This window comes from Salinisphaera sp. Q1T1-3 (assembly GCF_003602005.1).
GTDB lineage: Bacteria > Pseudomonadota > Gammaproteobacteria > Nevskiales > Salinisphaeraceae > Salinisphaera.
Genome location: NZ_QZWD01000002.1, coordinates 57,672 through 288,357, shown reverse-complemented (window position 1 = coordinate 288,357; position 230,686 = coordinate 57,672). Strand labels below are relative to the sequence as shown.

Annotated in this window: 181 protein-coding genes, 4 tRNA genes, 1 other RNA gene, 2 CRISPR repeat arrays and 1 riboswitch (1 of these 189 running past the window's edge); of the genes, 65 read left to right on the top strand and 121 right to left on the bottom strand. The window is 64.1% G+C overall.

Features of this window, described 5'->3' with window-relative positions:
* A protein-coding gene (gene fdhA / locus D3260_RS03430; RefSeq protein ID WP_120097159.1) for a formaldehyde dehydrogenase, glutathione-independent crosses the window boundary here: on the top strand, positions 1-546 show its 3' portion. It extends 651 nt beyond the left edge of the window; 546 of the gene's 1,197 nt are visible here — the last part of the coding sequence; the start codon falls outside the window, past its left edge; the stop codon is at positions 544-546.
* A gap of 284 nt (positions 547-830) precedes the next feature.
* Here fdhA and D3260_RS03425 read toward each other — a convergent pair whose 3' ends face one another.
* Both D3260_RS03425 and D3260_RS03420 read right to left on the bottom strand, forming a co-directional pair.
* A complete protein-coding gene (locus D3260_RS03425) occupies positions 831-1,346 on the bottom strand; it encodes a hypothetical protein (RefSeq protein ID WP_147418095.1) in 516 nt (171 codons plus the stop codon).
* A gap of 458 nt (positions 1,347-1,804) precedes the next feature.
* On the bottom strand, positions 1,805-2,695 hold the full coding sequence (locus D3260_RS03420; RefSeq protein ID WP_370456277.1) for an AraC family transcriptional regulator N-terminal domain-containing protein: 891 nt from the start codon (positions 2,693-2,695) through the stop codon (positions 1,805-1,807).
* A 222-nt stretch (positions 2,696-2,917) separates the two neighbouring features.
* Between D3260_RS03420 and D3260_RS03415 the strand changes: the two genes are divergently transcribed.
* The 4 genes from D3260_RS03415 (at position 2,918) to D3260_RS03400 (ending at position 10,238) form a co-directional block, all read left to right on the top strand.
* The gene (locus D3260_RS03415; RefSeq protein ID WP_199671337.1) at positions 2,918-3,880 is read left to right on the top strand and encodes an alpha/beta hydrolase; all 963 of its coding nucleotides are present in this window, start codon (positions 2,918-2,920) and stop codon (positions 3,878-3,880) included.
* Positions 3,881-4,424: 544 nt separating this feature from the next.
* Positions 4,425-5,612, top strand: a complete 1,188-nt coding sequence (locus D3260_RS03410; protein WP_120097155.1) for an MFS transporter — start codon at positions 4,425-4,427, stop codon at positions 5,610-5,612.
* 631 nt (positions 5,613-6,243) lie between these two features.
* A complete protein-coding gene (locus tag D3260_RS03405) occupies positions 6,244-8,610 on the top strand; it encodes a hypothetical protein (RefSeq protein WP_120097154.1) in 2,367 nt (788 codons plus the stop codon).
* 11 nt (positions 8,611-8,621) lie between these two features.
* The gene (locus D3260_RS03400; protein ID WP_233543932.1) at positions 8,622-10,238 is read left to right on the top strand and encodes a toxin-antitoxin system YwqK family antitoxin; all 1,617 of its coding nucleotides are present in this window, start codon (positions 8,622-8,624) and stop codon (positions 10,236-10,238) included.
* Between the two features lie 327 nt (positions 10,239-10,565).
* Here the strand turns inward: D3260_RS03400 and D3260_RS03395 are convergent, their stop codons facing one another.
* A complete protein-coding gene (locus D3260_RS03395) occupies positions 10,566-11,141 on the bottom strand; it encodes a TetR/AcrR family transcriptional regulator (protein WP_120097152.1) in 576 nt (191 codons plus the stop codon).
* Positions 11,142-11,224: 83 nt separating this feature from the next.
* Between D3260_RS03395 and D3260_RS03390 the strand changes: the two genes are divergently transcribed.
* Positions 11,225-11,683, top strand: a complete 459-nt coding sequence (locus tag D3260_RS03390) for a nuclear transport factor 2 family protein (protein WP_120097151.1) — start codon at positions 11,225-11,227, stop codon at positions 11,681-11,683.
* A gap of 298 nt (positions 11,684-11,981) precedes the next feature.
* Positions 11,982-13,172: an OpgC domain-containing protein gene (gene opgC / locus D3260_RS03385; protein WP_120097150.1), complete on the top strand. Its 1,191-nt coding sequence runs from the start codon at positions 11,982-11,984 to the stop codon at positions 13,170-13,172.
* A 326-nt stretch (positions 13,173-13,498) separates the two neighbouring features.
* Here the strand turns inward: opgC and D3260_RS03380 are convergent, their stop codons facing one another.
* From D3260_RS03380 to D3260_RS03370, 3 genes are all read right to left on the bottom strand, one after another.
* The gene (locus D3260_RS03380; protein WP_158583373.1) at positions 13,499-14,761 is read right to left on the bottom strand and encodes a WG repeat-containing protein; all 1,263 of its coding nucleotides are present in this window, start codon (positions 14,759-14,761) and stop codon (positions 13,499-13,501) included.
* Positions 14,762-15,014: 253 nt separating this feature from the next.
* Positions 15,015-16,094: a diguanylate cyclase gene (locus tag D3260_RS03375; protein ID WP_147418094.1), complete on the bottom strand. Its 1,080-nt coding sequence runs from the start codon at positions 16,092-16,094 to the stop codon at positions 15,015-15,017.
* Positions 16,095-16,893: 799 nt separating this feature from the next.
* Positions 16,894-18,270 carry an NAD-dependent succinate-semialdehyde dehydrogenase gene (locus tag D3260_RS03370; RefSeq protein ID WP_120097147.1) on the bottom strand — a complete coding sequence of 459 codons (1,377 nt, stop codon included), beginning with the start codon at positions 18,268-18,270 and terminating at the stop codon, positions 16,894-16,896.
* A gap of 305 nt (positions 18,271-18,575) precedes the next feature.
* On the opposite strand from D3260_RS03370, the gene D3260_RS03365 reads away from it, so the two are divergent.
* Positions 18,576-20,399, top strand: coding sequence for a DEAD/DEAH box helicase (locus D3260_RS03365; RefSeq protein ID WP_120097146.1), 1,824 nt, complete (start codon positions 18,576-18,578; stop codon positions 20,397-20,399).
* 270 nt (positions 20,400-20,669) lie between these two features.
* On the opposite strand, the gene D3260_RS03360 is transcribed toward D3260_RS03365, so the two are convergent.
* Both D3260_RS03360 and D3260_RS03355 read right to left on the bottom strand, forming a co-directional pair.
* Positions 20,670-21,935 carry a toxic anion resistance protein gene (locus D3260_RS03360; protein WP_120097145.1) on the bottom strand — a complete coding sequence of 422 codons (1,266 nt, stop codon included), beginning with the start codon at positions 21,933-21,935 and terminating at the stop codon, positions 20,670-20,672.
* A complete protein-coding gene (locus tag D3260_RS03355; RefSeq protein ID WP_120097243.1) occupies positions 21,919-22,860 on the bottom strand; it encodes a cobyrinic acid a,c-diamide synthase in 942 nt (313 codons plus the stop codon). The genes D3260_RS03360 and D3260_RS03355 overlap by 17 nt, the downstream gene beginning before the upstream one ends.
* A 251-nt stretch (positions 22,861-23,111) precedes the next feature.
* Between D3260_RS03355 and D3260_RS03350 the strand changes: the two genes are divergently transcribed.
* The 5 genes from D3260_RS03350 to D3260_RS03330 all read left to right on the top strand — a co-directional run bounded on the left by D3260_RS03350 (position 23,112) and on the right by D3260_RS03330 (position 26,796).
* A complete protein-coding gene (locus D3260_RS03350; RefSeq protein ID WP_199671348.1) occupies positions 23,112-24,182 on the top strand; it encodes a DUF1615 domain-containing protein in 1,071 nt (356 codons plus the stop codon).
* Between the two features lie 77 nt (positions 24,183-24,259).
* Positions 24,260-24,814: a YqgE/AlgH family protein gene (locus tag D3260_RS03345; protein WP_120097143.1), complete on the top strand. Its 555-nt coding sequence runs from the start codon at positions 24,260-24,262 to the stop codon at positions 24,812-24,814.
* Positions 24,807-25,247, top strand: coding sequence for a Holliday junction resolvase RuvX (gene ruvX, locus D3260_RS03340; RefSeq protein ID WP_120097242.1), 441 nt, complete (start codon positions 24,807-24,809; stop codon positions 25,245-25,247). The genes D3260_RS03345 and ruvX overlap by 8 nt, the downstream gene beginning before the upstream one ends.
* A complete protein-coding gene (gene pyrR / locus D3260_RS03335) occupies positions 25,240-25,743 on the top strand; it encodes a bifunctional pyr operon transcriptional regulator/uracil phosphoribosyltransferase PyrR (RefSeq protein WP_120097142.1) in 504 nt (167 codons plus the stop codon). The genes ruvX and pyrR overlap by 8 nt, the downstream gene beginning before the upstream one ends.
* A gap of 60 nt (positions 25,744-25,803) precedes the next feature.
* Positions 25,804-26,796 carry an aspartate carbamoyltransferase catalytic subunit gene (locus D3260_RS03330; RefSeq protein WP_120097141.1) on the top strand — a complete coding sequence of 331 codons (993 nt, stop codon included), beginning with the start codon at positions 25,804-25,806 and terminating at the stop codon, positions 26,794-26,796.
* Between the two features lie 27 nt (positions 26,797-26,823).
* Here D3260_RS03330 and D3260_RS03325 read toward each other — a convergent pair whose 3' ends face one another.
* The 6 genes from D3260_RS03325 to D3260_RS03300 form a co-directional block, all read right to left on the bottom strand.
* Positions 26,824-27,906, bottom strand: a complete 1,083-nt coding sequence (locus D3260_RS03325) for a succinylglutamate desuccinylase/aspartoacylase family protein (protein ID WP_120097140.1) — start codon at positions 27,904-27,906, stop codon at positions 26,824-26,826.
* Positions 27,907-27,999: 93 nt separating this feature from the next.
* Positions 28,000-28,905 carry a 30S ribosomal protein S6--L-glutamate ligase gene (gene rimK, locus D3260_RS03320; RefSeq protein WP_120097139.1) on the bottom strand — a complete coding sequence of 302 codons (906 nt, stop codon included), beginning with the start codon at positions 28,903-28,905 and terminating at the stop codon, positions 28,000-28,002.
* An 80-nt stretch (positions 28,906-28,985) separates the two neighbouring features.
* Complete coding sequence (locus tag D3260_RS03315; RefSeq protein ID WP_120097138.1) at positions 28,986-29,426, bottom strand: ATP-dependent zinc protease; 441 nt, start codon at positions 29,424-29,426, stop codon at positions 28,986-28,988.
* A gap of 31 nt (positions 29,427-29,457) precedes the next feature.
* Positions 29,458-30,540 (bottom strand): PilT/PilU family type 4a pilus ATPase, encoded by a 1,083-nt coding sequence (locus D3260_RS03310; RefSeq protein WP_120097137.1) that lies wholly within the window; start codon positions 30,538-30,540, stop codon positions 29,458-29,460.
* Positions 30,537-31,706 (bottom strand): PilT/PilU family type 4a pilus ATPase, encoded by a 1,170-nt coding sequence (locus D3260_RS03305; RefSeq protein ID WP_120097136.1) that lies wholly within the window; start codon positions 31,704-31,706, stop codon positions 30,537-30,539. Before D3260_RS03305 ends, D3260_RS03310 begins: the two co-directional genes overlap by 4 nt.
* A 14-nt stretch (positions 31,707-31,720) precedes the next feature.
* Entirely contained in the window at positions 31,721-32,758 is a 1,038-nt protein-coding gene (locus D3260_RS03300; RefSeq protein ID WP_120097135.1) for a type IV pilus twitching motility protein PilT, read from the bottom strand.
* A gap of 101 nt (positions 32,759-32,859) precedes the next feature.
* Here D3260_RS03300 and D3260_RS03295 point away from each other — a divergent pair, with 101 nt between their 5' ends.
* The 7 genes from D3260_RS03295 to D3260_RS03265 all read left to right on the top strand — a co-directional run bounded on the left by D3260_RS03295 (position 32,860) and on the right by D3260_RS03265 (position 38,940).
* On the top strand, positions 32,860-33,570 hold the full coding sequence (locus tag D3260_RS03295) for a YggS family pyridoxal phosphate-dependent enzyme (protein ID WP_120097134.1): 711 nt from the start codon (positions 32,860-32,862) through the stop codon (positions 33,568-33,570).
* Between the two features lie 105 nt (positions 33,571-33,675).
* Complete coding sequence (gene rpiA / locus D3260_RS03290) at positions 33,676-34,338, top strand: ribose-5-phosphate isomerase RpiA (protein ID WP_120097241.1); 663 nt, start codon at positions 33,676-33,678, stop codon at positions 34,336-34,338.
* 94 nt (positions 34,339-34,432) lie between these two features.
* Complete coding sequence (locus D3260_RS03285; protein ID WP_158583372.1) at positions 34,433-35,140, top strand: molybdenum cofactor biosynthesis protein MoaE; 708 nt, start codon at positions 34,433-34,435, stop codon at positions 35,138-35,140.
* A 23-nt stretch (positions 35,141-35,163) separates the two neighbouring features.
* Positions 35,164-36,087: a bifunctional molybdenum cofactor biosynthesis protein MoaC/MoaB gene (gene moaCB / locus D3260_RS03280; protein ID WP_120097132.1), complete on the top strand. Its 924-nt coding sequence runs from the start codon at positions 35,164-35,166 to the stop codon at positions 36,085-36,087.
* Positions 36,088-36,466: 379 nt separating this feature from the next.
* Entirely contained in the window at positions 36,467-36,796 is a 330-nt protein-coding gene (locus D3260_RS03275; RefSeq protein WP_120097131.1) for a helix-turn-helix transcriptional regulator, read from the top strand.
* Between the two features lie 97 nt (positions 36,797-36,893).
* Positions 36,894-37,619 carry an arsenical resistance protein ArsH gene (gene arsH, locus D3260_RS03270; protein ID WP_120097130.1) on the top strand — a complete coding sequence of 242 codons (726 nt, stop codon included), beginning with the start codon at positions 36,894-36,896 and terminating at the stop codon, positions 37,617-37,619.
* A gap of 1 nt (position 37,620) precedes the next feature.
* Complete coding sequence (locus D3260_RS03265) at positions 37,621-38,940, top strand: arsenic transporter (protein ID WP_120097129.1); 1,320 nt, start codon at positions 37,621-37,623, stop codon at positions 38,938-38,940.
* 48 nt (positions 38,941-38,988) lie between these two features.
* Here D3260_RS03265 and D3260_RS03260 read toward each other — a convergent pair whose 3' ends face one another.
* The 4 genes from D3260_RS03260 to modA all read right to left on the bottom strand — a co-directional run bounded on the left by D3260_RS03260 (position 38,989) and on the right by modA (position 42,313).
* Positions 38,989-39,513, bottom strand: a complete 525-nt coding sequence (locus D3260_RS03260; protein ID WP_120097128.1) for a DUF2059 domain-containing protein — start codon at positions 39,511-39,513, stop codon at positions 38,989-38,991.
* 167 nt (positions 39,514-39,680) lie between these two features.
* Complete coding sequence (gene modC / locus D3260_RS03255) at positions 39,681-40,790, bottom strand: molybdenum ABC transporter ATP-binding protein (RefSeq protein ID WP_120097127.1); 1,110 nt, start codon at positions 40,788-40,790, stop codon at positions 39,681-39,683.
* Positions 40,787-41,485 carry a molybdate ABC transporter permease subunit gene (gene modB / locus D3260_RS03250; RefSeq protein WP_255415801.1) on the bottom strand — a complete coding sequence of 233 codons (699 nt, stop codon included), beginning with the start codon at positions 41,483-41,485 and terminating at the stop codon, positions 40,787-40,789. The genes modC and modB overlap by 4 nt, the downstream gene beginning before the upstream one ends.
* A 12-nt stretch (positions 41,486-41,497) precedes the next feature.
* Positions 41,498-42,313, bottom strand: a complete 816-nt coding sequence (gene modA, locus D3260_RS03245; protein ID WP_120097126.1) for a molybdate ABC transporter substrate-binding protein — start codon at positions 42,311-42,313, stop codon at positions 41,498-41,500.
* Between the two features lie 149 nt (positions 42,314-42,462).
* Between modA and D3260_RS03240 the strand changes: the two genes are divergently transcribed.
* The 13 genes from D3260_RS03240 (at position 42,463) to cas6f (ending at position 60,917) form a co-directional block, all read left to right on the top strand.
* Complete coding sequence (locus D3260_RS03240) at positions 42,463-42,858, top strand: hypothetical protein (RefSeq protein WP_120097125.1); 396 nt, start codon at positions 42,463-42,465, stop codon at positions 42,856-42,858.
* A 133-nt stretch (positions 42,859-42,991) separates the two neighbouring features.
* Entirely contained in the window at positions 42,992-43,849 is an 858-nt protein-coding gene (locus D3260_RS03235; RefSeq protein ID WP_120097124.1) for a cytochrome b/b6 domain-containing protein, read from the top strand.
* Positions 43,842-44,636, top strand: coding sequence for a molybdopterin-binding protein (locus D3260_RS03230; protein ID WP_120097123.1), 795 nt, complete (start codon positions 43,842-43,844; stop codon positions 44,634-44,636). Before D3260_RS03235 ends, D3260_RS03230 begins: the two co-directional genes overlap by 8 nt.
* Complete coding sequence (gene msrB / locus D3260_RS03225; RefSeq protein ID WP_120097122.1) at positions 44,633-45,253, top strand: peptide-methionine (R)-S-oxide reductase MsrB; 621 nt, start codon at positions 44,633-44,635, stop codon at positions 45,251-45,253. The genes D3260_RS03230 and msrB overlap by 4 nt, the downstream gene beginning before the upstream one ends.
* Before the next feature lie 227 nt (positions 45,254-45,480).
* Positions 45,481-46,713, top strand: a complete 1,233-nt coding sequence (gene codB, locus D3260_RS03220; RefSeq protein ID WP_120097121.1) for a cytosine permease — start codon at positions 45,481-45,483, stop codon at positions 46,711-46,713.
* A gap of 130 nt (positions 46,714-46,843) precedes the next feature.
* Entirely contained in the window at positions 46,844-48,703 is a 1,860-nt protein-coding gene (locus D3260_RS03215) for an ABC transporter ATP-binding protein (RefSeq protein ID WP_120097239.1), read from the top strand.
* A gap of 93 nt (positions 48,704-48,796) precedes the next feature.
* Entirely contained in the window at positions 48,797-49,669 is an 873-nt protein-coding gene (locus D3260_RS03210; RefSeq protein ID WP_120097120.1) for a DMT family transporter, read from the top strand.
* A 168-nt stretch (positions 49,670-49,837) separates the two neighbouring features.
* Positions 49,838-51,970: a CRISPR direct-repeat array (repeat unit 28 nt; unit sequence GTTCGCTGCCGCGTAGGCAGCTCAGAAA).
* Between the two features lie 273 nt (positions 51,971-52,243).
* The gene (cas1f, locus tag D3260_RS03205) at positions 52,244-53,227 is read left to right on the top strand and encodes a type I-F CRISPR-associated endonuclease Cas1f (protein WP_120097119.1); all 984 of its coding nucleotides are present in this window, start codon (positions 52,244-52,246) and stop codon (positions 53,225-53,227) included.
* The gene (gene cas3f / locus D3260_RS03200; protein ID WP_120097118.1) at positions 53,224-56,604 is read left to right on the top strand and encodes a type I-F CRISPR-associated helicase Cas3f; all 3,381 of its coding nucleotides are present in this window, start codon (positions 53,224-53,226) and stop codon (positions 56,602-56,604) included. Before cas1f ends, cas3f begins: the two co-directional genes overlap by 4 nt.
* A 384-nt stretch (positions 56,605-56,988) precedes the next feature.
* The gene (gene csy1, locus D3260_RS03195; protein ID WP_120097117.1) at positions 56,989-58,347 is read left to right on the top strand and encodes a type I-F CRISPR-associated protein Csy1; all 1,359 of its coding nucleotides are present in this window, start codon (positions 56,989-56,991) and stop codon (positions 58,345-58,347) included.
* A complete protein-coding gene (csy2, locus tag D3260_RS03190; protein ID WP_120097116.1) occupies positions 58,337-59,299 on the top strand; it encodes a type I-F CRISPR-associated protein Csy2 in 963 nt (320 codons plus the stop codon). Before csy1 ends, csy2 begins: the two co-directional genes overlap by 11 nt.
* An 11-nt stretch (positions 59,300-59,310) precedes the next feature.
* Positions 59,311-60,345, top strand: coding sequence for a type I-F CRISPR-associated protein Csy3 (gene csy3 / locus D3260_RS03185; RefSeq protein WP_120097115.1), 1,035 nt, complete (start codon positions 59,311-59,313; stop codon positions 60,343-60,345).
* A gap of 2 nt (positions 60,346-60,347) precedes the next feature.
* Positions 60,348-60,917 carry a type I-F CRISPR-associated endoribonuclease Cas6/Csy4 gene (gene cas6f, locus D3260_RS03180; RefSeq protein ID WP_120097114.1) on the top strand — a complete coding sequence of 190 codons (570 nt, stop codon included), beginning with the start codon at positions 60,348-60,350 and terminating at the stop codon, positions 60,915-60,917.
* A gap of 129 nt (positions 60,918-61,046) precedes the next feature.
* Positions 61,047-64,068: a CRISPR direct-repeat array (repeat unit 28 nt; unit sequence GTTCGCTGCCGCGTAGGCAGCTCAGAAA).
* Positions 64,069-64,114: 46 nt separating this feature from the next.
* Here cas6f and D3260_RS03175 read toward each other — a convergent pair.
* The 5 genes from D3260_RS03175 to D3260_RS03155 all read right to left on the bottom strand — a co-directional run bounded on the left by D3260_RS03175 (position 64,115) and on the right by D3260_RS03155 (position 70,170).
* A complete protein-coding gene (locus D3260_RS03175) occupies positions 64,115-64,963 on the bottom strand; it encodes a MurR/RpiR family transcriptional regulator (RefSeq protein WP_120097113.1) in 849 nt (282 codons plus the stop codon).
* Between the two features lie 104 nt (positions 64,964-65,067).
* Positions 65,068-65,856: an ATP-binding cassette domain-containing protein gene (locus tag D3260_RS03170; RefSeq protein WP_120097112.1), complete on the bottom strand. Its 789-nt coding sequence runs from the start codon at positions 65,854-65,856 to the stop codon at positions 65,068-65,070.
* Between the two features lie 4 nt (positions 65,857-65,860).
* Complete coding sequence (locus D3260_RS03165; protein ID WP_120097111.1) at positions 65,861-66,967, bottom strand: ABC transporter permease; 1,107 nt, start codon at positions 66,965-66,967, stop codon at positions 65,861-65,863.
* 16 nt (positions 66,968-66,983) lie between these two features.
* Complete coding sequence (locus tag D3260_RS03160; protein WP_120097110.1) at positions 66,984-67,946, bottom strand: substrate-binding domain-containing protein; 963 nt, start codon at positions 67,944-67,946, stop codon at positions 66,984-66,986.
* Positions 67,947-68,754: 808 nt separating this feature from the next.
* Complete coding sequence (locus D3260_RS03155; RefSeq protein ID WP_199671336.1) at positions 68,755-70,170, bottom strand: sugar porter family MFS transporter; 1,416 nt, start codon at positions 70,168-70,170, stop codon at positions 68,755-68,757.
* A gap of 19 nt (positions 70,171-70,189) precedes the next feature.
* On the opposite strand from D3260_RS03155, the gene D3260_RS18045 reads away from it, so the two are divergent.
* The gene (locus D3260_RS18045; RefSeq protein WP_370456276.1) at positions 70,190-70,294 is read left to right on the top strand and encodes a (2Fe-2S)-binding protein; all 105 of its coding nucleotides are present in this window, start codon (positions 70,190-70,192) and stop codon (positions 70,292-70,294) included.
* Positions 70,295-71,238: 944 nt separating this feature from the next.
* Here D3260_RS18045 and D3260_RS03145 read toward each other — a convergent pair.
* The 12 genes from D3260_RS03145 to rarD form a co-directional block, all read right to left on the bottom strand.
* The gene (locus tag D3260_RS03145; protein ID WP_120097107.1) at positions 71,239-72,402 is read right to left on the bottom strand and encodes a Gfo/Idh/MocA family protein; all 1,164 of its coding nucleotides are present in this window, start codon (positions 72,400-72,402) and stop codon (positions 71,239-71,241) included.
* A gap of 251 nt (positions 72,403-72,653) precedes the next feature.
* The gene (locus D3260_RS03140; protein ID WP_120097106.1) at positions 72,654-74,153 is read right to left on the bottom strand and encodes a CoA-acylating methylmalonate-semialdehyde dehydrogenase; all 1,500 of its coding nucleotides are present in this window, start codon (positions 74,151-74,153) and stop codon (positions 72,654-72,656) included.
* A 42-nt stretch (positions 74,154-74,195) separates the two neighbouring features.
* Positions 74,196-75,101, bottom strand: a complete 906-nt coding sequence (iolE, locus tag D3260_RS03135) for a myo-inosose-2 dehydratase (protein WP_120097105.1) — start codon at positions 75,099-75,101, stop codon at positions 74,196-74,198.
* A gap of 165 nt (positions 75,102-75,266) precedes the next feature.
* Positions 75,267-77,135, bottom strand: coding sequence for a 3D-(3,5/4)-trihydroxycyclohexane-1,2-dione acylhydrolase (decyclizing) (iolD, locus tag D3260_RS03130; protein ID WP_120097104.1), 1,869 nt, complete (start codon positions 77,133-77,135; stop codon positions 75,267-75,269).
* A complete protein-coding gene (iolC, locus tag D3260_RS03125) occupies positions 77,132-79,078 on the bottom strand; it encodes a 5-dehydro-2-deoxygluconokinase (protein WP_120097103.1) in 1,947 nt (648 codons plus the stop codon). The genes iolD and iolC overlap by 4 nt, the downstream gene beginning before the upstream one ends.
* Before the next feature lie 266 nt (positions 79,079-79,344).
* Positions 79,345-80,340, bottom strand: a complete 996-nt coding sequence (gene iolG / locus D3260_RS03120) for an inositol 2-dehydrogenase (RefSeq protein ID WP_120097238.1) — start codon at positions 80,338-80,340, stop codon at positions 79,345-79,347.
* Between the two features lie 1,239 nt (positions 80,341-81,579).
* Positions 81,580-81,759: a hypothetical protein gene (locus tag D3260_RS03110; protein WP_120097101.1), complete on the bottom strand. Its 180-nt coding sequence runs from the start codon at positions 81,757-81,759 to the stop codon at positions 81,580-81,582.
* 47 nt (positions 81,760-81,806) lie between these two features.
* Complete coding sequence (gene iolB / locus D3260_RS03105) at positions 81,807-82,598, bottom strand: 5-deoxy-glucuronate isomerase (RefSeq protein WP_120097100.1); 792 nt, start codon at positions 82,596-82,598, stop codon at positions 81,807-81,809.
* A 123-nt stretch (positions 82,599-82,721) separates the two neighbouring features.
* Complete coding sequence (locus D3260_RS03100; protein ID WP_147418093.1) at positions 82,722-83,918, bottom strand: MFS transporter; 1,197 nt, start codon at positions 83,916-83,918, stop codon at positions 82,722-82,724.
* Between the two features lie 118 nt (positions 83,919-84,036).
* Positions 84,037-84,798 (bottom strand): ABC transporter permease, encoded by a 762-nt coding sequence (locus tag D3260_RS03095; protein WP_120097098.1) that lies wholly within the window; start codon positions 84,796-84,798, stop codon positions 84,037-84,039.
* The gene (locus tag D3260_RS03090; RefSeq protein ID WP_233543929.1) at positions 84,795-85,727 is read right to left on the bottom strand and encodes an ABC transporter ATP-binding protein; all 933 of its coding nucleotides are present in this window, start codon (positions 85,725-85,727) and stop codon (positions 84,795-84,797) included. The genes D3260_RS03095 and D3260_RS03090 overlap by 4 nt, the downstream gene beginning before the upstream one ends.
* Before the next feature lie 150 nt (positions 85,728-85,877).
* The gene (gene rarD, locus D3260_RS03085) at positions 85,878-86,753 is read right to left on the bottom strand and encodes an EamA family transporter RarD (protein WP_233543942.1); all 876 of its coding nucleotides are present in this window, start codon (positions 86,751-86,753) and stop codon (positions 85,878-85,880) included.
* 235 nt (positions 86,754-86,988) lie between these two features.
* Here rarD and D3260_RS03080 point away from each other — a divergent pair, with 235 nt between their 5' ends.
* Complete coding sequence (locus D3260_RS03080) at positions 86,989-87,387, top strand: hypothetical protein (RefSeq protein ID WP_120097096.1); 399 nt, start codon at positions 86,989-86,991, stop codon at positions 87,385-87,387.
* 24 nt (positions 87,388-87,411) lie between these two features.
* On the opposite strand, the gene D3260_RS03075 is transcribed toward D3260_RS03080, so the two are convergent.
* Complete coding sequence (locus D3260_RS03075) at positions 87,412-87,873, bottom strand: GNAT family N-acetyltransferase (RefSeq protein ID WP_120097236.1); 462 nt, start codon at positions 87,871-87,873, stop codon at positions 87,412-87,414.
* Between the two features lie 312 nt (positions 87,874-88,185).
* Here D3260_RS03075 and D3260_RS03070 point away from each other — a divergent pair, with 312 nt between their 5' ends.
* On the top strand, positions 88,186-88,551 hold the full coding sequence (locus D3260_RS03070) for an STAS/SEC14 domain-containing protein (RefSeq protein ID WP_120097095.1): 366 nt from the start codon (positions 88,186-88,188) through the stop codon (positions 88,549-88,551).
* A gap of 94 nt (positions 88,552-88,645) precedes the next feature.
* Here D3260_RS03070 and D3260_RS03065 read toward each other — a convergent pair whose 3' ends face one another.
* The 9 genes from D3260_RS03065 to D3260_RS03025 form a co-directional block, all read right to left on the bottom strand.
* On the bottom strand, positions 88,646-90,457 hold the full coding sequence (locus tag D3260_RS03065; RefSeq protein WP_120097094.1) for an IucA/IucC family siderophore biosynthesis protein: 1,812 nt from the start codon (positions 90,455-90,457) through the stop codon (positions 88,646-88,648).
* Entirely contained in the window at positions 90,454-91,101 is a 648-nt protein-coding gene (locus D3260_RS03060) for a GNAT family N-acetyltransferase (RefSeq protein ID WP_120097093.1), read from the bottom strand. Before D3260_RS03060 ends, D3260_RS03065 begins: the two co-directional genes overlap by 4 nt.
* The gene (locus tag D3260_RS03055; protein WP_120097092.1) at positions 91,098-92,453 is read right to left on the bottom strand and encodes a lysine N(6)-hydroxylase/L-ornithine N(5)-oxygenase family protein; all 1,356 of its coding nucleotides are present in this window, start codon (positions 92,451-92,453) and stop codon (positions 91,098-91,100) included. Before D3260_RS03055 ends, D3260_RS03060 begins: the two co-directional genes overlap by 4 nt.
* Positions 92,446-94,014 carry an aspartate aminotransferase family protein gene (locus tag D3260_RS03050; RefSeq protein ID WP_120097091.1) on the bottom strand — a complete coding sequence of 523 codons (1,569 nt, stop codon included), beginning with the start codon at positions 94,012-94,014 and terminating at the stop codon, positions 92,446-92,448. Before D3260_RS03050 ends, D3260_RS03055 begins: the two co-directional genes overlap by 8 nt.
* 119 nt (positions 94,015-94,133) lie before the next feature.
* Positions 94,134-96,353 (bottom strand): TonB-dependent siderophore receptor, encoded by a 2,220-nt coding sequence (locus tag D3260_RS03045; protein ID WP_158583370.1) that lies wholly within the window; start codon positions 96,351-96,353, stop codon positions 94,134-94,136.
* A gap of 381 nt (positions 96,354-96,734) precedes the next feature.
* Entirely contained in the window at positions 96,735-97,559 is an 825-nt protein-coding gene (locus D3260_RS03040; RefSeq protein WP_120097089.1) for an acyl-CoA thioesterase II, read from the bottom strand.
* 45 nt (positions 97,560-97,604) lie between these two features.
* A complete protein-coding gene (locus tag D3260_RS03035; protein ID WP_120097235.1) occupies positions 97,605-98,294 on the bottom strand; it encodes an HAD hydrolase-like protein in 690 nt (229 codons plus the stop codon).
* A gap of 358 nt (positions 98,295-98,652) precedes the next feature.
* Complete coding sequence (locus tag D3260_RS03030) at positions 98,653-100,314, bottom strand: FAD-binding dehydrogenase (RefSeq protein ID WP_120097088.1); 1,662 nt, start codon at positions 100,312-100,314, stop codon at positions 98,653-98,655.
* 193 nt (positions 100,315-100,507) lie between these two features.
* The gene (locus D3260_RS03025; RefSeq protein WP_147418092.1) at positions 100,508-101,638 is read right to left on the bottom strand and encodes an alpha/beta fold hydrolase; all 1,131 of its coding nucleotides are present in this window, start codon (positions 101,636-101,638) and stop codon (positions 100,508-100,510) included.
* Positions 101,639-101,760: 122 nt separating this feature from the next.
* Between D3260_RS03025 and D3260_RS03020 the strand changes: the two genes are divergently transcribed.
* Positions 101,761-102,816, top strand: a complete 1,056-nt coding sequence (locus tag D3260_RS03020; RefSeq protein WP_120097086.1) for an aldo/keto reductase — start codon at positions 101,761-101,763, stop codon at positions 102,814-102,816.
* 368 nt (positions 102,817-103,184) lie between these two features.
* On the opposite strand, the gene cls is transcribed toward D3260_RS03020, so the two are convergent.
* Positions 103,185-104,621: a cardiolipin synthase gene (cls, locus tag D3260_RS03015; protein WP_120097085.1), complete on the bottom strand. Its 1,437-nt coding sequence runs from the start codon at positions 104,619-104,621 to the stop codon at positions 103,185-103,187.
* 72 nt (positions 104,622-104,693) lie between these two features.
* Here cls and D3260_RS03010 point away from each other — a divergent pair, with 72 nt between their 5' ends.
* Positions 104,694-105,527 (top strand): PHP domain-containing protein, encoded by an 834-nt coding sequence (locus D3260_RS03010; protein WP_120097084.1) that lies wholly within the window; start codon positions 104,694-104,696, stop codon positions 105,525-105,527.
* Positions 105,528-106,206: 679 nt separating this feature from the next.
* Here D3260_RS03010 and D3260_RS03005 read toward each other — a convergent pair.
* The 7 genes from D3260_RS03005 to D3260_RS02975 all read right to left on the bottom strand — a co-directional run bounded on the left by D3260_RS03005 (position 106,207) and on the right by D3260_RS02975 (position 120,136).
* Positions 106,207-108,987, bottom strand: coding sequence for a TonB-dependent receptor (locus D3260_RS03005; RefSeq protein WP_120097083.1), 2,781 nt, complete (start codon positions 108,985-108,987; stop codon positions 106,207-106,209).
* Positions 108,988-110,054: 1,067 nt separating this feature from the next.
* Positions 110,055-112,886 carry a TonB-dependent receptor gene (locus tag D3260_RS03000; protein ID WP_147418091.1) on the bottom strand — a complete coding sequence of 944 codons (2,832 nt, stop codon included), beginning with the start codon at positions 112,884-112,886 and terminating at the stop codon, positions 110,055-110,057.
* 842 nt (positions 112,887-113,728) lie between these two features.
* The gene (locus D3260_RS02995; RefSeq protein WP_147418090.1) at positions 113,729-116,650 is read right to left on the bottom strand and encodes a TonB-dependent receptor; all 2,922 of its coding nucleotides are present in this window, start codon (positions 116,648-116,650) and stop codon (positions 113,729-113,731) included.
* A 432-nt stretch (positions 116,651-117,082) separates the two neighbouring features.
* Complete coding sequence (locus tag D3260_RS02990) at positions 117,083-117,487, bottom strand: biopolymer transporter ExbD (RefSeq protein WP_120097080.1); 405 nt, start codon at positions 117,485-117,487, stop codon at positions 117,083-117,085.
* Between the two features lie 48 nt (positions 117,488-117,535).
* Positions 117,536-118,273 (bottom strand): MotA/TolQ/ExbB proton channel family protein, encoded by a 738-nt coding sequence (locus D3260_RS02985; RefSeq protein WP_199671332.1) that lies wholly within the window; start codon positions 118,271-118,273, stop codon positions 117,536-117,538.
* Between the two features lie 36 nt (positions 118,274-118,309).
* Positions 118,310-118,945 carry an energy transducer TonB gene (locus tag D3260_RS17960; protein WP_199671331.1) on the bottom strand — a complete coding sequence of 212 codons (636 nt, stop codon included), beginning with the start codon at positions 118,943-118,945 and terminating at the stop codon, positions 118,310-118,312.
* Positions 118,946-120,059: 1,114 nt separating this feature from the next.
* A tRNA-Pro gene (locus D3260_RS02975) sits at positions 120,060-120,136 on the bottom strand.
* A gap of 309 nt (positions 120,137-120,445) precedes the next feature.
* Between D3260_RS02975 and folD the strand changes: the two genes are divergently transcribed.
* Positions 120,446-121,309 (top strand): bifunctional methylenetetrahydrofolate dehydrogenase/methenyltetrahydrofolate cyclohydrolase FolD, encoded by an 864-nt coding sequence (folD, locus tag D3260_RS02970; RefSeq protein ID WP_120097077.1) that lies wholly within the window; start codon positions 120,446-120,448, stop codon positions 121,307-121,309.
* 88 nt (positions 121,310-121,397) lie between these two features.
* Here folD and cysS read toward each other — a convergent pair whose 3' ends face one another.
* The 14 genes from cysS to D3260_RS02900 all read right to left on the bottom strand — a co-directional run bounded on the left by cysS (position 121,398) and on the right by D3260_RS02900 (position 134,543).
* Positions 121,398-122,786, bottom strand: a complete 1,389-nt coding sequence (gene cysS, locus D3260_RS02965) for a cysteine--tRNA ligase (protein ID WP_120097076.1) — start codon at positions 122,784-122,786, stop codon at positions 121,398-121,400.
* Positions 122,787-122,874: 88 nt separating this feature from the next.
* On the bottom strand, positions 122,875-123,876 hold the full coding sequence (gene thiL / locus D3260_RS02960; protein WP_233543926.1) for a thiamine-phosphate kinase: 1,002 nt from the start codon (positions 123,874-123,876) through the stop codon (positions 122,875-122,877).
* Between the two features lie 504 nt (positions 123,877-124,380).
* Complete coding sequence (gene nusB, locus D3260_RS02955; RefSeq protein ID WP_233543925.1) at positions 124,381-125,010, bottom strand: transcription antitermination factor NusB; 630 nt, start codon at positions 125,008-125,010, stop codon at positions 124,381-124,383.
* A gap of 6 nt (positions 125,011-125,016) precedes the next feature.
* Positions 125,017-125,496 (bottom strand): 6,7-dimethyl-8-ribityllumazine synthase, encoded by a 480-nt coding sequence (ribH, locus tag D3260_RS02950; protein ID WP_120097075.1) that lies wholly within the window; start codon positions 125,494-125,496, stop codon positions 125,017-125,019.
* A gap of 74 nt (positions 125,497-125,570) precedes the next feature.
* Positions 125,571-126,164 (bottom strand): riboflavin synthase, encoded by a 594-nt coding sequence (locus D3260_RS02945; RefSeq protein ID WP_120097074.1) that lies wholly within the window; start codon positions 126,162-126,164, stop codon positions 125,571-125,573.
* A gap of 5 nt (positions 126,165-126,169) precedes the next feature.
* A complete protein-coding gene (gene ribD / locus D3260_RS02940) occupies positions 126,170-127,294 on the bottom strand; it encodes a bifunctional diaminohydroxyphosphoribosylaminopyrimidine deaminase/5-amino-6-(5-phosphoribosylamino)uracil reductase RibD (RefSeq protein ID WP_120097072.1) in 1,125 nt (374 codons plus the stop codon).
* A complete protein-coding gene (nrdR, locus tag D3260_RS02935) occupies positions 127,284-127,799 on the bottom strand; it encodes a transcriptional regulator NrdR (RefSeq protein WP_120097071.1) in 516 nt (171 codons plus the stop codon). The genes ribD and nrdR overlap by 11 nt, the downstream gene beginning before the upstream one ends.
* Positions 127,800-127,823: 24 nt before the next feature.
* Positions 127,824-129,113, bottom strand: coding sequence for a serine hydroxymethyltransferase (gene glyA, locus D3260_RS02930; RefSeq protein WP_120097070.1), 1,290 nt, complete (start codon positions 129,111-129,113; stop codon positions 127,824-127,826).
* A gap of 138 nt (positions 129,114-129,251) precedes the next feature.
* Positions 129,252-131,039 carry an aspartate--tRNA ligase gene (gene aspS / locus D3260_RS02925; protein WP_120097231.1) on the bottom strand — a complete coding sequence of 596 codons (1,788 nt, stop codon included), beginning with the start codon at positions 131,037-131,039 and terminating at the stop codon, positions 129,252-129,254.
* 283 nt (positions 131,040-131,322) lie between these two features.
* Positions 131,323-131,670: an FmdB family zinc ribbon protein gene (locus D3260_RS02920; protein WP_120097069.1), complete on the bottom strand. Its 348-nt coding sequence runs from the start codon at positions 131,668-131,670 to the stop codon at positions 131,323-131,325.
* Between the two features lie 73 nt (positions 131,671-131,743).
* Complete coding sequence (locus D3260_RS02915; protein WP_120097068.1) at positions 131,744-133,093, bottom strand: UDP-glucose/GDP-mannose dehydrogenase family protein; 1,350 nt, start codon at positions 133,091-133,093, stop codon at positions 131,744-131,746.
* A 148-nt stretch (positions 133,094-133,241) separates the two neighbouring features.
* Positions 133,242-133,317 (bottom strand) — tRNA-Glu (locus D3260_RS02910).
* A 4-nt stretch (positions 133,318-133,321) separates the two neighbouring features.
* Positions 133,322-133,397 (bottom strand) — tRNA-Ala (locus D3260_RS02905).
* Positions 133,398-133,460: 63 nt separating this feature from the next.
* The gene (locus D3260_RS02900) at positions 133,461-134,543 is read right to left on the bottom strand and encodes a DegT/DnrJ/EryC1/StrS aminotransferase family protein (RefSeq protein WP_120097067.1); all 1,083 of its coding nucleotides are present in this window, start codon (positions 134,541-134,543) and stop codon (positions 133,461-133,463) included.
* A 123-nt stretch (positions 134,544-134,666) separates the two neighbouring features.
* Here D3260_RS02900 and D3260_RS02895 point away from each other — a divergent pair.
* Positions 134,667-134,741 (top strand) — tRNA-Val (locus tag D3260_RS02895).
* Positions 134,742-135,132: 391 nt separating this feature from the next.
* Here D3260_RS02895 and D3260_RS17195 read toward each other — a convergent pair.
* Positions 135,133-135,378, bottom strand: coding sequence for a hypothetical protein (locus tag D3260_RS17195; RefSeq protein ID WP_147418089.1), 246 nt, complete (start codon positions 135,376-135,378; stop codon positions 135,133-135,135).
* 91 nt (positions 135,379-135,469) lie between these two features.
* Positions 135,470-136,351 carry a hypothetical protein gene (locus tag D3260_RS02890; RefSeq protein WP_147418088.1) on the bottom strand — a complete coding sequence of 294 codons (882 nt, stop codon included), beginning with the start codon at positions 136,349-136,351 and terminating at the stop codon, positions 135,470-135,472.
* A gap of 182 nt (positions 136,352-136,533) precedes the next feature.
* Between D3260_RS02890 and D3260_RS02885 the strand changes: the two genes are divergently transcribed.
* The gene (locus tag D3260_RS02885; RefSeq protein WP_120097065.1) at positions 136,534-137,574 is read left to right on the top strand and encodes a glycosyltransferase family 2 protein; all 1,041 of its coding nucleotides are present in this window, start codon (positions 136,534-136,536) and stop codon (positions 137,572-137,574) included.
* A 73-nt stretch (positions 137,575-137,647) separates the two neighbouring features.
* Here D3260_RS02885 and galE read toward each other — a convergent pair whose 3' ends face one another.
* Genes galE through D3260_RS02865 form a run of 4 tightly spaced genes read right to left on the bottom strand, consistent with a single transcriptional unit; the run spans position 137,648 to position 140,408 of the window.
* Positions 137,648-138,664, bottom strand: a complete 1,017-nt coding sequence (gene galE, locus D3260_RS02880; RefSeq protein ID WP_120097064.1) for a UDP-glucose 4-epimerase GalE — start codon at positions 138,662-138,664, stop codon at positions 137,648-137,650.
* Positions 138,665-138,706: 42 nt separating this feature from the next.
* The gene (locus D3260_RS02875; RefSeq protein ID WP_120097063.1) at positions 138,707-138,889 is read right to left on the bottom strand and encodes a hypothetical protein; all 183 of its coding nucleotides are present in this window, start codon (positions 138,887-138,889) and stop codon (positions 138,707-138,709) included.
* The gene (locus tag D3260_RS02870; protein ID WP_120097062.1) at positions 138,886-139,587 is read right to left on the bottom strand and encodes a phosphatidylserine decarboxylase; all 702 of its coding nucleotides are present in this window, start codon (positions 139,585-139,587) and stop codon (positions 138,886-138,888) included. Before D3260_RS02870 ends, D3260_RS02875 begins: the two co-directional genes overlap by 4 nt.
* A gap of 35 nt (positions 139,588-139,622) precedes the next feature.
* A complete protein-coding gene (locus D3260_RS02865; protein ID WP_120097061.1) occupies positions 139,623-140,408 on the bottom strand; it encodes a hypothetical protein in 786 nt (261 codons plus the stop codon).
* Positions 140,409-140,604: 196 nt separating this feature from the next.
* Here D3260_RS02865 and D3260_RS02860 point away from each other — a divergent pair, with 196 nt between their 5' ends.
* A complete protein-coding gene (locus tag D3260_RS02860) occupies positions 140,605-141,285 on the top strand; it encodes a hypothetical protein (protein ID WP_120097056.1) in 681 nt (226 codons plus the stop codon).
* A 107-nt stretch (positions 141,286-141,392) separates the two neighbouring features.
* Here the strand turns inward: D3260_RS02860 and D3260_RS02855 are convergent, their stop codons facing one another.
* Together D3260_RS02855 and D3260_RS02850 are read right to left on the bottom strand one after the other, a co-directional pair.
* Complete coding sequence (locus D3260_RS02855) at positions 141,393-142,844, bottom strand: oligosaccharide flippase family protein (RefSeq protein ID WP_158583369.1); 1,452 nt, start codon at positions 142,842-142,844, stop codon at positions 141,393-141,395.
* Positions 142,845-142,937: 93 nt separating this feature from the next.
* Positions 142,938-145,049: a hypothetical protein gene (locus D3260_RS02850; protein WP_147418087.1), complete on the bottom strand. Its 2,112-nt coding sequence runs from the start codon at positions 145,047-145,049 to the stop codon at positions 142,938-142,940.
* A gap of 183 nt (positions 145,050-145,232) precedes the next feature.
* On the opposite strand from D3260_RS02850, the gene D3260_RS02845 reads away from it, so the two are divergent.
* Both D3260_RS02845 and D3260_RS02840 read left to right on the top strand, forming a co-directional pair.
* On the top strand, positions 145,233-145,982 hold the full coding sequence (locus D3260_RS02845; RefSeq protein WP_120097053.1) for a hypothetical protein: 750 nt from the start codon (positions 145,233-145,235) through the stop codon (positions 145,980-145,982).
* 68 nt (positions 145,983-146,050) lie between these two features.
* Entirely contained in the window at positions 146,051-147,073 is a 1,023-nt protein-coding gene (locus D3260_RS02840) for a glycosyltransferase family 2 protein (protein ID WP_233543940.1), read from the top strand.
* A 153-nt stretch (positions 147,074-147,226) separates the two neighbouring features.
* On the opposite strand, the gene D3260_RS02835 is transcribed toward D3260_RS02840, so the two are convergent.
* From D3260_RS02835 to hldE, 26 genes are all read right to left on the bottom strand, one after another.
* Positions 147,227-148,504: a glycosyltransferase gene (locus tag D3260_RS02835; RefSeq protein ID WP_120097051.1), complete on the bottom strand. Its 1,278-nt coding sequence runs from the start codon at positions 148,502-148,504 to the stop codon at positions 147,227-147,229.
* Positions 148,504-149,898 carry a putative O-glycosylation ligase, exosortase A system-associated gene (locus D3260_RS02830; protein ID WP_147418086.1) on the bottom strand — a complete coding sequence of 465 codons (1,395 nt, stop codon included), beginning with the start codon at positions 149,896-149,898 and terminating at the stop codon, positions 148,504-148,506. Before D3260_RS02830 ends, D3260_RS02835 begins: the two co-directional genes overlap by 1 nt.
* Before the next feature lie 2 nt (positions 149,899-149,900).
* Complete coding sequence (locus D3260_RS02825) at positions 149,901-151,052, bottom strand: hypothetical protein (protein ID WP_199671328.1); 1,152 nt, start codon at positions 151,050-151,052, stop codon at positions 149,901-149,903.
* Complete coding sequence (locus D3260_RS02820) at positions 151,049-152,209, bottom strand: FAD-dependent oxidoreductase (RefSeq protein ID WP_147418085.1); 1,161 nt, start codon at positions 152,207-152,209, stop codon at positions 151,049-151,051. The genes D3260_RS02825 and D3260_RS02820 overlap by 4 nt, the downstream gene beginning before the upstream one ends.
* Entirely contained in the window at positions 152,206-153,363 is a 1,158-nt protein-coding gene (locus D3260_RS02815) for a glycosyltransferase family 4 protein (RefSeq protein WP_120097048.1), read from the bottom strand. Before D3260_RS02815 ends, D3260_RS02820 begins: the two co-directional genes overlap by 4 nt.
* Positions 153,360-154,592 (bottom strand): glycosyltransferase, encoded by a 1,233-nt coding sequence (locus D3260_RS02810; protein ID WP_199671327.1) that lies wholly within the window; start codon positions 154,590-154,592, stop codon positions 153,360-153,362. The genes D3260_RS02815 and D3260_RS02810 overlap by 4 nt, the downstream gene beginning before the upstream one ends.
* Before the next feature lie 10 nt (positions 154,593-154,602).
* Positions 154,603-156,531: an XrtA/PEP-CTERM system amidotransferase gene (locus D3260_RS02805; protein WP_120097047.1), complete on the bottom strand. Its 1,929-nt coding sequence runs from the start codon at positions 156,529-156,531 to the stop codon at positions 154,603-154,605.
* A gap of 10 nt (positions 156,532-156,541) precedes the next feature.
* Entirely contained in the window at positions 156,542-157,669 is a 1,128-nt protein-coding gene (locus D3260_RS02800; RefSeq protein WP_120097046.1) for a glycosyltransferase, read from the bottom strand.
* Positions 157,666-159,171, bottom strand: a complete 1,506-nt coding sequence (xrtA, locus tag D3260_RS02795) for an exosortase A (RefSeq protein ID WP_158583367.1) — start codon at positions 159,169-159,171, stop codon at positions 157,666-157,668. The genes D3260_RS02800 and xrtA overlap by 4 nt, the downstream gene beginning before the upstream one ends.
* A gap of 8 nt (positions 159,172-159,179) precedes the next feature.
* On the bottom strand, positions 159,180-160,391 hold the full coding sequence (locus D3260_RS02790) for a TIGR03087 family PEP-CTERM/XrtA system glycosyltransferase (protein WP_120097044.1): 1,212 nt from the start codon (positions 160,389-160,391) through the stop codon (positions 159,180-159,182).
* A 7-nt stretch (positions 160,392-160,398) separates the two neighbouring features.
* Entirely contained in the window at positions 160,399-161,433 is a 1,035-nt protein-coding gene (locus tag D3260_RS02785; protein WP_120097043.1) for a FemAB family XrtA/PEP-CTERM system-associated protein, read from the bottom strand.
* Positions 161,430-162,329, bottom strand: a complete 900-nt coding sequence (locus tag D3260_RS02780; RefSeq protein ID WP_120097042.1) for an XrtA system polysaccharide deacetylase — start codon at positions 162,327-162,329, stop codon at positions 161,430-161,432. Before D3260_RS02780 ends, D3260_RS02785 begins: the two co-directional genes overlap by 4 nt.
* Positions 162,326-163,510, bottom strand: a complete 1,185-nt coding sequence (locus tag D3260_RS02775; protein WP_120097041.1) for an ExeA family protein — start codon at positions 163,508-163,510, stop codon at positions 162,326-162,328. Before D3260_RS02775 ends, D3260_RS02780 begins: the two co-directional genes overlap by 4 nt.
* A gap of 6 nt (positions 163,511-163,516) precedes the next feature.
* Entirely contained in the window at positions 163,517-165,586 is a 2,070-nt protein-coding gene (locus D3260_RS02770) for a TIGR03016 family PEP-CTERM system-associated outer membrane protein (protein ID WP_158583366.1), read from the bottom strand.
* A 1-nt stretch (position 165,587) separates the two neighbouring features.
* Positions 165,588-166,466, bottom strand: a complete 879-nt coding sequence (locus D3260_RS02765) for a CpsD/CapB family tyrosine-protein kinase (protein ID WP_120097039.1) — start codon at positions 166,464-166,466, stop codon at positions 165,588-165,590.
* Entirely contained in the window at positions 166,463-168,058 is a 1,596-nt protein-coding gene (locus D3260_RS02760) for an XrtA system polysaccharide chain length determinant (RefSeq protein WP_120097038.1), read from the bottom strand. The genes D3260_RS02765 and D3260_RS02760 overlap by 4 nt, the downstream gene beginning before the upstream one ends.
* Positions 168,059-168,126: 68 nt before the next feature.
* A complete protein-coding gene (locus D3260_RS02755; RefSeq protein ID WP_120097037.1) occupies positions 168,127-168,741 on the bottom strand; it encodes an XrtA/PEP-CTERM system exopolysaccharide export protein in 615 nt (204 codons plus the stop codon).
* A gap of 453 nt (positions 168,742-169,194) precedes the next feature.
* Positions 169,195-171,978 carry an XrtA/PEP-CTERM system TPR-repeat protein PrsT gene (prsT, locus tag D3260_RS02750; RefSeq protein WP_233543924.1) on the bottom strand — a complete coding sequence of 928 codons (2,784 nt, stop codon included), beginning with the start codon at positions 171,976-171,978 and terminating at the stop codon, positions 169,195-169,197.
* Positions 171,979-172,087: 109 nt separating this feature from the next.
* Positions 172,088-173,473 (bottom strand): PEP-CTERM-box response regulator transcription factor, encoded by a 1,386-nt coding sequence (gene prsR / locus D3260_RS02745; RefSeq protein WP_120097035.1) that lies wholly within the window; start codon positions 173,471-173,473, stop codon positions 172,088-172,090.
* Positions 173,470-175,599, bottom strand: a complete 2,130-nt coding sequence (prsK, locus tag D3260_RS02740; RefSeq protein ID WP_120097034.1) for an XrtA/PEP-CTERM system histidine kinase PrsK — start codon at positions 175,597-175,599, stop codon at positions 173,470-173,472. The genes prsR and prsK overlap by 4 nt, the downstream gene beginning before the upstream one ends.
* Positions 175,600-175,992: 393 nt before the next feature.
* Positions 175,993-177,399 carry a TIGR03013 family XrtA/PEP-CTERM system glycosyltransferase gene (locus D3260_RS02735; protein ID WP_158583364.1) on the bottom strand — a complete coding sequence of 469 codons (1,407 nt, stop codon included), beginning with the start codon at positions 177,397-177,399 and terminating at the stop codon, positions 175,993-175,995.
* Positions 177,400-177,689: 290 nt separating this feature from the next.
* A complete protein-coding gene (locus D3260_RS02730) occupies positions 177,690-178,031 on the bottom strand; it encodes a PEP-CTERM sorting domain-containing protein (RefSeq protein WP_158583363.1) in 342 nt (113 codons plus the stop codon).
* Between the two features lie 52 nt (positions 178,032-178,083).
* Positions 178,084-179,259, bottom strand: a complete 1,176-nt coding sequence (gene wecB / locus D3260_RS02725) for a non-hydrolyzing UDP-N-acetylglucosamine 2-epimerase (RefSeq protein WP_120097031.1) — start codon at positions 179,257-179,259, stop codon at positions 178,084-178,086.
* A 13-nt stretch (positions 179,260-179,272) separates the two neighbouring features.
* Positions 179,273-181,567 (bottom strand): hypothetical protein, encoded by a 2,295-nt coding sequence (locus D3260_RS02720; RefSeq protein ID WP_147418084.1) that lies wholly within the window; start codon positions 181,565-181,567, stop codon positions 179,273-179,275.
* 102 nt (positions 181,568-181,669) lie between these two features.
* Positions 181,670-181,756, bottom strand: a riboswitch (cyclic di-GMP riboswitch).
* A gap of 213 nt (positions 181,757-181,969) precedes the next feature.
* Positions 181,970-183,286 carry a 3-deoxy-D-manno-octulosonic acid transferase gene (locus D3260_RS02715; RefSeq protein ID WP_120097029.1) on the bottom strand — a complete coding sequence of 439 codons (1,317 nt, stop codon included), beginning with the start codon at positions 183,284-183,286 and terminating at the stop codon, positions 181,970-181,972.
* 106 nt (positions 183,287-183,392) lie between these two features.
* Complete coding sequence (gene hldE, locus D3260_RS02710) at positions 183,393-184,853, bottom strand: bifunctional D-glycero-beta-D-manno-heptose-7-phosphate kinase/D-glycero-beta-D-manno-heptose 1-phosphate adenylyltransferase HldE (protein ID WP_120097028.1); 1,461 nt, start codon at positions 184,851-184,853, stop codon at positions 183,393-183,395.
* Positions 184,854-184,940: 87 nt separating this feature from the next.
* Here hldE and D3260_RS02705 point away from each other — a divergent pair, with 87 nt between their 5' ends.
* The gene (locus tag D3260_RS02705) at positions 184,941-185,951 is read left to right on the top strand and encodes a lysophospholipid acyltransferase family protein (RefSeq protein WP_120097027.1); all 1,011 of its coding nucleotides are present in this window, start codon (positions 184,941-184,943) and stop codon (positions 185,949-185,951) included.
* Here the strand turns inward: D3260_RS02705 and D3260_RS02700 are convergent.
* Positions 185,906-186,700, bottom strand: coding sequence for a 3-deoxy-D-manno-octulosonic acid kinase (locus D3260_RS02700; protein WP_120097026.1), 795 nt, complete (start codon positions 186,698-186,700; stop codon positions 185,906-185,908). The genes D3260_RS02705 and D3260_RS02700 overlap by 46 nt on opposite strands.
* Before the next feature lie 3 nt (positions 186,701-186,703).
* On the bottom strand, positions 186,704-187,555 hold the full coding sequence (locus D3260_RS02695) for a hypothetical protein (protein ID WP_158583362.1): 852 nt from the start codon (positions 187,553-187,555) through the stop codon (positions 186,704-186,706).
* A gap of 99 nt (positions 187,556-187,654) precedes the next feature.
* Here D3260_RS02695 and D3260_RS02690 point away from each other — a divergent pair, with 99 nt between their 5' ends.
* A complete protein-coding gene (locus D3260_RS02690; RefSeq protein ID WP_158583361.1) occupies positions 187,655-188,617 on the top strand; it encodes a glycosyltransferase family 2 protein in 963 nt (320 codons plus the stop codon).
* A gap of 23 nt (positions 188,618-188,640) precedes the next feature.
* On the opposite strand, the gene D3260_RS02685 is transcribed toward D3260_RS02690, so the two are convergent.
* The 7 genes from D3260_RS02685 to glnE form a co-directional block, all read right to left on the bottom strand.
* A complete protein-coding gene (locus D3260_RS02685) occupies positions 188,641-189,612 on the bottom strand; it encodes a hypothetical protein (RefSeq protein ID WP_120097023.1) in 972 nt (323 codons plus the stop codon).
* Between the two features lie 141 nt (positions 189,613-189,753).
* Complete coding sequence (locus D3260_RS02680; protein ID WP_120097022.1) at positions 189,754-190,899, bottom strand: glycosyltransferase family 4 protein; 1,146 nt, start codon at positions 190,897-190,899, stop codon at positions 189,754-189,756.
* Positions 190,896-192,143, bottom strand: a complete 1,248-nt coding sequence (locus tag D3260_RS02675) for a glycosyltransferase (RefSeq protein WP_120097021.1) — start codon at positions 192,141-192,143, stop codon at positions 190,896-190,898. Before D3260_RS02675 ends, D3260_RS02680 begins: the two co-directional genes overlap by 4 nt.
* On the bottom strand, positions 192,140-193,360 hold the full coding sequence (locus D3260_RS02670; RefSeq protein ID WP_158583360.1) for a glycosyltransferase: 1,221 nt from the start codon (positions 193,358-193,360) through the stop codon (positions 192,140-192,142). Before D3260_RS02670 ends, D3260_RS02675 begins: the two co-directional genes overlap by 4 nt.
* A 7-nt stretch (positions 193,361-193,367) precedes the next feature.
* Positions 193,368-194,312 carry an ADP-glyceromanno-heptose 6-epimerase gene (gene rfaD / locus D3260_RS02665; RefSeq protein ID WP_120097019.1) on the bottom strand — a complete coding sequence of 315 codons (945 nt, stop codon included), beginning with the start codon at positions 194,310-194,312 and terminating at the stop codon, positions 193,368-193,370.
* A 26-nt stretch (positions 194,313-194,338) separates the two neighbouring features.
* Entirely contained in the window at positions 194,339-195,397 is a 1,059-nt protein-coding gene (locus D3260_RS02660) for a glycosyltransferase family 4 protein (protein WP_120097018.1), read from the bottom strand.
* Positions 195,390-198,188, bottom strand: a complete 2,799-nt coding sequence (gene glnE, locus D3260_RS02655; protein WP_120097017.1) for a bifunctional [glutamate--ammonia ligase]-adenylyl-L-tyrosine phosphorylase/[glutamate--ammonia-ligase] adenylyltransferase — start codon at positions 198,186-198,188, stop codon at positions 195,390-195,392. The genes D3260_RS02660 and glnE overlap by 8 nt, the downstream gene beginning before the upstream one ends.
* Before the next feature lie 130 nt (positions 198,189-198,318).
* On the opposite strand from glnE, the gene D3260_RS02650 reads away from it, so the two are divergent.
* On the top strand, positions 198,319-199,167 hold the full coding sequence (locus tag D3260_RS02650) for a polysaccharide deacetylase family protein (RefSeq protein WP_158583359.1): 849 nt from the start codon (positions 198,319-198,321) through the stop codon (positions 199,165-199,167).
* 91 nt (positions 199,168-199,258) lie between these two features.
* Positions 199,259-199,951, top strand: coding sequence for a class I SAM-dependent methyltransferase (locus D3260_RS02645; RefSeq protein ID WP_120097015.1), 693 nt, complete (start codon positions 199,259-199,261; stop codon positions 199,949-199,951).
* A gap of 3 nt (positions 199,952-199,954) precedes the next feature.
* Here the strand turns inward: D3260_RS02645 and D3260_RS02640 are convergent, their stop codons facing one another.
* Positions 199,955-201,073 carry a glycosyltransferase family 1 protein gene (locus D3260_RS02640; protein ID WP_120097014.1) on the bottom strand — a complete coding sequence of 373 codons (1,119 nt, stop codon included), beginning with the start codon at positions 201,071-201,073 and terminating at the stop codon, positions 199,955-199,957.
* Between the two features lie 195 nt (positions 201,074-201,268).
* Here D3260_RS02640 and D3260_RS02635 point away from each other — a divergent pair, with 195 nt between their 5' ends.
* A complete protein-coding gene (locus D3260_RS02635; RefSeq protein WP_120097013.1) occupies positions 201,269-202,450 on the top strand; it encodes a glycosyltransferase in 1,182 nt (393 codons plus the stop codon).
* A gap of 7 nt (positions 202,451-202,457) precedes the next feature.
* On the opposite strand, the gene D3260_RS02630 is transcribed toward D3260_RS02635, so the two are convergent.
* The 7 genes from D3260_RS02630 to groES all read right to left on the bottom strand — a co-directional run bounded on the left by D3260_RS02630 (position 202,458) and on the right by groES (position 210,728).
* The gene (locus D3260_RS02630) at positions 202,458-203,510 is read right to left on the bottom strand and encodes a glycosyltransferase family 2 protein (RefSeq protein WP_120097012.1); all 1,053 of its coding nucleotides are present in this window, start codon (positions 203,508-203,510) and stop codon (positions 202,458-202,460) included.
* Entirely contained in the window at positions 203,507-204,769 is a 1,263-nt protein-coding gene (locus tag D3260_RS02625) for a glycosyltransferase (protein WP_158583358.1), read from the bottom strand. The genes D3260_RS02630 and D3260_RS02625 overlap by 4 nt, the downstream gene beginning before the upstream one ends.
* A gap of 442 nt (positions 204,770-205,211) precedes the next feature.
* Positions 205,212-206,366: a glycosyltransferase gene (locus D3260_RS02620; RefSeq protein ID WP_120097010.1), complete on the bottom strand. Its 1,155-nt coding sequence runs from the start codon at positions 206,364-206,366 to the stop codon at positions 205,212-205,214.
* Complete coding sequence (locus tag D3260_RS02615; protein ID WP_120097009.1) at positions 206,363-207,346, bottom strand: glycosyltransferase family 2 protein; 984 nt, start codon at positions 207,344-207,346, stop codon at positions 206,363-206,365. Before D3260_RS02615 ends, D3260_RS02620 begins: the two co-directional genes overlap by 4 nt.
* On the bottom strand, positions 207,343-208,542 hold the full coding sequence (locus D3260_RS02610; protein ID WP_120097008.1) for a hypothetical protein: 1,200 nt from the start codon (positions 208,540-208,542) through the stop codon (positions 207,343-207,345). Before D3260_RS02610 ends, D3260_RS02615 begins: the two co-directional genes overlap by 4 nt.
* Before the next feature lie 201 nt (positions 208,543-208,743).
* The gene (gene groL / locus D3260_RS02605; protein ID WP_120097007.1) at positions 208,744-210,393 is read right to left on the bottom strand and encodes a chaperonin GroEL; all 1,650 of its coding nucleotides are present in this window, start codon (positions 210,391-210,393) and stop codon (positions 208,744-208,746) included.
* A gap of 47 nt (positions 210,394-210,440) precedes the next feature.
* Positions 210,441-210,728, bottom strand: a complete 288-nt coding sequence (gene groES, locus D3260_RS02600; protein WP_120097006.1) for a co-chaperone GroES — start codon at positions 210,726-210,728, stop codon at positions 210,441-210,443.
* 263 nt (positions 210,729-210,991) lie between these two features.
* On the opposite strand from groES, the gene D3260_RS02595 reads away from it, so the two are divergent.
* From D3260_RS02595 to D3260_RS02540, 12 genes are all read left to right on the top strand, one after another.
* Positions 210,992-212,287, top strand: a complete 1,296-nt coding sequence (locus D3260_RS02595; protein ID WP_120097005.1) for an acetyl-CoA C-acetyltransferase — start codon at positions 210,992-210,994, stop codon at positions 212,285-212,287.
* 391 nt (positions 212,288-212,678) lie between these two features.
* Positions 212,679-214,010, top strand: coding sequence for a sodium-dependent transporter (locus tag D3260_RS02590; protein WP_120097004.1), 1,332 nt, complete (start codon positions 212,679-212,681; stop codon positions 214,008-214,010).
* Between the two features lie 133 nt (positions 214,011-214,143).
* On the top strand, positions 214,144-215,484 hold the full coding sequence (locus tag D3260_RS02585) for a sodium-dependent transporter (protein WP_120097003.1): 1,341 nt from the start codon (positions 214,144-214,146) through the stop codon (positions 215,482-215,484).
* A 507-nt stretch (positions 215,485-215,991) separates the two neighbouring features.
* Positions 215,992-217,335 (top strand): sodium:alanine symporter family protein, encoded by a 1,344-nt coding sequence (locus D3260_RS02580; protein ID WP_120097002.1) that lies wholly within the window; start codon positions 215,992-215,994, stop codon positions 217,333-217,335.
* A gap of 128 nt (positions 217,336-217,463) precedes the next feature.
* On the top strand, positions 217,464-218,498 hold the full coding sequence (gene hemH / locus D3260_RS02575) for a ferrochelatase (RefSeq protein ID WP_120097001.1): 1,035 nt from the start codon (positions 217,464-217,466) through the stop codon (positions 218,496-218,498).
* An 11-nt stretch (positions 218,499-218,509) separates the two neighbouring features.
* A complete protein-coding gene (sohB, locus tag D3260_RS02570) occupies positions 218,510-219,562 on the top strand; it encodes a protease SohB (RefSeq protein WP_120097000.1) in 1,053 nt (350 codons plus the stop codon).
* 100 nt (positions 219,563-219,662) lie between these two features.
* Entirely contained in the window at positions 219,663-221,087 is a 1,425-nt protein-coding gene (locus tag D3260_RS02565; RefSeq protein ID WP_120096999.1) for a DegQ family serine endoprotease, read from the top strand.
* A gap of 167 nt (positions 221,088-221,254) precedes the next feature.
* On the top strand, positions 221,255-221,452 hold the full coding sequence (locus D3260_RS02560) for a hypothetical protein (protein ID WP_120096998.1): 198 nt from the start codon (positions 221,255-221,257) through the stop codon (positions 221,450-221,452).
* A gap of 337 nt (positions 221,453-221,789) precedes the next feature.
* Positions 221,790-222,122, top strand: a complete 333-nt coding sequence (locus D3260_RS02555) for a cell division protein ZapA (RefSeq protein ID WP_120096997.1) — start codon at positions 221,790-221,792, stop codon at positions 222,120-222,122.
* A 73-nt stretch (positions 222,123-222,195) separates the two neighbouring features.
* Positions 222,196-222,377, top strand: a non-coding RNA gene (gene ssrS, locus D3260_RS02550) — 6S RNA.
* Between the two features lie 33 nt (positions 222,378-222,410).
* Entirely contained in the window at positions 222,411-222,992 is a 582-nt protein-coding gene (locus D3260_RS02545) for a 5-formyltetrahydrofolate cyclo-ligase (RefSeq protein ID WP_120096996.1), read from the top strand.
* Positions 222,993-223,033: 41 nt separating this feature from the next.
* On the top strand, positions 223,034-223,510 hold the full coding sequence (locus tag D3260_RS02540) for an EVE domain-containing protein (RefSeq protein ID WP_120096995.1): 477 nt from the start codon (positions 223,034-223,036) through the stop codon (positions 223,508-223,510).
* Between the two features lie 50 nt (positions 223,511-223,560).
* Here the strand turns inward: D3260_RS02540 and D3260_RS02535 are convergent, their stop codons facing one another.
* From D3260_RS02535 to ilvA, 3 genes are all read right to left on the bottom strand, one after another.
* Positions 223,561-224,655 (bottom strand): glycosyltransferase family 9 protein, encoded by a 1,095-nt coding sequence (locus tag D3260_RS02535; RefSeq protein ID WP_120096994.1) that lies wholly within the window; start codon positions 224,653-224,655, stop codon positions 223,561-223,563.
* Positions 224,652-225,638 (bottom strand): cation diffusion facilitator family transporter, encoded by a 987-nt coding sequence (locus tag D3260_RS02530; RefSeq protein ID WP_120096993.1) that lies wholly within the window; start codon positions 225,636-225,638, stop codon positions 224,652-224,654. The genes D3260_RS02535 and D3260_RS02530 overlap by 4 nt, the downstream gene beginning before the upstream one ends.
* Before the next feature lie 142 nt (positions 225,639-225,780).
* On the bottom strand, positions 225,781-227,304 hold the full coding sequence (gene ilvA, locus D3260_RS02525; RefSeq protein ID WP_120097228.1) for a threonine ammonia-lyase, biosynthetic: 1,524 nt from the start codon (positions 227,302-227,304) through the stop codon (positions 225,781-225,783).
* 176 nt (positions 227,305-227,480) lie between these two features.
* Here ilvA and proC point away from each other — a divergent pair, with 176 nt between their 5' ends.
* Genes proC through metW form a run of 4 tightly spaced genes read left to right on the top strand, consistent with a single transcriptional unit; the run spans position 227,481 to position 230,686 of the window.
* The gene (proC, locus tag D3260_RS02520) at positions 227,481-228,335 is read left to right on the top strand and encodes a pyrroline-5-carboxylate reductase (RefSeq protein WP_120097227.1); all 855 of its coding nucleotides are present in this window, start codon (positions 227,481-227,483) and stop codon (positions 228,333-228,335) included.
* Positions 228,332-228,895, top strand: a complete 564-nt coding sequence (locus D3260_RS02515; protein ID WP_120096992.1) for a YggT family protein — start codon at positions 228,332-228,334, stop codon at positions 228,893-228,895. The genes proC and D3260_RS02515 overlap by 4 nt, the downstream gene beginning before the upstream one ends.
* Before the next feature lie 10 nt (positions 228,896-228,905).
* Entirely contained in the window at positions 228,906-230,054 is a 1,149-nt protein-coding gene (locus D3260_RS02510) for a homoserine O-acetyltransferase (RefSeq protein WP_120096991.1), read from the top strand.
* Positions 230,051-230,686, top strand: coding sequence for a methionine biosynthesis protein MetW (gene metW, locus D3260_RS02505; RefSeq protein WP_120096990.1), 636 nt, complete (start codon positions 230,051-230,053; stop codon positions 230,684-230,686). Before D3260_RS02510 ends, metW begins: the two co-directional genes overlap by 4 nt.

Here is a 230,686-nt window from a genome sequence, read left to right as displayed (position 1 = left end):
GGCGACATGAATCCGCAGCGTCTGGATCAGGCCAGGAGCTTCGGCTGCGAGACGATCGATCTGCGCCAGGATGCCAGCATGTCGGAGCTGATCGAATCCGTGCTGGGCGTGCCGGAAGTCGACTGTGCGGTCGATGCGGTCGGTTTCGAGGCCAACTGCCACGGCCATAATCACAGCCACGAAGCACCGGCCACCGTGCTCAACGCGACCATGGAAATCGTCCAGGCCGGTGGCCGCGTCGGTATTCCGGGTCTTTACGTCACGGAGGATCCAGGGGCGACATCGGATGATGCCAAGCACGGCAACCTGTCGATGAAGTTCGGGCTCGGCTGGGCGAAGGCGATGTCGTTCCACACCGGGCAGACGCCGGCCATGCGCTATCACCGCCAGCTCATGCAGGCGATTCTTCACGACAAGGCCGCGATCGGCAAGGCAGTCAACGTGCAAACGATCAGCCTCGATGAGGCGCCGCAGGGCTATGCCGCGTTCGACGACGGCGCAGCCAAGAAATTCGTGATCGACCCGCACTCACAGATCGCGGCCTGACCGCCAAGCCTCGCCGGGTCGGCAAGCCGCAAGGCGTTGCTCACCCGGCGCGACTGCCGCCACATCGGTGGCGCCAATACGCTGTTGATGCCACGGGCCGCGGGACGACGACGTCTCGTGGCCCGTTGTCATTCACGACCGATCCGGCCCGTTACATCGCCGTTTCGAACAGATCTGCCCTTGCACATCGCACCGGTCGGGATCGCTCAGCCATCGTCAAAAGACGAGGCCGACCGCGACGTCCCTGCTCGGCACGGCCATGGCCCGGGATCGAACACGGGCGCTTACGGGAAATAATTGATGTGCACGATCCCTTTTCTGATGCCGTCGGCCAAGGGCGCGACGAGGATATCGCCCTCGTTTTCATCGCCGATGATGCCGTAACCGCCCTTGCCGTAGTCATCGAACGGCTTGATCTGTGCCACCTCGGCATGTGTCGGCGCCGCCAGCGACTGCGCGATCTGCTGGCTGGTCCCCATCGGGTCCGCGACGTCTTGCAGGATGATGGTGCAATGATCGTCGATGGTCGCAAACCCGATCTTCACGGACGCATTGATATGACTGGGCCCGGTGAAACTGGCATAGCGCATCGTGTCGCCGTCGTGACCGCTGCGATGCCCGAACGTCTTGGAGGAATCCAGTGCCTTGATCGCGGCATCCAGATCGCCATCGGTGCCCATGCAGTACTGCTTGAACAGCGAGACCGCCTGATCGGTCGGCGCGGCAAAAACCGGCGCCGCCAGCATGCCGCCCAGCAACAGGCCTGTCGCCCATCGAAAACCACCATTTCTTGTCATCATTCATCCTCGGGTAGCTCGTTCACCGAGCGGTTTCTCGATCAAGCTGATTGTCCATGTCCGGCGCCGATACGACGCCGAATCCGCATCGAGATTCCGAAAACCGTGACGTGGGCTCCCTCAATACGTCGCCATAGCCCGGCCCGCGCCAGAGGCTGGTGATCTCGACCGCTCGCCTCGTCACGTCGCCATCCGTGTCGTTTTTGGTCGCGCTCAACCGTTGAAAGTCGTCGCCTCTGCGTCGTCGTGGCAACGCTGCCGCGCACGGGTCAGTGCAAAGGTGCGTGCTTATTGTCGCGGAGAGTTTTTTGCATGCCGCCTGAACGCGATACAAACGGCTGCCTCGACAGGCCGACAGACCGGCTTGTACCCCGGCGTTGCCGATATCAGCGGCGCAAGCAGCCGTCGTTATCCTCACCGCGCGACGATCCGCGGGCACGCGCTGGCCTGCCGCGAGCCGATCAGACACCGCCGGCTACGGTCGCCGCCTGTGAGCGGAGGTTCGTGATATCGCGTTTGGGCGGTGCGCCGAACAGGCGGCTGTACTCACGGCTGAACTGGGACGGGCTTTCATAGCCCACGCGATACGCCGCACTGGCTGCGTCCAGCCGTTCACTGAGCATCAGCCGTCGGGCCTCGTCGAGCCGAAGCTGTTTCTGGTATTGCAGCGGGCTCATGGTGGTGAGCTGACGGAAATGATGATGAAAGGTGGGCGCGCTCATGCGCGCCCTCCCGGCCAGGTCCTCGACCCGTACCGATTCGGCATAGTGCGCCTTGAGCCAGTCGATCGCACGGGCTACACGAAAACCGTGGCCGTCGACCGAAGCGATCTGGCGCAGGCGCGCCGCCTGGTCACTCTGCAACAGCCGGAAGTGGATCTCGCGCTTGATCAACGGGGCCAACACGCCAATCGCCTCCGGCTCATCGAGCAATGCCACCAATCGCGCAAGCGGCGCGAGAATATCCGGTGTGGCCGTGCCGAGTCCGACGCTGGCCACCGGGCTGCGTTCGCGCGGCGGCAACGCCGCATCACCCTGAGCGATGAGTTCGGCCAGCACAAACGAATCCAGCGCCAGCGCGAGGCCCAGGCAGGGCACCTCGGGACTGGCCTCGATGACTTCCGAACGCCCCGGTAGATCCAGCGAGGTGATCAGGAACTGGGATACGTCGTAGCGATAGGCGCGGTCGGCGATCCACATCCGTTTGGCGCCCTGCACCACGACCACGATGCTCGGGGCGATCATGCAATGCGCGGGCGGCATCGGTGCCTCGCGTCGAAACAGTCCGAGGCCTGGAACAGCGGTCGTACAGTCGAATTCGCCGCGTGACCAGCGATCGATGCCGTCCACCATCCCGATGGCCGCATGTTGTCCCGGCTCGAATTCACGCTCGGCTGGCATCCGGATTCTCGACGATTTGCATGGCCCGATGCAGCCAGTGTAGCGCCGATTGACCCGATTCGATGGCACCTCATCGGATCAGGCAAGAATATCAGGGGAATGCGCTACCGATACCCGGCCGCGACGACCAGAATATACGGCAACCGATCCTGCCATCACGCAACGGAGCACATCATGCCCAGCGATGCCGACAATTTCTATCAGAGCGCGCACGTCAGCCGACAGGCCGTCGATTTCCAGAACGTATTCAAGATGACGGTCGCAGGCAATCTGTTCGTCCCGAACGATCTCGATCGCAGCAGACAGCATCCGGCCCTGGTGGTCGGTCATCCCATGGGCGCGGTCAAGGAACAGAGCGCGAACCTGTATGCCCAGAAGATGGCCGAACGCGGGTTCGTGACGCTGGCCATCGACCTGCCCTGCTGGGGCGACAGCGAAGGCGCCCGCAATCGTGTTTCGCCGGATCTGTACGCCGAGGGCTTTTCCGCCGGCGTGGATTTTCTCGCCAACCAGACATTCGTCGACGGCGCGCGCATTGGCGGGATCGGCGTCTGCGGCAGCGGCGGCTTTCTCATCAGTGCCGCCAAGATCGATGCCCGTTTGAAGGCGGTGGCCACGGTCAGCATGTACGACATGGGTCAGGCCACCCGAAACGGCATCGGCAACAGTCTGTCCCTGGCTGACCGTCAGGCCATGATCGAAGCCGCCGGCACCCAGCGCAACGCCGAATTCGGCGGCGCCGAAACCGCGCTGACCGGCGGCTGCCCGCATGAGATCGATGCCGATTCGCATCCGATCGCCAAGGAATTCTACGATTTCTACCGGACGCCACGCGGCGAATTCACGCCGGCCGGCCAGTCGCCGGCCACCACCACGCATCCGACGCTGACCAGCAACGTCAATTTCCTGAACTTCTATCCGTTCAATGATATCGAGACGATTGCGCCGCGGCCGATGTTGTTCATCGCCGGCGATCAGGCGCATTCGCACGAGTTCAGCGACGATGCCTATGCCCGCGCCGCCGAGCCGAAAACGCTGCACTGGGTCGAAGGCGCCGGCCATGTCGATCTCTACGATCGTGTGAACGTGATTCCCTTCGACAAGCTCGACACGTTCTTCGGCGACGCCCTGGCCTGAACCGCCGAACACGCGACACGCCAATCGCGACTCGTTGCCCGAGGCGTCTGTGAGCCTGTTACGGAACCTCTGATCTATTCATCCACGGTCGCGTTTGAGTCCCAAAAGGCCACGATACAAGGGGCATGGCGCCGCGTCATAGCCACTCTATGATCCAGCCATGCAACGCCGTAGCGCGGCCTTTTGGGCCAAACCGCTTGGCGGCCGGGCTTTTGCGCGCGCCTGAGCGGCGTTGCCGCTCGCTCATTTGCATTCAGCAAACGGCGCTCGCGGCGTCTTGTCAGACGCGCGCAAAAGACACCGGCGCGACCGTAGATGAATAGATCAGAGGTTCCCTAGCGGACCGCGTTGCCGCCCAAGAACCGGCCGGGCAAGGCGCATGGCGCCGGCCTTGGTCATACCAAGGTCAAGCCGTGCCACACCGCGTGGCCGTTTTTTGGGCGCAACCCGACGGGACGGTGCACGCGGGACGTGTTAACAGGCCCGTGGACGTCTCGGGCTTCTGTGTTGATGCATTGATAAATACAAGAGCGAGCGCCGAACCATGACCACGGATTCTCCAGCACTGCCGGCCACCCATGTCCTCTGGGCATTGATCAGTCTGGCATTCGGCAGTTTCGTCATCTCGACATCCGAATTCGCCAGCATGGGTCTGTTGCCGCTGTTCGCGAACGGGCTCGACCTGGGCGTCCCGCTGGCCACCAACGCGATCACCGCCTATGCCATCGGCGTGATGGCGGGCGCGCCGACCATCACGGTTGCGGCGGCCCGACTGAACAAGCGCGGGCTGCTGATTGCCCTGCTCGTGCTCGCCGTGATCGCCAACCTGCTGACCGCCGCGGCAAACGGGCTCGGGCTGCTGCTCGTGGCGCGTTTCCTGAGCGGCCTGCCCCAGGGCGCCTACTTCGGTGCGGCATCCGTGGTCGCGACCACGCTCGTCGGACCGGATCGCAGCGGCAAGGCCGTGGCCTGGGTCATGGGCGGCATCACGGTGGCGACCATCATCGGCGCTCCGGTCGGCACCTGGCTCGGCCAGATCCTCGGCTGGCGTGCGGCCTACACGCTTATGGCCATTCTCGGGGTGACCTCGATCGCGGCCCTGCTGTATTGCCTGCCGCGCAGTCGGGCCTTCGCCGGCGGTACGGTGCTTGGCGAACTTTCGGCCCTGAAACGCGGCCCGGTCTGGGGCCTGCTCATCTTCGTGTGCCTGGTGGTAGCCAGCCTGTTCGCGGTCTATACCTTCGTCGGTCCACTGGTCACCGAAACCGCAGGCATGGCCCCCGTCATGACGCCGGTCGCGCTCGCCCTCATCGGGATCGGCATGGCACTCGGCAATATCGTCGGCGGACATCTGGCAGATCGGTTTCGTTTCAGCGCCATGCTCGTCGGCTTCGTGGGCACCCTTGTCGTATTGGCGGTCATGGCGTTGACCGCCGCCCAGCCGATTGCCCTGCTATGTCTGTTCGCAGCCATGGGGTTCATACAGATGACGGCGGTACCGACAATTCCCGTGCAATTGATGAAAATGGCCCCGGAAGCGCCGACGCTGACGGGCGCGATGAACATGGCCGCCTTCAACATCGCCAATGCCATCGGCGCAGCGGCGGCCGGTCTGGCCGTGCATGCCGGTTACGACTTTCCAGCGGCCATCTGGGCCGGGTTCGCGGTGACGCTGATCGGGGTGCTCTTCTTCCTGGCGCTTCTGCCCTGGCTGAACCGATCCGGGGCCTAAGGTCTGTTGAAGTTTCGTGCGAGCGCCTTTTCGTCGAGAGGCCGCCGTGTGTCCGGCAAGGCGCGAGTTGCCGATCGTGGCGTGCCACCATCCAGACTCGTAACGCCGCCGGGCGCCCATCGTCGATTTTTCATGGGCGGCCCAACCCGAAGGGACAAGCGCTGTTTGCGGCAAGACGAGGCGTAGCAGGCGCCGCGCAGTCATTCTGCGCCAGCCTGCTAGAACGCTGTATTGCCGCAAAACAGCGCTTGGCGCGGACTCGCACGAAACATCAACAGGCTCCAAGACGCCGTCAGAACCTGACTCCGACTTTCCAGCCCACCGGGCGGCCTTTGCCAGCGCGAGCCAGCGGGATGCCGTTCGCTGTCGCGATTCGTGTCTTGCAACGCGTAGGCGTCCGGCCACCGCCATGCCCTTGGACAGTGTCGTGACGCATGAGCGCCAGCCGGGTTCGACCGATCGGTCGGACGATCGTTGATCGCGGGCCAGACAATGGCGCACGAGTCGCGGCTGCGGTTATTCGAAGCGGCTGCTAAGTTGCGCGCGATTCGCGATATATCTGTTCCATGCGTCGGTGGCGCCGACGCATGGCGATTTACGGCCGCTCGGTCTCACAAGAAGATGCCCGCTCGTGAAACGTATTCTCATCACTTCCGGCGCCCTCGCCGTCGTGCTCGCGGCCGCAGCGGCTGGTTTCAAGGTCTGGAACCGGCCGGCCAGTGAGGTCCGGTTCAATCCGCAGGTCGGCGACAGTCATCAATACCGTATCGGCATGCGCTCCAGTCTCGCCTCGGGCAAGAGCGTGTTCGATCAATCGGTCACATTGCAGAGTGTGCTCCGTTATCGCGTGACTGATCGCGACGGCGATCGCATCACGTTGCATCTGACACCACAGTACATGGCCGGACGTATCGGGCATCGCACACTGTTCGACAGCACCGATATCGGCGACGATCGAACGGATCCGACGCTCGGCATCGTACGCGACGGATTCTCGCTGACGATGGACGACGATGGCCATATCGAGATCAGCCAACCGAACAACGCGGATCAGGCCGAGCTGCTCAAAGGCCGCCTCGGCCGACAGCTGGACCAGTGGCAGCAGCAATTCAATGCCCCGGGGATCCTCACATCACTGCCCGCCGAGATCGGGGCAAGTCGTACTGCCGGGGGCTTCCAGACGCTGCCGAAAGTGAAGCTGACGGTCACCGACGTCGATCGCGACAGCATCGTCGTGGACATCGCACGCGCCGAGGGTGCCGAATCGGTCTCCATGGACAGCGGGTCCGGCATCGGAAAGATCACGATGACCATCGACCATCTCACCGGTCGCATGCGCGTGGACCGCAATACGGGCTGGCTCGAATCGCTGGCCATAATCCTCGACCAGACCGGCGAAAACCGCGGCCGGACCGTTCCTATACATACGATCCTGTCGATGCAGGCGCTGGACACCCCGGCTGCCGGTTCACAGCGGCATAGTTTCGGCGGCTTCAAATCGGTCGTGGATCTCGCCGACGATGAGGAGGACGATCCCGGCTATCCGCTTAGCCTGCCCGAAAGCGACGAAGACACCACCGCGATACCGAGCAATTCCACGTCGGACGGTTCGAAGCCGGCCCTGTCATCCAAGAACGCTATGTTCAAGGTCGATCCGGACGATCAAGAGCTCACGCTGGAGGTGCCCTACGACATCAAACCCCATCAGGCGACCGGCGAGCTGGCTATCACCGATCTGGCGCTGGCTGACGAAAACGGCAAGACGCTCGAACTGCCGATGACGCTCGATGACATGATGCCAGCGATGGTCGACGACCGACTGGGCAAGCGGCTCACGTTTCGACCGCTCGGCTGGGGCCAGGCCGATCTGTCCCGTATTCATCAGGTCAAAGCAACGTTCACGCGTCGGGGCATGGGCGATCGCGAGAGTACGGGTATCGAGCTGACCGATCATCCGACCGAACTGCGCCGCGGCGATGCCCGCGTACGCGCGATTCCGCGAGACGACAAGGCCAACCAGTGGTACATCGAGATCGAAAACGGGACCGCAGGTTTCTATCTCGACGTCTCACAATCCTATGCCGGCCTGGAGGTTCGCCATACCAATCATCGCAACGGCGCCCCGATCTCGCCGGTCGAAGACGGCCTGCTCGCGCGCGTTGACAACGAACTTGCCGATCATCTCCAGTACACGGTCAAGGGCAAGGCCGGACGCCTGCCTCTGGCCTACTGGCGCTTCAAAAAGGATGTTGATACCCAGCAGATCACGTTCGAGGACCAGGCCAAGCGTTATCGCGATCGCAATGCACCGCCGCCGGACACTCGTCACATCTACGGCATGGGCGACACCCCGGACGAGGCACTGACGCTGACCGATGTCAGCACCCGTGATGCCGAGCGCAACCGTCTGCGCCTGCGGCTGCCGATCGGTGTGGGTCAGGCCTGCCGGATCGAATCCAAGGCGCCGCCACAGAACGATCATGCCCTGATCTGGCAACCCCGGGAGCCGGAACGATATCGGTCCTCACGCGCCGACGGTGAAGCGGCGGATGCGCAGACTCAGGACTGGGAATTGGTCACCGATGACGGGTTCCGACGGTATTTTTACAACATCCAGGTCGCGACCACCCTGCGCTGTCCGGGTACGCCGCAATGGCAAGAGACCGAAACCGCCGATACGAACAAGCCCTGGCTGGTCAATATCGCCGATGTCGTCGGCCACCCGGTCGACCCGACCACGGCCAGTGCGACGTTCTTCAAACGCGTCCGGTTTCTCGACGACAAGGGCAAAGCGTTGCGCCCGATGCCTGTCGATGCGCGACCGAACGATCGCCTGCAGACGTGGCGAACGGAATCCGAACAGACCACGCTGGCCGATTACCTGGCGGCCGACGGTACGATTCGCTTCTGGGGTCGGGTGGCCGCGGTGAAGCGGCTCGCCTTCGCCGGCGAGCCGCTCGAACGCCACTGGCAGGACGAACTCGGGGGTTATGAATGATGAGGCATGCCATGACACGCCAGCTGCACCGACTCGCCACCCTCGCTCTGCTGCTGATGGCCGGCGCTGCCTGTGCCGACGAGGCCGTCGGCACTTACTGGCTGGACTTGGACGACGAACTCACGAGCCGCGACAAGGCGGCCTACAAGGTCACCGTCGGTCCGAAGCAAGACGACGGGCTCTGGCCCTTGGCGATCGATACGATCGAAGACGGTGGCAAGGTCCTCCGGACTTTCATCAACGACCCCGATTACACCGATGACGAGACCGATCTGGTCGGCGAGTTCACAGCCTATCGGTTCGATGATCATACGAAGGAACAACACGGACATCGCGATGCGAACGGTGCGCTGGACGGGGTGATCACGGATTACCGGCGCGACCAGTCGATCAAGTCGACGATCGAGTACAAGCACGGCAAACGCGATGGCACCATGCGTTGTTTCGATGAACACGAAAACATCAGATGCCTGACCGAATACGTCGACGACAAGCGTCACGGCGTGTTCAAGCACTTCATCAAGGGCAAGTTGTTCTATATCGCGCATTACCGGAACGACAAACGCGAAGGTGTCGCCGAAAAATATGCCAGCCCCGGCGACACGCGCGTGGTCCGTGAGCGTGCGCACTACCACAACGACGTACCACACGGCTGGTTTCGTTATTTCAATGGCGGCGAGCTCAAGCACGAGGTCCATTACGCCCATGCGAAGAAGGACGGGCCGGAACGTCGTTTCGCCACCAACCCGCATCGGCCGCTCAGTGAACATCACTATGCCCAGGGCAAACCGGTCGGCAGCTGGAAGGAGTACAGCGGCAACGGCAAGCTGTATCGGGAAATCGTCTACGCCGACGACGGCAGCCAGGACGTGATTGCGCGCAAGCGATTCAACCTCAAGTCCGGCCGGCTCATGCAACATGAGTACGTCACCGGCGAAGACGACGAGCGCCGTCGAGTCGAGGAGAGCTTCACCCGTGAAGGCTACATTCACACGCGCCAGATCCGGTATCTCGACATCGATCGACGCAGCGAGACCGAATACGCCCCGGACGGCCGTGTCATTCAGCATCAGGTCCGGCAGGACAACCAGCCGACCGGGTCATACATTGTCTTCGCACGCGGCGAGGAAGGCTCCGAACAGGGCCATTACAACGATCAGGGCAAGCCGCAGGGTAAAGCCGAACGCGTGGATAGCGACGGGAATCTGGCCGCGACGTTCCACTACGACAACGGCAAACGCGACGGCCAATACATAAGCTACGACAGGCAAGGCCGTGTCATCGAACGCGGCACCTACCGCCAGGGCCAACGGGTCGGCACCTGGCGGATCAGCGAGAAGAATTCGGACCTGATCTGGCGCGGCACCTACGACGACGACCAGCGTACCGGCCACTGGGAAGTCGTCACGCCCGACGACGAACTCCGGGCTGCCGGCGACTATGACGACGACGGCGAGGAACACGGCGTCTGGGTCATCTACGACGACGACGGTCAGATCAGGAATTGCCCTCGGTACGACCACGGCAAGCGCCAGGACACGCCCGATTTCGACGCCCCGGATACACCGAGCGCGGCCGCTTATTGTCGTGATCGACTGCCGGACTGGGCCCGCCCCTCGCCCACCTAGGGCCTGTTAACACTTCGCACGTGACCGCGTTGCCGCCCCAAAACCGGCCAGGCAAGGCGCATGGCGCCGATCTTGGTCATTCCAGGGTCAAGCCGTGCAACGCCGCATGGCCGGTTTTGGGGCGCAACCCGACGGGACGGCGGCTCTTTGTGCAAGACAAGGCGGCGGGAGCGCGGTGTCGCTATGCCCCACAAGCAAGCGGCAACGCCCAATTGCGGGAAAACAGTCCGGCTCTTCGGGTAGCGCCCCGGGGCCGAAACCGGTTTCGCGCCGGGGCGCCTTGCCTGCCGTGGTTTGTGCCAACCGGCGCCGGGATGCCCCTGGCGATCAGCGGCCCGCCCGATCGGACGAGACGAGCGCGGCAATCGTTCGATCGAGCGATGCCAGAACCACCGCCGGCTCGGTGAAGACTGCCCAGGCGATGGCGCCGTCAACAGCCATCGCAAGCTGTTCGGCAAGCGCATCATCCCTCGGTGTCGACGGCAGCAGGGAATCGATGAGGCGTGTCATGGCCTGCTTGTGCACGCGCGCACGTACATGCGTGTCGGGTAGCACGGTGCCCTGCTCGGCCACGGTATTGAGAAAGGCACATCCGCGATAATCGGCGCGGGCAAACCACTCGCCGAGCGCCCCGACGATCGCCTGCGGCTGCCGCCCGTGACGTGTGAGCGCGTCATCGAACCAGGCCAGCCAGCGCTCGTGTCGGTCGTCGAGAAACGCCACGACCAGAGCATCCTTGCTCGGGAAATGCCGATAGAAGGTGACTTTCGTCACCCCCGCGGTCTCGATCAGGCGATTGGTGCCGGTCGCGCGGATCCCGTGCTCGTAGAACAGGGCCCGAGCCGCTGTGAGGATACGCTCACGAGCGCCGGGCCGTTCTGGCGTGGTGTCTCTTGCTTGCATTGGCGCATTGTAGACAAGTCGGTCTACTCATTCTATGCTCTGCCACGTAGACAGATTGGTCTACATGACATAGGAGGCTACACATGTCGCTCGCCCCACCTTTCGACGAGGCTGGCGCCCTCGGCAAGGTTCGCAACGCCGAGGATGCCTGGAACACGCGTGATCCGGACCGTGTGGCGCGGGTCTATACTACGGACACACGCTGGCGCAACCGCGCCACGTTCCTATCCGGCCGCGACGAGGTTCGCGCATTTCTGGCCGAGAAATGGCGTCGCGAGCTCGACTATCGCCTGATCAAGGAACTCTGGGCCCACGGGAGTGACCGCCTCGCCGTTCGCTTTGCCTACGAGTGGCACAACGAAGCCGGCCAATGGTTTCGGTCATACGGCAACGAGAACTGGCACTTCGCAGCTGACGGTCTCATGCAAACACGTTTGGCCAGCATCAACGATTTGCCGATTGCCGAAGCCGACCGGCTGTTCCACTGGCCACTGGGCCGGCGGCCCGACGATCATCCCGGTCTGAGTGCACTCGGCCTCTGAGGCCAATGGCCGAATGGCGCCGCGACGATCGGCCTCGTCGCAGCGCCGTCCTTGACCCATGTTCCGATGGTGTGCCCCAGCCCGTCGCGCCATCGATCAACTGTCGATGATCACGGCCAAGCGTTGTGTGTCCGCGCTCCGATCGCGTTCGATTCCACTCGATCGCCTGTCGAAAAAAATGACAGTCACATTACAACCGATATCGAAGACCTCGATAAACGATTGAAATCGCGCGAATTCTCCCACTGGTCCTCGATTTGCTGCGTCCACGGCCATCGACCGGGCAGAAGAACCAATCATGGGGCGCAAGGACACACAGGACATCGCCGGCGACGCGGCCGACACGACACGATCGGGATCGGCCAATACGCTGAACCGGGTTGGCTCAACACCCGCCACGGCGACCAATACCGCCTGTGCCGGACGAGACCATCGCGTCGACAGTCTGCGTGGGCTGATGCTGGCGACCATGATGATCGATCATCTCGGCGGCCCGCTCGAGCATCTGACCTTCGAACCGTTCGGGTATGCCTCGGCCGCGGAAGGATTCGTCTTTCTGTCGGGCTATATGTACGCCCTGGTGTACGTCCGCCGCGCGTCTTCGTCGATGATGCTCGTACGACAGTCACTGCGCCGCGCCGGTTTGATCTACCGGCATCACGCGCTGGCCTTGTCTCTGCTCGTCGGCCTGGCCTGTTTTTCGCCCGCGCTGATCCATTACTGGAGCTTCGAGGCGCTGATCGTTCACCCGCTCAGCTGGTCGACGGCGTCGATGCTACTGGTCAATACGCCGACGTTTTTCGACATATTGCCGATGTATGTCGTCTTCGTCGCCCTGACGCCGGCGCTGATTCCCTGGCTTCGGTACCGCGCGGGGCCCGCCCTCGTTCTCGGCGGCAGTCTTGCGCTCTGGGGTCTCGGGCGAACCAGTGATCCGGTCGGTGCGCTCGATTCCTTTTTCATCGCCGAGCTTCGCACGCCGTTCTTCAATCTGCTTTCCTGGCAACTCGTGTGGGTTCTCGGCTTGCTGCTCGGCATCTATCGCGACGCTATCCAGCAACGCGTGCACCGGACGCCGACCTGGCTGTTCGTCGGCCCTGCCCTGTTCATCGCAGTGCTTTGCCTGACCCGGCATGAGGTCCTTGGCCTGTCGCTCTCACCGGCGGCGGTGACGAGAGACGACCTGGGCTGGCTCCGCATACTCGACTTTGCCGGCGTACTCGTCATCGCGGCCTGGCTCATGACCCGGGTGCCGGTCAGCGCCCGCCTGCCCTGGTTCGCCAGTCTCGGCCAGGCATCGATCCAGGTGTTCACCTTCCACCTGTTCATCGTCTATTTCACGCTTCTCGTCGGATGGCATATCCGTGCGTTCGGGCCGGTGATCTACGGCGCCTATACGCTGGTTTGTCTCGGCTCGCTGACTATTCCGGCCTACCTGTGGAGATGGCAGCGCCAACGCAGACGCACGCGCCGATCATCCCCTGCCTGATCACACCGCGCGCAAACAGTCAGCTCCCGGCCCTATGCAGGTACTAGGGCGTGTTAATACTTCCCGCGTGCGCCCAGAAACCGGCCACGCGGTCACGTGCGAACTGTTATTAACCCGGCATAAAAATAGATGATTTTTCGGGTTGATAATGCGCGTGTGCGACAGCAGGCGCGCCACGGCCAACGGCCGTGAAGCCATTGAAAATAAAAAGACGGACAAGGGCCGGCGTTTCTTTCGATGGCGTTGAAAACAGCTGACATCGTCAGCTGTTTTGGTGCCGGATTAATAACAGGCCCTGATTGATCGATGACGCCGCCAGTCATCGATCACTCGCATTTTTCATCAAGCTGTTTCGGCCAGATCCGCTGTCCGTCGCCGTTCTTGACGATCTCGACGCCGCAGTCGAGCTCGGTCACGCGCGCGATCGTCTGGCCACGATTGTCCAGCCAGACATGATCTCCCGGCGCATCGATCGGCACGGCTTCCCAGACATCACCGGTCCGGCGAGTCTGCGGAGCACTCTGCCAGGCGGGCTCGATCTGTCTGAACACCGCGTCGGTCAATTTCTCGCCGTCGATCGTGACCAACTGCCACTCATAGCGTTTCGCACTGACCGGGCCCACGCCCTCGTAGAACGGACCGATGCCGTTGTATTGCCCCGGCTCGATCAGGACATTGCCCTGCGTGTCGATCAGCATCGCATTCAGCCGTCCGTGGTCGCCCGCCGAACGGGCCGTTGCCGTACCGTGTTCGAACACCGGCCAGCTCGCATATCCGTTTTCCGGTGCCACGACGACATCGGTGGTCGCCTTGTTTCGCAGACCGTAGTGCTGACCCGGCAGCTTACGGTAGGTCATCAGTGTCGGCGAAGCGTCGCGCAGCACCCCGTCGTGGGAGACACGGAACAGTGTCTTGTCGTTGAAATCGATCAGCGCGTAGCGCTCTGGCGTGGCTTCGATGATCCGATCCGGCCCGACCACGCTCAAGGCGTTGCGCGCCGCATAGTCGATGCGCATATGCCCCTCGGTGTCGATGACCCCGATCCGTCGTCCGTCCAGGCTGATCGTGTTGGAGCCGATCGGCTGGACGACGGCCACGCCGTGCTCGAACGGCTCGGCGTCGGCGAAATCGCCGTCAAAGGCACGCTTGCCGTCACGATCGATATAATGACAACGCAGGCCGCTGTCGCCGTCTTCGCGACCGGACTTGCAGACCGGCGCCAGACCGTCATGCATGCTCTTGGCGATCAGATACGTTGGCTCGACAATCCACTGCCCCTGCCGGTCGATATAGCCGTAATTGCCGGTCGAACTCGACGCCTTCGCGCGCTCGTCATGGAAGGCGCCGATGAACTTGTATCGGGCGTCCAGCCACGGCTTGCCGTCGGGATCAAGCAGGCCGCTGCGCCCGTCCTGCATGAAACGCCACCCATCATCGCGGGCGTACAACGCGCCATAACGGGGTGTGACGGCCCATGTACCGTCGCGTCTGAGCAGGCCGCAAGCCGAATCGTAGCTCTTGCCCGCGCAGATCGGCAGTAGGCGCGGTGCCTTGGCCGACTCGCCCGCCGGCGTTTCGGCCCTTGCCATGCCAGTCACGGCGCCCGCGGCGACAAGAAGCGCCAGTCCCAGCCCATACGATCGCCTGCGTCGCGGCGGCGTTTGATGCATCGTCGTCTCCCGGACAATCGTCATGACCGGGCGTCGATCGATGCCGCGGCGGCGTCAAGCATAACCAAGTAACCGAAGCGCTGCCGATGAACATGGCGCCGGCCGCTGTCTTGAAACGACGAGGCCATCGACGGCTTGTATTGACTCGGCATGCAACCGAGGGGCTCACACATCAAATGCCCGGAAGGCGATTTTCTTCGGCCGGCACCAAGCCGGCCGTGCGCCCGACCACGCGATTGCGTCCGCCGCGCTTGGCCCGATACAGGGCCTGATCCGCCTCCTCGATGGCGGCTTCAGGGTCGGCCTGTTCAATCGGATCGAACAGGCTGTAGCCGACACTCAAGGTCACGGCGCTCGTCGTCATGGTGCGCGGCCGGTCGGCGAGCGGCATCGTCTCTACGGCCACTCGCAGCCGCTCGGCCGCGTCCAGCGTCGAGCCGAGCGTGGCACGCGGCATCAGGATGATGAATTCCTCGCCGCCGTAGCGCGCCACGAGATCGACGCCCTGTCGCATGGTCCGGGTCAGGATGCCGCTGATGGCCTGCAGAACCAGATCGCCACGGGCATGACCGTAGTAGTCGTTGTAGGACTTGAAGTGATCGATGTCACAGAGAATGATGCCCACACACGAGTGCTCGTCACGCCAGTGATCGAGAAACGCCTCCATGGCCCTGCGGTTCGGCAGTTCCGTCAGTGCATCGGTTTCGCTGAGACGGGCCAGCTTGCGGTTCGAATCGGTCAACCGTGCCTCGACGGCATCGATCTCCATGCGAAACAAGAGCACAAACGCACAGGTCAGCGCGATGGCACCGACCAGACTCAGAACAAACAATCCGGTGGTGACCGGTGCGGGCAGGCCGAGCATCGGGGCGGCCCGCATGAAATCGCGATCACAGAGCCAGAACAGACCAATGTTAGCCGAAGCGAACAGTGTGATCGTCGAGGCACACGCTCTTTCGAATAGCAGCGGCAGGATCGCACCAATGGTGAAATAGAACAGATGCACGCCGATGCCGGGGCCGACATACCAGGTCACGGCCAACAGCTGCAACATCACCAGGCTGACCGCAAAGTTGCGGGCTGAGGCATAGCGGCCGTGATGATTGGCCCACAGTATCCAGGCATAACCGCCCATGACGGCCAGATTGCTCTCGAAAAGCGGGCCATACGTCGACAGCGAGAGAAACGCATAGAGAATCTGATACGGGATCGTCGTGACGATGCCGAACAGGCCGAGCTGGTTCGACAGCATGATGCGTCGCCTCAGTCCGGCATCCGTACCCTCGGTGCCTACGCGCCATATCTTGGATATCGTCGACAACGGCGCAGTCAGTCACGAAAAAACTGGCGCGCAGTCTGACACATGCCCGCACGAGAAACAGATTCCCAGCGTCGGTCACGACCTGAGAAGCCAGCCGTGCCGCAGCGCGCCGGGCAGCATACGCCGATTGCCGGGCAAAGGCGCTGCGCGCTATTTGCGCTTAGTCGGTTGCAAACAACCGGTCCGGCTCTGAAAACAGCGCCAACAAAAGACCCGACCGTTCACCACCGCTCGGTGGGCATACACCATCTTGCCGCAGAACGAAGCCTGAGCCGCGCCCGCCAATCCGCGCAGACCTCGGCGACAGCATTCGGGCCTGGCCGGCCAGGCGAAGCGGCTGCTACCGGCCATTGCTCGCAGCACGCATCGATCCAGAGCAAGGGGCACGCAAGCACAATATCTGCATCGCGCGGGTCAAGGCCTGTTATTAACCCAGCATAAAAATAGATGATTTTTCGGGTTGATAACGCGCGTGTGCGAAAGCACGCGCACCACGGCCAAAGGCCGTGAAGCCATTGAAAATAAAAAGACGGACAAGGGCCGGCGTTTCTTTCGATGGCGTTGAAAACAGCTGACGTCGTCAGCTGTTCGGGTGCCGGATTCATAACACGTCGCCGTGACCGCGTTGCAGCCCACAACGGATGGCCGGGCGCATCGCAGCCGCGGCCTCGGTGATCGACATCACGGCGCACGGAGCGGGCGCGCCACCATGGCGGCGCGCCCGGTTCAACTACTGCGCGATCATCAACGATTTGCTGTTGATGAACTCCCGCATGCCGAAGCCGCCGTGTTCACGACCGTAGCCACTATCCTTGACGCCACCGAACGGTAGATTCGGCTGCGCGATGTAGTAGCCGTTGATGCTGACCATCCCGGTATCGAAATGGTCCCGCGCGATCTGCACGGCGCGCGCCTCGTCTTCGGAGAAAATGCCGCCACCCAGGCCGTAGACCGAATCGTTGGCGATCCGGATCGCGTCCGCTTCGTCCTTGGCACGAATGAGCGAGGCGACCGGGCCGAACAACTCGCCGTCGTAGGCCGGCATGCCCGGCTCGACATTTTCCAGGATCGTGACCGGATAGAACCAGCCGGCCACATCCGGCACTTCACCACCAATGAGGCAGCTCGCCCCCTTGGCCACCGATTCCTTGACCTGGGCGTGGAGCTCGTCTCGCAGATCCTCGCGCGCCACGGGGCCAAGCTGTGTGTTCTCGTCGCGCGGATCGCCGAACTCGATCTGTTTCATCTTCTCGAGATAGGCATTGCGGAACTTGTCGTAGACCGCGTCGACGACGACGAACCGCTTGGCTGCCACGCAGGTCTGGCCGTTGTTGTTGATACGGCCGGTCACACAGGCATCGACCGCCTTGTCGATATCGGCATCCTCGAGCACGAGGAAAGCATCGTTACTGCCGAGCTCAAGCACCGTCTTCTTCAAGTGCTGGCCTGCATCGGCGGCGATCTTGCGGCCGGTCGCCGCACTGCCGGTGAACGTCACACCACGCACGAGACGATGTTCGGTCACCTGACTGGCCTGATCGTCGCGGATATACAGCACGTTGAACACGTTCTTCGGCAGCCCGGCCTCACGCATGATCGCTTCCAGCGCCTCGGCGCAGCCCCAGACATTCGGTGCATGCTTGAGCAGGACCGTGTTGCCGGCCATGAGGTTGGCGATCGTGTAGCGGACCACCTGATAGAAGGGGAAATTCCACGGCTGGATACCGAAGATCACCCCGACAGGCTGATGCGTGACCAGCGCCCGACCGCCCGGTAGATCACGTGCCTCATCGGCCAGCACCTCGGCCGCGTGGTCGGCGCTGTATTCACAGATGCCCTGACAGAGCTCCAGCTCCCCGGGCGCCTGCGCGATCGGCTTGCCCATTTCCTCGGTTATCAGACGCGACAACCGATCCTTGTTCGCCATCAGCAGTTCGCCGACCTTGCGAATCGGCACCGCACGCGCTTCGAAGGACCAGTGCTTCCAGTCCTCGAACGCGGCGTGGGTCTGTTCGATCTTGTGCTGCAGATCGGCATCGGAAATCGTGTCGAACCGACGAATTTCCTGGCCGGTGGCCGGGTTGATGGTGGTGACCGTTTGAGACATAAGACACTCCAGGTTCTGCCATGGGTCGTTGAGGCGCGTGACAGCGGTTCGTGTGCCACAACGACAGATGGGAAGGTGATGGCGCTGAACACGGCACCTTTCAAGGCACGGGCTTTCCCGTAAGGTGGCGCGGCCCGTCGTGCTGGCTCCGGTCCCTGGTATGACGCCCCGCCTCCCACCTTGGCCGATCGACTCAGCGGCAAGCCGACCGTCAGGGCGCGATAACCGTTAAGATGTCGCTTTCCGCGCCGGTTTCGTGCGCGATGTTTTCCGGCGCAACGCGCGTCCGAGCCTGCAGGCCTTGCATGTCTTCCCCGAATTCCCCTGAAACCGATCCCGTGCCGTTTTCGGCGATGGGGTTGTCCGATGCCGTATTGAAAGCGTTATCCGACGTCGGCTATGAGACCCCCTCACCCATTCAGGCCGCGACCATCGCGCCGCTGCTGTCCGGGCGCGACGTGCTGGGCCAGGCGCAGACCGGCACCGGCAAGACCGCGGCGTTTGCCCTGCCGATTCTCTCCAGTCTTCCGGCCGACCGGCGCGTGACGGCCCAGGCACCGCGCGCGCTGGTGCTGACACCGACACGGGAACTGGCCATTCAGGTCGCCGAGGCATTCCAGCGGTATGCCGCGCACATGCCCGATTTCCACGTGCTGCCGATCTACGGCGGCCAGGGCTACGGCCCACAGCTCACCGCTCTGAAGCGCGGCGTCGATGTCGTGGTCGGCACGCCCGGCCGAGTCATCGACCATCTCAAGCGCGGCACCTTGCGCCTGGACCATCTCGACTGGCTGGTCCTCGACGAAGCCGACGAGATGCTGCGCATGGGCTTCATCGATGACGTCGAATGGGTATTCGAGAACACGCCGCCGGAACGTCAGGTCGCGTTGTTCTCCGCGACCATGCCGGCCGCGGTGCGCCGTATCGCCAAGACCCATCTGCGCGAGCCGGCGGAAGTCACCATCAAGACCCGCACCACGACCGCGGCCAACATCCGCCAGCGGTACTGGATCGTCGGCGGCGGCATCAGCAAGCTCGAGGCGCTGACCCGTCTGCTGGAGGCCGAACCGTTCGATGCGATGATCGTGTTCGCCCGCACCAAGAAGGCGACCGACGAACTGGCCGAGAAGATCGCCGCTCGGGGTTATGCCTGTGCCGCGCTCAACGGCGATATCGTCCAGGCCCAGCGCGAACGCACGATCGCACAGCTCAAGAACAAGCAGCTGGACATCATCGTCGCGACCGATGTTGCCGCCCGCGGCCTCGACGTGGAACGCATCAGCCACGTCATCAACTTCGATATTCCGCACGACACGGAATCCTACGTGCACCGTATCGGCCGGACCGGACGCGCCGGCCGCACCGGCGATGCGATCCTGTTCGTGACCATGCGCGAAAAGCGTCTGTTCAAGAACATCGAACGGGCCACCGGCCAGGCCATCGAACCGATGGACGTGCCAAGCATGGCCGAAGTCAACGCCCAGCGCATCGAACGCTTCAAGCAACGGATCAGCGATACACTCGCCACCGGCGGCCTGTCGGATTTCGCCGATCTCGTCGACGACTATCGCCAGGCGCACAACGTCGAACCGCGCGATCTCGCTGCTGCCCTGGCCTATATGGCCCAGGGCGGCGAGCCGCTGGCCTTCGGCACGACGCCGGTGGACAAGTCGAGCGGCCATGCCTTCCACGACGACAACGATGGCAAGAAATCAGGCGGCAAGAAGAAGGCCGCTGGCGGCATGGGCCTCGAGACCTTCCGGCTCGAGGTCGGACGTGCCCACGGGGTGGCGCCGCGCAATATCGTCGGCGCCATCGCCAACGAGGCCGGAGTCGACAGCAAGGAGATCGGGCGGATCGCGATTCACGACGATTTCAGCCTGGTCGACCTGCCGCGCGGCATGCCCGACGAGGTATTCGCCCATCTGAAGACAGTCTGGGTGGCCAATCGCCAGCTCGCGATCACCCGGGTGAAGAACAGCTTCGGCGAAAGCGCGCCCGGCTCGCGCGGCAAGCCGTCCAAGGACAAGCCGCGCCACAAGAAATCGGCGAAAAAAGGCGACAAAGCCAAGACCGGGGCGAAAGCCAAGAAGCGGCACAAGCCGCGACGCCAGTCGGACTCGCGCTAGGGCGTGCGCCGCGCTGGCGTCGGTGCCCCCGCCACCGGCCAGTCGGCCGGTGGCGGCATCATCGACGCTGCTTGTACTTCCGATACGCCGATCGCGCGGCCCGTTTCACTTTCTGCTGGTTGCGTGGCTTGCTCAGCCAACGCTTGGCCTTCGCCAGAAATCGATTCGCCATGACTTGACGCCTTGCGGATGTGTGATGCCTCGACTCTAACAGGCACCGCCATGTACAGCGCATTCCGACGCTGCAACAGGTCACACGCAGCCCCGGCGCTACGGCCGGCGTTCATCGGCCGACGATGTGCGTGTCCCGGTCTCGACCTCGGCGGGGTCGATCGCCGCGGCATCGCCGCGATCGAGATCCTGGATGGCACGCTCGCCGCGGCTGGCCATCTCCGACAACCGGCTGATCTGTTCGTCGAGCCGCGGTAATGCCTCGCGTCGGTAGCGCGAGATATCGTCGATCGCGCCGAGCACATCGGCAAAGGCAGATTCGAGTTGTTCCATGTCCAGCATGGCCGACGCCCCGCGGTTCTGGATATCCACGCCCTGCGCCCGCAGCTGGCTTGCCGTGCCGGCAATCATGTCCGATGTGGTGCGATTCAGCGCCTCGACACGATCGAGCACGAGTTTCTGATTGGCCAGTGCCAGTGCCGTGGTCACGGCCACGTTGAGCGCCGAGACCGTCACATTGCGCGCCCGATCGACACCCCGCATGAGTTCGCGGTTGTTGCGGATCACGACCTCGAGCGCCAACACGCCCTGCTGGCTCACGGCGAGCTGCTGCTGCAGATCGACGATGCGTTGCCGCAGCGGGAACAACAGCTCTTCTTCGATGAACCGGCGCTGCGGGCTGTCGCCGGGCTCTCGTTCGGCCGCCGCGGTCAGACGCCGATCGATGAGCTGGCCGAGCTCGATCTGGCGCTTGAGCTGGCCGAGCGTCTCACGGAGCGCCGTCTGATCGTCGGCGAGCGTGAGGTTGTCTCGATGCAGCATGTCCTTGCCGGACTCGAGGTCATCGATGATCGCATCGATCGCCTCCTGCGCTGTCTCGAACTTCTGGAAATAACGGTTCAGTCGGCCGCCGACACCCGGAATGAAGGACATCGCTCGCCCGAAGCGCCCTTCGGAGAGCTTGTGCCGATTGGGGTCGAGCGCCTGCATCCGACCGCGCAGATCCGTGAGTGCCTTGGCGACCGGCCCGCCGTCCTCGCCGTGCCGGGCGAGCTGGCGAATCGGCGTTTCGAGCATGCGGCTGCGATGGGCTGCCCGACGCTGGACTTCCACGCCCATGCCGTCGACCGCCTCGCGCTTGGCCTGCGCGGCTGCAGCTTCGGCATCGTTCATCGCCAGCACATCGGCGACGAACGCATCGGCCGTGGCCGCGAGTTCATCGTCCTCGGCCGCGGACTCCGGCGCCGGCGTACTCTGCGCGGCGATCTCCTGTTCGATCTCGTCGATCGGCAGCGATAACGGCGACGACCCGGTGCTTTCGGCGCTGGGCCGGCCGACCGGTTCCTGTTCAGTGCGTGTGTCCATAGCGCTCCGCCTTGTCCATGAAGCGTTTCAGATCGGCCAGGGCCTCATCGGTCGCGACATCCGCCTGCGGCCGTCCGGTGTCGACGCGCGACATCACCACGACCGCATTGTCCAGCGTCGTCATCGCGGTTTCGTTGTGTGCAGACAGCTCGGCCAGTCGTCGTTCGGTATCGGCCACCAGATCAAGACGCTGTTGGAGTGCGTCCCGCTCGTTGGCCACCTGTCGGCTCGATCGCTCGGCGAGCCGCCGACGCACATACGCGGTATCGATCCCCACAACGCCAGCGGCCAATGCCCCCATCGCGCTCAGGTTATCGGCAGCGGACAGCCCGACCTGGCCGACCATCGCACGCGAGCGCTCGAAGGTGATTTCACGGGCGTCGAACTTGTCCGCCAGCACATCGAGCACGCGGCGATAACGGGTATAGAGCCGATCGGCCTGAGCCGCGAGATCGGTACGCTCGCTGTCCAGCAGCATCTGTTTGGCGCGGCACAAGGCGTGCACGACCGGATCTGCATCGGCCGGCGGCCGGCTCGGATCGAGTTCGGCAAGCCCGGCCTCGCGCGCATCCCGTTCGGCTTCGGCCCGTGCGCGCCGGTTTTCTGCCTCGGTAATCGCCCGCCGCCGCCGATGCGCTCGGCGACGCGTCAGGCGATGCCACCAGCGCTCGGCCGGCACCGCCACGGCCAGCGCTCCGAGCCCCGTCAGCCAACCGAGAAAACTCGGAGAGAAACCGCCCCAGAGCGATGTCAGCCACAGCACGAAAGCCACGAACGGCACACCAAACCAGTAACGCAGGATCGCGCGCCAGCGCGTCGGCGGCTCTGTCGGCACCGCCAGCCGTGGGTCCAGCATGCCGATAAGAAACCACGGCAGACATGACAGGAACAGCCCGTAAGCGAAACCCTGAAGAAATCCGAACATGACTGAACCCGGTAAGCCCTCTCGTACCTTCGCCTGATCTTCCCTGTTCATGGGGGTCACGGCGACAAACATCAAACCCATGGCACGCCAGGCGCGCCGTACATGACGACCGACCGTCGACGGCCCGACCGGCGCCGGAATATGTTCCAATCGATCCGATGGACTCCGGATCGAATCGCGCACCGACCGTCTCACACCCGCGTGGTCGGCGATTTCACTGCCGCGCCAGCCTCGTCAGGGCCGGCTTGGCCATGGGCATGGCGGCTCTGGTACTGGCCGGCTGTGCACGCTGGCACCCACCGAGCGAGCCCGGGCGATCGCCGGCGCGTATCCAGCAGGATATCGCCGAGCGTCTGCCAAGCGATGTGCACGACCGAAGCGGCTGGTCGCAGGCGATCTATGTCGCGCTCTCCACCCAGAATATCGCCACGACGCCGACCCACGTCTGTGCCACCATCGCCGTGATCGGTCAGGAATCCGGCTTCGAAGCCGACCCGCAGGTCAGCGGCCTCGGGCGCATTGCGCATGATGAATTGGCACGGCGGGCGCGCGCGGCCCACGTTCCGCAGGCCCTGCTCGATGCCGCCCTGCGCCTGAAATCCAGCAACGGTCGCACCTACGATCAACGTCTGTCCGACGTGAAGACCGAAGGCCAGCTCAGTGACCTGTTCGAGGACTTCGTCGGCCGTGTGCCGCTCGGCCACACACTGCTGGGCTCGTTCAACCCGGTGCACACCGGTGGCCCCATGCAGGTCGACGTGGATTTCGCCAAGGCCCACGCCGACGATTACCCCTACGACATCGACGGCTCGATTCGCCATGAAGTGTTCTCTCGACGCGGCGGCGTATATTTCGGTGTTCGCCACCTGCTCGGCTATCCGGCCGATTACGACAGGCCGCTCTATCGTTTCGCCGATTACAACGCCGGCTGGTATGCCAGTCGCAACGCGGCCTTCCAGCGCGCGGTCAGCCGACTGACCGGTATCTCACTGGCGCTCGACGGTGATCTCGTCATCCCGGGCCGGCGCCGCACGAGCCAGACCGAGCGCGCCACGCGCACGCTGTCGTCATCTCTGGACCTGGACGAGCGGGCCATTCACGAGGCCCTGGCGCAGGAAAACACAGCCGATTTCAGCCAGACCCATCTGTACACGCGGGTCATGGCACTGGCCGACCAGCAGGCCGGTAAACCGGTCGCGCGCGCCATCCTGCCGGGTATCACGCTCGACAGCCCGAAGATCACGCGACACCTGACCACCGCCTGGTTCGCCAAGCGGGTGGCATCACGCTGGCACGACTGCATGGCACGCGACAGGACATAGTGTACCTCAGCCCGGCCAATGCCATGCCCGGTGGCCGATATTTGCTGCAACGCCACGCGCGCCCGATAATTAGTGCCATGCAATCTGCGCAGTTCAAAAATCAGTTCCTCCTCGCGATGCCCGGCCAGGTCGAGGGTGATTTCTCGTCCAGCGTCACGCTGCTGGCCGAGCACAACGACGACGGCGCCATGGGGCTCGTGATCAACAAGCCGAGCGATCTGGCCTTCGCCGACATGCTCTCGCAGCTGGATATCGAGGCCCACGTCGATCGAGACATGCCGGTCTACTGGGGCGGCCCGGTCCAGACCGAGCGCGGCTTCGTGCTGCATGTCGACGAAGGCGACTGGGAATCCAGCCTTCATATCGACGGCGGTCTGGCGATCACGACCTCCCGCGACATCCTCGAGGCGATCGGCAACGGATTCGGCCCGAGCGCTTATCTCATCACGCTCGGCTATGCCGGCTGGGGCGCCGGCCAGCTCGAATCCGAGATGCTGGCCAACAGCTGGCTGACCACGCCGGCCGAGTCACGCATCATCTTCTCCTCACCGGCCGAGCGGCGCTGGGCCGATGCTGCCGGCCTGCTCGGCCTGGAGGCACACCAGCTGTCCGGGCGGGCCGGACATGCCTGAGGCCGAGCTCGCGCTCGGCTTCGACTATGGCAAACGCCGGGTCGGCATCGCTATCGGCAACGCGATCGCCGGCACCGCCAAACCGCTGGTGACCCACGCCCATATCGATGGCCAACCGGACTGGCCCCGGCTGGACACGCTGGTCGCCGAATGGCGGCCCGACATCTTCGTCGTCGGTCTGCCGTTGAATGTCGACGGGGCGACCCAGAAGATGACCAACAGGGCCAGGAATTTCGCCGACGAACTCTGGGGCCGGTATCGCAAACGGGCCCATCTCGTTGACGAACGATATTCAACGATCGAAGCACGGGAACGGCTGGCCGCCGCACGGGCCTCGGGCAGCCGGGGCAAGCGCCTGGCCAAGGGTGATTCGGACGCCATGGCCGCACAGGTCATACTCGAAAGCTGGTTACAGGGAACGATCCATGACTGATACCCCGACTCGAACCTACGATGTGGACGCGGCCCTGGCCCGACTCACCGAACAACTCACCCCGGTGGTGGCCGAACAGCCGGACGTGGTGATTGTCGGCGTGGAGACCGGCGGCGCCTGGATCGCCGAGCGCCTGCACGCCCACTTCGGCCTGAGCGCGCCGCTGTGCACGATCAACATCAGTTTCTATCGCGATGATTTCTCGACCGTCGGACTGCACCCGAGTGTCGGCCCGTCGCATATCCCGGCGGATATCGACGATGCGACCGTCATCCTCGTCGACGACGTGCTCTACACGGGGCGCACGGTGCGCGCCGCGCTCAACGAACTGTTCGACTACGGCCGCCCGGCTGCCGTGCGGCTGGCGGTACTGGTTGATCGCGGCACGCGCGAGCTGCCCTTCGCACCCGACGCCGTCGGTCTGACGCTGGATCTGCCGGCCGAGCAGCGCATCAAACTGACCGGGCCCGAGCCGCTGCAGCTCGAACAGCGCTGACAAGACGGCCGCGATCCGACGTCTTCGCGGCCTTTCCTTCCGCCACCACGCCAGACTTGCATGAACAACGATATCCAGCTCGATGCCGACGGGCGCCTGCGCCATCTCATCACCACGGAAGGTCTGCCCCGTCCGCTGATCGAGCAGATTCTGGATACGGCCGAATCGTTCGTGCCCGAAATGGGCGCCCCGCCGAAGAAAGTCCCGCTGCTGCGTGGCAAAACCGTGTTCAACCTGTTCTTCGAGAACTCCACACGGACCCGCACGACGTTCGAACTCGCCGCCAAGCGGCTCTCGGCCGACGTGATCAACATGGATGTGGGGACCTCGTCGCGCACCAAGGGCGAGGATGACCTGGACACCCTGTTCACGCTCCAGGCCATGGGCGCGGATATCTTCGCGATCCGGCACCCGGACAACGGCGCGGCCGCCCGTTTCGCCGCACACGCGGCCCCCGGCGTAGCGATCGTCAATGCCGGCGACGGCAGCCACGCGCATCCCACGCAGGCGCTGCTCGATGTATTCACGATCCGCCGTCATCGACCGGACTTCAGCAATCTACGTGTGGCGATCGTGGGCGATATCGTGCACTCGCGCGTCGCGCATTCGACCATCCACGCACTGCGCACGCTCGGCACGCGCGATATCCGCCTCGTCGGTCCGGCCGAATTCCTGCCCGCCGATCCGGCCGCCCTGGGGGTAAGCGCGACCGAGAATATCGCAGCCGGCCTGCGTGATGCCGATGTGGTCATGGGGCTGCGTATCCAGCGCGAGCGCATCGCCGACGAAACGCTGGCCGGCGTCGACGATTATCACCGCCGCTTCGGCCTGAATCCGACCAACCTGGCCCACGCCCGGCCCGATGCCCTGATCATGCACCCGGGGCCGATCAACCGCGACGTGGAGATCACCGCCGACGTGGCCTACTCCGGTCAGTCCGTGATTCTCGAACAGGTACGCAACGGCATCGGCATCCGCATGGCCGTCATGGCGCTGATCGCGGGCAACTCGGCCGCGCCGCCGTCGGCCCGGCCGGTGCACGGCCTCGTCTGAGCCCGCGCACACGGCCGGCGCGCGGTATCACACCAACGGCGGCTCGCCGGACAGACCGCGATCGGTCGCGTCATCCGGCTCATGGGCCTCCTGGAATTGTTCCACACGCGCGGCAAGCGCCTCGGCGCCCTTCACGCGGGCGACGTGATAGATCGCATCGCCGGCATGCGCCAGCGGCAGATAGGTCCGACCGATGACGATGCCGGCATGCTCGGCCTGGATAGCGACTTCCGTTTCGCCGAACGGGTCTGCGACATAGCCGAGCACCTGGCCGGCCTCCACATGCTGCCCCAGATCGACCAGCATCCGCAGAATGCCGGACTCAGGCGCCCGCTCCCACGAGGAATCCGTGGCCACGACGGGGGCAGCCGGCGTGCTGGCCTGTCGACGCGCCGGCAGCATACCCAGATGCCGCATCACTCCAACCACGCCGCGCACGCCTGCCCGGATCGAGAATTCATCGAAGCGCAGGGCCTCGCCGGCTTCGTAAAGCAGCAGCGGCACGCCCTTGCGATCCGCGTATTCCCGGAGCGAACCCTCTCGCAGCGGCGCATCGATCAACAACGGGCAGCCGAACGCATCGGCCATGTCCCGCACGGTCGCCTGTGACAGATCGGCCCGGATCTGGGGCAGATTCGCGCGGTGCACGGCCCCGGTATGCAGATCGATCCCGTAATCGGCGTTGAGCACGATTTCGTCGATGAAGACCTTGGCCAGCCGGCCGGCCACCGAACCGTTGCTGCTGCCGGGAAAAGAGCGGTTCAGATCACGCCGATCCGGCAGGTAGCGCGAATTGCGCAGAAACCCATGAACGTTGACGATCGGCACCGCGATGATGGTGCCGCGCAGACGCCGCAGCTGGCGCAGACGCAAAAGCCGCCGGATGATCTCCACGCCGTTGAGCTCGTCGCCGTGCACCGCCGCCGAAATGAACATCACCGGCCCGGGCGCTTCGCTGCGGATCACGTTGACCGGCATGGTCAGCTTCGTGTGCGTGTACAGATCGGCGACCGGAATCTCCAGGCTCGCGCGCTCACCGCGAGCAATCCGTCGGCCGGCGATTTCCAGAATCTCCGGGCCCTGTGACCTGTTGTCTCGACTGTCGTCCATGCGCTGCCTGCTCGCCTCATGAAAAAAGGCAGCGCCGCCCGGCACTGCCTGATCCACAATATAATCGCGCCTGGCTGAACGCCGGGCGATGCGTCATCCCGCGCCGCGGGTACGCGTCTTGCCGCGCTTGGAGTTGTTCTCGATGAAGCCGATGATCTGACCGGCGATATCCTTGCTCGTCGCGCGTTCGATGCCTTCCAGGCCCGGCGAGGAATTGACCTCCATGACCACCGGGCCGTGGTTGGAGCGCAGCAGGTCCACACCGGCCACGTTCAACCCCATGATCTTGGCGGCACGGACCGCGGTCGAGCGCTCCTCAGGCGTGATCTTGACCACGCTGGCCGTGCCACCGCGATGCAGGTTGGAGCGGAAATCGCCGTCCTTGCCCTGACGTTTCATCGAGGCGACGACCTTCTCGCCGATCACGAAACAGCGGATGTCCGCGCCGCGGGCTTCCTTGACGTATTCCTGGACCAGAAAGTGGGCATCCAGGCCGCGAAAGGCGTCGATCACCGACTCGGCGGCTCCGCGGGTCTCGGTCAGCACCACGCCCTTGCCCTGCGTGCCTTCGGTCAGCTTGATCACGTACTGGTTGCCGCCCACCAGTTCGAGCAGATCGTCGGTGTCGTCCGGGCTGTGGGCGAAACCGGTCACCGGCAGGCCGATGCCCTTGCGCGACAGCAGCTGCATCGAACGCAGCTTGTCGCGGGATCGGGAGATGGCAACCGACTCGTTGAGCGGATAGACACCGATCATCTCGAACTGGCGCAGCACGGCCGTGGCATAGAAGGTGATCGAGGCGCCGATACGCGGAATCACCGCGTCGATGCCTTCGAGCTTGCGGCCCTTGTAATGAATCTCCGGCGCGTGCGGCACGATGTTCATGTAGCAGCGCAACGGGTCCACGATCGAAACGTCGTGACCGCGCTCCTTGCCCGCCTCGATGAGACGACGCGTCGAATAGAGCTGCCGATTCCGAGACATGATGGCGATATGCATGGCGAGACCCCGTGCCAGATGGCGACGCCCGACGGCGTCAAGATGAATTCGAACCGCCGGCGTCGTGGCGCCGGCGGCATTTATTGGGAACCGGAACGCCCGGTCAGAAAGGAAGCACTCGGATCAACACACAGATCGCGCATGGCCGTGCGGCCGACGAGCATCCGAAACAGCATTGTATCGCGCGCAGTCAGCGTAATCTCGACCGTCCATCGGCGATCGCCCATCGCCAGCGGTGTGGCGATCACGTAGCGCCACTCGCGGTGGCCCCCGGAGTCGCGCACGTTGCGTTCGTCGACGATCGGCGCGGTGCACCACACAATCGTCTCCGCATCCCCCTGCATCGGGTGCACCCCGAAACGCGCGACCCGAGCCCCGTGTTCGCGCCCGGTCTCCAGGGAAAAGGTATGCAACGCCGAGGTCCGGGCGCCGGTATCGATCTTGGCCTTGATGGCATCGATGCCCAGCTCAGGCAGGCTGACCCACTCGCGCCAGCCGATGGTGATCTGTTTTTTGGTCATGCGTTGTCGGGACGACGCCGTGCCGACCTCCTCATCGTTGATCGAACATCATGCGGCTGTGCAGGTTGTCCGGCGAGTCGGCATGGGCCTGGGCCTCTTCCGCCGAAATGCGCCCGGCCTGCACGAGACCGATCAGGGCATTGTCGAAGCTGATCGCCCCGTCCGCGCCGTCGGCCACCGACAGGGCCTCGGCAACCGCGTCGAGCCGCCCATTCAGGATCAGATCCGCGATATGCGGGGTGTTCAGCAGGATCTCGTAGGCCGCAGTGCGTTTGCCGTCGGGCGTGGCCACGAGCCGCTGACAGACGATCGCCCGCAGGTTCAGCGACAGATCCATGTACATCGCGGTCCGCGCACTCTCGGGAAACAGCGAGGTCAGTCGCTGGAGACACTGATAGGTGTTGGAGGCGTGCATCGTGGCCATCGCCAGATGACCGGTATTGGCCAGCTGCAGACAGGCATCGGCGGTTTCGTGATCACGCACCTCGCCGATCTGCACGACGTCCGGGGCTTCGCGGATCGCCGAACGCAGGGCCCGGGCAAAGCTGTTGGTGTCGGTGCCGATCTCGCGCTGGTTCACGATCGAGCGCTTGTGCCGGAACATGAACTCGACCGGATCCTCGATCGTCAGGATATGGTTCGAGCTGCTCTCGTTGCGATGATTCAGCATGGCCGCCAGCGTCGTCGACTTGCCGGCACCGGTCGCACCGACAACCAGCACGAGGCCACGCTTTTGCATCGCCAGGCGCGCGAGCACATCGGGCATCTCGAATTCGGCCAGCGTCGGCACATGGCCGATGTTGCGCAGCACCATGGCGGCCGAGCCGCGCTGGCGGAACACGTTGGCACGAAAACGCCCGCGCATGCCGTAGCGAAACGCGAAGTCGAGCTCGCGCTCGGCGGCGAAGACCTCACGCTGTTCCTCGGTGAGCGTGTCGTGGACGAGTTGCTCGAGCACGGTCGGCGTCAATGTGGCCGCCTCGGCAGCACGCAGCGGGTGGAGCTGGCCCTCGACCCGCATCATCACCGGCGCATGCGTAGTGAAATACAGATCGGAAGCGCCCTTGTCCATGGCCAGTTCGAGATAGGGCTCGAGTCGCAGTCGATCGTTCATGAGCGACGATCTCTCCGGTGTTCGCTGGATTCATCGTCGACGCTCAAGGCGTCGATATCCTCGTCTTCGAGCAGATTGGTCACATCGCGCGTGCCGTGCAGCTTGATCGACAACCGCAGCTCGTTCTGCGAATCGGCATGCCGCAGTGCCTCGGTCAGGTCGATCACGCCGGCCTCGTAAAGATCGAACAGATGCTGGTCGAAGGTCTGCATGCCCTGCTCTCTGCCGCGTGCCATCACCTCGCGCAGCTCGCCGATGCGGCCCTTGAAGATCATGTCGGAGACCAGCGGCGTGTCGCGCAGGATCTCGACCGCGGCGGCCCGACCGCCGCCCTCGCGACGCACGAGACGCTGGGAGACGATGGCCCGCAGGTTCAGCGACAGATCCATGAGCAATTGATCGCGCTTGCCCTCGTCGAAGAAATTGAGCACTCGCTCCAGCGCCTGGTTGGCATTGTTCGCATGCAGCGTGGCCAGAACCAGATGCCCCGTCTCGGCGAAGTTGAGCGCGTATTCCATCGTCTCGCGCGAGCGCACTTCGCCGATGAGGATGACATTCGGGGCCTGGCGCAACGTGTTCTTCAGCGCGTTCTCCCAGGACTGCGTATCCACGCCGACTTCGCGCTGGGTGACGATCGAGCGGCCGTGCGGATGGACGAACTCGACCGGGTCCTCGATCGTGATGATATGGCCGGCCGACTCGGCATTGCGATAGCCGATCATGGCCGCGAGCGAGGTCGACTTGCCCGAGCCGGTCGCACCGACGAACAGGATCAGCCCGCGCTCGCCCATCACCAGCGTCTTGAGCGCAGGCGGCAGACCGAGCGATTCGAACGCCGGGATCTCGGTATTGATGACACGGATCACGGCCCCGACGCGGCCCTGCTGGACAAAGGCCGAGACACGGAAACGCCCGATCGCCGGCGAAATCGCGAACTGTGCCTCGCGGAATTCGTCGAATTCGCGGGTCTGTCGATCGTTCATGATGGTCCGGACCATCAACGCCGATTGTTCCTCGGTGAGAGGGCGCTCCATCAACGGCGTGAGCTGCCCGTCCTTCTTGATCGCCGGCGGAAACCCGGCGGTGATGAACAGATCCGACCCGCCCTCGTTGACCAGCCGCTCGAGCAGCACCGTCACCAGTTTGGTGGCCTGACTACGATCCATGGAACAGCCTCCGCTCAGACCGCGTCGCGATTGGCGGCGCGACGACGGGCCTCCTCGCGCTCGACCTCACCGCGTCGCACCAGCTCCGCCAGACACTGGTCGAGCGTCTGCATGCCGGCGGTCTGACCGGTCTGGATCGCCGAATACATCTGCGCGATCTTGCCTTCGCGAATCAGGTTACGAATCGCCGGCGTGCCGCGCATGATCTCGTGCGCGGCCACCCGCCCGCCGCTGTCGCGACGCTTGAGCAGGGTCTGCGAAATCACCGCGACCAGCGATTCGGACAGCATGGCCCGCACCATATCCTTCTCGCTGCCGGGAAACACGTCGATCACACGGTCGATCGTCTTGGCCGCGGACGAGGTATGCAACGTGCCGAAGACCAGATGCCCCGTCTCGGCCGCGGTCAGCGCCAGCCGGATGGTTTCCAGATCGCGCAGTTCGCCGACGAGGATGGTATCCGGATCCTCGCGCAGCGCGCTGCGCAGCGCGACCGAAAACGAATGGGTGTCGCGGGCGATCTCGCGCTGGTTGATCAGGCATTTCTGCGAGGCGTGCACGAACTCGATCGGGTCCTCGATGGTCAGGATATGCCCGAGTTCGTTCTGGTTCTTGTGGTTGATCATCGCCGCCAGCGTGGTCGATTTGCCCGACCCCGTCGGCCCGGTGACCAGCACCAGACCGCGTGGCAGCGATGCGATTTCGGCGAAACTGGCCGGCGCGCCCAGATCGGCCAGCGATAGCACTTCGGAAGGAATCGTGCGAAAGACTGCCCCGGTGCCCCGGTTCTGATGGAACGCGTTGACGCGAAAGCGCGCCAAGCCATCGATCTCGAAGGAGAAGTCGGTTTCCAGATGCTCGTCGTAATCACGGCGCTGCCGATCGTTCATGATGTCCTGAACGAGCCCGAAGACCTCCTTGTCCTCCATCGCGGGCAGATTGATCCGGCGGATGTCGCCATCGACACGAATCATCGGCGGCAGGCCGGCCGACAGGTGCAGATCCGATGCGCCCTGCTTGACCGAGAATGCCAGCAGTTGCGAGATGTCCATCCCTTTCCCCCAGTCGATCGGTGCGTGGTGGTCGCGACGGCCACAATGCAACGCATGCTTTTCGTTATCCTACCGGCAAGTCAATCGCGATGCCCGCTGCCATGAGCCAAGCCGAAACCGATGTCGATGTCGTCGCCCGTCTGACGGCCGTGCACGAGCGCATTGCCGCGGCCGCGGCAAAGCATGACCGCGATCCTGCCACGATCCATCTCGTGGCGATCAGCAAGACCAAACCGGCCGCCATGGTCGAGCGCGCTCTGGGCACGGGGCAGCGCGACTTCGGCGAGAACTATCTGCAGGATGCGCTGGCCAAGATCGAGGCGCTGGCCAAGGCCGAGCCGGCGCCGCGCTGGCATTTCGTCGGCGACATCCAGTCGAACAAGACCCGCGACATCGCCGCGCATTTCGACTGGACCCATGCGATCGACCGCTTCAAGATCGCCCGACGCCTGTCCGAGCAACGCCCGGCCGCACTTGCCCCGATCAATGCCTGTATCCAGGTCAATATCGACGACGAGACGAGCAAGTCCGGCGTGGCACCCGACGCCGTCGAAGCACTCGCCGACCGGATCGCCGAGCTCGATAATGTGCGGCTTCGCGGGCTGATGACGATTCCGGCCCACACCGAGGATTTCGCCGCCCAGCGCCGGCCCTTCGCTGCCCTGCGCGAGATACGCGAGCGACTGAATGCGGCCGGCCACGCGCTCGATACGCTGTCGATGGGCATGAGTGCGGATCTCGAGGCCGCGATTGCCGAGGGCGCGACCCATATCCGTATCGGCACCGCGATCTTCGGCGCCCGAGGCCAGTGAACCGACCCGAGTTTTCCGGCATTGCCCGATGCCGCTACACTGCCGCGCACGCGGCCGTTGCCACGCATGCGGCCGCCGGGCGAACAGCACCAGCCGGGGAGCGACATGTCGAAACAGGATCAATACAAACGGGCCGCAGCGGAAGCCGCCTTCGAATACGTGGTCGAGGACGAGTATCTCGGCGTCGGCACCGGCTCGACGGTCAATCATTTCATCGATGTGCTCGCCGAGAAACGGCCGCGCCTGAAGGGCTGCGTGTCCAGCTCGGAAGCGACCACGGCACAGCTCAAGAAAGCGGGCTTCCAGGTCGAAACACTCAACTTCGCCGGCGACCTGCCCGTCTATGTCGATGGCGCGGACGAGGTCAATCCGCGGCTTGAGCTCATCAAGGGCGGCGGTGGCGCCATGACGCGGGAGAAGATCATCGCCAGCGTGTCCGAGCGCTTCATCTGCATGGTTGATCCCAGCAAGCAGGTGGACGTGCTCGGCGCGTTCCCGCTGCCGGTCGAGGTCATCGAGATGGGCCGCAGCGCCGTGGCGCGGGCGATGGTCCGTCTCGGCGGCAGCCCCGAGCTGCGCCAGGGCTTTTCGAGCGATAACGACAATCCCGTGCTCGACGTCTACGGCCTGGATCTGACCGATCCGAAAGCCATGGAAACCCGGATCAACGCGATTCCCGGCGTGGTCACCGTGGGCCTGTTCGCGGCTCGGCCGGCCGATGTGCTCGTCCTCGCCGACAACAGCGGCGCGCGGACCATCACGCGCTGACACCGGGCCGGCTTCGGGTCGGCCGTCTTGTCGCGATCGCCCTTCGAACCGCTACACTGGCCAACCCAGTCGCTTTGCGCCCGTCACGCCCCTCATGGCCGAAACCGTTCACATCACGCTCGACTGCCACGGCGCGCTTGTCGACCAACTGGGCGGCGAGCAGGTCGGGTTCGACCTGTCGCCCCCGCAGACGCCCGCGGGGCTGCTTGCCGCCGCCGCATCGCACTGGCCGGCGGCCGCGGGCCTGCTGGCGCGTACTGCCTGTGCCCGTGGCGATACCCTGCTCGCCGCCGACACCGAGCTGGCCGACGGCGACGAAATCGCGCTCATTCCGCCGGTCTCGGGTGGCCAGGACACGACGGCCCATCTGACCGAGGCACCGCTGGATCTCGACGCGCTGATGGCCGAAACCGCCGATATCACCGCCGGCGCGATGGTCGTGTTCGGTGGCACCGTGCGTCTGTCCAACGCCGGGCGCGAAGTCACGGCCATGGATTATTCGGCCTATGGCCCGCTCGCCGCTCGCACCATGGCCGAGATCGAGGGCGAAACACTGGACGCCTTCGATATCACCGCGTGTCGCATGCAGCATCGCACCGGCCGTCTCGGCCTGGGCGAGATGAGCGTCTATATCGTGGTACGCGCCGTGCATCGGGCCCCGGCCTTCGCCGCCGCCGAACACGCGCTCGAGGAACTCAAGGCACGCGTGGCGGTTTGGAAGAACGAATACTATGTCGACGGCACGCAGGCCTGGCTCGACGGCACCGCCGTACCGCAGCCCGAGCGCCCGCGCTCCTCCTGATCCCATACTGATACCCGCTCGCCATGAAAAACGTCGGCATGAAACCGGACACGCTGCGCTCGGCCACCGCAGCGGCACGCTTCTATGCGCCCGCCCACTGTCTGGCGCGTATCGCCGAGCGCGATACGGAAAAGGGCGATCCGCAGGCCAGCGCCCGCATCGCCGGTATTCTGGCGGCCAAGCGCACCGACGAACTGCTGCCGCTGTGCCATCCGCTGCCGATCCACGCGGCCGAGGTGCATTTCGAGATCGCCGATGACCATGTCGCGATTCGGGCCGAGGTCCACACCATCGGACCGACCGGCGTGGAAATGGAAGCACTGACCGCAGCCAGCATGGCCGCCCTGACGCTCTACGACATGCTCAAGCCCTACGCCGAGCCCGACGAACTGGCGATCGGCGATACACAGCTGCTCGACAAGACCGGTGGCAAGAGCGATCACAGCCGCCGACTGGCCGAGCCGCTGGGTGCTGCGGTGTACATGGTCTCCAACCCCGCCGCCGACGGCGCCAAGAGCGATGCCGCCGGGCGCAATACGGCCGATGCCCTGGTCTCGGCCGGCTTTGCGCCATTGGATTATCAGGTGCTGCGCGAAGAACCCGAGGCGCTGGCACAAACGCTGGACGATGCCGTGGCCGCCCACACACCGCTGGTGATCACCGTGGGCGGGACCGGCATCGGCCCGCGTGATCAGGTGGTCGAGACCATCGAGCCGCGGCTGACCACGCCAATGCCGGGGCTCATGGAGACCGCGCGTGCCTTCGGCCAGAAGCGCTCCCCCTATGCCGTGATGTCGCGCGGCGTGGCCGGGTTCATCGGGCACACGCTGGTCGTGACGTTTCCCGGCAGCCGGCGCGGCGCAGACGAAACCATGGCTGCACTGCTGCCGAGCCTGATCCATATCCTGGAAATCCACGCGCGCTTCACGGCCGACAAGCCCGCCTGAGCGGCCCGCGCGGCGTCCGGCCGGCGGCCGTGTCATCGACTGCCGGACAGCTGCGATGGCGCACAATCGCCGTTTTCGGGTGTTGGCTTTCATTGGTCTCAGACGACGGCAACGCGGTCACGGGCGACGTGTTATTAATCCGGCACCAAAACAGCTGACGACGTCAGCTGTCTTCAACGCCATCGAAAGAAACGCCGGCCCTTGTCCGTCTTTTTATTTTCAATGGCTTCACGGCCGTTGACCGTGGCGCGCGTGTTTTCGCACACGCGCGTTATCAACCCGAAAAACCATCTATTTTTATGCCGGCTTAATAACAGGCCCTGGCCGAGCGCCATGTCGGCATTGCAATCCGCTGCATCATGTCGATAATCGTCGACATATGGACAAGAACAACGCCATCGATTGTTTCGCCGCACTCGCCCAGCAGACCCGGCTGGAGACGGTGCGCCTGCTGATCGCCCACGAGCCGAACGGTCTGCCCGCCGGCGAGATCGCGCGACAGCTGGACGTGCCACACAACACGCTGTCGACGCACCTGCGCACGCTCACACGGGCCGGTCTGGCGGTCGCACATCGCGAGAGCCGCTCGATCATCTATCGGGCGAATCTCGCGACCGTCGACTCGATCCTGGGTTTTCTATTGCACGACTGCTGCGGCAATCGCCCATCGCTGTGCTGGCCGGCCGCCCCCACCGACGCGCCGGATTGACCCGCCGCTGCCGTCCACGCGCCGCGTCCACGGCCGTGGCGAGCGACGCCCTGCGACACGCTATCCCCCTGTCGATACCCCTGCCGGGAAACCGACCATGACGACCCGATTCCACGATACGCCCCAGATTTGGCCGAACGCGGCCGAGCCGATCGACACCGCGGCCCTCGCCGGCCCGGCGGCAGCGTCGCATGCGCCGCGCATTCTGGTGTTGCACGGCTCGCTCCGGGCACGTTCCTACTCGCGTTTTCTCGCCGACGAGGCCGAACGTCTTCTGACCGGCTACGGCGCCGAGGTCCGGCGATTCGACCCGAGTGGCCTGCCGCTGCCCGACGATGTCGATGCCGACCATCCCCGTGTGCGCGTCCTGCGCGACGCCGCGTCCTGGTCGGAAGGCATGGTCTGGGTCAGCCCCGAACGTCACGGGGCGATGACCGCAGTCATGAAGGCACAGATCGACTGGATCCCGCTGGCACTCGGCGGCATACGTCCCACGCAGGGCAAGACGCTGGCCGTGATGCAGGTTTCCGGCGGCAGCCAGAGTTTCAATGCCGTGAACCAGATGCGCCTGTTGGGCCGCTGGATGCGCATGGTCACCATCCCGAATCAGTCCTCGGTGCCCAAGGCCTTCGGGGAGTTCGACGAGGCCGGCCGGATGCGCGAATCGGCCCTGTACCGACGCGTGGTCGATGTGTGCGAGGAACTCGTCAAGTTCACGTGGCTCGTGCGCGATCGGCGTGAATATCTGACCGATCGTTACTCGGAACGCCTTGAGTCGGCCGCCGAGACCTCGGCCCGCGTCAATCAGCCGGCCTCGCGCTGACGTGCTGGCCTTCGCCATTTTCGTCGCCACGCTGGTGCTGGTGATCTGGCAACCACGGGGGCTCGGCATCGGCTGGAGCGCGCTCGGCGGGGCGGCGCTGGCGCTGGCCACCGGGGTCGTGCAGATCGACGACATCGCCACGGTCTGGCATATCGTATGGGACGCCACGTTCACGTTCGTCGCCCTGATCATCATCTCGCTCATTCTCGACGACGCCGGCTGTTTCGAATGGGCGGCACGTCACATCGCCCGCTGGGGCGGTGGACGCGGACATCGCCTGTTTCCACTGATCGTTTTGCTCGGCGCGGCCATCGCCGCGGTGTTCGCCAACGACGGCGCCGCCCTGCTGCTCACCCCGATCGTCATTGCCATCCTGCTGCGGCTGGATTTCCGGCCGGACGCCGCCCTGGCCTTCATCATCGCCACCGGTTTCATCGCCGATACCGCGAGCCTGCCGCTGGTGATCTCCAATCTCGTGAATATCGTCAGCGCCAACTATTTCTCGCTGACCTTCACCGATTACGCGCAGGTCATGGGCCCGGTGAATCTGGTTTCCATCGCCAGCACACTGGCCGTGCTCTGGCTCGCCTTCGGCCGTCGCCTCCCAACGCGCTATCCGCTGGAACAACTGTCCGCCCCGGCGGCGGCGATTCGCGATCGGCTGGTCTTCGTGAGCGCCCTGCCGCTACTGGTGCTCTTGCTGATCGCCTACGTCGCCCTGGCGGCACGCGGCGTGCCGTTCGCGTTCGTGACGGGCCTCGTCGCGGCCCTGCTGCTGGCCCTGGCCTCGCGCTTCTGGCGCCGGGGCCGCGGGGCACACATCGCGCTGAAACCGATCCTGGCCGGTGCCCCCTGGCAGATCGTGCTGTTCTCGGTCGGCATGTATATCGTGGTCTACGGCCTCGGTCGGGCCGGCCTGACCGACTACGGCGTACAGGCGCTGGAATGGCTGGCCGACCGGGGCACGATCCTGGCGACCGTGGGCAGCGGGCTGCTGGCCGCCGGGCTGGCCTCGGTGATGAACAATCTGCCGGCCACGCTCCTCGGGGCGCTGGCCATCGATCATGCCGAGCTTTCGCACCAGACCGCGCAGCTGATGATCTACGCCAACGTCATCGGCAACGACCTGGGGCCGAAATTCACGCCGATCGGCAGCCTCGCCACGCTCTTGTGGCTGCACGTGCTGGCCAGGAAGGGATATCGCATCGGCTGGGGGCAGTACATGAAGATCGGCCTGCTGCTCACGCCGCCGGTCTTGATCGCCACCCTGTTGATGCTTGCCCTGTGGCTGCCGCTGGTGAGCCCGGCACCAAGCGGCTGACCCCGCCGCGGGACCCGACAACCACGGGCCCCGCGACACCCGTCCGGCTCAGGAAGCGCCGTCGTCCGATTGCGCGTGAATCGTCTTCATGCGCTGCTGGAACCGTTTCTGGATGGCCACGATACGCGGCATCATCGCCTGGACTTTCTGCTGCATGATCTCGGTCGTCTGGTGCATGACGTTGGGCATCTTCTTGACGACCGATTGCCCGACGTCGGAACTGTAGAACTTCGTCATGCCGTCGACCTCGTGCTGATCGAACGACTGCTGGTATATCTTGACGAACATCGGCCGCATGTCGGACCACTTCGTGCTGTCCTGGATCACGGCCATCATTTGATCCTGCATGTCGTCGATGGCCTTCTGCTCGGCCGCGCTGGGTTTTTCTCCCTTCAATGCCGCCTGCATCGCCTGACGACTCGACTGTTCGATCTGAGACTGCATGCTCTCGACGAGCTGCTGGCTGTGCATCACCTTCAGCAGCTTGTCGATCGACGCCTTCGACGGCGCTTCGGCCATGGCCGCCGGTGCGATGCACAGACATGCCAACCCGATGATCAATCCTTTCTTCATGTTGCCCCCTGGTTTGAATAAAAAGACCGGCGCGAGTCGTCTGGCACTTCCCCACCCAACGGGACCAGGCCAAACGCGACGCGGCGCGATGCAGGTTAAAACTACAACGCCTGCCCCGCGGCGTCACGTGGCATGACCGGCGCCTTCGACCAAGTTGACACAGGTCGTCAGAGACCGCCGAGCCGCTGCCAGGCCTGCTCGGCGAGTGCCAGCGATTTGATGATCGCGTGTACCCCGTCGCCCGGCCGGAGCGCCAGCGCGGCCGCCGACTTGCGCGTGATCCGGGCATCGAGCCGCTGGCCGTCGATATCCAGAATCACATCAACCGCATGCGCCGGTGCATCCTCGGCGATGTGCACCACGATACCGCGCAGATCGTTGAGCGCGCTGGTCACGCCGGGTTCGGCCCGCGCCAGAATCACGTCGCGGGCGCGCACGTGCACCGTCACTTCGGCGCCCGGCGCATAACCGGGCAGATGCGGCACGTACAGACGCTGCTGTGGGCAGGCCAGAACGCTCAATCCATCGTCCACATCGTGGGCGTGCACATGGGCCTTGAGCAGCACGCCGGTGTCCTTATGCCCCTCGGCTCCGAGCAGTGACGGCCGCGAGAGAAAATCGGCGGTCGCCCCGGAAAAGACCACGCGCCCGCCCTGGACGACCGCAACGTGTCGATTGGCCAGGCGCAACAGCTCATCCAGCTGATGACTGACAAAGACGATGGGCAGCTCGCTTTCGGCGCTCAGACGCGCGATGTAAGGCAATACCTCTTGCTTGCGCGAGGCATCGAGCGAGGCCAGCGGCTCGTCGAGCAGCAGCATCGCAGGATCGGACAACAGCGCCCGGCCGATCGCCACCCGCTGGGCCTCACCGCCGGACAGGGCCGCCACGCGCCGGCCCAGCAGCGGGCCGATATCCAGCATCTCGACCACCTGGTCGAAACGGCGCGCATCCGGCCGATGACGGGCGAACCAGCCGCCATAGGCCAGGTTATGTCGTACGTTGAAATGCGGAAACAGCCGGGCCTGCTGGAAGACGAACCCGATACGACGCTTGTGCGCGGGCACGTTGATGCCGCGCTCGGCATCGAAGACCACGCGATCGCCGATGACCACGCGCCCGGTTTCCGGTCGGGCGAGCCCGGCCAGCACCCGCAGGATCGAACTCTTGCCCGCCCCGGACGGGCCGAACAGCCCAACCACGCGTTCTGCGCTGGCAAGCGAGCAGTCCAGCGTGAAGCGGCCCTGCGTGAGACGGAAATCGAGCGCGATACTCATGCCTGCAGCCGTTTGATCCGTCGGGCGACCAGCTCGGAGACCATCAAGGCACCGAGCGAGACGACCACCGAGATCACGATCAGGCGGGCGGCCTGACCTTCCCCGCCCGGGATCTGGATATAGCTGTAGATGGCCAGCGGCAGCGTCCGGGTTTCACCGGGAATATTGGAGGCAAACGTGATCGTGGCCCCGAACTCGCCGAGCGCGCGCGCGAAGGCCAGTACCAGCCCGGCGAGCACGCCCGGCAGGGCCAGCGGCACGGTCACGCTCAGCCAGACCATCACCGACGAGGCGCCGAGCGTGGATGCAGCCGATTCCACGCGACGATCGATGGCCTCCAGCGACAGACGGATCGGCCGGACCATCAAAGGGAAACCCATGATGGCCCCGGCCAGCGCGGCGCCGGTCCAGTGAAACGCGAACACAATGCCCAGATGGGTATCCAGCCAGCCGCCGATCAGGCCACGCCGCCCGAGGACCACGAGCAACAGATAGCCCGTGACCACCGGCGGCAGCACCAGCGGCAGATGAACGAGCGCATCGACCACCATGCGCCACCGCGAGCGCGAGCGCGCCAGGAACCAGGCCACCAGCAGCGCCAGCGGCAGACTGAAGGCCACGGCCGTGGCCGCCACTCTCAGACTGAGGGCGACAACCGTCCACTGCTCGGCATCGAGCACGTCGAGCGCCGACAACGCCGGGCAGTCCTACTGGCCGCCGCTCTGCGAGACGAGACGAAATCCCCAGCGCTTGAAGATGGGCGCCGCCGTATCGGACTTGAGAAAGCCCAGAAACTCGGCATCGGCGGGGTTATCGCTGTCGGCCGTGGCCGCCGCCGGATACACGATCGGCTTGTGACTGTCCTCGGGGAAGGTGTCGACCACCCGCACACCCTTGTCGGCGACGGCATCGGAGGAATAGACCACACCGAACGGCGACTCGCCACGCGAGACCAGCGCCAGCGCGGCGCGAACGTCGTCCGCCTGGGCAATACGGCCGGACAGACTCTTCCACACGCCAAGATGCTGCAACGCGTGCTTGCCGTAGATGCCGGCCGGGACGGCGTCGGTATTGGCCATCGCCAGATAACCGCCCTGGCCGAGCTTGCTGGCCAGATCGACGTTCTTGACGAGCTTGACCTGGGCCTTGCTGTCCTTCGGCGCAACCAGCACCAGCGAATTGCCGAGCAGGTTGTAGCGGCTCTGCTTGTCGATGAGCCCGTCGTCGCCGAGCTTGTCCATCCATTGCTGATTGGCCGAGACATAGACATCGGCCGGTGCCCCGGCCTCGATCTGTCGCGCCAGCGTGGAGCTGCCGGCATAACTGACTTTCACATCGGTGTCGGGATGCTGCTTCTCGTAGGCCGAGACCACCCCGTCCATCGCATTCTTCAGACTGGCGGCGGCAAACACCACCAGCGGTTTACTCTGATCCGGCGTATCGCTGGCGGCCTGGACGGGCGCGCTCACAGCCGCGGCCAGGAAACATACGACCGCAGCCGTTGTCACAGACAGACGCTTCATTGGAAAACTCCCTCGAGTACGGGCCGGCCGGACCGGCCGGCGCGCAATTTATACGGCTACATATCGAAACACAGGATCGCGCCGAGCGCACGTATTCAAACCGGTGCACGTTGCCGGTCCTGCAATGTCATCCCACGGAGACAGGCTTCATGAAGATCGACTGGCGCCAGACTGGCGCGCTCGCACTCGCACTCGTGCTTGGCACGCTGGCCGGTGGTACCGCCGCGGCCGCCGACAACCAGACCGTCGATGCATCCGATGTCGGCGCCCCGGCGGCATCCGGCGACGATCCCTCGTCGGACGGCCCGTTACCGCAACCCAGCAGCACCGATTACGGCGCCGACAATTTCCACGCACCGGACGACGCCCAGCTCAAGCAGTATGAACAGGCCCACCAGGCCGAACAGCACGGTGATCAGCGCCCGGATACGGCCCGCTCCGACAACGACACGGCGCCGACGGCAGGCACATCCGACGCCCCCATGCCGGACGATGACCTGTCGGAAACCTCGGCCGAGGACGCGACACCGCCGACCGCCGGCTGAGCCCCACTGCAACGGCACCGCCCGGGCATGCGTAGTAGATAGGAGACACAACACCGGCCGGCTGCGCGGATTTCCATAGCTCGCAATTCGGTCGCGTACAATTCGAATATCATCCCGCTGCCCTGGTCCTGCCATGTCCGAGCCCGGCGCCGACACTCGATCGGAAACGATGCGCATCAAGCGTCATGGCATCACGACCCGCCTGTGGCACTGGGTCAATGCACTCTGCCTGCTTGTTCTATTGATGAGCGGGCTGCAGATTTTTAACGCCCATCCAGCGCTTTACTGGGGCCACGGGTCCAGCTTCGACGACCCCGTCCTTTCGATCGGCGCCCGCCGGGGGCCGGATGGCAATCCCCAGGGCTATCTGGCGATCGACGGCTGGCATATTCCGACCACCGGCGTGCTCGGCTGGTCACGGGCCGACGGCCAGGGCCAGGTCCGGGCGTTCCCGGCCTGGGCCACCCTGCCCGACAGCCAGTGGCTGGCGCTTGGCCGGCAATGGCATTTCGCTGCGGCCTGGGTATTCGGCGTGCTGTTGGCGGGCTATCTCGTCTATTCAATCGCAAGCCGTCGACGCCGGCGCCTGATCGGTGTACATCGCGGCGAGATGCGGCATCTCGGCCGCGAAGTCGCAGCCCATGCGCGGTTCCGGTTCGTGCGCATGGCCGGTTACAACGTCATCCAGAAACTGACCTATCTGCTGGTCCTGTTCGTGCTCCTGCCCATGATGGTGCTGACCGGACTGACGATGTCGCCCTACATGGATGCCGCCTGGCCCTGGCTGACGTATCTGTTCGGCGGTCATCAGAGCGCACGGACACTGCATTTCATCTCGGCCTTCCTGCTCGTCGGTTTCTTTTTCGTGCACGTCCTGCTGGTCCTGGTTTCGGGCGTGTTCAACAACATGCGCGCGATGATCACCGGCGGGTATCGCATCGAGCGACGCGCCGACGAGGCCACGGCTGCCCCGGAGACCGATCGTGAGTGACGACAGAACTGTCCCGCGGCCCGGCGCCGTCAACCCGGCCCGCCGGCGCCTGCTACGCGGAATCGGCGCGCTCGGTGCTACCGGGTTGCTCGCCGGCTGCGACTGGACCCAGAGCCAACCCGTACAGGATGCGCTCTCGCGTACCCAGGATCTGACACAGGCCGCGATGCGTCTTGTCTCCTCGCGCGAGGCCCTGGCGCGCGAGTATCCGGCCCGGGACATTGCGCCGGAATTCCGCGCCAACGGCTCGATCCAGCCCCAGAGCGATGTCTATCGATCGCTGCTCGCCGACGGCTTTGCCGATTATCGGCTCGGCGTGCACGGGGCCGTGACGACACCGATGCAGTTCTCGCTGGCGGACCTGAAAGCCATGCCGTCACGCACGCAGATCACGCGACACGATTGTGTCGAGGGCTGGTCCTGTATCGGTCAGTGGACCGGCGTACCGCTGGCCCATGTGCTCGAGCGCGTCGGCCCGACCGATCGCGCGCGGTTCGTGGTCTTCCACTGCGCGGACCATCTCTACAACGCGCCGCAGCCCTATTACGAAAGCCTGGACATGATCGAGGCCCATCACCCACAGACGTTGCTGGCCTATGGCCTCAACGGGGCCGATCTCCCGGTCGCCAACGGTGCCCCGATCCGGCTGCGAGCCGAGCGCCAGCTCGGCTACAAGATGGCCAAATACGTCATGAATATCGAACTCGTCGAATCCTTCGATCATATCCAGGGCGGCAAGGGCGGCTACTGGGAGGATCGCGGCTACAACTGGTGGGCCGGCATATGACAGATCAGCGACATGACGATACGAATACCACGCGCCGCCGATTACTCGTCGGCACGCTGGCCGGGGCCGGCGTACTCGCCTTCGGCGGTCTGAGCGGCTGCGCCCGGGCCGAAGAAACGACGGGCCGGACGGCGGCCAATGCCAATACACCTGCCGATCAGGGCCCGGTGACCATTGCGGTCTACGACAGCGACGGTCGTCTCCAGGGTCTGCAACAGCGGCCTCGTGTCATCCACACACCGGCCGAATGGCGTGCGCAACTGTCCCGGGCGGTGTATCACATCACGCGCGAATCGGGCACGGAACGCGCGTTCACGGGGGCGTATTACAAACTGCCGTCACAGCACGGGCTCTATCGGTGTGTCTGCTGCGATACCGCGCTCTACGACAGCGCCACGCAGTTTCATTCCGGCACCGGCTGGCCGAGCTTCTACCAGCCGATCAACGCACATAACGTGGTCGAGCATCGCGACAGCAGCTTCGGCGTCACCCGAACCGAGATCGCCTGCACACGCTGCGCGGCCCATCTTGGCCACGTCTTCCACGACGGGCCGCAACCCACCGGGCTGCGCTACTGCATGAACTCGGCCGCACTCACGTTTCACCCGCTGCGCTGAACGCGCCACCGTCGCCGGCGCTATATTGCCGCGCCGGCATTGCAAGCCGGGACAGGCCGGCCGAAAATCGCGCACCGACGATCGCCCTGACGGCCTGGCCTTTTGATGTGTCGGACTGCCAACCGGCGGCGTGAGTCGTCTCCCCGTGGCCGGCCGAATCGCACCGATAACGGCGCGATGCTTGCTTGTGTCGGCCCGATTATCGCTGCACGGAGCGCGCCTCGACCATGACCGACCACGAGTTCACCGCGGTGCCCGCCGACGCGCGGCGCGGATTCATCTCGATTCTCGCCGTCATGCTCGGCCTGACGTTCTTCTCGGCCAGCATGTGGGCCGGCGGCACGCTCGGCAACGGTGTGGCGCCCCCGACGTTCTTTGCGGTCGTGGCCGCGGGCAATCTCGTACTCGGCCTGTATGCGGCGGCCCTGGCCTGGTTCGCCGGGCGCACGGGCCTGTCGACACACCTGCTGGCCCGGCTGACGTTCGGCCGCCGTGGCTCGGCTCTGGCCTCGGCCGCGCTGGCCGGCACCCAGATCGGCTGGTTCGGTGTGGGCGTGGTGATGTTCGCCCTGCCGATCGCCGAGGTCAGCCCGGTCCCGATGCCGATACTCATCGCCGCCGGCGGTATTCTGATGACGGCCACGGCCTATCTCGGTTTCCGAGCGCTGACGGTCCTCAGCGTAATCGCCGTTCCTGCGATCGCCCTGCTCGGCACGTTCTCGGTAATCGAGGCAGTCTCGCAGGCGGGCGGCCCGGCAGCGATGATGACACTGCAGCCACAGCAGCCGATCACGCTCGCCGCGGCGCTCTCGACCTGCATCGGCTCGTTCATCAGCGCGGCGACGCTCACGCCGGACTTCGTGCGTTTCGCGCGGACGCCGGCCGCCGCCGTCACCGCGACTCTCATCGCCTTCGCGCTGGGCAATGCGCTGATGTTCGTCTTCGGCGCAGCCGGTGCGCTGGTCTACGGCGAGGCCGACATCTCGCGCGTGATGTTCGCGCAGGGCCTGATCCTGCCGGCGATTCTCGTGCTCGGGCTGAATATCTGGACCACCAACGACAACGCGCTTTATGCCTCGTCGCTGGGTCTGGCCAACATCACGGGCTGGCCCAAGCGCTGGCTCGTGCTGGCCGGCGGCGCGATCGGCACCGTGAGCGCACAGTGGCTGTATCAGGATTTCGTCGGCTGGCTGACGTTTCTGTCGAGCGCCCTGCCGCCGATCGGCGCGGTGTTGATCGTCGACCATGCGATGCGGACGAAACAGCGCGATCACCAGACAGCACTGGCCGAGGCGCCGGCCTGGCGCGCCGCGCCGCTGATCGCCTGGGCCGCCGGCATTCTCGGCGCGCATCTGTTGCCCGGCATTGCGCCGCTCAACGCGCTGCTCGTGGCCGGCGCGCTACAGACGGCGGCCGGTTGCCATGCCCGGCATCGGGCACAACATGCCAAGCCGGCCTGACGGTCTTTTCTCTGCGGGCATTCGCAAAGCGATAACCGATCGCGCGTCCGCGGTCAGCCCGGTGCCGCGATTGGTTTAGACTCGCCCCCAAATTCCTCGATGGCGGCCTCCAACGACGCTGCCAGTGGCCGTGTTCCGTCTGTTTGAACGCCTGGTCGATCCGTTCCCTGCCGACGACCGGACGCCCCCCGATACCAGCATTCCGCGCTTCGTGGCGTTCTATGCCCGGCCGGTCTGGAAACTGTTGATCGCGACCGCCGTGCTGACGGCCGCGGCCTCGATCATCGAGGTTTCGCTCTACGGCTTTCTCGGGCACATCGTGGACTGGTTCGCCACCGCCGACCGTGCGCATTTTCTGGCGAACAACGCCTGGCAACTGCTGGGCATGGCGCTGGTGGTCCTGGCCCTGCTGCCGGCTCTGGTGTTCGGCCAGGGGCTCACCACGTTCCAGGCCATGGCGCCGAACGTCCCCATGCGCTTTCGCTGGCAGGTCCACCGCTGGCTGCTCGCCCAGTCGCTGGATTATTTCCAGGACGACTTCGCCGGGCGCATCGCCTCCAAGATGATGCAGTCGGCTCTGGCCATCCGCGAAGTGATGATGAAATTCGTGGACGTGCTGCTCTACGTCGCCGTGTATTTCGGCGGCGTGGTGGTCATGGTCGCCGGTGCGGACTGGCGGCTGGCACTGCCCTTTCTCGGCTGGCTGATCGGCTACATCGCGCTGCTGCGCTATTTCCTGCCGCGGCTACAGGCCATCGCCCAGGCCCAGGCCAACGAGCGCGCCGAGATGACCGGCCGCGTGGTGGATGCCTACACCAACATTGCCACCGTCAAACTGTTCGCCCACACCGAGCGCGAATCCGACTACGCCCGCGATGCGATGCAGGCGTTCCTGTCGACCGTCTATACCCAGATGCGGCGCATCAACGGCTTCTACGCCAGCCTGTATCTGCTGAACGCCTGTCTGCTGTTTTCCGTCACTGGCCTGGGCATCGCGTTCTGGAGCGAACGGGCCATCACCGCCGGTGCCGTGGCCACTGCCGTCGGCCTCGTGCTCCAGCTCAACGGCATGAGCCAGTGGATCATGTGGGAAGTCTCGAACCTGTTCGAGCATATTGGCACCATTCGCGACGGCATGGGCAGCTTCACGGCCAATCGCGCCATCGTGGATACGCCGGGCGCCGCGCCGCTGGCCGTCACCGCCGGTGCCATCGACTTCGACAACATCGCCTTCCACTATGGCCGCGACGATGCCGGCGTGATCGCGGATTTCTCGTTGCACATCGCCCCCGGCGAAAAGATCGGCCTCGTCGGCCGGTCGGGCGCCGGCAAATCCACGCTGCTGTCGCTGCTGCTGCGCTTTCACGAACTCGAAAACGGCCGGATCACCATCGACGGCCAGGACATCACCACCGTCACCCAGGCATCGCTACGCGAGGCCATCGGCATGGTCACGCAGGACACCGCCCTGCTGCATCGCTCGATCGCCGACAACATCCGCTACGGCCGCCCGGCAGCCACCGACGCCGAACTCTGGGCGGCAATCGAGGCCGCCCATGCCGGCTTCATCCGTGATCTGGTCGACAACAAGGGCCGGCGTGGCCTGGATGCCCACGTCGGCGAGCGCGGCGTGAAACTCTCCGGCGGCCAGCGCCAACGTGTCGCGCTCGCGCGTGTCATGCTCAAGAACGCGCCGATCCTCCTGCTCGACGAGGCCACGGCCGCGCTGGACTCGGAAATCGAAGCCGCGATCACCGACAACCTGCATGCCGTGATGGCCGACAAGACAGTCATCGCCGTGGCCCATCGTCTGTCCACCATCGCCGCGCTCGACCGGCTGGTCGTCATCGACGAGGGCGCCATCGTCGAAACCGGTACCCACGACGCATTGATCGCCGCCGACGGGCTCTACGCCCGGCTATGGCACATGCAGTCCGGCGGTTTTCTCGCCGAGGATATCGACACCCCAACCGACACGACACGCCGCTGACATCAACCGGCCCGCGGGCGGCCTTGTACGATCGCCCGCCGCACCGTCTCGGCAGCCGTCGTCATCGCGACAGACAATCAGAGAGAGCCCCGCATGCGCCTGGAACGGATCATGCCCATCGCCTTCGTCGGTATCTGGTCGACCGGCTTCATCGTCGCGCGGCTGGTCGCGCCCTATACCGATCCTCTCACCTTTCTGAGCTATCGCTATCTGCTCAGCGCTGCCGCCTTCATCGCCCTGGCACTGGCCGTCGGCGCCCGCTGGCCCGACACGCCCGCGGCCTGGGCCCGCACGCTGCTGACCGGCATCCTCCTGCAGGGCATCTACCTCGGCGGCGTCTTCTGGGCCGTCCGGCACGGCTTTCCCACAGCCATCGCCTCGCTCATCGTCGGCCTGCAGCCGCTGCTCACCGCCCTGCTGGCCTTCCCGTTGCTGGGCGAACGGGTCGGGCCGCGCAAATGGCTCGGCATCGGGCTGGGCTTTGGCGGCGCGATGCTCGTCCTGGCCCCCGGCCTGGCGGCCGGTCTGCACGGCCTCGACATCGCGCCATTGCTGGCGGTCATCGCCGCCATGTTCGGCATCACGCTCGGCACGATCTGGCAGAAACACACCAGCGCCGCGGCCGATCTACGCACCAACGCCGCCGTCCAATTCATCGGCGCCGCCATCGTCACCATCCCCGCCGCCCTGGCGACCGAGGCCGGACGCTTCGAAGCCACATGGCAGGCCTGGCTCGGCCTGACCTGGTCCGTGCTCGGCCTGTCCGTCGGCGCCATCTCCCTGCTGCTCGTCATGATTCGACGCGGCTCCGTGGCCAGCGTCGCCGCCCTGTTCTATCTCGTCCCGCCCGTCGTCGCGGTACTGGCCTGGCTGCTCTTCGACGAAAACCTCCAGCCCATTCAAATCGGCGGCATGCTGATCGCCGTGGCCGGCGTCGCCCTCGCCGGGCGGCAGAGAGGCGGCTAAACATGCAAATGTACCGGCAACGCGACGCGTCCGGGATGACCCTTTTTTGCCCCCCGTATAATCAGCACAAGAAATCAATCACTTACAGAAGCGCTGTCAAAAAGGGGTGATTCGGACAAAATAGGCCTCGGCTCTTTAACAACAAAGCGCTACAGTGATTTCGCTCTAGTTCGCTGCCGCGTAGGCAGCTCAGAAATCGACCATGACGGCCGGGCCGCCGGCCAGTCGGTTCGCTGCCGCGTAGGCAGCTCAGAAAAGGCCTTTGTAATCGGTTTGCAGGTCGCTGCGGTTCGCTGCCGCGTAGGCAGCTCAGAAAAATTCAACCGAGCGCTATCCGAAACCCGGATGGTTCGCTGCCGCGTAGGCAGCTCAGAAAAGATTCGCCAGACCGACGGGTTGACCGGCAGCGTTCGCTGCCGCGTAGGCAGCTCAGAAACCGACGCGGCCAATCGCTGCATTGCTGTCGCCGTTCGCTGCCGCGTAGGCAGCTCAGAAAGGTTTCGCTCGGATTCAGGTCAATCGCAAGGCGTTCGCTGCCGCGTAGGCAGCTCAGAAAATCGGGGCCTTTTATGACATAGCGGTTATTGGGTTCGCTGCCGCGTAGGCAGCTCAGAAATTCGCCCCGCTGTAGACCATGCCGTCCTTGCCGTTCGCTGCCGCGTAGGCAGCTCAGAAACGGAAAATCTCGGCGCTCACGACAGCGCCACGGTTCGCTGCCGCGTAGGCAGCTCAGAAAGAGGCGTCGACGCACAACGAATCCGATACGTTGTTCGCTGCCGCGTAGGCAGCTCAGAAAAGAATCCGTTGTATACGGCTGGCGCGCTGGCGGTTCGCTGCCGCGTAGGCAGCTCAGAAAATTACGGACGAGGGCGGGATGAATCGACGCAAGTTCGCTGCCGCGTAGGCAGCTCAGAAAAGATGGCCTATCGACCGATCATGCCGAGGACGGTTCGCTGCCGCGTAGGCAGCTCAGAAAAATCGTTGAGACCTGCGATCGTTGCATACGCAGTTCGCTGCCGCGTAGGCAGCTCAGAAACCGAACGTGTTACCCGTCGACCACGAATATACGTTCGCTGCCGCGTAGGCAGCTCAGAAAAGATCGCCCAGACCGGCGCGCACCTGCTCGGCGTTCGCTGCCGCGTAGGCAGCTCAGAAAATTGGCACGGAGACGATTTCTTCATCGAAGACGTTCGCTGCCGCGTAGGCAGCTCAGAAAGCCCGACTCGCGAAGATCCGACATGATCGGGCGTTCGCTGCCGCGTAGGCAGCTCAGAAAAGCATCTACGATGGCGATACGTTCCGTGTCGATGTTCGCTGCCGCGTAGGCAGCTCAGAAATGATTGGTCGATCCAGTGTTCGACGCGCTTCAAGTTCGCTGCCGCGTAGGCAGCTCAGAAAAGGACAGCGAACACAACACGCGACCAAGTAACGTTCGCTGCCGCGTAGGCAGCTCAGAAAGTATTTAACCGCGCCATTCTGATTTCAGGCGTGTTCGCTGCCGCGTAGGCAGCTCAGAAAAAACGATCCGCAAGCGCTGCGAGAGCGTCGTCGTTCGCTGCCGCGTAGGCAGCTCAGAAAGCTGCGAACACGACGCAGGGGCATGGGTAATGGTTCGCTGCCGCGTAGGCAGCTCAGAAAGGCAGAGACGCGCGAGTACGCAGACAGCATCAGTTCGCTGCCGCGTAGGCAGCTCAGAAACCGTACATCGACAGCGGCAATGCGGCGTTGGATGTTCGCTGCCGCGTAGGCAGCTCAGAAACACGGCGCGACCCCGTTTCGGCTCAACCTGCACGTTCGCTGCCGCGTAGGCAGCTCAGAAAATGATGCGATTCGACCAAGCCGTTTCGTCCTGGTTCGCTGCCGCGTAGGCAGCTCAGAAAGGAAAAGCGCATTCAATTCGTAGGGGCATAACGTTCGCTGCCGCGTAGGCAGCTCAGAAACCTTGCTTCCTTTGAGGACTTAGGGGGTACTACGTTCGCTGCCGCGTAGGCAGCTCAGAAAGGACAAACTCACGTCAGCGCCGAGCGCATGCTGTTCGCTGCCGCGTAGGCAGCTCAGAAAATCTGTTCAAATACATAAGCGGCCATTGTTCGGTTCGCTGCCGCGTAGGCAGCTCAGAAATGGTCAAATGCTTTCCCGGCTGTCGAGACGACGTTCGCTGCCGCGTAGGCAGCTCAGAAATCCTCGACAGTCATTTCGCCCTCCTTCTGAAAGTTCGCTTCCGCGCAGGCAGCTCAGAAATCCTGGGCATTTCGCACCATACTGGTATTAATGTTCGCTGCCGCGTAGGCAGCCGAAAAATGTTTCGAGATCGCTCCACTGGGACATTGCATGATTTGCTGCCATGTCAATCGCGCCCGCAGCAGATGAACGTCGTCAAGCGCAAGCCGGCGAGCCATCCGTGGACGTGGCATCGCAAGCAAGCCCCGGGCACTGACTTCTGGCGCTGAGCCTTGATGGTGTCGTGGTCTTGCGCGGCGACGCCCCGCGCAGCTGACGTTTTGATTGGATTTAGAACCATCTCTTGCGACGAAAATCCCCGCTCCGTTAATTTCATGACGGAGGGGGAAAGACATGGAAGATCTCGCGCCGAGCGATCTGAAGACGATCCTGCATTCCAAGCGGGCGAATCTTTATTACCTGCAGCATTGTCGTGTGCTGGTCAAAGGCGGGCGTGTGTCGTACGTGACCGACGAGGGGCGGGAATCCAAGTACTGGAATATCCCGATCGCCAATACGACCTCGATGCTGCTCGGCACCGGCACGTCCATCACGCAGGCCGCGGTACGCGAGCTGGCCAAGGCCGGTGTCCTGGTCGGCTTCTGCGGTGGCGGCGGCACGCCGCTGTTTTCGGCCAACGAGGTCGATACCGACCTCGCCTGGTTTTCGCCGCAGAGCGAATACCGGCCCACGGAATATCTACAGCAGTGGGTGGCCTTCTGGTTCGATGACGCCCTGCGGCTCGACGCCGCCCGCGCATTCCAGCATTCGCGTCTGGCAACCATTCGATCGCTCTGGACCTCGGACCGCGCCTTGCAGGATGCCGGCTTCCGAATCAACGACAAACGCCTGACCGAGGCACTCGATGCGCAATTCCAGGCCATCGACACCGCCCATGACACGACCGAACTGCTCACGCTCGAAGCCCGTCTGACGCGCCTGCTTTTCAAGCTGGCGGCTCGCAGCGTCGACTACGGCGAGTTCACGCGCGCCAAGCGCGGCGGCGGGACCGATCCCGCCAACCGGTTTCTCGATCACGGCAATTATCTGGCCTACGGATTGGCCGCTACGGCCTGTTGGGTGCTGGGTTTGCCGCACGGGCTGGCCGTACTCCACGGCAAGACACGCCGAGGCGGTCTGGTTTTCGATGTCGCCGATCTGGTGAAGGACGCGGTGATTCTCCCGCAAGCGTTCATTTCGGCCGTGCGCGGCGACGAGGAACAGGAATTTCGTCAGGCCTGTATCGAGCGCCTGACGCAAGTCGAAGCTCTCGACGGCATGATCGATACCATCAAACGCGTGGCCGACGACACGGCCCGCAAGGCAGCGTCGACGTGAATATCCTGCTCGTCTCGCAGTGCAACAAGAATGCACTCAAGGAGACGCGCCGGATTCTGGACCAGTTCGCCGAACGCCGCGGCGATCGAACCTGGCAGACGCCGATCACGAAAGCCGGGCTCGATACCCTTCGCAAGATGCTGCGCAAGACAGCGCGCAAGAACACGGCGGTCGCCTGTCACTGGATACGGGGCCGTGACCACAGCGAACTCATGTGGGTGGTCGGCGATGCATCGCGTTTCAATATGCGCGGTGCGACACCGACACACACCACGCGCAGCGACGTGTTAAGAAAAGCCGATGAGAACGACTGGCATACACTGGCCGATATCCATCTGGTCGCCAGCCTCGCCGCGCTGTTTCACGATTTCGGCAAGGCATGCCTCGCTTTTCAGAACAAGCTGCGCGGGCGGAATACCGAGCGCAATCGTTATCGGCACGAGTGGATCTCGCTGCGGTTGTTTCAGGCGTTTGTCGGCGATGCCGCCTACGACGCCGACTGGCTGAACCGGCTATATGAGGCCGACGCTATCGACGAGACGGCATGGCTCGATGCCACGAGGCGTGACGGCCTGGACGAGGCGACGTCGTTGCCGTTGGTGGGCCTGCCGCCGCTGGCCCGCAGCATTGCCTGGCTGATCCTGTCGCATCATCGTTTGCCGGTCCATCCGAGTTACGGCGACGACGGCAAACAACAACCCATCGGCCGCGCGGCGACCGGCGTCAATGCATCCTCACTGCCCGCGTTACCCGACGGCATCGAAGCCGCCTGGAACGAGATCGATGCCCCGCCCGATAAGACAGTGATCGCGCCGTATTGGCAGTTCGCCGAAGGCTTGCCCCTGCGAAGCGAGGCCTGGCGTAAACGGGCGAGTCGGCTGGCACGACAAGCGCTGTCGCGCGCGCCAGAGGCCAACGGACTCGCGCTCGACAACATCTACGCGATTCATGTCGCCCGGCTAAGCCTGATGCTCGCCGATCATCACTACTCGAGCCAAAGCGACCAGGCGAATAGCAAGAACACGCTGGGCGACGCCGGATACCCACTGTTTGCCAACACGGACAAGAGCGGCGCCCTCGCGCAGCGGCTGGACGATCACCTGCTCGGCGTCACGCAGGAAGTCGGCGAGATTACGCACCGCCTGCCCGATATGGTCGCCGCCCTACCGCGTATTGCCCGCCACAAGGGATTTCGCAAACGCACCCAAAATTCGCGTTTCCGTTGGCAGGATCGGGCGTTCGATCTGGCCGGCTCGATACGAGAGCGGAGCGCGAACCAGGGTTTTTTCGGCGTGAATATGGCCTCGACCGGCCGTGGCAAGACTCTGGCCAACGGCCGGATCTGTTATGCGCTGGCCGACCCAGATCGCGGCACGCGCTTCACGATCGCACTCGGTCTACGCACATTGACGCTACAGACGGGCGAGGCCTATCGACACGATCTCAACCTGTCGAGCGATCATCTGGCGGTACGCGTGGGCGGTCAGGCCACGCGTGCCCTGTTCGAGCAGCACCAGGCCGAACTCGACGCCCGCGGCGCGGGTTCCGCCGAACCGCTGCTCGATACCGACAGTTACGTCCACTACGAGGGCCAGATCGATCGGCACCCGCTCTTGTCCAAGGTCGTGGAATCGCCGCATGCGCGCTCGCTCATTAGCGCGCCGATTCTCGTCTGCACGATTGACCATCTCATGCCGGCGACCGAAAGCCTGCGCGGCGGCCAACAGATCGCACCGATGCTCCGTCTGATGGGCTCGGACTTGATCCTGGACGAGCCGGACGATTTCGGGATGGACGACATGCCCGCGCTGACGCGGCTGGTCTACTGTGCCGGTTTGCTCGGCTCGCGCGTTGTACTGTCCTCGGCCACACTGCCGCCGGCCATGGTCGAAGGCCTGTTTCGGGCGTATCGCTCGGGGCGCGTCGAGTTCCAGAAGAATCGCGGCGAACCCGGCCAGCCGGTCGATATCTGTTGTGCCTGGTTCGACGAGCACGACCAACGGCACCACGACTGCGCCGATAGCCCGGCCTTCCGAACCGCACACAACGCGTTCGCCGAGAAACGTGCCGGAAATCTTGCAACGGCCGAGACTCGCCAGCGCGGTGCAATCGCACCGATCGGCTTCACACCGCGTAAACGCGACAAACTGCCTCGGCAGTTCGCCGACCAGTTACTCGAACAAGCCCATACGCTGCATGCCCGGCATCACCAAATCGACCCCGTGACCGGCCATCGTGTCAGCTTCGGGCTCATCCGCATGGCCAATATCGGGCCGCTATTCGAGGTGGCCCGGGCGCTTTATGCCCGAGATGCGCCTGCGGATTGCCGGGTTCATCTTTGTGTCTACCACTCACAGTTCCCGTTGCTTGCCCGTTCGGCCATCGAACGCACGCTGGATGAAACGCTCGACCGACGCGAGCCGGATGCCGCGTATCGCCTGCCCGACATCCGGCAACGCCTGGATAACGCCAGCGAACCGGACCAACTATTCATCGTGCTCGGTTCACCGGTAACCGAAGTCGGTCGTGATCATGATTACGACTGGGCGGTGGTCGAGCCGTCATCCATGCGTTCGATTATCCAGCTGGCCGGCCGCATACGACGGCACCGCACGGCGCCGGTCGACAAACCCAACATTGCCCTGCTCGATCGGAATTGGCGATCCATCGCCGGTGCACAGGACGGGCGCGCCTTCATCCGGCCGGGTTTCGAGGACGGTGATTTCCAGCTCACCGCCCATGCACTGAGCGATGTACTGGCCCCGAATGAATACGAGATCATCGATTCGCGGCCTCGCCTGACGGCGCGCGAACCACTCGCCCCGGCCCAACGCCTGGCCGACCTCGAACACGCCCGAATGGCGGACGCAATGCTTGCCCCCGATCACGCGGGCCATAACGAAGCGGACTCAGGGAAGCGGTCCCGAGGCCGCCGCGCCGCCTTGAAGCCGGAGCCGCCCAGGCTGGCTGCCCATAGCGCCTACAGCCGTTCCGATCTTTGGTTAACCGGGCTCCTGCCGCAGCAGCAACGCTTTCGTAAGCAGCACGGCCAATCCATCGATCTCGTGCTACTGCCCACCGAAGACGAAACCGACTACCGGCTGGTGCGCAGCGAATCACAGAAGAAAGGCCCACCGATCGAGAGAGAGGTTGAACAGCGGCTCAACCAGCGCGTGCCGGACGACGAACTACAAGCCGAGCGCATCACCCCCTGGGCCAACGTCGATTACATGACCGAGCTGTACAGGCTGGCAGACGACCGCGATATGGGACTGGCGCACTGCGCGCGGACGTTCGGCACCTTGCAGTTGAACGGCGATGACGAGACGAGCCAGGGGTGGCTCACGCATCCCTGGCTCGGGTTTAAACGCCGCTGAAAACTGCCTATGCGGCAGCGAACTTTGTAAGCTGAAGCAATGAAAAGCTTTGCTGAGCAACCTATCCGGCTGCCGCTCGAAATCGTATACTCAACCACCGGACTGGAGAAAAGATAAGTTGAAGAAAAGATAAGCTGGTTGACGTTTGAGCCAGCGAGTGGTTGAATAAATACAGGCGGTGGTTCCAGCACCGCCTGTAAAGAGCTAGCGAATCGAGACGATCGCAACCGAATCCACCGGTTCAATGTGGATAAGGAGGAGCGCGTCATGTCTTGCAAACATGCCGTTGAGATATAAGTAACGGCGAGTCAAAACTATGAGGCACAGGGCTCGCAGCTCTGTGCCTCATTTTGCCAGATAAGGAGCAAATGAGGAATCCAAGCGATGTCCGAAACGCAAGCGAAAGCGCTCCGATCGACGATCGAACGCTTCCTGGGTGAGCGGTTTGCGGCTAAAACCGAAAAGCTGTCGACCGACGAACCGCAGTACCAAAAACTCACCGATCAGTTTCACTACGAGACCTGGCTGACGGACGCGGCCCGCCGCGTCGCCCAACTTCAGGTCGTTACCCACTCACTCAAACCGGTCCATCCCGACGCCAAGGGCTCCAGCCTTTATGCCCCGCCCCGGGACGACACCGTATCGCACACCATCGGTACGCATACGCTTGACGATGATTTCACGGTGGACGTGGTCGGCAACGCGGCGGCACTGGACGTTTTCAAACTCCTCAAGCTGGAGCACGATGGCCGAACGCTGCTGGAGCGCGTCGAACAAGGGGACGAGCAGTTAGCCGCGGCCTTGAGCGACGACCCGGCAGTCGCACAGCAGTTGATGCGCGATTTCGCGACGATCACCGAGCCGTCCGGGCAACTGTCGTCGCACAAGCGTGGCAAGCAGCTTTACTGGTTGGTCGGTGACGATCCCTCGCTCAACGACGATTTTCATCTCGTATCGCCGCTCTACGCCACATCGCTGGCGCATCGGGTATTCCGCACCATCAACGATGACCGGTTCTCTGATACGGCCAAGGCCGCTCGTGAGGCGCGTAAAAAAGGCGAACCCGCCGACCATGGCTACGTGGATTATCCCGGTCTGGCCGTTCAACGCTTTGGCGGCAGCAAGCCACAGAACATCTCGCAGCTGAACAGCGAACGCGGCGGCAACAACTATCTGTTGAGTTGCGCCCCGCCGACTTGGCGCTCGCGCCATGTCTCGCCCATCCACGGCTCATCGGCGTTCACGGCCTTTGGCCGGCGCCCGGATGTCCGCCGCAATCTGCGAGCGCTGGGCCATATGCTCGCCGGCGATCCCGAGCCCAATATGGATACACGCGATCGGCGTGACGAGCTCACGCGTGCGTTGGTCGATGAACTCATCGTCTTTACTTCTGAGATGCATCAGCTCGAACCCGGTTGGACCGATCACTGGCACTGCCGGCTTGCCTTCGCGCATCAATGCTGGCTCGACCCGTTTCGAGCGGCCGAAGACAACGAGTTTCGCGCCGAGATGGCAGACACCGACTGGCTGACGACCATCTGCGCGGATTTCAGCCGCTGGCTGAACGGACGGCTCGAGTACTTCTGGAAACTGGCCATGGGCGATCCCGAACATCGGCATTTCGCTCAATCGGCAGCCAAGGACCAGAACGTGGCCACCCTGGCCGAGACCTACCGGGAATGGCAGGCCGATCTGCAGGCCGAAATGGCCGGCTTCGCGGAGGTGATCGACGATGACCGATAAACCACGCCATCTGCTCACCCTGCCCCACCTGAAGGTACAGAACGCCAACGCGATTTCCAGCCCGATGACCTGGGGCTTCCCCGCAATGAGCGCTTTTGTCGGCTTCATGCATGCGCTGGACCGACGCCTGCCGGACGACGACTGGCTGGCCTTCAAGGGCGTCGGCGTGGTCTGTCACTCGCACGAAATTCAGTCATCGCCTGCCGGCTACAACCTGCAACAATTCCATCTCACGCGTAATCCGGTCGGCAAGGATGGCACCACAGCCGCCATTGCCGAGGAAGGCCGGATGCATATGGATATCTCGCTGGTGTTTTCGGTCCGCGGCGATAACTGTATCGGGAGCAACGAGGCCCGGCAGCGCGTGGCCGACGCGATCTTCGAGCACGTTCACGGCATGCGACTCGCGGGCGGCAGCATTCTGGGCGACAGCCATGGCAAGCAGCCGCGGCCGAAGCTACATACCCTGTCCGACGACAGCACGGAATACGAACAACAATTCCGCCAGCTCAAACGGACGCTTCTGCCCGGCTTCACGCTCGTGCTCAACGAGCCGGTATTACAGGGTCGGCTCGAGGAACTGCAAGCAAACGATCCGAATGCAGGCCTACTCGATGCCTGGCTCGATTTCGCCCGCCTGCATCACGACTACCACACAGACGACAACGCTGATCATGGCCGCTGGGAAATTCGGAGCCGACCCGGCTGGCATGTACCCATTCCGGTGGGCTACGGCGCCCTGAGCCCGCGACATGATCCGGGTGAAGTCGCGAAAGCGCGCGATACGACAACGCCGTTTCGATTTGTCGAAAGCCTTTATTCCATCGGGCAATGGGTGAGCCCGCATCGGCTGAACCGACCGGAAGCCCTGCTCTGGTATGTCGACAACGACCTCGACCAGGGCATCTATCGACTGAACAACGACTACGCCACGCAGCACGCCAAAAACTGAGGGGAATCATCATGGCCAAGAAAGACGAACTCAAAGCATCCGTACTCGCCTTCGACCGTAAGCTCGACCCGTCCGACGCCCTATTCCAGGCCGGCGCCTGGGACGATCGCGACTCCCACGATCAATGGCCGGATATCGGCATCCGAGAGAAATCCGTCCGCGGCACAATTTCCAACCGATTGAAAGCCAAGGATCAGGATCCGGCCAAGCTCGACGCCGCGATCGAAAATCCCAACCTGCAGACCGTAGACGTCGCCACGCTGCCCCACGATGCCGACACCCTCAAAGCACATTTCACGCTGCGCGTGCTCGGCGGCGCCGGCAAACCCTCGGCCTGTAACAACGCCGACTACGAAGCCAAGCTCCTGTCTGCGGTCAACGGCTATGTCGACGAACAGGGTTTCGGCACGCTGGCCGCACGCTATGCCTACAACCTCGCCAACGGACGTTTTCTGTGGCGCAACCGACTCGTTGCCGAAGATATCGAAGTGCGTATTCGCCACGTGTCCAAGGGCGAAACGCAGACCGAGTGGGTCTTCGATGCACAGGAGCTTAGCCTTCGCGGCTTCGAGGCCAGTGGCGACGCGCAAAACCAACTCGATTCGCTGGCACGCGTGATCGCCGCCGGGCTCGCAGGCGAACATTACGTGCTGCTGGATATTGTCGCCTTTGCCCGCGTCGGCGCCGGTCAGGAAGTCTTCCCCTCTCAGGAACTGGTGCTCGACCGGAGCCGAGGCGACAAATCGAAGACCTTGTATAAGGTCGGCGACGTCGCGGCCATGCATTCCCAGAAAATCGGCAATGCGCTTCGCACGGTCGACACCTGGTACCCGGCAGCCGCCGAAAAAGACCTGGGCCCGATCGCGGTCGAACCCTACGGCTCGGTGACCACTCAAGGTACCGCCTATCGCCAGCCCAAGGCCAAGGTCGATTTCTACACGCTGCTCGATAACTGGATGATCAAGGACGACAAGCCGGCCGTCGAGCACCAGCACTTCGTCATGGCCACACTCATCCGGGGCGGCGTCTTCGGGGAGGCCGACTAGCGATGACGCATTATCTCGATATCGTCCTCCGCCCCGATCCCGAGTTTCCGGCGCCCATGCTGATGGGCGCCTTGTACAGCAAGCTGCACCGGGCGCTCGCGGCGCTCGAGGCCAACGACATCGGCATCAGCCTGCCGGACCACAAGACCGGCGTTCGCGCCCGTCATCCGGGCGACACGCTGCGCCTGCACGGCGGCTTGGACCGGCTCGGCCAACTCATGGCCACCGACTGGCTCAAGGGAATGCGCGATCACGTGGAAGTCGGTGATATGGCCTCGGTGCCGGCAGACGCCACCTATCGAACCGTGCGACGCCGCCAATTCAAGACCAACGCCGATCGCCTTCGCCGCCGTCGTATGCGACGCCACGGCGAATCCGAGGCCACAGCCGCCGAGCGTATTCCCGAAAGTGTCGAGCAACGCATTTCATTGCCCTTCGTGCAGGTCCGCAGCAGCAGCACCGGGCAACGCTTCAGCCTGTTCATCGAACACGGCCCGAAACAGTCGGCACCTCAGGATGGCGCTTTCAACCACTACGGGTTGAGCTCGGACGCGACTATCCCCTGGTTTTGACCCTTTTTGGCGACAAATCCAAGGCTATTTATAAATCAATCACTTACAGATCGCCTTATAAAAAGGGTTGTGAGGCACAACACAAACCCAGGTCTTTAAGAATCAGCTATATACGAGCTTTTAGCTCTAGTTCGCTGCCGCGTAGGCAGCTCAGAAACAGGGCAAGATGCCCGGGCCCGGCGGCATTTGGTTCGCTGCCGCGTAGGCAGCTCAGAAATCGACCATGACGGCCGGGCCGCCGGCCAGTCGGTTCGCTGCCGCGTAGGCAGCTCAGAAAGAGCGCGCCTGCGTTGATGCACTGCGTCACCCGTTCGCTGCCGCGTAGGCAGCTCAGAAAATTAGCACGACTACGCTGGTGTAGTACCCCGCGTTCGCTGCCGCGTAGGCAGCTCAGAAATCGTCGAACGGTGGGCATTTCATCTGACGAATGTTCGCTGCCGCGTAGGCAGCTCAGAAATCGAATACGGGCCATCAGCTCCGATCGCCGGGGTTCGCTGCCGCGTAGGCAGCTCAGAAATGCCAACGCCTCCGGCTGAAGGTCGCCATACAGTTCGCTGCCGCGTAGGCAGCTCAGAAATCTCTGGCCGACCTAGCCCAGATGGACGTCACGTTCGCTGCCGCGTAGGCAGCTCAGAAAGGCAATCAGGTTTGGCACGACGGCAACACAGGGTTCGCTGCCGCGTAGGCAGCTCAGAAAGAGATATTCACGCGTGGCCGGCATCGTGTCACGTTCGCTGCCGCGTAGGCAGCTCAGAAATGAAAGCGCTCCGCGAAATCGTCACGAGCGACGTTCGCTGCCGCGTAGGCAGCTCAGAAAGTTATCATCAGTCGTGGCGCCGCCGCCCGACCGTTCGCTGCCGCGTAGGCAGCTCAGAAAAGACCCGGCCCAGCCGAGAGCTGTTCAACAAGGTTCGCTGCCGCGTAGGCAGCTCAGAAACGACCCATTCGGACGTGCTGCGGTATTACGCCGTTCGCTGCCGCGTAGGCAGCTCAGAAATGCGTGTTGCCGAGCCGCATCACGACGCGACGGTTCGCTGCCGCGTAGGCAGCTCAGAAACGCGAGGCAGACGGCGGCCAGATCATGCTTGATGTTCGCTGCCGCGTAGGCAGCTCAGAAAACTCTTTTTTTGTTTGCATGTCCGTACCCCGTGTTCGCTGCCGCGTAGGCAGCTCAGAAACGATCGCGAATGCACCGCGTGATATTCCGGCGGTTCGCTGCCGCGTAGGCAGCTCAGAAATATTCGGGGGCGTTGGCGTATATCTCGCGAACGTTCGCTGCCGCGTAGGCAGCTCAGAAAAAGACTCTAGCCTTTCGTTACCTCTCCAATAGGTTCGCTGCCGCGTAGGCAGCTCAGAAATGAAGCCATTGAACGATCGTTATCCGATCATTGTTCGCTGCCGCGTAGGCAGCTCAGAAAACGTGTTCGCACTCCACATCAGCAAGCCATTGGTTCGCTGCCGCGTAGGCAGCTCAGAAACGCCGCGTCGAAACGTTAAATCGACGTTGGTCGTTCGCTGCCGCGTAGGCAGCTCAGAAAAAACGCGGTCAGGACATTGGCCGCTCTCTAGAGTTCGCTGCCGCGTAGGCAGCTCAGAAATGCACAACGAGCGCAGCCCTTTTTCGATACACGTTCGCTGCCGCGTAGGCAGCTCAGAAATGAACCGTGGCCGCATCCTCGGCGTTTTTCGCGTTCGCTGCCGCGTAGGCAGCTCAGAAATTGATACCCCACCAGCCCTTGGCCTGCAGCCGGTTCGCTGCCGCGTAGGCAGCTCAGAAAAATCCAACAAACCGCGCCGCTGCAACCGCGCAGTTCGCTGCCGCGTAGGCAGCTCAGAAAATCGGGATGCCATGCGCTGCCGCCCTGGGCCGGTTCGCTGCCGCGTAGGCAGCTCAGAAAACCGGCCGGATGCTTTGCGAGGCGTGCGGCGAGTTCGCTGCCGCGTAGGCAGCTCAGAAATCGATCCAGTCGGTGATGCTGCGCTGGGTTTTGTTCGCTGCCGCGTAGGCAGCTCAGAAAGCGACGATCAGAAGACACTGCGCAAAGCCTTGGTTCGCTGCCGCGTAGGCAGCTCAGAAAAGGTCGTCGTCGCTGCCGGCGGGCGGGGCGCCGTTCGCTGCCGCGTAGGCAGCTCAGAAAAACAATCGAGACAGCGCCATCAACGAGCCGTTGTTCGCTGCCGCGTAGGCAGCTCAGAAAGAAGCGCGGCTGACTCCAACAAATATCGGCGAGTTCGCTGCCGCGTAGGCAGCTCAGAAAAGTCGCTAACGGGCGGCTGGGCATCGCGCGTGGTTCGCTGCCGCGTAGGCAGCTCAGAAAATGCGGACCTCAACAACAGCAACCATTCGGATGTTCGCTGCCGCGTAGGCAGCTCAGAAATACATCACATTCGCCCCGCAGCAGCCGATGCCGTTCGCTGCCGCGTAGGCAGCTCAGAAAACAGCCTGGGCAAGATAAAAACCAGCGGCAGTGTTCGCTGCCGCGTAGGCAGCTCAGAAATACTCATTCGGTGGGCGGATGGGCGTTCGCTGCCGCGTAGGCAGCTCAGAAATTGATAATTGGATGATCGTTCAGGGGCCGGATGTTCGCTGCCGCGTAGGCAGCTCAGAAAGCGTCGGCCAGACGGCACGACAGCTCTCGCCCGTTCGCTGCCGCGTAGGCAGCTCAGAAAACCACTCCGTTATTGTCACGTCGTATCCACGCGTTCGCTGCCGCGTAGGCAGCTCAGAAATGATATCAGGCACGCCGAGCGCTCCCACGCGGGTTCGCTGCCGCGTAGGCAGCTCAGAAATTGCCCATCGCCGCCGACGTATCGCCGAGCGTGTTCGCTGCCGCGTAGGCAGCTCAGAAAATGGAACTGGCCTACCTGTGCCGCGCGCGCATGTTCGCTGCCGCGTAGGCAGCTCAGAAACTCGGAATTTGTCGACGAGAGGGCCGATGCCGGGTTCGCTGCCGCGTAGGCAGCTCAGAAAGTTGTCGTTAGCACTTATAAGAGTCACGTCGTGTTCGCTACCGCGTAGGCAGCTCAGAAATGACCTCGCGCAAACTCGGCGTGCAGACGCTCGTTCGCTGCCGCGTAGGCAGCTCAGAAAGAACTCGTCGACGCCCATGTGCTGGCGATAGAGTTCGCTGCCGCGTAGGCAGCTCAGAAACACCGCCGTCAGGAACACCACGCTGCTCGATGCCTGATTGCAATGCTTATTTCGACTCGTCGTTCAGACTGAGGCCAACCGCAACGGTCAACGCCTGGGCCAGGCACATGGAGGCCGTCAGTGACCGGAAATTGTGTAGCTCCGCGTCGTGGACTTCCAGGCAGACGGTGGCGTGGGCGGCGACCGGGCTCAGGGGGCTGTCGGTGAGGGCAATGATGGGGGCGCCGTTTTCGTGGGCGCGGCGGATGATGTCGGCGGTTTCTTCGGCATAGGGGTGGAACGACACGGCGAACAATACATCGTCGGCCGCGATACGCGCCGCCTGCTGTTCGAGCATGCCGCCCAGGCCGTCGAGCAGGGTGACGTCGGCATCGATCTGCCCGAGGGCATAGCCCATGTAGGCGACGACCGGGAACGAGCGGCGCTGGCCGCACAGGTGGATGCGCCGCGCGCCGGCCATGATGTCGGCGGCCTGTTCCAGCGCCTGGGCGTCGATGTCTTCGCCGAGATGTTCGAGCGACATGCGGTTGGCGTAGCAGAACTCCTGCAGGATGGCGCGAGCCGAGGTATCGCCGTCCCGGCTTTCCTCGTGACGCAGCCGCCGCAGTCGTTCGCTGTAGCTGGACGCGGTTTCAGCCAGACGGGTCTGGTAGATGCGCTGAAGCTCGGAGAAGCCGGAGAAACCGAAAGCCTTGGCGAACCGGATGATGGCCGACGGCTGTACCGCCGCCCGCTCGGCGATCACGGCCGTGGTTTCCAGTGCCATGTCGTTGGGATGGTCGACCGCGAACTGGGCGATCTGTTGCAGCCGTTTCGACAGGTTCGGGTACTGCGCGAGTATCCGTTGCTGTAGTTCGGCCGGCGTGTTGGGCCGGTTGATCTGGATGTCGCTCATCGCTCCCTGTGTGTTGCTGGTCGTGGACCATGGGCGGCCGCGCCCCGATGCCCCCGCACCGGGCGACGTGTCGACCCCGACGGCCGACACGTCGACACGCTGGGCTATCGTCCCATCTCGTGCTGCAGGGATTCGAGCTCTGCCCCGCCAGCCATGCGGTAGATCAGATCGTCGACGCTCAATTCCTCGCGCCGCGCCCGCAGATCGATTTCGCCCCGAGACAGGATCGCGAAGCTGTCGCCGACCATGTAGGCATGATGCGGGTTGTGTGTGATGAACACCACGCCCACACCGGATTCCTGTGCCGCCCTGGAAATATACTTGAGTACCACACCCGATTGTTTCACGCCAAGCGCGGCCGTCGGCTCGTCGAGAATCAGCACGCGCGCCCCGAAATGAATGGCGCGGGCGATGGCCACACATTGACGCTGGCCGCCGGACAGCGTGCCCACGGGCTGTTCGAGATCCTTGACCACGATGCCCATGTTCTGGAGCGCCTGGTCGGTGATCTCTTTCATTTGGGCCTTGTCGAGACGGGCGAATGGCCAGACACCGCGCGTGAGCTCGGAACCCAGGAAGAAATTGCGCCAGACCGGCAGCAGCGGTACCAGCGCCAGATGCTGGTATACCGCGGAGATTCCCAGATCCAGCGCTTCACGCGGCGACCCGAAACGCACATCGTGTCCGTCGACGGTATAACGGCCGCTGGTGTGTTGATGCAGACCGGCGATGATGTTGATCAGCGTGGATTTGCCGGCCCCGTTGTCGCCCAGCACACAGCAGACCTCGCCGGCGGCCACGTCGAGATTGATACCGCGCAGCACGTCGATCGGCCCAAAGGATTTGCTGACGTCGGTCAGCCGGATGAGCGGATGTCCTTTCTGTTGTGTCATGGCATTACCCTCGCGTGACCTGGCGACGGATCCAGGCGTTGAACACGGTGGCCAGCAACAGCATCACCCCGACGAAGAACATGAACCATTGCGGGTCCCAGCCGGCATAGATGATGCCCTGGGTGGTCATGCCGAAGATGAAACCGCCGATCGCCGCGCCGATGGCCGACCCGTAGCCGCCGGTCAGCAGACAACCGCCAACCACGGCCTGGGCGATGTAGAGCAGTTCGTTGCCGACGCCTTCGCCGGACTGGACCGTCACGTAGTCAAACAGCAGGTGCATGCCGACAAACCACGCGGCAAACCCCACGCCCATGAACAACCCGATCTTGACCTTGTTCAGCGGCACGCCGACCGCCCGGGCGCTGTCGCCCTGCCCGCCGACCGCGAAGATCCAGTTGCCCACACGGGTGCGCAACAGAATCCAGGTGGCCACGGCGACAAAGGCCAGCCAGTAGAACACCATGATGCTGATCGACATGCCGAAGATGTTGAAGTAGGAGGCGAAGACGCTCTGCGCCGAGTCGAAACCCGCCAGATCGGAGATATCACCGGTGGCCACGTTCCCGGTCACCAGCTTGGTGATCGCCAGGTTCAGGCCCTGCAGCATCAGAAATGTCGAGAGCGTGACGAGAAAACTGTGCAACCCGGTCTTTATGAGCAGGATGCCGTTGAGTGCGCCAATGGACAGGGACAGCACGAGCGCAAAGCCTACGCCGACCCACACATTGCCGGTGATCTGAGCCGCGAACATCGAGGCTGCCAGCGACGAGGCAGTGACGGCCACGCCGGCCGACAGATCAAATTCGCCGCCGATCATCAACAGTGCCACGGCCACGGCCGGAATACCGAGTGCGGCGCTCTGGTAGAGAACGGTCGAGAACGACGCCAGATTGCGAAACGGCTCGGCAAGCGCATAGAACAGCACGAACACCAGAATGGCGCCGCCGATCGAGCCGATCTCGGGGCGCTTGATCAGCCCGGCCAGACGCTGGCCCATGCTGCGATGCGGCTCGCGCGATGCCGGCTGCGGCTGTTGGGCCGTGTTGTCGGAAGCGGCCGCCGGCGACGATGTCGCCGCCGGGCCCGTGTTGGATACGGTTTCGGACATGAGGCCTCTCCTGCGCTCAGCGCGTGCCGCGCGCGGCGAATTCCGCGACCTGGGCCACGTTGTCCTTGGTGACGAACGCCGGGCCGGTCAGCACGGCCTGGCCGCCACCGATGACGTTGCCGTTCGTTGCCTTCAGCCAGAGCGACTGGATCGCCAGATAGCCCTGCAGATAGGGCTGCTGATCGACGGCCCAGCGAATCTTGCCGGACTGGATGGCCTTGACCACGCGCTCGTCCAGGTCGAACGTCGTGACTTCGACCTGCCGGCCGGACATGCGAACCGCCCGCAGTGATGTCATCGCGAACGGCGAACCGAGCGTGGCGATGTAATCGATCGACGGATCCTGCTGAAGCTTGGCCAGAATGCGCGAGCGCACGCTCGTCATGTCCTGGCCGTTGACGTAGAGGATCGTGGTCTTGCCCTCAAAGCCTTTCTCGATACCTTCACAGCGCCGGGCCAGCGAGACATTGCCCTGTTCGTGATTCACGCACAGCACGTGCTTGGCGCCAACGGTATTCAGACGCTCGCCGTAGGCCCGACCGGCCACGACCGGATCCTGACCGATATAAGCGAATACGCCGGTCTTCTTCCACTCGTTCAAACCGCTGTTCAGGCCGATGACGGGAATGCCGGCACGATTGGCCTTGGCCACCGCGCTCTTCATGGCATCGGGATGCGACAGCGTCAGCGCGATGCCGTCGACCTTCTGGTTGATGACGTTGTCGACCAGCGTGGCCTGCTGGCTGGCCGCCGGGTTGTGTGCATAGATCAGGCGCGCGCCGAGTTTGTCAGCTGCTGCCTCGGCGCCCTTGCGCTCGATGTCCCAGAACGTATCGCCCGGTGCGGCATGCGAAATCAGCGCGAAGACGGGCTGCTTGTCATTCGACTGAGCCAGCGCTGGCGCCGCAAACGACAGGACGCCGATCAGTGCCGTGGCGGTCGCTGTGGCCAGACCACGTCTCAGGTGACCGATATTCATGTTCCATTCTCCTCGAAAGACCTGTTTTTATTGAGCAGACCGGTTTGGCACCAGCATCCACCCTGAATATGACCTTACGATTCAATGGAAAAAATATTCCATTCGACGTTTGTATGAAAATTTATTGCCATTTAAATAGCTAAAACCGTTGCCCTTGATTTTGAAAGATATTTTCTCGACAGCGCGCTTTTCATCGACATGAAACAGCTGGCGGCAATCGCTATCGGGGCGCCGTCAGAACGCCCTGTGCATGCTCGCCCAGCGGATCAATGCGGCCTCGTCATGTCGAAAAAACTGTTTTCTACACACACTTTCGCGCATTGATTCGACTTGGCCCTGTTCCTGGCAATCTAGCGCCTCTCAACACTTCGCACGTGACCGCGTTGCCGCCCAGGAACCGGCCAAAAAACCGGCCAGGAACCGGCCAGGCAAGGCGCATGGCGGCGGCCTTGGTCATGCCAGGGTCAAGCCGTGAAACAGCGCTCGTCCCTTCGGGTTGGGCCGCCCATGAAAAATCGACGATGGGCGCCCGGCGGCGTTGCGAGCCTTGATCGTGGCACGCCACGATCGGCAACTCGCGCCTTGCCGGACACGCTGCGGTCTCTCGACGACAAGGCGCTCGAACGAAACCTCAACACGCCCTAGAAGCCTCGGAAACAGTCATCGCCGCTGCGACACCGCGGTACGGCCATCGCCGTCCGTGATATCCATCGAGCGGGCATGAAAAAGCCGGCGCGAAACGCCGGCTTCGAGAAGGCATCGGGCGTGCCGATGTGGCAACGCACGATGGCCGGAATGACGGCGCGAATCAGCCGTGCCGGGCGCGGAACTCCGACTCGAATTCCTCGAGCGACTTGCCGCGCGTCTCCGGAACCGCCGTGATCGTGAAGATCAGGCCCAGCACCGAGATGCCGGCGAAGATGAAGAACGCCGGGCCGATGCCCAGCGCCGCGACCACGGGCGGGAAGCCGAAGGCCACGATCGCATTCGCGATCCAGAGCACGAAGACACAGATGCCCATGGCGAAGCTGCGGATCTTGAGCGGAAAGATTTCGGAGAGCATGAGCCAGACCAGCGGCCCGAGCGTGCCCTGCATGGAAAAGACGAAGGCCACGACGAACACGAGCGTGACGTAGGGCTTGTAGGCGGTATCGGGCATGAAGGCGGCCGAAAGCCCGACCAGAACATGGAACAGTGCGATCAGTGCGAAACCGCCGATCAGCATCGTGCGCCGATCCAGCTTGTTGATCAGCAGGATGCCGACCGTGATACCGAGCACGCTGAACAGCCCGTTGAAGGTGTTGGCGATGACGGCGCCGTTGTTGGAAAAGCCGGAGCTTTCCAGCATGTGCGTGCCGTAATACATGATGGCGTTGATGCCGGTGAATTGCTGGAAGATGCCGAGCGTCGCCCCGATGACGATCAACCAGCGGATCCAGGGCTCGGACAGATCACGAATACCACCGGATTTGGAGTGCCGCTCCCGCTCGAGCAGCGCATTGACTTCGGCCATTTCTGCCTCGGCCCGACGCGGCGAACGAATCGTCTTGAGCACATCGAAGGCGGCCTGGCGCTGATTCTGGTCCGACAACCAGCGCGGGCTCTCCGGCACGCGCAGCATGCCGACCAGCAGCGCGAATGCCGGCAGAACGCCCACGACCAGCATATAGCGCCACACATCGGGGGACTGACCCCACAGATGCAGGATCACCGCATTGATGACGAACGCCGCGAACTGCCCGGACACGATCATGATCTCGTTACGTGTGACCAGACTGCCCCGCCGTTCCGTTGGCGCCACTTCGGCCAGATAGACCGGCACGGTGGTTGAAGCGCCGCCCACAGCCATACCGAGTATGAAACGGAACAGCGACAGGATCTGCCAGTTCGGCGACAGCGCCTGCCCGAAGGTGCCGACGATGAAGATCAGCGACAGCAGCAGAATCGTCTTCCGCCGGCCGTAGGCATCGGCCAGTCGCCCGATCACGGCAGCACCGATGGCGGCACCGAATACGAGAATACTGACTGCGAAACCCTGCGTCATCGGCGTCAGGCCGAGGTCTTGCGTCATCGGGTTCACGGCGCCGTTGATCACGCCGGTGTCGTAGCCGAACAACAGCCCGCCGAAGGTGGCGATGAAGGCGATCAGGCCGAGCTGGCGGGTATGCCGTCCCGGTTCGTCGGGCGGCAGCGCCATGCCAGGCGCGGTTTGACGGGAGCTCACGATAAATTCCTCCGAAAGAGTGATCCGCCGATGCGGCTCGTCATGTTGTTTTCATTACAGGACACCGCCGCGAACGCTGTGCCACGCCCGCACGACGAGAACCACGATATGCCGCCGACCGTGATGATGCCGACGGGTACCGCAAAGCACGCGCCGGACCGCCGCGATCGGCCGAATCCTTGATCCGAACAGTAAGATTCAGGCGCTGACCGGTCAAACTTTTCGTTTCATCATTTGGTATTATGGAATTTATTTTCCAATTCGTATTTCGCCGAAACATGCCGCCTCTCAGCCACGCATGAAGCACGGTCCATGAAACCGACCTGGCGAGCTACGTGATTGTTAACGCGCTGGATTGATGTCAGCGCTGCGTCGACACCGCGGACGCATATCGCCGGCATCGGGCCGGATACCGTGGCAGGGCCGTCGGTCTGAAACCGTGCAACACGATTTCTTTATGGAAAATATATTCCATGAAACCCACGAGCCTACGGCTTGCGTGATGCGCGTGGCGGTCAGCGATACCGCGGGCACGACCAACGGGCCATCGAAGCGGCCTTGAACAAGCGAGGACAACGAAGGCGCGCCAGCGACAGTGGCGACGTCATCGGGCTCGCCGGCAATGGCAGCGGATGCGCGTTCATGCCGGCCTGTCAGTGGCCATCGCGGCGCAAGACAGGCAAGACCGATGACATACATGTGCCCGCGATCGCCACGCGCCGGCTGGAACGCTTGGCGAATGAGCGCGCCTGGCGGGGTCGGCCCCAGGGCGTGTTGAGGTTTCGTTCGCGCGCCTTTTCGTCGAGAGACCGCCGTGTGTCCGGCAAGGCGCGAGTCGCCGTATCGTGGCGTGCCACGATCAAGGCTCGCAACGCCGCCGGGCGCCTATCGTCGATTTTTCATGGGCGGCCCGACCTGAAGGGACAAGCGCTGCGCATTGGCGACGCGGTGTGGGCGCTCGCATCGATCTGGCATGCCGGTGGCTGCGCCGGATCACACGAGGCCGGTCAGCCGGCCACCAAGGCCGGCATATCGACGACACGCCCGGTTAGGCGTGTCGTACCCGATTCAGACATTGACCCAGGCCTGATCGGCACAGGATCGATCGATGGCATCCAGAATCGCCTGATTGTGGGTGCCGAAGTCGAACCCGGGATAGCAGCCCGCTGGGCTGTCGATACCCTGGATGAGATCGTACACATCGATGACCTTGGCATCGTAGAACCCGAGGCCGCCGCCGCCGAAATCGTAGGGAAAGAAACCGGCGTACTGTGGCACCTGTGAACCGGCATACAGTGTCTTGAAGCCACGATCCCGCTTGTCGTCGGACATCTTGAACACCTGCAACTCGTTGAAGCGTTCGCCGTCCATGTAGATCGTGCCGTCCGTGCCCGAGACTTCCCAGTAGACGCCCATGATACGGCCGGCCGCGATGCGCGAGGATTCCACGACACCGGCTGCCCCGGAGGCGAATTGCACCAGGCATTGGGTCTGGTCGTCGTTCTCCACGGACCGCCGTTCGGCGTCCGCCCCGGCCCGGCTGCCATAGCCGGCGCCCGGCTCGGCCACCGGCCGCTCGGTGAAAACCGTCTGGGCCTGGCCACAGACGCGTTGGAAATCGCCCATCAGATACTGGGCGACACCGATCACGTGGGCCCCGAGATCGCCCAGCGAGCCGGTCCCAGCCGCTGCACGCGAACAGCGCCACGACCAAGGCAGCTCGGGATCGTTGAAAAATCCCTGATCGAAGGTGCCACGAAACCGGGTTGGCGTGCCGATCTCGCCGCGCTCGATGAGCTGGCGCGCAAGCATCGCGGCCGGTGTCTTGATGTTGTTGAACGAGATCATCGTCTTCACGCCGGCCGCTGCCGCCGCATCCCGCATCTCGCATGCTTCGGCAAGCGACATCGCCATAGGCTTTTCACAATACACATGCTTGCCGGCCGCGATCGCCGCCAGTGCCATTTCGTGATGAAACCGGTTCGGTGCGGTGATATCGACAACGTGCACATCCGGGTCGTCGATCAGCGCGCGCCAGTCGTCGTAGGCCTTGTCGAAGCCGAAACGCTGACGAGCGGCCTCGGCCAGAGTCTGCGATGTGTCGGCCACGGCATACAGCCGGGGTGTGCGCGCCAGATCGGTATATAGCACGCCACAGCGCCAGAAGGCTTCGGCGTGGGCCTGCCCCATGAAGCCGGTGCCGATGATGCCGATATTGAGTGTGTCCGACATGGGGGATTCTCCTCCGATTGAATTGCCCTGATGCATCGGCCGGGCCGCCTCCTCCGGGCATGACCGTGCCGGCTGCGCCGATGTTGGCGATTAGGGCGTCTGAGGCGACGTTCGAACGCGTCGCTTGCGATATGTCTTCGGGTACGGCCTCGTACGGCTGCGGCCGGCCTCGACAAGGCACGGCCACGGGGCCCGTGCCTTGTCGGCATGGGCAAGGCACGGCGACCACGGCCGCCGTGCAAGCCGGCCGATCAGTGTGTCGGCATCGTAAAGGCGTTGCCTTCGGAGACCGCGTCCTTCGGCCAGCGCGCCGTGATGGTCTTCAAGCGGGTATAGAACCGCACGCCATCGGCGCCGTGCACGTGCAGCGGGCCGAACAGGCTGCGCTTCCAGCCGCCAAAGGAATGGAAAGCCATCGGCACCGGAATCGGCACGTTCACACCGACCATGCCGACCTCGATACGCTCGGCGAACGCACGCCCGGCGTATCCGGATTCGGTGAAGATCGCGGTCCCGTTGGCGAACTGGTTGGCATTGATCAAATCGATCGCCTCGTCCAGCGACTCGGCGCGCGAGATGCACAGCACCGGGCCGAAGATCTCTTCGTCGTAGACCCGCATGCCGGGGCCGGTGTGGTCAATCAGCGAACCGCCGATGAAATAGCCGTCCGGATGCGTGGAGAAATCCGCGGCGCGGCCGTCGACCACCAGTTCGGCCTCGTCGGCGCCGATGCCGATGTACTCGGCGATCTTGTCGCGGTGCTCGGCGGAGACGATCGGGCCCATGTCGTTGTCGGCGCCGTCGACCAGCGACGGGCCGACCCGCAGCGCCTCCAGCCGCGCGACGATCGCCGCACGCAACTTTTCGGCCGTCTCTTCGCCAACCGGCACGGCCACCGAGATCGCCATGCAGCGCTCGCCGGCGCTGCCGTAGGCCGCGCCCATCAGCGCATCGGCCGCGCCGTCGATATCGGCATCGGGCATGACGACCATGTGGTTCTTGGCGCCGCCCAGTGCCTGGACCCGCTTCTCGGCCCTGGAAGCCGTTTCGTAGATGTGCTTGGCGATCGGCGTGGAGCCGACGAAACTCACCGCGGCCACATCGTTATGCGTGATCAGATGATTGACCGCATCGGCGCGACCGTGCACGACGTTGAACACGCCGTCCGGCAGGCCGGCTTCGGTAAGCAGTTCGGCCATGCGCACGGCCACGGACGGATCCTTGTCGGCCGGCTTGAGCACGAAGGTGTTGCCCGCGGCCAGGGCGATCGGGTACATCCACATCGGGACCATCGCCGGGAAGTTGAACGGCGTGATGCCGGCACACACGCCGACCGGCTGATACATGGAATAACTGTCCACGCCGGTGCCGACGTTCATCGAGTGCTCGCCCTTCTGCAGATGCGGCATGCCGCAGGCGAACTCAACGACCTCGATGCCGCGCGTGACCTCGCCCTGGGCATCGGAAAACACCTTGCCGTGCTCGGCGGCGATCATGCGCGCGAGCTCGTCACGGTGTTCGTCGAGCAGCGCCTTGTACTTGAACAGCACCCGCGCACGACGCAACGGCGTGGTCGCCGACCAGCCCGGCAGAGCCGCCTTGGCGGCCGCGACGGCGGCATTCACGTCGGCAGTGCTGCCGAGGACGACTTCGGCCTGCTGCTGGCCAGTGGTCGGGTTGAATACCGGCCCGCGATCGGCGTTGTCGCCGGCGGTCGCGGCGCCGTTGATGAAATGCAGTACTTCGCGCATGACTTCGATCCTTTGAACAATCGGTGTTGACGCAGGGCCAGCTTACGCGGCTTCGGCGAGCCGCAGGCCTGCGCTTCGGGCAGTGTCGTGCAGATAGCGATAGCTTCGCTGGGCTAGCGGCCACGACGGGGCGACCGTCTGGTCCTGCTCGGCTTCGGCGACCAGCCAGCCGTCGTAGCCCTGGGCCGCCAGCTGGCCGAGGATGGCCTCGAAATCCAGATCGCCGTCGCCGGGAATGGTGAACACACCGTCGACGACAGCATCCAGGAAACTGGCATTGCGGTTGCGCGAGCGCGCGATCACGGCTTCACGCACGTCCTTGCAGTGCACGTGGTTGATCCGGCGGCCCCATCGGGCGACCCAGTCGAGCGGGTCACCGCCGGCGAAACGGCAATGCCCCGTATCGAACAGCAGGCCCACATTGTCGCCGGTCTCGTTCATCAGCCGGGCGACATCGTCAGTGGACTGGATCGGCGTGCCCATGTGGTGATGATAGGCCAGCCGAATGCCTTGTTCGGCCAGATAATCGGCGACCCTGTTCAGCCGCGGCGCCAGCGTCTGCCAGTCGGCATCCGTGAGACGCGGGCGACGCGAGACCGCCAGATCGCGGTCGAGATGCACGCAACGCGCCGTCTCGCAGAAGACCATGTCGGACACACCGGCGGCTTTCATGAGCGCGAGATGGCCCTGTAACGCCTCGATCTCGACGTCGGCCTCGTGCTCGAGCAGATTCGAGGAATACCAGCCGGAAGCCAGGACCAGCGATTCGTCGGCGAGCAACGGCCCGAGCGCATCGAAGGTCGTCGGGAACTTGCGGCCCATTTCCACGCCCTGATAGCCGGCCCGTCGGGCCTCGGCCAGACACTGCGTCAGCGGGGTTTCGTCGCCGAGCAGCGGCAGGTCGTCGTTGGTCCACAGCAACGGGTTCACACCCAGTCGAACGGTCATGATTATTTCTCCTAGAGGGCGCCGCGTCGGGGCCACGAATCGTGTCCTGCAAGACGCAAGTCGCCGGTCGTGGCGTGCCACCATCCAGACTGGCAACGCCGCAGGGCAGGATTCGTAACCCAACCCGTCGGGACAAGCGGACTCGCACGAAACATCAACAGGCCCTTAGCGCTGGCGTTGCTTCTGATCGTCGTAGCCGGCACGCCGCTCGGCCACCGCATCCCGACTCGAAACTTCGGCGACAGGCACATCCCACCAGGTGCCGCCTTCGGCGGTGGCCTTGTCGGCATCCGTCTTGAGGGCGATGAGATAAGTCTTGTCGGCGGCCCGGGCTCGCTGGAGCGCGGCTTCCAGGCCGGCGATGCCGTCCACCCATTCGGCCTCGCAGCCCAGGGCTTTCGCATGGGCGGCGAAATCGATATCCGGGGCGCCGGCCGGCGCGGTGCGGCACCCGCTGAACAGATTGTTGAACTCCACGCCGACGGTGGCGTCCTGCAGGCGATGGATACAGCCGAAGCCGCGGTTGTCCAGCAACACCACGATCAGCTTGTGTCCCAGCATGACCGAGGTGGCCAGCTCGGAATTGAGCATCAGATAGCTGCCGTCACCGACGGTGACATAGACCTCGCGCTCGGGGGCGGCCATCTTCACGCCCAACCCACCGGCGATTTCATAGCCCATGCAGGAAAAGCCGTATTCGACGTGATAGCTGCCCGGCCCCGTGGCCTGGTACAGCTTGTGCAGTTCGCCGGGCAGGCCCCCGGCCGCGCACACCACGGTGCCGGTCTTCCCGGCCGCGCGGTTGACGGCGCCCAGCACCTGGCTGTCAGCCGGGCGTGCCGCGCCGTCGTCGGCGGTCACCAGCTCGACCACCGCGTGCCAGTCGCGGCGCAGGTCGGTCCGCTGTTGCTGCCAGGCATCCGCCGCGCGCCAGCCATCCAGCGCCTGGCTCAGGGCAGTCAGCGCGACCCCGGCATCGCCGACGAGCGATTGCGCGCCGTGCTTGGCGGCGTCGAAGCGCGCAACATTGATGCCCAGCAGGCGCGGCCCGTGTGCCATGTAGAGCGCACGCGAGCCGGTCGTGAAATCCTGCAGCCGCGTGCCCAGAGCGATGATCACGTCGGCCTGTTCGGCCAGAGTGTTCGCGGCCGTCGAACCGGTCACCCCGATCGCACCGACATTGGCCGGATGATCGGCACGCAGACTGCCCTTGCCCGCCTGGGTTTCGGCCACCGGGACGCCGTGTGCTTCGGCGAACGCTGCCAGACGCTCGCCGGCATTGTCGGAATACAGCACCCCGCCGCCGGCGATCAGCAGCGGCTGCCGGGCATCGCGCAACATCTCGACCGCCGCGGCGAGCTCGACTTCGTCGAGGCCCGGCCGGCGAATACGATGCACCCGCGGCTCGAAGAACGAGACAGGGAAATCGTAGGCTTCGGCCTGCACGTCCTGCGGCAGCGCGAGTGTCGCCGGCCCGCAATCGACCGGGTCCAGCAGGGTTGCAATCGCAGCCGGCAGACTGGTCACGAGTTGTTCCGGCCGGTTGATGCGATCGAAATAGCGCGAGACCGGCATGAAGGCGTCATTGACCGTCGTCGACGGCGCACCGTAGTGCTCGACCTGTTGCAGCACCGGATCCGGCTGACGCGTGGCGAACGTGTCGCCGGGCAACAGCAGTACCGGCAGACGATTGGCATGGGCCAGCCCGGCGGCGGTGACCATGTTGAGCGCGCCCGGCCCGATCGATGTCGTGCAGGCCATCATGCGCCGGCGCCGGTGCTGCTTGGCGAACGCGATGGCAGCATGCGTCATGCCCTGCTCGTTGTGCGCGCGATAGGTCGGAAACACGTCGCGCTGGTCGTACAGCGCCTCGCCCATGCCGGCCACGTTGCCGTGGCCGAAGATCGCAAAACAGCCCCCGAACAGGGACATGGGTTGCCCATCGATTTCGATGTACTGGGCCGCGAGGTGGCGCACCAGCGCCTGTGCCATCGTCAGGCGGACGGTCTCGACTTGTGGCGTGGCAGAACTCATGTCAATGCTCCGGCAAACGCGGCGTTGTCCGATTCACCCGCGGCCTGTCGCCAGGTGCGGATCAGTTCGGCGTAATTGTCCGATACCGTGGCCACGAAATCGGCGTCGACCAGCTCGCCGGCCAGCCAGCGCCGCGCGGGTTCGGCGAACAGGGTGCGCCCGATCGTGAAACCGCGACAGATATCCGATGCGCTGGCGTCACGAAAACCGGCCTTGACGTCTTCCATCGGCGCATCGAGGCCGAGCAGCACGACGCCGCGACAGTGCGCGTCGTAGCGCTCGATGACCTCGCGCACGGCTTGCCAGGCTGCGGTTCCCATGGGGGGCAGCTTCCACCAGTCCGGACGCAGGCCGAGGTGGTACATGCGCTGCAGACTGCGCGCGACGGTGTGATCGTCGACGGTCATGTCTTTCGGCGGAATCACTTCGATCAGCAGTTCGTGGCCGGTGACGCGGCGCGCTTCATCGAGTTGCCGGAGCCTGTCTTCCTGATCCAGACGCAGGTTGATCTCGTCGTCCGGATGATAGAACACCAGACACTTGATGATGTGTTCCGCCGGCCAGGTCATCAGCTGGCTGCCGATATCGTCACCGTGCTGAAAACGTAGCGGGCGCGAACCCGGCTGTTCGACCGGCCGCCCGATCCACCAGCGGCGGCCGGTCATCGCATTGAGCGCATCCTGACCGATCACATCGTCACACAGCACCGCCGGCGTGCCGGCGACGCCGGCTTTGTCCAACCCCTGCTCGGCCGCACGGACCAAAAGCTCCTTCAACGGCGACAGCCGATCGGCCGATACGCCGAGTTCGCCGACCATGTCGAAAAGCTGGACCCGATGATCGAAGGCCAGGCCATAGATCGGCCCCCAGGCGGCCGGGTGGCGCGTCGTCTTGGCATGCAGATCGTTGAGGCGGGCATCGCGATCCGGGCGGGCCACGTCGTCGCGGCGCGCCAGATAATCGAACAGCTCGGTCTCGGTCGGCATGGCCGGCGCGCAGCCGTGCCGGGAAACGACCAGCGCACCGCAGGCGTTGGCATACGTCGCGCAGGTCTCCCAGGACTCGCCGCGCAGATAGCCGCGCAGAAAACCGGAGATGAAGGCATCGCCGGCGCCCAGCACATTGAGCACGTCGACCTGGACTCCCTCGACGAGTACGCCGTCATGGACGCTGTTGCCCACCGGCCCATCGAAGATGGTGCAGCCCAATGCACCGAGCTTGCAGACCAGCACGGCATCGGAAAGCTCGCGCACCTTCTTGAGCGCAGCGACGGTGTCCGTCGTGCCGCCGGCGATATGGAATTCCTCCTCGGTGCCGACAATCAGATCGAACTCGCCGATCCAGCGCTGCAGATGTGCCGTGGTCTCGGCGTCGTCGACATACCGTGTCTCACCGTCGCCGAGTTCGGCCAGGCCCCACAGCACCGGGCGATAATCGATATCCAGAATCCGCTTGGCACCGCTGTCGCGGGCGGCGTTCAGCGCGACACGGCAGGCCCCCTGCGTGGTCTCGGTCGACAGATGCGTGCCCGTGATCGCCAGCGCCTTTGCGCTCGCAATCCAGTCGGCGTCGATGTCCTCGGCCGAGATCGCCATATCCGCGCAGTCCTTGCGATAGAACAGCAACGGAAACGTATCGCGATCCTTGATCGCCAGAATGGCCAGTGCGGTAAAGCGCGTCTCGTCGACCGGCATGTGCGAGGTGTCTACCCCGGCGCGCTGGAATTCCTCGATCACGAACCGCCCGAACTGCTCATTGCCGACCCGTGTGAGCATCGCCGAGGCCAGGCCGAGGCGCGCGCTGCCATAGGCGCAATTGCCCGAGCTGCCGCCGAGATACTTGGCGAAACTGGAGACATCCTCCAGACGGGCCCCGATCTGCTGGGAATACAGATCGACCGCGGCCCGCCCGAGGCAGATCAGATCGAGTGACTTGTGACGCATCGGCGACTCCCGAACACGGGAACGCGCACTTCAGCGCATTCCCTTTTAGATTATTTATTCCAAATTTTGCCGTCTTGAAAAATTCTTTTCAATCAGAATCCGACTAAAGTCGGCGCTGCCTGCCCCGATCGCATCGGCGCCGACGGCGCGCGATAACGACACGGTCCGCGCAGATCAGGCATGACAGCGTGTCGGCCGACCGCGGCGATGGCCGACACGCATGGCGTATCCGGCCAGCGATTGCGTATGTCGGCCGCTCTCGGCATTCAACCGATCTCACTCAGCGCGACCGTGCGGTTCTCGGCCAGTGAGCGCGCCGCGGCCGCCGCCAGTCGCAACGCCTCGTAGCCGTCCGCATGCGTCGCCGTTGGCGGCGCGCCACCCGACCACGCGTCGTACAGATCGCTCAGTTCCCGCGCATAGGCGGCCCCGTAACGTTCCAGGAAGAAATGCTTCGGGGTCTCTTCCGTCTGCCCGGCTTCGGTCGTCGTTCGAAGACGGGTTTCGGTCTCGTTGACGGCCTGCAACATGCCGCCGCTACCGAACGCCTCGATGCGCTGGTCGTAGCCATAGACCGCGCGCCGCGAATTCTGGATATGACACAGGCGCTGCGATTCGGTAACGAGCGTGACCATCGCGGTATCGACGTCACCGGCCTCGCCGATCGCCGGGTCGATGAGTACCGAACCGGCGGCCGTGACGCTCGCGATCGGCTCATCGAACAACCAGCGCGCCATGTCCAGATCGTGAATCATCATGTCGAAGAACAGGCCGCCCGATGTGCCGACGTATTCGGCCGGCGGCGGTGCCGGGTCCCGGCTGATGATGGTCAGAGTTTCCAGGCGACCGATTCGCCCGGCATCGAGCTGCGACTTGAGTGCGCGGAACTGTGCATCGTGGCGACGGTTGAAACCGAGCGCACAGGCCACCGGGTTCGCGTTGACGACATCCACCGCGGCCCGCGTGCGCTCGATATCCAGGGCGATCGGTTTTTCACACAGCACTGCCTTGCCGGCCCGCGCCGCCCGCTCGAGGAAATCGGCATGCGTGGCAGTGGACGAGGCGATCAGCACGGCGTCGATCGCCGGGTCGTCGAAGACCGCATCAACCTCACCGCGGACCGCGCCGTACTCGGCGGCAAGCTGATCGGCGGCGTCTGCGGCGATATCCGCGACGCAACGCAGGTGAATACGCGGATCCGCGTGGGCTGCCGCGGCATGGACCCGGGCGATACGCCCCGCCCCGATGATGGCGAGATTCATGGTGCGATCGCTCATTGCTTGATCTCCTGAAGACATCCTGTCGGCCGATACCCGGGGTATCCGGGCACCGGCGACGTCAATATCGATTGTCTGATTCGTTGGCATCACCGGGCCCGGAGTCCGGCGACCTAAAACGGGTCTGTCGTGTAGAAAAGACTACCGATTGGCAGCACGCGGCATCATTCGATATGCCACCTGTCCCTTCGAACATCGGCGGTGCGGACGATTTCGATCAGCTCGCATGCCACACCAACCTCTCGGCTCGTCACTATCACGACGTTCTGCTTTTAGAATTTATTTTCCGTTTTAATTTTTTACAAATATTTTATTTCATACTTTAGTCGAGCGTCCTCACAGCCGCTTGTCGCGCGTGTGACCAGAGCGAATGAGAAACCCGGTCGTCCCGGTATTGCCGAAGGAATTCGCCGCTCAGCCGGCGCGCAGCGCGCCCGAGGACCGGGGCGATACACACACCCATGGCGTGAGGTCGCTCATCGGCCGCGCTGGCCGCGATAGCGGCTGCGTTCTCGGGACGACGTCGATTCGGTATCAGAGCCGGGCTGGGCTGGGCTGGGCTGGGCTCAAACAGCGTCCGCCCCAAGGGCCTGTTGAGGTTTCGTTCGAGCGCCTTTTCGTCGAGAGACCGTAGTGTGCCCTGCAAGGCGCGAGTCGCCGGTCGTGGCGTGCCACGATCAAGGCTCGCAACGCCGCCGGACGCCAATCGTCGCTTTTTTATGGGCGGCCCAACCCTCCGGGACAAGCGCCCCGAAATCAAGAACACGACGGCAATCCAGCGTTGTAGCCCGCGGGTGCAGCATGGCGGCACGGCGCGCACGACGCCTCGTCTTGCCGCCCATCGTCAATTTCAGGGCGCCCTTGGCGCGGACTCCCTCGAAACCTCGACACGCCCTGGGGCGTTCGACGCGCCGGACTCGGGCGACTTCGTGACGTCAATCAATGAAGAAAGCGTGAGCTAGTGGGCGGCGTGCAGTTTGCCGCCAAACGTGCCGGACGGCGCCGTGGCGGCTGACGATATCGGCAGGTTGTTTCAATCGGTACGCGCCGACGACGTCACCGCGGCCGCGTGATGCTCGAATCGAACGATTAACGGCCATGTGTCGGAAGCAGCCGCGCAAACGGCCGGTCCTGATGCGTCGGGCTCAGGCCCGACGGGGTCGACGACCCGGGCCGATCAGGCATCGGAATGCCTGATCGGCCCCGTCGCGATCCAGAGCGGTCTTACGCTTGGTTGATGCGGACCGGCGCCACATAACCCGTGCCATGGGTACCACAGAATACGGCGGCACGGTCCAGCAGCGCACCGATACGCGACCACACGGGGTGGGCCAGCGCCCAGCTCGCGCGCTCGCTGGCTTCGGATCGTGTATCGAAAGCGGTTTCCACAGTCATATCACGCATCGCCGTTCTCCTTGCCGAACGCTTGCGCCGTCATGGCGCCTCTACTGCTATTTCACGAGCCACGCGAAATCGGGATCGGTCGTGAACTTCCATTCACGCTTGGGCCCGGCCATGACATTCAGGTAGTAGAGATCATGGCCGTAAGGCGCACCGACCGGGTGATATCCACGCGGCACCAGTACACAACTACCGTCGCCGAAGGCCATCGACTCGTCTATTGAACGATCGTCGGTATAGATGCGCTGGAAACCGAACCCGGTCGCCGGATCGAGTCGGTGGTAATAGCTTTCCTCCAGGAATGACTCGGTCGGCAGGTTGTCTTCATCGTGCTTGTGGGGCGGGTAACTCGACCAGTTCCCGGCCGGCGTATAGACCTCGACGACGAGCAGGCTGTCGGCCGGCTCCGTCTCGGGCAGGATGTCGTGCACGTGGCGTACGTTGGCCCCCTCGCCTCGCGTCGATTGCTTGATCGCATCCGGCTTGATCAGACGAACCTGGTGGCCGCCGTGCCCCGGCGCACCGCAGATCCCGATCTCGACAGCGGTGAGCGCTTCGATCGTGAATGCCGTGTCGTTCGGCATATAGACCGCGTAAGGCGGTATCTGCTCGAAGACGCTCATCCGTTCGCCGATGTTTTCGAAATGCTGGTCACCGGCCGTGATGTTGGCCCGGCCGGACAGGATCACGATGCACAGCTCCTGATCACCGCTGTCATCGGCATACCGCGCCCCTTCGGCCAGCTGGCGATGCCGGAATCGCACATAGTCGAGCGGCTTGTCGGCACTGGCCGTATCCAGCGTCTGTTCGGCGTCGCGCACGGGGTTGAGCAGTAACTGCATGGGGCTCTCTCATGGGTTCATGAACGATGATCAAAATAGAACATATTTTCTATTATTTTCTATTTCAATTTATTCGATTCATACTTTAGTCGGCATCCGTCATCAGACGGTTGCGAGCGCCCCTCAGCTCGGGCGTTTCCCTCGCACCCGCAACGCACCGGCACCGATAGCCGCCATCAGCAGCATCGTGCCCACGAGCAGCCACAACGTGCGGTCCAGAGTGAAGGCGTGTGTCATGCCGCCGATAAGTACCGGCCCGATCAACAGCCCCGTATAGCCCGTCGTCGCGGCCATCGCGATGCCTGCCGGCCGCGCATGCGCCGTCGCACCGGCGACACTGAACGTGATCGGCACGATATTGGCGAGCCCCAGTCCCACGACCACGAAACCGATGCCGGCGCTGATCAAGGACGGCTCTGCCAGCACCACGGCCAGCGCCGCCGCGGCGCCGCTGGCCCCGGCCATGGCAACGCGCCGCCTGCCCAGCCATGAGATAACGCGATCACCCGCCAGACGGCCAACGAACATGCCGACCGAGAACGCAACGAAACCAATCGAGAACGCGCCGGCGTCCCGGCCCAGCGCGTCCTTGAGATAGATACTCATCCAATCGGTCAGCGCGCCTTCGGTCAGAAGCGCACAGAATGCGATGACACACAGCGCCAGCAGACGGGGCGGCCACCGTCGTCCTTCGCAAGAGGCAACGCGGCGCACGCTTTGCGGATCCGTCTCATCGGATGCATCACCGGCCCCCATGGCCCCGCCGCGGGCCGCGAAACACATGGGCACCAGCATCAACGCCGCTACCAGCCCCAGCACATGCGCCGGTGGCCAACCGTATCCGACCAGCCCGCCGGCCAGTGCGGCACCGATGCCGCCGCCCAGGCTCCAGGCCGCATGAAACGACGACATGATCGGGGTGTCATAAGTGCTCTCGATCAGGCTGGCGCGCGAATTCATCGTCACATCGAGCGCGCCGTTGCTGGCCCCGAAAAGGACCAGCCACATCGCCAGACCGCCTATACCGGTGGCCAACCCCGGCAAAGCCACGCTGATCACAAACGCCAATGCCGCGAGCAGACACAACCGATGCACCGGGTAGCGTTGTGCCAACCGGCCCGTGATTCCCATGCCGGTTAACGCTGCGACAGCCAGCGCGAACAGCGCCCCGCCCATCTCGAAGCCCGTGGCCCCGAGCCGGGCCTTGAGTTCGGCGATCTCGATCGACCAGGCACCGATGCCCAGCCCGTTGCCAAGAAATACCAGTGTGGTGCCGAGTCGTGCCCGGCGTATGGTTGTCCAAGAGGCAGGGTACGACATCAACAATTCGATCCGTCGGTCGACGATGGGGAAATCAGGCCATCCGAGACGGCCCGACATCCGACATCATGGACAAGCTAAAACGGCTATCCGTGAATAATGTGGTGGATTTACCCACCTAGTTCTTCAGACGATAGCCGGTCCGAAAGATCCAGGCCACGACACCGATGCACACGGCCAGGAACACACCGATCATCGCCAGACTCACGCCGACGCTCACATCGGCGGTATCGTAGAAGCTCCAGCGGAAACCGGAGACCAGATAGACCACGGGGTTGGCCAGCGTGACCTTCTGCCAGAACGGGGGCAGCATATCCAGCGAGTAGAACGTGCCGCCGAGAAAGGTCAACGGCGTGACGATCAACAACGGAATGATGGTGAGCTTTTCGAAGTTGTCTGCCCAGATGCCGATGATGAAACCGAACAGGCTGAACGTGATGGTGGTCAGCGCCAGAAACGTGATCATCCAGAACGGATGCGCGATCCGCACGTCCACGAACAGTTCCGCGGTCGCCAGAATGATCAGCCCGAGCGCGGCCGACTTGGTCGCGGCGGCGCCGACGTAGCTGGTAACGACTTCGACGAAAGAGATGGGCGCGGACAGCAGCTCGTAGATCGTGCCGATGAATTTCGGGAAATAGATCGCAAACGAAGCATTGGAGATGCCCTGGGTCATCAGCGAGAGCATGATCAGGCCCGGCACGATGAACGCGCCGTAGGACACCCCCTGCACTTCGGTGATCCGTGAGCCGATGGCCGATCCGAACACGACGAAATACAGCGACGTGGAAATGATCGGGCTGACCACGCTCTGGAACAGGGTGCGCGACGTTCGCGCCATTTCCGCGGCGTAGATGGTGGCGATGGCACGCCAGTTCATGGGCTTGACTCCGTATCGTCCGTCCGGCCGATCAGATCGACGAAGATCTCCTCGAGCGAACTCTGGTCGGTATCGACATCGCTCCAGGCGACCCCGGCCCGGGACAGATCGTCGAACAGCGCGCGCACTGGCGCATCGCCGTCGCGTCCGTAGGTGTAGACCAGCGCATGGCCGTCTCCGGCGAGCGCGAGATCGTAATCGGCAAGCCGATCGGGCACCCGGTCGAGTGGCGTGGACAGCCGTACGGTCAGGCGTTTCTGGCCGAGCTTGTCCATGAGCGCGGTCTTGTCGTCGACCAGCGCGATGTGCCCGTCACGGATGACGCCGATCCGGTCGGCCATCAATTCCGCCTCTTCGAGATAATGCGTCGTGAGCACGATCGTCACGCCGCGATCGCGCAGGCCTCGCACCACGTTCCACATGCTGCGACGCAGCTCGACGTCCACGCCGGCGGTCGGCTCGTCCAGAAACAGCACATCGGGCTGATGCGACAGCGCCTTGGCGATCATCACACGGCGCTTCATGCCACCGGAAAGCTCCCGGTTGCTGTTGTCACGTTTGTCCCAGAGCGACAGATCGCGCAACACGCGTTCGATGTGGGCATCGTCGCGAGGCTTGCCAAAGAGTCCCCGGGAGAATTTCGTCGTCGCCGCCACCTTCGCGAACGGCTCGACCGTGAGCTCCTGGGGCACGAGCCCGATGCAGGCCCGGGCGGCGCGGAAATCGCGCAGCGCATCGTGCCCGTTCACGTGAATCGTCCCCGCCGTGGGCGTGACGATGCCGCAGACGGTGTTGATGAGCGTGGTCTTGCCGGCGCCGTTCGGCCCGAGCAGAGCGAAGATCTCGCCACGATCGATCGCCAGATTCACATCGGCGAGTGCGGAAAAACCGTTGTCATAAGTCTTGTAAAGACCTGCAATATCTATCACGGACGCCGTCAATGCGCCTTCCCGGAGTGCGCCAGCCAACGCCGGCCAGTATGTCAGATCGGCCAGCCGCCGGTGCGCCCCGCCGGAGGCACGCCGGCGGCCTCTTTCGAGACCGGATCGACGAGCTCTCCCGGCGATGAGCCACGTGTATCAGGCCGGGGCCGGCCGGTGGCGCCACAAATCGTGGGTATAGATGGCCAGGCCGATCCAGATCAGGACAAAGGTGATGAACTGCGCCGAATCCAACGGCTCGCCCAGAATCAATATGCCGGTCAGGAAATGCAGCGTCGGCGTGATGTATTGCAGGAGCCCGACGCTGGCCAGTCGCAGACGCTGGGCGGCGACGGCAAAGGCCGTGAACGGGACGACGGTGAAGATCGCGGCCCCGAACAACAACATGTCGGTGCGCGGCGCATCCAGACCGAACGACAGGGCACCGTGGGCGCTCAGCCAGACGAGTGCGGCGATGGCCAGCGGCGAGAGCAGCAGTGTCTCGGTGAGCAGCCCGGTCAGGGCATCGACATCCAGCTGTTTTCGCACGAGGCCGTACGTGCCGAACGAGCCGGCAACCAGGAGTGCGGTCCACGGTAGCCGTCCGTGCATGACGAGCACGAATGCGACACCGGCCACGGCAAGGGCAACAGCAAGCCACTGGGGCCGGCGCAGACGCTCGCCAAGAAACACGAAACCGAGCGCGACGTTGAGCAACGGATTGATGAAATAGCCCAGGCTCGTCTCGATGACCCGATGATGCGCCACGGCCCAGATGAAGGTGCCCCAGTTGGTCCCGACGAGCAGAGCGCTAAGCGCGAGCGTGGCCAGACGGCGCGGGCTGGCCCAGGCACGGCGTAGCCACGGGGTCCGGCCGAGCGCGATCGCGGCAGCGCCCAGCATCACCGCCGTCCAGAGAATACGGTGCGCGAGAATCTCAAGCGGCGAGACCGACGCATCGATCCAGCTCAGATAGAGCGGAAAGAACCCCCATGTGATGAAGGCCGCGAGCCCGGCCAACAAGCCGACACGCACTTGCCCCAAGGGCATTGATCGAGACGAGACGGCATCGGACGACCGGGACATGCATAATCCTTGGCAGACGACCGCATCACACCGGCGCCGCACACATCGAGCAGTTATCCTGCCCGACGCGCCGGCCCCGGTCGAGGATCGCGCATCGCCGCGTGGCGATACGTGTGCCGTTCAGCCGGTCGGCGTAGTGTGAGGCGTGGTGCAGATACCGTGCGGCCCCGCCGCGGGAGGAACCATGCATTGGGCCACGAACCGAAACCATGCCCGTCGACGGACCGTGATCACGCTAGGCATCGGTCTGGCGCTGGCCGGTCCGGTCGGAGCACAGACGGCAATACCGATGCCCGTCGTCGATGGCGCCGGTGCCCAGAGCCAGGCGACCGGGCCGAACGGCACCATGAGCGGCAATCTGTACGTCCCCGAACGCCAGTCGACACATCCCCGGGCGTTGCAGGCCCTGCCGCGACAGTTGCATCACCTGCCCGATGGCCACCACAGCTATAGTCCGGGCCATCGCCGGCACGGCGGCTGGCACGATCATTCTGCGCTGCCTGACCGGCAGCGGGATCGTCGTCTCGACCACGGCGCGGTCAACCCGAACCGCCAGCAACTCGAGCGCGCGTTCGGCGATTAGCCGCAGCCCTCGCACCGGACGCGCTCAATCGGTGTGCCGCTCCGGCGCGCGATGCATGGCGATGTGCGGGATATCGTCTTCCAGATACTCGGCCCCCTCGGCCACGAAACCCAGCGTCTCGTAGAACGACTGGACCGAAACCTGAGCGCTGAGCGATACCGGCTGCCCCGGCCATTGGTGCGTCGCCTCCGCCAGCGCCGTCTGCATCAGGACGCGGGCGATGCCCTGCCCGCGCCAGTCGCGATCGGTGAGTACGCGCCCGATGACCGGCCCAGCCGCCCCGGCCGCCGGCGGTATGACGCGCAGATAGCCGACCAGTTGCCCGCCGACATGGGCGCACAGATGATGCGCGACCGCGTCATGCCGATCGGCTTCCTGATAGGCACAGCGTTGCTCGACGACGAACACAGCCTCTCGCAGCCGGATCATCGCGTGCACCGCGCTGCCCGACATGTCGGATAACCGGTGCCAGGACAAAACAGGCATGGACAAGACGATCTCGAGCGATTTCGGGGTACCGGCCATCCTACCTGCCGGCTCTGTTCCCCCGCCACGGCCCATCGCTTGCGACTGACCCGCTATCCCTCGGCGGTCCGATGCGGCTGCGCCAGGCCTATCGTCCGAAGACCGACAGCGGCGGCGTCCTGCGGCTGATGTCTTGCCGTGTTGCTGCCTGTTCGGGCGTGCGATTGCCCGTGTATCGACCGCGTCTTGACGATAGGGCATCGCCCGGATGGCGTCCGGTCGGTACGTTGTTACGGTGAAACGTGATAAATCATCAACCCAAGGTTAAAGATCATGTTGCGACTCGCCCCGTTCAAATCCGATGCCGACCATGTGGTCGCCCTGGAGATCGACGGCGCCATCGGTGCACAGGATTTCACGAACATCGTGTCCACGATCAATGATCGCCTGGAACAACACGACAGCCTGCGTCTCTACATCGAGTTGAAATCCCTCGGCGGCATGGCGGTAACCGACACCTTCGACCAGATTCGGGATGCGATCGGGCACTGGAATCGCTTCGACAAGCTGGCAGTCGTGACCGACATCGACGGCGTGCGTACGGCGACCAGCGTTCTCGACAAGCTCGCGCCGAAGATGGCATGCCAGACCTATCGATTCGACGCGCGCGAATCCGCCCAGCAGTGGGTGATTGCCTAGGGTCTGTCAACACTTCCCGCGTGCGCTGCGCCGGCCCGGCATCGGCTCGGGGCACACCGGAGGCCCCGAGCCATGACGCCGGCTGGCCGCCCGATCAGGCCGAAACGGCACGCTGCGTGAGTGCGGCCACCGGATTATCCAGATGGCCATGGAATTGCAGGCTCGCGGTCGGATCGGCCAGATCGAGCATCTGGCGATTATTGGCCAATTGCAGCCGGTTCAGACAGGACCGCGTGAAACGCGGCGCGAACAGATCGTAAGCCGCGAACTTCTCGGCCAGTTCCGGATGCGCCTGCTGATAGCGGGCGATCGCTTGGGCCACGCGTTGCCAGAACCGATGCTCGGGAAAATCGCACTGCAGTTCGAGTATCGGCGCCACGTAGCGGAATATCAGATCGAACAGATCGGTGAAGATCGACAATGTGCGCACCTCGTCGGGTACCGGGACGGCGATGCGCGACACGCGCTCCGGTAGATCCGCCTCCGGATTCATCACTGCGATCTCTTCGGCGATATCCTTCATGATCACACGGTCGACCTTGTGGTCACGCATCACGAGAATCAGATTCTCGCCGTGCGGCATGAACACCAGATCGTGTGCATAGAAACAATGCAGGATCGGGCCCAGATAGGCATCGAGCCAGGCATCCAGCCAGGGTTGGACTCCTTCGCCCGCAGCCTCGATCAGTGCCGCGATGACGGCCCGGCCCTCGGTGTCGCGATGCAGCAGAGCGGCCATGGTCATCAGCGATTCGCCCTGGCCGAGTCGCGTGACCGGCGACTCACGCCACAGGGCCGAGAGCATCTTGTTCGCGCCGTCGCCGGGCGGCAATCCGGCATCGAAACGCGGATGCCGATAGCCCACGGCCGCGACCTCTCGCAGGATGGAAAATCCCTTGTCCTGCAGATAGGTGTCGTTTGCGACAAGATCGGCCAGCCAATCGCAGATCGCCGGCGTACCGCCCATGTAATAAGGCGAGAGCCCGCGCGAGAATCCCATATTGAGAATCGACAGACTCATCTTGACGTAACAACGGCTCGGCACGTCGTGATTGAACAGTGTCCGCACCGACTGCTGCGCCTGGTAGGCATTGGGCGCGAACCCGAGATGCACGAGATGGCCGCTCGCGATCTCGTCGGCGAAGGCAAAGACGAGCTTGTGTTGCCATTGCCATGGATGAACCGGCATATAGTGGTAGTCCGCCGGCGACAGGCCGCGTGCGGTCAACGTCTCGTCGAAGCGGGCACGCGTGCACTGGTCCAGCTCTCCGGCCAGATGATCCGCCACCGTCCGGTCGTCCGCCACGGCAAAAGACAGCCGCGAGCGATGACCGGCCACCCACACCAGACGAATGGGCGCAGCCGCCTCCGGTGCGTAGGCGGCGAAGTCGGTCCCCGAAAAACCGATGCGACCGTTGTTGGCGACGAACGCCGGATGCCCCTCGGTCATGGCCGCTTCCACGGCCTGGAAATCCGCGTTGACGAAATCGGCCGCACTCATGCGGGCGGTCGCGCGCTTGAAGGCCGCGCTGTAGCGGGTCGAGGCGATCTCTTCGAGATAGAGCGACAGGACGGCATCGGACATGCCCAGGCGTTCGCGGAAATCGATCAACAATGCGGCGGCGTCCAGTGGTAGATGGGCACCGTCGCACAGCCGTTCGATATCGTCGGGCTCGATGTGCCAGTGGTAGAGCGCGAAACGACGCGCGGCGAATCGATACACGGTCTGCCCGTCGTCGCTGACCAGCCGGTAGCGCAGCCGATGTTCGTGTTCTGGGTCGAGCAGGCCTTCGTGGCTGAACTCGGATAGCATCTTCGCGACGAGCGCGGCGTCCGCGGCGCGCCAGTGATGCGGCGCCAGATGCCGAATGCAGCGCTCGTCGGCCGTGGTGGGCTGTGCGGTCATTGCATGATCTCCTGGTCGGCCGTCGCGACAGCGACAGCCGGCTCTCGACAGGCGGCACGGGCGTGGGCCGGCGACAGAGACTGCATCGCGCCGGCATGCGCGGCCCGCGTGCAAACCGAAAAGGCCGCCGTCTTGTCGCCCATGTCCACGTGCCGGACATAAGAAAAACCGGCCCGCTCGTTGAGGGGATGGATGCCGTCGTTGGCGATATCCGGCTCGACCACGAGCCGGGCGACGTCGGCCCGCGCGAACAGCGTGTCGACGACGAAGGCGAAAACCGCCCAGGTGAATCCGGGAATCCGGCGCTCGGGCGGCGCAATGAGGATGTGCATGCCGGTATCGCCCGGCGCGACGTCGTAGTACGCACCGATCGCATCGGCTCTCGGGTCGTAGACCTCGACCAGGAAGCGCGGCACGCCTTCACAGCGACCGAGCCAGGCCTCGTGCGTGGCCGCATCGTCGATCGCGTCGAAATAACGCCTCGTATCGGCCGGCGTGTTGTCGCCCATGCCCCAGAACCGCGCGTGCGGATCGGTCAGCCAGCGGTGCGCTGTCGGTGCATCGGCTTGGGCGCAAAACGGCAGGATCTCGAGACAGCCGATGGCCGGCACGGCCCGTGTGGCGATCGGGTCGGGCCGGCTCATGACGGCTGCTCCGCCGCGGCAGGCGCCTCGGCTGAGGCAAAGGGTGCCGGACGATCCTGCACATCGAAGCTCTGAAAGGCGATCGCCGTCTCCACGGGATAGACCTCGCGACCCAATATGGCGCGCAGGATGATCGCGTTGCGATGACAGGCCATACCCAGGTCGGAGGCACAGAAGCCGTGCGTGTGCAGTTCTGCGTTCTGGACGAACACCTCCTCGCCGCGATGATCGATCGCATAATCCCGCGCGACGGCGAACCGATCCTGGCCATCCCAGACGATGCGCTCGGTTATCGGTGCCAGATAAGCCGGTACGCGCTGGGCGAACCCGGTGGCCAGCACCAGGGCATCGCAGACATGGCCGAACGTGCGGCCCTGTTCGCTCTGCCTGAAGGTCAGCGCCAGGCGTCCCTGCTTATCGCGGGTGACATCCATCAGCCCGGCATTGGCCTGCATGCCGACATTCGCCGTGCCGTGGACCTGTTTTTCGTAGAGACGATCGTAGATCGATGCCGACAGATCCCGATCGATGCCCTTGTACAACGGTTTCTGGGCGGCGCCGAGACGCTGGCGCGTATGCGCCGGCAGGCCGTGGAAATAATCGATGTACTCCGGCGAGGTCAACTCCAGCGTCAATTTGTCGTAGGCCATCGCGAAGAACCGCGGCGAGCGCGTGAACCAGTCGAGCCGCTGGTCCGGCCCGGCCTGTTCCAGCCGATCGGCGAATATCTCGGCCGCGCTCTGGCCGGAGCCCACGATCGCCACGGCCCGGGCATCAGCCAATGTCTCCCGATGATCCAGATAATCCGCGGCGTGAAAGACATCGGCTTCGAGACCGCGACAGCACTCCGGCACCCAGCGCTGCGGCCCGCTGCCGAGCACCAGTCGCCAGGCGCGATCGACGTGTGTCTGGCCGGTCCGCGGTGTCCGGCTCGTCACGCAGTAGCAACCGGTATCGGCATCGTAGTCCACGGCCGTGACCCGACGCTCGAAGACAATCGAATCCAGCTGTTCGACGACCCAGCGACAATACTGGTTGTACTCGGCGCGCAGCATGAAGAACTGCTCGCGGATATAGAAGGCGTAGATCCGCCCCGTCGCCTTCAGATAATTGAGGAAACTGAAACGGCTGGTCGGGTCGGCCAGCGTGACCAAATCCGCCAGAAACGGCGTCTGCAGCGTCGCCCCGTCGAGCAACAGCCCCGGGTGCCAGTCGAAACCGGTGTTCTCGTCGAGAAACAGCACATCCAGATCCGTGATCGGCTCGGCGAGCGCGGCCAGTCCGAGGTTGAACGGGCCGACGCCGATGCCGATGACGTCGCGAATCGGTGTCTCGTGTACGGTTTCATTCATGGGTCGCCACCTCGCTGCCGCCGACGATCGATAGCTGGGGCCCGGGCTGAGCCGCCACCCGTCTCTCACCGGCGTGGATGATCAACGCCAGCACTTCGGCCATCTGGGCCGGCGTGGTCTCGGCATTGAGCAACGTGAATTTGAGATAGCGCCGGCCGTGCACGCGCGTGGCGGCGACCATCGCCTCACCGCGGCGCGCGAGATCGGCACGGATTTCATCGTTGAGCGCATCGAGGGCGCCGGCGGACAACGCAAGATCGGGCCGGAACCGGAACACGATCGTGCCGAGCTCGGGGGAATGCAGCAGATCGAAGCGTGGCTCGGCCAGCATGCGTTCGTAGGTCGTGCGGGCCAGGGCCACACCGCGATCGAACAGCGTGCCGATGGCCTCGGCGCCGACGGTACGCAGGCTCATCCAGAGTTTCAGCGCATCGAAACGACGGGTGGTCTGCAGGCTCTTGTTGACCTGATCGGGCGTGCCCGCCGCCGCGGCCTCGGCCGGATTCAGATAATCCGCATGATGGGTCACATGACCGAGATCGGCACCGCGGGCCACCACCAGCGCACTGCAGGCCACGGGCTGGAAGAAGGCTTTGTGATAGTCGACCGTGATCGAATCGGCCGCGGCGAGAACGCGCGCCTCGTGCCCGCGTGTCGGCGAGACCAGAAGGCCGCATCCGTAGGCAGCATCGACGTGCAGCCATAGCCCGTGGCGTCGCGCCACACGGGCAGCGCCAGCGACGTCGTCGAGACTGCCGAAATCGGTGGTGCCGAATGTCGCCACGACCGCGATCGGAATCTCGCCGGCCGCTTCCGCCTCGGCGACCGCCCCGGCCAGCGCATCTGCATCCATGCGCCATTGCTCGTCGACGGCGACCGATACCACCGCTCGTTCGCCGAGACCGAGCACGGCGGCTGCCTTGGCGATCGAGAAATGACTGATCTCCGAGGCGAAGATGCGCCAGCGCGAAGCCTCGGCCGGCAGCCCGTTGCGCTGGATGAACCCGGCCCCGTAACGACGCGCGGCGTGCTGCTCACGAGCAAGCAGCATGGCCATCAGATTGGACTGCGTCCCGCCGCTGGTGAAAATGCCGTCGGCATCCACCCCCAGGCCGGCGCGCCGGGCGGTCCAGTTGATGAGCTTCTGCTCGATCAGCGTGGCGCCGGTGCTCTGGTCCCAGGTATCCATCGACGTATTGATGCCAGCCGCGATCATCTCGGCGGCGACCGCGCTGGTCAGCACGGGACAGTTCAGATGCGCGACGTAGCGTGGATGATGAAAATAGATTGCCGGGTCCAGATAGAGCGGCCCGAGCTCGTCCAGCGCGGCATCGAAACCGATCGCCGGGCCATCCAGCGACACGCCCGCGATCCGCGGCGCGATATCGCTGGGCCGCGCGCCGTCACAGGGGCGACGTGCTCCTTCGATCGCCGCGACGACACGATCGATCGCCTGATGAGACTGGGCCGCCAACGTCGCACTGCCCGGCCGATTGACGATCGGTGCGGCCGCGCGACACGCCGTACCGGCGGTTTCGTACTGCGCTGATTCGTAAGCCATGATGACTCCGTAACAATGTGCTCGCCCTCATGCCTCTGCCGCCCGCGCATCGTCGGATGCGCGAACGGCCCCGCGCTGTCGTGTCGTTGGCGACGCGCCCTGGCGCGCCGCCCCGCTGCCTAGAAGCGGTAATCCACCGTGGCGGTGATGTTTCGTTCCTCGCCCGAGTAGCAGCTCTGCTCGCCAAAACACGCGGCCACGTAATTCTTGTCCAACAGATTGTTGGCGTTGACGCGCACCGACAGGCCGTCGAGCCGCGGCGACCAGGCGCCGAGATCCGCCCGGACCATGGCATCGGCAACGGCGTAATCGGGCACTTCGAGCTGGTTGCGCCCGTCGGCGTAACTCTTGCCGACGTAATGGCCGCCGATCCCCGCGCTGATGCGCTTCGGAAAATCGTAGGTCACCCAGAGCGAGGCCAGCTGCTGCGGCGTGCGGGCCGGTGTGTCGCCCTTGCGCGCCGTCACCGAACCGGAGCTGACGTCGTCCTGATAATCGACGTCCTGGTAGCTGTACCCGGCGATCACGTGGAGCTTGTCGGAGATATCGCCCTTGGCGGTGAATTCCACGCCGCGTGACTGGATATCGCCGACGCTGGAAAACGTGATCGGCGTCACCGCGGTTCGTTGCTGTACGTCTTTCTGGGTCAGATCGAACAGGGCCAGCGTGAACAGCGCATTCACGCCGTTGGGCTTGTACTTGACACCGATCTCGTACTGATCGCTCTTGGTCGGCGAGGCCACTTGACCGCCGGCGCTGCTGTAAGCGGTCGGATTGAAGGCTTCGCTGTAGGAGAAATACGGCGAGATGCCCCATTTCGACTCGTACAGGACGGCCGCACGGCCGGAAAACGCATCGTCGCTACGCTTGTCGGTTGCGCCCTCATTGGTGGTCAGATCCTGATATTCGCGCTTGAGATAATCCTCACGCCCACTCAACAGCACATGCAGTCGATTCCAGCTGAGCTGGTCCTGCAGATAAACGCCGAACTGCTTGAGTTTGCGATTGCCCGAACTCGTGGCGACCGGATCACGCACGAGCGGACTGCTGTTGTAATCCGGATTGAACGGATCCAGCGGCCGCACGCCGGTGGGCACGTCCGAGCCGGCGTCATAGGGCACGCCGAAGTTGCGGACGCGGTTGAATCGCTGCTGATAATCGAAACCCACCAGCATCGTGTGTTCGATGGCGCCCGTGGCGAAATCGAACTGGGCATGGTTGTCCGTCGTGAACGCCTTGAGATGCTCTTGTGCACCGGTGTAATAACGGGTCAGATCGGCACCGTTGCCGGTGAAGCCGTACTGATAGACCTGCGCCAGATCCGTTTCCATGTCGGCATAACGGGCCTTTGACTGCAGCTTGACGTGGTCGTTGGCCTCGTGGGTCAGCACATACGTGAACATGCGCTGCTGCCGATCGAACTTCTCGTGGCCGTCATCGGTATCGACCCAGGACGGGGCGACCGTGCCACCGTAGCGATCGCCACGAACACTCAGATCATAGGGCACCGAGCCGTGAAAACCGGCCGCCGGATCATGCTGGATATAGGCCTGGAGCAGCAGATCGGTCTTGTCGGAGAGATTCAGATCCACCTCCGGCATGATCGAGTAACGTTCGCTCTTGACCACGTCGTATTGCGTATCCGAAGTCTCGGCATGGCCGACGATCCGATAGCTGCCCCAGGACGGATCCGGCAATGCGCCGGTCAGATCGATACCACCGCCGAAAGTGTCGAAACTGCCGCCATAGAACTGGATGTGGCGCTCGGTCTCGGCCTGAGGACGCTTGGTGACGTAATTGACCAGACCGCCCGGCTGGGCGCGACCGTAGAGCACGGAGCTCGGGCCCTTGACCACATCGATGCGCTCGAGCATGTAGGGATCGATCTGGAAATTCGAATAGGCCCCGGGGTCGCTCATCAGGCGCAGACCGTCAAGAAACGCATTATTGACGTCGCCGCCGGAAAAACCACGGAGCTGGATCGCATCCTGGCGTGTCGAGGCGCCGGCGATGCCGGTGAACACGCCGGGCGTGTAGCGCAGCGCGTCGTTGACGTTCTTGGAGCCTTGATCGGTGATCTGTTGGCGGGTGACCACATCGACCGTCTGGGGGGTTTCCAGCAGCGAGGTATCGGTCTTCGTCGCCCCCTGGCTGACGAAGGAGGTATAGCCCTGCGTCGGCGCGACGCCGGACAACGCATCCCCGACGACATCGATGTTCTTGAGCGCCGTGGTCGGCCCCGTGTTGGCCGCGGCGCTGCTTGGCGGTCTTGCCGTTGCCGTATCCGAGTCGCCGGCGGCCGATGCCGTGGGGGCAGCCGGCGCCGTAGCCGGCAGCATGCCAGCTGAAATCAGCAGTCCGATCGAAATCCAAGGCGCCCTGCTTACCGCCTGTCTACCCCTCGTCTGGTCCATTCGTGCTCTCCCAATCATTGCGCGCGATCCGCGACGGCACCGTTCCATCGCGACAGGCGAAAGATTGTAGATACGAATCATTCACATTTGCAACCGCAGGCGTGATGCACGCGCCGGGATTACCGCGTCATCGACGGCTGAAACAGTGGTTGTCGCCGGCAATGGGCCGATGATTCGCGCCCCCCGAGGCCGCGGCATCTGCCCCGGCGACCGCTCAATGCGAAGCGATCACCGGAGCGGGTTGGACGACCGAACGGCCGTTCCGACCTGGACGGATCGATGCCGCACGCGGCGATGGGCGAACGCTCAGTAAAATACGGCCACCTGCTGTCGCCCGACGAGAATCGGACGGCAATCCCGATTCCAGATGGTCATCGTCTGGGCCGCATAGCCTTCGTCGATGGCCTCGGCGGCCGAGCGACACAGCCACCAGCCGTCGGTGGTCTGCGGTGCGGCATCGAGCATGTCGAACTGCCACGTCATGCTGCTGACCGGCGCCGGCGCGTCGAAACAGGCCATGGCCGCCGGCGGCAACGCATCCGCCAGCGCCGCGAGCGCCACGGCCGTCGAGGTGATTCCGGGATCGCGATGTCGCATCCAGGCCACGAATTCCGGCGTCTCCGCCTGGCCCATCGGCAACGCGCCGGCCGCGTGGCGGCTATCGAAATGTCGAGCGAACTCTGGCCCCATCAATTGACCGTCCGGCATTTCGAAGAACGGCGGCGCCGCCTCCGGCTCGGCAACATCCGGGGCAACGACATCCGCATAAGAGAGTTTCGAAGGCCGGGCACGACCGAAGCAGAATGTGGCACGTGCGGCAACGGCCCCGTCATCACGGCACATGTCAGCGGCCGCGAAGACGGCCGACTTGCCTTCACGCAGAATCCGCGGCGCCAGAATCACGCCTGGACCGGCCGGGGCGACGAACGCCAGCTGTGCCGAGCGCAATGGCGGCAATGTCTTCGATTGAGACAGGACCGATTGCAGACAGAGCGCGGCAGAGAGCCCGCCGTAGATCGCCCGGCCCTGCAACCAGTCATCGGGGATCTCGATCGTGGTTTCTTCAGTCGGCGATGCCTGAATGGCAGTCAGCAGCCGCGACAGCGGCGTCAGGTGATCGGTGTCGGCCATCGTGTTCGCCGGATCGCCCGGCGTCTGGAATCGGTGGACAATACGTTAGCGTATTGTCACCGTCTCTGCCGGGGCCGATACCGGCGCCGGCGCGAGCAGATAGTCGCCGAGCGCGGTCGGTGATTCGAATACGCCCAGCGGCTCAGCGGCCGCGAGCTCTTCCGGCTGGCCATAGCCGTACCCGACCGCCACCGCGTCCATGCCGTTATGACGCGCCCCGAGGATGTCGAAACGTCGATCGCCGATCATCAGCGTCTCGCCGGGCTTGAGCTTCTGCTGGCGCATGATGTAGGCCAGCAGTGCGTGCTTTTCGGCACGCTGGCCGTCCATCTCACTGCCATAGACCTTGCCGAAATAGGATGCGAGCCCGAAATGCGCGATGATCCGTCGCGCGTAAGCCCACGGCTTGGACGTGGCCACGAACAGCTGGCGGCCGCTGGCTGTCAGCCGCGCCAGCAGTTCGGGGATGCCGGCATAAACGACGTTTTCATAGAGACCCACGTCTGCAAAACGCTCGCGATAGTCGGCCAGCGCTCGCGCGGACTGCGCCGCGTCCAATCCATGGAAATGCTCGAAGGCCTGTTGCAGGGGCGGCCCGATATAACAAGCCAACTCGGCACGATCGGTCACGGTAATGCCCTGGCCTTCCAGCGCATACGCGACACAGCGCGTGATCCCCTCGAACGGATCGGTCAGGGTGCCATCGAGATCGAAGAGAAGCGTGTTATAGCGCATGGTCTTGTGCATCGTCTGATCAGCGTCGGGGGCGACGGTGACCCCGTGCCCCAGTCTTGTGTTCCGGCATGCCGTGTCCGAGTTTGACGACAACATCCGGCATTCGATCCCGTGGCCGCGCCGCCGCGCGGAACGCACAACATATTCGAGCGTCCGATCGACGCTTCGCATTGTTGTAAGAAACCTCGACAGTTCCTAGCAAGAATTCGGCCGTTTTTGTCTATCGCGGACTCGGTGGATTCACCGATGAGCAACGCTCATCGCCGCTTTGGACATCCGCAGCACGACCGAATGGTAGCGGATCGATCCAGTCGCATGCCGAACTGCCTTATCCCGGCGCATCAGTCGCCGTCGGCCATCAACAGACGGTGGCAGCATGGCGGCCCGTACAACGGCCGGAAAAAAGACAACCGCCCAGAAACGTGCCTTCGAGCGCGTTGTAGCCGTGGTAGCCCCCGCCCCCGAACCCAGCCACTTCGCCCGCCGCATACAAACCCGGAATCGGCTGTCCGGCGGCATCCAGCGCACGGCCATCGAGATCTGTATGCAGTCCACCGAGGGTCTTTCGCGTGAGGATGTGCAGCCGTACCGCAATCAGCGGCCCGTTGGCCGGATCGAGCAGACGATGTGGCCGGGCAATACGAAACAGCCGATCGCCCACATAGGCCCTTGCCCCGGCGATGGCCGTCAGCTGCGCGTCCTTGCTGTAGGGGTTGGCCATCTGTCGATCCCGATCGATGATGACGCGTTGCAAACGCTCTGCATCGATCCGGTGCTCACCGCTGACGCGCTGCATGCCTTCGGCCAGACGGGCGACCGAATCCGCCACGACGAAATCGCTGCCGTGGCGCTTGAATGCTTCGACCGGCGGCGAGGCGCCGCGCGATAGCCGCGAGGCCAGCACATGGCGCCAGCTGGCGCTCGTCAGGTCAGGATTCTGCTCGGATCCCGACAGGGCGAATTCCTTTTCGATGATCTTCTGATCGAGCACGAACCAGGAGTACTCATCGTCCCGTTGGCGGATCGCTTTCAGCGTGGCCAGCGTGTCGAAGCCCGGCAGACAGGGGGCATTGAAGCGCTGGCCATCGGCATCGAGCCACAGCGAGGACGGTCCGGGAATGATGCGGATACCGTGCGACGGCCAGATCGGGTGCCAGTTCGCAATGCCCTCGGTGTAGTGCCACATGCGATCGGCGTTGATCACCGTGGCTGCCCCGTCACGCTCGGCAATGTCGATCATCCGGCCGTCCACGTGATGCGGCACGCCCGAGAGCATGTGCGCCGGCGGCGGGCCGAGCCGCGCCGTCGGCCAGCGGCTGCGCACCCGTTCGTGGTCGCCGCCGATGCCGCCCGTGGCTAGAATGACCACGCCGGCCCCAAAGACGAAATTCCCCGCGCGCTCACGGCTCGAGCGTACGCCGCGCGCAACGCCATCCGAAATCAGCTCTCGCCCGGCCACCCCGACGACCCGGCCATCACGGCGCAGCAGCGTATCGACACAATGGCGAAAGCGGATACGGACCCGACCGGTCTGACGATGGTGTGCCAATCGACGCAGAAAAGGCGCGAGCACGCCGGGCCCGGTTCCCCAGGTCAGATGGAATCGAGGTACGGAATTGCCGTGACCACCGGCGTGACCGCCCCCGCGCTCGGCCCAACCGACCACCGGGAACCATCGCATGCCCTGTGCATGAAGCCAGGCGCGCATCTCGCCGCTGGCAAACTCGATGAAGGCAGCGGCCACCCGTCGGGGCCAGTCATCCGCGACGCGATCAAACCCTGCTGAACCGAGCCAATCCTGCCAAGCCAGGTCCGCCGAGTCGCGAATCCGCAGCCGGCGCTGTTCCGGCGTGTCCACCATGAACAGCCCGCCAAGCGACCAGTGCGCCTGGCCACCGATACTTTCGGCACTTTCCTGCTCGATGACGTGGACATGCTTGCCGGCGTCGGCAAGCTCGGCGGCGGCCACCAGACCGGCCAGGCCTGCGCCCACGATCAGCGCATCGCAATCGGCATGCATGGCTCGGCCCCGCCCATGAACATGGCTCGACCATAGCCGGCCCACCCCGCCGCGTCACCCGGCACAGCCCTCGACTTTAGGCGAGTCCGGCCAGCGTCAAGCCGGCCCCCGAACGCAGCCGGGGCAATATAGCGGCACTGCCGGCCGGCTGCCTCAAAAATGCGCGCGAACGCGCAGGAGACATCAACAGGCCCTAGCGCCTCGGCCGATCATGTGCGCACAGCCAGTCCGCGATGCGCGGCCAGCTCTCGCGCGCAGCGGCTTCGCCGGTCAACGCGCCGACGTGGCCGGCATCGATATCGAGGAAGCTGAGATCGCGGCTGGACACGACATCGGCCAGGGCCCGTGTGGCCGCCGGGGTGGCCTGCTGATCCCGCTGACCGGTCACCACGAGAATCGGCACCCGGACGTTTTCCAGCCCTACCCGGCTGCCGCGTAGGGGCAAGCGGCCGGCAGCCAGCGCGTTGTCGATCCAGAGATGATCGATGACATCGGCGACAAAGCCGCCCGGATAAGCCGCCGCACCGTCGTGACTCTGAACGCCGGTCGCGCGCAATCGCAGAGCGGTTTCTTCGGCGTATGCCGCATCATCGCCGTCGGCCGGTCCGTCGCGCGGGCCCCAGCGCAACGCCAGCTCGCTCATCCAGCCCGGGGCATGCAGGAGCACCGGGGGCATGCGCCCGAACACGAGCCCGGTGGCCTCGCGCAGACGACGACCACGCGCGGCCATGCGCCTTACCCGGGCGCCCAGCGCGCCGCTGTGGTGATAGTCGATCGGGGTCGCGACCAGCACGAGGTTGGCGATCGCATCCGGCGCGCTCATCGCCGCATGACACAGCGCGAAGTGGCCGCCGCCGCCCCAGCCGTGCAGGCTCAAGCGCTTGCGCCCGCTGTGCACGCGAACACGATTGAGCATCTCCGGCAACAACCCGGCGAAATAGTCGGCCAGGCGGCGTCGGTCGTCGGCTCGACTCGCCCGTCCCCAGTCGACGAGATAGACATCGAAGCCGCGCGCCTGCAGATAACTGACCATGCTGCGCTCGCGCGACAGATCGTAGACCCCGACATGCACTGACAACGGGGGCACGAGCACCACCGGCGTACGCGGCGCGGCCGCCGGCTGCGGCATGTCGCTCGGTTTGGGGTAATGACGCAACGTCGCCCCGGCACGCCGGTGAATCACGTCGAACGGCGCGGCCTCGTCCATCGGAATCAGACCGGTCTGCCATTCCGGCGGCTCACGCAGCAATCGCGGGGCGCGCTCGGCAAGCCGACGCGCGGTCGTTGTGGCACGAAAGAGCAACGGCATGGGTCGAAAATGCACGGTGTCTGGTCGCTATGATACGTCACATGCCACGGCTTCGAGGCATCGCATAAGAACTCGCCGTTGAACCCGAACCGATAAAGCCGGCACATTGACACGGTTTCTCAATCAACGAGCCAGTCATGGAATATCGTCAACTCGGCCGATCCGGCCTGAAGGTCTCGGCGCTTACGCTCGGGACCATGACCTTCGGCGGCGAAGGCAACATGGCCAAGATCGGCAACACGGGCGTCGATGAAGCCCGTACGCAGCTCGACAAGGCCATCGACGCCGGTGTCAATATCTTCGATACCGCGAACATGTATTCCGGCGGCCTGTCCGAAGAGATCCTCGGCAAGGCGCTCGGCGACAAGCGTCAGGACGTGCTGGTTGCGACCAAGGTGCGGTTCCCGATGGGCGACGGCCCCAACGACGCGGGCCTGTCGCGACTGCATATTCGTCAGCAGATCGACGCCAGTCTCAAGCGTCTGGGCAGCGACTACATCGACCTCTACCAGCTCCATCAGTGGGATGGCACCACACCGCTGGAAGAGACGATTGAAACCATGGATACCCTCGTACGCCACGGCAAGATCCGCTACTGGGGCATTTCCAATTTTTCGGCCTGGCATCTGATGAAAGTCATGGCCGTGTGTGAGCGTGAAGGCTTCATCAAACCGGTCAGCCAGCAGATCCATTACACCGCGCAGGCCCGAGAGGCCGAATACGAGCTGATGCCGGCTGCCGTGGATTCCGGCATGGGAACGATGATCTGGTCGCCGCTGGCCGGTGGCCTGTTGTCCGGCAAGTATCGACGCAACGCCGACCAGCCCGAAGGCACGCGCTTCGCCGAGGGCTGGCACGAGCCGCCGATCAGTGACGAACCGCGCCTGTTCGACATCATCGAAACCATGGTGGAAATCGGCGACGCGCACGGCGTTTCCGCCGCGCAGGTCGCCGTCGCCTGGATCCTCGGCCGGTCGGGCGTGAGCACAGCCGTCATCGGCGCGCGCAAGACCCATCAGCTGGAAGACAATCTCGCGGCGGCGAATCTCGTGCTGGCGCCCGACGAGATCGCGGCGATCGAGAAAGTCAGCCGGCCGGAACTGCTCTATCCGTACTGGCACCAGAACCGAACGGCCAGCGAACGCTTTGGCCCGGCCGACCGGGTACTCCACGCCTCCCATATGACGGACTGATCGGGCCAGCGTGCCTGCCCGGCGTTCGGCCCGAGTCATCAGCTCGGGCCGAACGCCGACGCCCGTCACATCTCCCGTCGAATGAGTCGCGGCTGAGTAATTCAACCATACGGTCTAACGAGACCACGAAAGTTCACCGTCACAACGGCGTGCGCCGACAGCGCCCTTGATGTTTCATACGCGTGCGCGCCAGAGGCTTCCTGAAATGGACAGTGGGTTCTCTACGGCGTTGCCGCGTCTGGATCGTGGCGCGCCACGACGCAGAATGGCACCTCGTCGGACGCAAGGCCGACGCTCGACGAAAGCGCTCGCACGAAACACTAGGCGCCGAACGCGAGGCAACATTCGTGACCGCGCTCGCCGACCGTTCAGAGTACCGGGCCCAGCATGGCAAGGGCGTTGCGCCATGCACGCCGCGGCCGCGTTACGGCGCGCACGGCTTCCGCTGTGACAACGTCGGAATCGGCAATGAAACGCGCCTGTCGTGCGCGCACGGCTGCATTCAAAGGGCGCGAATGCAACAGCAGGTTGTTCTCATAGTTCAAGTCGAAACTGCGTCGATCGAGATTCGTCGAGCCGAGCAGCGTGATGTCGTCATCGACAGTCAACGTCTTGGCGTGCAGCAGCCCCGGCCTGAATTCGTGGATCTCGACGCCGGCCGCCATTAACTCGGCGTAATAACTGCGGCTGACGGCCGCCACGATCTTCGAATCGTTACGCGCCGGGAACACGATGCGTGTTTTCACGCCGCGATATGCAGCCGAACACAACGCCAGGCACAGGGCATCGTCAGGCACGAAATAAGGCGTCGTGATCGTCAGATTGTCACGCGCCGCGTGCAGCAGCGAACAGATCAGTTCCGGGGCCGCGGAATATCGCCCGGTAGGCCCGGTACCGATCGCCTGCGCAACGACCTCGCCACTGGCCGCCGGGATGGCTTCGTCCAGCAGCGCGCTGCAGTCATCGCCGCCATAAGTCATCCAGTCACTGATGAACAGGTGTTGATTTTGGCGCGCCACCGGGCCACGAAATCGAAGCATCGTATCGACCCACGGCGCATATTTCGGCTTGATCGCAAAGGCGGCATCGGCACAGTTCTGGCTGCCGGCATACGTGGTTCGATTGTCGATGACCACGATCTTGCGATGATTGCGCAGATCCACGCGTCCGACGAACACATGCAAGGCCGGGTTGCCCACCGGTAGCGCGACACCCAGGCGCGCGCCGGCCGCCCCCATGTCTTGCCACAATGCAGATTTCAGCAATCCGCGCGAGCCGACCGCATCGACCATCACACGGCAGGTCACCCCGCGGGCTGCCGCCCGCATGATCGCTTCTGCCACGCGGCGACCGTTGCGATCGACGAGCCAGATATAGAAGAGGACATGCACGTGATCGTGCGCCGCATCGATGTCGGCGACGAGCGAATCGATCACGGCATCGGCACCGTCGGGGAATTCGAAATCGTTACCGGCCACGGGCCCGAAGCCGTTGATCGACGCCCCCATCTTGAACAGATGAGCGACCCGATCCGCTGGCGCTGTGGCCGTCGCGACCGCGGCCGGCTCAGGCAGTGCTGCGAGCACGGCGCGCATGCGACTCGTATAGCGTCGACCGATACTTGTTTCACCGAGCAACAGATACAGCAGGATACCGACGAGCGGCAATGACACCAGCACAACGAGCCAGGCGATGCGAGCGGCCGGATCACGATACGGACGAAGCAGGACCCGCACGATCAACACCAGCTCGATGGCAAGATGCAACGCTGCCGCCCACGCCGGGAGAAAACCGAGATTCGACATGAACGACCCGTCGCTCGCTGATGATCATCAAGTCGCTACCATACAGCGGCCCCCAGCCCGAGCAACAAGCTCATGATCGTCGATCTGCACATGCATTCCACGGCCTCCGACGGTGCCCTCTCACCCGCGGATTTGATGGCCTACGTCGCCGCGCGCGGCGTCGAGCGCGTTGCGCTCACGGACCACGACACCGTGCAGGGTTTGCCCGAGGCACGCCGAGCCGCCGAAGCGCACGGCATGGCCTTCGTCGATGGGCTGGAAATGTCGGTCGCCTGGCAGGGACGCACGCTGCATATCGTCGGACTCGGGGTCGATCCCACCCATACACAGCTCGGCGCAGCCATTGCCGAACTCGGCGTCGAGCGTACCCGTCGCGCCACCGAAATCGGGCAACGGCTCGCACGGGCCGGGCTTGCGGAGGCGACCGAACGGGCCGAACAGCTTGCCGACGGCGGGCAGATCACGCGCGCCCATTTCGCGCGATTGCTCGTCGAAGCCGGTCTGGCACGCAATATGGGCGATGCCTTTAAGCGCTATCTGCGCATGGGACGCCCCGGCCACGTCCGTGCCAACTGGCTCGCCATGCAGGATGCCATCGACGCCATCCATGCCGCCGGCGGCCAGGCTGTACTCGCCCACCCCTTTGGCTACGGCTTCACACATGCTTGGCGCCGCCGCGCCATCCATGCCTTTGCCGCAGGCCGCGGCGACGCGCTGGAAATCGTGACCGGGGTGACGGACACGCAACAGGAACGCCAGGCCGCTCAGGATGCACGTGCCACCGGCCTGCTCGGTTCGGCCGGATCGGATTTCCACGCGCCCTCTCAGTTCTGGCTGGTACCCGGCCGGCTTCGCGCGCTGCCGACCGCCGTTTCACCTGTCGCCTGGTTCCGCACCGAGCCTTGAGGTCTGTTGACGTTTCGCGCGAGTCCGCGCCAAGTGCGCCCCGAAGTTGACGATGGGCGGCCAAACGAGGCGCAGCGCGCATAGCGTGTCATTGGGGCAAGCGTGCTGGAACGCTGGTTTGCCGTCGTATTTTTGATTTTGGGGCGCTTGTCTCGAACGGTTGGGCCACAGCCGCCCATGGATAATCGACCATGGCTGCCCTGGTAATCCCCCCTGACGCGTTGCCACTCTGTCTGGATCGGAGCACGCCGCGATCGGCCTCTCGCAGGGCGCGATTTACAGACACCAACGCGGCATTCGAACGAAACATCAACAGGCCCTAACGAAAAAAGCCGCCGGGACGCATGTCCGGCGGCTTTTGAAAGACCCGTTACGGTCCCGGCCTAGGGCCTGTTGATGTGTCGTGCGAGTCCGCGCCAAGTGCGCCCTGAAATTGACGATGGGCGGCAAGACGAGGCATAGCACGCATAGCGTGTCGTTCTGCGCCAGCGTGCTACAACGCTGTATTGCCGTCGTGTTTTTGATTTTGAGGTGCTTGTCCCTTCGGGTTGGGCCGCAAATCACGCCCGGCAGCGTTGCGAGTCTTGATCGTGGCAGGCCACGATACGGCGACTCGCGCCTTGCCGGACACACGGCGGCCTCTCGACGAAACGGCGCTCGAACAAAACCTCAACACGCCCTAGAACCGATACTCCAGCTTGCCGTAGACCGTACGGCCGATGGCATCTGCATAACGCGGGTCGTAGCCCGGAATGCCCTGATCCGTCTGGTTCGACAGGGGCGGATCGGCGTCCATGAAGTTCTTCGAACCCAACGTCAGACTGACACCGTTGTTGAAGTCATAACCGACGTCTGCATCGAACGTGATGAACGCGTCCACGTCTTTATGATCGTCGGGATACTGATCCTTGTAACCGCCGACATAGTGATTGATCAGCTCGGCCCGAAACCCGTTTCGTCGCCAGGACGCCGTGATGTTGTGCTTCCACTGGATCGTCGGACCGCTGTCGACGAACACCCCGGCATCGTCCTGAAATTCGCCGCCTGGCACGTTCTGGTACTTGTGGTGCAGCACATACGTTCCTTCGAAGCGCACGCCGAACGTACCGTAGGCTGCCGTCTTCAGCGTTGCTTGCAGACGCGTATCCAGGCCGTCAGTGCGGGTCGTTCCGAGGTTGCTCGTCGGCGTCGTGATGTAGTCGATCTGGCCGGCCTGGTCCGAATCCGGGCCATAGCGGGTGATGTTGCCCGGGTACTGACCGTAGTTATCGAATAGATACTCGACCGGCAACAGCGACGCCTGCTTGTCGAGAACGATGTGCCAGTAGGTGACTTCCGCCAGAATCTGTTCGATCGGCTGAATGACGACGCCAAAGTTGTATTGTTCGGATGTCGCGGGCTTCAAGTCTTCGTTGCCGCCGTAGTGGCGTTCGAACTGGGTACTGCAGACATCTCGTTCAAGAGCACCGGGAGCCGGCTGCCCACCCGGGCAGAGTTGTGGGTCGTTGAGACCGTCCTGCGTGTAGGTGATCTGCTCGGGGTTATACAGATTGTAGAGCGTCGGCGCCTGATAGCCTTCGCTATAGGACCCTCGGATCACCAGTTGCTTGAACGGCTGATACCGCAGTGAAAACTTGGGATTGAGCGTGTCCCCGAAGTCACTGTAGTTGTCGTAACGGGCAGCCGCGTCGAACTCCAGAGAATCCAGAAGCGGCACATTAACTTCCGCGAAGACACCCTCGACCGTCCTATCCTTCGATAAGGACGTCGGACTGAGGCCGCCGCCTGCAACCTCGTTCTTCACTGGCCCCGATTCAACCGCCAGTTCTTCATGTCGGACCTGGCTACCCAGCGCGAACGCGACCGGGCCGGCGCCGAACCAGTTACCGACCGTCCGGTTCACCTTGCCATCCCACATATAAACGCGGCCGCGATCCTTTTCGGCCTGCCCGCTCGCGATGAAATCATTCAGGTATTGCTGGCCAGCCGGACTCGGCTCCCGTGCAAACGGATCGATCAGACCTGAGTTCATGGCATCACTGAAACGGCTGGACCCGTACGTATTATCGTCTGGATCCCCGGCGTCCAGTGCCTGATCGTTCAAATAACCACGCGTATAGGACAGCGCTGTGGTCTGCTGGTTGAACGTCAGAGCGGTATCGTAATGCGTCTTGCCAAAATGACCTTTCAGGTTCAAGACCACCCGATTTGCCGTGTTCAGGTTCCGTGTTTCCCGGGGCCCGGTACTGGCGTTCAAATAGGCGACGCGCACTGGTCGCGTGGGATCGATATTCGGATTATCGCTCGGATAGAACGGCGTACCCGGCTGCAAAAGTCCCGTGATGCCATAGGGGTTGATCTGGCTATAAACCACGCTATGGCTATAAATATAGCTTGCCGACAATAGATGATTGTTGGTGATCTTGTAGCTCGCGTTACCGAAAAAGCCCAGATCGTCCGTATCCTGCTGTATTTGGTAGAACGGCGTCGTATTCGACGCACAGTAGGTTTCCCCCGGATACGGAATCTGGTATTGGCCGGGGCAACCCGCTGCATAATCGCGATTCCCCCACGTGCGGCCGATCGTCGTGCCATCATCATCGAGCACGTTCTGATAATAGTTCGACGGCACGGTGAACAGACCCGTCGAATCGATGCCGACGTCCGGCTGGTACGGATTGATGATCCCTTGACGCGAACCGGCGGAGATCGGCTCCTGCTTGTGATAGGACAGACTGCCCATGACGTTCCAGCCGTCCTTGTTCAGATTGCCCTTGCCGAACGTCGCTTCGAGCAGCCGGTCGGTACCGCCGCCACTGCGGGTCGGCTGTGTATAGGTCAGGCCGAAATCGCCCCCGTCGAAGTTCTTCTTGGTGATGTAGTTGACTACACCACCCACAGCATCCGTCCCATAAATTGCCGACGCCCCGTCGCGCAGCACCTCAACGCGCTCAATCGCGGCAAACGGGATACTCTCCAGCGATACCGCCCCGCCATTGAATGCGTTGTTCGCCAGACGACGGCCGTTGACCAGAATCAACGTCGAGTTCGGCCCGAGGCCACGCAGATCCGCGTAGGACGCCCCGCCGTTAATCGACAAGCCGTAACCGGCCCCCGGCCCTGAAGCAGTGGAGTTCGCTGCGACTTGTTGCATGATGCCCGCCACGGACGTCACACCCTGCTGGCGCAGCTCATCCGCACTGTAGGTGGTCACGGGCAACGCCGTCGCTGCATCGGCGCGCGGGATGGCCGACCCCGTCACCGTCACCTGATCGAGTTCCGTCGTACCTCCCGAGGTGCTCGCTGCGGCAGCCGTCGCGGGCGCCGCAGTAGCCGCCGCCGGTGCCGCAGCGGCGGCGGGTTCTGCCGGCGCTGCAGCAATCGGCGCGTCGTCACGGCTCGCATCCGCTGGCGCGACATAACCCTCGTCGCTGGTCGTATCATCCTGAGCCAGCGCCATCGTGAACGGTGCAAAAGCCAGAAGCGCGATACAAGTATATCTCCACGACGAGCATCCACGACTCACATCCGGATATACGCCATACGTGTGGGGCGTGAGACGCCCTCCCCCCTGATATCCAATCAATGGTTTTCCCCCAATATTACGTGTCGCCAAGAACGTGCTCGCCGATCACATTTCGTGATTCCCCAGGCGAGCCCTCGTGCCCTTGACAGGCGGGCACTAACCCCAAGGCTTCGCCCTCACAATCTCCAGCACATCTCGTGCCACATCTGTCAAGTCACCCTTATCAGGTCTGTGATATGACAATGGCGCCAGAGGTGTCTCACTAGCGGCTGAGCCATAAGCAAGACAAGATCAAGGCATCGCGAGTGTGCCGCACATCAGCGATCACATTGAATTAACCACCCTTCCTTCCGGCGTACCTGCTCCCATGTCTGGCGGCCTCGGTCATCGATCGAAGCCTTGCCACCAGATGCGGCGATGTGCTCGGCATGGCGTTCGTCGAGGAACTTGGAGATGTCGGTTATCTGTCAGAAGAACACGCTGTAAGTCGTCGGCCTGGGGTGGTTTATCTCACCCATGAACCGCCTGGCGTGGCCGTTGCCGAGCCTCTCCGTCGAGCCACCAATATCGAGCAACGACTTTCACAGGGCGGCGGGCTTGCCGTCGGCTTACTCGGCTCAGCCCGCTTGGATTTCCCGACACGCCCTCTCGGTTCTGGCGGCTCCCCGTCCGGGCTCGCCCCCTTTTCGCCGCCGCCTGGCGCCGCACCGAGCCATAACGAAAAAAGCCGCAGGGAAAGATGCCCGGCGGCTTTTGAAAGACTCGTTAGAGTTCGATATAGGAACGAGACTCCACGATGACATCGGCATCGTGCTGAATCGTACGGACTGTCTGGTTCGACAGGGGCGTATCGGTCTCAATGAAATTCTTCGAACCCGACGTCAGACCGCTGCCGTTTTTTTAAGTCATAGCCGACATCGAATACGAAGCGCGAAGAACGTCGATTTATAAAAAAGCCACCGGACGCGCCGGTGGCTTTGATAACGCGAAATCAGCGCCGATTAGAAGTCATAGGTCATCCTGCCAAAGACCGTCCGCCCAATCGCTTCCGCGTAACGGGGATCGTAGCCACCACCAGAACCATAATCGGCCTGGTTACTGAAGGGCGGATCCCGATCGAAGATATTCTTCGAGCCGACGCTCAGACCGATACCGCTATCAAACTTGTAGGCGACCGAGGCATCAAATGTCATGTAGTCACTGACTTCTGGATTGGTGTCAGGGTCGGCGTCCTCATACCCACTCGAGAAGTTGTTGACGACCTGCGCGCTCCAGTTCTCTTTCACCCAAGTCAACTGTATTTCGTGTTTCCACTTGGGAATCACCTCGCTGCCGGCGTAACGATTCACGGCTTCCGAATAGTCCACGCCTGGTCGCGGCTGGAACGCGTATTTGTGCGTTAGCGTTCCCTGAAAGTCGAAACCGAAAGTACCGAAATCGGTCGGAATCGAATAGTTGATCGAGAAATCAACACCGTTGGTGCGAACCTTGCCAAGGTTTTCATTGATCGTCGAAATCTGAGTGATACGACCGTTCTCATTACGGGTAATCAGATCCCCGAACTGTCCCAGGTCATCAAGGATCGTACTGGGCGCCAGCGTGCCGACCTGGTTGTCGATCTCGATCCACCAGAAAGATGCGCCCACAGACAGCCGTTCAATGGGCGAGACGATCAGGCCCGCCGTCCAGCTTTTCGACGTTTCAGAGTCGAGATCCGGGTTGCCACCGAGCAAACGGTTGAACTGATAGTTACAGGTGCCAACCGGCGGATTGTCCGCGCTGCAATCATATGCCGGATCGTCGAGTGGACCGGTGAATGTCGTCGATTGCGGGTTGTACAGCTCGTAGAGCGACGGTGCCCGGAAACCCTCGCTGTAAGAACCGCGAAATACGACTTTCTGGATCGGCTGATAGCGCAGCGAAACCTTCGGGTTCACCGTGTCACCGACGTCGCTATAATTGTCGTACCGGAATGATCCGTTGAGTTCGAGGCTGTCGAGGACCGGGATATTGACCTCGCTGTACAGACTTTCGATATCCCGATCTTCGTCAACGGGATCCTGGGGACTCAGACCGCCACCGGAATTCTGCACATCCGTGAGGAAACTGTTATTCCGTGTATCCTGCAAGCGCTGATGACGGTATTGGGCGCCGATCGCCATCGCAAGCTGCCCTGCGCCGAACCAGTCCCCTAGCTCCCGCGTCAGCTTCCCATCCCAGACATATTCCTGTGCCTTGGTACTGTCGGCGACACCGCTATTGGTTGTGCCGAGAACCGCATTACGCTGTGCCTGTGTCAGCTCGTCATTCGATACGAACGGATTGACCGTGCTATTTACAAGGTTTTCCAACTCCTCGTAATTGTAATAGCCGTGATCGTAAGCAATATCGGTCGTTCCCTGGTTAAAACTGAAGGCCGTATCGTAATGGACCTTTTCGAAGCTACCGGTGAAGTTGAGCATGGCCCGGTGCGCTTCGTTCGTGTTCTTGGTAATACGTCCCCCGCCGGCAACGTTTCGATAGAACAGCGAAATCGGCTGGGTCGGGTCAAAGCCCGAATCGGCGCCAGGTGCCGGTGTGATGCCGTTGCCAGGAAAATACGGCGAGTCCGGACTCATTTCCAAGAAAGGTCCGCTGCTCAAACCTGGTGCTGCAAAATTCCGACTCTCGTTATGAGCAAAGAGGTAGGACAATGTAACCTGATTATTGTCATTGATCTTGTATGCGCCTCGCGCGTAGATCGAGGCACGGTCGCTCGGCGTTACTACGTTACCGTAAGATGAGTAGTTGAATCGGCAGGACGATCCCCCACTCGGATACAACAATGGCTGATCGCAATCGGGACCGGCCGGATTCAATAGTGGCGTTTCGTTTTGGAAATAGTTGGCAGGCGCCGGAAAACTCGACGTGGCATCGACGCCTCTTGATTCGTCCTGAATGACAACGAAATCGCGGTCCAGAGCATTGACCGCGTCTTGCCGACGATAACTCCCCGTCACCATCAGGTTGTAGCCATCCTTGTCCAGATCGCCATGACCGAATGTTGCCTCCAGCGTGCGTTTCGTGCCGCCACCACTGTTCGTCGGCTGGTCGTATTGCAGTGTAAGGTTTCCGCCCTGCAGATCCTTCTCAGTAATGAAGTTGATAACGCCCGCGACAGCATCGGTACCGTAAAGCGCCGATGCACCGTCGCGTAGCACTTCGATACGCTTGATCGCGGCGAATGGAATTGTATTGACGTCAACGGATCCCCCGTTGAACGCATCATTCGACAACCGACGTCCATTGAGTAGAACGAGCGTGTATTTGGAGCCCAGACCACGCAGATCGGCGAAATTTGCACCGCCTGTGATCTGCGATCCGGTCCCGAGCCCTTCCCCCGCACTCGAGTTGTTGGCCGGTATTTGCTGAAGCGCTTCGGAGGCGGATGTAATCCCCTGGGCGTCAAGCTGCTCTTTTGTGACCACCGTCACCGGCAGTGACGTCGCGGCATCCGTTCGCGCGATTGCAGTACCGGTAACGGCGATATCACCGAGCTGTGTTGTCTGGCCCGACGGCGCCGAAACAGCCGCTGCGGCGCTCCCTGTCGATGCAGCAGCAGCCGGTGCCGAAGCCGCCGCGGGCGCTGCTGCCGCTGCAGCTGGTTCCGCCGGCACAGCCTCGTTACTGCTGTCGGCTTCCGCTGGCGCGACGTAATCATCCTGGCTATTCGCGCCGTCATCCTGCGCCAGCGCCATCGTGAAAGGAGAAGCCAGTAGCAAGGCGGCGCAGGCCGAAAGCTGCGGCGTTCTCGCCCATCTCAGCGCAAAATGTGCATGACGTTGCTTGGACACTGCACGCGTGCCCGTTTCATGATGAGTCAATGGTTCCCCCAAACGTTGCGAATCGTCTAGATGCCCTGTCGATCGCCGAGCGCGATCCCCCTACAGGCGCATCCCCCTGCCATAAGCAGACACTGACGTGCCCGCCTGATAGAAAACAAGGCACGTTCCGTGCCAATCGCTCCCAACGCTTGGGCGAACGCATGCCTTGCCAGGGCGTGTTGAGGTTTCGTGCGAGTCCGCGCCAAGCGCGCCCTGAAATTGACGATGGGCGGCAAGACGAGGCGTCGTGCGCGCCGTGCCGCCATGCTGCACCCGCAGGCTACAACGCTGGATTACCGTCGTGTTCTTGATTTTGGGGCGCTTGTCCCTTCAGGTTAGGCCACAAATCCCGCCCGGCGGCGTTGCGAGTCTGGATCGTGGCACGCCACGATCGGCAACTCGCGCCTTGCCGGACACACGGCGGTCTCTCGACGAAAAGGCGCTCGAACGAAACCTCAACACGCCCTAGTGAACAGCTTATAAATCTCGCGTCGCATCCGGCATCGAACTTTAGGCGAAGACCGTGTATGCGTTGCAATATCACCGACCACAGGTTTTGTCTCGGGCGATGATCGGTCGCAACCGCCGCGCTCACTGCGCCCCGTCAAGAATGACGACACCGACGATTGCAGGCGGGGCCGGTCGAACTCTTGAATGGCGTGCCGCAGTACCGAGGAATATCGGCCCGATCAAGCGGCTGAATCACGTCCAGACTGCATCCAGCGGCATAATCGCGATGCTTTGCGGTGAACCAAAAAAAAGCCATCCCCGGATGGGGATGGCTTTTCTCAGGTCGGAGACAGGCTTGTCGACTAGAACTTATAGCTCAGGCGACCGTAGACCGTCCGACCGACGCCGTCGGCGTAACGCGCGTCATAACCGGCCTGGCCGGCATAGGTCTGCGTCGAGTAGACCGGATCGACGTCAAACACGTTGTTAGCGCCGACCGTGAACTGCAGGCCGTTGTCGAAACGATACGAGCCGTAGGTGTCCCAGGTGACGTAGTCGTGCACGCCGTAGTGGCCCGGATAGACCGTCGAGTCACGATAACCGCTCGAATAATGGTTCACGACACCCAACGCATACGGGCCCTTGTTCCAACCGAGCGTCACGGTGTGCTTCCAGCGGAAGATCACCTGGTTGCTGGCGCTGCTGAACTCGCTCACGTTGTTGTAGTACTGACCGCCCTTCACGTTCTGGAAGTCGTACTTGTTGGTGTACGTGCCCTGCATCTGCAGCGTGAACGTGCCGAGATCGCTCGGATAATAAGCCTGAAGCTGAATATCCTCGCCGTTGGTCTGCGTCTTGCCCAGATTCTGATTCTGGTTGACGAAATAGTCGATTGCCCCGTCGTCGTTACGCGTCACCGGGAACTGATCCGGGCGCGCCAACGCGTAGGAGCCGCTGGCCACGCCGATCTGCTGCGACAATTCGACGGCCCAGAAATCGGCCGTCAACGTCACGTACTTGATCGGCGTCAGAACGAAACCGGCGCTCCAGCTCTTGGATTTCTCCGGCTTCAGATTCTGGTTACCGCCCTGAGCCTCCTGGAACTGGGTATCACAGTCCCGTGTCTGCGAGCCGCCGGCGGCGGAGTCGGCCGTACCACCCGGGCATAGAATCGGATCGTCCAATCCGCCTTCGGAGTAGGTATTCGCAAGCGGCTGATACAGGTCGAACAACGTCGGCGCATGGAAGCCCTCGGCATACGACGCACGCAGCGTGAGCTGGTCGATCGGCTGCCAGCGCAGCGAAACCTTCGGGTTCAGTGTATCCCCGACGTCGCTGTAGTTGTCGTAACGGCCCTGAGCATCGAGTTCGACGTTGAACGGCAGCGGCACGTTCAACTCACCGAACACGCTTTCAACGTCTCGATCTTCGGAAATCTTATTCGCGCTCAGACCTGAGCTCGGGGCACGCGGCGCCAGATAGGAGTCAACCGAAACATCGAGCGTTTCATGTCGATATTGGGCACCCAAAGCGAGCGCCGACTGCCCGGCACCGAACCAGTCGCCAATATCACGATCCACCTTGCCATCCCACACATAGGCACGTGTTTTCCCGGACTCGAGATCACCCGTGGTCTCGGTCGACGCCAGTGCGGCGCGTTCGCTCTGCGACAGATTCGGGTCGAACGGGTTGAATTGCCCGTTATTGATCGCGTCCTCGAGCGAATCGTCGCCGATGTACTGGTTGAATTCGCCTGACTGCAGATAATAATCGGTCGAGCTCTGGTTATAGGAGAACGCCGTGTCGTAGTGGTAATCCTTCAAGAAACGACCGGTGAAGTTGAGCACCACGCGATGGTTTTCGTTCTCGCTACGATTGACGCGCTGACCGAGCGGGTTGGATCGATAATAGAGCGACACGGGGTCGTTGGGATCGAAATCCGCTCCACCTTGTGCAGCGGTCGGTGCAGGCACGATGCCGTTGCCCGGGTAAAAGGGCGTCCCGGGTTGCACCGAGATCTGACCGGACGTCGGCGCCGGCGCCGAGACGCTGTATGTGGTTTTCTTCGAATACAGATAGCTCAGATCAACCTTGTTGTTATCGTTGATCTTGTACTGGGCGTCACCGAAAAACGACGGTTGATCATAGCGCTGCTGGACCTGAGCCCCGAGGGCGGTGTAGTTCTCGCGACACGAACCGGAACCGCTGCCGCCAAAGATGGTATCCGGCAAGGCGCCGGGCGTATCGCAACCCGGCTGCGGATTCGCAAATATGCCGCCCTGTGCGTAGTTCCCCGGGAACGTGTTGGAAGACGTCGACCGAATTCGGGGGTTCAGCGGGGTCACGAAATCACGGGTATTGGCATCAATCGCACTGGCGCGCTGATAGCTGATCGTGCCGAGCACGTTCCAGCCATCCTTGTTCAGGTCGCCCTTGCCGAAGGTGGCACTCAGGGTCTGGCTATCACCGCCGCCGGCGCGGGTAGGCGCCGTGTACTGCAGATCGACACCGCCGCCCTGCAGATTCTTCTTGGTGATGAAGTTGATTACACCGCCAATCGCGTCCGTGCCATACAGGGCCGAGGCGCTGTCACGAAGCACTTCGATATGGTCGATGGCCGCGAACGGAATCGTGTTCAGGTCGGTCGCTGCACCATTACCTTCCAGCGAGTTTGTCGCCAGTCGGCGACCGTTCAGAAGGATCAGCGTCTTGTTCGGGCCCAGCCCACGGAGATCGGCAAAGGACGCGCCGCCGGTGACCTGACTGCCCGTACTCAGACCCGGACCAGAGCTACTGCTGCTCGACGAAATCTGGTTCAGAATCTGCGGCGTCGAAGTGATGCCCTGTTCGCGCAGTTCGTCGGCGCTGTAACTCGTGACCGGCAACGCATCGGCCTTGTCCGCGCCCGAAAGCGCGGAACCGGTGACGGCAATATCACCAAGCTGTGTCGTCTGACTGGAAGACGGCACCGCAGCCGCTGCCCCTGTCGATGCCGCGGCGGCCGGCGCAGCGGCCGCGGCAGCCGGTGCGGCAGGCGCAGCCGGTTCAGCTGCTGCCGGCGCGGCCGGCGCGATATCTCCGTCGCTGTCGTCCGCGGCCGGGGCGGCCGGCGCAACGTAGTCGGCGTCATCGGCGCTATCAGTCGTCTGCGCCCAGGACGCGGTCAACGGCGCGAAAGCGAGCATGAAGGCACAGATGGAAGCCTTGGATGCACCTTTCCAGTTGAACGCCGCCACCAACGGCGTCCGCTCGGACCCCGTTGCCGGAGTCGAAGAGTTTGTCATCGATGTAATCCCCAAAACGGTGTGATCACCAAACACGGACGCGCGCGGTCTTTGCGGACACCGACCACAACTTGCCTTTCCGAGCTGGTCCCCTGCATCGGTCGAAACGAGGAGCCGCCTCGAGCCGAGAGCTATGCGCTAGGCACATAGCGTGCCAAGTAAAACGACAGCGAACGTTTCTCCCAAATACGCCGTCGACACTTGTATGACCGGTCTTTTTAGACCACTCGCGGCCCGATCGCAAGGCAGGAGTGTGTCATTTAGACCAATGGTTTAGCGCTGCCGCCCTGTTTCGGTGCAGCAAAACGCTCATCCCGAGGGCATGAGTATAGCGCCCTATCCTTCACTTTGTATCGAGATGAGCGCTCGAATGCAGCGCAAAAAAAAAGCGGCCCGAGGGCCGCTTTCTCTACGATATCGATACCCGCCCGCCTATTGCGGATTCGACAGCACTGCTATTTTCTGAATGCCATTGGCCTGCAGCGCAGCCATCACCTTGCCGACCTTGCCGTACGGCACGCCTTCATCGGCCTGAAGCTGCGCGGCCACTTCCGGGTTCTTCTCGTGTGCCGCGGCCAGACGCTGCTTGAGGACGTCCAGCGAGACTTGATCCTTGTCGATGAAGTAATTACCCGACTGGTCGACGCTCACGACCAAGGGCTTCTTCGTATCCGGCGGGGCCACGGAATCGGTCTTGGGCAGATTCACATGAACCGCCGTGGTCACGGCCGAGGCCGTCACGATGAACATCACGAGCAAGACGAGCATGACGTCGACGAGCGGCGTCACGTTCATTTCGCTCAGGACTTCGTCGTCTTCGCCACCACCACCTGACATTGCCATGGTTATTTCTCCTGAATGGAAGAATGAACGATCGGCACAGCGTTAGGCTGTGGCATGGGTCTTCTGACCCACGGTGGCATTCGATTTCAGATCACTTTCACCGCGCGACAGCTGTGCACCCTTGATCTGAAAGCCGCTCTGCTGGCAGAGCGCATAGAAGTCCTGTGCGAAGTCGTTCATCGAGTGAACACCGGCCTTCATGCGCCGCACGAGGAAGTTGTAGATCAGAACCGCCGGCACCGCCACGCCGATACCCAGACCGGTCGCGATCAACGCATGGCCCACCGGCCCGGCCACGGCCTGCAGACCAGTCGCGCCCGAATCACCGATGCTCACCAGCGCTTCCATGATGCCCCAGACGGTACCGAACAGACCGATGAACGGCGCGGTACTACCAAAGCTCGCCAGAATGGCAAGCCCGCCTTCCAGCGAGCGACGCTCACGTTCGATCTGCTGCTTGAGCGCGCGCTCGAGACGCTCGCCCTTGTCGATCTGATGTGCCAGATCGCGGTTGCCCGGTGCGATATCGCGCCCGGTGACGACGGCGAAGCCGGATTTCGCGATCTGTGCCATCGGGCCCGAAGCGTTGTCGGTAACCGACTCGCCCTGCTCGAGGCTATCAGCGGCCCAGAAGTGCTTCTGAAATCGCTTGTCCAGCGTGCGTGCACGGCCGAACTGAATCAGTTTCATCACCAGCAGGGCCCAGGTGATCACCGAAAGAATGATCAATCCCCACAAGACGCCCGGAACGACGATCGGCGTGAGTTGCGTGTCCAACATGGTCGGTCTCTCCTAAAAAACTGTCTGGCGCCCGGGTCAGTCCGGGAGTCGGAAATTGATGTTCTGAAGCGCGTAGCCGGAAATCGGTGTATTGCCCCGCTTGGCCGGCTTGAAATGCCATTTCTTCACCGTCTCCACGGCACGTTGATCAAGATCGCTGTAGCCGCTCGAACTGACGACCGTGACCTGGCCCGCCGTGCCATCCGGCTTGACGAGAATCTTGAGCTTGACGGTCCCCTCTTCGCGGCGACGCAGCGCTCGCGACGGATACTGCGGCGACGGATTCCCGAGGCTTTGCAGACCGGATACTGCCGGCGTGATCTTGTTCGAATTGCTGTTGGAGCTCTGCTTCGGCGCCGGCTTCGGGCTCGGTTCCGGCGCGGGCTTCGGCTCGGGCTTGGGTTCCGGCTTCGGCTTGGGCTTGGGTTCCGGCTTCGGTTTCGGTTTGGGCTTCGGCTTTGGCTTCGGTTTAGGCTCCGGCTTCGGCTCCTCTTTCTTCGGCGGCATCACCGCGTGCTGATCAATCGTCGGCACCTTGGGTTGCGGCGGCTGCGGCTTGGTCAGAGTCACCTGAACCGGCGGCGGACTCGCCACCTTCATCGGCTTCGGCTGTTGAATCGGCGCCTGCTGATAGAGCCACCATAGACTGTAGTGGACCAGCGCGGACAGCACGACAATGCCGCCGATCTCGAGCTTGGTCAGCCCACGCCGGCTCGGCTTGAGCGGCGAGCGGCTCCCGTTGTCGGAATCATCCGTCATGCGTGTATGTCATATCTGAGTCAATTGAATATGGGCGTAAGGCACAAAGCAGCGCCCGCGATTGGCATACGCCGGCTAGCAAACAACATGCCACCCCGCCAACAACCTCGGGTAATCGAGGCCTGTTCAGGCATATCGAATGCATTCCGGGAGCACGACGAAAGAATCGTCGACGCTTTCGACCGGCGAACGAGTGCGGCGAGCATGCCACATTGCAGTGCACCCTCGGTATTCACCGAAAGATGCACGCGGCGCCGTGCAACCGGGCCTACGTATCGCAGCTCGCTAATCGGGATTACGCTACCTCGAATATCAATAAGTTGAGCGGCCTTTCTCGATTCTCTCTTGAGCTTTAGCGCGCCGGGTTCTCGGCGATGACAACACACCGGCGATACACGGAAGCACGTCGACCAGCGCTTACAGTTGCAAATGATTATTATTCAGAACCGGCTAGTATTGCAATCGACAGATTTCGTCCAACCGATATCGACCGCCCTGCCGAGTAATCGCGGCCGCTCGCGCTGGACATCAAAACCGCGACGTCTGTCCGTTATTTTATTGGATATTGTGACGCCATCATGACGACGTGACTCGTCGCGTTCGCGCATGCCGCGTTGGCAGGCCAGAACCATCGCTCATCTCGCATCGCCCGAAACGTTCCAGTCGACGATGCGCGGATCGCGTCTTTGCTCACTGACTTGATTGCACCGCGACGGTGCGCTACCGCGCTTCTGTTGGCGAATCGCAATCCGAGCCACGCCGAGCCGCAAGTTTCGGCGTGAATTGCCCAGCAACCGAGATATGACATACCGGCACGAGCACTATGGCATTGAACGCGGCCCCCCTGCGGCGGGGTCGATAAGATGAAGGCCACATCGTCCAGCGTACTGTCTTGAGGGCGTCGATAATGAAACGGCGCTAGCTGAGTCGGTGCGAGGCCAACGCCTGAATGGCGTGCCGGCCGGGATCGTCGGCCGCGTCATGGCGAATAAATGCCGTGGCGGCTATCGGCATCAACTATCTTCGATGGTCGGGACAGCAGGATTCGAACCTGCGACCTTCTGCTCCCAAAGCAGACGCGCTACCAGCCTGCGCTATGCCCCGTTCATCGATCTGCCGCTGTGCGATAACGCGGCCAGTGGGTGAGCTTCGACGCTGATCCAGCATCGTCGACCCATGTTGGTTTACCGGCTCAACGAGCCTTGCCGTTGGTGTTGAAACGGCAACCGGCATCGCCCACGCATCTGCGCACCGCACGACTCGCAGTCTACCGATTTTAACGCGGCCGTGCTCGACAAATATCGCCGCCGGGCGTCGCCTGCGCGTCACGTCGTGTCGCTGCCGCGTCAAATTGTCGGTTGCGCGTGGGCATGCGAGAATCCGCGCGCTCGCTCGTACCAATCATGACCGCCTATGTCCGCCCGGCTTATCGATGGCAAACGGATCGCATCCGATCACCGGCAATCCGTTAAACAGGCGATCGCCGCGCGCCGGGCGGCGGGTAAACGCGCACCCGGACTGGCCGTGATCCTTGTGGGCGATGATCCGGCCTCGCAGGTCTATGTCGGCAAGAAGATCCAGGCCTGCGAGAACGTCGGCCTGGTCTCGCAGGCCGAGTATCCAGGTGCCGATATATCGCAGGCCGAGCTTTTGGCCCTGATCGATCGATACAACGAGGATCCGGCGACCGACGGTATTCTTGTGCAGCTGCCCTTGCCGGCGCATATCAATGCGAGCGCCGTCATCGAGCGGATCCGTCCGGACAAGGATGTCGACGGCTTTCACCCGTACAACGTCGGCCGGCTTGCCCAGCGCGTGCCGCTGCTGCGCGCCTGTACGCCGCTCGGCATCATCCGCATGCTCGAATCGATCGATGAGCCCTTCCGGGGCCGCCAGGCCGTCGTCGTTGGCGCATCCAATATCGTCGGCCGACCGATGGCGCTCGAGTTCCTTCTCAAGGGCGCGACCACGACGGTCTGCCATCGATTCACGACCGATCTGGCGCGCGAGGTTGGCCAGGCCGATATTGTCGTCGTTGGCGTCGGCAAGCCTGGCCTTATTCACGGCGACTGGATCCGGACGGGCGCAACGGTCATCGACGTCGGCATGAACCGGCTCGACTCCGGCAAACTGGTCGGCGATGTGGATTTTGCAGGTGCTGCCGAACGCGCCGCCTGGATCACGCCGGTGCCGGGTGGCGTCGGGCCGATGACCGTCGCCATGCTGATGAGCAATACGCTACGCGCTGCCCAGCTGCGGGACGCAGAAACCGCCTGACCCGTTAATCATTCGATCGAGACACAGGGCCGCCCGACCGAGGCAATAGCGCGCGGAAAACACCTCGTGCGCCGGTCTCGGACGAGACTCAGCCCCGACGCCATTTCGTGCCGTCGGCGGTATCCTCGAGCACGATGCCCGCTGCCGTGAGTTCGTCGCGGATACGGTCGGCCGTGGCGAAATCCTTGTCGCGCCGCGCCTGCCGCCGTTCAGCCAGCATCGTTTCGATACGCTCGCCCGACAGCGCATCGGCTCGCGCGCCGCCGCTCTGCAAAAAACCCTCGGGCGACTGCCGTAACAATCCGATGCACTCGCCCAGTTCGCGCAGTAATGCAGCGATATCAGCCTGCGATTCGGGCGCCTCGGCCCGATTGGCGCGTCGTGCCAGATCGAACAGCACCGCGATGGCAGCCGGGGTGTTCAAGTCATCGTCCATGGCGTCATGGAAACGTTGTCGGTCGGCCGACAGCGCCGCCGCTGCCGCGTCTCCGTCCCCTGGCGCATCGCGCAACGTGGTATAGAGGCGCCCAAGCGCAGCCTCGGCACTGTCCATGGCCGGCCCGTTGTAGGCCAGCGGGCTGCGATAGTGTGTCGCCAGCACGAAATAGCGCACGACTTCTGCGTTGTAGTCGGCCAGCACATCACGCAGCGTGAGGAAGTTGCCCAGCGACTTGGACATCTTTTCGTCATCGACGGTGACGAAGCCGTTGTGCATCCAGAGGCCGACATAGCGCTGGCCGGTCGCGGCCTCACTCTGCGCAATCTCGTTCTCGTGGTGCGGAAACTGCAGATCGAGGCCGCCACCATGAATATCGAACGAGTCACCCAGACAGCATGTCGACATCGCCGAGCATTCGATATGCCAGCCCGGCCGGCCCGGCCCCCAGGGCGACGGCCAGGACGGCTCGTCGGGCTTGGCCGCTTTCCACAGAACGAAGTCCAACGGATCGTCCTTGGCCTCGTTCACCGCGATACGCGCCCCGGCACGCAAATCGGCCGGCCGGCGCCCGGACAAGGCACCGTAGGACGGGAAACTCGATACGTCGTAATAGACATCGCTGTTATCGCCGACGTAGGCGGCCCCGTTCTCGATGAGCCGACCGATCATGGCGATGATGTCATCGATGTGCTGGGTGGCACGTGGCTCCGCGTCCGGCGCCAGCAGGCCAAGCGCGGCCTCGTCCGCGTGCATGGCGGCCGTGAACCGCTCGGCCACATCGGCCGGCGTCTCACCGGTTTCCGCCGCCCGATTGATGATCTTGTCGTCGACGTCCGTGATGTTGCGCACATAGCGCACCTGCCACCCACGCGAGCGCAGATAACGCGTAAACATGTCGAAGACGACCAAAAAACGTGCGTGCCCGAGATGACAATAATCGTAGACCGTGATGCCGCAGACGTAGAGCCGCACGAAACCGGGCTCGATTGTCTTCAACGCTTCGCGCTGACGCGTGAGACTGTTGTACAGATGCAGCATGACGCAGTCGTGGGAACGAACGGCCGGCTAGTTTATCGCGACTGAAATACGCTGCAACGGGCACAACGGCTGAGCCACCGGTCTTGCGTCAATCCATGCCGAAGTGATCCCAGCCAGGGGCGCCCAACGTGTCCGGTGCGACCACGTTGCCGGCGCCGTCGAGACAGCGCAGCCCGGTCCGTGTTTCCACCTGGCCGATGACGGTCAGCGGACAGCCGAGCGCCGTTTCGAGTGCCGGCCGGGCATCGAGCGGCATCGTCACGCAGAGTTCGTAATCGTCGCCGCCGGTGGCCTGCAGGCGCTGTCTATCCGCCGCCTCCGGGACGACAGAAGCCAGCGCAGTCGAATACGGCAAGGCATCGAGTCGAATCGTCGCACCAACGCCGCTGGCCGCAAGGATATGGCCCAGATCCGCCAGCAATCCATCGGAGATATCGATGGCCGACGTCGCCTGCCCGATCAGGGCACTGCCGCGTCGCAGATCAGGCCGGGTCAGGCGTTTGATCAGATCAGTCTGTGCCGTGCTGGCCGTGGCTCGCTGTGGCCAACACCGCAGACCGGCGGCCGCATCGCCCAGAGTGCCGGTCACGGCAATGGCCTGGCCGGCCTGTGCGCCGGCGCGATGCATGGCAGCCCCTGCGGCTACCTGGCCCAGCGCGGTAACGGATATCGTCAGTGTGTCGGTACGTGTCGTATCACCGCCGACGATATCGATCGGCGTCCCGGTCGGACACGCACGACAGGCCGCCTGCATGCCATCGATGAAACGTTCGCACCAGTCACGCGATAAAGACGGCGCGGAGAGCGAGACGGTCAACCACGCCGGCTCGGCGCCCATCGCCGCGACGTCGCTGAGGTTCACGGCCAGCGCCTTGTACCCGACATCGAACGCGGACGTATCGTCCGGGAAATGTCGACCGCTGATGAGTGTGTCGGTGGTGGCCACGAGATCGTGACCGGGGCACGGCCTCAGAACGGCCGCGTCGTCGCCGATACCGATGCGTGTGTCGTCCCGCCGTGCCGCCAGACGTGCACGCAGCAGGTCGACCAGCTCGAATTCACGCAAGACCGGTCCAGGGCGTGTCGTCACGAGAGAAACTATCGCCCCCGCGGCCAAGCGGCGACCGAGACAAGGCACCGTGAGCCTGGCTGGGCCGCCGGCTTTTCGGGTTGCCCATGCCGCCTGCGCCACGCCGCTTTGCCAGTCTTGACCGCGGCGCGAGCCACGCTCGGCAGTCCGCGCCTTGCTTGAGGCGACCCGCAGGGGCAATGCGGCTGCCTATCTCGTGACGACACGCTCTAGGGCCTGTTGAGGTCTCGTTCGAGCGACTTTTCGTCGAGAGACCACAGCGTGTCCGGCAAGGCGCGAGTCGCCGATCGTGGCCTGCCACGATCCAGACTCGCAACGCCGCCCGACGTGAGTTGTGGCCCAACCCGAAGGGACAAGCGCCCCGAAATCAAAAACAAGACGGTAATACAGCGTTCCAGCACACGGGTGCAGAATGGCTGCACGGCGCGTGTACGCCTCGTCTTGCCGCCCATCATCAATTTCAGGGCGCGCTTGGCGCGGACTCGCACGAAACATCAACAGGCTCTAGCGACCGGGTCGCTTGCGTCCTGCTTCCAGTGGTCGCAGATCGCGGGCTGCCGCATCCAGCACGCCGTTGACGAAACGATGACCGTCGGTCGCGCCAAAGATCTTGGCCAGATTCGTGGCTTCGTTGATCACGGCCGCGAATGGTATCTCCGGGCATTCCCGCAGTTCATAAGTCGCCAGCAGCAGGATGGCGTATTCGACCGGGTCGAGTTGTACGGCCGGACGCGACAAGTGCCGGTCGAAGGCGGACTCCAGCCCGGAGACATCATGAACCACGCCGCGCAACAGCATTTCGAAATAATCGCGATCCAGATCGCGAAGCCGCCCGGCATGGGCGAACTGTGTGATCAGTTCGGCGATGTCGCTGCCGTTCATCCGCCACTGATAGATGGCCTGTACGGCGGCCATGCGCGCCCGAATACGTCCACCCCCCGGCATCTTGGGCGGCAACTCGGGCAGCCGATCATCATCTCCGCCCTCGTCCGGCGCCGGCTTGTCCGGCAGACCGGCGCTTTCATCGACCGCGGGCGCGGCCGTGTCTTCGACTGGCGAGACTGACTCATCCGAGCTTTCGCCCGCGGCTTCCTCGTCGGCGGCTTCGCCGAGCGAACGATTGCGAATCGGCATGGCGGGTTATGCGTCCTCGGCGTCGATCTGGCGCAGGAGATTGATCATCTCGACCGTCGCGCTCGCGGCTTCCGCACCCTTGTTGTGATCCTCGTCCGGCTGGGCACGCGCATCGGCCTGCTCGGCCGTATCGGCCGTGATCACACCGAAGCCGACCGGCAGGCCGTATTCGAGCATGGCGGCCGTCAAGCCCTTGGCGCATTCCCCGGCGACATAATCGAAGTGCGGCGTATCCCCGCGGATGACGCAGCCCACTGCGACAATACCGTCGTAGTCGCCCGATTCGGCCAGACGATCGACGACCAACGGAATCTCGAAGGCGCCCGGCACCTTGACCACAACAACATCGTCGTCGTCGACGCCACAATCGGTGAGCACATCCACAGCGCCCTCGACGAGACGATCGACGATTTCGTCGTTCCAGCGCGTGGCGACAACGGCCATTCGAAGGCCCTGGCCGTCGAATTCTCCTTGAATGGTCTGCATCGTAAGTTCCGGTTGGGCGGCGGCTTATTATCGCACGGCGACAGGCACGGGACGAAGCCCGCGCCGCACCCGGCTCACTCGTGCCCAGCGATGCGCGCCAGATACCGGGCGACCAGATCCACCTCGATATTCACCCGGTCGCCGATCCGACGCTCGCCGAGCGTGGTGTGGGCCATGGTATGCGGGATGATATTCACCCCGAAGCGACGGTCGTCCACTTCATTGATCGTCAGACTGATGCCATCCACCGCGATCGAACCCTTCGAGGCCAGATAATGCGCCAGCGCGCGCGGCACGGAGAATCCGAGCCGCCAGGACCGGGCATCGGCGTGCAGTTGCTCGAGCACGCCCAGACCATCGACATGACCGGCCACCATGTGCCCGCCCAGCGGATCGCCGGCGCGCAGCGGCGATTCCAGATTGACTTGCGCCCCCACGCCCCGATCACCAAGAGTGGTGAGCTTGAGCGTTTCCTTGGATACATCCGCGGCGAAACGAGACCCGTCGATTTCGGTAGCCGTCAGACATACGCCCGACACCGCCACACTATCGCCGATGGCCAGCGTCCCGAGATCGGTATCGCCAGCATCGACGACCAGCCGTGTGTCGCCTTCGGTTTCCTCGCGGGCGACGATCTCGCCCAAACCCTTGATAATGCCTGTGAACATGTCTTCTAGTTCCTAGATGCCGGACGCGCCGTGATGCGCAGATCCGGGCCGACCGGCTCGACCTGGTCGAAGACCAGATGCATTGCATCGTCGAGCCCCACGGCACCGGAGAGTGCCATGAGCCCGCGACCGGCATCGCCAATGAGCATTGGCGCGACATAAATGACGAATTCGTCGACCAGGCCGGCGCGCGCCAGCGCGCCGGCCAGTGTGGGGCCGGCCTCGACCAGCACGTCGTTGATCTCGCGCTCGGCGAGCACCGACAGGATACGCGCCAGATCCAGGCCGTCGTCATGCCCGGCGGCGTGCAGCACGCGTGCGCCCGCCGCTTCCAGCGCGTCCGCTGCTTCGCATTCATCGGCCGCGGTCACAACCAGCGTTTCGCCACTCTGCTCGAGCATGCGCGCCTGGGGCGACATGGACAGCCGCGTGTCGAGCACCACGCGAAGCGGCTGCATCCAGTCGCCGTCCAGCCGGACCGTCAGCGACGGATCATCCGCGGCGAGCGTGCCGCGGCCGATCATCACCGCGCCCGATTCCGCCCGCAGACGGTGGACATCCTCGCGCGCGGCCGTGCCGCTGATCCACTGGCTGCTGCCATCGGCCGCGGCGGTGCGCCCATCGAGACTCATGGCGAGCTTGACGCGTACGCGCGGTCGCCCGTGTGCCATGCGTTGATTGAACCCACGGTTCAATGCGGCACAGCGTTCGGCGAGAACGCCGGTGACCACTTCGATACCGGCCTCGCGAAGCGCGGCGATGCCACGACCGTCGACCACGGGATTGGGGTCCTGGGCGCCGACGACCACGCGGGCCACACCGGACTCGATCAGCGCGCGCGTGCACGGCCCCGTGCGCCCCGAATGGCTGCACGGCTCGAGTGTGACGTAAGCCGTCGTGCCCTTGGCGCTATGGCCACGCGTGGCCAGGTCGTCCAACGCGCGACGTTCGGCGTGCGCTTCTCCGGCCCGTTCGTGCCATCCCTCGCCACGAACGACCCGATTCCCGCTCACGATCACGCAGCCGACGCGCGGATTCGGACGTGTGGTGTACCAACCTCGACGTGCGAGCTCGATGGCGCGCTGCATGAACATTTCATGGACACGGACGCGGACGTCGTCACCGCTCATCAGGATTTTCCTTGCCGACATCAATCAGGGACAGCTGCCCGCTATCACGCTGGGGCGCGGATTCCAGGCGCTCGATCTCCTCGCGAAACGCCTGTACATCCTCGAACCGACGATACACCGAGGCAAAACGCACGAAGGCGACCTGATCCAGATCGCGCAGTTCTTCCATCACCCAGTCACCGAGGCGTCGAGACGGGACATCTCGCTCCGGGTCGCTACGCAGGCGCTGCTGAATGTGGCTGATCGCAGTATCCACCGCCTCGGGGCCGACCGGACGCTTGTACAGCGCCCGCGTGATGCCCCGACGCAGCTTTTCGACATCGAACGGTTCCGGTGTGCCGTCGTTCTTGACGATCCGCGGCAATAACAGTTCGGCCGTCTCGAAAGTCGTGAAACGCGTCTCGCAACCGGGACATTCGCGTCGGCGCCGCACCTGGCTGCCCTCGGCAGCCAGACGCGAATCGACCACGCGTGTGGCCCGTTCGCCACAGAACGGACAGTTCACGACCCAACCCGCTCCGGACGGGCTTCAGGCCGCGCCACGAACCAGGCCACGATAGACCGGATGACGCGTGCACAGTTCGGAGACCGCATCACGCACCCGGGCCACTTCGGCTTCGATATCGTTGTCGGCGGCCACTGCATCCACAACATCACAGATCCAGTGAGCGACCTGACGCATGTCCTCGACACCAAAGCCACGCGTAGTGGCAGCCGGTGTGCCGATGCGCAGGCCCGACGTGACGAAGGGCGAGCGCGGATCGCCCGGTACGGCGTTCTTGTTGGCCGTGATGTGTGCCTTGCCGAGCCAGGCTTCTACATCCTTGCCCGTCACATCCTGCTTGACCAGGCTGACCAGCATCAGATGATTGTCCGTGCCGCCGGACACGACATCGAGACCGCGCTCGACGAACACATCGGCCATGGCCTGCGCATTGGCCACGATGCGCTTGGCATAATCGGTGAAATCCAGCTCGAGCGCTTCCTTGAACGCCACCGCCTTGCCGGCGATGACATGCATGAGCGGCCCGCCCTGCGTCCCGGGGAACACGGCGGAGTTGAGTTTCTTGTAGAGTTTCTCGTCGCCGACCGCCGACAGGATCAGACCGCCGCGCGGCCCGCGCAACGTCTTGTGCGTGGTCGTGGTCACCACATGCGCGTGCGGTAGCGGACTCGGGTACTGGCCGGTTGCGACCAGACCGGCCACGTGGGCCATGTCGACGAGCAGCCAGGCGCCGACCGAGTCGGCGATCGCGCGCATCCGTGCCCAGTCGATCTTGCGCGAATAAGCGGAGAAACCGCCGATGACCAGCTTCGGCTGGTGCTCGTCGGCCAGGCGCTGGATTTCGTCGTAGTCCAGCTCACCCGTCGCCTCATCGAGCCCGTACTGCACGGCGTTGTAATTCTTGCCCGAGAAGTTGGGCGCGGCACCGTGGGTCAGATGGCCGCCGGCATCCAGGCTCATGCCCAGCACCGTGTCACCCGGCTTGACCAGGGCCAGAAACACTGCCGCGTTGGCCTGGGCGCCGGAATGCGGCTGAACGTTGGCGAAGTCGCAATGGAACAACTGGCACGCGCGATCGATGGCCAGTTGCTCGGCCACGTCCACGTATTCGCAGCCGCCATAGAAACGCTTGCCGGGATAGCCTTCGGCGTACTTGTTCGTCAGCTGGCTGCCTTGAGCCTGCATGACGCGCGGACTGGTGTAGTTTTCGGACGCGATCAGCTCGATGTGGTCTTCCTGACGCTGGTCCTCGTCCGCCATCGCGGCGGCCAGTTCCGGGTCGAAATCAGCGATGCGCTGGGAGGCGTCGAACATGAGCGAACTCCATGCGGGATAACAAAGATGCCGGCCGACACCGGCCGGCCAGAGCGATCGTTCTGAATCGGTGGCGAGTATACCGTAGCTGAAGCTGCCGCCTGACCCGGTCCCGGTCAAGCGGCGCGGCGCAAATGTCTACTCGCCCGTCGCTGTCGTGATGTTACGCAACCGAATCCCCAGCTCGCGCAGCTGTGCCGACTCGGCCTCGCCGGGCGCGCCGGTGAGCAGATCCGTTGCCGTCTGGGTCTTGGGAAAGGCGATGACTTCGCGAATCGAGTCGGCGCCGGCCATGAGCATCACCAGCCGATCGAGACCGAAGGCGATGCCCGCATGTGGCGGCGCCCCGAACTTGAGCGCTTCCAGCAGGAAACCGAATTTCTCTTCGGCCTCTGCCCGGCTGATGCCCAGCACATCGAACGCGGCCTGTTGCATTTCCGGCGAATGGATACGCACGGACCCGCCGCCGATCTCGGAGCCGTTGAGCACCATGTCGTAGGCCTGTGCCTTGGCTTCATGCGGTGCACGGCGCAGGCTGTCCGGATCGTCCAGAGCCGGGGCGGTGAACGGGTGATGCGCAGCATACCAACGCTTGGTCGCCTCGTCGTATTCGAACATCGGCCAGTCGACCACCCACAGCGGCGCCCAGTCGTCGGATACCCGGCCCAGATCATGCCCCAGACGCACACGCAGTGCGCCGAGCGCATCATTGACCACGCCGGTCTTGTCCGCCCCGAAGAACAGCAGATCGCCGTCGGCCACACCCGTGCGTTCGACAATACCGGCGACCGCCTCATCCGAGAGGAACTTGAGAATCGGCGAGCTCATGCCGTCACGGCCGGCGCCCACATCCGACACCTTGACGTAAGCCAGACCCTTGGCGCCATAACGACCGACGAAGTCGGTGTAATCGTCGATCTGCTTGCGGGTCAGACTCGCCCCGCCCGGCACACGCAACACCGCGACGCGGCCCGTGTCGCTGTTGGCCGGCCCGGAAAAGACCTTGAACTCGGCGTCCGCGACCAGATCGGCGATATCGACCAGCTCGAGATCGATCCGCAGGTCCGGCTTGTCCGAACCGAAGCGACGCATGGCCTCTTCATACGGCATGCGCGGGAACGGATCCGGCAGCGACACCCCGAGCACGTCGGCGAACAACGTCCGGATCATCCGCTCGTTGAGCGCCATGATGTCGTCGGCATCGACGAACGAGGCTTCGATATCGATCTGCGTGAACTCGGGCTGGCGATCGGCCCGCAGATCCTCGTCGCGGAAACACCGCGCAATCTGGTAGTACCGATCCATGCCCGAAATCATCAGCAGCTGCTTGAACAGCTGCGGCGACTGCGGCAAGGCAAAGAAATGCCCGGGCTGGGTGCGGCTCGGCACCAGATAATCACGCGCACCTTCCGGCGTCGCCCGCGTGAGAATCGGCGTCTCGATATCGAGAAAGCCGAGTTCATCAAGGCCGGCGCGCACCGCGCGCGTGACCTGAGCACGCAGCTGCATGTGGCGCTGCATGCGCGGCTTGCGCAGCTCGATATAGCGATAACGCAGCCGCGCGGCATCCCCCACGGTTTCGGTCTCGTCGAGCTGCAGCGGCGGCGTCTCGGATGCGTTGAGCACCTCGAGCGACGTGACATAGACCTCGATCTCGCCAGACGCCAGATTGCGGTTGATCGTGCCTTCCGGACGCCGACGAACGCGACCGGTGGCCTTGATCACGTATTCGCTGCGCAGACGTTCGGCCACGGCGAAGGTCTCGGCCTCGTCCGGATCGAAGACGACCTGAATCAACCCGGAGCGATCCCGCAGATCGATGAATATCACGCCGCCATGATCACGTCGCCGGTGTACCCAGCCGCAGACGGTGATTTCGCTATCGATGGCCGCGGCGTCGACGTCGCCGCTGTAATGGGATCGCATCATGACGCGTGGTGTCTCGCAAAAGAGCGCGAGTCTAGCAAGAGCAGCGGGTTTGCCGGTAGTCCGGGCCTTGCTCCCTGCTGCCGGCATCGACGTTCTCGGGGTGTATCGGCAACGTCATCACGCGCCCCTGGCGCCCCATCGACCGGCGATGAAAGTCGCTAAACGGTTGCGTCTCCGGGCTGGCTATACCGGCAGCAAGCCGCATTGCGCGTGATGCACGTGACGACATACCGCCTGGCCGGGCCGGCTCAGGCCAGCCACCGCCCGGCCACGCCGACGTTCAATCGCCGCTGTTGCCGGTGCCGCTGCCGGTCTTGGCGGCCTTGGTTTCCTTGACGCTCGACTGGCCGGTCGCGGACGCCCCGCTCTCGTTCGATGCGCCCGTCTTCGCATTCGACTTGCCCTGCCCGGAATCATCACCGCCGGAGGTCAGGTTCCGCCGACCGTCCGACTTGAAGTCCGTCTCATACCAGCCACCGCCGGAGAGCCGGAATCCGGCCGCGGACATCTTGCGCTTGAGAGCGCTTTCGCCACAGGCCGGACAATCGCTCAACGGCGCATCCGAGAGCTTCTGCAGTTTCTCGACGTTCTCACCGCACTGCTGGCACACGTACTCATAGATCGGCATTGCTTGCTCCCGTCAGCATCCCGCATTCACGCGGTGTTTCAGCATCGCGCTATCGGGGCTCTGCGACGTGTTTTCAAGAGTGTGACGTCGCCCCGGCGGCCGCGGACCGTCCAATGCCGTAGTAGGAAAAGCCAGCCGCGGCCACATACGACGGCTTGTAGATATTACGCCCATCGACGAGCACCGGCTGCGCCATGATCCGTGCCAACGCGCCGAAATCCGGGGTCCGGAAAATATGCCATTCGGTTACCAACACCAGCGCGTCGGCGCCCGTGGCCGCCTGCTCGGCGTCGTCGCAGAACACGAGATCGTCGCGATCGCCGACGATGCGACGGGTTTCGTTCATCGCCTCCGGATCGTAGGCCCGCACGCGTGCGCCCGCAGCCCATAATGCCTCCATGAGGGTAAGCGACGGTGCTTCGCGCATGTCATCCGTATTGGGCTTGAACGCCAGCCCCCACAGCGCGACGGTGCGACCGGCCAGATCGCCGTCGAAATGACGTGACAGCTTGTCGAACAGGACCGTCTTCTGCCGATCGTTGACCCGCTCGACCGCGTTGATGATCTCGGTTTCATAACCGATCTTCGCAGCCGTGTGTGCGAGCGCGCGGACATCCTTGGGGAAGCAGGAGCCGCCGAAACCGCAACCGGGGTAGATGAAATGATAGCCGATGCGATGGTCGGCCCCGATCGCCTTGCGCACCTGCTCGATGTCGGCATCGAGCCGATCGGCGACTTGGGACAGCTCGTTCATCAGACTGATCTTGGTCGCCAGCATGATATTCGCCGCGTACTTGGTCAGTTCCGCGGAACGGATATCCATGACCATCGTGCGATCGTGCTGACGGTTGAACGGCGCATAGAGCGCACGCAAATGATCCGCAGCGCGCTCGTTGTCCACACCGACAACCACCCGATCGGGCTTCATGAAGTCGTCGATCGCCGCCCCTTCCTTCAGGAACTCGGGGTTGGACGCCACATCGAACGGCAGATCGGCCTGCCGTGCGGCCAGCGTGCCGGCCAATGCCTCACGCACGCGGTCCGACGTACCGACCGGCACCGTCGATTTCGTGATCACGAGACGGTATTCGCTCATGTGCTCACCGATCGTCTCGGCCACTTTGAGCACGTATTTCAGATCGGCGCTGCCATCCTCATCCGGCGGGGTTCCGACCGCGATGAATTGCAGCGTGCCGTGCGCCACGCCTTCGGCGGCGTCGGTCGTGAATGCCAGACGTCCTGCGGCGACATTCTCCTCGACAAGCGTTTCGAGCCCGGGCTCGTAGATCGGGATATCGCCCTGACGCAGCCGCTCGATCTTGGCGGCGTCGACATCCACACATACGACGTGGTTACCGCTGTGTGCCAGGCAGGCGCCCGTGACGAGGCCGACATAACCCGTGCCGAAAATCGTGATGCGCATTGTCTCATTCCCTATTCAAGTTCGCCCCGCCCGAGTCATGGCGGGAACCGGCTTCCGGCCGGATTATGCGATGGCATCACGATGATTGCGACCGTGGCCAGCAGAAAGACAAAAAAAAGCCGCGAATCATTGATTCGCGGCTTCATGATGGCGTCCCCAAGGGGATTCGAACCCCTGTCGCTGCCGTGAAAGGGCAGTGTCCTAGGCCTCTAGACGATGGGGACTTATTGGTGGAGCCAGGCGGGATCGAACCGCCGACCTCAACACTGCCAGTGTTGCGCTCTCCCAGCTGAGCTATGGCCCCGTTGTCCTTGCGAAGCGCGCATTATAGACATGCGATTTTCGTTTGCCAACCGTCGATCGCAAATTATTTTTCGACGGCTCCGATGAGGGTCTCGATGACCCGATCCTGATCCGATTCGGCCAGATAAGGATGCATCGGGATGCTCAGAACACGGGTCGCGGCCGCATCGGATTCCGGGATCGGCACCTCCGAATATAAGGCCGGTTGACGATTGAGCGGCACCGGATAATAGACCGCGTTCGGGATGCCGGCCTCGTTCAACCGCTCGCGCACCCGATCGCGATCGGCGACCTGTACCGTGTACTGGGCATAGACGCTGGTACAGCGAGCGTCGATATGCGGCGTCTTCACATACGGCGACAGTGCCTCGTCGTAACGGGCGGCCACCGCTTCACGCCGCTCGATCTCGTCATCGAAGATATCCAGCTTGCTCAAAAGCACGGCCGCCTGGATCGTATCCAGTCGGCCGTTAATGCCCAGCATCGGATGATGATACGGGGCCGTCTGGCCATGATTGCGCAGCTGTCGCATCTTCTCGGCGAGCGCCGCGTCGGTCGTGAATGCGGCCCCGCCATCGCCGTAACAGCCCAGCGGCTTGGCCGGGAAGAAAGACGTCGCCGCAATCGACGATGCGCCGCAGGATCGCTTGCCTTCGAACGTCGCACCGAAACTCTGTGCCGCATCTTCGATCACCGGGATACCATGTGCTTCACCGATGGCGTTGATACGTGCCATATCCGCCATCTGTCCGAACAGACTCACCGGCACGATCGCCTTGGTCCGCGAAGTGATCGCGGCCTCGATTTTCGTCGCATCGATATTGTATGTATCAGGATCAATATCGACGAAGACCGGCGTGGCCCCAAGTAGCCCGATCATCTCGCCGGTGGCGATGAAAGTGAACGGCGTGGTCAAAACTTCATCGCCCGGCCCGATGTCCAGCGCCATCATCGCGACCAGCAGCGCATCGGTACCGCTTGCCAGCGCCACGCAGTGCGGCGCGCCGGCATAATCGGCCAGACGCGTCTCCAGGGTCTCCACTTCCGGGCCCATGACATAACGACCGTGTTCGAGCACTCGCTGGATGCCGGCGTCGACATCGCTCTTGATGCGCCGATACTGCGCCTGAAGATCGATCAACTGCATGGCCGCCCTTTACCTTGGTATTCGCGTGACAGGAAGAATCACCGGAATATTAACACTGCCACTGATAACGCCGCCCTGAACACGTTGACCGTGTTCGCGACTGCGGATAGAATCCTGCCGCTCGGGCGGTTAGCTCAGCGGTAGAGCACTGTCTTCACACGGCAGGGGTCACTAGTTCGAATCTAGTACCGCCCACCAGATTTCCCGTTTCAAGCCTAGCGCTTCCCCTCGATTCCGAGATCGAGGACGTGCGTACCTTCTCGCTGTAGCAATGACAACCCGGCGGTGAACTTACCGGCGTGTGACCATCTGTTGTATCGCCCGCGCCTTCGACTCCGCCATCGCGTTGATGTTGACGCACCAGCGTGGTCAGCTCCGTGCTGAATAGCAGATCCTGTCGCGTCAAAGCACATTTGGCATGAGATGCACCCTGTGCTTTGGACTCCAGGAGGCCTGCGTAACGGAGCACGAACATGCGACGGGCTTTGTTGGCCATACGGCGCTTAAGAACGGCTCACGCGGTCGACTACCCACTGCCGGGTTCATGAATACGCAACGGCCGCCCCGGCAGATCGACGAATGAGACAGGTCAACGAGGCGGTCTCATATGAAAAAACGGTCGTTGAGTTACACGCGGGCGCTTTCCCAAAGAAAAGGCAGCCAACCCGCGCTCCTGATTCGCCCGGCCGTTGGGCGCCGGACGCGGTGCACAGCAGGCCGCCTCCTTCTGGGTCAGGCCGGAAAGCTGTAGCACCTTCGGGGTCAGATCGGCCGCATCGACGAGCTTCTTGGCGTTGCTGGCGTACGGCTCGGCTAGCCGGGTGTATTGGCTCATGCGACCACCGCTTTCGGCTGCCTCAGCCGGGCGCCCTGGGCATCCACACTGGCGAAGTCGAACGCGTCCGTGAGCGCGGCGCCGGCCGACGTCAGTCTCCGCGTGCTTCATCAATCCCCAGACGAGCGCAGACAGCGTCGAGTTCGAAGTTCTGACGAATATCCTGCGCGAGATGCCGTCGCTCGTTGTTCGGCGATACACGCTGGTAGTTGGCGTTCTTGATCTGGCTGCAGTGGCCTTCTTCGACGAATCGCTCTGAAATAAGCTGGACCGGCTTCCGGTAACGCTTGGCCCAGTAGCGGATCCCAGTGCCGTGGTCCCAGTAGTGTTTGCGTCGTTTATGTCTTTCCTTCTCGCTCGGGCAGTTGGGATGCGCATAGAAATTCATCCACCAACCACAGCCGGCTTCGAACTGCGCACGACTCGCCTGTTCCGTCGTGCAGCCGATCAGTTCCCAGAAGCGTGCCTCGTGGGGCTTCAACAGATCGCGTGGCCGATACCAAGCCCCGGTAACGGCAATCTCGCCGTCCTGCAGGCTCGAGAACTGCGTGCCCAGGGTTTCCATCTTCGGCGGTCGCACGAGCAGGTCTGAGTGCCAGAAGGCCAGACGCCGACAGAAAAGAAAGGCGAACTCCAGGGGAAAATGGAAGAACAGATTCGGAAACCCGAATCGGGCATTGAAGTCGATCACGACGGCATCGTCTGTCACGTCGCGCGGCGGCCCGACTCGCGGGTCGAACCCGATCACCGGCGTCCACCCGATCGACCGCACCAGTTGCTGCTGAACCAGACACCAATCGTTGTCGACGTTCCAGCACAGCCAGGGATGCGTGATACCGGCTAACGCCTGCCGCCAGTCCTCGGCCGCGGTATAGATCGCTGTCAGATCGTATCCGGCTGCTCGGAAGGCTTCCCAATCGCCGATGCCGGTTCGGTATTGCAGACGTTGTCGGTCCTGCGGATCGCTGTTCACATCTTCTCCTGCCACTGCGCTGGGCCGCGTCAGTTTCTGGCCAAAGCGCGAAACCCGCTTTGCTGGCCCGACTCGGCCAGCGTTCGCCTAACGCGCATCGGCGCCGATTTCTCGCTCGATGCAGCACAAGAGCCATCGCGCGTATTAAGCTTGATACCTGGCCTCGCGTAGCCGAAACGAGCATGACGTCGACGCATCACCCGCACGACACACCGGAACGGCCGTTGGTCAGTTTCATCATACCGGCCTACAACGTCGCAGCGTATATCGAACAGTGTCTGGGTTCATTGCTGAACGAAACGACGCACGACTGCGAGGTCATTGTCGTCAACGATGGTTCATCAGACGATACCGGGCGCGTGGCCCATAGCCACGAGCAGGACGTGCGGCTGACGGTGATTGATCAGCCCAACGCCGGCCCCGGCGCGGCGCGCAATACCGGCATCGAACGCGCGCGCGGCCGATTTCTGATGTTCGTGGACGGCGACGACTGGATCGAGCCGGACACGCTGCCGGTGCTCCGACAGACACTGGGCGCCGAGCCGGACAGCGATCTGCTCGTTTTCGGTTTCAACGAGGTCTACGGCACGACGAAATGGCCGCGTCAATCGATCGCCGATTTCTGGCGCATCACCAATTCCCCCTGCAACAAGCTGTTTCGCGCCGATCTGCTCGATGGTCTGCGCTTCGATCCAACGATCTGGTACGAGGATCTGGCCGTTGTCCCCTGCCTGTTCGCCCGTGCCCGCCATCCGGTGACCGTCGAGCGCGCGCTCTACAATTATCGGCGTGATCGCCAGGCCTCGATCATGAACACGATCGACTACGCTCGCGCCTTCGATCTACCGTACGCGGCTCGCCTGTGTCTGGAACGCATCGAACAAGATGAGGCGAATGGTCGCATCGACCCGACGACGCCGCGCTTCGGCAGCGATTGGCAACGCCGTTTTCTGACCATCGAAATCTTCATCGTGGGCGTGCTGCACCGCAGCCGGGATATCGCCGACCGCGCCGAGCGCCGTCACTATATCGCCCGGATGATGGCCCTGATCCCCGACCGGCACGAGATTCGTATCGATGTCGTGCAGCAACGCTATGGGCGCAAGATGGCGCTTGGCAGCCTGTTCTATCGGTACGGCTGGGACGAGATCGCTCATTTCGTTCTTCACGACACGGGGGCGATCAAGCGACGATGCGCGGCCATGCTCGGCCTTGATGGTTGAGCAAACCGCGGCTCGTGCCAGCATTGGATAACGCACGATCGCGGATACCGCCACGCCGTGCGGCCCGCGGCCGTCAGCCGCGATAGCCGTAGGGATTCGCCGACTGCCAGCGCCACGCATCGGCCATGATGTCGTCGAGCCCGCGCTCGGCGCGCCACCCCAGTTCCTGCCCGGCACGCGTCACGTCGGCCCAGCACTGCGCTACGTCGCCCTGCCGGCGTCCGACCTTGTCGAACGGCACAGGTCGCCCCGAAGCCCGTTCGAATGCGGTAATCATCTCGAGTACCGAATACCCCCGGCCAGTCCCGAGATTCCATGTCCGACAACCGGTGTCCTGTCGAATCACGTCGAGTGCCGCGCGATGGCCCTCGGCGAGGTCCATGACATGGATATAGTCGCGCACCCCGGTGCCGTCCGGTGTCGAATAATCACTACCGAAAACCGACACACGCTCGCGTCGGCCAACCGCCACCTGGGCGATGAACGGCAACAGATTGTTCGGCATGCCATTTGGATCCTCACCGATGCGACCACTGTCGTGGGCGCCCACCGGGTTGAAGTATCGCAGCAGTGCGATGGACCAGCGCGGATCGGCGGCCTGGAGATCCCGCAGGAGCCACTCGATCATCAGTTTCGAGCTCCCGTAGGGATTGCTCGGCCGCCCGGTCGGCGCGTCCTCGGCCAACGGCATCGTCGAGGACTCCGTATAGACGGTTGCCGACGAACTGAAGACCAGCGTAAAGACACCTGCACGCTGCATGGCCTCGCAGAGCGACAGCGTTCCCGTCACGTTGTTGTCGTAGTAGGCCAGCGGCCGCGCCGTGCTCTCCCCCACGGCCTTGAGGCCCGCGAAATGCACGACGGCCTCGATGGCATGCCGGGCAAACAGGGCGTCGAGGGCGTCGCCATCACGGATATCGCCCTCGATGAACGACAGATCACGTCCGGTGATCTCCTCGACCCGCGACAGCGATTCGCGCGAGGCGTTGCAGAGATTGTCGAGAATCACGACATCGTAACCGGCCTCGAGGAGAACCAGCGCCGTATGGGAGCCGATGAATCCCGCGCCGCCTGTCAGAAGAATACTCATGCCGGACCTGGAAGATGAAGGAATCGATGGAAACGGCACGAATCATGACACGAGGCCGATGACCAGCAAACCGCCCAACCAGACGAGCAGCACGCAGACAGCGAGCCGTTGCACCGGCAGCCGGATGCAACGCCACGCCAGATCGGCCCCGAGAAAGACCAGTGCACTGTAGACCAGCGCCGCAAAGAGCGGCCAGGCAATGTGACCATGCTCGAATAACGTCATCTCGCCGGGCTCGTGGCACGGTCACGGGTAACGAGCACTGTTTCACCGGCCCGCACACGTACGCCCGGCGATAGCGCACATCGCATGTGCATCGGCACTTCCAGCACCACGGTGCTGCCCAGCAGGATACGACCCAGCCGCTCGCCGCGTGCCAGTGAATCGCCCGGGGACGGCCATACCTCGATGCGACGCGCGGCGATGCTCGTCACCAGACGGATAGCGATTTCGTCGGCACCGGCATCGATGACAATGCGTTTCTGCACGGGGCAGTGCTTGGCCGCGAGAAACGCGAAATCACGCCCCTCGCCGTCACGAAACGCATCGCCCAGTGTTTCAATCGTGCGCACGCGGCCAGCCAGCGGGCTACGCTGGACATGGACATCCCAGAACGACAGCGCGATGACGATATAGCGGACGGCGCCCGCAGTCTCCGCACTCAGAAGCAGCCCGTCGGCCGGTGCGAGCAGATCCTCGCCGGCCGACACATCGCGCACCGGATCGCGGTTGAAGAACGCCAGATATCCCGGGTGCAGACGCCCCGTGTCCAGCATGGCGCGGATCTGGGCCTCCGGCCAGCGCAGTCGCGGCGGCAGGAATCGGCGGATGACCGGCGACGGATAAGGCCAGGCTCGTACCCAGGCGACCACCAGGCAGGCCAGACCCGTCAACACGACCAGCTGACAGATCAGCGTATACACGGGGGCGCAACGTGTGGCATCCGGTGACTAGTCAGTCAGTGACTGGCATGTCGATCGAGCCAGTCCTGGAGTTCGCGACAGGCTTCTTCGAGGGCCTCGGGCAAGGTATCCCGCTCGACCGGCTCGACGCGTTGCCCACTGGTGTCGAACCGGGTCTTGTCCAGAACGGCGGTGCCGATGCCGGCCGACTCGAGCATGGCCGTCAGCGTTTCCTTCGGCGTCAGACGCAATTGCGCCCCCGAATATAGATGAATCGCGCGATTGCCGGCCAGTCCGGCCTCGCGAAAACCGACGTGGCGCGCATACCACAACAGCGCGTGCACGGCGGACTCGTCGAGCGTTGATTCGTTCCGGGCAAGTGCGTGCAGCGACTCGGGCAGCCGGCCGGCAACCGGTACGTTGTCATCGGCCAGCAGATGTCGCAGTCGCGTGCGGGACAGGCGCGCATTCGGTCGCGTCGCCATCTCGCGCAGGTGGCATCGATAGTCCTCGTACCACCACAAGGCACGCGCCGGCTGAAAACGCTCGATCAGGCCACCGAGATCCTCGGCCCGCAGTTCGTCTGGCACCACGAAGACCATCACCGGCGCCCGCGAGCGCGCCACGAGTTGCCCGATCGCCGGATCGGCGTGCAACTGCCCATTCTCGGCCAGACGCGAATCGTCGGAGCGATAGACATCCGTTTCGAAACTGGCCTCGAGTATCGACGGCACCCGGCCCTGCTCGAGCGCCACGTCACCAGCGACGAACAACACCACGGGCGTTTCCTTGGCCGAACGTCCGCCCCAGAACCGCTGATAAAGCCACTTACGAATCTGCATTACCCACCCTGGCCCCGCCGTCGTCACCGACGGCGAGGTCATCGCTTAGTCATGTCATGGCGCGGACGCCCGCTCCGGCCACATCCTCGGCTGGCAAGCAGGATTACATGAAACGGGGTTCATCACATCCCTCGCATCGAAAAATAGGCCATACTCGCGATATCGCGGTTTCCGCATTCCGCCCCATTCACACGCCATGCAACGCCACCGACTGACCCTCAAGGAAATAGGATTCGCCTATAGCGCACACCGCACAGCCGATCATGTCATGGCCACCCTCAACCGCGAACAGTTGCTGGCCATTCGCGACGAGGAAGTGCTCAAGGACGACCGGCGGTTGGTGGACTTCAAGTATTTCAACGTCCGCCCGTGGATCGTCGAAAACATCAAGCGAGCGCTGCGCCTGGGCCTGGATGAATCGCGCGGCGCGCGGCTTCTCGATCTCGGCACTGGCTTCGGCTATTTCCCCTATGTCTGCGAATTCATGGAGCACGAGGCCGAGGCACTGGACATCCCGGGCCACAGCCTCTACGACCGGATCATCGATACGCTGGGCATCAAGCGCGGCCAGCACCGGATCATGCCATTCCAGCCCCTGCCGGTGCCCACGCGCCGCTACGATTACGTCACGGCCTATCAGGTCGCCTTCAATCGGCCCGATCTACATATCGCCTGGGGGCCGGAGGAATGGGCTTTCTTCATCAACGACGTTCTGGACAACCAGCTCACGGAGGGCGGGCGACTACATCTCGAATTGAACTGGTCGTTCAAGATCGGCGATTGGTACGACCCGGCTTCGCGCCAGCTCTTCGATCGGTATCACGCGCATCGTCTCGGCAACGAGATTGATATCTACAAGACGACACCGAACCTCTGACCCCATGTCCGGGGCCGGATAGCAGGCGCCTTTTATAACGATCAACCGTCTAGCGATACGCAGCCCGGCTCGGTACCGGACCGACTTCCATGGCCCACGTCTGCCTTTCAACGGCTGGACGAGACCCTCTCGCCATCATGGCCCCGACGCCGTCGGTAGACCAGCGTCATTTCGAGCCACAGCGGATGGCGCGTTGCCATGCCGCCCACGATGGCGCCCGCCAGGGCACAAGCGCCGGCACACAGAATCGGCCCCCATAGGGCCTCGGCGCTGGGCGGATAGCACCAACGGCTCACGGCTGCCGGCACAAGTGTGGCCACGGCAAGCCATGCACTGGGCATCAGTGCCCGTGCGTAAGCGGCAGCGCCAACGCCGGACTCGCGTGCCAGACCGATCGCCACGAGCACCACCAGTATCGCAGTCGTTGGAATCAGCGCGGCCGCAATGGCGACCAATCCCGCGCTGGCGGCAATCACCAGGGTCACGACGGTGGCGATCTGCCACACTGTGACCCACAGCGTGGCCGTGCCTACCCGACCGATCGCGGTCAGCAGATCCTGATAATGCATCACGATGAGCGAGATCGCGACCTGGATGGCGAGTAGGCGCAGGATCGGCACCGCCATATCCCATTGATCGCCGAAAAAGATCCGAATGATCGGAAACGCCATGAGCGATGAGAATCCCAGAAATGGCCAACCCAGCCCGGTGATGAACGTGATCGAGCGCAGATACAGGTCACCAGCGATACCACCATCACGATGACGCTGCGCCAAGGCCGAATACGCCACGGTACCCACGGCGGCCGACACGTTGTCGCGAAACAGGCGCACCAGCCCGAATCCGCGACTGAACATGCCCACGGCCGTGAAACCGATCATGCGCCCGATCACGAAGTCCGGCGCGCTGTCGCCCAGGCGACTCATCACGCTGCCGAGCGTCTTCTTGAGGCCGAAGTTGCCGACCTCGCGCCAGTGCTTAAGCCCGATGCCACGAATCCGGTGATGACGCCCCCAGTAAAGACATCCGGCCACGGTGGTCAGCATGCCGGCGACCGCGCCCCACGCCGGGCTGAAATAACCGAATCCGTACCAGGCCAGCACGATCGTCAATCCATTCTGGACCAGTAACTGCGTGGTATTGATCTTGTAGCGAATGCCGAACTGCAGCTCGCGTACCAGCATCGAACTCGTCGTCGAGCCGATCGGCAGCAGCAGATACGTGATCGACAGAATGCGCAGCACATCGGTCAGATCCGGTTCGCGAAAGAACGCCGCGATCAGCGGGCTGGTCAGAAACAGGAGCGCGGCCAGTGCCCAGGCGACGATCCACGTGATCGTGAACGCCGTCTGCGGTTTGCCGGTATCCAGTCGATCGGCCTGGACGATGTACTCGCTCGTGCCGAAATCACGCAGCATGTGCACTAGATTGACGAACGTAACCGCGACCGAATACACACCGATCTGGGCCGGCGTCAGCAGTCGGCTCAGAATCATGATCGACGGGAACGTGATCATCAGATCCGTATACTGCTGAAGGCTGGACAGCACGACGGCCATGCGCAACGTCGTGGGCTGTGCAGGCACCCCGGTCGCCGGACTTTTCCTGCGACGCCACATCAGCGCTTGCAGCCCTTCAAACCGTCCACCATGTCAGCGATCACCGGCAACCGGACGGCTCGGCAGAATCGCGAACTGTGGCGCCCGACTGTAGTCCGGTCGCACCGGCCGGGCCATGAACCATCGCCAACCTTCGGCCGCGGCGGGCTCGCCGGTACTCGCCGCCGACGCGGCCCCGATCTGCAGGTTCGCGACGAAGCCGGTATCCGAATCCGGATAGCCGGCCATGGTGCCGGGCGGAAACGAAAAACCGTCCTGATCGGGTCGTTGTCGCAGCGCAGCATTGACGGTACGTGCATCACAGCCGGCACCGGCCATTTCGGGGAAGCTGGCGCGATAGACATCGGCAAAACGCTTGTAGAGTGGCGCCTGTCTTTCAGGCCGCACCTTGAGCGAATAGGCACTGGCCATCTCCGGACAGAAACCGGGCGCGGTCAGTGTCCCGATCTGCAACCGGGCTACATAGCGCCGCAGATGCTCGGCACCGGGAAACCCCTGATCGGCGAGATTGCCGGCTGCCCAGGTGAAGAACGAAGCCTGCCAGGGCGCGATACCGACATGCTCGGTACCGTCCGGTCCGGAATAGGACATCGCATAGCCGTTGGTGATCACGCCCAGTGCGTTGGCCGCGGGATTATCCGAGTAACTGGCGTTGTACCACTTGATGTTCTCGTCGACGACATGCGTAAAGAACGCTTTCTGCGGATCGTCGTCGGCCAGCAGATAAGCCGCATCGCCGAGCGTGCGCAGGGCCCAGGCCTGCCCACGCAGCTGTTCGCCCTTGAACAGGCCCGCGCGGTAGTTGCGATACCCGGGATTCGACTGAAAGACCGTCCAGTCCGCCCAGAATGACAACTCCTGTGCGTAGTACCAGTCGCCGGTCACGAGGTAGGCGACATAGGCCGGCGCCCCGGCGTGCGCGAGTTCCGGATTGAGCGGGCTGTCGCAATCGCCCTGGCACGCCGGCAGGCGGTCATCGCCGTGCGGCGGCACATCGCATTTGGCGCGCTCGGCCGGGCCGATCAGCGTAGCGCAGGGATGGGCATCCACGGACAGAACGTCACCGGTATCCCGCTGGCGATAATGCACGTGATAGGCCCCGAGAGCATCGCTGTTGGCGAGCATCCAGCGATAGGCGCGATAGTCCTGCGGATGGATGACATAAGCGGCGCTCCAGGTCGGCAACGGCCCGATCTGGCTCTGGGCCCCGGTGGATTCCATGCGCGGATTGACATCGCAATGGTCCATCGGCGCGCAGTCGCGGCGCACGTTGGCCATCATCGTCTTGTCCAGTGTCACCTGCTCGTAGCGCGGCACGGCCGGCGTCGCCTGCAGGTAGCGGCCGTTCAGAGCCGCGAACCAGGGCGCGCGATCGTAGCGGCCCCACCACGCCACGTGATGCCAGCGCGCCTGGCGATAGTGTGTCAGTCGATCGACCGTGAACGGTGCCTGGCCCGGCGTGATCAGCTGCGCGTTGTAGGACACGTTCGACGGCTCGACGTCGTACGCCCAGTCGTTTTCGACCACCGTGTCGGTGCGCACGCTGGTCACCGGTGCCGGACCGTAGGCGCGCACGGCGAAAAAGACCATCAGCCGCGGATGCGCACGTCCGTTGCTGTCGGTCGGCGGTGCACCGACCACCCATTCACCGGCGAGCGGCCCGTCCAGCCAATGACGACAGTAAAGCGTCGTGGCGGCACATCCGCCCTCGCGACGGATGCGGGACAAGACGGCGCGCGCGCTGCTCTGCCAGGTCTGATTACCCGCGTCGAAGATGATGCCGCTGTCGTAATCGGTGGCCAGCACGTCGTCGATCGTCAGGGCGCGGCCGCCGGCAGCCGAGGCGGCATGGCGACGGGCGAGTACCAGCGACTGGTTGGCACGCTGTGAACACGGCACATCCACCGTGATGACGGCATGGCGCAACGAGCCATCGGCGTTGCGTGCCTTGGCATCGACCTGGGTGGGCAACGCCGTGTCGCCGGCCATCAGTGCCAGCGACGCGCTGCGCGGTACGTCGCCCGGGCGAAACGCCTGGCCAAAGGTCACGGGTGCCGTGCCCTCGCATTGATCGACAAGCGAGGCCAGTCGCAGATCAACGACGCCATCGGTGGCCGAGGTCGCCGCCGGCGCGGATACGCTCACGCTTGCCGCAAGCAACGCGCACAGACACAACCCGATACGATGCCACGCCGTGAACGAGCGCGCTTCCTGCCGTTTGAAATGAACTCGCACTTTACCGAACGCTCCCAGTTGGACAGGCTGTATCGATGACGCAATCCCCGTCGAGTGCGTCGACCCTGGAACGACATACGAGGCACGACCGGATTGGACGCGAGCAATCGACTCTACTGCTTCTGGCTCGGCGACAACACCATGCCGCCGGCACGACGCTCGGCACTCGATTCACTGGCGCGGACCGGGTTCGAGATCATACTGATTACGCCGGACAATCTCGATCGCTTCGTCCCGCCCGAGATTCGGCATCCGGCCTATCCGCATTTGAATCTGGCGCACCGGGCCGATTACCTGCGTTGTTATTTCATGCATCACGTCGGCGGCGGGTATGCCGACATCAAATGGGCCACCCAGAGCTGGCGCCCCAGTCTGGCGCGACTCAACGCCGATTCGAACCTGCTCGCCGCAGGCTATGCCGAAGACAGCCCGACCTATATCGCCAATCTCGACCATCAGCCGTCCGATATCGCGTGGCGTCGCGCGCGTGTGCTGGCCGGCCGCCTCCAGCGTCGCTATCTGCAGCGTCATTATCGACGCCTCATCGGCACCTGCGCTTTCATATGCAAGCCCGCGACACCATTGACCACCGCCTGGTGGGCCGAACTGAATCGACGGCTGGACCGGCTCGCCCCCGCGCTGTCGACATCGCCTGCCCGGACTCCGCGTGAACGGGCCGGCGAGATGGTCGATGGCAAACCCTCGCACTACCCCGTGCCGTGGACCTATCTCCTGGGCCACATCCTGCATCCGCTGGCGCTGAAATACGCCGGCCATATCGATCGCGGCCTGCCGCCGCCCCAGCTCGATCATCCGGATCACGGCAATTATCGTGCATCGTGAGCCGCGTGCCCCGTCGCGACGAGCCGTTATACTGATGCCGACCGATTTCGATATCCGCGCCCTTGCCCGTGCCCCGCTATACGGATGATGCCAGACGCCCGACGATCTCCATCATCGTCGCCGCGTACAACATCGCCGACTACATCGTCGGCTGTCTGGATGCCTTACTGATCCCTGAAGCCGACGAGTGCGAGATCATCGTGGTCGATGACGGATCGACCGATGCCACCGCACGTCTCCTGTCGGGCTATGCGGATCCGCGCCTGCGTGTCCTGCGCCAGGCAAACGCCGGACTCGGGGCTGCGCGCAATACCGGTATCACCGCGGCGAACGGCGCATACCTACTCTTCGTCGATGGCGACGACTGGACCGATCCCGCCCTCGTGCCAGCCTGTCTCGACGCGATACAGGCCGCCCCGGACGTCGAGATGTTCGTGTTCGATTATTTCGATGTCACCGAAACCGGACAGACACGCCGGCGCTGCTCGCCCGACTTCTGGGGGGCGCACAATGCGGCATGGAACAAACTCTATCGACGCGATCTGATCGGCGACACGCGTTTCGACTGCGGTCTCTGGTACGAGGATCTCGCGCGTGTCCGGGCCTGGCTGGCCTGCTGTCAGCACATCGAGCATATCGATGCCGCGCTGTACTACTATCGCAACGCCCGTCAGGGATCGATCATGAACGCACTCGAGGACGAACGGCTGATGCACCTGCCGATCGCCGCCGAACGCTGTATTCAGCGCATCGAGGCCAGCGACGTGCCACCGGACACGCTGCACGCGCGACTCGGGCCCGACTGGCAACGCCGCTTCTATACCGTCGAGGTCTTCGTTCGTGGCATCATCCAGCGGCCACGCCATATGCCGGACATGCCAACGCGTCGACGTTTCATCGCACGCATGAAACCGACGCTGCCACCGGGGGTGCCGGATATCGCCGTGGTCCGTCGTCAATTCGGCGCCAAGATCGCGCTGGCGAGCCTGCTCTACAAGCGCGGTGCCGATCGCGCCGCCGAGGTCCTGCTCTACGACCTGCGCCGGGCTCGAGACCGGATGACACATCTGCTCGGTGTGCGACGCCGATAGGCTCTTACGCCGGGTTTCATGACGTCCCGGGTCGCTGCACGCACCGATCGTCTGGCAAAGCCGGGCGCCACCGACCTGTACCGGGCCCGGCGGCATGGGGCCCACACGGCGTGGCACGATCGCTGATCGGCCCGCGGTATTCCGGCGTCGAGCTCAGTCGAACGACGCCGCCGGAGATTTTCGTTCGGTCAGCCTGTCCAGATGTGCTGCCAGCGTCCGTGTGGCATGCCGACGCGAATAACGCGACAACCGGTCGTCGTCGGCCTGCCAGACCGCACTGTCGCTACCTTCGACCTCGAGCCGTGAACAGAGCGTGGCCAATGCGTTTTCGATGGCCGCTGGGTCATCCGGTGCACCACAGACCCCGACGTCGAGTTCATCGAGCAATGCCTGGGTGTCGCCGTCCGGATCGACCAATGCGAATATCGGTCGCCCCGCCCGCAGATACTCGAACAGCTTCGCGGGCACCTGGCGATTGAAGCCCCGCCCCTGCAGCACGAGCAGCGCATCGGCGGCGGCCTGTTCCGCCAGGGCTTGCGCGTGCCCGATACGCGGCGCGATCTCGACCATGTCCGACAGCCCAAGCCGCGTGAGGTGCCGGTGGCATTCGGCCTCCTGCTGCGTGTTGCGAAACACGATGTGCACCCGTTCGGCGTCGATCCGGCCAGCGCGGCGCATCGCGGCCAGCGTCTCGAAAAAGACCGTCGGGTCACGATCGGTCGGATACAGCTGCCCTGAATGCACGACCCGCAACGGGCCATCGCCTCGCCTCGCACGAGGCTGCGTCATCGTTTGCAGCGCCGGGTCATAGCCGTTCGGAATGACCGAGCACCGCCCCGCGATCTCGGGAAACCGGCGACAACAGTCACGCGCCGCTCCCGGTGTGGCGAAGATCAGATGATCCGCGTGACGCATGACGAAACGCTCGAGCACGCCCAGCGCGCGACGCTGGATCGGCGAGCCGTCGACAGTCATCGGATCACGAAATTCAGCAATCCAGGGACGCCCGCTCAGACGCGCCAGCGTGCCGGCCACGAGATGCGCTGTCGCGATGGGATATGTCGACCAGATGACCTGAATATCGTGACGCCGGATGACGCGCAGACCGGTCAGAATCGCACCGGGCGCCCAGCTGACCCAGCGATCGGGGGCCGCTGTCCAGGCCATGTAGCGATGACGCCAGCCGAAATGGCGACGTGCATCGAGCGCCCGGCTGCGATGCACGATTCCGGGCACCACGCCATCAGACTCGCAGCTGTCGGGATCGTAGGCGCGCATGTCCGGCGCCAGAACATGCGGCTGCCAGCCGAATGTCGGCAGATAGGCCGCGAACGCCCGCGCTCTGAGCGCACCAGGCGAGGCCGCCAGCGGCGGGTAATGAAACGCCACGAGCAAGGCCCGGTGTTGCCACTGCGCCGCGTCGTCGACCATCACCAGTCCGGCAGACGGGAGCCGCCTGATCGTGCAGGTCGCGCCGGGCGTGGCGAAGTCCCCTCCGGCGTGCGGGAACGCCGCCTCGAACGGGTACGCTCCGGCCTTTTCCCGGTCGACGGTTCGGCAACGACGGTGTCGCTGTGATGAGCATACGTCGAGAGCAGCACCTGCATCACCGCCACCAGCGCCAGCATCTGATACAACAGATCGATATAGGGGGTGGGCAACAATGCACCGGCCGCGCCGTATCCCACCAGGCTGGCCTGCATCATGCTCGCGAGATCAGCCAGCCACTGCGCCTGCACCGGGCCGGCCCGGGCACGGCGTCGGATATGCCCGAGGCTCAGATACCCAGCCAGCAGCAGCGCGACGAACAGGCCGAGGCCGACGAATCCCTGCTCTCCCAGCACCTCGAAGAAGATACTGTGGATGGCCCGTCCCGGCACGGCACCTTCGGGCCCGTACTGTTCCCACATCGAATGGCTGGACCAGACTTCCATGCCACCGCCGAGCACGGGGTGCGCCAACGCGACGTTGGTGGCGAACTTCCAGGATTGGATACGCCCCTGCGCCGACTCGTCCTGCTGATACTGATCGATGGTGTCCATCCGCGCGAAATATTGCGGCGGCATGAAGGAAGCCAGCGCGAGCGCCCCGATCGGCGCAACGAGGATCAGCATCGCCCGGCGCCGACTCTTCCAGATCAGCATCGTCGCGGTGATCGCCAGAGCCAGCAACCCGCCGCGTGAGTAGGTGCCGATCACGCTGACCGCGGTCAGCGCCATGAGCACCCACATCCCGAGACGCACCCAGCGCCGCTCGGCATGCAGCTGAACATAGCGCATGAGCGGCAGGGTCATGCACATGATCAGCGCGAAGATGTTGTTGTCCGTGAAGAAACTGCTTTCCGGTCCCATCACGTGGTAGTTGCCGCCCGTGGCCAGCGTGAACAGCCCGCCCTTGAATCCCCAGAATCCGAACGACGCCACGATGGTCCAGATCACCCACTCCAGCCGCTGTCGATCGATGACCAGCATGAGCGTGACGAGTGTCATCACCATCATCTTGAGGAACTGCTCGTAGCGCGCCACGGCCCCGGCCGGCTCGGCAGCCTGGAACGTGGACAGTGTGATCCAGCCCAGAAATGCCAGCATCAGCACGACGACCGGCTTCATGGGGGGCGCACGCCGCTGGTTCGGCTGGGCCAGCAGGGCCAGTAGCGTCGCCACGGCGACCAGCACGACCCACGGAAAATCGACGGCGAAGCCCCAGGTTTCGCGGTGCGGGTTCAGATAACTGAACATCATCCACAACAACAACCCGATGATCGGCCGCATGAAGGCCATGGGCAGCGTACCCGTCACGAACAGCAGTAGGACGAGAGAGCGCACGATCAGACGACCGGTGTGAGTTGCATGACGGCATCCATGAAGAACTTGGGTGCCCAGTTGGGATAACGATCGGTCATGTAGTCACCGAAGATCGGCGCGGAACCGGCGATGCCGCCGCGCACGGCCGAATCCGTGGCCGTCAGCGACTGGGTACCGGCCACGAACCCGACAGCCCGTTCGGCCGCCCTTCGCCAGTTGCGCGTGTCGTCGACACCGATCAACGCCAGCCAGGCCTCGGCCAGCTGGGCTTCACCGGTCAGACAGCTCCACGGCGCGGCTTCACGCCAGTCGGCATCGTAACGACCCGCCAGACTGCCGTTGCGACGCTGGCGGTCGACGAGCGCGGCCAGTGCCGGAACCGCGGCCTCCACATAGGTCCGGTCCCCCAGCCGCAACCCGAGTCCGACCAGACCGTGCAACGCATAGCCCAGCGTATGGGTCAACGGACGCGCATTGTCTTCCAGATCGTTGTTCTCGAGCCAGCCGTTGTCGTGCAGCTGCGTCAGTGCCCAGCGACCGTTGGCACGCGCCGCCTCGAGATAACGGGGCTCGTCGAGCGCGCGGCCGGCTTCCGCGAGGCCGAGTGCGGTCCGCGTGTTGTACGTGTTCAGCGGATGTGTCGTCAGCGGCGAGCCGTAACGCCGCCAGGCGCCGTCGTCGTCCTGGACGGAGACGAGCCAGTCGCAGGCGTGCCGCAGTGAGGCGGCGAACCGCGGTTCACGCGTCTCCTGCCAGGCAGCCGTCCAGCCGAACAGGACCTGACCGGTATTGAAGACGGTCGGCACCCGACGCTTGGCATCCATCGTGCCGGCCGAGACCGCCCCCGAATCCAGCTGAACATCGGATTCCCAATGCGCCATGCGGGTCGCGCGATCGAAGAAATCATCGCGGCGACTGCGCCGGGCATAGGCATAACAGGTCGGGATGATATAGCCGGTGGTTTCCGGATACGACGCCGCCCATCGCCGCCGCCGCCGATCGTAATAAGCCGGTACGCCACCGGCGATACCCGCATCCTGAGCGCGGGCGATCCAGTCCGCGGCCGCATCCAGATGTGGCTCGAGCGCCTCGACGGGCACCGGCGCCCCGCGCCGCCAGTGATACCAGCGCTGGCGCATGGCGCGCGGCAATAACGGCTTGAGCAGACGTTTCATCGCGACAGCCCTCGACGCAGACGACGGACTGCGCGCTGGCGCCAATCGGCGAGCTGCGGGCCGGGGTCCCGCAAGCGCCAGAGCGCATCGACGATCGGCATATCGAAAGCCCCGGCACCGGCCGGGTCGACGTCCGCCGCCTTGGCATCGGCCATCGGATCTCGCCAGATCACGGACGACCGTTCGCCCGCCGCCGGATGTGGCAATGCCTCGCCAAGCGCCCAGCGACAGGCTGCTGCCGGGAGATTGACGCCGCAGAGCGTGGCGATTTCCTCCTGATGATCGGTACGGCCGATGGTCGGCTCGATCATGACGTAATCCGCACAGGATGCGTGCCATTTGTATTCCATGCTCGCCAGACCGACAACCCCCGCGCCGCGGAAAAACGCCGTGGTACGGGCAGCCAGGCCATCAGCCGCGGACGATGCCCGCGTACAACGCGCCGTCCCGCCGGTGGCGCGCGGCCAGGATCGCAGCTTGTGCCCGACGAAGGACAAGGCGGCAGCACCATCAGGCGGCACGAACTGCAGACAGAAATGCACGCCCTCATCCGGTCCGTCCACCCATTCCTGCACGATCATCGCCGGCGAAACCGACAAGCGTTCGGCGAGCGCCGCAGCCAGCGTCGCGGCATCCTCGAAGCGTTCGGCACGCGGATAATGAGCGAGATAGGCCGGCTGTCGCCCCGCCGGTTTCAGTATGAACGGCGGGGCCAGCGCCCCGATGCCGTCGATATCAGCCGGCGTTCGAATCGCCAGACTGCGCGGCGCGATCTCGTTCTGTGCCGCCACCGCCTCGGCGAAACCGGTCTTATCCTGGAGTCGCGTGACGACATCGGCCGGCGGCAACATCAATACATAATCGTCGGCCAGTCGCCGACGCGCGCACGACACGGCCGCTACATCCTCTTCCCGGGTCAACACGAGCGGCCGGGCCGGTCGTCGGTGGCGCCTGGCCTGATGGATCAGCGCGTTGACCACACCATCGCGCGTCGTGTCGGCGTATCGCCGAACCCGGGCCAGCCGCGTATGCACGGCCGGCCCGGCCTCGCCCTCACCGACCAGCAGATCCACGCCGATGCCATCCGCCGCGAGACTACGCACCACGCCGAGCGCATTCAGGCCGCCGCCGACAACGGTCGCTCGCCGCGTCGTCACCGGTCGGCGCACAGTCTTTCGGCCACGCTCCCTACCTGTCGGGCGTTGGCCGACCAGCTCAGATCACGCGCGACACAGCTCGCATGCGCCGCCTCGGCCAACCGGGCGCGCAACGCGTGGTCCGTGATCAATCGACGCACGGCATCGGTGAAACCGGTGCGCGAGCCGGGCGCAAACAACAGGGCGTCCTGTCCGTCCGTCAGGATCTCGGTGATGTTCGGCTGATCCGGGGCGACGATCGCACGACCACAGGCCATGTATTCGAATAGTTTGAGCGGCGAGGCATAGGCCACAACCGCCGGCACGAGCGCGATATCGAATGCGCCGATGTATTGCATGATGTCGTTTCGCCCGACGATACCGGTGATCGTCAGCCGGTCGGCGACACCGCGGGTGGCAGCCTGCGCCCGCAGGCCCTCGCAGGCCGGGCCGTCGCCCACAATCAGGCAATGCAGATCATGCACGCCCGCATCGGCGGCCAACATCTCGACCACCCCGTCGAGGCCGTGCCATTCGCGTGCGAAACCGACGAAACCGAGCACCGTGCGCCCGGCCAGCCCCAGCGCCTGCTTGTACGGTGCTTCATCGGTCACGCGGTGGAAACGCTGTGCGTCGATGCCGTTGGGCGTGACGCTCAGCCGTGCACGCGGCACACCGGCGGCCACGATTCGCGCCGCCAGGACCTCGGTCACGGCAAAGACATGATCGGCCCCCTGCCAGGCGCGAGACTCGGCCCAGCGCGCCAGCCGGGGCAACGCCAGGCCCCCGTAGGCCGAGCGTTCGGCATATAACGGCGCATTCACCTCCAGCAGCAACGGTATGCCGAAACGTTGGCGCGCCAGAACCCCGGACAGCAGCGACAGGTTATAGCGCTCGTAGATCACATCGGGCTGGAATCGCACGATGGCCCGAGCCAGCCGGCGATAGTCGAGGCTGTTGTAACCCAATTCGAGCAACTCGTACGCCGCGCCGGGAATTCGTGCCTTGAGCGCAGCCACCAGGCCCGACTCGCCGCCGAAATCCTGCGCCTCGAACCCCTCGGGCCCGACGACTTCGACGATATGGCCGGCACGGCGCAACGCCGCGACCATTTCCTCGATATGGACGTACTGGCCGTCCTTGGAACCGATACGGTGATGATAGAGAATCTTCATGACACAGCCGCCGTCGTCGGGGTGCCATCCGGCGGCGTGATGCCGGTCAGGCGCGAGAACAGAGCGATCTGGCCGGCCGTGGTCGGCGCCCAGTCGAAGGATTCGGCATGCCGACGCCGTGCGGCGCGCATGGCATCGTCGTCTTCGGCGGCCAGCAACGCATGCCATGCATCCTGCATGGCCACCGCGCTGCGCTCGGTCATGAGCACGCCGGCGGGCAGCGCCGAAAGCACTTCGGGAATACCGCCGACCGGCGTGGCAATGACCGGACATCCACAGGCCATCGCCTCGAGCACCACATTGGGCATGCCTTCCGAACCGGCGGCATGCATCAGAACATCGGCCGCCGAGAAATAGACCGGCAGGTCGTCGTGCGCGACGGCGCCGACAAAATGCACCCGATCGGCCACGCCATGTTGTGCCGCCAACGTCCGGAGTGCACTTTCCTCCGGGCCGTCGCCGACCAGCACGAGTTGGACGCCGGGCTGTCCGGCCAGTGCTTCGATCGCAATGTGCATGCCCTTGCGCTCGATGAGATGTCCGACACAGAGCCATGTCGGCATCGACCAGCCCAACGCGGCCCGTGCTTGCGCACGCGGCATCGCCGTAAAACGCGACAGATCGACGCCGTTGCGCAACGTGACGAGGCGCCGCGGGTCCACGCCCAGACACGCCATCGCCTCGGACAGCGCGGCCGAAACACCGATCAGACCGCCGGCCCAAGCGGCCGCCTCCCGGATCTGGCGACCGGGCACCGGCATCCGGGCGATCTGGTTGATGTCGGCACCGCGTGCGGTCAAGGTCAACGGACGATTGAAACGACGGGCCAGTCGTGCGGCCGCGACCCCGTCCGGATACAGATAGTGCGCATCGATCAGATCGAAATCGAAGCCGTCACGACGCAGCGACGCCAGGGCGGGCGCGACGGCCCGGGCATAGCTGGCCGGCGTCCAGGTCATACCGATGCGCGGCAGCACCACATAGCGCGGATGCGCGATCGTCAGGCCGTGTCGTGTCTCCTGCCGGGGTACGGCGGCCATGCGCGCATAGCGCCCGAAACGCGGATGGCGCGAGAAGAACCACGGCACCGGGGCGATCACACGGGCCTCCACCGCGCCGCTGGCCACCAGCGCACGCAGCCGCTCCTCGACGAAAATACCGTGGCGCGGCTGTTCTCGATTCGGATAAAGACTGGCCACCACCGCAATACGAATCGGGCGCGTTGTCATGGCGATCGCCTCATGACGCAGAAGCCACCGGCGTGCCCCAGTCTGTCTCGCCGGCCTCGCGGGCCAGGAAATTCGACAGCATGAGCAGTGACCAGAGACTTGCACCATGGTCTGCCGCACCGCTTGTGTGACGCTGCCAGAGACGGGCGAGCGCCTCCGGCTCGAACAGGCCGGACGTGACCAACGGCCCCTGTGTCAGGGCGTGTTCGCCGGTCTGTCGCAGGGGGCCACGGAACCAGTCGGCCAGCGGCACCGAAAAGCCCTGCTTGCGCCGATCGCGCACGTTGGTGTCCAACACATCGGCAAACGCCTGCTTGAAGACGTACTTGCCCTGGCCACCGCGCAATTTGAAATCGCTGGGCAGGCGCGCCGCCCAGTTGACAAAGTCATGATCGAGCAACGGCACGCGGACTTCCAGCCCGTGGGCCATGCTCGCGCGATCGACCTTGGTCAGAATATCGCCCGGCAGCCAGGTCTTGTAATCCAGATATTGCGCGATCGACAACGGATCATCGGTGGCCGCGTTCTCGGCCGTCTGCGCGAACAGCGATTCGACCCGATACCCGTCGAGCTGTTGTGTGAACGCCGGGCTGTACAACGCCTCACGCAGCTCGACCGGCATGATCGAGACACTGTGACAATAAGCCGTGGCCGTATCGCGTGCCAGCGACTGGAACGTGGTGCGTGCGCGCAGGAACCGGGGGGCCCGATCAAGCTTGGGATAGAGCCGGCCCAGCGTGCCGAAGACCGGGCGACGCAGCGCAAGCGGCACGCGATCGCGCACACGTGATTCATTAGCGTGCAGACGATACCGACGATAACCGGCGAAATCCTCGTCGCCGCCGTCGCCGGACAGGGCGACCGTGACCTGGCGCCTTGCGAGCTCGCAGACGCGGTAGGTCGGCAACGCCGAGGCATCGGCAAACGGCTCGTCATAGACATCGATCAACCGGTCGATGAGATCGAAATCGTGAGCGGAAATCTGATGCGCGCGATGCGCAGTGCCGAACGTCTCGGCCACCCGGCGTGCATGCGCCGATTCATCGTAGGCCGCTTCCTTGAAGCCGATCGCACAGGTATTGACCGGATCCGCGGTCGCACCGGCCATGAGCGAGACGATAGCCGAGGAATCCAGCCCGCCGGAAAGAAATGCGCCCAGTGGCACATCGGCAACCAGTCGCATGCGCACGGCCTCGTCGAGCCGTGCGCGGAGATCCTGGGCCGCGGTGCCCATGTCGGCATCCGCCTCGACCGCGGAGAAATCCACGTCCCAATAGCAGACCGTCGTCGGCGCCCGCATGCCCGCGCGCCAGGTCAGGGTATGGCCGGCGGCCAGCTTGCGGGCGTCCGTGTAGATCGACAACGGCTCGGGGACATAGCCCAGTGCCAGGTAGGATTCGATCGCCCGCGGATCGAGCCGCCGATCGAGATCCGGATGGGCACGCAGGGATTTCAGCTCCGAGGCGAACAATAGATCGCCCGCCGGGGTGACCGCGTAATACAGCGGCTTGATGCCCAGGCGGTCACGCGCGGCGAACAGACGCCCGGTCACCGCGTCCCAGACGGCGAAGGCGAACATGCCGCGCAGATGCTGGACGCAGTCCGGGCCCCAGTGTTGCCAGGCTGCGAGCAACGTGTCCGTGTCGCAGTGACCGGAGAACTGATAGCCGGCGGCCTCGAGCGTCCGGTTGAGCGTGCGGTAGTTGTAGATCTCGCCGTTGTAGACCAGCGTGTAGCGCCCGTCGGCGCTGGTCATGGGCTGGGCGCCACTGGTCGGGTCCAGAATGGTCAGCCGACGATGTCCCAGCCCCGCCCCCGGCACAACGATGCGGGCGTGATCGTCGGGGCCGCGATGCGATTGTCTGTCGTTCATCGCGCGCAGGCGATCGGCATCCGGGATGCGACCGTCGGCGGTGATGATGCCGGTTACCCCACACATGCTCGAACCTCTAGTTCAACAACAGATCATCGTAGAGCCTACGATACCCGGCGACCATGGCCGCGACGCTGAAATCAGCGACGATACGCGTTCGCGCGGCGGCGCCGAGAGCCGCCGCGCGATCCGGCTCGGCCAGTAGTGTCTCGATCGCCTCGGCCATCGCCGCCGGTGCGCCGGATGGCACCAGCAGCCCGTGCGTCCCGTCATCGACAAGCTCCGGGTTGCCCCCGACCCGGGTCGCCACGATCGGTCGTTCGCAGGCCATGGCCTCCAGCATCGTGAGCGCAATGCCCTCGGCGATCGAGGCACAGACATAGACCGCCATGCCGTTGAGCAGCGTCGGCGTATCGTCGCGCGCACCGGCCAGCCAGACGGCCTCCTCCAGCCCCAGTGATCGGACCTGGGCGGCCAGTGCATCGCGTTCCGGTCCGTCGCCGATGATCACCAGACGCAGCGGTACGGCACTGCGCGCGTGCAGCTGGGCAAAGGCCGAGATCAGCGTATCGAAGCCCTTGACCGGATCGAGCCGTCCAATCGTCCCGATGACCCGGGCCTCGGCCGGCCACGGCGCGAATGAACCCGATTCCCGCAGCGCGGGCCCTGCCTTGAAACGTGTCGTATCGATCCCATTGCGGATCAGATGGATCTTGTCCGCGGGCAGACCCAGATCAGCGCGCATCCATTGGGCCAGGTCACCGGAGACCGGCACAAAGGCACTGATGAACGGCGCCATCAGTCGCCGCAGCCATCGATACTTGCGGTTGCGTCCGTCCGGATCCGCGGCGTCGCGACCGTGCTCGGCGTGGACAATGCGACGCACGCCGGCCGACCGCGCCCAGATCGCCACATCAAGCGTGCCGATATTGTAGGTATGCACCACCGCCGGCGCGAGCGAGCGCAGCATCGACCGCAGGCGCAGATAAGCGCGTGGATCCTTGCCGGGCTGCTTGTCGAGCGCGGTCACCGATACACCGGCCGCCTCGGCACGCTCGGCCTGCGGGCCGGCATCCCGCAGGCACACGATATGATGATCATAGACCTCGGCCGTGCGTTCGATGAGCGTCAGCGCCACGGATTCCATACCGCCGAGCGCCAACCGATCGATCACATGGACGATTCGCGGACGCCGATGACTCACCGCGAACCGTCACGAATGACGCCCGCGCTCTGTGCCCCCGCTGCGGCCAGTGCCGCGGACGAAAACGAATCCGGCCCGCTGATCACCAGCAGTCCGGTCGGCACCGCCCGTCCGCCGAGCCGCGCAAGCGCCTGTCGACGTTTCAGATGTTCCGGCGACGCGGTCCATTCGTCGCCAACGCGGAATACATAGAGTAACCGCCGCACCGCGCCGGTCTGGCGATCACGCAACGAAAGCACCGTGAACGGGATACGAGCGTCGGGCCCGGACATCGCGCGCCCTGCCCCGACCTGCTGCCATTGCGCCGGATCGAACAGCCGCTGCAGCAGACTCGTGATATCGGCATCCACCCCACCGGTGACGTAATCGATGCGCAGGGCCGCGCTCGGGTCGCCGTAGCGGGCTGTCTGATGCGATGCCGCGCCGGCCAGCTGCGTGGTGGTCGATCCGGAATCAGCCTGTCGTGCCAGCCCGGCAACCCGGGCCGGCAGTGGCGGCGCGGCCTGTTCGGCCACCGCTCGCTGCGCCAGCAGACCGCTGGCCGCGAACCAGGCCGCCGGCACAACGATGATTGCCAACGCTGCACCGCCGACTGTCAGCGCCCGGCCTTTCGTGGCGGGCGCGACACCGCGATCGGGCGTCGGCGGACTCGGCGGCGCTTCATGCCACGGCCAGCCGGCAAGAAACAGCAGAATCAGAACGGCCCCGAAGAATTGCCAGCCGAAGATCATGTGATCGGTGCCGGTGGCATAGTGCATGCCGAACGTCTCGCCGATCAGGATCGTGAAATAGACACGCAGCCCGTTGGCAACGATCGGCACGATCATCGCGATGACCACGAACGCCAGACGCCGACGCCAGCGCGTGTAGAACAGATGCGCGTACAGCACGCCGAATGCGGTCAACGCGACAAAGAACTTGATCCCGCTGCAGGCCTCGGCGACGTGCCAGGCCGAGGCCGGCGTATCGATATAGTGCCCGTCCATGAGCACGGGCACGCCGGAGATCTTGAGTACGGCGACCGCAAAATGCGCCGTGACCGTCTGCAGCGGGCCCACCATGAAATTGCCGAACGGAATGGCAAACAGCAGATAGCCCAGCGCGAAGGCGAGCACGCCAGCCACACGCGGGCCGTAGAACGTATAGACGAGCGCCGGCCATACGAGCACCAGCGCGATGTGCTGGGCGATATTGATCTGGGCAACGGCACCGGCCAGCCAGAGCCCCAGTAGCCCGAAGAGCGCCACGAGGCCGACCGGCCGCGGCCGTGCCGCGACACGCGCAAGCCAGGCTCGGCGTGACCAGGCCAGCACGAGACAGATCGGAAAGATCAGAAACGCGTACTGAAACGTGCCGGTATGCGCCCAGATCTCGGCGAGCCCGATATAGCTGCCCGCGTAGAGCCCGACCATCGCCAGCGCACACAGGCCGAACCCGATATGCAGCGTGCGCTGCCACGGCGTATCGGCATATGGGACCTCGGTCGCGGAGCTGGATTCCATCGATGTCCTCATCGAACGGTGGATTCGGCCGGCAGCAACAAGGCCTCGAGCGCGGCGCGTTTCGCCGGCCACGCGTAGTGGCGCGACACATAATCGCGCGCCGCCGGCACGCCGGCGCAAGAGGCGCCGGCGCGTACCCGGTCGCACACGGCCCGGGCAAAGGCCTCGGCCGATTCGGCCTCGGTCGCGAAATCCGGCGCGAGTTCGTCGAGTCCGGCCGCGGCCTGCGGCGTGAGAACCACCGGACGCGCCATGGCCAGTGCTTCCAGCACCTTGTTCTGAATGCCGCGCGCGATACGCATCGGAGCCACCGCGACATGCGCGGCCGCCAGATACGGCCGGACATCATCCACTGTCCCGGTGACGATCACCCCCGGTGTGCGTGCCAACGCACTGACCTCCGGCGTGGGCCGCGCGCCAACGATCGTGAACGTGGCCTCGGGCAAATGGCCTCGGACCGTCGGCCAGACATTCTCGACGAACCAGCGCACGGCATCGACGTTGGCGCCGTAGTCCATGGCCCCGGTAAACACCACCTGCGCTGGGCCCTCGACTGCCGGCCCGGCAAACCGGACCGCATCGAAGTAATCGGTATCCACGCCGTTGCCGATGGCATGAACGCTTGTCGCGATGGACGGCGCACCGCGGGCGAAAAACGCGGCCTCGGCCGGCGAGACGAAAACGCTGGCATCGAAGGCGGCTGCCAGCGCGCGTTCGGCCCGCGCCAGCGTGCGGGCCTCGCGGGCATACACCCAGCGCATCGGCCCGCGTGCACCGTTTCGAGCGTACTGGGCCCACTTGTCCGAATCCACATCGACGAAATCGAGCACGCGTCGCACATCGACACACGACTCGACATAGGGGGCAACGGTCGAGGAAAAGACCAGAACCGCGTCGATCGGCCGGGTTTCCAGGACGTTTGCGACGTAACGCGCGAACGCCCGGTCATGGTAATAAGCGAATCCCAGCGGCTGGCCGGCGGCCAGTCCCCGGAGGCTGCGCAGCCGGGCGCGACGGCGCGGCAGCGCGCGATAACAGGTGGTTTGGCACAGGGCATCGAGCGTGTCGCGATGTGCCCAGTCGGCGGCCTCGTCGATGAACGTGCCCAGATGCACCGTGTGATGCGCGGCCAGCTCGCGAAGCCAGTGGTAAGAGCGGATCTTGTCGCCCTTGTTCGGCGGATACGGTATCCGGTGCGACAGGAACAAAAGCTCGGCCATGGACGGTCTAACCGAGATCCCGCGACAGCCACGGCCCGACGATCCGCGTCACCGGCAGCGGCAGCCGTTGCCACATCCGGATGAAGCGTGCGTACTTCGGATTGTTCGGGCTGACGTCCGGCATCGTATCGATGCCGGACAGATAGTATTCATAAGGCAGCGGCCGCGGCTCGAATCCCCAGTGGCGCTTGAAATGATAGGGGCCGGTATCGTACTTGCTGCGCCCGAAGTCGAACACGCGCGCCCCGCGTGCCACGGCATGGCACATCAAGGCGTAGTACAGGTAATCGTTGGCCTTGAGAGCGCGGGCCTGCGGGCCGGCACCGCTGTAGTAGGGCAGGACCTCGTCGCGAAAATAGAAATTGAGCACTGCGGCGACCGGCTGGCCGTCGTGGGTGACGGTGAGCACGTCACAGTCCTGACGGAATTCATCCATCAATGCCGCGAGATAACGTGCCGGAAACACCGGCGTGCCCAGCTCGCGCATGTTGTAGGCGAACAATGGATAGAGCCGGTCGATATCATGATCGATCGCCCAGTCCAGCCCGTTGGCGATGCTCTTGCGCACCACGGCGCGCTGCTTGCGCGGAATGGCGGCCAGATTCGCCTCGTCGGTCTCGGCCAGCTCGCGCCGAAACGTGTAGTACAGATCCTTGCGCGGCCAGTCCTCGTGTCGGGGCGCGGACTCGCGTGTCTCGAAATAGGACACGCCGAGTTCATCGGCGCGCCGACAGGCGGCCTGGTACAGGGCATCGGCCACGGCGTCGTCATCGGCCACCGCCCCGCCGTAGACACAGAACGGCGTGGAGATCAGCGCGTTGGAAAACAGCCGGCTGTTGATGTGCACAGCCGGCAGGATGCCGACAATGCGACCGCCGCGCTCAGCATAGAGATAGTGACAAGCATGGCCGAACGCGCGCTCGATCACGCGTTTCCATCCCACGCGATGAAAGAAGGTGGCAGCCGGCGTGGCCATGACGTAAGCATCCCATTCGGCATGCCGATCAGCCAGTGTACGCACGAGAATGGGCGAATCGGTCATGCCGAGGCAGTCTCCGGAGGCGCGTCGACGGGAAAGATGCGATCCATGCGGTCCCAGGTGAACGCACGCAGCAGTCGTTCGAGCCGGGATTCGACGCGCGACAGATTCAGATACTGTCGTACACGCGTGCGCAGGGCCAGCCCGGAGATCCGCGGCTGATCGGGATCGATCTCCCAGGGGTGGAAATAAAAGATCGCGGCCTGCCCCTCCGCACGCGTCACGCGTTCGAGCAGGCGGCGTGTCAATGCGTAGGGATAGAGCCGGAAGAAGCCGCCTCCGGCACAGGGCAGACGGCGCAGGCCAAGATCGGCCGTGGTGATCGGAATCTCGAGCAGTCCGCCCGGCCGATGCCGAAACGCGAACCGCGGCGCATCCGGCATGCCATAGGCGGTGTGGTGGCCGGGAAACACGCTCGAGCTGTAGGTGTAGCCGGCCTCGGCCAACGCATCGAAGGCCCAGAGATTGCGTCGATCGATCGAAAAACTCGGCGCGCGATAACCGCGTACCGCCACGCCGCCGGCCTGCTCGAGCACGTCCTTGGCGCGTGTGATATCGGCAACGAATGCCGCGGGTTCCTGCTGAAACGCACGGGCATGGTTCTGACCGTGGCTGGCCAGCTCATGGCCGGCATCGACGATCCGCCGCACCAGCGCCGGCTGGCGTTCGGCCACCCATCCCAGCGTAAAGAACGTCGCCTTCACCCCGGCCGCCTCGAACAGTGACAGGATCCGGTCGGTGCTGGCCTCGACCCGCGACGGCATCGTCGCCCATTCGCGAGGATCGATATGGTCTTCAAAAGCCGAAACGTGGAAATACTCTTCCACATCGACTGTCATGGCATTACCCCGGCCGGAGTCCAGCGCGAGCGGCTGCGGGTCGAAGTCGGGTTCGTTCATTCGTCATGTCCCCGGGTGCTGAACAGTCGACGAAACATGGCGCTCATGTCTTCGCGAGAGGCCGACGACGCGCCCCGTGCCGGGCTCGACTCGTCGACTTCGGGTTCATCCGCCGACGCCGAGTCGCCCTGCAGGATCGTTTCCAGATGCGCCACACGTGCCCAGGCCTCGGCCAGTTCGCGTGCCTGGGTGTTGTCACGTGCCTGCTGCAACCGAGCTTCGCCGAGCGCGCTCGCCACGCGGTCCTCAAGTGCAGCGATACGCTTCAGCAACGCGCTTTCCGCGGCGTGCTCGGGCGCCTGGGGAGCTTCGGAGACATGCGATGGGCCCGCCTCCGCCGGGCCGGCGGCGTCGTAAATCAGCCCATCGGCGCCGAACTCGGTCTCGAATTCCTCGATCACCGTGTCCAGATCCGTGCGCGTCAATTCCCGTTTTTCCTCGAGATAACCCAGCAGCAGCAGTCGATCCATGACCTGATTGATCCGGCGCGGAATACCGCGCGACCACTCATGGACCCGTGCGTAGACGCCCGGGCCGAAAGTCAGCCGCTCGGCCCGCCAACCGGCCGTGGTCAGTCGATGTTCGATATAGGGCGCGACATCGCCGGCCGTCAGCGGCTCGAGATGAAAAGAGGCGACGATGCGTTGGCGCAGATGACTCATGCCGGGCTGGCGCAGCCGGTCGGCGAGTTCGGTCTGGCCGATGAGCACCACCTGCAACAGAGCCTGGCCGCGTGCCTGCAGATTCGACAACAGCCGCAGCTCCTCGAGCGCGGCATCGCTGCACGCCTGGGCTTCATCGACGATCAGCAGTCCACGTCGATTGCGACCGGCCGACAGGCGCGTCGCAAGCGCATCGAGCAGCTCGACCTTCGACAGCCCACGGACCGTCACGCCGAACGCCGCGGCCACGCTGGCCACGACCGTTTCCGCGCTCGCATTGGCCATCGCCACCCGCGCGATCGACAGTCCCCGGGTGGCGATCTGGCCGAGCAGCACCTGGATGAGCAGCGTCTTGCCGGTCCCGACATCGCCGGTCACCACCACCACGCCTTCGCCGCGTTCCAGGCCATAGAGCAGATACGACAGTCCCCGCTCGTGGCTGCCGGTCTGATACAGCCGTCGCGGGTCCGGCATCAGCTGGAACGGACGTGCACGCAGATTGTAGAAACGCTCGTACATGGTCGCTCAGAAGCGCTGACGCAGTTGCAGCGTCGCGCGGTTCTCGGTGTAGTCGAAGGCACCGTCTCGCCACGTTCGCCCGTAACCGACCGATGCGTCCAGGCTCGGCGTGAGCGCCCGCACCACACTCAGATTGGCCTCGTATTCATCGCTGGAACCGGTGGACAACAGGCCCTGTTCGTAGTGCGTCCAACGAAACGACGGTACGGCACTCATGCGCGGACGAAACGCATAGCGTGTATCGAGTTCGATGCCGTGATAGCGCGTATCCGGCCCCTCGTCGTCCTGGCTTTCCTGTTCTTCGAAGAACGCGCGCAGATCGGTATCCGTCAGCGGCGTATGCACCCGCATGTTCGCGTTCCAGCGCTTGTTGACGTAGACCTCGCGGTTCAAGAGCGAGTTGCCGTTGCCGAAATCGTTACGATAACCGGTGCCACCCAGCCCGATCTGACTGCCGATCGAGCCGAACATCGCCCCCCCGTTGCCGCCGTCGAGCGAGTCGAGGCCCGAGGTGGACGGGTCCTCGCGATAGGACAGATTGAAATCGATGTTACGGGTCTGGTGCGCGACCAGAAGCTGATAGCTCTCGCCGTAGAAGCGATGGCCGACGTTGAAGGCCAGCGTGTTGGTGGCCGTCGTATAACGCAATCCGGCCTGGTAGCGCGGCGCCGACCAGCGATCGTTGTCGCCGTTGTCGCGATACTTGTCCTCGACGCCGCCCAGCACCGTGAGCTGCAGCCGCGGCGAGAGGTTGTATCCGAGCTGTACGGTCGCCGTGTCGAAATGCTGGGTCCGGTCGCGGTCACGGCCCAGATCGGCCGCCGACAAGCCCGGAAACAGATCCGCGAGTGAATCCAGATATCGATTCGGATTGCCCAGATCCGTATCGACCCATTGGGTCACGACACTGGCCTGCCAGCTCAGCGGCTGCGCGGTGTCCGGGCTGGTCAGGCTGGCGAAGACACTCTGTGCCGTGGTATCCGGCACTGTGTCGTCATCGTATATCGAGCGTCCGTAGCGATAGCGCAACTGCCCGGTGCCGGCCGCTCCCAGATCCTGGACCAGATAAGGGCTGACGTTGCTCACCCAGGACGTGGTCTTGTTCTGGTTGGGGCGAATGATATTCGAGTCGGCATAGCCCAGCGAGGGATCGATGACCTGCTGGCCGTAGCGCGTGTCCGCGTCGAGATAGAGATGTCGCTTGACCAGCTCGAAGGTCGCATCGCTGTCGATGTCGTTATAGACATCGTTATAGCGGCTATCGTTCGCGTAGACGACCCCCTGAAGCTGATAGCTGAACTCGCCCCGGAACCGGCCCGTCGTCGAACAGGCATCCAGCCTGGGCGCGACGGTGGTGACGAAGTCTGCATGGCGTTCGCTGTCCTCGGAGGCGAGTGTGATGTTGTCGCTGTACGTCTCCGAGCCGCTGAGCGTCGCCTGCACGGCTCGCCGACGGGACCGCACCGGCGCGTTGGGCTGCTCGCGCATGGTCGCGCTCTCGCCGGGCATCGCGAAACCGCCGGACCGGGCGATGGCCGCGCAGCCGCCGCCATAGGCCCCCTGCTGAAAACCCAACGTGGGGCGATTATCGGCCGTCAGGCCGAACTCATCGCGGGCGGCGCCACGACCCGGGCGCCGCCCTTCGTCGATGCCCGTCGGCATCGGCAGGGCCGCTGGATCGAGCGCGAAAGGGGCAGGCGCATCGCCTGCATTCGCGGCCGTATCGGCGTCGCCGACGGAAGACGCCGCCGCGCGGGGCGGGGCCTGATCCTGACCACCGAAGTTCGCGTTGCCTTGAGACGCTCGCCGGGCAGCGCGCGACTGGACGGCATCGTCATTCGGCGCGGATGCGGGCGCGGACGTCGTCTCGGGCTGCCCGAGAATGATGGGCCGATCATCACTCGGATAAGCCGACGTCGCAGCCACGCTATCCGCGGCGTGCGCGTCGGTACGCGATGAGACCGGTGCCGCCAACGCGACGCCGGTGCCACTCCAGGCCACGGCCACCGGCAACGCAAGCACGACGCCACGCCGCAGCCCCCCGCCGAACGCCCCTCGGGATCGTGGCGGCGTCATGTTATTCCGATCCGTCCGCTTCACCCGGATACACCCCGTAATAACCGGCATGCCGATCGTCGTCGAAGGTCTCGGTCTGGTTGAGCACGCAGCTGATCTCTGCGCCAGAGGGCTCGATCAGCGACAGCGCCGAGGTCACGGCCCGCTGCTCGGTCTTGCCGGCTGCGACCACCATCACGATCTGGCCCACGTGACCGGCCAGCGCCTGCGACTCGGCCGCCGCCAGCAGCGGCGCGGAATCGATGATCAACAGGCGTGTCTCGTCGGTGCCCAGCTCGTCGAGAAGCTCGCCCATGCGCCGGCTCGACAGCCGCTCGACCGCACCACGACTGCGCCGTCCGGATGGCAGAATCGAAAGCCGCGGCTCGTCGGTGGGAATCACGCAGCTCTCGGCCGGCGCTTCACGATCGGTCAGCAGATGAATCAGGCCGGGCTCGTTCTCCAGTCCCAGCGCCCGGGTGATGCCGGGCTTGGCGACATCCCCGTCGATCAGCAGCACGCTGTAGTCCATCTCGTTGGCCAGACTCAACGCCAGATTGAACGTGATGAAACTCTTGCCGTCGCCGGGGTTCGCGCTGGTGAACATGATGCGCGTCAGCGGCTGGGTGGTCGTCGCCTCGTCACTGCCGATGCGCGACAGCAACGGTCGCTTGATGCGCTGAAACTCTCGCGTGAGCCACAGATCCATCGACTCGGGCGGCATCATGCCGATTCGCCGCAAGCGGACATCGTCCAGTGTCACACGGGTGATGCGGCCATCCGGACGACGCTCATCTTGCGGGCCGGCGACCGCATCGCGTGCGACATCCGACGGCGCGTCGTCCACGCTCGCCCCTTCCTGTCGCTTGAGACGTGCGGCGGCTTTCTCGACGATACTCATAGCTGCGGACTCGGCAGGATGTGCGGGAAGACCGCCGTGGCCACCGGAATCAGAAGCACGGCAGCGGCGAATCCGACGATCAGCGTCATACAGAAGGCCGCATAGATCAGCAGTGCCGTCCGTCGTTTGGCGCGTTCGGCCGGCGAATGCGCGCGTGTGACCGCGCCCAGCACCGGATAACCGGTCGACTGTGTCAGCCCACTGCGCGAATTGAACACCGGCCGGATCTGGGCGAGGAACAGCGCGAAGGCGACACCGGCGACCAGCGCGCCGATGAGCGCAACCGCCATCATCAGGATGCGCTTGGGCCCGGTCGGGCGAACCGGCACTTCCGGCGGATCGATGACCCGGAAATCCAGGCCACCGGCGCTTTTCTGCACGTCGGTCGACAACTGCGCGCTGTACAGACGCGAGAGCAGTTTCTCGTACTGATCGCGCGTGACCTGATAGTTGCGGCTGAGCTCGGCGAGCTTGGCCTGTGCCTCGTTCATGTTGTCCGCGCCTTCCTGCAGGGTCTTCAATTGATCCTGCTTGCGCGAGAGCGACGACTGCAGCGTATTGACCTGCATGCGGACCTGGCTGAGCTGACCGGCCACGGAATTGCTGCCGCTGCCGCCGCTGCTTCCACCGGCCGGCGATTCGATCTTGCCGGGGTTGGCGCGCAGATCGGCCAGCGTATCCTCGCGGCGCTGCTTGAGCTGGTCGAGCTGACGCTGGGCCGCGATCACGTCCGGGTGCTGCGGCGTGTACTTCGACAACAGCTGCGTGAGCGTCTGTTGCTGACGATCGATCTGATCGTCGAGCTGGCGGATCTGCGTGCTCTGGCTCGGCGAGACCCGGGCCGGACCGCTGCTGCGGCTGGCACCGCCCATCTGCTGTTCGAGACTGGCCTGCTGATCACGCGCCGCGGCCAACTTGTCCTGGAGCGCGTCGATGTCCGCATTGAGTTTTTGCAGACGGGCGACATAGTCGTCGGTCCCGGGCATGAGCTCGGCGTGCTCTTTCTTGAACGATGCCAGAGCCTGCTCGGTCTGGGTCAGCTGATCGCGATATTTCGAGACCTCCTGCTTGAGGAAGTCCACGGCCTGGGCGGAATTGTCGTCGCCCGTGTTCTTGGACAGGTTGATCGTCGTCATCACACTGATGACTTCCTGAACCACGGATTGCGCGGTCTTCGGGTTCGCGCTCGTGTAGGAGATGCTGTAGACGTCGGTGCCGCCGCCGGTGTTCTGCAACTTGATGCGTTGCGACAGACCGTTGACCAGCGCCTGCTGCTGTTCCGTGGTGGTCGCTTTCAGATCCAGCCCGGTTGAACGAGCGATGTCACGCAGGTTCGGCCGGCTCATCACTGTGCGCACGAGCAGATTGACCTGCTCGTCGGGGTCGGGCGTCACCGCCATACCGCTGAGCAGCGGACTGATCGCCGATTTCGTGTCGATGTGCACGCGCGCCGAGGACTGATACTGGTTGGGCAGGCTCAGCACATAGAGCCAGGCCAGCGGAGCGATGACCCAGGCGATGATCAGCGCAGTCCAGCGGAAACGCCAGACGTTGCGCAGCTGGGTGATCAACAGAGAGAACAGTTCCTGCATGAGCCCTCGGTCCCTGAATCGCGGTCATCGAGCAAGGCCCGTGGGGGCCTTGGGCAGACCGGCGCGGGTTAGAAGTAGGTTCGCGGAATGATGACGACGTCGCCGGGATGCATCGGCACGTTGTCCTTGATATTGCCGTTGAGCAGATCCTCGAGATCCACGCTGTAGCTCTGCGTCTGACCGTTGCTCTGCTGACGCACCAGCTTGGCACGATTACCCGCGGCGAACTGGGTCAGGCCGCCGACGTTGATCATCACGTCGAGCAGCGTCATGCCCTCGCGATAGGGCATCGACCGCGGCTGGGCCGCTTCGCCGACGACGCGCACCTGATCGGCGTACGTGCCCTGGAACTGGGTGACGATCACGGTGACGACCGGATCGCGCACGTATTCCGATAAGGCCTGGGTCAGATCGCCGGCCAGCTCGTCCGGCGTCTTGTTCGCCGCCACGATGGTCTGAACCAGCGGCATCGAGATCTTGCCATCCGGCCGCACCGGCACCTGCATGCTCAGATCGGCATTGTTCCGCACGTAGATCTGAAGCGTGTCGCCCGGACCGATCCGGTAAGTGGTGGCATCGGCCTTCTGATGGAGCGTCGGTGATGTCGTGCCGGCGCAGCCGGCCAGCACCGCACACACCAGCGCCAGACACAGCACGCCCCATACGCACTTGAAATTACTCACTGACTACCCCGCTTTCTTATTCGTTGTGACACGACTTATGGCGTCGTTGCGCTGCCATGACGCATCCGGACCGGCTGCCCGAAAAGAGCAGCCTCCCAGGGCCTGTTGATGTTTCGTGCGAGCCCGCGCCCAGTGCGCCCCGAACTTGACGATGGGCGGCAAGACGAGTCGTCGCACGCACAGCGTGTCATTCCTGCGCCAGCGTGCTACAACGCTGGATTGCCGTCGTGTTTTTGATTTCGGGGCACTTGTCCCGAAGGGGTGGGCCACCCATGAACAATCGACAATGGCCGCCCTGCGGCGTTGCGAATCTGGAACGTGGCACGCCACGATCAGCGACTCGCGCCTTGCCGGACACGATTTGTAGCACCAACGCGGCGCTCGAACGAAACATCAACAGGCCCTGTGTCGGATGGTAGCAATTTTTCGGCGGCTCGTTGCGGTTTCCCGCGGTCACGATCCGCTGTCCGGCGACTGCAGCAGCTGTCGGGCCTGACGTTGTTGCTCGGCACTCAGGTCGCCCGCAAGCGCTGCCTTGAGCGCGGCATCGGCCGGCGGGCCCTGGGCATCCGGACTGTTCGCGCGTGCGATACCGTAATGATAGGCGATTTCAGCCGACTGCCCTGCCGCCTGATAAGCGCTTGCCAGCAGCGACAGCGCTTCGGCGTGATCTCCGTTCTGCCAGAGCAACCAGCCCAGCGTATCGCTGATGGCCGGCGAATCGGGCGCGGCCTGATGGGCCGACCGCGCGTAGTTGATCGCCTGGGCGCGATCGCCCTTGGCACTGAGCAGGGCGAGATTGTTCAAGGCCACGGGATTGCGCGGCTGAGCCGACACGAGCCGCCGATAAACCTTGGCGGCAGCGCCGTCGCGGCCGTTGGCCTGGTACCAGCTCGCCAGTTGAAGTGCGACCGGCGCACTGTCCGGAGACTGTGACAGCCAGTCGGTCAACGGCACTTCGGGGTCGTCGAGCTGCCCGGCACGGCGGACCTCGAAGCGCGCCATCGCCAGCGCGGCGGAGGCTCGACGGTCGTAAGCGGCCCCGTAGGCGGCATCGGCCTTGGCGTAATCCTGGCGTCGACGCGCGATATCACCGGCCAGCACGTCCGCCATGAGAACCTGACCGCCCGAGCGCAATGCCTCGACCTGGCTACTGGCCGCGGCGACATCGCCGTTCTGGAGCTCAGCCTGAGCGAGCAAGGCACGCGCGGCCCAGAAACTGGGCCTGTTCTTGACCATGGCGCGCAGCTGTTCGAGCGCCGCTGCGGTCTGATCATTGGCCAGACGCGCCTGGGCGAGCGTGAGGCCGGCACGCGGATCGCTGTTGTCGCTCGCGGCCTGTTCCAGCGTGGCCAGCCCCTGCGCGGTGTCGCCGCGAGCCAGCTGGGCGATGCCATCGAGTGTGCGCCAGGCGGCCTGCTGGGCATCGTTGCCGGACAGATGTGGCTTGATCAGCGCCCTGGCCTTGTCGATGCGGCCCGTATCCACGTACAGCCGTGCCAGATGTTGCTGCAGCGTATCGTCGTCCGGATGCGCCTTGGCGAGTGCGGCCAGCGTTTGCGCCGCCTGCTCGGGGCGCCCGGTCTGCAGATAGACCGCCGTCAGCTGGCGCGCGATGCGTTCGTCGTCGGGATGTGTCTTCGCAAGCGCCGTCAGGACATGCTCGGCCGTTGCGTAATCCCCCTGCTGCAATGCCAGGGCCGCGCGTACGCGGGCCACCCGATCATCATCGTCCTGGCCCTGGATCGCTCCGAGAACGCCCTGAGCCTGCGCATACTGACCGGCGCTGGCATAGGCATCGATCAACAGAAGCCGGGCGTCGAGCGTCGGCTGTTCAGCGACGAGCGCCTTGGCCGCCGCGATCGCCTGATCGTGCGAACCACCGGCCAGCAGGATACCGACCCGGGCCGCGGCGACCCGCTGACGTGCCTCGGCGTTCGCCGGTTCGATCCGGTCCAGCACCGCCAGCGCGGCGGCCGGGCTGTCGAGCCCCATCAACGAGCGGGCCAGCTCGATCTGCAGCTCGACATCCCCTGCCCCCGTTGCCGACGACGCGCTCTGGTTCGACGCGTCGTGCGTGTCCAGCCACGCCGTGACGGCTGCCAGGGACTGGCGCACACCGGGCGCATCGGGCTGGCGCTTGTAGGCCTGCCGGACCAGGTCCAGCGCCTGCGCGCCCTGGTTGTCCGCCACCAGCATGCCCGCCCGCAGTCGCAACGCCATTGCATCGTCGGGCGCACGCGCGAGCACGCGGTCCAGATACGGTCGAGCCGTGTCGGGCTGGCCCTGGACGATGCGGATCCAGGCCATCAGCGTCATGCTGCGCAGATTGTTCGGGTCAGCGTTCAGGGTGGCCTGAACGTGGTTGGCCGCCGCTTGATAGTTGCCGTTGCCGATCTCGACCAGTGCCTGTAGATAATGGGCATACGGATCGTTGGCATTGGCGGCCAGCAGTGTCTTGATATTGGCTTCGGCCTCATCGCGCTGACCGAGCCGCAGCTGACAATCGGCCAGCATCGCCCGTGGCTGGCGTGTATCGGCAGCGGACAACTGCTGGCGGCCGCCCTGCAGCGCGGCCGCCAGCGGCCCCACAGCCGCATCGCAATGCTGATTGCGATATTCGAGCCGCCCGAGCAGGGCCTGGGCGGCGCGGTCGTCATGATCGTTGGCGATCGCGCGATTCAGATCATCCCGGGCGATATCCGTGTCGCCCTGGGCTTCGGCGATGCGGGCACGAGCGTGCAGCGCTGCCGGCATGTCCGGCGCAAGCTCGATCGCATGGTCGAGCGCGGCCCGGGCCTCGGTGAGCTTGTTCTGGCCCAGCAGGGCCAGACCGCGCAGCACGCCCCCCTGCGCCCGGGTATCGCTCGTCTCGTCCTTGGTGTTCACACCGTCCGCATTCAAAACAGTGAGCGCACGGTCGTATTGATCGGTGGAGACCAGGGCCTGGGCCATGGGCAAGCGCAGATCGGCCGGGTCGCTACCCTGCTGACGGGCCTGCTCGAACTGATGGACGGCATCGTCGTAATCACGCCGGGCCAGCGATACACGCCCGAGCAGCAGCCAGGCGGCGGCGTTGTCCTGTTGTTTCTGCAACAGCGTCTTCAACTGGACTTCGGCACGCTGGTAATCGCTCTGGCGATAGGCTTTCTGTGCCGCACTCATCTGCGCGTCCGGACTTGGCCCACCGCAGCCGCCCAGTACCAGACCGGTCGCGACAATCAGGCCGCCTGCCAATGCGCCGCGCATCCTGCGCCGTGCTGCCCCTCGTCCACTCGTCACGATCGCGTCTCCCGTCATATTCGTTTTGATCTGTCTGTCGACGTCCGTGCTTTGTGCACCGGCCTCACGACGAGGCCGATTGTGCGGCATGCGACTCGATCCGGTGCTTGCGCATCAGATCGTAGAGTGCCGGACGCGAGATGCCGAGCAGGCGTGCCGCATGCGAGACATTGCCTTCAGCGTGCTCGAGGCTCTGCGAGACCGCCTCGCGTTCGGCTTCATCGCGCACCTGGCGCAGGTTGAGCCGTTCCGGCGTACGCCCATCCCCCGCCGGCGCGCTCAATCCGAGATCCGCCGCGCTCAGGCGATTGTTCTCGGTGAGAATGACACCGCGATTGATGCGATGCTCGAGCTCGCGTACGTTGCCCGGCCACTCATAGGCCTCGATCGCGGCCACGGCATCCGGCGCCAGCCCCCGTAGTGCGCGCTTGTGCGCGCCGCTGGCGTTTTCGAACAGGACCCGGGCGATGGCCACCGCATCGCCCGGCCGATCCTTGAGTGCCGGGATATGCAGCGTGATCTCGGCGATCCGGTAGTACAGATCCTCGCGAAACGTGCCGCTGGCGATCAGCGTATTCAGATCACGATGTGTGGCACAGATGACACGCGCATCCACTGCAATCTCGCGACGCCCACCGACCCGCTCGATCACACGCTCCTGCAGAAAACGCAACAGCTTTGCCTGGAGCGGCGGCGCCATATCCCCGATTTCGTCCAGAAACAGCGTGCCCCCGTCGGCCAGCTCCACCTTGCCGGGCGTCTGTTTCTGGGCACCGGTGAAGGCGCCCTTTTCGTAGCCGAACAGTTCGCTTTCGAGCAGATGCTCGGGAATCGCCGCGCAATTGATCGCCACGAAAGACCGATTCGCACGCGGACTCAGGCGATGCAGGGCACGTGCCAATACTTCCTTGCCGGTGCCCGTATCCCCTTGCAGCAGGGTCGTGGCGTTCGTCGGCGCAATCTTTTCCAACTGCCGCAGCACCTGGCGCATGTTGTCACTGATGGCAACCACACCGTCCAGGGGCCGGTCGACCCCAGACCGGAGCTCGCGATTCTGCTGCTCGAGCTGCCAGATATGAAAGGCACGCTGAATGATCAGTCCCACGATCTCGGTATCGACCGGCTTCTGATAGAAGTCGTAGGCCCCGGTCGCAATGGCCTGCATCGCACTGGACTCATCCCCGTTGCCGGTCACGACAATAACCTTGGTCATCGGCGCCAGGGCGAGAATCTCGTCGAGCGCGGCCATGCCCTCCGTGATGCCATCGGCCGCCGGCGGCAGGCCCAGATCCAGCAGCACCACCTGGGGCTCGTGTCGCCGTAGCTGATCAACCGCCCCCGCCCGATCCTCGGCGAAGATCGGCGAATAATCGTCGAACGCCCATCGCAACTGACGCGTCAGCCCCGGATCGTCCTCGACGATGAGCAGACGTTGTGCGTTGTCGGTCATGCCGTTCCCCCGGAATTCGTGGCTTCGATCGGTGCATCCTCGTGCGTGGCATCGAGGCATGGCAACCTGAGTGTAAAACGCGTGCCCTCGTTCGGGCGGCTGTCCACGGTCACACGACCGCCGCATGCCCGTGCAAAATCGCGGACCTGGAAGGCACCGATCCCCATGCCCCGCGCGGACTTCGTGCTCACGAACGGCTGGAACAGCTCATCACGAATGAACGACGGCGTCATGCCGACGCCGTCGTCGATCACGCTGATCTTGACCTCGCCCGCCCCCGTCTCGACTTCGACTGCGACACGGCCTTCGGGCGTCGTCGCATCCTGGGCGTTGCGCAACAGATGACGCAGCATCATGCCGAGCCGATCGGCATCCAGCGTCACCTGCGCACCACAGGGCGGCGAAATCCGCTGCGGCCGCGGGCGCGAACTGGCCAGACCATCGAGCACCGTATCGACCACGGCATCGACCTCGACCCGACGTGCCACATCCTGGCCCTGCGAAACCCGACCGAGTTGTTCCAGAACACGCTGCATGCGCGCGACCGAATATTCCACGGTCTCGATCATGTCGTCGATGAACGCCGGGTTTTCACGGTGCTTGCGCGCGTTCTGGACGATCAGCGACTGCTGGCCGGCGATATTCTTCAGATCGTGCATGAGAAAGGCCGTCAGCCGATTGAATGCTTCGAACTGACGCGCCTGGGCGAGCGCGCGGCTGCTTTCCTCATGATCGAGATAGACCCCGACCTGCTGGCCGAACGCCTTGAGCAGATCGAGTTCTTCCCAGCCCAGCTCGAATGCTGCCCGAGGCGAGGCCAACACGAGAAAGCCGATCAGGCTCGTGCCGCCGGCAAAGAGCGGCAGAATCAGACGCGCACGCCGCAATGCCTCGAGGGCCGGCGGCATCACGAGCCCCTCGTATGGACCGGCGTCGCGACGCCAGGCCGTGATATCGACCACCCAGGCCGTACGGGCCAGATACGCGGTGAATGCACTATCGGCCGGCAGACTCGCCTCATGCGCCTCGCCGAGATTCCAGTCGGCGGCACAGACATAGCGCTCGTCCCGCAAAATCCACACCGCCCCGCCAGGGCAATCCAGGGCTTCGGCCACGGCACGAATCGCACGTTCGTGCGGGCCCATTCCGTCATCGCTGCGCCCGAGCCGGCGCGTCAACGCCAGCCACTGCTCGCGATAATCATAGCGATAGGCAAGCAGATGCTTGCGCAGCAGCACACGTGCCGTACCGCGCACCTGGCCTGACGAAACCAGCACCACCAGCGCCATGACCGCCGCGACGACGAACAGCAGCGCCACGGCCTCGGCCCAGCTGCCACCGAATCGCCGGATGATCATGCCCACGATCGCCGTGCCGGTCAGATACAGCCCGGCTGCAATCAACACCGTGGCCGAGAACAACGCTTTCTGCGACACGCTGACGCGGCTCGTCCAGCGATCGTTGCGCAACGCGGCCAGAGCAATCAGCGGCACGGCCAGCAGATTGGCGAAACCACGCGCGTTCCAGGACGCTACCGGAATGCGATGCGCAATCAGCGCGCCGGAATACATCACGAAATCGTAGGCGAACAGCGCCGCCAGCGCGATGCAGGCGAACTTGATCGCCCAGCGCGCATCGACATCGCTGGCTCGATAGGTCGCCTCGATGATCACAAGCCCGATCAGCGAGGCGGCGATCATCAGCAGAACGAAGCCGATACCATGTCCCGGCGGCGCTGTGCCTGTGGCCAGCATGCCGCGCAGAAACGGGACCGCGGCAACCAGCACGAGCAACGCGGCCACCCCGAGCGCCAAGGTACGACAGGTCCGTATCGTGGGGCGATGCGCGATTTCCCGCGGCAATAGATGAAGGGCCGCGATGATCCAGAGCCCGGTTCGTATCGATTCGACCAGATCGAGCGTGGCGCCGCCCGGGTGCAGGATTGGCGCGATGACCAGCAGGCCGAACCAGAATGCGCTGACCAGACTCGCCCCGATCAACCAGGGCAATGCCCGATGATCGGCCCGGATCCCGAACTGCAGCACCAGCGCGAGCGCGGCAAACCCGCCCGCCGCGAGACCGTTGGACAACAACCAGAGCTCAGTCGCGTTCAGGGTCGGGAACATCAGGCGCCTCCGGGCCGCGATCGCTCATCAGGTATTGCCGGATACGGCATGCCAAAGGCTGCGATCCTTTCCGATCGCGCCACCGTCCAGGGTCTGTGGATGTGTCGTGCGAGTCAGTGCCGAGGGCGCCCTGCAATTGACGATAGCCGACCAGACGAGGCGTCGCGCGCACAGCGTGTCATTCGGCGCCAGCGTGCTGGAACGCTGGATTGCCGTCGTGTTTTTGATTCCGGCGCACTTGTCCCGACGGGTTGGGCCGCCCATCAACCATCGACGATGACTGCCCCGCGGCGTTGCGAGTCTGGATCGTGGCACGCCACGACCGGCGATTCGCACCTTGCAGGACACGATTTGTGGCGCCAACGCGGCGCTCGCGCGACACATCAACAGACCCTAGCGGCTGCCCTTGCGAAACAACACCACTTCGATCGTGTTGCACAGGATCAACAGATCGAGGAACAGGCTTCGATTCTTCACGTAATAAAGATCGAACTGCAGCTTGGCATTGGAGTCGGCTTCCGTTGCGCCGTAGGGATAGCACAGCTGGGCCCAGCCGGTGACGCCCGGCCGCACGCACCCCCGCACGCGATAGTAAGGCAGGACCTCTGTCAGTCGTTCGACGAACTGCGGACGCTCCGGTCGCGGGCCGACCAGACTCATGTCGCCACAGAAGACGTTCCATATCTGCGGCAGCTCATCGATGCGCAGGCTTCGTAGATGGTGCCCGATGCGGGTAATTCGTGGATCATTCTCGCTCGCCCACTGGGCACCGCCCACGGCTTCGGCATCGATACGCATCGTCCGGAATTTCACAATCGAGAAATGCCGACCGTTGGCCCCGACCCGGATCTGGCGATAGAAACACGGCGCGCGCCAGCCTTCCTCGTACTTGATCGCCACCATGGCGACCAGCATCACCGGCCAGAGCACGGCCAGCATCACGGCGGAAGCCACCAGATCCACACCGCGTTTGACGAGATTATCGAAAGACCCCTGGCGGAATCCCTCGGAAAAGATAATCCAGCTCGGCTGCAGCAACTCGGTTTTCACGCGGCCGGTCTGACGCTCATAGAAGCTGACCATGTCCACGACGTTGATGCCGGCAATACGGCAGTCGATCAGCGCGTCGGCCGGAAAATTACGGCGCCGATCGTCCATGGCAACCACGATTTCGTCGATGTCGTGGGCCTGGGCGTATTCGGCCAACGACTGATCGAGGCGACACTGCAGCTCATCCTCGACTCGACAGGACTCACCGTCGAGGACCACGCATCCGGTCAGACGGAACTGGGCACGGTCGCTGCGACGACGCATGAAGGCCAGCAGCTCCGCGGCATTGTCGCCTGCCCCGTAGAACAGTACACGCCACATGGCCCCGCTGTGCACGGCGTAACGACCGAACAGATGCTGTGCGCCCGACACGGTAAGAAACGACATCAGCCAGGCCAGCGCGAAGACCCCGCGCCCGACGAACAACGACGGCAGCACGTAATAGACGATGAAGGCGAGCAAGGCACCGAAGACGAGGCCGGTCGCTACACGGGCCAGAATCGAGAAGCCCATGGCCTGACGCTGGGTGCGATAGAGACCCATTGCCCCGAGGCCGACCATCATGAGCGCGGCATAGACGAGCGCACGCAACACGATCATCGCCGGGCTGGCGATCAGATCGGCATTCATCCCGAGAAAGCGCAGCTGCGCGCCGACGAGAATACTGCCGGCCAGCAGCACGAGATGGACCAGCGCCAGTCCGATGAAACGGACATGGATGTGGTGGTTGAAAAGACGAATCGTATTCATGGACGTCTCGTCGCGCGCACCCGCTGGCCCCAAGCCGGCAGCTCGCGCTCTCCCTTGTCCGTCGGCCACATGGCAACGACGCCATGCAACGACAAGCATATGCCCGACTCACGATCACTCACGGACCGGCATGCAGCCGGATCGTGTGACAGGCCCCCAGATTTCGGCAATTTTAAACCCCGCCCGCGCTACGACCGTCGAATCACAGGCAAAAAAAACCCGACGTACGGTACGTCGGGTCCGCGGGCTGTTGGCATGCTACAGCCGATGCACTGTCTCATCACGACCATTCATCGGATCACCGACGGCCCCATGCGACGGCGACGCACACCGATGCCGAACGCAATCAGGAGTGCGCCAAAGCCGAACACGGCCCAGGCTGCCGGCTCCGGCACGTTCGTACGACCACAACCGCTGCCGATACAGATACCGAACCCCGAGTTGTGGTTCGTGCTGTTCGACTGCACGACGTTCTGGTTCGAACTCAGCAGGTAGGAGCTGCCGGCTGCCGGCTGCGAGCTCGCCGTGGAAGCGCTTGCGATCGGAACCACCGCAAACAGGGCGGCACAAAGCAACAACAGCGTTGCCATGCCGCGACGCTTGAATGACGACGTCAGAAATCGGTCTTTCATCGCAAACCCCTCGATTGGGCAGTGCCCACTTGAATACGGTCGTACTATAACATCACTGCGGATGTAAAGTATCGGCATCGACCATATTTCCCGCCACCTCGCAGGGGACGCCGATGCGGGCGGCCAGACTGGCGACCACGCGGCCGGCCGTCGCGCCATCCCACAAGGCCGGGGGCGCGCGTCGCACACGTCGCGGCCCGCTCAGTTCGGCGTCCACGGCGTCGATGAGGTTGGTGAGCGAGACCAGCCGATTGGTACCTTCACTCAGGGTAATCGGTCTCTCGGTATTGGCCCGCGTGGTCAGGCACGGCACACCGAGATAGGTCGTTTCTTCCTGAACCCCGCCGGAGTCGGTGACCACGACACGCGCCCCGGTGATCAGATTCATGAAGGCGATATAACCGAGCGGCTCGGTCAACCGTACGCCGGCACAGGACCGCAGACGCGCCAGCAGCCCGAATTCGGCCAGGCGTGCTCCGGTACGCGGATGCAGCGGCATCACCACCGGCAGGCGCGCGCCGAGTGCGGCCAGCGTATCGACCAGCCGCCGGCAGGCATCCGCATCGTCGACGTTGGACGGTCGGTGAAAGGTCGCCACGGCATAGCCTTCGTCAACCAGACCGAAACGGGTACGTGTGTCATCGGCCGCAATTTTCGAGCGCATGTGCACGAGCGTATCGATCATGATGTTGCCGACATGCGCGATGCGTTGTTCGGGGATGCCTTCGTATCGCAGGTTGGCATCTGCGTCCGGGGACGGCGTCCAGAGCAGATCCGCGATGCGGTCGGTGAGCACGCGGTTGGTTTCTTCGGGCATGGCACGATCATGACTGCGCAATCCGGCTTCGAGATGCGCCACACGAATACCCAACTTGTTCGCTGCCAGCGCGCAGGCGATCGTGGCGTTGACGTCGCCGACCACGATCGTCCAGTCCGGCCGGTCGGTACGACAGGCTGCTTCGTAGGCCATGAGCGTACGCCCGGTCTGCTCGGCGTGCGTCCCCGCACCGATTTCGAGATGTACATCCGGCGCCGGCAGTTCGAACTCGTCGAAGAACGCCTGTGACATGTTGGCATCGTAATGCTGCCCTGTGTGCACCAGACGCAATCGGCACCACGGGGCATCGGCGAGTGCCTGCACCAGCCGCGCGATCTTGATGAAGTTCGGCCGGGCGGCGGCGATCAGATCGACCCGGTACGTGCCATCACCTTGTTCTCGTTCCCTCACGAAATTCGCGATCCTAATTTGCGCTGCGCGGCACGACGGCGAACTGCGGCATATTGGCGTAGTCCGGCTGCGTTGCCCGCGTGGCGAACCGTTGCCAGGCCTGGCGGACGCCGCTTTCGCCCGTGTTGGCGATCATGGCCAGACCGATCTGCAGATTCGACGGGAACCCGGTCGGTGATTCGGGATAACCGTCCATCTGATCGAGCGGTACCGGCGTACCGCCGTCGGCCATTGCCCGTCGCATGGTCTGGCTGTTGCACGACGTCCCGGCCAATGCCGGGAAGCTCCGATCGTAGACCGTTTGCAGCGAGTCATAGATCGGGCTGTTGGCGTCGTCGCGGAGCTGCATGGCATAGGCACTCGCCTTGAGCCAGCAGAATCCGTCGCCGCCGAGCGTGGCCGTATCCGTCATCAGGCCAACGTACCACGGGGCGAACCAGGCCAGCAGCCGCGACGCTCCCGGCACATCCTGTTCTGCCGCATGGCCGACCGCCCAGGTGAAGAAATCCTGTTGCCAGGGCGCGATGCCGTTGTGGCGCTGTCCGTTGAGCTGGTAGTGGACGGCTCCGTAGGCATCGAGCACGTGCAGCGGATGGTTCGGCGCATCGACGTACTTGTCGAGATAATCGGCCACGATGTTATCGATCAGGCCGACGAAGTACGACTTCATCGGATCATCGTCCGGCGTCGCGAAGGCGGTATCGGAAATCGCACGCAGCACCCAGGCCTGGCCGCGCACCTGATCCTGTGCGCCCAGCAGGAGCCCCTTGTCGAAGCTGCGATAGCCTTCGTTGGCCCAGAGTTCGTCATAGCTGGCCTGGAACTGCATCTCCTCGAGGTAGTAGTAGTCGCCGGTGACCAGATATGTGACATAGCCGATGGACGGCTGATGCGCGATTTCGTAGGACCACGGCGACTCGCAGTCGGCATTGCAGCGCGGCAGCAGATCGACCGCGAACCGGCCCCCGGCTCGCGATGCCCAGTTGTAGTTGGCCAGCGTCACATAAGGATGGTCGACGATCGACAGGGCCCGTCCCGTCGCCGCATCCCGGTAGTGGAAACCATAACTGCCGCCGGCATCGTCGTTGGCCTTCATCCACCGAAACGCGCGCAGCGCACCGGATACGGCATAGGCCGACGTCCACTGCGGCAACGGCCCGATGCCCGCCTGGGCACCGGTCTGGCCCATGTAGGCCGTCAGGTCGCCGCGTGCCATCGGCGGATTGCTCTGGCGCACGCCGGCGAGAAAATCGCTATCCGGCGACAGATCGGCGTAGTTCGAGATCGCCCGGCTCTGCTGCAGATAGGCGACAGACGGCAGAATCCGGCGCTTCGGGGCACCGTTGTGCCAGAGCACATGATGCCAGCGGGCATGCAGATAGTGCGTCAGGTCGCTGACGCTGTACTGCGACTGCCCGACGGTGATCCGTGCATCGTAATGCTGGTTGGACGGCGAGATATCGTAACTGCGCGTATTCTCGACGACGGTGTCCACGCGCACGTTGTCGATACGACCCGCCGGCCCGCGTATCGCACGCACATGGAAATAGGTCCGCAGCAACGGGGCCTGGTCGCGCCCATCGTCGAGCGGCGCGGCGACGATCCATTCGCTGACCAGCGGCCCGTCGAGCCAGCGTTTGCAATCACGCGCTCCCCACACCGGACAGCGGCCGCGGGACTGGATGCTTTCGATGGCCGTTCGCGCGTTTGCGGTATAGCGGGTTCCGGACATCGTCAACGCCAGACGCGCGTCGAAATCACGGGATAACAGATCGGACAGAGTCGGCGCCTTGACACGCCACTGCGGCGCTCGATCCACCGCATACAGCGACAGCGAAACGGCCGCGTCGCCACCGGTCCTGGGCACGGCAACACTCAACACGGCGTGTCGTAGCGAGCCGTCGGCCCATGTCGCTTTCGGATCGGTCTGTGTGGCCAACACGCGTCCGTCGCGCACGGCCACGAGATGGGCATCGCCGGCGACCTGACCCTTGGCGAACACCTGACCGAAGGTCAATGTCGCGGCGGCTCGTCCCCCGGTACTCACCACCTTGGCGGTGGTGATACGGCGCGCGCTCGGAAACGCATCCGTGATCGGGGTTCCCGCCTCGGCTGACAGGGCACTGGCCGTATCGCCCTTGCCGGACGTGCCCCCGTCCGTCGTCGTGCCGTCGCCCCCCTGTGATGCACCGCCGCCCGAAGTATCGGCCGAGCTGCCGGATTGATCCGAACCCCCGCCGTCGTTGCAGGCCACAAGCCCGAAACCGAGCAGCACAATCACCAGAAAACGCGTCATCAAGGCCGACATGAGACCATTCCCCCGTTCAATGATCTCGCCGGTCAATCTCGATGCAAGACAGGACGAGATCGTGAAATATCACGAACTTATGCCCTCGTCCCCAACTCAACGAGCGGCAACCCGGCGACCATGGCGCGACAGCGCTTTAGGCCCGTGGTTTTGCGTCACCGTCTTTCGACAGCTTTGCCTTTTCTGACTCGAAAAATCTGGCTTCGTCGTCTCGTCGCATGAGATAGCCCAGGCGAACACGCCGACAAAGCCGTATTGTCCATCGAACCGCCATATAGAACGGTTCTACTGGCCGAAAGTATCAATTCGATTCGGGCGAAGCGCAAGCCGGCGCCGTCAAGATTCGCACGCAGCGCCGCCTACGCAGCCGGCCGGCGGTTCGAGCCGGCTGAAATCATGTTTCTAATCGTCGACATACCGCGATTGCGCGGCATCGTCATCGACAACGCCGAGGCGGCGGCTCACGGTCTCGACACACACCTGCAAGGCGCCGCGATGCGCTCGGGCGCGCGATGCGTTGTCGGCACCGGCCTCATCCCGCGCGACCGGATCGGCCAGCCAATCCGATAGCCAGACTGCCAGGGTCTGGTCGTCGGGCACGATGCACGCTGCCGCCGGATCGAAATGCGCGATCGCTTCGCGCCAGTCGTCGACACCGGCTCCGGTCGCGAAGACACGACCAAGGGCAGCCGGCTCGATGATGTTGTGCCCGCCGATACCCGTGATCAGCGAGCCACCAACGAACACGACATCGGCCATGGCGTAGAAGAGCAACAGCTCGCCGAGCGTGTCTCCCAGAACGACCGATGTCCGGGTATCGACGGCATCGCCCCGAGCATGCCGCGCGAAGACGATATCGCGCCGCGAGAGTTCATCGGCCACGAGGTCGAACCGCTGTGGATGACGCGGCACGAGAATCATCAACAGATCCGGATACCGTCGCGTCAACGATCGATGAATATCGAGCAGCCGCGCCTCTTCGCCTTCGTGGGTGCTCGCAGCGACGAGGATCGGGCGCGACGCGGCGGCCCAGTGGCAGCGTCGCGCCCGGGCTCGAGCGGCCAGATCGGCGGGCGGCTGAAAATCGTATTTGATATTGCCGGCGACACGGACCTGCCCGTGCACGGCGCCGAGCGCGCGAAACCGCGCGGCGTCGGCCTCACTAGCTGCCAGGATGTCGTCGAAACGGGCGAGCATCCAGGCCAGGACACGCCGCGCCGGCCAACGGCGATAGGCCCGCGCGGAATCGGCCGAGAGCGTGGCATTGGCCAGGACGAGCGGCACGCCCTGCCCCGTGGCGGCACCGATCAGATTCGGCCACAGCTCGGTCTCGATGATCATCCCCAGCCGTGGCGCCACCCGCCGGATGAAGCGACGTGTCGCATCCGGCGTGTCGAGCGGCACATAACCGACCGATACATCATCCGGCAACCCGCGATGGGCCGTCGCCCGGCCGGTCGGGGTCATCGTGGTCAGTAGCATCGGCACGTCGGTCCGCTGCGCGCGCAGCGCTCGGACGAGCGAGATTGCGAGATTGACTTCGCCCACCGACGCGGCATGAATCCAGATCGGTCGGTCGCGACGCGGCGCGATTGCCCCCAGCCGTTCGGCCCAGTGGGCGCGATAGGCCGGCTCGCGACGCCCCCGCCAGGCGAAATACAGCAGGACCGCCGGCAACGCGGTCCAGGTCGCGAGCGCGTAGAGCGCGCGCCAGATCACGGTCGTGGCCTCGCTATCGCTGCTGTACGGCGCATCACGATCACCATGTCGCCGCTCGCATCAGAGATCGAGCCATTGCCGCCCGGACCGGCCAGTCCGGGCGTCTTCAATTCTCGGTGGCATCTCGATCGCGAATCCGCGCGGCGATCGCGCTCGTCGAGAATCCGTCGAGAAACGTCAGGGTGCGGACTTCGCCGCCCGCGGCCAGGACACAGTCGCTACCGGCGATATCGGCGATCTCGTAATCGCCGCCCTTGACCAGCACGTCCGGGCACAGGCGACAGATCAGACGTTCCGGGGTGTCTTCGGCAAACGGCACGACCCAGTCAACCGCGGCCAGCCCCCGCAATACCTGCATGCGATGGGTCAGATCGTTGATCGGCCGCTGCGGGCCCTTCAAACGCCCGACCGAAGCATCGTCATTGACTGCCACGACGAGATGATCACCCAGCGCACGCGCGGCCTCGAGATAAGCGATATGGCCTGGATGCAGCAGATCGAAGCAGCCGTTGGTCATCACGATTCGTTCGCCGCGGGCATGTGCACTGGCGAACCATTCGGCCAGCCCTTCCTCGTCGATCACACCGTCGGCGGCCACGCGCCCGAGTCGCGCGGCATGCTGCAATTCCTCGCGCGTGACCGTCGCCGTGCCGAGCTTGGCCACCACGATACCCGCAGCCAGATTCGCCAGTTCGGCCGCCCCGGTCAGAGTCTGGCCGGCCCCCAGACCCGCCGCGATCATGGCGATCACGGTGTCGCCAGCACCGGTGACATCGAAGACCTCGCGGGCCCGGGCCGGTAGATGATGCGTACCGTCCTGCAGGAACAGACTCATGCCCTTCTCGCTGCGCGTGACCAGCAACGCATCCAGGGACAGCCGGGCCCGGGCGGACTGGGCATGCGCGGCGAGCGTCTCATCGTCCTGCCAGTCGATACCGGCCGTGCCGTCGTCGGCATAAGCGGCGAATTCAGCCACATTCGGCGTGATCAGCGTCGCGCCGGTATAGCGCTGCCAATCGCGTCCCTTCGGATCGACGAGCACCGGGACGCCGGCCTCCCGAGCCAGCGCGATGATGGCCTCGACATCTGCCAGCGTGCCCTTGCCGTAGTCCGAACAGACCACGACATCGGTCTCGGCGAGCGCTGCAGACAGACGTGCGCGCAGCGCGTCCTGGTCGAACGCACCGGCCAGCGCAAAGGACTTCTCGAAATCCAGGCGGATGAGCTGCTGGTTGCGACTCATCACGCGCAGCTTGGCGATGGTGGGATGGCTCGGGCTTTCGACCAGATCCGCGGTCACGCCGGCCTCGTCCAGCAGGAACCGCGTGGCACGTCCGGGCTCGTCCGTGCCGATCACGCCGATCAGGCGCGTGGTCGCGCCGACGCCAGCCAGGTTGATTGCCACGTTCGCGGCGCCACCGAGGCGACGTTCCTCTTCACCGATGCGTACTACCGGCACCGGGGCTTCGGGCGAGATACGACCGGTATCGCCGTACCAGTAACGATCGAGCATGACATCGCCGATCACCAGGACACGGCTGTCGGCGAAGGCGGGTATGGAGACCATCAGGCTTTCGTCGCGCGTTTGAATCGGCCATCATACAAAGCGCCGCGCCGCTTTCACAGCACATCGGCACCCCGGTTTGACTTCGTGTTGTCTCGCGTCACGCGCGGCGATGGCACGCTCTACATGACGACGCCTAGCGAACACGACACCGAATCGGCACGATTTTATGCGCCGCGCCACTGGCCGAGCTGGGCGCTGATGGGGCTCGGCTGGCTGCTCAGCCAGCTGCCCTATCGGATACAGATGGCGCTCGGCGCCGGCCTCGGCCGCCTGGCGCAGCGCGTTGTGCCCGATCGTGCCCGCATTGCCGATATCAACCTGCGCCTGTGCTATCCGGACCTGTCGGAGACCGCACGCGCCGATCTGCTCGCCGCGCATTTCCGCTCGGTCGGCCGGGGCGCGCTGGAAACCGGCATCTGCTGGTGGGGCAGCCAGGACAAGATCGACCGTCTCGCCCATGTCGAGGGCCTGCATCATCTAGAGGACGCGGCGACGCGCGGGCGCGGAATCATCCTGCTTTCGGCTCACACCACGTCGCTGGAGCTCGGTGTGCGCATGGCCCAGAAAACCATGCGTGAACTCGGCTTCGACACCACGGCGATGTACAAGCCACCGCGCGACCCGGTCGTCGAACGCGTCATGCGTACGCGGCGCGAGGCGCACATCGGCGGCGCCTCGATTCCCGACGACGACGTCATGGCGCTGCTCGCCGCCCTGCGCCGCGGCGATGCCGTCTGGTATGCGGCCGACCAGAAAGCCGGCAAGCGCGTCAGCGTGACCGTGGACTTCTTCGGCCAGCCCGCCCGGACGCACACCGCGGTCAGCCGCATGGCCAAGATGACCCGGGCGACCGTCGTGCCGTTCTTCACGCTCCGACGGGCCGACGGCCAGGGTTACCGGTTGATCATCAAACCCCCGCTGGCCGATTTTCCGAGCGACGACGAAGCGACCGATGCCCGGCGCATCAACGCCATCATCGAAGACGTGGTCAACGAAGACCCGGCGCAGTATTTCTGGCTGCATCAGCGCTTCAAGCGCAAGGGCGTGGATCCCTACAAACCCGCAGCGTCCAAGTCCTCGGCAAAGACCTCGCGATAACCCGCCTGCAGGCGCTGCCAGTCGGACTCGGCAAAGCAGAAGCCGGTTTCGCGGGCCACGAACTTATCGAGCGAGCGTCGCAGGCGCGCCAGATTGTCGTGACGCCATCGCCGGGCCGGCGATCTTCGTCGGGCGCGATCGAAATCGATCAGATGAACATCAGCATCCTCGTCAACGAGAATGTTCCGGGCATTGAGATCGGCATGCCATACCCCGGCTTGATGCAACGCGGCGATCGCACGGCCACAGGCATGCCAGACTGAAGGCGCCAGCGCGGCGTGCATCAAATGCTCAGCCAGCGGCGCCGCGTTCGGGATCGCCACCGTGATCAGATCGGCTGATACCGTCAGGCCACGCCGCCGGATGCGGGCCGCCACCGGACGCGGCACGGCCAGGCCGGCCGCCGAAAGATCCGCCAGCATTGCCATTTCACGCAGGGCACGACTGCGTGCGACCCCGGTCCACAGGTAACGATCGCGGTTGATGCGCGCGAGCAGCCCGCCTCGTTGATAATGCCGCACTACCCATGTCGTGTCCGGCGCCGCCTGCACGAACACGGCCTCGCCCCGGCCACGGGCAGTATCTTGCAACGCACCGTGCGAGCGCCACCACGCCGGAGAGAACCATTGCGCGGCCGGGCGCTGCGCGCAGTCGGGCGGATGCCAGATCAGCCAGCCCGCCGCGTCCCGCTCGACCGCCAACCGGCCCCCAGGCGTGTACGCCGCCTCGCTGTCATCTGCCGGCTTCACGGCTTATGAACCGAAGTGGTCCGGAAGACGCGCCACGCCAAGCGACTCGCTCAGATACGTACGCAACGCCTGGGGCGGGTGATCCTTGATCATGCGGTCGGTGATATGGACAAACGTCGGCGGCACGTCGCGTTCGCCGTCGAGCACACGATACAGATAGCTGAAACCGGCATCGGCATAGTAGGCCGGCGTCGTGTCGGTCGCGACGCGACGCAGCGCGACTTGATCGGAGAGATAGCGCCCGCTGCGCAGCATCGCCAGCCAGCGGCGCAGGAACGGCAGTGCCGCTTCGCGCTCGGCGAACAACAGACCGCCGTGGAACGAATCCGCCACCGGATTATTCGCTTTGTAGGTCAGTAGCGGGCTGTCCACTTCGTCAAGGCGTTGAAGGGCGTTGTCATACCAGTCGGCAATCGGACCGGTCACGATCACATCGGCATCGACATATGCCACATATCTCTGCGGCAACCACTCAAAGAGCATCGGTTTCAGGCTCTTAGAGAGCAAACGCACGCGGCTGTACGGCACCTCGATACAGAAAACGTTGGCCAGATCGGCGAACATCGCCGGGTGATCGGTCACCACATACACCGGCCCCTGATAACTGCCGCGATCACGCAGGGTCTGGAGCATTGTCAGGCACCAGTCCGCGTACTTGCGCGACACCGCGATGGCGCCGATCGCGAAATCCGGACACCGCGGATCGGCCACGCCGTGGTCCAGGCTGCCCGGTATCGGCGGGCTGAAGCGGCGTCGCCACTGCAGGTCGCGTCGGTGATGACGCAGTCTTTTCATCCAGCCACGCGGCTGGGGCAGCGTTTTCAGGTCGACGAGGTCGTTGTGGTGATTTGCCATGCCGTCAATGCGTGTGAACCGAAAGCGTGCCCGGGCCAGAAATCGAGCAACGCAGGCCCGATGGTACACTCTGTCGACCGTCCGTCCTGGCGTTTCGCGATGTCCGACCCCGCCGACCGAGCTCCCCGCCGACCGGCCATCAGCGTTGTATTCGCGACCCGCGATCGCGCTGTCCAGCTACGCGAGACGCTGGCGGCCTACCGGGCCGTGTCGTCGTCCGACCTCGAATGGGAGCTGGTTGTCGCGGACAATGGCAGTACCGATGCAACAGCCGAGGTACTCACCGCGGCCGGTAACGACCTGCCACTGATATCGCTCCATGTGGGCGAACCGGGCAAAAATCGCGCTCTGAACGTTGCCTTGGCGCACGTAGGCGGCGATCTCGTGGTCTTCACCGACGACGACGTGATCCCGGCCCCCGATTGTCTGCATGCTTATCTGGCGGCGAGTCGACGCTGGCCCTCGGATGCGATCTTCGGGGCGCGCGTCGTACCGCGATTCCCGATCGGCACGCCCGATTGGCTGGCCTCGCCTGCGTTCGAGTTCGGCACCACCGCCTTCGCCCGCTATGAGCCGGCAAGCGCCGAAGGCCCGGTATCCCGGCATCCTTATGGACCGAGTTTCGCCGTGCGACGTTCGGCCATGACCGACCATCGTTTTCCCGAGCATCTGGGCCCCCAGGGCAATGCTTACGCCATGGGCGGCGAAGCCGGGTTCCTGCGCACGCTCGCCGCCGACGGCCATCGCTATATCTACGTGCCCGAGGCTCGGGTTGAGCACGTCGTCCGCGACGAACAGATCCACGAGGCCTGGCTCGTGCGGCGCGCTCGCAACAAGGGTCGCGGCCAGGTCTATCTGCCGAGTCGCAAGAAGCCACGTCGCCTGTTCGTGGCTGGGGCGCCGCTGCGGCTGTGGCTGGCGACAGCACGAGCCGCCCTGCGTTACGGCATCGCGCGACTCACACGTAATACGAAACGCCGTGTCCGCTACGGCGTGAAATATGCCCTGCGCGCCGGCGAGCTCGATGAGCGGCGTCGCCGCCGGCGCACGCCGATCGACTGAAGGACACGATACGCCGCCTGGACTTAGCCAGTCCGCTCGCGTCGGTTGGCCTTGTTGACCTGCTTCCAGATCAGACGCGCCAGTGCCTTGCGAAAGCCACGGCGTGCACTGGCATTGTAAAAACCACCCATCGTCGACCATTTTTCGGCCTTCGGCGCCGTCGGTGCGATCAGCCAGTCCTCGGCGACCGGACGCTCGGCCAGATCCCGCGTCATCAGGCGCTCGCGTTTGTCTCCTTCGACGGTATCGATCGGATGGAAACCGCCGCCGCCCAGCCATTCCATTGCCCGATGGGCCAGGCTGCGCTTCTTGCCGCGATAGGAAATGGGAAACGGCAGCCAGGCCATGAACGGCCAGGCATAGAAGCCCATGTAAATGCCACGCTCGGCCAGAAACGCCTCGTTGATCTTCTCGCCCAGCCCGAAGACGCCGATGGTCTGCTTCGTCCGCGCTACATGAAACAGGCCCGAGCCGGCGAAATGCTTGTGGCCACGCGCGTTCTCGTTGTCACGAAAATACGCCATCCCGCTGGCATCGAGCCGCGTGTAGTGCGCATCGGCCTCGCGCAGATCATGCTTGAAGAAACATGGCTGGAGTTCGAGAACGTCGGGGTTGGCAGCAAAGAACGTATCGAAGCGGTCCATGTCCTGTACGTCGACAGCGCGCACGATCTGCTGATCATCATGCATGTAGAGCATGTAGTCGGCGTCGTGCGCGATCGCGTCTTCCAGCGCGAGCGTCTTGTTGGCGTACAGCCCGCCGGTCTTGTAAGTCTGGTCGCTGGCATGGGTGGACGGCCGCATGATCGCGTATCGGTCGGCATATCCGGCCAGCAGCCGGCGCGTCTTACGATCCTCGCTGTCATCGTCGATGATCGTGAGCGTGGCCTCGGGAATCAGCGTCGTGACCGAGCGCACGATATTTTCCAGAAAATCGGGACGATTGTAGGAAAAGACATAGACCCGGAGACGGGTCGCGGCACGCGCGTCGGTCATGGCGGGCTCGAAAGCGGGCGGCCGGGCCGCCGGGACGAATCGCCCCGGCACCCGTGTCGTCACGCCGGGGCCGGAGCACCTTGATGGAACGCATTATCGTCGCCGACTCGCGTGGCGACAAGCCGCCGAACGCCACAGGCGTCAGGCAACCGGCGGCAGCACCGGCAGACCGTATTGTCGATACAGCGCCCGGGTGGCCCGGAAGTTCTCGGCATCGGTATTGGCTACCACGGCCGCATGGCCGGCTTCGGCCCAGGCCGTACGACGCTCGGCTGAGGCAATCATGTCCGCCAGCTGCGCGGCGAGACCGTCCACGCTCGGGCGATCCGGCAGGGCCTGGACATAATCGGGCGGCAGGCGTTCCATCGCGCCCACCGCACGGGTAGCCACGACCGGCACCCCACAGGCCATGGCCTCCTGCACGACCTGACCGAATTCCTCGACACGCGCCGGATGCACACAGATATCCAAGGCATGAAAATAACGTTCGGGCGTTGTCGTGGCACCGACAAAGATCAGCCGATCGGCGATACCCAGCGCTTCGGCCTGTCGGTTGAAACGCGCCGCGCCGCCCTGCTTGCCCAGAACGAGCACGCGCGTGGCCTCGCGTGTGGCCGACGGCAACTTTGCATAGGCGGCCAACAGCATATCGAGTCCGCGCTTGGCGAAGTCGCCCGAGGTAACCAGGCCCAGCAACAGCGTCTCGGTACAGCCCAAAGCCGCCCGGGTCGCCTCGCGGTAGCGCGCACGGTCTGCGCGATTGAACTGTGCGGGCCGATAACCGGGATGAATGATCGGCAACCGCGCCGGATCGACCCCGTAGCGCATGGTCAGATCGGTCTGCATCAGTCGCGAATTGCAGATACAGGCCGCGAACTCGCCTGCCGCGAAGATGGCATCGTGAATCTCGGCGAGACCGCCGCGCGCATCAAGCGTTTCTTCATGCACCGCTTCGTGTGCGAGATGCAGGCAGTTGTGCATCGAAAGCACGGTCTGTTTCCGATTGTGGCCATGGCCGGCCACGAAATCGTAGTTTCGGCTGGCGATATGCGCATCCGCACGGTCGGCGAACCAGCGCCAGCGCTGTTTTTTCAAAAGCGGCAGCCGCGCGATACGAACCGGCCGCCCCATATCAGGCGTGACCCCACCGCGGCCAACTTTCTCGCCGATCAGATCGACCGCATAACCGGCCCGAACGAAAGCCCGGGCATGATCGGCAATGGTGTTGTTCGTTCCACCGATATCACCGATCCCGCGAAACACGATGGCCATACGCGGTTGGCTCATGAGGTCTCCTCCCAGGCGAGCCGGCCTCGGGCAGTGAACCCCTCGATGGCCGTCAGCGCGCGGTTTACATGCCGGTCGAAATCGAAATCGCGCGCGACGCGTGCCAGCCCCGCGGCACTGAACGCCGCATATCGCGCATCGTCGGTCAGCAGGCGCGCCACGGCAGCGGCCAGTGCATCCGGGGCGACCGCCCGGGGCTCAGCCAGCGTGTCGTCGATCGGATCGTAGACCAGGGGCGGCAGATCGGATGCCCCGCCGGCAAGCTGGCGATAAGTCGTGATCGGTTCACTCGGTGTCAAACACAGTCCGGTGGTCCCATCTTCGACGACCTCCACCAGCCCGTCGACGGCCGCCACGACGGCCGGTACGCCGTGCGCCGCCGCCTCAAGCCCAATCTGGCCGAACGGTTCGCGCAGTGCCGGATGCACGAGTAGATCGATATCGTGATAGAACGCGCCCATGTCGGAAACCAGGCCATGGAAGGTCACGGCCTCGTCCAGACCGAGACGCGTCACGAGCGCGGTCAGCCGCGATCGCTCGGGGCCGTCGCCGGCGATTGCCAGCCGGGCGTGGTGCCCGTGATCACGCAATATCGCCAGCGCATGGATCGCGATCGCCACGCCCTTGATCGATGCCAGACGAGCCACTACGCCGAGTTGCCACACAGCGCCGGGCACGGGGGCGGGCCGCGGTGCACTCGCCCCGTGCGCAGCAATCGCCGGCCGCAGAGCGTTGGGTACCACACAAGCCTGGCCACGATAATCCCAACGCAACTCGAGCATGCGTTGCGCGGCGCGACTGTTGCACAGGATAGCCTGCACCCCGGCCAGAAACGCGCGTTTGGCCGGCGTCTCGTCCGCGAACCAGGCCGCCCCCCGTTCCCAGTAGACACAGCGCTCGGGCCCGACCGCGGCCAGCGTGTTCAAACTGTCGCGCAACCGGTTCCAGATGACCACCGCCTCAGGGGCGAAGCGCCGGACGTGCCGATACTGCAATCCGCGCCGCAGCCCGGCCGGCCAGCGCGGCAGCTTGAGGCCGGCAGCGTATTTCTCGCGCACGATGGCGGTATCACGCGGCAGCCGCGCGCCTACCAATGGATGAACGCGGCGCCCACAGGCCACGACCGCCGAGCGGGTGCCCTCGACTGTCGCCGCGCGGTCGACGAAATCGGCGAACTGAAGCTCTACCCCACCAGCGCCGTCGAGGCTGACATAGTGCAGCAGCGTCGAGCCCGATCGCGTCATGAGACGTTCAAGGTGCCGGTCTCGGCATATTCCCGGGCCGCGGCAAGCACGCCTTCGACATGGGTCTCGAAACCGAAACCGGCCCGCATGCGCGCCAGAGCCGCCTCGCTCATCGCATGATAGCGGGTCGGATCGCCAGCCAGCGCGGCCACGGCACCGGCCAAATCGGCCGGCTCGCAGATCAGAGGGGCAGCAACCCGATCGGTGGTCGGCTGATAGACCACCGGCGGCAGCCCGTCGTTGTCGCCGCCGAGCGCGCGATGGCGAGTCAGATCCGAGACCGGCGGGACACAGAGGCCAGACACATCGTCGGCGACCACTTCGGGCAGGCCGTCGACCGCACTGCAGACCACGGGCACGCCAGCGGCCTGGGCTTCGGCCGCGACCATACCGAAGGGTTCGCGCAGCGCCGGATGTATGAGCAGATCGATACCGGCGAAAAAGCCCGGCATGTCGTCAACGACGCCGGCAAAGTGCACGCGCGTCTGAACGCCCAGCTGTTCTGCCTGCGCGGCAAGCCGGGCTCGAAGGGGGCCGTCGCCGGCGATCGACAGCGTGGCCGACACACCCTGCTCGGTCAGTCTAGCCAGCGTGTGGAGCGCCAGTACCACGCCCTTGATCGGAATCAGTCGGCCGGCCACACCGAGCCGGATCGGCCGGTCCGACAACAACGTACGCGACGTGTTAGCCACCGGCGCCCGCACGCCGTTGGGAATGACGCGCACCGGGCCATCGTAGTCCCAGCGCAGCTGGAGCATGCGACGCGCGGCGACCGAGTTGGCGATCACGGCGGGCATGCGGGCCAATGCCGCACGCTTGGCCTCGTCCTCGCCGAACAGCCAGGCCGAACCGTGTTCCCAGTAGAGCGCGCGCCGCGCCCCGATCAGCTCGATCGCCCTGGCCTGCTGGCCCAGTCGGTTCCAGAGCAGCGCCACGTCGGGCTGCTGTGTGCCCACCAGATGCCGGGCCCAGCGGCGCCGCCAGGCCCGGGGGCGTTTCGGGATCGTCCAGCCCCGCCATTTCTTCTCGAACGCCCAGTCATCGAGCTGCGACAACGCCTCGGCGTGATGCGGGTGAATCTCACGGCTGCAGGCAACCGCGGTCTGCGATACGCCGGCACGTCTGGCTGCCCGCACAGCGAACGCCGAGAACTGTTGTTCGACGCCGCCGAATCCCGACAGGCTGACGTAGTGCGCGATCCGGATCGGCCGATTCATGGCCCGCTCATCCGGCCTGCCTGGCGAGCCAGTCGAGATAACGTGGCACGCCGGTCTGAACATCCATGAACGCGCGGTCGTAGCCGGCCGCTCGCAGTGCGCCCATGTCGGCCTCGGTATAGCTCTGATAGGCCCCGACCAGCGAATCCGGAAAATCGATATAGCGTTTTTCGCCCCGGCCATGCCAGGCGATGACCGCATCGGCGACCTCGTTGAAGGTCTGCGAGCGCCCGGTGCCGCAGTTGAACACTCCCGAGACGTGCGGATTGTCCAAAAGCCAGAGATTGACGGCCACGACGTCGTCGACATGGATGAAATCCCGTCGCTGTTCGCCGTCGCCGTAGCCGTGCGAGCCGCGAAACAGGCGACACTCGCCGGTCTCGGCGATCTGGGCGGAAAAATGACGCGCCACGCTCGCCATTTTCCCCTTGTGCCCTTCGCGCGGGCCATAGACGTTGAAATATCGCAGCCCGGCAACCGGGGACGAGCTCGGGCGGGCACGCACGTACTGGTCGAAGGCGAACTTGGAAAAGGCGTACATGTTCAACGGCCGCTCGGCCGACCGCGACTCGATGAACTGCGGGCCCATACCGTAGACCGAGGCCGAGGATGCGTAGATGAACGGCACGCCGTGGACACCCGCCCAGCGGTGCAGACATTTCGAGTAGGTGAAGTTGCGTGCCATGACATAACGGCCATCCCATTCGGTGGTGTCCGAGCAGGCGCCCTGATGGAAGATGGCATCGATATCGCCGAAGTATTCGCCCGCGTCCATGCGCGCGGCGAGATCGTCGTATTCGAGATAATCGAAGAAATCCAGATCGGCCAGATTGATGCACTTGTGGCCGTCGGCGAAATCGTCGACCGCCATGATGTCGGTGATGCCGCGCGCGTTGAGTCCGGCCACGAGATTGCTGCCGATGAAGCCGGCGGCGCCGGTGACGATGATCATGCCCTGCCCTTTTCGTTGTCGAAGGCTTATGCGTCGGTTTCCGCGGTTGCAGCCACGCCGAGCTCGGCATAGAGCGCGCGATAACGCTCGGCCATGGCGGCCACAGTATAACGAGCCACACGCTCGCGTCCGGCACTCGCCAGACGCGCGGCCAGTGCCGGGTCGTTGCGCAGACGGCGCAGCGCCGCGGCCAGCGCGGCCGGATCGTCCGGTGGCACGAGCAGGCCGTTGACCCCGTCTTCGATCAGCTCGGGAATGCCGTCGACCGCAGTGGCGACGATCGGCCGCCCTGCGACCATGGCATCCAGCAGCGTCGACCCGAGCCCTTCGTGACGCGATGGAAAAACGAAGATATCGAGCGCAGCCAGATAATCGCCGACATTATCGACCTGACCGGCGAACGAAACCTGCGGCATCGCGCGCGCCTTGTCTGCAAGCGCTTGCTCGTCGCGTCCGCTGCCGACGAACACGAAACGCCAGTCGTCGGCCTCGGCAAGCAGCGTACGGGCCGCGGCCAGCGTGTCGAACTGGCCTTTCTGACTGTCGTCGAGTGCACCGACCTGGCCGACAACGCATCGCCCGCCGAAACGCGCGCGCAGCGCGGACGCCTTTTGCGTGTCGATCGCCAGATCGGCCGCCGCACTGGGAATACGTTGCGTGACGAGCCCCGGATAGCGGGCCGCAAGCACCCGACCGATCGCATCGGACAATACGACCACCCGAGCCGCGCGGGCGAACAGCGCCCGGGTGCTCGGGGAATTGCTGGGCACGTTGTCGACCCGTCGGGTGACGACATAACGCGTGCCGAAGACATGGTAGGCCGCATGCGCGAAATGCGCCCCCTTGCCGTCGTGGGCATGGGTGAGCCCGGCGCGCAGATGATGGATCGAGAGGATGAAAGGCTTGCGGATCGCGATGCGTTCCAGGTTCGGCACATCGGCCAGCCGTGCCAGCAGCGGCTCGCCGCGTCGCCCGATCACCCGCTGGCGCATACCGCGTTCAGCCAGGGCGCGGATGAGCAGCGCCGTCTGGCGTTCGCCCCCGCGGAAACCACGCGCGAGATTGACGTGGGTCAGATCAGCCACCCGGAGTCTCCGTACCCGCCTCGGACGGCGTTGCGGCGATATCACCGATCCATGCCTGCCATAACGCGGCAATCCGGTCGCGATCCGCGGCCTGGGCCTCGCGCGACATCATTGCCCGTTCTTCGCGCAGTGCCGCAGCATGCGCGAAGCGACGATCGTGGCGATAGGCATCGGTCAGAACCTTGATGTCGGCGCGATCCGCGAGGCCGGCCGATTCGACGCTCTCGAGAATCCGGATCGCATCGGTGAAACGGGAAATCTCGGCATGACGATGACTGTAGGCCAGGGCCGCGTACTGAGCCATGAATTCGATATCGATCAGCCCGCCGGGCATCTGCTTGATATCGAATGCCTGCGCGCTGGACTCGTCCTTGACGCGTCGCATGCGGTCACGCATCGCTGCCACGTCGCCGGCCAGCGCGCCGAGATCGCGCTCGCGTGCCAGCACCGTGCGGCGGATCTCGTCGAAACGTGCGCCGAGCCCGGGCGCGCCAGCGACATAGCGGGCCCGTACCAGCGCCTGATGCTCCCACGTCCAGGCTTTTTCGAACTGATAGGTCGCAAACGCCTCGACGTGCGTGACCATGAGCCCGGCGTTGCCGGACGGCCGCAGGCGCATATCGATTTCATAGGCTCGGCCGGCGATGGTCTGGGTCGACAGAATATGAATGAGGCGCTGGGCCAGGCGTGTGAAGAACACCTGATTGGTCAACGATCGCGGACCGTCGACCGTCTGGCCCTCGTTCGGCCCGTCATAGACGAAGACCAGATCCAGGTCCGAGGCATAGCCGAGTTCCAGCCCGCCGAGCTTGCCATAGGCCACGATCGCGAACGCCGATTCGCGACCGGCCGCATCGACCGGGACGCCGAAGCGCATCGTCATCTGTTGCCAGGCCATGGACAGCGCCGCGCCCAGCACGACTTCGGCGACCTCGGTGAGCCTGTCGGAGACGATCATCAACGGCATGGCATCAGTGACGTCGGCAGCGGCGATCCGCAATGTCGCGCTCTGCTGGAAACGTCGCAGTGCGTTCATCTGGCCTTCGAGATCCGTCTCGTCGATGGCAGCGCGATCGGCATCCAGCGTGGCCGCCAGCTCGGCCCGCGAGGCAGGTCGGTAGAGCTGGCGTGCGTCGAGCAGCGTATCCAGCAGCGCCGGCTGCTCGGCAATCCGGCTCGTGATCCAGCTGCTGGCCGCGCACAGACGCATGAGCGTGGCGAGTGCTGCCGGGTGTTCGACCAACAGCGCGATATAGTTGCTGCGCCCAACGATTTCGGAGACCACGCGCAGCGTACGCGTGATGGCCCCGGTCGCCTCGTTGGTCCGGCCGGCAGCGGCGATGATCAGCGGCACGAGCCGGGCGATCCAGCGCCGGCCGCGGTCACCGAGCATCCGATAGAGACGCTGATCGTGCAGACCGTCCAGCGCGTCCAGGACCACGCCGGGTGCATCGACGCCGTAACCAGTCAACAGCGTCTCGGCCGCACCGCGCTCGAGCTGCCCCGCCCAGAGCGCATCGAGCGCCTCATCGGCGGCGGGTGTCGGCGCCGTCGACTCGATGAAGATCCGATCGAAAGCCTCATGCACCCGATGGCGCACCGTCTCGGTCTCGGTATCGAAGGCCGCGAGATCGGCAAACCCCATGGCCCGGGCGATGACATCCCGGTCGGCCGAATCGCTCGGCAATTCGTGTGTCTGCTGGTCGGCGACCATCTGCAGTCGATTCTCGAGCCGGCGTAGATAGACATAGTCCGCATCGAGCTGGGACGCCGTCTCGGCGGCCAGATGGCCGGCATCGGCCAGGCGCGCCAGCGTCGGACGCAGACGCGCATCCTGCAGGTCCGGTTCCTGGCCGCCCCGAATCAGCTGAAATGCCTGGGCCACGAATTCGATCTCGCGGATGCCGCCGATCCCGCGCTTGATGTCGTTGGCGGCATCGGTACGACGCACCTGGGTATCGATCAGACGTTTCATGTCGCGGATCGATTCGAAGGTGCCGTAGTCCAGGTAGCGCCGATAGACGAACGGTCGCAGCATGCGGATCAACGCGTTGCCGGCCGCCTTGTCGCCAGCGACCGGCCGTGCCTTGACCCAGGCATAGCGCTCCCATTCCCGGCCGTGATTCTGGTAGTACGATTCCATCGCCGGCAGGCTGGCCACCAGAGCGCCGGCATCGCCGAACGGCCGAAGCCGCGTATCCACGCGATAGACGAAGCCCTCCGCGGTGTTCTCCGACAGCATGCGAACGAGCCGCTGGGCGACCTTGCGGAAATAGCCGGCCACGTCGATATCGGCATCGGCCGGCAGCGTGGCGCTCTCGTCGTAGGCAAAGACCAGATCGACATCGGAGGAAAAATTCAGCTCGCAGCCACCGAGCTTGCCCATCCCGATCACCGCCAGCCGCGCCGGCTCGCCGCCGTCATCCCGCGGCGGCTTGTAGCGGGCGGCAACCGCCTGCTCGGCGGCCCGAAGGCCGGCCTCGATGCAGCGATCGGCCAGACACGACAGCGCGGCCAGCGTGGCCTCCAGGTCATCCAGCCCGCCGAGATCGCGCCAGGCGATGACGACGAGCGACTCATCGCGATAGGCCCGCAGTGCCGCCGATAGATCCTCGCCTTCGACGACCGTTGGCGCCGGCTCGGGCATGGCCGTGCCGGTGCTGTCGAGTCGGCCCTGCGAGACGAGCGCTGCCGCCCGATCGGGATGACGCGAACGCCACTGCGCGACGAAACGACTGGCCTCGTCGATGACCTCGGATCGGGCGCGGTCGGTGTTGTTGTCTTGTGTCATTCAAAGCCCTCGACAAACCCGGCCATACCGACGGCACTGCCGTCCCATCGCCCGGCCGGATTCGATGCGCCATGGCTCATGATAGCCTTGCCGGATGCCGCCGCGTCGCGGCCCACGAAACCGACACCCTATGGGATTCAAACGTTATCCGCGAGACACGGTCTTCTGCGGCCACGGTATCGCCGATCCGGATGCTGCCTCCCCCTGGTCGGCCGAGCGCCATACTCGGGTCGCCCCCGACATGCTGGACGACCTGCTGTCGCGGCTCGCGGGGCGCTGTCATCTGACCTTCGACGACGGCTATCTGGACAACCTGGAGACCGCTCTGCCCATTCTCGAGCGCCACGAACGCTCGGCGACCGTCTTCGTCACCACCGGTTTCATCGATGACAGCGCGGCGCCGATGGAGGCCGTCGTCGAGGCAGTCATCGAATCGGGCGCATGGCGTTTCGAAAGACCTGCGCATGACGAGCCGGGCCAATACCAGCGTGACACGCTCGACCGGTTGGCCGGTCTGTCCATCGCCGAACGACTACGCGAACAGACCCGGCTGCTGGAGGCCAGCGGCACGACCACGGCCGAGCTCACCCGGCGCTACCTGAACCGTGATGCGCTCACGCGGCTGGCCGCCCATCCATTGATCACCATCGGCGCCCACACACACAGCCACCCCGATCTGAGACGCCTTGCCGATGCCGATCTGGTCTCGGAACTGGCCACGGCCCGGACCCGTCTCGCCGACTGGCTGGCACGGCCGATCGCGCAGGTGGCCTATCCCTACGGTCATACCGATGCCCGCGTTCGCCAGGCAGCACGACAGGCCGGTTATTCCGCCGGGTACACGATGAATGCGCCCGATTGGCGGGCCCGAGTCGGGCTGATTGGCCGGCTGGATCGACCGCGTATCGATCTGCGCTCGGCCGCCACGCGACTGACACGCCGCCGGGCGCGTCACGGCAATCAGGCCGCTGTGTTGTAAACGGGGTGCCCGCCGGGGCCGAAGACGGGAGGAACCGGAATCACCGATCGTTGCCGTAGAATACGGCTGCCGACCGAAACCGTTTGACTCGATGCGCAACCCCGACCAGATCCTGGATGCCTATCGCAACAATCGCGATATCACGCGCGATGAATGTCGCCAGCTCTACGAACTGGTCGACGACCCCTGGGGTCTGGGCTCGTCAATCAATCATCACTCTTATCTCGACGTCGTGGCGCGCCTCGACAAATACATCCGTTGGGAGGAGATCGACTGGATCGTCGACTACGGCTCGGGCATCGGCACGTTCACACGGGCGGTCAAGGATCGACACCCGCACATCAAGTCATTGGCCGTGGATTTCGATACCGCGCACGAAGCCGCCCGACGTCGTTTCGGGGCGGATATCTTCGATCATCAGTTCGGCATGAATACCGAGATCAACGAGCACGATCTGATAAACCATACGTTTCCCGATCTCGATATCGATCGCCTCTGTATCTGTTTCTTCAACAGCATCAATTACGTGTTCAAGGACCTGAAAAAGCGCAAGCGCCCCAAGGCGCTGTCGCGACTGGTTCGACACTTCGAAGGGTTGGCGCGACAACCGGACACGCGATACCTGATCGCCAGTTCCAATTTCTTCGACAGCGGCGCCAACCAGGCAATGCAGCGCCGCGATCTGGAACTGATCTATCTCTCACGCGATCTGGAACTCGACAACGAAGAACCGGACTTCAAGGCCGAGCTTCATACCCGTGTCTGGCAACGCCGCGCCACCTGAGCCTTATCCGGCGCGTCGTGGCCCGACCAGACCGGCGAGCCATTCGCCGACACGGGCGCTGGCTCTCGCTGGATCGCGCGGCGCTCGGGCCCGATGTGCGAACGGCCACTCGGCGACGAGCCCCGCCAGTTCCGTATCGTCACGAAATATGTGCACATCCGGCTCGTGCTCGTGGTCACGGGCGGCAACCGGATTGGCCAGTACCGGCAGACCGGCCAGCAGATAATCGGTGATCCGGGTCAAAACGCCGCTGCCGCTGTGTTGAAAGATGATCGCCGCCGAGGCACCACGCATCAGCGTTGCCAGGTCGGTATCGGACACGGCGCCGTGGAAACAGACGCCGGGACCGTTGCAGGCATCGCGCAACCGTTCCGAGCCGAAGCCCGCGACGTCAATGACAAGCGAACCACCGACCGCCGGCAGTGAAGACAGCAGGCCGAGCATGCGCCGCATACCGTCGTGGTTCGGGCCGTAGAAGGCCGAGCCCATGAGCAGCAGACGGCGCGGCGCGGCTTCGGGGGCACGCTCGGCGCGGATGGTGGCCAGCCAGCGACTACGCGCGGCTGGCGGGAAATACGGCAGATGATGGCTTTCGATGCCGAACAACCCGAGCAGCCACTGATCGCGCGATGAGATGACGACACGGGCGTCGGCCGCGGCCAGTTTTTCGCACTCGGCCGCGAAACGGGCATGCGGATCGCCCTGCGGGGCATACGAGAGCTGCTCGTCCGGAACCAGCGATTCCAGGTTATGACAGAACGCGACGGTGGGAATCGCCCGTGCCCGGGCGGCGGCCAGACTGCCGTGACGCGTCGTGCGTTCCCAGACGAACAGATCCACGTTCGGCAGGCTGTCGATCAGCGCAGCGGTATTTTCGTACTGCATGGCCGTGCGCTTGCGCTGCATGCGATCACCCTGCTCGTGCGGCGAGGCATGTCGAGCGAGCATTTTCATCCGTCGCTTGCGATGTTGTCGTTCAAGACGATCCCGCGGTTTGAGCGTGCCCGGCAGGAGATCGACGGTCGCATATCCGTGCAATGCCAGTAGTTCCGCAATCTGCAGACTCCGCAGATAACCACCCGAGCCGACCGTCGTGATCGGCGCATCCCGCACTATCAGCATGTTTGATACTGCCTCCTCAGAACAACGCGTGCGTCACCACCCCGTCCTCGGCGAGGCGCATACTACCGCGGTGTCCGCAGGCAAGCTGAACGGGACTTGGCCGATGACCGACGCCCGGAGACCTGCCGATCGGGCCGACGGCCGTCGATCGTGTAGAGTCATTGCCTTGCGCCGGGCGACAGACGACAGGCCGATATGCTGCATCTGATCGAAGCCGCAGCGGTGGGCGGCATGGAGCGCTTGCTGCTTGCCTATCTCGCGACGCCGACAGGCCCGAAGACAAATCGGGGCGATTCGGTTCTCGCCGTCAACCGTGGGCCGGCAGGACCGTTCATGACGGCGTTGCAGGACAACAATGTTGCCTGTCGCGTTCTCGCCCATGCGGGCCCGTTTCGTCTACCGGAACGGCCAAAGACACTGCGCCAGTCCCGCGCAGCCCGTCTGATCCGTCGTCACGGGCCGGCCGTGCTCTGGAACCGGCTGCCCGATCGCTACACCCGCGATGCCTGTCGCGCCACGCCCACCGGTTATTACGACCACGGCCTGGCGTGGTACCGGCCGCCGGAATGGGCACAGATGCAACAGTGGTGCGCACATGCCATCGCCTGCTCGCACGCGAGCGCCCGCATGCTTCGGCTGCACTGGGACTACACCGGGCCAATCGCGATCTGCCCCAATCCGGACCCGATCATCGCGTCGCAGACGCACGCCCTGACCTGGCGCGGCGACGCACCATTCGTATTCGGCGTGGCCGCCCGCCTGACCGATATCAAGGGTGTCATCCTGGCGATCGAAGCACTCGCCGTTCTCGTCGCCCAGGGACGGGACTGCCGCCTGATAATCGCCGGCGAAGGACCGGCGACCGCCCATCTTCGCGAACGCACGGCACGTCTGGCGGTGGCCGAGCGGGTCAGCTGGCTCGGACGAATCCGGGATATGCATGCCTTCTATCGCCGCATCCATTGCCTGGTGCATCCGGCACTGCACGACGCCGGCAGCCTGGTACTGCGCGAGGCCAGCAGCGCGGGCTGCCCGGTCGTGGCGACCCATGTCGACGGCATGCCGGAATGGTTCGGCAACGAACCCGCCGGCCAGCTCGTGGTGCCCCGCATGTCGCGAGCCGCCTACGCCGCGGACTACGCGACCGCCACGATGGATTTACCGCCGGTTTGCTACGATCCCGACAACGATCGGCTGACCGAACCGAAAGCCTGCTTCCCGGCGGATATCGCACACGCGCTGGCCCGCTGGTACGACGACCCGGCAGCGCATGCCCGCGCAGCGGCCTCGGCGCGTCGTCTTGCGACCACGAACGGCGTTTCCATCGACACCTACACCGCCCGGCTCGCGCACCAGCTGGCCACACTCGCCGCCTGAGCAACGATCAACGCCCGGGCGAACGCACCAACGCCTGTTTCCAGTCGGCAACGAGCGATGCTGCCAGTGCGCCCCCGAGGCCGGCCTGATACAGCGCCCGCCAGACGCCGATCCCGCCCCTCGGACGTGCCTTGCGACAGACGTTGGCCAGTAATCGCGCACAAAGCCGGCTCAGTGCCGGCTCCGGAAACCGCCCCGATTCGGCATTGGCCGCGATGATGCGTGTCACCCAGTCCGCGGCCCAGCGCGCATCCCGAGCGTCCATCGGGCGCTCGAACACACGCTGGAACAATCGGTTGCCGGTATAGAGCAGATTGTGTCGCCGGACGTCGTCGTTGGTGAACGTCAGGCCGAGCGCGGCCAGTTCACGGGCCTGTATATCGCAGCGCCGTGCCCGGCTTTCCGCGGCGCGAGCGCTCGAGGCCTGCTCGGCGTAGATGCGATAGGCGGTCAGTCGATCGGCCAGCATGGCAAAACGATGATGCGGGATCATGCGCGCCCAGAGATCGTAGTCCTCGGCCACCGCGAACGCCGGATCGTAGGCGTAGGCGGCGATGGCCTCGCGCCGGACCATGACCGTCGGGTTATGGATGATGCCGCGGAACAGCAGGTAGCACTTCACGGTATCCGGCGACAGCCGACCGACGTTCTGGTTGGCCTTGAGCGGCCTGCCGCGGGCATCCATGCCCTGCCAGCGCGTCGCCAGCACATCGATATCCGGATATCGATCCAGATAGGCAACCTGCTGCGCCAGCCGCCCGGGCAGACATCGATCGTCGGCATCCAGCAGTGCCAGATAGTCGCCTCGCGCCAGTGCCAGGCCGCGATTGCGAACGACGGGCCGGGATCTGTTGCGCGGCATGCGCTCGAGCCGAACCCGGGGATCCGAGGCGAATCGCTGACAGATCGTCCAGGTTTCGTCGGTCGAACAATCATCGATCACCAGCAGCTCGACATCGGCAAACGCCTGATCGAGGACGCTCTGCATCGCCTCTGCGATATAGGTCTGGGCATTGTAGGCCGGGATGAAAACCGTCACTCGTGGGCGGCTCGATGTCATGTCAGGGTTTCCTCTCCGGCCTGCCCGTCGGCGGTAACCGATGCGATCAGGCGCATGTACTCGTGGACCGCATTGGCGGTCGAGAACTGGGCGGCACGCGCGCGCAGCGTATCGGCCGACGTCGGTGCGGCCAGCATGGCCGTCATGGCACGCGACAGGGCGACCGGCTCGGCCATCGGCACCAGCGTCCCGTATCGACCGTTATCGAGAATCTCGCGCGGCCCACTCGGACAATCCACGGACACGACCGGGCAACCGACGGCCATCGCCTCGATCAGCACCAGTCCCAGGCCTTCGAACCTCGACGACAGCACGAACAGATCCGAATGCGCCATGGCCGCCTGCGCATCTGCCCACCAGCCCGGCAGCACCACGTCGGCCGACAGGCCAAGCGCGGCGATCCGTGCTTCCAGCGACGCGCGCTCTTCCCCTTCCCCGATGATCATCAGGCGAGCCGCCTGATGCCGGCGCAGCTCGGCAAAGGCATCGATCAACAGCGCGAAGTCCTTTTCCGAGACCAGACGCCCGACGGCAACGATCAACGGGCATGCGCGCGGGGTATCGAACCAGGGATGCGCCGGTGGCCGCAGGCTCGTCGGCTCCGGCAGACGCACCGGGTTGTAGATTGTGCCGGTCTTCGATGGCGCCAGGCCGAGCAACCGGGTCAGATCCTCGGTCACGCCATGCGATACGCCCACGATACGGTCCGCGAATGGATAGAAACGACGGGCCAGTTCGACGCGATATCGCCATTTGTCGTGCTTTTCAGGCTGATCGGTAAAGACCTCGAGCCAGCGCGACAGCGTGCTGTGCTCGATGATGACGATACGCGTGGAAAGTCCGGCCATGCGCACCGCCAGAATCGCCAGAATCGGCATCCGGCCGTGCGAGACAAACATCACGTCGGGCCGTGTCCGCTTCAGATAAGCCGCCAGTGAGGGCAGCCGTCGAATCGGCAGATAATGGCGCCGACCGACGAGCCAGCGCAGCCATTGACTCGTCCCGAAACGTGGCCAGGCCCGAATGAGGGCCGCATACGCCGCCCACTTGGCGCCCTTGTGCAGTGCGTGCAGGCCGACAGCAGGCGCAACGTCCGCGAGATAACCGCCAACGCGCCGTTCCAAGAGGATATCGACCGCGCAGCCGTGCTCACACAGCGCCTCGGCAAGCATCAGCGTCGCACGTTCCATACCGCCCTGTGCCAGGGCCGGCAGACAGAAGACGATGCGTCTGGACTCGGCGTCGGGTTTATCGTCCAAGGCGTTGCGTTTGGCCACTGGCCGGCGGTCGGTTGTGTTTGGGTACGTGATCATACCTGCGGCACCGGCCGGTGTGATCCGGCCCGCCAACCCGCGCCTATCGCGGTGACAGCGCGCGGCATGCCGCGTCGGAACAACGGCTATCGACTGGCCGCGCCCGGGTGCGACGGCCGATAAGCCGTGCTTCGCGCCTTTTGGCGTGTCGTACGAGTCCGCGCCAAGTCCTTCCTGGCATGGGCGGTCGGCGGCCAGACAGGGCATCGCACGCTTGGCGCGTGGTTATACGCTCACCTCGCGGGACACGGGATCGCTGTCTTATTCGCTTATGTCAGCACGCTTCGCCCAAACGGGAAGGCGACCCATGAAAATCGACCGCGAGCACCTCGCAGGAGGCGATCCGTGGACGCCGACACGGCGCCCGGGCGACATATCAACCCCACCCTTAGAACGGATCGAGTTCGCGTGCCAGCAGGGCTCGGGCGACGGCCCGTGTCAGCGACGACCGCAGGAAAATGGCCCAGATACGCAGGGGCGCATCGGATTCGGCGGACGCCTTGCGACAGACAAAGAGCCATCGCGCGCCCAGAAATCGCGAGAATGCCGGCTCGGGATAGAGACGCTTGTGACGGTTCGCCGCGGCGAGCCGCGCCATCCATTGGCCCGCCCAACGGACGAAATCGACATCCAGCGGCTCCGCACACTGCGCGCGAAACAGATTGCGCCCCCGGAAATGGAACAGATGAAAATGGCGGTAGGAGTCCTGCGCGTCGAAATCGATGTCGAGTTCGGCGAGTTGTTTTTCGAAGATACGCCGCCGTCCGGCCATCATGCGGTTGCCATCCGAAATCGCCTGGTGGTCGTGCTGACGATAGTAGAACAGGCACTCCGGCAGCACGGCGAAACGATAGTTCGGCATCAGACGCACCCACAGGTCGTGATCCTGGGCGACCGGAAATGCCGTGTCGTAATGGAGATCCTTGGCTACCCGCGCCCGGATCATCATGGTCGGATGATGAATCGGACAATAGAACAGTAGACGAGCAGCGATCTGGTGGGAGGTGAATCGCTGGCGTTGGCGCGTCTTGCGCGGCAACAACTGCCCGTCGACATCGATCGGTGACCAGCAGGTTCCCACCAGATCGATCTGCGAATGAGCCTCGAGAAACGCGACCTGACGCGACAAGCGCTCGGGATGCGATAGATCGTCGGCATCCATGAACGCGAGGAAATCACCCCGTAGCGCCTGAATACCCTTGTTACGACTGGCGGGTTGTCCGAGATTGTGTTCATTTTCGATGACGCGAACACGCGCGTCGCGCCAGCCGGCGTGACGAATTCTTTCCAGGCTGCCATCGGTCGAGCCATCGTCGACGATGACCAGCTCCAGATACGTCCAGGTCTGACCCAGAACGCTCTCGATGGCCGGCTCGAGGAAATCGCCGGCGTTGTACACGGTCATCAGCACACTGACCAACGGTCGTGTCTTCAATGCCTGCCGATCCTCGCCGACCGCCTCGCCGTGCGTCGGCGCCAGATGCAGAGCCGCGGCACGCCGGAGCACTTTGTCGGCGGTGATTGGCGCCGGGCTGCGCTTCACGAAGCCTGTCCGCCGGTCAGACCCGCGATCCGCTTACGCATCTTGCGTCGGAGCTTCTCGCGGCGCCGGATCCATCGCGTCACGAGCATGCCGATACCGCCGCGCTTCGGAACATCGCGGACACGCGGCGCCCGCGACAACGCGATCCGGCCCGAGCCGCGCTCCAGATGAGACAGGATCTGGCGGCCGTATTCCTGGCCGGCAAGGCTCGCCCCCGCGGTGCTCACACGCCGGCTCAGGCCATCGGCCAGCGTGCTCGTCCACTTGAAATGGTGCACGCGCGTCGGGAAACGTGCCCGGAATGCCGGATCGGCGCTGTTATCGAATGCCCCGATATGCCGGCCGTAAAGGAATTTGTGCCCGGTCTCGCCCGCGATCGGCGCATGACCACCACGGCCGAGCAACCATCGGCCCCGGACCGCCATCATCTTGATGCTGCCGTACACATCGTGTGACGGGCCAAACCCGAACACCGAGCCCTGAAGTATCCGCTGCTCGGGAAACAGCCCGGCCAACGGCGTGGTCGCATCGACTTCGGCCATGGTGCCGTCGGCGGCGAGCCGGTCGACGAAAACACCGTCAACGCAGTTGATTCGGTTGGCTTCGCAGAACGCGAGGAAACGGCCGAGATCCGTCGGATATTCATGGAATTCGTCGACGTCCGCACTGATCAGCCAGTCATCGGCCGGCACGCATCGCCGCTGGACATCACGCCGGCGCTGCCACATGTCAGCACTCGTGTAGGGGGCGATCCACTGCTCGGTCGGCGTGATGTCCCAAGCGGCAAGCTGGCGTTTCGCCTCAACCAGCTTGGGATCATCGAGGCGAGACGCGTTGAGTATGAGATGACAATTGCAGGCCGGCACGCCGAGCTCGAGGTAGTGCGCGATGAAACGCTCGAGCAGCGCCAGGTCGTGATCAACGCCGACACAGCTGATCAGATGAAGTCGGGCCGACTCGATTCGTCCGGGCGATGTCATGACGAGGCCGGCTCCGCGCAGCTCAACACATACAGCTGTCGCCCCCCGTCCTGGAGGGATGTCACCGCGATATGGCGACCATCCGGACTTGGGCAGGGATGCAGATCGCAGCGAAAGGGGCTTCGCGCCGGCCGATGATGCGCGAATGTCGCCAGATCGCGCGTCCGGCCACTGGATTCGTCATGCACAAACAGCCTGATCTCTTCGCGATACGGCGTGTCGGCCACGAACACATCCGGCCGGCCGGGCAGATAACGGATATGCGCGTTCTGCGTTACGACATCAGGCGCAATAGCCTGTCCGCGCGCGCCGCCGTCGACGCCGTCGTGGAAGAAATAGAAAGCATCGCGCTGCCAGAGAAACAGCCGCTGATCGTCATACCAGATCACGTGCGAGGGCGCCGTGGCCAGAACGGCCAACGCCGTGCCGTCGAGGTTGCAGGTCAGGCTGATGCCCTGCTCGTCCGACCAGCCGCCGTCGCGCGTTCGGAACCGCAGCTTGACCGTGAACCGCTGCCCGGACGGCGCGATCTTGACGTGGTTGAACCAGAAGATCGGGTCCGAGGCGCGATCGAAATAATTCCGAAGCGCATCGAATCCGTCGGCCCCATCCAGCTGCTCCATCAAGTGTGCGCGGGCGCGCGCGATGCTCAGCACGAGACGCGACTCGCCGGTCGCAATGCTCTGGCACCAGACGCCATCATCATCCGGTGCCGGCGCGTCGAGGCGCGCACCACGTCCGCCGGCATAGCCATAGCCCGGTCGCAGCGTGTCCAGCCGTGCCATATTGATACCGAGGGTGAATCCCCCGTGCGGATCCACCGCATAGCTCGATCGTGCGAGCGTGCGCCTTCGACCGTCGGCCATGTCCCACAGGCGCGTCACGAAACGATCGTCATCGTCCCGATCGTTCCAGCACAGCTGCGTGGCCGATCCGCCCAGCCACTGCGCCATCGGGCCCTGCTGCCAACTCCAGGCCGAACTCCGGCCGATCGATTGCCAATGCCCCGTCGCCACCTCGACCACGCCGATCTCGACCGTGTCCTCGGCCTCGATCGGCCGATCGGCAAACCCCATGCGGTGTGTCGCCACGAACCGGCTGCTCGGATCGAACACGGGAATGTCGTAATAACTGTGCGCATGATAAACGCAGTTACCCGTGCCGCGAGTCAGCTGCCTGACCTGCCAGTGCTGCATGGCCGAGCCTTGTGATATCCCTGATGAATGCCGGCGCCCATCGCATCATCGTGCGGCTGACGCCTCCCCCTTCGATGACGCTGAACTTAACAGCGACGGCCACTCGCGCCTACCCGATACCCAAAAAAAAGAGCCCCGCACGAATGCGGGGCTCTTCTTTTCTTTCGTCAAGCGGGCGGGTGCGCCCGGGCGAGACGGCATTTACATCATGCCGCCCATACCGCCCATGCCACCCATACCGCCCATGTCGCCGGCGCCGCCCTTGTCGTCGTCGTCCGGGACATCGGCCACGGCTGCTTCGGTGGTCAGCAGCAGGCCGGAGATGGAGGCCGCGTTCTGCAGCGCGGTACGGCTGACCTTGGTCGGATCGAGAATACCCATCTCGACCATGTCGCCGTATTCGCCGGTGGCCGCGTTGTAACCGTAGTTGCCGTCCTTGGACAGCACTTCGTTGACCACGACCGACGGCTCACCGCCGCTGTTGAACACGATCTGACGCAGGGGCTCTTCGACCGCACGACGCAGCAGACGGACGCCGGCATCCTGCTCGGCGTTGGCGCCCTTGACGCCTTCGATGGCCTTGAGCGTGCGCAGCAGGGCCACGCCGCCGCCCGGCACGATGCCTTCCTCGACGGCCGCACGCGTGGCGTGCAGGGCGTCTTCGACGCGTGCCTTCTTCTCTTTCATCTCGACTTCGGTGGCCGCGCCGACCTTGATCAGCGCCACACCGCCGGCGAGCTTGGCCACGCGTTCCTGCAGCTTCTCCTTGTCGTAGTCCGACGAGGAATCCTCGATCTGCTTGCGGATCTGGCCGATGCGGCTCTCGATGTCGCTGTTGGAACCCTTGCCATCGATGATGGTGGTGTTTTCCTTGGACACCTGGACCTTGTTGGCTTCGCCGAGATGCTCAAGGGTAGCGTTTTCCAGCGTCATGCCGAGATCTTCGGAGATGACCTGACCGCCGGTCAGCACAGCCATGTCTTCCAGCATCGCCTTGCGACGATCACCGAAGCCGGGCGCCTTCACGGCGGCAACCTTGACGATGCCACGCATGTTGTTGACCACCAGCGTGGCCAGCGCCTCGCCTTCGACGTCTTCAGCGACGATCAGCAGCGGACGGTTCTGCTTGGCGACATTCTCGAGCAGGCCGAGCATGTCGCGGATGTTCGAGATCTTCTTGTCGAACAGCAGAATGTAGGGGTTGTCCAGCTCGGCCGTCATCGTCTGGTTGTCGGTGACGAAGTACGGCGACAGATAACCGCGATCGAACTGCATGCCTTCGACGACGTCCAGCTCGTTGTAGAGGCTGGAGCCTTCCTCGACGGTGATCACGCCTTCCTTGCCGACCTTGTTCATCGCATCGGCGATGATCTTGCCGACTTCCTCGTCGGAGTTGGCCGAGATCGAGCCGACCTGAGCGATGGCCTTCTCGTCATCACAGGGCTTGGACAGCTTGGCCAGCTCGGCGACAGCCGCGTCCACGGCCTTGTCGATGCCGCGCTTGAGATCCATCGGGTTCATGCCGGCGGACACGGCCTTCACGCCCTCACGGACGATGGCCTGGGCCAGAACCGTCGCGGTCGTGGTGCCGTCGCCGGCCACGTCGGAGGTCTTGGAAGCGACTTCCTTGACCATCTGGACGCCCATGTTCTCGAACTTGTCGTCCAGCTCGATTTCCTTGGCGACCGAAACACCGTCCTTGGTGATGGTCGGGGCGCCGAAGCTCTTGTCGAGCACGACGTTGCGGCCCTTCGGGCCGAGGGTGACCTTGACCGCGTCAGCCAGCGTGTTGACGCCGCGAACCAGACGCTGACGCGCGCTTTCGCCAAAACGTACTTCTTTTGCAGCCATTGCTACTGTTCCTTTCCTTGTTCAGTACCTAAGCGTAAGGCCCGGGCTTAACCCAGCACCGCCAGGATGTCGTCTTCGCGCATCACGACGACTTCTTCGCCGTCGACCTTGATCTCGGTGCCCGAGAACTTGCCGAACATGACCTTGTCACCGACCTTGACTTCGGGCTTGCGCACTTCGCCCGAGTCGAGCGGCTTGCCGTTGCCCACGGCCACGACTTCGCCGCGCTGGGGCTTCTCGGCAGCCGTGTCGGGGATCACGATCCCGCCGGCCGTCTTCTGCTCTTCTTCGAGCCGCTTGATGACGATGCGGTCATGTAGAGGACGGATATTCATTGCCACCCTTCTCCTCGAGAATTCAAAGGTTGTTGATTGATAAAACCCAGCGGCTTTGACACCGCAACAGATCGCCGATTGGCAATCTTTATCACCGCCATTCATGCGGCCTTCGGAAGGTCTTTCAAGGCCGGGCCCGATTTTTTTGTCGCAATGCAAGCCATTCAAAAACTGAAATGATTCCTTGTCACTTTATGCGGCAGGCATTATCGTCAGCAGCAGAAAATCAAGGCCGGCGCTCGCTCGGCAACTCCGGAGGATTTATGGCCGAACCCACAATGCGTCGCGTTGCCATCGTTGGCGGCGCCCGGATCCCGTTCTGTCGATCGAACACGCAGTACGCGCATCAATCCAACCAGGACCTGCTGACCGCAACATTCAAGGCGCTGTCGACCAAGTACAAGCTGGCCGGCACGCGAATCGGCGAAGTCGCGGCCGGCGCGGTCCTCAAGCACAGCCGGGACTTCAACCTGACGCGCGAGGCCGTGCTGGGCACCGATCTCGACCCGCATACGCCGGCCTTCGACGTACAGGCCGCCTGTGGCACCTCACTACAGACAACCTTGCAACTGGCCAACAAGATCGCGATGGGTCAGATCGACTCGGCGATCGCCGGCGGCACCGATACGACCTCGGATGCACCGATCGCGGTCAACGAGGAACTGCGTTCGATCCTGCTCGACATCAATCGCGCCCGAAGCGGCGCCGAACGGGCCAAACTGTTCGCCAGGCTTCGGCCACGGCATCTCGTGCCCAATCTGCCGTCGGTGACCGAACCCCGCACCGGCATGTCCATGGGCGAGCACTGCGAGCTGATGGCCAAGGAATGGAAGATCTCCCGCCGCGCGCAGGATGAGCTGGCGCTCGCCAGTCACAGGCATGCCACCCAGGCCTACATGGACGGCTTCTACGACGATCTGGTGTTTCCGTATCTCGGCGTGGAGCGCGACAACAATCTGCGTCCCGACTCGGACATGGAGAAACTGTCCAAACTCAAGCCCTCCTTCGATCGGGAGAACGGCACCCTGACGGCGGCGAACTCGACGCCGCTGACCGACGGTGCGTCGTCGATCCTGCTGGCCAGCGAGGAATGGGCCAGAGAGCGCGGCCTGCCGATCCTGGCGTATTTCACTCCCTTTGCCCGCACGGCAGCCGTGGATTATGTCGACGGCGGTGAAGGCCTGCTCATGGCACCGACCTATGCCGTTGCGGACATGCTCGACGCGGCCGGCCTCACGCTTCAGGATTTCGATTTCTACGAGATACACGAAGCCTTTGCCGCACAGGTGCTGTGCACACTCAAGGCCTGGGAATCGAAGAAATACTGTCAGGAAAAACTCGGCCGCGATGCGCCGCTCGGTTCGATCGACATCACCAAGCTCAACGTGAAGGGCTCATCGGTCGGCATCGGCCATCCCTTCGCCGCGACGGGCACGCGCATCGTAGCCACCCTGTCCAAGATTCTCGCCGAAGCCGGCCCGAACAAGCGCGGCCTGGTCTCCATCTGTGCCGCCGGCGGTCAGGGCGTGACGGCCATTCTGGAATCGCCCGCGAGCTGACAGGCGGCCAGGAACACGGTTTCCGGTCTACGGGCGACCCATGCGGTCGCCCGGCTGATGCAGGCGACTCGGTCGCATACACATCGTGACCACCCAAGCCGACAACCCGCGCCGATACAGTCAGAACCTTCGCGCGGTCGCATCGTGCTCATATCCGTCCGGGGCGCGAGGGCGATCGCCCGGGGCCTGTGCACGCTCCGCTGGCCTCCGCCCCACGCGCCTGGAGAACAGACGCGGACCGGCAGGACGAGGTCTGGCCATACCCCAGCTGCCCCCGAAGCTGCGACTCGCGCCTTGCAGGACACACTGCGGTCTCTCGACGAAAAGGCGCTCGTACGAAACCTCAACAGGCCCTAGAATGCCGCGTTTTTGACGCCACGGACGTCTCGACATGCGTCGCGATCACTGGGGTTCCCGGCTCGGTTTCATCATGGCAGCCGCCGGCTCGGCCGTCGGACTCGGCAATATCTGGAAGTTCCCCTATATGGCCGGCGGCCATGGTGGCAGCGCGTTTCTGATCCTCTATCTGGCGTTCGTGCTCGGTTTCGGGCTCGCACTCGTCATCGCAGAGCTGGTGCTGGGGCGTATGTCCGGGCGCAACCCGGTCGGGGCCTTCCGCGTGATGGCCGGCGGCGCCTGGCCGCTCGTCGGTGGCATCGGCGTGCTCACCGCTGTCCTGATCCTGTCTTTCTATTGTGTGGTCGCCGGCTGGACGATCGCCTATCTCTTCTATGCGATCGAAGGTGCGCTCGACGCCACAAGTGCCGGCACGCTTGAAAGCCTGTTCAACCAGCTGACCGGCAGCGGGCTCGCACCGCTGTGCTATGCCGCAGCGTTCATGGCGATCAGTGTCGTGATCGTCTCGCGCGGTGTCGGCAGCGGCATCGAACGGGCCTCGAAGCTTTTCATGCCATTGTTGTTCGTGGTTCTTGTCGTGATGACCGCGCGTGCCGTCACACTGCCCGGCGCCGGCGCTGGCATCGCGTTTCTACTGAAACCGGATTTGTCTGCGATCGACGGGGAAACGGTCTCGGCCGCGCTCGGCCAGGCATTTTTCTCTCTGTCGCTCGGCCTCGGCGGACTCGTGACGTATGGCTCCTACATGCGGGCCTCGGCCCATATCGGCCGCGACGCGCTCGCGGTCGTTCTACTGGACACGCTCGTTGCCATGCTGGCCGGACTGCTCATCATTCCGGCGATGTTTGCCGCCGGCATGACGCCGGGTGCCGGTGGCGCCGGCACGACCTTCAAGGTCTTGCCCGCCGTGTTCGCTGCCCTACCCGGCGGGCACTGGATCGCGATCGGCTTCTTCGCGCTACTGACGCTGGCTGCGCTCACATCATCGGTTTCATTGCTCGAGCCGATCGTGGCGTGGCTGGGCGACGAGCATGACATCGCGCGTGGTCGGGCGGCACCGCTGGCCGGACTGGCCTGTATGGTGCTCGCGGTGCCGGTCTCGTTGTCGTTCGGCGTCTGGGAACACGTCCGGATCATGGGTTATTCGATCTTCGGGCTGCTCGATTTTCTGACCAATAATCTGTCCCTGCCCTTCGGCAGCCTGATGACCGCTATCGTGGTCGGCTGGATCATCGGACCGCGTGCGGTAGCGGCTCTCGGACCGGATGGCAGACCGGTCGGCGCCTGGGCGCAGGCGTGGCTCTTCGTGGTGCGTTTCGTCGCACCGATCGGCATCGTCTGGATCCTGATCCAGGGCCTCGTCTGAGACCACGACACCATCGTTGCAGGGATTCACGGGGTGTCTCGACTGTACGGCCCGGGCTCGCAGCACTTAGGATTTCTTAAACCACGACGCGCGGATCGGTCGACGATCGTGCGTGTGCCTCCGGGAGTTATTCATGACGCAAACGCGCAGCCAGTGGGGATCGCGCCTCGGCTTCATCATGGCGGCCGCCGGCTCGGCCGTCGGCCTCGGCAATATCTGGAAATTCCCGTACATGACGGGTGAAAACGGCGGCGGCGCGTTCCTTGTCCTGTACATGATATGCATCGTCGTCTTCGGGCTGTCGCTGGTCATCGCCGAACTCTTGATCGGACGCATGGCCCAGAAGACGCCCGTGGCCGCGTTTCGTGAAACGGCCGGTCGCGGCTGGTCGGTCGTCGGCGGGCTGGCCATTCTCACCGCTTTCGTGATCCTGTCGTTCTATATCGTTGTGGCGGGATGGACTCTGGCCTATACGGTCTTCGAGGCCACTGGCTCGCTGTCGACGATGAACAGCGAGGCCCTGTCGGCGACCTTCAAACAGCTCACCGGCAACCCCTGGCAGCCCGTGGGCTACGCCGGGCTGTTCATGCTGGTCTGTGTGGCCGTGGTCATCAGCGGCATCGGTTCGGGCATCGAACGCGCCTCGAAGCTGCTCATGCCGATCCTGTTCGTGTTGCTGGTGGTTCTGGTTGTGCGCGCCGTCACGTTGCCCGGCGCCCAGGCCGGCATCGCGTTCTTCATCGTCCCGGATTTCTCGAAGGTGACCAGCGACACGGTGGTCGCGGCGATCGGGCAGGCGTTCTTCTCCCTGTCGCTCGGCATGGGGGCAATGGTGACCTACGGCTCCTATCTGTCTCGCGAACGCAATCTGCCCGTCGATGCCCTGGCCGTCGTCGGGCTGGATACATTGATCGCCGTACTGGCCGGTTTCATGGTGCTGCCGGCGATGTTCGCGGCCGGGCTCGAGCCGGGTGACGGTGGCGCCGGGACAACCTTTTTGGTGCTGCCAGCCGTGTTCGAGGCCATGCCGGCCGGCAGCCTGTTCGGCTTCGTCTTCTTCGTCCTGCTCGCGGTCGCGGCTCTGACATCGGCGATCTCGCTGCTCGAGGCGGTCGTGTGTTATCTGACCGACGAATTCCGGATCGGACGCGTCGCTGCCACCGTCGGCACCGCCGTGGCCTGTCTGCTGCTCGCCATCCCCTCGTCGCTCTCGTTCGGCCCGCTGGCCAAGCACACGCTGTTCGGCCAGAAATTCTTCGACCTGCTCGACTACGTCACGACATGGATCGCCCTACCCGTCGGCGGCATTTTGACCGCACTTTGCGTCGGCTGGGTGCTCGGCCCGCGAGCGGTCACGGCCTTGACCAATCAGGGGCGGCTCGCCGCGCCCTGGGCCGGTGTCTGGCTGTTCGTATTGCGCTTCATCGCGCCGGTCGGCATCGGCTGGATTCTAATTCAGGGGCTGATCAAGTAGCGTGGCGGATCAGGGGTCATTGATGTGTTATCCAAGCGCCGCGTTAGGGAACCTCTGATCTATTCATCTACGGTCGCGCCGGTGTCTTTTGCGCGCGTCTGACAAGACGCCGCGAGCGCCGTTTGCTGAATGCAAATGAGCGAGCGGCAACGCCGCTCAGGCGCGCGCAAAAGCCCGGCCGCTAAGCGGTTTGGCCCAAAAGGCCGCGCTACGGCGTTGCATGGCTGGATCATAGAGTGGCTATGACGCGGCGCCATGCGCCTTGTATCGTGGCCTTTTGGGACTCAAACGCGACCGTGGATGAATAGATCAGAGGTTCCTTAGAATCCGCCGATCGGGGATTGCACGGCACGAGTCGTCGCGACGCGCCATTCGCCGAATTCGCATGGGCGATTCGAGCCCTCGTGCCGAGCGCCGTCTTGCGGCAATCCAGCGCCTGGCGCGAACTCGCCGGGCACATCAACAGGCCTTGGGGTCGCAGGTACGCGTAGCGTCGGGGGAAACAGCATGGAAACATTCACGCAGGCATTGTCGACGGTTTCGGACTGGGTCTGGGGGCCGGTCGTGCTGGCCCTGTTGCTCGGCACGGGGCTCTATCTCACGCTCGGGCTGCGCGGCATGCCGCAGCGCAAGCTCGGTTACGGTTTCGCAATGCTGTTCTCCGGTCGGCGGACCACGAACGAACCGGGCGATATCACCCCGTTTCAGGCGCTGGCCACGGCACTTTCCGCGACCGTCGGCACGGGCAACATCGCGGGCGTGGCCACCGCCATCCATCTGGGAGGGCCGGGCGCGATCTTCTGGATGTGGATCACTGCGCTGGTCGGCATGGCCACCAAGTACGGCGAAGCCGTGCTCGCGGTCAATTATCGTGAGACCAATCGTCACGGCGATCACGTCGGCGGCCCGATGTACTACATCGCGAACGGACTCGGCCGCTCCTGGCGCTGGCTGGCCCTGCTGTTCGCCCTGTTCGCCACGGTCGCGGCCTTCGGCATCGGCAACATGGTGCAGTCGAACTCGGTCTCGCAGGTGCTCTCCGAAAGTCGTTTCGCCGTTCCAACCTGGATCACCGGCCTGGTGTTGGCCGCCGGGGTCGCCATCGTCGTGCTCGGCGGCGTACGGCGTCTGGCCCGTGTGACCGAAAAACTCGTGCCGTTCATGGCCGTGGTCTACGTCATTGGCGCGCTGGCCGTGCTCGCACTCAATGCGGGCGCGGTTCCGGGGGCGCTGGTCTTGATCTGCCAGGATGCCTTCACCGGCAGTGCAGCCACCGGCGGCTTCGCGGGTGCCGGCATTCTCATGGCAATCCGCTATGGTGTCGCGCGCGGCATCTTCTCGAACGAAGCCGGCCTCGGCAGCGCGCCGATCGCGCATGCGGCCGCGCGTACCAACAGCCCGGTACGCCAGGGCGTCGTGGCCATGCTCGGCACCTTCATCGACACCATCATCGTCTGCACGTTGACCGCCCTCGTGATCGTGGCGACCGGCACCTGGTCGCAGGATCAGACCGGGGCCGCCCTGTCGGCAACCGCCTTCACCCAGGGCATGCCCGGCCCCGGCGGCCTGATCGTCTCCTTCGGGCTCGTGATCTTCGCCTTCTCCACCATGCTGGCCTGGAGCTATTACGGCGAGCGCACCGCGGAATATCTGTTCGGCAGCCGTATCATCACGCCCTATCGCGTGATCTGGGTGGTCGCGATCTTCGCCGGCGCAGTGATCAAGCTCGATGTCGTCTGGCTGATCGCCGATATCATGAATGCGCTGATGGCGATCCCGAACCTCATCGCGCTGCTCCTGCTCTCGCCGGTGATCTTCCGGCTGACGCGTCGCTATTTCGATTCCCGATAAGTACGGCCCGGACGATATGTTCACACGCGGCCACCGGTCCCGATCGACCGGCGGCCGTATCGGCGCGCCGTCGATTTCGGATAGAATGGCCGCATTGAAAATACGAAAAAGATAGCAAGAGACTATTAATGAGTCGCGATGATACTGCGCCGATCGGCGTGCTGTTCACCAACCTCGGCAGTCCGGACGACACGTCGGTAGCCGCGGTTCGACGCTATCTCCGGGAGTTCCTGTCCGATCCGCGGGTGATCGATCTCAACCGGGCCTTGTGGCTGCCCATTCTCTACGGCGTCATTCTGACCACGCGCCCTCGCAACTCCGCCGAGGGCTATGCCTCGGTCTGGATGGATGAGGGATCGCCGCTGCTCATCTATGCACGCCATCAGGTCGCGGGCATCCAGGCGCGTCTGGATGCCGAACTCGAGACGCCCGTCCAGGTCGCACTCGGCATGCGCTACGGCAACCCCTCGATCGAGGCCGGTCTCGAGGAACTGCACGCGGCCGGCTGCAAACGTGTCCTCGTGTTTCCGGCGTATCCGCAGTATTCGGCGACCACCGTCGCCACCACCTTCGACAAGGTCAGCGAGGTGCTCGAGGACTGGCCGGAACCGCCTCAGCTGCGCCAGATCAATCGCTACCACGACGATCCGCGCTACATCGATGCCCTGGCCGCCTCGGTACGCGAGCACTGGGCCACGCACGGACGAGCCGACAAGCTCGTCATGAGCTTCCACGGCATTCCCAAACGCTACGTCAAGCAGGGCGATCCTTATCCGCGCGATTGTGGCGAGACCGCCCGGCTGCTTGCCGAGGCGCTCGGCCTGACACGCAACGATTACAAGGTCTGTTTCCAGAGCCGTTTCGGCCGCGAGCCCTGGCTCCAGCCGTATCTCGACGAAACCATGAAGGCGTGGGGAGCGGCCGGCGAGATCAAGACCGTCGACGTGATGTGCCCCGGTTTCTCCTCGGACTGTCTCGAGACGCTCGAGGAGATCAAGGAAGAGAACCGTGACTATTTCGAGAGCAACGGCGGCAAGGCATTGCGCTATATCCCGGCCCTCAACGACCGCGCCGACCACGTCGACATGTTCACGCAGCTGATTCGCCAGGAACTGGCCGGCTGGATCACCCCGAAGCCGTCGGCGCCGGCATCCGCCGGCTGATCGGAGACCCCATGGATACGCTGCTCTCGTTCGCGCTCGATTACGGGTTGTTCCTCGCCAAGACGGTGACCCTCGTGGTCGCCGTGGCGCTTGTGGTGATGATCCTCGGCTCGAGCATCGTGGCCGCACGCCGCGAAAAACAGCGCCGCCTCAAGATCGAGCGCGTCAACGAGCGTCTGACCCGCATGGGCGATGTGCTCTCCGATGCCATGGAATCGAAAAGCCAGGCCAAGGCCCGCGCGAAGAAACGCAAGGCCGAGGCCAAGGCCCGTGCCAAGGCCAAGGGCGATGCAGCCCGACCGGCACGGCTGTTCGTGCTGGATTTCGACGGCGACATCCGGGCCTCCGCGGTCGACAATCTGCGCCATGCCATCAATGCCCTGCTGCAGGTGGTCGACACAGAGGACGAAGTGCTGCTTCGCCTGGAATCTGGCGGCGGTCTCGTCCACAGCTACGGGCTGGCCGCCTCGCAGCTGGAGCGTCTCAAGACGGCCGGCGTGCGTCTGACCGTGTCGGTCGATCAGATCGCCGCCAGCGGCGGCTACATGATGGCCTGTGTAGCCGATCGCATCGTGGCTGCCCCTTTCGCTATCGTCGGCTCCATCGGCGTCGTGGCCCAGGTGCCGAATTTCCATCGCTGGCTCGACGAGCGACACATCGACTACGAACTGCACACCGCCGGCGACTACAAGCGTACGCTGACCCTGTTCGGCGAGAACACCGACGCCGGACGCGATAAGTTCCGAGCCGAGCTGGAGAACACCCACGGTCTGTTCAAGACATTCGTCGGTACGCATCGGCCGCAACTGGACATCGACGCCGTGGCCACCGGCGAACACTGGTACGGCCGCGAGGCGCTGGCGCGCGATCTGGTCGACGACATCGCCACCAGCGACGACCTGATGCTGACCGCCGCTCGGGAGCATCGCGATGTATATGCCATCAGCATGCCGCGTGCAACCGGTCTGCTCGCCCGGCTCGCCGGCCAGGGCAGTCGCGCGCTCTCGCGTCTCTGGCACGACCATACGGTCGCTCGACCGCGCGCCCAGGACCCGCATGTCTGATTTGGCTCATACATGAAACTCGCGCGGCTTTCCGTGGTCTGAACGTCGGGGACACCGGCGGCTGCCGGTTCGACACGCAAGATCGACGAGTAACGTACTTATGAGACAACTGGCGTCGACGCGCTATCGCGTCTTTTTCCTGCTGATTCTGGCGCTGCTGGGCACGAGCGCACAGGCATCGATACCGAGCGGCATGCTCTCCGGCGACAACCCGTCGCTGGCACCGATGCTCGACAAGACACTGCCTGCGGTGGTCAACGTGGTGGTCACCGGCAAGGCTCAGGCTGCGCCGAGCAACCCGCTGTTCAACGATCCGTTCTTCCGGCAGTTCTTCAACGCACCGCAGCAGCAGCAACAGCAGCAGCCGCAGATGGCGCATCCGACCGCCACCGGCTCGGGCGTGATCATCAACGCCGGCAAGGGCTATATCGTCACCAACTATCACGTGGTGCACGACGCCGAAAAGATCGAAGTGCGGCTCAACGACAACCGCCAGTTCAAGGCCAAGGTCGTGGGCACCGATCCCGAGACCGATCTTGCGGTCATCCAGATCAAGGCCGATGATCTGACGCAGTTGCAGCTGGCCAACTCCGATGATCTGCGCGTCGGTGATTTCGTGGTCGCCGTGGGCAATCCGTTCGGACTGCGCCAGACCGTGACCTCGGGCATCGTCTCGGGTCTCGGGCGCCACATCGGCAGCCCCGCCGACGGTCAGGGCAGCCGCTATCAGAACTTCATCCAGACCGACGCCTCGATCAATCCCGGCAACTCGGGTGGCGCCCTGCTCAACCTGAAGGGCAAGCTCGTCGGTATCAACAGCGAAATCCTGTCCCAGAGCGGCGGCAACATCGGCATCGGCTTCGCGATTCCCGCGAACCTGGTCAAGTCGGTCGCCGATCAGCTGATCAAGAACGGCAAGGTCAAGCGCGGCATGCTTGGCGTCGTCGGGCAGAACCTGACCCCTGATCTGGCCAAGGCCTTCAAGCTCGACGTCGATCAGGGGGTGGTGATCGCTCAGGTCATGCCGGACTCGCCCGCCGCCAAGGCCGGCATCAAGGAGCGTGACGTGGTCACCCAGGTCAACGGCAAGGAAATCGACAATTTCTCCGATCTGCAGAACGCGATCGGGCTTCGCTCGCCGGGCGACAAGGTTCAGATCACGCTGTTGCGCGATGGCAAGAAGCAGCAGGTCGAAGCCACGCTCAGCAACGCCTCGAGCATGACCGGTGCCGGCGATGCGACCACCGGCGGTGCGCTGACCGAAGGTCTGGCCGGTGCCCAGTTCGGCCCGATCAGTCAGGACAATCCGCTGGCTGGCCAGGTCAAGGGCGTGCAGGTCACGGGCGTGCAACGCGGCAGCCCCGCGGCACAGGCCGGTCTGCGCCCGGGCGACGTGATCACGTCGGTCAACCGTCAGCAGATCACCAACGTCTCGCAGCTCCACAAGCTGGCCGGGCCGGACGTCAAGCAGGTGCTGCTGCACGTACGCCGCGGTCAGGGAGCGCTGTTCCTGCTCATCGAGTAGAACACGCGCGGACGTGACTGACACGACGAGCCCGATCGCAGGGCTCGTTCGTCGGACCCCATCGACAGATGTCTGCGGTGGGGTCTTTTTTTGTCTACCATGCGTGGTTTACGACGGCGCACCGGGCACAGGCATCCACCGTCGGCCGATCATCGTGCGAGACCCCCATGAGCCAATTCGATCTCGGAGAATTCGAAGCCCAGATCCATGCCCTGCTGGCGGCCCACGAGCAGCTCAAGCATGACTACGAGACCCTGCGCGCGGCACACGAATCCGAGACACGGCGCAATCGCGAAATCCGGGATCAGCTCGGCCAGGTCATCGACAGGATTCGCGCTCTGGAGGCCCAAGCAGGTAACGTCTAGCCTAGGACCTGTTGATTTTTCGTGTAAGTCCGCGCCAAGCGCTTCCTGAATTGGGCGATGGGCGGCAAGAAGAGGCCTGGCACGCGCTGCGCAGTCATGCGGCGCCCGCGTGCTGGAAGGCTGGCTTGCCGTCGTATCTTGGATTGGGGGACGCTTGTCCTGAAGGGTTGGGTCATGAATCCTGCCCGGCGGCGTTGCGGGTCTGGATCGTGGCACGCCACGATGTGGCGAATCACGCCTTTCAGGGGGCACGGCGGACGCTCGACGAAAGTGCTCGGACAAAACATCAACAGGCCCTAGGACGAGACAATCGCGTTTTCGGCGGGCGGGGACATTCATGGCCGGCGACAAGAAATCCACCACAGCACTGACGATCCGCATTCTCGGGCGCGACTATCCGGTTGCCTGCCCCGACGGCGAGCGCGAATCACTGCTGCGCTCGGCCGAATACCTGTCCAAGCGCATGGCCGCGATTCAACGCAGCGGCAAGACACTGGGCACCGAACGGATCGCGATCATGGCCGCTCTGAACATCTCGCGCGAGCTGCTGGATCTGCAGAGCCAGGTCGAACGGCGCGCTGCCGGCCTCGGCGGCAGCGACGAGGAGATGCGCGAACGGCTCGCCCAGCTGCAACTGCGCATCGAATCCGCGCTCGACGACGAATCATAGCGCCGCGCGATGTGAATTCATTGCGCCTGGCTATTTGTCAGCCCGAAGGCACCGTCGTACCATACACAGGCCGGCATTCCTGCAGTGTTCGACGGTCTCCCGGTTCCCCTTGAGCCTAATTACCTAACCAGGGGCGGGAACCGGCGCAGGTGAGTAGGCCCGCCACCGAGCGGGAAACCTAATGTGTCGAGAAACGCCCCACTTGAGCGCTTGTCTCAAGGATAGTGGACGACTGACGGCACAGGCGGGAATGCCGGTCTCCTTTTTTTGCCAGGTTGTCCGTGTGTCATGACGACAACAGTCGCCGACCAGCGCCGGATGGCCCTGTCCGCTCGACGCCGCCTGCCTGAAGGCGTGCGAAAAGCGGCCGCGCACCGCGCCTGTCGTCGCTTGAGCCGGCTTCCGGTGGTGCGTCGTGCGCGCCGTATCGGTATCTATCATCCGCTGGCCAGCGAGATCGATATCACGCGCCTCGTTCATCTCCTGCCATCGGCTGCGCATATCTATTATCCGCGCGTCGAGGACAGCCGGCTGCGTTTCGTGGCACCGACATCACGCGGCCACACGACCTGGCGGACCAGCGCGCTGGGCGTCGCCGAGCCGAACGGCCGGTCGTATCATGTGGCCACACTCGATGTGTTGATCATGCCGCTGGCCGGTTTCGATGCGCGGGCGGCACGTATCGGGCTCGGCGGTGGCTATTACGACCGCACCCTGGCCGCGCTGCGGGCAACCGCGTATCGCGGGCCAATGCGCATCGGTTTCGCATTCGAAGCCCAGCGCCTGGCCCACATCGAGGCACGGCCGTGGGATGTGCCACTGGATGCCGTGGTCACCGAACGACGCGTGTATCGGCCGGCAACGCGTTAGACTGGCGACATCATTCGGCAACAAAAGAAATCGAGCCCGCGATGCGTTACTGGCTGATGAAATCCGAGCCCGACGAGTTCAGCATCACCGATCTGCAGAATCGCGCGAACCAGACCGAAGGCTGGGACGGCGTGCGAAACTACCAGGCTCGCAACTTCATGCGTGACGGCATGTCGGAAGGCGATCTCGCCTTCTTCTATCACTCCAACACCAAAGTGCCGGGCGTCGTCGGCATCATGCGCATCTCGCGCGAGGGTTACCCGGACGATACGGCTTTCGACCCGAAGGATCCGCACTACGATCCGAAATCCGACCCGGACAAACCCCGCTGGTACCGCGTCGACGTGACCTTCGAACGCGAGCTCGCACGCGTGATTCCGCTGTCGGAGATCAAGGACCACGCCGAGGCGCTCGACGGTCTGCCGCTGGTGCGCAAGGGCAACCGGCTGTCCGTGATGCCGATCGACAAGCCCCACTGGGATTTCATCCTCGACATGGAGCATGCCGAGACCGAATAGAACACGCCTCGCCGGCGAGATGAAAGCGCCCTCGCCGGCGGCCTCTTGCCTTACCCGCCGTCCATCATGACGGCATCGATGCGAGAGGTGACCGCGTCGACGGGAATCAGGGCCATGACACCCGCGTCGTCCTCGATCCGCGTGCCCCACTTGAGGGTATCCGGCGTGGCATCGCGATAACTCGCCGCGGCCTGCGCGAAATAGTCCACGCACTGCCCGCGCGAGCGATAGGGCCCGCTGCGGCGCGGATCGGTCGCCGCATGCAGGGCGATGGTGGTGATCGCGGTCGCGTTGGCCATATGGGCCGGGCCCGAATCCGGGGTCAGCAGCATGCGCCCGTGCTCAAGCAGCGCAATCAACTGTTTCAGGCTGCTCCGGCCCACGAGGTCGGTGAGTTCGTATGCTGCCGCCGCCCGGATGGCATCGGCCATCGCGCGTTCTTCGGTACTCGGCCCGCCGACGAGCACGACGCGCATGGCATGACGTTTTACGGCATGGTCGGCCGCGGCGGCATATCGTGCGGGCTGCCAGTTCCGGCGACTATGACTGGAACAGGGGCTGATGAACAGGATCGGGCGCGTATCGGCCGCACCCGACGCGTCCAGCAAGACGGCCGCGGCCTGCCGATCCGCGTCGGCCACTGGCACACGCCAGTCGAAGACCGGCTGCCCCGCCCCGATCGCCGCTGCGAACGCCAGGAAACCGTCGACCACATGACGGCTGGCCACGGCCGCGATGCGTTCATTGACGAATAGGCGCTGCCCGTCCCGGGCCCGACGCGCATCGAATCCGATACGCCGGCCTGCCTTGATATGGCGACTGATCATGTTCGCGCGCCAGCTCGCGTGCATGTCGAGTAACACATCAAAGTCGCGCCGGGCCAGCGCGCGACGCAGATCGCGCCGCGCCGCCCGTCCGCGGTGCTTGTCGTAGACCAGACATTCCACGCCCGGCAGATCCGCGACCAACCCGGCCTCCGCGCGGTTGATCACCCAGGTGATCTCGATATCCGGGCGCGCCGCCTGCAGCGTGTGCACGACCGGCACGACGTTGGCGCAATCACCGAGTGCGGAAAGCCGCAGCAGACAGACCCGTCGCGGCACCGCGACGGCATCCACCGTGTCGCGCCGTGGGGGCTCGCTCACGATAACGCGTTCGGGTCGTCGTCGGCCTCGCCGTCTTCCATCGATTGCGGCGCCGAATCATGACTCGGCGCCGGATCGGCGTTGTACTCGGCCTCGATGAAGATCCGTTTGACCGTCGGGCACTGCTGCTTGATGCGATGATCCATGTCGGCGATCGCATCCTGAAGCTCGGTGCCGGACAACCCGTTCTTGAAACGCAGGCTGATATTGGCCAGCACGAATTCCGGCCCGATATGCATGGTCGGCACCTCGTTGACCTTGGCCACCGACGGATGGGCGCCGACGATCTTGCGGATCTCTTCGACAACGTACTGGTTGGCGGCCTCGCCGATCAGCAGGCCCTTGGTCTCGATCGCGAGCCAGACCGAGGAGAACGCCAGAATGCAGCCGATCGCGATCGAAGCGATGCCATCGAAGATCTCGATGCCGGTCAGCTGGACCAGTGCGAGCCCGAGGATCGCCAACACCAGACCCGCGATCGCGGCCGTGTCCTCGAACAGAATCAGGAACTTGTTCGGGTCCTTGCCACGTCGTACGGTCTCCAGGACTCCCCAGCTGCCCTTGATGCGACGGAACTCCTTGGCCGCGATCAACCAGCTCGTGCCTTCGAAACAGATCGCCAGCCCGAGAACGATGTAGTTGACCAGCGGATGATCGATCGGGTGTGGGTGGAGAATCTTCTCCACGCCCTCGAAGATCGAGATACCGGCGCCGAGCGTGAACAACAGCACGGCGACCATGAAGCTCCAGAAATAGATCTCCTTGCCGTAGCCGAACGGGAATTTCTCGTCCGGCGGCTTGCGGGCGCGACGCATGCCCAGCAGCAGCAGCCCCTGGTTGCCGGTGTCGATCACCGAGTGAATGCCCTCGGCGAGCATCGCCGTCGAGCCGGTGAAGGCCGAGGCAACGAATTTGGAAACCGCGATCAGGCCGTTGCCGCCCATCGCCGCCAGGATTACGAACTTCGAATTGGAATCGGACATCGGACTTGCTCGGCTCGGTGTCACCGGCCGAGCGAATCGGCCGGCCTGCGCCATACAGGCGGCGAAATGCGCTCAGTCTACACAACGTCGGCGCTTGGCAACCGCACCCGCTTTCGAAGACGCCGTGCGATGCATAACGCGTCTACGGCGCCTTGAGAAACCGTTGATAAACCGGGTTGTCGGTTTCTTCGGCGTATTCGTAGCCGATGGCATCGAGGGCCGCGCGGCAGGCCTGGCGATCGGCATCGCTGACCTGCATGCCGAGCAGGACAAGGCCGTGCGCATGGCCGTGATTACGGTAATGGAACAACGAGATGTTCCAGCGATCGCCCATCGATTGCAGGAACTTCAGCAACGCGCCCGGCCGTTCGGGGAACTGAACGCGATAGAGCACCTCCGTACCGACGCCGCGCGCTCGGCCGCCGACCATGTGCCGCACGTGGAGCTTGGCCATCTCGTTGCGCGACATATCAAGTACATCGTAATCGGCGTCGCGCAGGTCGGCGATGAGCGCGTCGCGCTCGGCCGTGCCGTTGGCCAGCTTGATACCGCAGAACACCTGGGCCTCGCTGTCATCGGCATAACGATAATTGAACTCGGAGATCGGTCGATCGCCGACGATGTGACAGAACTTCAAGAACGAGCCGGGACGCTCCGGGATGGTCACGGCCAGCAGCGCTTCCCGGTGCTCGCCGAGCTCGGCGCGCTCGGCGATGTACGACAGACGATCGAAATTGACGTTCGCCCCGGACGTCACCGCGATCAGATGCTCGTCGCGGATGCCCGTTTCCTGCGCATATTTCTTGGCGCCGGCCACGGCCAGGGCGCCCGCCGGCTCGGTCAACGCGCGCGTGTCTTCGTAGATGTCGCGCGTGGCCGCGCACAGCTCGTCGATCGATACCGTCATCATCGCATCGACGTGTCGCTGGCAGACCCGGAACGTCTCGTCGCCGACGCGCTTGACGGCCACGCCGTCGGCAAACAGGCCGACTTCCGGCAGCGTGACCTGCTCACCGGCCGCCAGTGCCGCGCCCATGCTCGCCGCATCCTCCGGCTCGACGCCGATGACCCGGATCCCCGGGCGCACCGATTTCAGATAGGCCGAAATACCGGCCAGCATGCCGCCGCCGCCCACGCAGACGAAGACAGCGTGGATATCGCCCGGATGCTGGCGCACCATTTCCATGCCGATCGTGCCCTGACCGGCAATGACGTCCGGGTCGTCGAAAGGGTGGATATAGACCAGACCGTCGCGTGCCATCAGCTCGCTCGCATGCGCGGCCGCCTCGTCGTAGCCGTCGCCGTGCAGCACCACTTCGCCGCCAAAACCGGCCACGGCACGCACCTTGATCGCCGGCGTGGTGCGCGGCATCACGATCACCGCGCGGATGCCCAGATGACGACCGGACAAGGCCACGCCCTGTGCATGGTTGCCGGCCGAGGCGCAGATCACGCCCCGTGCCTTTTCCTCGGCCGAGAGATTCGCGATCTTGTTATAGGCGCCGCGCAGCTTGAACGAATGCACGGGCTGCATGTCCTCGCGCTTCAGGAAGATCGAATTGCCGATCCGCGAAGACAGCTGCGGCGCGGCCATCAGCGGTGTTTCGATCGCGACATCGTAGACCCGCGCGGCATTGATCCGCTTGAGATAATCGGCGTCGCCCACGTCCACCGCGGGGGCGCCGCCGCCCTCGGCGATCTGCTTCAGATTCTGGCTATTCATCGCGCGGCTCGTTGCGAAAAACGACTCATGCTAAACCGTCGCCCTGCCGAGAGCCACAGCACGGCTCGCCCGTGGCCATTGCATGTCTTATGATGGCGCCCTTTGCCGAGCGAAAGGCCATGAGCACACGTATCGCATTTCTGGGCGGCGGCAACATGGCGGCCAGCCTTGTCTCCGGCCTGCGGAGCGCGGGCTGGGCCGGCGACGATATCGTCGTGATCGATCGCAACGCCGACAAGTGCGCGGCACTGGCCGATCGCCACGGTGTGACCACGGCATCGCACGTCGATGCAGCCGATCTGGCGGTCGACGCCGTGGTGCTCGCCGTCAAACCACAGGTCATGCAGGCTGCGGTGGCCGATCTCGTACAGGCTCTGGGCCCACGGCGTCCGTTGATGTTGTCCATTGCCGCCGGTATCCCGTTGGCGGCCCTGCAGCGCTGGCTGGGCGGTGATTTCGCCTGCGTACGCACGATGCCCAACACGCCGTCGCTGCTCGGCATCGGCGCGACCGGGCTCTATGCGGACGATAGCGTCACGTCCGAACAGCGCGAGCTGGCCGATGCTGTCATGGCCACGGCCGGCATCAACGCCTGGGTGGACACCGAGGATAGAATCGATGCGGTGATCGCGACCTCGGGCAGCGGACCGGCGTACTACTTCGCGTTCATGGAAGCGATGATCGACGGCGCCACCGAGCTTGGCCTGACGCCCGAGGATGCCAGGCGCCTCGTGCTGCAGACCGCGCTCGGCGCCGCGCGCATGGCGCATGAGTCGGGCGACGACCCGGCCACGCTGCGGGCCAAGGTGACTTCCAAGGGCGGCACGACCGCCGAAGCGCTCGCCCACTTTGCCGAGGGTGATCTGAACGGGCTGGTGCGCGGGGCGATGCGCGCGGCGGCCGAACGGGCGGACGTTCTGGCAGGCAAACTGTCGAAAGACGACAGCGAATCCGACGACCAAGCTTCAACATGATCTCGAACACGAACCAAGCGCTGCTGTTTCTCGTCGATACGGTCCTGTCGCTTTACATCCTCGTCGTGCTGCTGCGGGTGGTCCTGCAGCTCGTCCACGCCGACTTCCGCAATCCGGTATCGCAGTTCGTCTGGCAGACGACCCGCACACCGGTCAATCTGCTGCGCAACGTGGTCCCACGCTGGCGCAATCTGGACGTGCCCGCGCTGCTGTTCGCCTTCATCCTCTGTTATCTGCTGATCCAGATCGATCTTGCGCTCGGCGCACCGGGTTTCGGTCCGCAGTTCATTCCGGCCGTGGCCTGGGCGATCCTCAAGGGCGCAACGCTGGTCTGCAATCTGTATTTCTTCACCATCATCGTGCAGGCCGTGATGTCCTGGATCTCGCCCAACCAGTACACGCCGGCCACCGCGATCCTGTTCACCATCAATGAGCCGCTGCTGCGGCCGATCCGGCGCATCGTGCCCACCATCAGCGGCATCGATCTGTCGCCGCTGGTCGCGATCATCGGCCTGCAGCTCATCTCGCGCCTGCTGCCGCTGCCGGGCCTGTTCCGGTAACGCCACCGTCATGTCGGATCACGCAAGCCCCCATTCGGTCGGACTGGTCACGCCGGAGACACTGCACGTCGCCGCGCCGATGGCGCTGGACTGCGGCAAGCAGCTCTGCGAATTCGATCTCGACTACGAGACCTACGGGACACTCAACGCCGATGGCTCGAACGCGGTGCTGGTCTGTCATGCCCTGTCGGGCAACCATCATGCCGCCGGGCGTCATCAGGCCGACGATGCCAAGCCCGGCTGGTGGGACAAGTGCATCGGCCCCGGCAAGATGATCGATACCAATCGATTCTTCGTCGTGGCCTCGGCCAACCTCGGCGCCTACAACGGCTCCACGGGCCCGGGCAGCATCAATCCGGAGACCGGGCGCCACTATGGCCCGGACTTTCCCGTGGTCACGGTCGGCGACTGGGTGCGCGCCCAGAACATCCTGCGGGCACATCTGGGCATCGAGACATGGGCAGCGGTCGTCGGCGGCAGCCTCGGCGGCATGCAGGTCATGCAATGGGCGATCGATTTCCCGGATCGGCTGCGTCATGCCGTGGTGATCGCCAGCGCACCCAAGCTTTCGGCCCAGAACATCGCCTTCAACGAGATCGCGCGTCAGGCCATCGTCACCGATCCGGAATTCCATGCCGGGCGCTATTACGAAGCCGGCGTGGTCCCACGCCGCGGGTTGATGCTGGCCCGCATGCTCGGCCACATCACGTATCTGTCAGACGAGGCCATGCGCGCGAAATTCGGGCGCGACCTGCGGGCCGGTCGTATCGGCTACGGTTTCGACGTCGAGTTCCAGGTCGAGTCGTACTTGCGCTACCAGGGCGAGTCGTTCGTCGGCCGCTTCGATGCCAATACGTATCTGTTGATGACCAAGGCGCTCGACTACTTCGATCCGGCCTATGCCACCGGCGGGGACCTGGCCGCTGCCTTTGGCCCGGCGACGGCGCGCTTCATGGTGATTTCGTTCACGTCCGACTGGCGGTTCGCGCCGGCTCGCTCGCGCGAGATCGTCGATGCGCTGGTCCAGGCCGGCAAAGAGGTCGCCTATGCCGAGGTGGCTTCCGACCTGGGCCACGACGACTTCCTGCTGACCATGCCGCACTACGTGAACACGATGAAGGCCTACATGGGCCGCGTGGCAGCCGAGGTGGGCGCATGAACACACAAAGCACCCCCACGCGTAACGGCCTGCGTGCCGATCTGGCGCTGATCGCCGACTGGATCGCGCCCGGGTCGCGCGTGCTGGACCTGGGCTGCGGCAACGGAACGTTACTGGCGCACCTCCAGCAGACCAAGCACGTACGCGGCTACGGCCTGGAGATCGACCCCGACAACGTGATCGCCAGCGTCGCGGCGGGCGTCAATGTCCTGCAGGTCGATCTGGACGACGGCCTCGCCCAGTTCGAGACCAACAGCTTCGACTATGTCGTGATGAGTTCGGCGATTCAGGAAGTGGCGGCGCCCAACGCACTGCTCGACGACATGCTGCGCATCGGCCGTGACTCGATCGTGACCTTTCCGAATTTCGCCCATTGGCGACTGCGAACCAAGATCGCCCTGCGCGGCGTGATGCCGTCCTCACGCGCCCTGCCCAATCGATGGTACGACACGCCGAACATCCACCTGTGTACGGTGCGGGACTTCGAGCGTCTGTGCCAGGACAAGAAAGCGCACATCGTGCGCCGGCATTTCGTCAATCACGCCCACCGGGCGCAGGCCGCCATGCGACTGGTCCCCAACCTGCTTTGCGAGATTGCCCTCTACCGGCTTCGTGACGGCCGAACCGGCTGA

Coding starts and splice junctions, on each gene's coding strand:
- D3260_RS02810 (WP_199671327.1), bottom strand. CDS start 154,592: ATGACAACGCGCCCGATTCGTATTGCGGTGGTGGCCAGTCTTTATCCG.
- D3260_RS02855 (WP_158583369.1), bottom strand. CDS start 142,844: ATGGCCGTCGTGCTGTCCAGCCTTCAGCAGTATACGGATCTGATGATC.
- D3260_RS03020 (WP_120097086.1), top strand. CDS start 101,761: ATGGAATATCGTCAACTCGGCCGATCCGGCCTGAAGGTCTCGGCGCTT.
- iolG (WP_120097238.1), bottom strand. CDS start 80,340: ATGAATCTCGCCATCATCGGGGCGGGGCGTATCGCCCGGGTCCATGCC.
- D3260_RS03285 (WP_158583372.1), top strand. CDS start 34,433: ATGGCCGAAACCGTTCACATCACGCTCGACTGCCACGGCGCGCTTGTC.
- moaCB (WP_120097132.1), top strand. CDS start 35,164: ATGAAAAACGTCGGCATGAAACCGGACACGCTGCGCTCGGCCACCGCA.
- D3260_RS02985 (WP_199671332.1), bottom strand. CDS start 118,273: ATGTTGGACACGCAACTCACGCCGATCGTCGTTCCGGGCGTCTTGTGG.
- prsK (WP_120097034.1), bottom strand. CDS start 175,599: ATGTTCCCGACCCTGAACGCGACTGAGCTCTGGTTGTTGTCCAACGGT.
- D3260_RS03160 (WP_120097110.1), bottom strand. CDS start 67,946: ATGAATATCGGTCACCTGAGACGTGGTCTGGCCACAGCGACCGCCACG.
- D3260_RS03350 (WP_199671348.1), top strand. CDS start 23,112: ATGGGCATGGCGGCTCTGGTACTGGCCGGCTGTGCACGCTGGCACCCA.
- D3260_RS03030 (WP_120097088.1), bottom strand. CDS start 100,314: ATGCATGCCGATTGCGATGCGCTGATCGTGGGCGCAGGCCTGGCCGGT.
- D3260_RS03110 (WP_120097101.1), bottom strand. CDS start 81,759: ATGCGTGATATGACTGTGGAAACCGCTTTCGATACACGATCCGAAGCC.
- D3260_RS02610 (WP_120097008.1), bottom strand. CDS start 208,542: ATGCAGCACTGGCAGGTCAGGCAGCTGACTCGCGGCACGGGTAACTGC.
- D3260_RS03175 (WP_120097113.1), bottom strand. CDS start 64,963: ATGAGCGACATCCAGATCAACCGGCCCAACACGCCGGCCGAACTACAG.
- sohB (WP_120097000.1), top strand. CDS start 218,510: ATGGATACGCTGCTCTCGTTCGCGCTCGATTACGGGTTGTTCCTCGCC.
- proC (WP_120097227.1), top strand. CDS start 227,481: ATGAGCACACGTATCGCATTTCTGGGCGGCGGCAACATGGCGGCCAGC.
- D3260_RS02530 (WP_120096993.1), bottom strand. CDS start 225,638: ATGTCCGATTCCAATTCGAAGTTCGTAATCCTGGCGGCGATGGGCGGC.
- D3260_RS03095 (WP_120097098.1), bottom strand. CDS start 84,798: ATGAACTGGCGTGCCATCGCCACCATCTACGCCGCGGAAATGGCGCGA.
- cls (WP_120097085.1), bottom strand. CDS start 104,621: ATGTCGAATCTCGGTTTTCTCCCGGCGTGGGCGGCAGCGTTGCATCTT.
- D3260_RS03055 (WP_120097092.1), bottom strand. CDS start 92,453: ATGAATGAAACCGTACACGAGACACCGATTCGCGACGTCATCGGCATC.
- nusB (WP_233543925.1), bottom strand. CDS start 125,010: ATGCCGATTCGCAATCGTTCGCTCGGCGAAGCCGCCGACGAGGAAGCC.
- rimK (WP_120097139.1), bottom strand. CDS start 28,905: ATGCATATCGCCATCATGTCTCGGAATCGGCAGCTCTATTCGACGCGT.
- D3260_RS02510 (WP_120096991.1), top strand. CDS start 228,906: ATGTCGGATCACGCAAGCCCCCATTCGGTCGGACTGGTCACGCCGGAG.
- hldE (WP_120097028.1), bottom strand. CDS start 184,853: ATGGTCTCCATACCCGCCTTCGCCGACAGCCGTGTCCTGGTGATCGGC.
- D3260_RS02540 (WP_120096995.1), top strand. CDS start 223,034: ATGCGTTACTGGCTGATGAAATCCGAGCCCGACGAGTTCAGCATCACC.
- xrtA (WP_158583367.1), bottom strand. CDS start 159,171: ATGGAATCCAGCTCCGCGACCGAGGTCCCATATGCCGATACGCCGTGG.
- groL (WP_120097007.1), bottom strand. CDS start 210,393: ATGGCTGCAAAAGAAGTACGTTTTGGCGAAAGCGCGCGTCAGCGTCTG.
- D3260_RS02675 (WP_120097021.1), bottom strand. CDS start 192,143: ATGACGCGATCGGGCTCGACGCTGCTGCACTATGTCAGCCTCGACGGC.
- D3260_RS03070 (WP_120097095.1), top strand. CDS start 88,186: ATGTTGCGACTCGCCCCGTTCAAATCCGATGCCGACCATGTGGTCGCC.
- D3260_RS02515 (WP_120096992.1), top strand. CDS start 228,332: ATGATCTCGAACACGAACCAAGCGCTGCTGTTTCTCGTCGATACGGTC.
- D3260_RS03065 (WP_120097094.1), bottom strand. CDS start 90,457: ATGACCGCACAGCCCACCACGGCCGACGAGCGCTGCATTCGGCATCTG.
- D3260_RS03075 (WP_120097236.1), bottom strand. CDS start 87,873: ATGCCTGTTTTGTCCTGGCACCGGTTATCCGACATGTCGGGCAGCGCG.
- D3260_RS02595 (WP_120097005.1), top strand. CDS start 210,992: ATGGCCGAACCCACAATGCGTCGCGTTGCCATCGTTGGCGGCGCCCGG.
- modC (WP_120097127.1), bottom strand. CDS start 40,790: ATGAGTATCGCGCTCGATTTCCGTCTCACGCAGGGCCGCTTCACGCTG.
- D3260_RS02695 (WP_158583362.1), bottom strand. CDS start 187,555: ATGGCAAATCACCACAACGACCTCGTCGACCTGAAAACGCTGCCCCAG.
- D3260_RS03100 (WP_147418093.1), bottom strand. CDS start 83,918: ATGTCGTACCCTGCCTCTTGGACAACCATACGCCGGGCACGACTCGGC.
- D3260_RS02860 (WP_120097056.1), top strand. CDS start 140,605: ATGCAACGCCACCGACTGACCCTCAAGGAAATAGGATTCGCCTATAGC.
- D3260_RS03395 (WP_120097152.1), bottom strand. CDS start 11,141: ATGCAAGCAAGAGACACCACGCCAGAACGGCCCGGCGCTCGTGAGCGT.
- D3260_RS02560 (WP_120096998.1), top strand. CDS start 221,255: ATGAGCCAATTCGATCTCGGAGAATTCGAAGCCCAGATCCATGCCCTG.
- D3260_RS02585 (WP_120097003.1), top strand. CDS start 214,144: ATGACGCAAACGCGCAGCCAGTGGGGATCGCGCCTCGGCTTCATCATG.
- modA (WP_120097126.1), bottom strand. CDS start 42,313: ATGAAGCGTCTGTCTGTGACAACGGCTGCGGTCGTATGTTTCCTGGCC.
- D3260_RS03420 (WP_370456277.1), bottom strand. CDS start 2,695: ATGGTGGACGGCATCGATCGCTGGTCACGCGGCGAATTCGACTGTACG.
- csy2 (WP_120097116.1), top strand. CDS start 58,337: ATGACCGATAAACCACGCCATCTGCTCACCCTGCCCCACCTGAAGGTA.
- D3260_RS03380 (WP_158583373.1), bottom strand. CDS start 14,761: ATGGCAAGGGCCGAAACGCCGGCGGGCGAGTCGGCCAAGGCACCGCGC.
- D3260_RS02815 (WP_120097048.1), bottom strand. CDS start 153,363: ATGAAGATTCTCTATCATCACCGTATCGGTTCCAAGGACGGCCAGTAC.
- D3260_RS02835 (WP_120097051.1), bottom strand. CDS start 148,504: ATGGTCGACGACGCGGCGCAGTGGCAACACCGGGCCTTGCTCGTGGCG.
- D3260_RS02640 (WP_120097014.1), bottom strand. CDS start 201,073: ATGCTGATAGTGCGGGATGCGCCGATCACGACGGTCGGCTCGGGTGGT.
- D3260_RS02630 (WP_120097012.1), bottom strand. CDS start 203,510: ATGACATCGAGCCGCCCACGAGTGACGGTTTTCATCCCGGCCTACAAT.
- rpiA (WP_120097241.1), top strand. CDS start 33,676: ATGTCGAAACAGGATCAATACAAACGGGCCGCAGCGGAAGCCGCCTTC.
- iolD (WP_120097104.1), bottom strand. CDS start 77,135: ATGAGTTCTGCCACGCCACAAGTCGAGACCGTCCGCCTGACGATGGCA.
- D3260_RS03390 (WP_120097151.1), top strand. CDS start 11,225: ATGTCGCTCGCCCCACCTTTCGACGAGGCTGGCGCCCTCGGCAAGGTT.
- D3260_RS02915 (WP_120097068.1), bottom strand. CDS start 133,093: ATGCGCATCACGATTTTCGGCACGGGTTATGTCGGCCTCGTCACGGGC.
- D3260_RS03170 (WP_120097112.1), bottom strand. CDS start 65,856: ATGACACAACAGAAAGGACATCCGCTCATCCGGCTGACCGACGTCAGC.
- D3260_RS02545 (WP_120096996.1), top strand. CDS start 222,411: ATGACGACAACAGTCGCCGACCAGCGCCGGATGGCCCTGTCCGCTCGA.
- arsH (WP_120097130.1), top strand. CDS start 36,894: ATGACGACCCGATTCCACGATACGCCCCAGATTTGGCCGAACGCGGCC.
- D3260_RS02760 (WP_120097038.1), bottom strand. CDS start 168,058: ATGCAGGAACTGTTCTCTCTGTTGATCACCCAGCTGCGCAACGTCTGG.
- D3260_RS02775 (WP_120097041.1), bottom strand. CDS start 163,510: ATGTACGAGCGTTTCTACAATCTGCGTGCACGTCCGTTCCAGCTGATG.
- D3260_RS02635 (WP_120097013.1), top strand. CDS start 201,269: ATGCTGCATCTGATCGAAGCCGCAGCGGTGGGCGGCATGGAGCGCTTG.
- D3260_RS03145 (WP_120097107.1), bottom strand. CDS start 72,402: ATGTCGGACACACTCAATATCGGCATCATCGGCACCGGCTTCATGGGG.
- D3260_RS03360 (WP_120097145.1), bottom strand. CDS start 21,935: ATGGACACACGCACTGAACAGGAACCGGTCGGCCGGCCCAGCGCCGAA.
- D3260_RS02920 (WP_120097069.1), bottom strand. CDS start 131,670: ATGCCGATCTATGAGTACGTGTGCCAGCAGTGCGGTGAGAACGTCGAG.
- D3260_RS02580 (WP_120097002.1), top strand. CDS start 215,992: ATGGAAACATTCACGCAGGCATTGTCGACGGTTTCGGACTGGGTCTGG.
- D3260_RS03355 (WP_120097243.1), bottom strand. CDS start 22,860: ATGTTCGGATTTCTTCAGGGTTTCGCTTACGGGCTGTTCCTGTCATGT.
- D3260_RS02685 (WP_120097023.1), bottom strand. CDS start 189,612: ATGACCGACGCGCGTGCCGCGACCCGTCTCCGGGTCTATGTCTTTTCC.
- galE (WP_120097064.1), bottom strand. CDS start 138,664: ATGAGTATTCTTCTGACAGGCGGCGCGGGATTCATCGGCTCCCATACG.
- D3260_RS02680 (WP_120097022.1), bottom strand. CDS start 190,899: ATGAGCCAACCGCGTATGGCCATCGTGTTTCGCGGGATCGGTGATATC.
- D3260_RS02885 (WP_120097065.1), top strand. CDS start 136,534: ATGACGTCGACGCATCACCCGCACGACACACCGGAACGGCCGTTGGTC.
- iolB (WP_120097100.1), bottom strand. CDS start 82,598: ATGCAGTTACTGCTCAACCCCGTGCGCGACGCCGAACAGACGCTGGAT.
- rfaD (WP_120097019.1), bottom strand. CDS start 194,312: ATGATCATCGTCACCGGCGCCGCCGGCTTCATCGGCAGCAATCTCGTG.
- D3260_RS02805 (WP_120097047.1), bottom strand. CDS start 156,531: ATGTGTGGGGTAACCGGCATCATCACCGCCGACGGTCGCATCCCGGAT.
- ruvX (WP_120097242.1), top strand. CDS start 24,807: ATGCCTGAGGCCGAGCTCGCGCTCGGCTTCGACTATGGCAAACGCCGG.
- D3260_RS02875 (WP_120097063.1), bottom strand. CDS start 138,889: ATGACGTTATTCGAGCATGGTCACATTGCCTGGCCGCTCTTTGCGGCG.
- D3260_RS02730 (WP_158583363.1), bottom strand. CDS start 178,031: ATGAAAGACCGATTTCTGACGTCGTCATTCAAGCGTCGCGGCATGGCA.
- D3260_RS02565 (WP_120096999.1), top strand. CDS start 219,663: ATGAGACAACTGGCGTCGACGCGCTATCGCGTCTTTTTCCTGCTGATT.
- D3260_RS03005 (WP_120097083.1), bottom strand. CDS start 108,987: ATGGCGCTGGCTCAGGATGATACGACCAGCGACGAGGGTTATGTCGCG.
- D3260_RS03240 (WP_120097125.1), top strand. CDS start 42,463: ATGAAGATCGACTGGCGCCAGACTGGCGCGCTCGCACTCGCACTCGTG.
- csy3 (WP_120097115.1), top strand. CDS start 59,311: ATGGCCAAGAAAGACGAACTCAAAGCATCCGTACTCGCCTTCGACCGT.
- iolE (WP_120097105.1), bottom strand. CDS start 75,101: ATGACCGTTCGACTGGGTGTGAACCCGTTGCTGTGGACCAACGACGAC.
- D3260_RS03345 (WP_120097143.1), top strand. CDS start 24,260: ATGCAATCTGCGCAGTTCAAAAATCAGTTCCTCCTCGCGATGCCCGGC.
- msrB (WP_120097122.1), top strand. CDS start 44,633: ATGACAGATCAGCGACATGACGATACGAATACCACGCGCCGCCGATTA.
- D3260_RS02770 (WP_158583366.1), bottom strand. CDS start 165,586: ATGACGCCGCCACGATCCCGAGGGGCGTTCGGCGGGGGGCTGCGGCGT.
- D3260_RS03425 (WP_147418095.1), bottom strand. CDS start 1,346: ATGATGACAAGAAATGGTGGTTTTCGATGGGCGACAGGCCTGTTGCTG.
- D3260_RS03315 (WP_120097138.1), bottom strand. CDS start 29,426: ATGACCAAAAAACAGATCACCATCGGCTGGCGCGAGTGGGTCAGCCTG.
- D3260_RS03235 (WP_120097124.1), top strand. CDS start 42,992: ATGTCCGAGCCCGGCGCCGACACTCGATCGGAAACGATGCGCATCAAG.
- prsR (WP_120097035.1), bottom strand. CDS start 173,473: ATGACCGACAACGCACAACGTCTGCTCATCGTCGAGGACGATCCGGGG.
- D3260_RS02990 (WP_120097080.1), bottom strand. CDS start 117,487: ATGTCAGGTGGTGGTGGCGAAGACGACGAAGTCCTGAGCGAAATGAAC.
- D3260_RS03305 (WP_120097136.1), bottom strand. CDS start 31,706: ATGGATCGTAGTCAGGCCACCAAACTGGTGACGGTGCTGCTCGAGCGG.
- groES (WP_120097006.1), bottom strand. CDS start 210,728: ATGAATATCCGTCCTCTACATGACCGCATCGTCATCAAGCGGCTCGAA.
- D3260_RS03035 (WP_120097235.1), bottom strand. CDS start 98,294: ATGCGCTATAACACGCTTCTCTTCGATCTCGATGGCACCCTGACCGAT.
- ribH (WP_120097075.1), bottom strand. CDS start 125,496: ATGCAGACCATTCAAGGAGAATTCGACGGCCAGGGCCTTCGAATGGCC.
- iolC (WP_120097103.1), bottom strand. CDS start 79,078: ATGCGTCACAAGTCACTCGATCTGATCTGCCTCGGGCGGGCCGCGGTC.
- D3260_RS02650 (WP_158583359.1), top strand. CDS start 198,319: ATGGGATTCAAACGTTATCCGCGAGACACGGTCTTCTGCGGCCACGGT.
- D3260_RS03080 (WP_120097096.1), top strand. CDS start 86,989: ATGCATTGGGCCACGAACCGAAACCATGCCCGTCGACGGACCGTGATC.
- D3260_RS02615 (WP_120097009.1), bottom strand. CDS start 207,346: ATGACATCGCCCGGACGAATCGAGTCGGCCCGACTTCATCTGATCAGC.
- hemH (WP_120097001.1), top strand. CDS start 217,464: ATGAGTCGCGATGATACTGCGCCGATCGGCGTGCTGTTCACCAACCTC.
- csy1 (WP_120097117.1), top strand. CDS start 56,989: ATGTCCGAAACGCAAGCGAAAGCGCTCCGATCGACGATCGAACGCTTC.
- D3260_RS02555 (WP_120096997.1), top strand. CDS start 221,790: ATGGCCGGCGACAAGAAATCCACCACAGCACTGACGATCCGCATTCTC.
- D3260_RS17195 (WP_147418089.1), bottom strand. CDS start 135,378: ATGAGCCAATACACCCGGCTAGCCGAGCCGTACGCCAGCAACGCCAAG.
- D3260_RS03275 (WP_120097131.1), top strand. CDS start 36,467: ATGGACAAGAACAACGCCATCGATTGTTTCGCCGCACTCGCCCAGCAG.
- glyA (WP_120097070.1), bottom strand. CDS start 129,113: ATGTTCGACGCCTCCCAGCGCATCGCTGATTTCGACCCGGAACTGGCC.
- D3260_RS02780 (WP_120097042.1), bottom strand. CDS start 162,329: ATGAACGAACCCGACTTCGACCCGCAGCCGCTCGCGCTGGACTCCGGC.
- D3260_RS02785 (WP_120097043.1), bottom strand. CDS start 161,433: ATGACCGATTCGCCCATTCTCGTGCGTACACTGGCTGATCGGCATGCC.
- ribD (WP_120097072.1), bottom strand. CDS start 127,294: ATGAGCGGTGACGACGTCCGCGTCCGTGTCCATGAAATGTTCATGCAG.
- D3260_RS02590 (WP_120097004.1), top strand. CDS start 212,679: ATGCGTCGCGATCACTGGGGTTCCCGGCTCGGTTTCATCATGGCAGCC.
- D3260_RS03415 (WP_199671337.1), top strand. CDS start 2,918: ATGCCCAGCGATGCCGACAATTTCTATCAGAGCGCGCACGTCAGCCGA.
- D3260_RS03045 (WP_158583370.1), bottom strand. CDS start 96,353: ATGCTGCCGGCTACGGCGCCGGCTGCCCCCACGGCATCGGCCGCCGGC.
- metW (WP_120096990.1), top strand. CDS start 230,051: ATGAACACACAAAGCACCCCCACGCGTAACGGCCTGCGTGCCGATCTG.
- D3260_RS02995 (WP_147418090.1), bottom strand. CDS start 116,650: ATGACAAACTCTTCGACTCCGGCAACGGGGTCCGAGCGGACGCCGTTG.
- aspS (WP_120097231.1), bottom strand. CDS start 131,039: ATGCGATCCCATTACAGCGGCGACGTCGACGCCGCGGCCATCGATAGC.
- D3260_RS03410 (WP_120097155.1), top strand. CDS start 4,425: ATGACCACGGATTCTCCAGCACTGCCGGCCACCCATGTCCTCTGGGCA.
- D3260_RS03310 (WP_120097137.1), bottom strand. CDS start 30,540: ATGAACGATCGACTGCGACTCGAGCCCTATCTCGAACTGGCCATGGAC.
- D3260_RS03375 (WP_147418094.1), bottom strand. CDS start 16,094: ATGCTGTCGAACCAGCTCGGCCTGTTCGGCATCGTCACGACGATCCCG.
- D3260_RS03050 (WP_120097091.1), bottom strand. CDS start 94,014: ATGGCTTACGAATCAGCGCAGTACGAAACCGCCGGTACGGCGTGTCGC.
- cas6f (WP_120097114.1), top strand. CDS start 60,348: ATGACGCATTATCTCGATATCGTCCTCCGCCCCGATCCCGAGTTTCCG.
- D3260_RS02825 (WP_199671328.1), bottom strand. CDS start 151,052: ATGAAACGTCTGCTCAAGCCGTTATTGCCGCGCGCCATGCGCCAGCGC.
- D3260_RS03010 (WP_120097084.1), top strand. CDS start 104,694: ATGATCGTCGATCTGCACATGCATTCCACGGCCTCCGACGGTGCCCTC.
- D3260_RS02945 (WP_120097074.1), bottom strand. CDS start 126,164: ATGTTCACAGGCATTATCAAGGGTTTGGGCGAGATCGTCGCCCGCGAG.
- D3260_RS02765 (WP_120097039.1), bottom strand. CDS start 166,466: ATGAGTATCGTCGAGAAAGCCGCCGCACGTCTCAAGCGACAGGAAGGG.
- D3260_RS03330 (WP_120097141.1), top strand. CDS start 25,804: ATGAACAACGATATCCAGCTCGATGCCGACGGGCGCCTGCGCCATCTC.
- D3260_RS03400 (WP_233543932.1), top strand. CDS start 8,622: ATGACACGCCAGCTGCACCGACTCGCCACCCTCGCTCTGCTGCTGATG.
- D3260_RS03325 (WP_120097140.1), bottom strand. CDS start 27,906: ATGGACGACAGTCGAGACAACAGGTCACAGGGCCCGGAGATTCTGGAA.
- D3260_RS02790 (WP_120097044.1), bottom strand. CDS start 160,391: ATGGCCGAGCTTTTGTTCCTGTCGCACCGGATACCGTATCCGCCGAAC.
- D3260_RS02865 (WP_120097061.1), bottom strand. CDS start 140,408: ATGCAGATTCGTAAGTGGCTTTATCAGCGGTTCTGGGGCGGACGTTCG.
- D3260_RS02720 (WP_147418084.1), bottom strand. CDS start 181,567: ATGTCGGCCTTGATGACGCGTTTTCTGGTGATTGTGCTGCTCGGTTTC.
- D3260_RS03365 (WP_120097146.1), top strand. CDS start 18,576: ATGTCTTCCCCGAATTCCCCTGAAACCGATCCCGTGCCGTTTTCGGCG.
- cysS (WP_120097076.1), bottom strand. CDS start 122,786: ATGCTGCATCTGTACAACAGTCTCACGCGTCAGCGCGAAGCGTTGAAG.
- D3260_RS03300 (WP_120097135.1), bottom strand. CDS start 32,758: ATGGACATCTCGCAACTGCTGGCATTCTCGGTCAAGCAGGGCGCATCG.
- D3260_RS03165 (WP_120097111.1), bottom strand. CDS start 66,967: ATGTCCGAAACCGTATCCAACACGGGCCCGGCGGCGACATCGTCGCCG.
- D3260_RS03040 (WP_120097089.1), bottom strand. CDS start 97,559: ATGGCCGACACCGATCACCTGACGCCGCTGTCGCGGCTGCTGACTGCC.
- D3260_RS02735 (WP_158583364.1), bottom strand. CDS start 177,399: ATGAATACGATTCGTCTTTTCAACCACCACATCCATGTCCGTTTCATC.
- D3260_RS03060 (WP_120097093.1), bottom strand. CDS start 91,101: ATGAGCCGGCCCGACCCGATCGCCACACGGGCCGTGCCGGCCATCGGC.
- folD (WP_120097077.1), top strand. CDS start 120,446: ATGTCCGCCCGGCTTATCGATGGCAAACGGATCGCATCCGATCACCGG.
- D3260_RS02645 (WP_120097015.1), top strand. CDS start 199,259: ATGCGCAACCCCGACCAGATCCTGGATGCCTATCGCAACAATCGCGAT.
- D3260_RS02670 (WP_158583360.1), bottom strand. CDS start 193,360: ATGAATCGGCCGATCCGGATCGCGCACTACGTCAGCCTGTCGGGATTC.
- glnE (WP_120097017.1), bottom strand. CDS start 198,188: ATGACACAAGACAACAACACCGACCGCGCCCGATCCGAGGTCATCGAC.
- D3260_RS03295 (WP_120097134.1), top strand. CDS start 32,860: ATGAGCCAAGCCGAAACCGATGTCGATGTCGTCGCCCGTCTGACGGCC.
- opgC (WP_120097150.1), top strand. CDS start 11,982: ATGGGGCGCAAGGACACACAGGACATCGCCGGCGACGCGGCCGACACG.
- pyrR (WP_120097142.1), top strand. CDS start 25,240: ATGACTGATACCCCGACTCGAACCTACGATGTGGACGCGGCCCTGGCC.
- D3260_RS03140 (WP_120097106.1), bottom strand. CDS start 74,153: ATGCGCGAAGTACTGCATTTCATCAACGGCGCCGCGACCGCCGGCGAC.
- cas1f (WP_120097119.1), top strand. CDS start 52,244: ATGGAAGATCTCGCGCCGAGCGATCTGAAGACGATCCTGCATTCCAAG.
- D3260_RS03210 (WP_120097120.1), top strand. CDS start 48,797: ATGCGCCTGGAACGGATCATGCCCATCGCCTTCGTCGGTATCTGGTCG.
- D3260_RS02690 (WP_158583361.1), top strand. CDS start 187,655: ATGTCCGACCCCGCCGACCGAGCTCCCCGCCGACCGGCCATCAGCGTT.
- D3260_RS03260 (WP_120097128.1), bottom strand. CDS start 39,513: ATGAAGAAAGGATTGATCATCGGGTTGGCATGTCTGTGCATCGCACCG.
- D3260_RS03370 (WP_120097147.1), bottom strand. CDS start 18,270: ATGTCTCAAACGGTCACCACCATCAACCCGGCCACCGGCCAGGAAATT.
- codB (WP_120097121.1), top strand. CDS start 45,481: ATGACCGACCACGAGTTCACCGCGGTGCCCGCCGACGCGCGGCGCGGA.
- D3260_RS02900 (WP_120097067.1), bottom strand. CDS start 134,543: ATGCAGTTGATCGATCTTCAGGCGCAGTATCGGCGCATCAAGAGCGAT.